205 protein-coding genes (1 of these 205 only partly in view) are annotated in these 228708 nt (G+C 63.0%); 85 read left to right on the forward strand and 120 right to left on the reverse strand.

What is annotated here, in order from left to right; translation table 11 throughout:
- Positions 1 to 114: 114 nt before the first annotated feature.
- The 7 genes from ACFFUC_RS16720 to ACFFUC_RS16750 form a co-directional block, all read right to left on the reverse strand.
- Complete coding sequence (locus ACFFUC_RS16720) at positions 115 to 783, reverse strand: GlgC family sugar phosphate nucleotidyltransferase (RefSeq protein ID WP_377688013.1); 669 nt, start codon at positions 781 to 783, stop codon at positions 115 to 117.
- A gap of 153 nt (positions 784 to 936) precedes the next feature.
- Entirely contained in the window at positions 937 to 2043 is a 1107-nt protein-coding gene (locus tag ACFFUC_RS16725; protein WP_377688014.1) for a Hint domain-containing protein, read from the reverse strand.
- 616 nt (positions 2044 to 2659) lie between these two features.
- Positions 2660 to 3397 carry a calcium-binding protein gene (locus tag ACFFUC_RS16730; protein WP_377688015.1) on the reverse strand — a complete coding sequence of 246 codons (738 nt, stop codon included), beginning with the start codon at positions 3395 to 3397 and terminating at the stop codon, positions 2660 to 2662.
- A 183-nt stretch (positions 3398 to 3580) separates the two neighbouring features.
- The gene (locus tag ACFFUC_RS16735) at positions 3581 to 4741 is read right to left on the reverse strand and encodes a glycerate kinase family protein (protein ID WP_377688016.1); all 1161 of its coding nucleotides are present in this window, start codon (positions 4739 to 4741) and stop codon (positions 3581 to 3583) included.
- 90 nt (positions 4742 to 4831) lie between these two features.
- Positions 4832 to 6322: an SLC13 family permease gene (locus ACFFUC_RS16740; RefSeq protein WP_377688018.1), complete on the reverse strand. Its 1491-nt coding sequence runs from the start codon at positions 6320 to 6322 to the stop codon at positions 4832 to 4834.
- Between the two features lie 138 nt (positions 6323 to 6460).
- Positions 6461 to 7213, reverse strand: a complete 753-nt coding sequence (locus ACFFUC_RS16745; protein ID WP_377688019.1) for a zf-HC2 domain-containing protein — start codon at positions 7211 to 7213, stop codon at positions 6461 to 6463.
- A gap of 51 nt (positions 7214 to 7264) precedes the next feature.
- Positions 7265 to 7756: an RNA polymerase sigma factor gene (locus ACFFUC_RS16750; RefSeq protein ID WP_377688020.1), complete on the reverse strand. Its 492-nt coding sequence runs from the start codon at positions 7754 to 7756 to the stop codon at positions 7265 to 7267.
- 94 nt (positions 7757 to 7850) lie between these two features.
- Here ACFFUC_RS16750 and ACFFUC_RS16755 point away from each other — a divergent pair, with 94 nt between their 5' ends.
- Complete coding sequence (locus tag ACFFUC_RS16755) at positions 7851 to 9098, forward strand: S8 family serine peptidase (protein WP_377688021.1); 1248 nt, start codon at positions 7851 to 7853, stop codon at positions 9096 to 9098.
- A 28-nt stretch (positions 9099 to 9126) separates the two neighbouring features.
- Here the strand turns inward: ACFFUC_RS16755 and rsgA are convergent, their stop codons facing one another.
- The 3 genes from rsgA to ACFFUC_RS16770 form a co-directional block, all read right to left on the reverse strand.
- A complete protein-coding gene (gene rsgA, locus ACFFUC_RS16760; RefSeq protein ID WP_377688022.1) occupies positions 9127 to 10134 on the reverse strand; it encodes a ribosome small subunit-dependent GTPase A in 1008 nt (335 codons plus the stop codon).
- A 251-nt stretch (positions 10135 to 10385) separates the two neighbouring features.
- The gene (locus tag ACFFUC_RS16765; RefSeq protein WP_377688024.1) at positions 10386 to 11480 is read right to left on the reverse strand and encodes a ParB/RepB/Spo0J family partition protein; all 1095 of its coding nucleotides are present in this window, start codon (positions 11478 to 11480) and stop codon (positions 10386 to 10388) included.
- On the reverse strand, positions 11477 to 12781 hold the full coding sequence (locus tag ACFFUC_RS16770; protein ID WP_377688026.1) for an AAA family ATPase: 1305 nt from the start codon (positions 12779 to 12781) through the stop codon (positions 11477 to 11479). The genes ACFFUC_RS16765 and ACFFUC_RS16770 overlap by 4 nt, the downstream gene beginning before the upstream one ends.
- A 468-nt stretch (positions 12782 to 13249) precedes the next feature.
- On the opposite strand from ACFFUC_RS16770, the gene ACFFUC_RS16775 reads away from it, so the two are divergent.
- The 8 genes from ACFFUC_RS16775 (at position 13250) to ACFFUC_RS16810 (ending at position 20945) form a co-directional block, all read left to right on the forward strand.
- A complete protein-coding gene (locus ACFFUC_RS16775; RefSeq protein WP_377688027.1) occupies positions 13250 to 13930 on the forward strand; it encodes a DnaA N-terminal domain-containing protein in 681 nt (226 codons plus the stop codon).
- Positions 13931 to 14108: 178 nt separating this feature from the next.
- Positions 14109 to 15080 carry a BMP family protein gene (locus ACFFUC_RS16780; protein WP_377688262.1) on the forward strand — a complete coding sequence of 324 codons (972 nt, stop codon included), beginning with the start codon at positions 14109 to 14111 and terminating at the stop codon, positions 15078 to 15080.
- A complete protein-coding gene (locus ACFFUC_RS16785; protein WP_377688029.1) occupies positions 15077 to 16627 on the forward strand; it encodes an ABC transporter ATP-binding protein in 1551 nt (516 codons plus the stop codon). The genes ACFFUC_RS16780 and ACFFUC_RS16785 overlap by 4 nt, the downstream gene beginning before the upstream one ends.
- Complete coding sequence (locus tag ACFFUC_RS16790) at positions 16617 to 17660, forward strand: ABC transporter permease (RefSeq protein WP_377688030.1); 1044 nt, start codon at positions 16617 to 16619, stop codon at positions 17658 to 17660. Before ACFFUC_RS16785 ends, ACFFUC_RS16790 begins: the two co-directional genes overlap by 11 nt.
- Positions 17657 to 18604 carry an ABC transporter permease gene (locus ACFFUC_RS16795; protein ID WP_377688031.1) on the forward strand — a complete coding sequence of 316 codons (948 nt, stop codon included), beginning with the start codon at positions 17657 to 17659 and terminating at the stop codon, positions 18602 to 18604. The genes ACFFUC_RS16790 and ACFFUC_RS16795 overlap by 4 nt, the downstream gene beginning before the upstream one ends.
- Positions 18604 to 19875, forward strand: coding sequence for a cytosine deaminase (locus tag ACFFUC_RS16800; RefSeq protein ID WP_377688033.1), 1272 nt, complete (start codon positions 18604 to 18606; stop codon positions 19873 to 19875). The genes ACFFUC_RS16795 and ACFFUC_RS16800 overlap by 1 nt, the downstream gene beginning before the upstream one ends.
- A 116-nt stretch (positions 19876 to 19991) precedes the next feature.
- A complete protein-coding gene (locus ACFFUC_RS16805; protein ID WP_377688034.1) occupies positions 19992 to 20315 on the forward strand; it encodes a hypothetical protein in 324 nt (107 codons plus the stop codon).
- Positions 20316 to 20420: 105 nt separating this feature from the next.
- Positions 20421 to 20945: a hypothetical protein gene (locus ACFFUC_RS16810; protein ID WP_377688035.1), complete on the forward strand. Its 525-nt coding sequence runs from the start codon at positions 20421 to 20423 to the stop codon at positions 20943 to 20945.
- A gap of 139 nt (positions 20946 to 21084) precedes the next feature.
- On the opposite strand, the gene ACFFUC_RS16815 is transcribed toward ACFFUC_RS16810, so the two are convergent.
- The 4 genes from ACFFUC_RS16815 to ACFFUC_RS16830 form a co-directional block, all read right to left on the reverse strand.
- Positions 21085 to 24261 (reverse strand): multidrug efflux RND transporter permease subunit, encoded by a 3177-nt coding sequence (locus ACFFUC_RS16815; RefSeq protein ID WP_377688036.1) that lies wholly within the window; start codon positions 24259 to 24261, stop codon positions 21085 to 21087.
- Positions 24262 to 24273: 12 nt separating this feature from the next.
- Positions 24274 to 25584, reverse strand: a complete 1311-nt coding sequence (locus ACFFUC_RS16820) for an efflux RND transporter periplasmic adaptor subunit (protein WP_377688037.1) — start codon at positions 25582 to 25584, stop codon at positions 24274 to 24276.
- Positions 25585 to 25679: 95 nt separating this feature from the next.
- Positions 25680 to 26249, reverse strand: coding sequence for a TetR/AcrR family transcriptional regulator (locus tag ACFFUC_RS16825; RefSeq protein ID WP_377688038.1), 570 nt, complete (start codon positions 26247 to 26249; stop codon positions 25680 to 25682).
- Positions 26250 to 26478: 229 nt separating this feature from the next.
- Positions 26479 to 27627 carry a GlxA family transcriptional regulator gene (locus ACFFUC_RS16830; RefSeq protein ID WP_377688039.1) on the reverse strand — a complete coding sequence of 383 codons (1149 nt, stop codon included), beginning with the start codon at positions 27625 to 27627 and terminating at the stop codon, positions 26479 to 26481.
- Positions 27628 to 27904: 277 nt separating this feature from the next.
- Here ACFFUC_RS16830 and ACFFUC_RS16835 point away from each other — a divergent pair, with 277 nt between their 5' ends.
- The 10 genes from ACFFUC_RS16835 to tssH all read left to right on the forward strand — a co-directional run bounded on the left by ACFFUC_RS16835 (position 27905) and on the right by tssH (position 40288).
- A complete protein-coding gene (locus tag ACFFUC_RS16835) occupies positions 27905 to 28489 on the forward strand; it encodes a DUF6931 family protein (RefSeq protein WP_377688040.1) in 585 nt (194 codons plus the stop codon).
- 7 nt (positions 28490 to 28496) lie between these two features.
- A complete protein-coding gene (tagH, locus tag ACFFUC_RS16840; protein ID WP_377688041.1) occupies positions 28497 to 29837 on the forward strand; it encodes a type VI secretion system-associated FHA domain protein TagH in 1341 nt (446 codons plus the stop codon).
- Between the two features lie 65 nt (positions 29838 to 29902).
- A complete protein-coding gene (locus ACFFUC_RS16845; protein WP_377688042.1) occupies positions 29903 to 31288 on the forward strand; it encodes a type VI secretion system ImpA family N-terminal domain-containing protein in 1386 nt (461 codons plus the stop codon).
- Positions 31289 to 31363: 75 nt separating this feature from the next.
- A complete protein-coding gene (gene tssB, locus ACFFUC_RS16850; protein ID WP_377688044.1) occupies positions 31364 to 31882 on the forward strand; it encodes a type VI secretion system contractile sheath small subunit in 519 nt (172 codons plus the stop codon).
- Positions 31882 to 33372 (forward strand): type VI secretion system contractile sheath large subunit, encoded by a 1491-nt coding sequence (tssC, locus tag ACFFUC_RS16855; RefSeq protein WP_377688045.1) that lies wholly within the window; start codon positions 31882 to 31884, stop codon positions 33370 to 33372. The genes tssB and tssC overlap by 1 nt, the downstream gene beginning before the upstream one ends.
- Before the next feature lie 35 nt (positions 33373 to 33407).
- Positions 33408 to 33902, forward strand: coding sequence for an Hcp family type VI secretion system effector (locus tag ACFFUC_RS16860; RefSeq protein ID WP_377688046.1), 495 nt, complete (start codon positions 33408 to 33410; stop codon positions 33900 to 33902).
- Positions 33903 to 34000: 98 nt separating this feature from the next.
- Positions 34001 to 34603, forward strand: a complete 603-nt coding sequence (locus tag ACFFUC_RS16865; protein ID WP_377688047.1) for a type VI secretion system baseplate subunit TssE — start codon at positions 34001 to 34003, stop codon at positions 34601 to 34603.
- Positions 34600 to 36510, forward strand: a complete 1911-nt coding sequence (gene tssF / locus ACFFUC_RS16870) for a type VI secretion system baseplate subunit TssF (protein WP_377688048.1) — start codon at positions 34600 to 34602, stop codon at positions 36508 to 36510. The genes ACFFUC_RS16865 and tssF overlap by 4 nt, the downstream gene beginning before the upstream one ends.
- Positions 36507 to 37544 carry a type VI secretion system baseplate subunit TssG gene (gene tssG / locus ACFFUC_RS16875; protein WP_377688049.1) on the forward strand — a complete coding sequence of 346 codons (1038 nt, stop codon included), beginning with the start codon at positions 36507 to 36509 and terminating at the stop codon, positions 37542 to 37544. Before tssF ends, tssG begins: the two co-directional genes overlap by 4 nt.
- Positions 37541 to 40288 (forward strand): type VI secretion system ATPase TssH, encoded by a 2748-nt coding sequence (gene tssH, locus ACFFUC_RS16880; RefSeq protein ID WP_377688050.1) that lies wholly within the window; start codon positions 37541 to 37543, stop codon positions 40286 to 40288. Before tssG ends, tssH begins: the two co-directional genes overlap by 4 nt.
- Before the next feature lie 27 nt (positions 40289 to 40315).
- Here the strand turns inward: tssH and ACFFUC_RS16885 are convergent, their stop codons facing one another.
- Genes ACFFUC_RS16885 through ACFFUC_RS16905 form a run of 5 tightly spaced genes read right to left on the reverse strand, consistent with a single transcriptional unit; the run spans position 40316 to position 43478 of the window.
- Positions 40316 to 41428 carry a hypothetical protein gene (locus tag ACFFUC_RS16885; RefSeq protein WP_377688051.1) on the reverse strand — a complete coding sequence of 371 codons (1113 nt, stop codon included), beginning with the start codon at positions 41426 to 41428 and terminating at the stop codon, positions 40316 to 40318.
- Positions 41425 to 41826, reverse strand: a complete 402-nt coding sequence (locus ACFFUC_RS16890) for an ExbD/TolR family protein (RefSeq protein WP_377688052.1) — start codon at positions 41824 to 41826, stop codon at positions 41425 to 41427. The genes ACFFUC_RS16885 and ACFFUC_RS16890 overlap by 4 nt, the downstream gene beginning before the upstream one ends.
- Positions 41823 to 42290 carry an ExbD/TolR family protein gene (locus tag ACFFUC_RS16895; RefSeq protein WP_377688054.1) on the reverse strand — a complete coding sequence of 156 codons (468 nt, stop codon included), beginning with the start codon at positions 42288 to 42290 and terminating at the stop codon, positions 41823 to 41825. Before ACFFUC_RS16895 ends, ACFFUC_RS16890 begins: the two co-directional genes overlap by 4 nt.
- 4 nt (positions 42291 to 42294) lie before the next feature.
- Complete coding sequence (locus tag ACFFUC_RS16900; protein WP_377688055.1) at positions 42295 to 42939, reverse strand: MotA/TolQ/ExbB proton channel family protein; 645 nt, start codon at positions 42937 to 42939, stop codon at positions 42295 to 42297.
- Between the two features lie 14 nt (positions 42940 to 42953).
- Positions 42954 to 43478: a hypothetical protein gene (locus ACFFUC_RS16905; protein ID WP_377688057.1), complete on the reverse strand. Its 525-nt coding sequence runs from the start codon at positions 43476 to 43478 to the stop codon at positions 42954 to 42956.
- A 194-nt stretch (positions 43479 to 43672) separates the two neighbouring features.
- Between ACFFUC_RS16905 and ACFFUC_RS16910 the strand changes: the two genes are divergently transcribed.
- The 10 genes from ACFFUC_RS16910 (at position 43673) to ACFFUC_RS16955 (ending at position 64640) form a co-directional block, all read left to right on the forward strand.
- The gene (locus ACFFUC_RS16910) at positions 43673 to 44098 is read left to right on the forward strand and encodes a DUF1036 domain-containing protein (protein ID WP_377688058.1); all 426 of its coding nucleotides are present in this window, start codon (positions 43673 to 43675) and stop codon (positions 44096 to 44098) included.
- An 18-nt stretch (positions 44099 to 44116) separates the two neighbouring features.
- Positions 44117 to 45601 (forward strand): hypothetical protein, encoded by a 1485-nt coding sequence (locus tag ACFFUC_RS16915; protein ID WP_377688060.1) that lies wholly within the window; start codon positions 44117 to 44119, stop codon positions 45599 to 45601.
- Positions 45602 to 45607: 6 nt separating this feature from the next.
- Entirely contained in the window at positions 45608 to 47851 is a 2244-nt protein-coding gene (locus ACFFUC_RS16920) for a peptidoglycan DD-metalloendopeptidase family protein (protein ID WP_377688061.1), read from the forward strand.
- A 255-nt stretch (positions 47852 to 48106) separates the two neighbouring features.
- Positions 48107 to 54088: a hypothetical protein gene (locus tag ACFFUC_RS16925; RefSeq protein ID WP_377688063.1), complete on the forward strand. Its 5982-nt coding sequence runs from the start codon at positions 48107 to 48109 to the stop codon at positions 54086 to 54088.
- Positions 54089 to 54187: 99 nt separating this feature from the next.
- Entirely contained in the window at positions 54188 to 55522 is a 1335-nt protein-coding gene (gene tssK / locus ACFFUC_RS16930) for a type VI secretion system baseplate subunit TssK (protein WP_377688064.1), read from the forward strand.
- Positions 55522 to 57303 (forward strand): type IVB secretion system protein IcmH/DotU, encoded by a 1782-nt coding sequence (gene icmH, locus ACFFUC_RS16935; protein ID WP_377688065.1) that lies wholly within the window; start codon positions 55522 to 55524, stop codon positions 57301 to 57303. The genes tssK and icmH overlap by 1 nt, the downstream gene beginning before the upstream one ends.
- Positions 57300 to 60938, forward strand: coding sequence for a type VI secretion system membrane subunit TssM (tssM, locus tag ACFFUC_RS16940; RefSeq protein ID WP_377688067.1), 3639 nt, complete (start codon positions 57300 to 57302; stop codon positions 60936 to 60938). The genes icmH and tssM overlap by 4 nt, the downstream gene beginning before the upstream one ends.
- Positions 60935 to 61624 (forward strand): type VI secretion system-associated protein TagF, encoded by a 690-nt coding sequence (tagF, locus tag ACFFUC_RS16945; protein ID WP_377688068.1) that lies wholly within the window; start codon positions 60935 to 60937, stop codon positions 61622 to 61624. The genes tssM and tagF overlap by 4 nt, the downstream gene beginning before the upstream one ends.
- Positions 61625 to 61635: 11 nt before the next feature.
- A complete protein-coding gene (locus tag ACFFUC_RS16950; RefSeq protein ID WP_377688069.1) occupies positions 61636 to 62403 on the forward strand; it encodes a PP2C family protein-serine/threonine phosphatase in 768 nt (255 codons plus the stop codon).
- Positions 62400 to 64640 carry a serine/threonine protein kinase gene (locus ACFFUC_RS16955; RefSeq protein WP_377688070.1) on the forward strand — a complete coding sequence of 747 codons (2241 nt, stop codon included), beginning with the start codon at positions 62400 to 62402 and terminating at the stop codon, positions 64638 to 64640. Before ACFFUC_RS16950 ends, ACFFUC_RS16955 begins: the two co-directional genes overlap by 4 nt.
- A gap of 8 nt (positions 64641 to 64648) precedes the next feature.
- On the opposite strand, the gene ACFFUC_RS16960 is transcribed toward ACFFUC_RS16955, so the two are convergent.
- Genes ACFFUC_RS16960 through ACFFUC_RS16990 form a run of 7 tightly spaced genes read right to left on the reverse strand, consistent with a single transcriptional unit; the run spans position 64649 to position 72287 of the window.
- Positions 64649 to 65623, reverse strand: a complete 975-nt coding sequence (locus ACFFUC_RS16960) for an isoaspartyl peptidase/L-asparaginase family protein (protein ID WP_377688071.1) — start codon at positions 65621 to 65623, stop codon at positions 64649 to 64651.
- A 17-nt stretch (positions 65624 to 65640) separates the two neighbouring features.
- Positions 65641 to 67146: a serine hydrolase domain-containing protein gene (locus ACFFUC_RS16965; protein ID WP_377688072.1), complete on the reverse strand. Its 1506-nt coding sequence runs from the start codon at positions 67144 to 67146 to the stop codon at positions 65641 to 65643.
- Between the two features lie 23 nt (positions 67147 to 67169).
- The gene (locus tag ACFFUC_RS16970; protein WP_377688073.1) at positions 67170 to 67919 is read right to left on the reverse strand and encodes an ABC transporter ATP-binding protein; all 750 of its coding nucleotides are present in this window, start codon (positions 67917 to 67919) and stop codon (positions 67170 to 67172) included.
- Positions 67916 to 68755 (reverse strand): ABC transporter ATP-binding protein, encoded by an 840-nt coding sequence (locus tag ACFFUC_RS16975; RefSeq protein WP_377688074.1) that lies wholly within the window; start codon positions 68753 to 68755, stop codon positions 67916 to 67918. Before ACFFUC_RS16975 ends, ACFFUC_RS16970 begins: the two co-directional genes overlap by 4 nt.
- An 11-nt stretch (positions 68756 to 68766) precedes the next feature.
- On the reverse strand, positions 68767 to 69666 hold the full coding sequence (gene nikC / locus ACFFUC_RS16980; RefSeq protein WP_377688263.1) for a nickel transporter permease: 900 nt from the start codon (positions 69664 to 69666) through the stop codon (positions 68767 to 68769).
- Between the two features lie 12 nt (positions 69667 to 69678).
- Positions 69679 to 70692, reverse strand: coding sequence for an ABC transporter permease (locus tag ACFFUC_RS16985; RefSeq protein ID WP_377688075.1), 1014 nt, complete (start codon positions 70690 to 70692; stop codon positions 69679 to 69681).
- Positions 70689 to 72287 carry an ABC transporter substrate-binding protein gene (locus tag ACFFUC_RS16990; RefSeq protein WP_377688076.1) on the reverse strand — a complete coding sequence of 533 codons (1599 nt, stop codon included), beginning with the start codon at positions 72285 to 72287 and terminating at the stop codon, positions 70689 to 70691. The genes ACFFUC_RS16985 and ACFFUC_RS16990 overlap by 4 nt, the downstream gene beginning before the upstream one ends.
- Before the next feature lie 302 nt (positions 72288 to 72589).
- On the opposite strand from ACFFUC_RS16990, the gene ACFFUC_RS16995 reads away from it, so the two are divergent.
- Entirely contained in the window at positions 72590 to 73627 is a 1038-nt protein-coding gene (locus ACFFUC_RS16995; RefSeq protein WP_377688077.1) for a dipeptidase, read from the forward strand.
- A 76-nt stretch (positions 73628 to 73703) separates the two neighbouring features.
- Here the strand turns inward: ACFFUC_RS16995 and ACFFUC_RS17000 are convergent, their stop codons facing one another.
- Positions 73704 to 74564 carry a D-amino-acid transaminase gene (locus ACFFUC_RS17000; RefSeq protein WP_377688078.1) on the reverse strand — a complete coding sequence of 287 codons (861 nt, stop codon included), beginning with the start codon at positions 74562 to 74564 and terminating at the stop codon, positions 73704 to 73706.
- Between the two features lie 154 nt (positions 74565 to 74718).
- Here ACFFUC_RS17000 and ACFFUC_RS17005 point away from each other — a divergent pair, with 154 nt between their 5' ends.
- Positions 74719 to 75690 (forward strand): LysR family transcriptional regulator, encoded by a 972-nt coding sequence (locus tag ACFFUC_RS17005; protein ID WP_377688264.1) that lies wholly within the window; start codon positions 74719 to 74721, stop codon positions 75688 to 75690.
- Between the two features lie 24 nt (positions 75691 to 75714).
- Here ACFFUC_RS17005 and ACFFUC_RS17010 read toward each other — a convergent pair whose 3' ends face one another.
- From ACFFUC_RS17010 to ACFFUC_RS17040, 7 genes are read right to left on the reverse strand one after another with little or no spacing between them, the layout of a single operon-like run.
- Positions 75715 to 76941, reverse strand: coding sequence for a phenylacetate--CoA ligase family protein (locus tag ACFFUC_RS17010; RefSeq protein WP_377688079.1), 1227 nt, complete (start codon positions 76939 to 76941; stop codon positions 75715 to 75717).
- 10 nt (positions 76942 to 76951) lie between these two features.
- A complete protein-coding gene (locus tag ACFFUC_RS17015; protein WP_377688080.1) occupies positions 76952 to 77740 on the reverse strand; it encodes an ABC transporter ATP-binding protein in 789 nt (262 codons plus the stop codon).
- 3 nt (positions 77741 to 77743) lie between these two features.
- Positions 77744 to 78985, reverse strand: coding sequence for an ABC transporter substrate-binding protein (locus ACFFUC_RS17020; protein WP_377688081.1), 1242 nt, complete (start codon positions 78983 to 78985; stop codon positions 77744 to 77746).
- A 36-nt stretch (positions 78986 to 79021) separates the two neighbouring features.
- A complete protein-coding gene (locus tag ACFFUC_RS17025; protein WP_377688082.1) occupies positions 79022 to 80095 on the reverse strand; it encodes a branched-chain amino acid ABC transporter permease in 1074 nt (357 codons plus the stop codon).
- A gap of 3 nt (positions 80096 to 80098) precedes the next feature.
- Positions 80099 to 80980 (reverse strand): branched-chain amino acid ABC transporter permease, encoded by an 882-nt coding sequence (locus tag ACFFUC_RS17030; RefSeq protein ID WP_377688084.1) that lies wholly within the window; start codon positions 80978 to 80980, stop codon positions 80099 to 80101.
- The gene (locus tag ACFFUC_RS17035) at positions 80977 to 82950 is read right to left on the reverse strand and encodes an AMP-dependent synthetase/ligase (RefSeq protein ID WP_377688085.1); all 1974 of its coding nucleotides are present in this window, start codon (positions 82948 to 82950) and stop codon (positions 80977 to 80979) included. The genes ACFFUC_RS17030 and ACFFUC_RS17035 overlap by 4 nt, the downstream gene beginning before the upstream one ends.
- Positions 82940 to 83728 (reverse strand): ABC transporter ATP-binding protein, encoded by a 789-nt coding sequence (locus ACFFUC_RS17040; RefSeq protein ID WP_377688086.1) that lies wholly within the window; start codon positions 83726 to 83728, stop codon positions 82940 to 82942. Before ACFFUC_RS17040 ends, ACFFUC_RS17035 begins: the two co-directional genes overlap by 11 nt.
- Positions 83729 to 83939: 211 nt before the next feature.
- Between ACFFUC_RS17040 and ACFFUC_RS17045 the strand changes: the two genes are divergently transcribed.
- The 3 genes from ACFFUC_RS17045 to ACFFUC_RS17055 all read left to right on the forward strand — a co-directional run bounded on the left by ACFFUC_RS17045 (position 83940) and on the right by ACFFUC_RS17055 (position 86334).
- Complete coding sequence (locus tag ACFFUC_RS17045) at positions 83940 to 84848, forward strand: LysR family transcriptional regulator (RefSeq protein WP_377688087.1); 909 nt, start codon at positions 83940 to 83942, stop codon at positions 84846 to 84848.
- A gap of 119 nt (positions 84849 to 84967) precedes the next feature.
- Positions 84968 to 85780: an adenylyltransferase/cytidyltransferase family protein gene (locus ACFFUC_RS17050; RefSeq protein ID WP_377688088.1), complete on the forward strand. Its 813-nt coding sequence runs from the start codon at positions 84968 to 84970 to the stop codon at positions 85778 to 85780.
- Positions 85777 to 86334, forward strand: a complete 558-nt coding sequence (locus ACFFUC_RS17055) for a HutD/Ves family protein (protein ID WP_377688089.1) — start codon at positions 85777 to 85779, stop codon at positions 86332 to 86334. The genes ACFFUC_RS17050 and ACFFUC_RS17055 overlap by 4 nt, the downstream gene beginning before the upstream one ends.
- A 71-nt stretch (positions 86335 to 86405) precedes the next feature.
- On the opposite strand, the gene ACFFUC_RS17060 is transcribed toward ACFFUC_RS17055, so the two are convergent.
- From ACFFUC_RS17060 to ACFFUC_RS17090, 7 genes are all read right to left on the reverse strand, one after another.
- On the reverse strand, positions 86406 to 87575 hold the full coding sequence (locus ACFFUC_RS17060) for a LysR substrate-binding domain-containing protein (RefSeq protein ID WP_377688090.1): 1170 nt from the start codon (positions 87573 to 87575) through the stop codon (positions 86406 to 86408).
- A gap of 99 nt (positions 87576 to 87674) precedes the next feature.
- Positions 87675 to 88670, reverse strand: a complete 996-nt coding sequence (locus tag ACFFUC_RS17065) for a LysR family transcriptional regulator (protein ID WP_377688091.1) — start codon at positions 88668 to 88670, stop codon at positions 87675 to 87677.
- A 78-nt stretch (positions 88671 to 88748) separates the two neighbouring features.
- The gene (gene argE, locus ACFFUC_RS17070) at positions 88749 to 89951 is read right to left on the reverse strand and encodes an acetylornithine deacetylase (protein WP_377688093.1); all 1203 of its coding nucleotides are present in this window, start codon (positions 89949 to 89951) and stop codon (positions 88749 to 88751) included.
- Positions 89952 to 90024: 73 nt separating this feature from the next.
- On the reverse strand, positions 90025 to 90702 hold the full coding sequence (locus ACFFUC_RS17075; RefSeq protein ID WP_377688094.1) for a DUF1028 domain-containing protein: 678 nt from the start codon (positions 90700 to 90702) through the stop codon (positions 90025 to 90027).
- A gap of 10 nt (positions 90703 to 90712) precedes the next feature.
- Positions 90713 to 91132, reverse strand: coding sequence for a RidA family protein (locus ACFFUC_RS17080; protein WP_377688095.1), 420 nt, complete (start codon positions 91130 to 91132; stop codon positions 90713 to 90715).
- A gap of 20 nt (positions 91133 to 91152) precedes the next feature.
- On the reverse strand, positions 91153 to 92604 hold the full coding sequence (locus tag ACFFUC_RS17085) for a 4-hydroxyphenylacetate 3-hydroxylase family protein (RefSeq protein ID WP_377688096.1): 1452 nt from the start codon (positions 92602 to 92604) through the stop codon (positions 91153 to 91155).
- 147 nt (positions 92605 to 92751) lie between these two features.
- Complete coding sequence (locus tag ACFFUC_RS17090; protein WP_377688097.1) at positions 92752 to 93888, reverse strand: branched-chain amino acid ABC transporter substrate-binding protein; 1137 nt, start codon at positions 93886 to 93888, stop codon at positions 92752 to 92754.
- A 283-nt stretch (positions 93889 to 94171) separates the two neighbouring features.
- Between ACFFUC_RS17090 and ACFFUC_RS17095 the strand changes: the two genes are divergently transcribed.
- The 4 genes from ACFFUC_RS17095 to ACFFUC_RS17110 are packed head-to-tail and all read left to right on the forward strand — an operon-like array spanning position 94172 to position 97760.
- On the forward strand, positions 94172 to 95089 hold the full coding sequence (locus ACFFUC_RS17095) for a branched-chain amino acid ABC transporter permease (RefSeq protein ID WP_377688098.1): 918 nt from the start codon (positions 94172 to 94174) through the stop codon (positions 95087 to 95089).
- Between the two features lie 4 nt (positions 95090 to 95093).
- Positions 95094 to 96269, forward strand: a complete 1176-nt coding sequence (locus ACFFUC_RS17100) for a branched-chain amino acid ABC transporter permease (RefSeq protein WP_377688099.1) — start codon at positions 95094 to 95096, stop codon at positions 96267 to 96269.
- Positions 96269 to 97060, forward strand: coding sequence for an ABC transporter ATP-binding protein (locus tag ACFFUC_RS17105; protein ID WP_377688100.1), 792 nt, complete (start codon positions 96269 to 96271; stop codon positions 97058 to 97060). The genes ACFFUC_RS17100 and ACFFUC_RS17105 overlap by 1 nt, the downstream gene beginning before the upstream one ends.
- A complete protein-coding gene (locus tag ACFFUC_RS17110; RefSeq protein WP_377688101.1) occupies positions 97053 to 97760 on the forward strand; it encodes an ABC transporter ATP-binding protein in 708 nt (235 codons plus the stop codon). The genes ACFFUC_RS17105 and ACFFUC_RS17110 overlap by 8 nt, the downstream gene beginning before the upstream one ends.
- 48 nt (positions 97761 to 97808) lie before the next feature.
- Here ACFFUC_RS17110 and ACFFUC_RS17115 read toward each other — a convergent pair whose 3' ends face one another.
- The 9 genes from ACFFUC_RS17115 to ACFFUC_RS17155 form a co-directional block, all read right to left on the reverse strand.
- On the reverse strand, positions 97809 to 99098 hold the full coding sequence (locus ACFFUC_RS17115; protein WP_377688103.1) for a PQQ-dependent sugar dehydrogenase: 1290 nt from the start codon (positions 99096 to 99098) through the stop codon (positions 97809 to 97811).
- A 101-nt stretch (positions 99099 to 99199) separates the two neighbouring features.
- Positions 99200 to 101137, reverse strand: coding sequence for an FUSC family protein (locus ACFFUC_RS17120; RefSeq protein ID WP_377688104.1), 1938 nt, complete (start codon positions 101135 to 101137; stop codon positions 99200 to 99202).
- Positions 101138 to 101235: 98 nt separating this feature from the next.
- On the reverse strand, positions 101236 to 101994 hold the full coding sequence (locus tag ACFFUC_RS17125; RefSeq protein WP_377688105.1) for an iron ABC transporter ATP-binding protein: 759 nt from the start codon (positions 101992 to 101994) through the stop codon (positions 101236 to 101238).
- On the reverse strand, positions 101991 to 102950 hold the full coding sequence (locus tag ACFFUC_RS17130) for an iron chelate uptake ABC transporter family permease subunit (protein ID WP_377688106.1): 960 nt from the start codon (positions 102948 to 102950) through the stop codon (positions 101991 to 101993). Before ACFFUC_RS17130 ends, ACFFUC_RS17125 begins: the two co-directional genes overlap by 4 nt.
- A 71-nt stretch (positions 102951 to 103021) precedes the next feature.
- Positions 103022 to 103978, reverse strand: a complete 957-nt coding sequence (locus tag ACFFUC_RS17135) for an ABC transporter permease (RefSeq protein ID WP_377688108.1) — start codon at positions 103976 to 103978, stop codon at positions 103022 to 103024.
- Complete coding sequence (locus ACFFUC_RS17140; protein WP_377688109.1) at positions 103975 to 104859, reverse strand: siderophore ABC transporter substrate-binding protein; 885 nt, start codon at positions 104857 to 104859, stop codon at positions 103975 to 103977. Before ACFFUC_RS17140 ends, ACFFUC_RS17135 begins: the two co-directional genes overlap by 4 nt.
- Positions 104860 to 105225: 366 nt before the next feature.
- Entirely contained in the window at positions 105226 to 105900 is a 675-nt protein-coding gene (locus ACFFUC_RS17145; RefSeq protein WP_377688110.1) for a tetratricopeptide repeat protein, read from the reverse strand.
- A gap of 319 nt (positions 105901 to 106219) precedes the next feature.
- On the reverse strand, positions 106220 to 106933 hold the full coding sequence (gene hutC / locus ACFFUC_RS17150) for a histidine utilization transcriptional repressor HutC (protein WP_377688111.1): 714 nt from the start codon (positions 106931 to 106933) through the stop codon (positions 106220 to 106222).
- On the reverse strand, positions 106930 to 108294 hold the full coding sequence (locus ACFFUC_RS17155; RefSeq protein ID WP_377688113.1) for a formimidoylglutamate deiminase: 1365 nt from the start codon (positions 108292 to 108294) through the stop codon (positions 106930 to 106932). Before ACFFUC_RS17155 ends, hutC begins: the two co-directional genes overlap by 4 nt.
- Before the next feature lie 74 nt (positions 108295 to 108368).
- Between ACFFUC_RS17155 and hutI the strand changes: the two genes are divergently transcribed.
- The 10 genes from hutI (at position 108369) to ACFFUC_RS17205 (ending at position 118944) form a co-directional block, all read left to right on the forward strand.
- Positions 108369 to 109571, forward strand: coding sequence for an imidazolonepropionase (hutI, locus tag ACFFUC_RS17160; RefSeq protein ID WP_377688114.1), 1203 nt, complete (start codon positions 108369 to 108371; stop codon positions 109569 to 109571).
- Positions 109564 to 111105: a histidine ammonia-lyase gene (gene hutH, locus ACFFUC_RS17165; protein WP_377688115.1), complete on the forward strand. Its 1542-nt coding sequence runs from the start codon at positions 109564 to 109566 to the stop codon at positions 111103 to 111105. Before hutI ends, hutH begins: the two co-directional genes overlap by 8 nt.
- Positions 111102 to 111911: an N-formylglutamate deformylase gene (hutG, locus tag ACFFUC_RS17170; RefSeq protein WP_377688117.1), complete on the forward strand. Its 810-nt coding sequence runs from the start codon at positions 111102 to 111104 to the stop codon at positions 111909 to 111911. The genes hutH and hutG overlap by 4 nt, the downstream gene beginning before the upstream one ends.
- Positions 111908 to 113059 carry a CaiB/BaiF CoA transferase family protein gene (locus ACFFUC_RS17175; RefSeq protein WP_377688118.1) on the forward strand — a complete coding sequence of 384 codons (1152 nt, stop codon included), beginning with the start codon at positions 111908 to 111910 and terminating at the stop codon, positions 113057 to 113059. The genes hutG and ACFFUC_RS17175 overlap by 4 nt, the downstream gene beginning before the upstream one ends.
- Positions 113056 to 114219, forward strand: a complete 1164-nt coding sequence (locus tag ACFFUC_RS17180; protein WP_377688120.1) for an acyl-CoA dehydrogenase family protein — start codon at positions 113056 to 113058, stop codon at positions 114217 to 114219. Before ACFFUC_RS17175 ends, ACFFUC_RS17180 begins: the two co-directional genes overlap by 4 nt.
- Positions 114220 to 114231: 12 nt before the next feature.
- The gene (gene hutU / locus ACFFUC_RS17185; protein ID WP_377688121.1) at positions 114232 to 115908 is read left to right on the forward strand and encodes a urocanate hydratase; all 1677 of its coding nucleotides are present in this window, start codon (positions 114232 to 114234) and stop codon (positions 115906 to 115908) included.
- Between the two features lie 69 nt (positions 115909 to 115977).
- Positions 115978 to 116799 carry a transporter substrate-binding domain-containing protein gene (locus ACFFUC_RS17190; protein WP_377688122.1) on the forward strand — a complete coding sequence of 274 codons (822 nt, stop codon included), beginning with the start codon at positions 115978 to 115980 and terminating at the stop codon, positions 116797 to 116799.
- 57 nt (positions 116800 to 116856) lie between these two features.
- Positions 116857 to 117504, forward strand: a complete 648-nt coding sequence (locus ACFFUC_RS17195) for an amino acid ABC transporter permease (protein WP_377688123.1) — start codon at positions 116857 to 116859, stop codon at positions 117502 to 117504.
- Complete coding sequence (locus ACFFUC_RS17200) at positions 117504 to 118166, forward strand: amino acid ABC transporter permease (RefSeq protein ID WP_377688125.1); 663 nt, start codon at positions 117504 to 117506, stop codon at positions 118164 to 118166. The genes ACFFUC_RS17195 and ACFFUC_RS17200 overlap by 1 nt, the downstream gene beginning before the upstream one ends.
- A gap of 1 nt (position 118167) precedes the next feature.
- Positions 118168 to 118944 carry an amino acid ABC transporter ATP-binding protein gene (locus ACFFUC_RS17205; protein WP_377688127.1) on the forward strand — a complete coding sequence of 259 codons (777 nt, stop codon included), beginning with the start codon at positions 118168 to 118170 and terminating at the stop codon, positions 118942 to 118944.
- 72 nt (positions 118945 to 119016) lie between these two features.
- On the opposite strand, the gene ACFFUC_RS17210 is transcribed toward ACFFUC_RS17205, so the two are convergent.
- The 3 genes from ACFFUC_RS17210 to ACFFUC_RS17220 form a co-directional block, all read right to left on the reverse strand.
- A complete protein-coding gene (locus tag ACFFUC_RS17210) occupies positions 119017 to 120075 on the reverse strand; it encodes an ABC transporter ATP-binding protein (protein WP_377688128.1) in 1059 nt (352 codons plus the stop codon).
- Entirely contained in the window at positions 120072 to 122270 is a 2199-nt protein-coding gene (locus ACFFUC_RS17215; protein WP_377688130.1) for an ABC transporter permease, read from the reverse strand. The genes ACFFUC_RS17210 and ACFFUC_RS17215 overlap by 4 nt, the downstream gene beginning before the upstream one ends.
- Positions 122271 to 122339: 69 nt before the next feature.
- Positions 122340 to 123365, reverse strand: coding sequence for an ABC transporter substrate-binding protein (locus ACFFUC_RS17220; protein WP_377731644.1), 1026 nt, complete (start codon positions 123363 to 123365; stop codon positions 122340 to 122342).
- A 177-nt stretch (positions 123366 to 123542) separates the two neighbouring features.
- On the opposite strand from ACFFUC_RS17220, the gene ACFFUC_RS17225 reads away from it, so the two are divergent.
- The 4 genes from ACFFUC_RS17225 (at position 123543) to ACFFUC_RS17240 (ending at position 127091) form a co-directional block, all read left to right on the forward strand.
- Positions 123543 to 124559: a LacI family DNA-binding transcriptional regulator gene (locus ACFFUC_RS17225; protein WP_377688132.1), complete on the forward strand. Its 1017-nt coding sequence runs from the start codon at positions 123543 to 123545 to the stop codon at positions 124557 to 124559.
- Positions 124560 to 124737: 178 nt separating this feature from the next.
- The gene (locus ACFFUC_RS17230; protein ID WP_446686709.1) at positions 124738 to 125460 is read left to right on the forward strand and encodes a lysophospholipid acyltransferase family protein; all 723 of its coding nucleotides are present in this window, start codon (positions 124738 to 124740) and stop codon (positions 125458 to 125460) included.
- A complete protein-coding gene (locus tag ACFFUC_RS17235) occupies positions 125460 to 126407 on the forward strand; it encodes a phosphatidate cytidylyltransferase (RefSeq protein ID WP_377688133.1) in 948 nt (315 codons plus the stop codon). Before ACFFUC_RS17230 ends, ACFFUC_RS17235 begins: the two co-directional genes overlap by 1 nt.
- A gap of 39 nt (positions 126408 to 126446) precedes the next feature.
- On the forward strand, positions 126447 to 127091 hold the full coding sequence (locus ACFFUC_RS17240) for a CDP-alcohol phosphatidyltransferase family protein (RefSeq protein WP_377688135.1): 645 nt from the start codon (positions 126447 to 126449) through the stop codon (positions 127089 to 127091).
- Positions 127092 to 127110: 19 nt separating this feature from the next.
- Here the strand turns inward: ACFFUC_RS17240 and ACFFUC_RS17245 are convergent, their stop codons facing one another.
- Entirely contained in the window at positions 127111 to 127380 is a 270-nt protein-coding gene (locus ACFFUC_RS17245) for a PAAR domain-containing protein (protein WP_377688136.1), read from the reverse strand.
- 349 nt (positions 127381 to 127729) lie between these two features.
- On the opposite strand from ACFFUC_RS17245, the gene ACFFUC_RS17250 reads away from it, so the two are divergent.
- Entirely contained in the window at positions 127730 to 129082 is a 1353-nt protein-coding gene (locus tag ACFFUC_RS17250) for an ammonium transporter (RefSeq protein WP_377688137.1), read from the forward strand.
- 68 nt (positions 129083 to 129150) lie between these two features.
- Here the strand turns inward: ACFFUC_RS17250 and ACFFUC_RS17255 are convergent, their stop codons facing one another.
- Positions 129151 to 131529 (reverse strand): trimethylamine N-oxide demethylase, encoded by a 2379-nt coding sequence (locus ACFFUC_RS17255; protein WP_377688138.1) that lies wholly within the window; start codon positions 131527 to 131529, stop codon positions 129151 to 129153.
- Positions 131530 to 132063: 534 nt separating this feature from the next.
- Between ACFFUC_RS17255 and ACFFUC_RS17260 the strand changes: the two genes are divergently transcribed.
- On the forward strand, positions 132064 to 132732 hold the full coding sequence (locus tag ACFFUC_RS17260; RefSeq protein ID WP_377688139.1) for a helix-turn-helix domain-containing protein: 669 nt from the start codon (positions 132064 to 132066) through the stop codon (positions 132730 to 132732).
- A 27-nt stretch (positions 132733 to 132759) separates the two neighbouring features.
- Here ACFFUC_RS17260 and ACFFUC_RS17265 read toward each other — a convergent pair whose 3' ends face one another.
- The 7 genes from ACFFUC_RS17265 to ACFFUC_RS17295 all read right to left on the reverse strand — a co-directional run bounded on the left by ACFFUC_RS17265 (position 132760) and on the right by ACFFUC_RS17295 (position 141141).
- Entirely contained in the window at positions 132760 to 133212 is a 453-nt protein-coding gene (locus ACFFUC_RS17265; protein ID WP_377688140.1) for a nucleoside deaminase, read from the reverse strand.
- 63 nt (positions 133213 to 133275) lie between these two features.
- Positions 133276 to 134736 (reverse strand): NCS1 family nucleobase:cation symporter-1, encoded by a 1461-nt coding sequence (locus ACFFUC_RS17270; RefSeq protein WP_377688141.1) that lies wholly within the window; start codon positions 134734 to 134736, stop codon positions 133276 to 133278.
- 539 nt (positions 134737 to 135275) lie between these two features.
- The gene (locus tag ACFFUC_RS17275) at positions 135276 to 136319 is read right to left on the reverse strand and encodes a heme-dependent oxidative N-demethylase family protein (protein WP_377688142.1); all 1044 of its coding nucleotides are present in this window, start codon (positions 136317 to 136319) and stop codon (positions 135276 to 135278) included.
- Between the two features lie 9 nt (positions 136320 to 136328).
- Positions 136329 to 137294, reverse strand: coding sequence for a PDR/VanB family oxidoreductase (locus ACFFUC_RS17280; RefSeq protein ID WP_377688143.1), 966 nt, complete (start codon positions 137292 to 137294; stop codon positions 136329 to 136331).
- Entirely contained in the window at positions 137291 to 137911 is a 621-nt protein-coding gene (locus ACFFUC_RS17285) for a dimethylamine monooxygenase subunit DmmA family protein (RefSeq protein WP_377688144.1), read from the reverse strand. The genes ACFFUC_RS17280 and ACFFUC_RS17285 overlap by 4 nt, the downstream gene beginning before the upstream one ends.
- 20 nt (positions 137912 to 137931) lie before the next feature.
- Complete coding sequence (locus ACFFUC_RS17290) at positions 137932 to 139065, reverse strand: aminomethyl transferase family protein (protein WP_377688145.1); 1134 nt, start codon at positions 139063 to 139065, stop codon at positions 137932 to 137934.
- Positions 139066 to 139320: 255 nt separating this feature from the next.
- Positions 139321 to 141141 (reverse strand): trimethylamine N-oxide permease, encoded by a 1821-nt coding sequence (locus ACFFUC_RS17295; RefSeq protein ID WP_377688146.1) that lies wholly within the window; start codon positions 141139 to 141141, stop codon positions 139321 to 139323.
- A gap of 389 nt (positions 141142 to 141530) precedes the next feature.
- Between ACFFUC_RS17295 and glnT the strand changes: the two genes are divergently transcribed.
- Complete coding sequence (gene glnT, locus ACFFUC_RS17300) at positions 141531 to 142838, forward strand: type III glutamate--ammonia ligase (RefSeq protein WP_377688148.1); 1308 nt, start codon at positions 141531 to 141533, stop codon at positions 142836 to 142838.
- 92 nt (positions 142839 to 142930) lie between these two features.
- Here the strand turns inward: glnT and ACFFUC_RS17305 are convergent, their stop codons facing one another.
- The 3 genes from ACFFUC_RS17305 to purU form a co-directional block, all read right to left on the reverse strand.
- Positions 142931 to 144274, reverse strand: coding sequence for a trimethylamine monooxygenase (locus ACFFUC_RS17305; protein ID WP_377688149.1), 1344 nt, complete (start codon positions 144272 to 144274; stop codon positions 142931 to 142933).
- 108 nt (positions 144275 to 144382) lie between these two features.
- Positions 144383 to 145273: a bifunctional methylenetetrahydrofolate dehydrogenase/methenyltetrahydrofolate cyclohydrolase FolD gene (gene folD, locus ACFFUC_RS17310; RefSeq protein WP_377688150.1), complete on the reverse strand. Its 891-nt coding sequence runs from the start codon at positions 145271 to 145273 to the stop codon at positions 144383 to 144385.
- Between the two features lie 34 nt (positions 145274 to 145307).
- Positions 145308 to 146192, reverse strand: a complete 885-nt coding sequence (gene purU / locus ACFFUC_RS17315; RefSeq protein ID WP_377688151.1) for a formyltetrahydrofolate deformylase — start codon at positions 146190 to 146192, stop codon at positions 145308 to 145310.
- Between the two features lie 464 nt (positions 146193 to 146656).
- Here purU and ACFFUC_RS17320 point away from each other — a divergent pair, with 464 nt between their 5' ends.
- Complete coding sequence (locus ACFFUC_RS17320) at positions 146657 to 147436, forward strand: carnitinyl-CoA dehydratase (RefSeq protein WP_377688152.1); 780 nt, start codon at positions 146657 to 146659, stop codon at positions 147434 to 147436.
- A 6-nt stretch (positions 147437 to 147442) separates the two neighbouring features.
- Here the strand turns inward: ACFFUC_RS17320 and ACFFUC_RS17325 are convergent, their stop codons facing one another.
- A complete protein-coding gene (locus ACFFUC_RS17325) occupies positions 147443 to 148408 on the reverse strand; it encodes a GlxA family transcriptional regulator (protein ID WP_377688153.1) in 966 nt (321 codons plus the stop codon).
- 92 nt (positions 148409 to 148500) lie between these two features.
- On the opposite strand from ACFFUC_RS17325, the gene ACFFUC_RS17330 reads away from it, so the two are divergent.
- From ACFFUC_RS17330 to ACFFUC_RS17365, 8 genes are read left to right on the forward strand one after another with little or no spacing between them, the layout of a single operon-like run.
- On the forward strand, positions 148501 to 149388 hold the full coding sequence (locus ACFFUC_RS17330; protein WP_377688155.1) for a beta-keto acid cleavage family enzyme: 888 nt from the start codon (positions 148501 to 148503) through the stop codon (positions 149386 to 149388).
- Positions 149389 to 149415: 27 nt separating this feature from the next.
- On the forward strand, positions 149416 to 150966 hold the full coding sequence (locus ACFFUC_RS17335) for an ABC transporter substrate-binding protein (protein WP_377688156.1): 1551 nt from the start codon (positions 149416 to 149418) through the stop codon (positions 150964 to 150966).
- Complete coding sequence (locus ACFFUC_RS17340) at positions 150963 to 152432, forward strand: carnitine 3-dehydrogenase (protein WP_377688157.1); 1470 nt, start codon at positions 150963 to 150965, stop codon at positions 152430 to 152432. The genes ACFFUC_RS17335 and ACFFUC_RS17340 overlap by 4 nt, the downstream gene beginning before the upstream one ends.
- Positions 152429 to 153403 carry an ABC transporter permease gene (locus ACFFUC_RS17345; protein ID WP_377688158.1) on the forward strand — a complete coding sequence of 325 codons (975 nt, stop codon included), beginning with the start codon at positions 152429 to 152431 and terminating at the stop codon, positions 153401 to 153403. The genes ACFFUC_RS17340 and ACFFUC_RS17345 overlap by 4 nt, the downstream gene beginning before the upstream one ends.
- Before the next feature lie 3 nt (positions 153404 to 153406).
- A complete protein-coding gene (locus ACFFUC_RS17350) occupies positions 153407 to 154243 on the forward strand; it encodes an ABC transporter permease (RefSeq protein ID WP_377688159.1) in 837 nt (278 codons plus the stop codon).
- A gap of 4 nt (positions 154244 to 154247) precedes the next feature.
- Entirely contained in the window at positions 154248 to 155849 is a 1602-nt protein-coding gene (locus ACFFUC_RS17355) for an ABC transporter ATP-binding protein (protein WP_377688160.1), read from the forward strand.
- Positions 155850 to 155851: 2 nt separating this feature from the next.
- Complete coding sequence (locus ACFFUC_RS17360; RefSeq protein ID WP_377688161.1) at positions 155852 to 156742, forward strand: alpha/beta hydrolase; 891 nt, start codon at positions 155852 to 155854, stop codon at positions 156740 to 156742.
- 23 nt (positions 156743 to 156765) lie between these two features.
- Positions 156766 to 157779: a helix-turn-helix domain-containing protein gene (locus ACFFUC_RS17365; protein ID WP_377688163.1), complete on the forward strand. Its 1014-nt coding sequence runs from the start codon at positions 156766 to 156768 to the stop codon at positions 157777 to 157779.
- A 15-nt stretch (positions 157780 to 157794) separates the two neighbouring features.
- Here ACFFUC_RS17365 and ACFFUC_RS17370 read toward each other — a convergent pair whose 3' ends face one another.
- Complete coding sequence (locus ACFFUC_RS17370; RefSeq protein ID WP_377688164.1) at positions 157795 to 158679, reverse strand: sulfotransferase family protein; 885 nt, start codon at positions 158677 to 158679, stop codon at positions 157795 to 157797.
- On the opposite strand from ACFFUC_RS17370, the gene ACFFUC_RS17375 reads away from it, so the two are divergent.
- Positions 158668 to 158997 carry a hypothetical protein gene (locus tag ACFFUC_RS17375; protein ID WP_377688165.1) on the forward strand — a complete coding sequence of 110 codons (330 nt, stop codon included), beginning with the start codon at positions 158668 to 158670 and terminating at the stop codon, positions 158995 to 158997. The two genes, ACFFUC_RS17370 and ACFFUC_RS17375, sit on opposite strands and share 12 nt — an antisense overlap.
- A gap of 342 nt (positions 158998 to 159339) precedes the next feature.
- Here the strand turns inward: ACFFUC_RS17375 and ACFFUC_RS17380 are convergent, their stop codons facing one another.
- Both ACFFUC_RS17380 and ACFFUC_RS17385 read right to left on the reverse strand, forming a co-directional pair.
- Positions 159340 to 160233 carry a glycosyltransferase family 2 protein gene (locus tag ACFFUC_RS17380; RefSeq protein WP_377688167.1) on the reverse strand — a complete coding sequence of 298 codons (894 nt, stop codon included), beginning with the start codon at positions 160231 to 160233 and terminating at the stop codon, positions 159340 to 159342.
- The gene (locus tag ACFFUC_RS17385) at positions 160230 to 161849 is read right to left on the reverse strand and encodes a glycosyltransferase (protein ID WP_377688169.1); all 1620 of its coding nucleotides are present in this window, start codon (positions 161847 to 161849) and stop codon (positions 160230 to 160232) included. The genes ACFFUC_RS17380 and ACFFUC_RS17385 overlap by 4 nt, the downstream gene beginning before the upstream one ends.
- Positions 161850 to 162087: 238 nt before the next feature.
- On the opposite strand from ACFFUC_RS17385, the gene ACFFUC_RS17390 reads away from it, so the two are divergent.
- On the forward strand, positions 162088 to 162840 hold the full coding sequence (locus ACFFUC_RS17390; RefSeq protein ID WP_377688170.1) for a CatB-related O-acetyltransferase: 753 nt from the start codon (positions 162088 to 162090) through the stop codon (positions 162838 to 162840).
- A 39-nt stretch (positions 162841 to 162879) separates the two neighbouring features.
- Here ACFFUC_RS17390 and ACFFUC_RS17395 read toward each other — a convergent pair whose 3' ends face one another.
- From ACFFUC_RS17395 to ACFFUC_RS17420, 6 genes are all read right to left on the reverse strand, one after another.
- The gene (locus ACFFUC_RS17395) at positions 162880 to 163995 is read right to left on the reverse strand and encodes a hypothetical protein (RefSeq protein ID WP_377688171.1); all 1116 of its coding nucleotides are present in this window, start codon (positions 163993 to 163995) and stop codon (positions 162880 to 162882) included.
- Between the two features lie 38 nt (positions 163996 to 164033).
- On the reverse strand, positions 164034 to 165185 hold the full coding sequence (glf, locus tag ACFFUC_RS17400) for a UDP-galactopyranose mutase (protein ID WP_377688173.1): 1152 nt from the start codon (positions 165183 to 165185) through the stop codon (positions 164034 to 164036).
- Positions 165186 to 165243: 58 nt separating this feature from the next.
- Positions 165244 to 166203: a DUF4422 domain-containing protein gene (locus ACFFUC_RS17405; protein WP_377688174.1), complete on the reverse strand. Its 960-nt coding sequence runs from the start codon at positions 166201 to 166203 to the stop codon at positions 165244 to 165246.
- 340 nt (positions 166204 to 166543) lie between these two features.
- Positions 166544 to 167002, reverse strand: coding sequence for a nuclear transport factor 2 family protein (locus ACFFUC_RS17410; RefSeq protein ID WP_377688175.1), 459 nt, complete (start codon positions 167000 to 167002; stop codon positions 166544 to 166546).
- 239 nt (positions 167003 to 167241) lie between these two features.
- Positions 167242 to 167634: an acyl-CoA thioesterase gene (locus ACFFUC_RS17415; protein WP_377688176.1), complete on the reverse strand. Its 393-nt coding sequence runs from the start codon at positions 167632 to 167634 to the stop codon at positions 167242 to 167244.
- Between the two features lie 169 nt (positions 167635 to 167803).
- Positions 167804 to 168388 (reverse strand): RBBP9/YdeN family alpha/beta hydrolase, encoded by a 585-nt coding sequence (locus tag ACFFUC_RS17420; protein WP_377688178.1) that lies wholly within the window; start codon positions 168386 to 168388, stop codon positions 167804 to 167806.
- A 260-nt stretch (positions 168389 to 168648) separates the two neighbouring features.
- Here ACFFUC_RS17420 and ACFFUC_RS17425 point away from each other — a divergent pair, with 260 nt between their 5' ends.
- The 5 genes from ACFFUC_RS17425 to ACFFUC_RS17445 all read left to right on the forward strand — a co-directional run bounded on the left by ACFFUC_RS17425 (position 168649) and on the right by ACFFUC_RS17445 (position 172733).
- Positions 168649 to 169086 (forward strand): PPC domain-containing DNA-binding protein, encoded by a 438-nt coding sequence (locus ACFFUC_RS17425; RefSeq protein ID WP_377688179.1) that lies wholly within the window; start codon positions 168649 to 168651, stop codon positions 169084 to 169086.
- 5 nt (positions 169087 to 169091) lie between these two features.
- On the forward strand, positions 169092 to 169676 hold the full coding sequence (locus ACFFUC_RS17430; protein ID WP_377688180.1) for an ECF transporter S component: 585 nt from the start codon (positions 169092 to 169094) through the stop codon (positions 169674 to 169676).
- Positions 169673 to 170440, forward strand: a complete 768-nt coding sequence (locus ACFFUC_RS17435) for an energy-coupling factor transporter transmembrane component T (RefSeq protein ID WP_377688181.1) — start codon at positions 169673 to 169675, stop codon at positions 170438 to 170440. The genes ACFFUC_RS17430 and ACFFUC_RS17435 overlap by 4 nt, the downstream gene beginning before the upstream one ends.
- Positions 170431 to 171849: an ATP-binding cassette domain-containing protein gene (locus ACFFUC_RS17440; RefSeq protein WP_377688182.1), complete on the forward strand. Its 1419-nt coding sequence runs from the start codon at positions 170431 to 170433 to the stop codon at positions 171847 to 171849. Before ACFFUC_RS17435 ends, ACFFUC_RS17440 begins: the two co-directional genes overlap by 10 nt.
- Before the next feature lie 77 nt (positions 171850 to 171926).
- Complete coding sequence (locus ACFFUC_RS17445) at positions 171927 to 172733, forward strand: aspartate dehydrogenase (RefSeq protein WP_377688184.1); 807 nt, start codon at positions 171927 to 171929, stop codon at positions 172731 to 172733.
- 60 nt (positions 172734 to 172793) lie between these two features.
- On the opposite strand, the gene ACFFUC_RS17450 is transcribed toward ACFFUC_RS17445, so the two are convergent.
- The 3 genes from ACFFUC_RS17450 to ACFFUC_RS17460 are packed head-to-tail and all read right to left on the reverse strand — an operon-like array spanning position 172794 to position 175703.
- Positions 172794 to 173582, reverse strand: a complete 789-nt coding sequence (locus ACFFUC_RS17450; protein ID WP_377688185.1) for an aspartate/glutamate racemase family protein — start codon at positions 173580 to 173582, stop codon at positions 172794 to 172796.
- A gap of 3 nt (positions 173583 to 173585) precedes the next feature.
- Positions 173586 to 174953, reverse strand: coding sequence for an NCS1 family transporter (locus ACFFUC_RS17455; protein ID WP_377688186.1), 1368 nt, complete (start codon positions 174951 to 174953; stop codon positions 173586 to 173588).
- Between the two features lie 51 nt (positions 174954 to 175004).
- Positions 175005 to 175703 (reverse strand): aspartate/glutamate racemase family protein, encoded by a 699-nt coding sequence (locus ACFFUC_RS17460; RefSeq protein WP_377688187.1) that lies wholly within the window; start codon positions 175701 to 175703, stop codon positions 175005 to 175007.
- 161 nt (positions 175704 to 175864) lie between these two features.
- Between ACFFUC_RS17460 and ACFFUC_RS17465 the strand changes: the two genes are divergently transcribed.
- Positions 175865 to 176524, forward strand: a complete 660-nt coding sequence (locus tag ACFFUC_RS17465) for a GntR family transcriptional regulator (protein WP_377688189.1) — start codon at positions 175865 to 175867, stop codon at positions 176522 to 176524.
- Between the two features lie 80 nt (positions 176525 to 176604).
- On the opposite strand, the gene ACFFUC_RS17470 is transcribed toward ACFFUC_RS17465, so the two are convergent.
- From ACFFUC_RS17470 to ACFFUC_RS17500, 7 genes are all read right to left on the reverse strand, one after another.
- Complete coding sequence (locus ACFFUC_RS17470; RefSeq protein ID WP_377688190.1) at positions 176605 to 177381, reverse strand: 5'-nucleotidase, lipoprotein e(P4) family; 777 nt, start codon at positions 177379 to 177381, stop codon at positions 176605 to 176607.
- 199 nt (positions 177382 to 177580) lie between these two features.
- A complete protein-coding gene (locus ACFFUC_RS17475) occupies positions 177581 to 179707 on the reverse strand; it encodes a TonB-dependent receptor plug domain-containing protein (protein ID WP_377688191.1) in 2127 nt (708 codons plus the stop codon).
- Positions 179708 to 179856: 149 nt separating this feature from the next.
- Positions 179857 to 180630 (reverse strand): ABC transporter ATP-binding protein, encoded by a 774-nt coding sequence (locus ACFFUC_RS17480; protein WP_377688192.1) that lies wholly within the window; start codon positions 180628 to 180630, stop codon positions 179857 to 179859.
- Positions 180618 to 181565, reverse strand: a complete 948-nt coding sequence (locus ACFFUC_RS17485) for a FecCD family ABC transporter permease (RefSeq protein WP_377688193.1) — start codon at positions 181563 to 181565, stop codon at positions 180618 to 180620. Before ACFFUC_RS17485 ends, ACFFUC_RS17480 begins: the two co-directional genes overlap by 13 nt.
- 58 nt (positions 181566 to 181623) lie before the next feature.
- Positions 181624 to 182655: an ABC transporter substrate-binding protein gene (locus ACFFUC_RS17490; protein ID WP_377688194.1), complete on the reverse strand. Its 1032-nt coding sequence runs from the start codon at positions 182653 to 182655 to the stop codon at positions 181624 to 181626.
- Entirely contained in the window at positions 182655 to 183128 is a 474-nt protein-coding gene (locus ACFFUC_RS17495) for an SAM-dependent methyltransferase (protein WP_377688195.1), read from the reverse strand. The genes ACFFUC_RS17490 and ACFFUC_RS17495 overlap by 1 nt, the downstream gene beginning before the upstream one ends.
- Before the next feature lie 7 nt (positions 183129 to 183135).
- Positions 183136 to 183345: a TOBE domain-containing protein gene (locus ACFFUC_RS17500; RefSeq protein ID WP_377688196.1), complete on the reverse strand. Its 210-nt coding sequence runs from the start codon at positions 183343 to 183345 to the stop codon at positions 183136 to 183138.
- Between the two features lie 319 nt (positions 183346 to 183664).
- Between ACFFUC_RS17500 and ACFFUC_RS17505 the strand changes: the two genes are divergently transcribed.
- From ACFFUC_RS17505 to ACFFUC_RS17530, 6 genes are all read left to right on the forward strand, one after another.
- Positions 183665 to 184666 carry a TAXI family TRAP transporter solute-binding subunit gene (locus ACFFUC_RS17505; protein WP_377688198.1) on the forward strand — a complete coding sequence of 334 codons (1002 nt, stop codon included), beginning with the start codon at positions 183665 to 183667 and terminating at the stop codon, positions 184664 to 184666.
- 84 nt (positions 184667 to 184750) lie between these two features.
- Positions 184751 to 186811: a TRAP transporter permease gene (locus tag ACFFUC_RS17510; RefSeq protein WP_377688199.1), complete on the forward strand. Its 2061-nt coding sequence runs from the start codon at positions 184751 to 184753 to the stop codon at positions 186809 to 186811.
- Positions 186812 to 186929: 118 nt separating this feature from the next.
- Entirely contained in the window at positions 186930 to 187367 is a 438-nt protein-coding gene (locus ACFFUC_RS17515; RefSeq protein WP_377688201.1) for an RrF2 family transcriptional regulator, read from the forward strand.
- Positions 187368 to 187389: 22 nt separating this feature from the next.
- Positions 187390 to 188277, forward strand: a complete 888-nt coding sequence (locus ACFFUC_RS17520; RefSeq protein ID WP_377688202.1) for an NAD(P)/FAD-dependent oxidoreductase — start codon at positions 187390 to 187392, stop codon at positions 188275 to 188277.
- Between the two features lie 68 nt (positions 188278 to 188345).
- Entirely contained in the window at positions 188346 to 188609 is a 264-nt protein-coding gene (locus tag ACFFUC_RS17525; RefSeq protein ID WP_377688203.1) for a type II toxin-antitoxin system Phd/YefM family antitoxin, read from the forward strand.
- Positions 188606 to 188992 (forward strand): type II toxin-antitoxin system VapC family toxin, encoded by a 387-nt coding sequence (locus tag ACFFUC_RS17530; protein ID WP_377688205.1) that lies wholly within the window; start codon positions 188606 to 188608, stop codon positions 188990 to 188992. Before ACFFUC_RS17525 ends, ACFFUC_RS17530 begins: the two co-directional genes overlap by 4 nt.
- A gap of 72 nt (positions 188993 to 189064) precedes the next feature.
- Here the strand turns inward: ACFFUC_RS17530 and ACFFUC_RS17535 are convergent, their stop codons facing one another.
- Both ACFFUC_RS17535 and ACFFUC_RS17540 read right to left on the reverse strand, forming a co-directional pair.
- Positions 189065 to 190153: an NADH:flavin oxidoreductase/NADH oxidase gene (locus ACFFUC_RS17535; protein WP_377688207.1), complete on the reverse strand. Its 1089-nt coding sequence runs from the start codon at positions 190151 to 190153 to the stop codon at positions 189065 to 189067.
- A gap of 133 nt (positions 190154 to 190286) precedes the next feature.
- A complete protein-coding gene (locus tag ACFFUC_RS17540) occupies positions 190287 to 191249 on the reverse strand; it encodes a formylglycine-generating enzyme family protein (protein WP_377688208.1) in 963 nt (320 codons plus the stop codon).
- A gap of 358 nt (positions 191250 to 191607) precedes the next feature.
- On the opposite strand from ACFFUC_RS17540, the gene ACFFUC_RS17545 reads away from it, so the two are divergent.
- Positions 191608 to 192657: an LLM class flavin-dependent oxidoreductase gene (locus tag ACFFUC_RS17545; RefSeq protein WP_377688209.1), complete on the forward strand. Its 1050-nt coding sequence runs from the start codon at positions 191608 to 191610 to the stop codon at positions 192655 to 192657.
- 81 nt (positions 192658 to 192738) lie between these two features.
- Here the strand turns inward: ACFFUC_RS17545 and ACFFUC_RS17550 are convergent, their stop codons facing one another.
- The 9 genes from ACFFUC_RS17550 to ACFFUC_RS17590 all read right to left on the reverse strand — a co-directional run bounded on the left by ACFFUC_RS17550 (position 192739) and on the right by ACFFUC_RS17590 (position 201079).
- Positions 192739 to 194319, reverse strand: a complete 1581-nt coding sequence (locus ACFFUC_RS17550; protein ID WP_377688211.1) for a GMC family oxidoreductase — start codon at positions 194317 to 194319, stop codon at positions 192739 to 192741.
- Positions 194320 to 194330: 11 nt separating this feature from the next.
- Positions 194331 to 194873 carry a Twin-arginine translocation pathway signal gene (locus tag ACFFUC_RS17555; protein ID WP_377688213.1) on the reverse strand — a complete coding sequence of 181 codons (543 nt, stop codon included), beginning with the start codon at positions 194871 to 194873 and terminating at the stop codon, positions 194331 to 194333.
- A 63-nt stretch (positions 194874 to 194936) separates the two neighbouring features.
- Complete coding sequence (locus tag ACFFUC_RS17560) at positions 194937 to 195329, reverse strand: VOC family protein (RefSeq protein WP_377688214.1); 393 nt, start codon at positions 195327 to 195329, stop codon at positions 194937 to 194939.
- A 138-nt stretch (positions 195330 to 195467) separates the two neighbouring features.
- Positions 195468 to 195782 (reverse strand): ribbon-helix-helix domain-containing protein, encoded by a 315-nt coding sequence (locus ACFFUC_RS17565; RefSeq protein ID WP_377688215.1) that lies wholly within the window; start codon positions 195780 to 195782, stop codon positions 195468 to 195470.
- Positions 195783 to 195957: 175 nt separating this feature from the next.
- Positions 195958 to 197460 carry a sulfatase gene (locus ACFFUC_RS17570; protein WP_377688216.1) on the reverse strand — a complete coding sequence of 501 codons (1503 nt, stop codon included), beginning with the start codon at positions 197458 to 197460 and terminating at the stop codon, positions 195958 to 195960.
- A gap of 60 nt (positions 197461 to 197520) precedes the next feature.
- A complete protein-coding gene (locus ACFFUC_RS17575; RefSeq protein WP_377688217.1) occupies positions 197521 to 198480 on the reverse strand; it encodes an aliphatic sulfonate ABC transporter substrate-binding protein in 960 nt (319 codons plus the stop codon).
- Positions 198481 to 198501: 21 nt separating this feature from the next.
- On the reverse strand, positions 198502 to 199269 hold the full coding sequence (locus ACFFUC_RS17580; RefSeq protein ID WP_377688218.1) for an ABC transporter ATP-binding protein: 768 nt from the start codon (positions 199267 to 199269) through the stop codon (positions 198502 to 198504).
- Positions 199266 to 200018 (reverse strand): ABC transporter permease, encoded by a 753-nt coding sequence (locus ACFFUC_RS17585; protein WP_377688219.1) that lies wholly within the window; start codon positions 200016 to 200018, stop codon positions 199266 to 199268. The genes ACFFUC_RS17580 and ACFFUC_RS17585 overlap by 4 nt, the downstream gene beginning before the upstream one ends.
- A complete protein-coding gene (locus ACFFUC_RS17590) occupies positions 200015 to 201079 on the reverse strand; it encodes an ROK family transcriptional regulator (RefSeq protein WP_377688220.1) in 1065 nt (354 codons plus the stop codon). Before ACFFUC_RS17590 ends, ACFFUC_RS17585 begins: the two co-directional genes overlap by 4 nt.
- A gap of 374 nt (positions 201080 to 201453) precedes the next feature.
- On the opposite strand from ACFFUC_RS17590, the gene ACFFUC_RS17595 reads away from it, so the two are divergent.
- Genes ACFFUC_RS17595 through ACFFUC_RS17605 form a run of 3 tightly spaced genes read left to right on the forward strand, consistent with a single transcriptional unit; the run spans position 201454 to position 202749 of the window.
- Positions 201454 to 201813, forward strand: coding sequence for an ArsR/SmtB family transcription factor (locus ACFFUC_RS17595; protein ID WP_377688221.1), 360 nt, complete (start codon positions 201454 to 201456; stop codon positions 201811 to 201813).
- Positions 201797 to 202264 carry an SRPBCC family protein gene (locus tag ACFFUC_RS17600; protein WP_377688266.1) on the forward strand — a complete coding sequence of 156 codons (468 nt, stop codon included), beginning with the start codon at positions 201797 to 201799 and terminating at the stop codon, positions 202262 to 202264. The genes ACFFUC_RS17595 and ACFFUC_RS17600 overlap by 17 nt, the downstream gene beginning before the upstream one ends.
- Entirely contained in the window at positions 202264 to 202749 is a 486-nt protein-coding gene (locus ACFFUC_RS17605) for an SRPBCC domain-containing protein (RefSeq protein ID WP_377688222.1), read from the forward strand. Before ACFFUC_RS17600 ends, ACFFUC_RS17605 begins: the two co-directional genes overlap by 1 nt.
- Before the next feature lie 6 nt (positions 202750 to 202755).
- Here ACFFUC_RS17605 and ACFFUC_RS17610 read toward each other — a convergent pair whose 3' ends face one another.
- Positions 202756 to 203730: a hypothetical protein gene (locus tag ACFFUC_RS17610; protein ID WP_377688223.1), complete on the reverse strand. Its 975-nt coding sequence runs from the start codon at positions 203728 to 203730 to the stop codon at positions 202756 to 202758.
- Between the two features lie 303 nt (positions 203731 to 204033).
- Here ACFFUC_RS17610 and ACFFUC_RS17615 point away from each other — a divergent pair, with 303 nt between their 5' ends.
- On the forward strand, positions 204034 to 205029 hold the full coding sequence (locus ACFFUC_RS17615; protein ID WP_377688224.1) for a BMP family protein: 996 nt from the start codon (positions 204034 to 204036) through the stop codon (positions 205027 to 205029).
- Positions 205030 to 205138: 109 nt separating this feature from the next.
- Here the strand turns inward: ACFFUC_RS17615 and ACFFUC_RS17620 are convergent, their stop codons facing one another.
- The 7 genes from ACFFUC_RS17620 to ACFFUC_RS17650 all read right to left on the reverse strand — a co-directional run bounded on the left by ACFFUC_RS17620 (position 205139) and on the right by ACFFUC_RS17650 (position 212075).
- Positions 205139 to 205342 (reverse strand): hypothetical protein, encoded by a 204-nt coding sequence (locus tag ACFFUC_RS17620; protein ID WP_377688225.1) that lies wholly within the window; start codon positions 205340 to 205342, stop codon positions 205139 to 205141.
- 294 nt (positions 205343 to 205636) lie between these two features.
- Complete coding sequence (locus ACFFUC_RS17625; protein WP_377688226.1) at positions 205637 to 206380, reverse strand: sulfite exporter TauE/SafE family protein; 744 nt, start codon at positions 206378 to 206380, stop codon at positions 205637 to 205639.
- 132 nt (positions 206381 to 206512) lie between these two features.
- On the reverse strand, positions 206513 to 207964 hold the full coding sequence (locus ACFFUC_RS17630; RefSeq protein ID WP_377688227.1) for an NAD-dependent succinate-semialdehyde dehydrogenase: 1452 nt from the start codon (positions 207962 to 207964) through the stop codon (positions 206513 to 206515).
- Positions 207965 to 208018: 54 nt separating this feature from the next.
- The gene (locus ACFFUC_RS17635) at positions 208019 to 208918 is read right to left on the reverse strand and encodes an NAD(P)-binding domain-containing protein (protein ID WP_377688228.1); all 900 of its coding nucleotides are present in this window, start codon (positions 208916 to 208918) and stop codon (positions 208019 to 208021) included.
- Positions 208919 to 209003: 85 nt separating this feature from the next.
- The gene (locus tag ACFFUC_RS17640) at positions 209004 to 210272 is read right to left on the reverse strand and encodes a TRAP transporter large permease (protein WP_377688229.1); all 1269 of its coding nucleotides are present in this window, start codon (positions 210270 to 210272) and stop codon (positions 209004 to 209006) included.
- A 20-nt stretch (positions 210273 to 210292) separates the two neighbouring features.
- Positions 210293 to 210808: a TRAP transporter small permease gene (locus ACFFUC_RS17645; protein WP_377688230.1), complete on the reverse strand. Its 516-nt coding sequence runs from the start codon at positions 210806 to 210808 to the stop codon at positions 210293 to 210295.
- Between the two features lie 67 nt (positions 210809 to 210875).
- Positions 210876 to 212075, reverse strand: a complete 1200-nt coding sequence (locus ACFFUC_RS17650; RefSeq protein WP_377688231.1) for a TRAP transporter substrate-binding protein — start codon at positions 212073 to 212075, stop codon at positions 210876 to 210878.
- Positions 212076 to 212383: 308 nt separating this feature from the next.
- On the opposite strand from ACFFUC_RS17650, the gene ACFFUC_RS17655 reads away from it, so the two are divergent.
- A complete protein-coding gene (locus tag ACFFUC_RS17655) occupies positions 212384 to 213295 on the forward strand; it encodes a LysR family transcriptional regulator (protein WP_377688232.1) in 912 nt (303 codons plus the stop codon).
- A gap of 16 nt (positions 213296 to 213311) precedes the next feature.
- Here the strand turns inward: ACFFUC_RS17655 and ACFFUC_RS17660 are convergent, their stop codons facing one another.
- The 13 genes from ACFFUC_RS17660 to ACFFUC_RS17720 form a co-directional block, all read right to left on the reverse strand.
- Positions 213312 to 213626, reverse strand: a complete 315-nt coding sequence (locus ACFFUC_RS17660; RefSeq protein ID WP_377688233.1) for an NIPSNAP family protein — start codon at positions 213624 to 213626, stop codon at positions 213312 to 213314.
- 38 nt (positions 213627 to 213664) lie between these two features.
- Entirely contained in the window at positions 213665 to 214681 is a 1017-nt protein-coding gene (locus ACFFUC_RS17665) for a YeiH family protein (protein ID WP_377688234.1), read from the reverse strand.
- Entirely contained in the window at positions 214678 to 215346 is a 669-nt protein-coding gene (locus tag ACFFUC_RS17670) for a fumarate hydratase C-terminal domain-containing protein (RefSeq protein ID WP_377688235.1), read from the reverse strand. Before ACFFUC_RS17670 ends, ACFFUC_RS17665 begins: the two co-directional genes overlap by 4 nt.
- Positions 215343 to 216299 carry a fumarate hydratase gene (locus tag ACFFUC_RS17675; RefSeq protein ID WP_377688236.1) on the reverse strand — a complete coding sequence of 319 codons (957 nt, stop codon included), beginning with the start codon at positions 216297 to 216299 and terminating at the stop codon, positions 215343 to 215345. Before ACFFUC_RS17675 ends, ACFFUC_RS17670 begins: the two co-directional genes overlap by 4 nt.
- 32 nt (positions 216300 to 216331) lie before the next feature.
- Positions 216332 to 218095 (reverse strand): L-aspartate oxidase, encoded by a 1764-nt coding sequence (locus ACFFUC_RS17680; RefSeq protein WP_377688237.1) that lies wholly within the window; start codon positions 218093 to 218095, stop codon positions 216332 to 216334.
- A 2-nt stretch (positions 218096 to 218097) separates the two neighbouring features.
- Complete coding sequence (gene sdhC, locus ACFFUC_RS17685; protein WP_377688238.1) at positions 218098 to 218454, reverse strand: succinate dehydrogenase, cytochrome b556 subunit; 357 nt, start codon at positions 218452 to 218454, stop codon at positions 218098 to 218100.
- Entirely contained in the window at positions 218445 to 218777 is a 333-nt protein-coding gene (locus ACFFUC_RS17690; RefSeq protein WP_377688239.1) for a succinate dehydrogenase, read from the reverse strand. The genes sdhC and ACFFUC_RS17690 overlap by 10 nt, the downstream gene beginning before the upstream one ends.
- 2 nt (positions 218778 to 218779) lie before the next feature.
- Positions 218780 to 219487 (reverse strand): succinate dehydrogenase/fumarate reductase iron-sulfur subunit, encoded by a 708-nt coding sequence (locus tag ACFFUC_RS17695; RefSeq protein WP_377688240.1) that lies wholly within the window; start codon positions 219485 to 219487, stop codon positions 218780 to 218782.
- Between the two features lie 396 nt (positions 219488 to 219883).
- The gene (locus ACFFUC_RS17700; protein WP_377688241.1) at positions 219884 to 220726 is read right to left on the reverse strand and encodes an ABC transporter permease; all 843 of its coding nucleotides are present in this window, start codon (positions 220724 to 220726) and stop codon (positions 219884 to 219886) included.
- Between the two features lie 103 nt (positions 220727 to 220829).
- Positions 220830 to 221864 carry an ABC transporter substrate-binding protein gene (locus ACFFUC_RS17705; protein ID WP_377688242.1) on the reverse strand — a complete coding sequence of 345 codons (1035 nt, stop codon included), beginning with the start codon at positions 221862 to 221864 and terminating at the stop codon, positions 220830 to 220832.
- Positions 221865 to 221949: 85 nt separating this feature from the next.
- Positions 221950 to 223017 (reverse strand): ABC transporter ATP-binding protein, encoded by a 1068-nt coding sequence (locus tag ACFFUC_RS17710; RefSeq protein WP_377688243.1) that lies wholly within the window; start codon positions 223015 to 223017, stop codon positions 221950 to 221952.
- A complete protein-coding gene (locus ACFFUC_RS17715) occupies positions 223017 to 223841 on the reverse strand; it encodes an ABC transporter permease (RefSeq protein WP_377688244.1) in 825 nt (274 codons plus the stop codon). The genes ACFFUC_RS17710 and ACFFUC_RS17715 overlap by 1 nt, the downstream gene beginning before the upstream one ends.
- Before the next feature lie 6 nt (positions 223842 to 223847).
- The gene (locus ACFFUC_RS17720; RefSeq protein ID WP_377688245.1) at positions 223848 to 225080 is read right to left on the reverse strand and encodes a metal-dependent hydrolase family protein; all 1233 of its coding nucleotides are present in this window, start codon (positions 225078 to 225080) and stop codon (positions 223848 to 223850) included.
- Between the two features lie 266 nt (positions 225081 to 225346).
- Here ACFFUC_RS17720 and ACFFUC_RS17725 point away from each other — a divergent pair, with 266 nt between their 5' ends.
- Entirely contained in the window at positions 225347 to 226009 is a 663-nt protein-coding gene (locus tag ACFFUC_RS17725; protein ID WP_377688246.1) for a TetR/AcrR family transcriptional regulator, read from the forward strand.
- 56 nt (positions 226010 to 226065) lie between these two features.
- On the opposite strand, the gene ACFFUC_RS17730 is transcribed toward ACFFUC_RS17725, so the two are convergent.
- The 3 genes from ACFFUC_RS17730 to ACFFUC_RS17740 all read right to left on the reverse strand — a co-directional run.
- Positions 226066 to 227295: a M24 family metallopeptidase gene (locus ACFFUC_RS17730; protein WP_377688247.1), complete on the reverse strand. Its 1230-nt coding sequence runs from the start codon at positions 227293 to 227295 to the stop codon at positions 226066 to 226068.
- Between the two features lie 251 nt (positions 227296 to 227546).
- A complete protein-coding gene (locus tag ACFFUC_RS17735; protein WP_377688248.1) occupies positions 227547 to 228134 on the reverse strand; it encodes a hypothetical protein in 588 nt (195 codons plus the stop codon).
- Positions 228131 to 228708: the end of an ABC transporter ATP-binding protein gene (locus ACFFUC_RS17740; RefSeq protein ID WP_377688249.1), read on the reverse strand. It continues 1222 nt past the right edge of the window; 578 of the gene's 1800 nt are visible here — the last part of the coding sequence; the start codon falls outside the window, past its right edge — the gene reads right to left on this strand; it ends in the stop codon at positions 228131 to 228133. The genes ACFFUC_RS17735 and ACFFUC_RS17740 overlap by 4 nt, the downstream gene beginning before the upstream one ends.

Below are 228708 nucleotides of genomic sequence, written 5' to 3' on the forward strand. Positions count from 1 at the left end.
CCAATCACCCCCAATAAGCCCCATAAGTCCGCCCAAAACAAAGAGAATCGCACCAGAATCATGCCAAAACGATTCTCAAAGCAAAGAATCAGGACGGCCTTATGGAGGGAGTGCTCAGCCGCGATCCCATTTGTCGCAGAAGGCCGCGATGTCTTCGCTGCGGAAATCGGGCAGACGGGCCATAATCGTCTCGAGCGGCCAGTCCCACCAGGAGATCCGCTCCAGCCGCGCGGCGATATCGGGTCCGAACCTTTCCTTGAGCACGCGTGCGGGAATGCCGCCGACAATCGTATAAGGAGCAACATCGCGCGTAACGACCGCGCCAGCGGCTAGAATGGCGCCATTGCCGATCCGCAGGCCGGGAAGAACCGTCACCCCGTGACCGATCCAGACATCATGGCCGATCTCGACCCGCGCCTGGCGACGCGCGGCAAAGAAGGCATGATCGCGGCACTGCTCGGTGTCGTAATATTCGGGACAATAGGTAAAGCGATGCTGGCTCGCGCGCAGATGGGGATGGTTCGGTGCGCCGATGCGCACATGGGCGGCAATCGCGCAGAACCGGCCGATGGTCGCATCAGCCACCATGCAGTCATTGCCGAGATAGCTGAAATCGCCGATCCGGCTATATTCGATGCTGGTCCGCTCGAGGATCTCGCAAGATTGCCCGATCACGCTTTCGCGCAGCCGCGCGCTCTCGCTGATCACGGTTTGCGCCAACTTGGCCTTGCCCGCCGCATCCCGTTCGTGATCCGCCCGCATGGCGGCCGCATTCTTGCTCATGGTTCCTGCTCTCTTCTTTGGTCCGCCCTGCTTTAGGACAAGACCATGTCGGAACCATGACGCAGCGCGCCACCACAATGGGCGCCCAAAAAAAGCGCGCGCCCGTGGATTTCCACGGGGCGCGCGCACGTCTTAAAGCAGCAAGCGGTCCGGTCAGCAGACCAGCGGCTTGTGGTTTTGCAGATGGCGCGAGGCCAGCTTGCGCCCCTGACGGCCGGTCGTGAGCAAACGCGCACCCTCGCGGGTCATATTCTCGTCGCGCAGTTCGGGGAAGATCGTGAAGATCTCGTTTACCGCTTCGGCAGAAAGCGCCTTGAGCGCTTGTGCGCCGGTATAAAGAGACTCCGTCTCCGCACCGTTCGAGATCACCACCTCATGGCGGTCAAAGAGCATGTGGAAATAATCGACCGCAGGAACATCCGTCGCGACATCGATACCCGGCAGCATCAGCAGCTGCTTGGCGGCGATCAGGACTTCGCGCGTGCCGAAAACCCGCTGCGCAATGGCCGAGCGCACCAGAATGCGGTGCTGCGGCGAAACCAGAAGGTCGCTCGAGGGAGAGTTCTCGCCCAAGGCACCCGCCGAAATGCGGATCGGGCGCAGCTTCTCGTTGCGGATCAGATCGCTTTCCGAGAGCGCGCTGGAGCCGATCCAGCGGATCGCCTGCAGGCCGTTGTCGCTGGTCATGACCAGATCACCTGCCGCCAAAGTCTCGATCGCGCGCGGCCCCGACGCCGTCTCGATCAGCGTGCCGCCCGCAAAGCAGGTGACGATCTCGACGTAGGGCGTGCCGACCGGCGCATAGGGATTGGGCGGATTGTAGATGCTGTCGTGAGCCGCAGTGATCGTCATCTGCACACCCGAGGGCGGGATTTTTCCCGCGAAGGTAAAGCCGACGATCTGGCCGCCGACCTTGACGGCCAACATTTCGAAAGTTTCGGGACCGTTCTCGCCCATATAGCTGAGGGTGAACTGGTATTCGGCCTCGACCTCCGCGCCGACCATCCCGATTTCCGAGCCTGCGCCGATCGTCTGGCCGACGCCGTCACGGCCCCACTCCTCGCTGTTCGATGCAATGTCGTCATCGCTGAAAATGCCGTCGTCGTCATCGACGACCAGCGATTTCAGCGCCGCATCCGCATTGATGGTGAAGGTCGAGTTAACCAGATTGTCGCCACTGGTCGACTGGAACGCCCAGGATTTGTCGGAAGCAACATCGTTGAGGGAAATATAGGCAAGCGTATGAGAAACAACCGGCATTTTAGCCAACTCCAATAGAATACCGAGCGGCGGAGAGACCCCACCACGAACAGGCATCCGTGCATTTATGAAGAGCGTCGCCATCAGGACCGGCAAATCCGGTTGTGCTTGAGCGATGGCAGGCACCCGTCCGGCTCAACCCCGAACCGGACAAATGCAGCGCTATTTCAACCAAAAAGCGAAGTCAATTTTACAAGATCACGGCACAGTGCGACATTTTGTCAATCTGCATAAAATCCGGAAAAATTCCCGAAATAACGAGCTTTATTGATATAAATCAAATCAATGAAGTGCCATTAACGATCATTATTCCGGATTTTCCCAGATTGTTTTGCCCTTTTTGTCTCGATAATTTTACAAATCATACAGTAGACATGCCGCAGCGTCATCCTCGGGTGGATCAGAGGGGCGATCCGACTAGCGCCCAGTATTGCAACAACAAATCGCGTCCCCTTGCAGGCCCCGACTACGATCGCGCGAAAGTGAGCGTTTCGTGAGCTCCCGTTTGCACGCAGGTCGGAACTTTTCCGCAGAGCGACTTTTGCGGCCCTCGCTGCGGCTATGAAAAATCCCCCGACACTTGCGCGTCGGGGGACAGGATGCTTGATCGTGAGCCTCACCAGATGAAGTCGTCGCGGTCCATCTGGTTGAGACGGTAATCCTCGACCACCAACTGATTGGTCCCGATGGTGATCACCACATCATCACCCACCTGCCGCGCCGCAGAGCGGATATTGGCGAAGCTGTTGATCGCGGCAAAGCTCGACAGATCGATTTGATCCTCGTCGTTCTCGAAATCGGTAATGCGGTCGCGTCCCGCGTTGAAGACAAAGCGGTCCGCCCCCTCGCCACCGGTCAGCGTATCATTGCCGGCACCGCCTGCGAGAAAGTCGTCCCCCTCGCCGCCGATCAGACGGTCATGGCCGTCCTCGCCGAACATGCGGTCATTGCCCTCGCCACCGTTGAGCACGTCATTGCCCGCACCGGAATAAGCGGTGTCGTTGCCTTCGCCGAGCGAGATATTGTCGCGCCCGTTGCCGCTGCGCACGAAATCGTTGCCCGAGCCTGCGGTGACATTGTTGTTGCCGTTGCCGGCAGTGATCGTGTCGTTGCCTTCACCGCCGAAGATCTTGTCGTTGCCGCCGCTTGCAGTGATGCGGTCATTGCCCGATCCGCCGCCAATCGTATTGTGGCCGCCGGTCACCGTAATGGTGTCATTGCCCTCGCCGCCGTCGATATAATCGTCACCACCGAGGCCGTTGATCGTGTCGTCGCCACTGCGGCCGAACAGGCGGTCGTTCTGGTTCGAGCCCGTGATGCGGTTGGAGTCGTCGTTTCCGTATCTGATAACCATAGCTACATGTCCTTTTTCAAACACAACCGGCATATGTCTGCGGCATGACGGTTCTGCGACAGTACGCTGCAGCAGTTTGTCGCAGCGCCCGCGGCAGGATCCGGGCATACCTCTCCCGTCCTCCGGTGCCGGTTTCCGAAGGGGGAATGCGTCGAATTTTCGGGTAATCGGGGCGGAGCGCCCTTAGCGCAGGGCCAACTTGCGGCCGACCTGCATCATACGCATCGCATCCTCGGCGGCGCGACGCAGCAGTTTGTCGCCCTTGGCAATCGCCTCGTCGAGCGAGCAGGGACGTTTCACGATCGAAGCGAAAGCGGCAATGCCGTGATCAAGCGTCTGGCGCGCGCCTTTGCCGATCGTTCCCGCCAAAGCGATGGTCGGAATGCCCAAAGCCTTGGCGCGACGGGCAACCTCGCAGGGCACCTTGCCATAGGGGCTTTGTCCGTCCAGCGAGCCTTCTGCCGTGATCACCAGATCCGCCCGTTCGAGCAGCCGGTCGAAGTCGAGATATTGCAGCATGATCTCGAAACGCGGATGCAGGGTGGCACCGGCAAAGGCGACCAGCCCCGCGCCGAGCCCGCCGGAGGCCCCTGCCCCCTGCATCGCGCCAAGCTCGATCCCGAGCGAGGCCCTGATCACGGCGGCATAAGTCTCGAGACCGCGCTCGAGCACCACGACCTGCGCGGGGGTCGCGCCCTTTTGCGGACCAAAGACACGCGCCACGCCTTTCTGGCCAAGCAACATGTTGTGCCAGTTGACGGCGGCATCGATGCGGACCGAGGCCAGACGCGGATCAAGGCCGGAGACGTCAATCTGGGCAAGATCCTCCAACGCACCGCCGCCTTCGGGCAGCTCGCGTCCCTGCGCATCAAGAAGCCGCGCCCCGAGCGCGCGCGCCATCCCTGCGCCGCCGTCGTTGATCCCGCTGTCGCCGCAGCCGATCAGGATGCGTTCGACCCCGTGATCCAAAGCCGCCAGGATCAGCTCGCCCACGCCGCGGCTGGTCGTCAAAAGCGGGTTGCGGCGGTCGCGCGGTACCAGCGACAAACCGGCAGCCGCCGCCATTTCGATCACCGCCGTTTTCGGCCCGGCTCCGCCAAGCAGGCCCCAGAAGCCCGCAACCGGTGCGCCGACGGGTCCGGTGACACGCGCCTTGATGATGCGCCCGCCGGTCGCGTCGACCAGTGCTTCGGTCGTGCCTTCGCCGCCATCGACCATCGGTGCCGAGAGGATCTCGGCATCGGGCATCGCCTTGCGCACGCCGGACGAAATCGCCTTGGTCACCGCTTTGACGGAGAGGGATTCCTTGAACCCTGACGGGGCAATCAGAACAGTCAGCGACATTTGCTTTCCTTTCGATGTTTCCTGAAGCGATTACGGCGGGGCGGTGGGTTTATTCCCGCAGACCGAAACTTTTTTGAAAGTTCGCCAAAATCAGCGGGAATCCCGTGCCTCGTAGATCACGAGGCTGCCCGACCCGCCCTCGAGCGGTGTGGACATCCCCCGCATGCCGCGCAATTGCGCGGGCCAGAGCGCCAAGGCGAAGATGACCAGCAAAAGCGTCACCACCGGCATCAGCGGCATGGCAAGCCGAAACAGATCCTTCTGCGTGAAGGTCGCGATATCGGCATTGGCAAAGATCGCGACCGGCTTGGCCGAGGCCATCATCGTCTGACAAAAGCCGGTCCCCATGACCGCAATCAACACCATCAGCGCCGCGTCATGGCCCAAGCCCGCCAAGGGCAGCGCGACAGCAGGGATCAGCACCGCCGCACGGGCCGAACGCGAGGTGATGAAGAGATGCGCCGCAACCGCCACAAGCGACATCAGCACCGCCACCACCGGAAGACTACCGGCAAGCGACGCCGGCAAAACTCCGAGTGCCGCGCCCGCCAGCCATTGATCCGCTCCGCTCCGCGTCATGGCCTCGGCCAGAAGAACGGTCGCGGCCATATAGAGCAGAAGCTCGACATCAACGGCACGGAAGACCTCCTTTGTCTTGCGCGGCGTGAAGGGCTTCATGAGCAGGACCAACGCCCCGATCAGCGCGGTCAACGACATGCCGATCCCGTGCCATTCGGTCGTCAGCCACAACAGGATCAAAAGGCCCAAAACCACCGCGATGCGGCGCTGGCGCGCGGATAATTCGGGGCTCTGCGCCGGAGCGGCGGGTACGGCGACCGGCAAGGCCCGCAGCGCAGGGGGCACGAAAAGCCACAGGATCAACAGCACGCCTGCGAGGCTCGAAAGCAGCGCGAAAGGCAGGCCGAGCAGCGCCCAGTCCAGATAGCCGAGGCCAAGGCCGGTCGTGGCGCGGATGCTCTCGACCGCCAGAAGATGCGCGCCCGCACCGATGAGCGACCCGCCCGCCGACAGAAGGATCACCGTCGGAAAGATCAATGCGAGCGGTTTGACCAGACGCGGATCAGGCAAGGCCCCCGCCAGCGCCAGAAAGACCGGCATCAACAGCGCTGCCCGCCCCGAGGTCGAGGGCAGAACGAACGCCGTCGCGGCAATCGCCACGGTCAGCGCCAAAGCGAAAAGATCAAAGCGCATCGGACGGCGCAGGACGCGCGCCAGAAGACGCTCGGTCAGCTGCGCCTCTTTCAGAACTGCGCCAATGACGAAGGCCGAAAGCAAGAGCCAGATCAGCTCGCTGCCGAGGGCAGAGAAGAGCACCTCCTCGCTGAGAACACCGGCAAAAACAAGGCCGAGGACCGCGACCAGCGCCACGACCGATTCCGGCAGACGCGTCCCGATCCAGCCGAGCATGGCCAGCGCCACGGCAATCAACGCGGCGCGCGCCTCGAAGGGTAATGCGCCGGGCAGCGTCAGGCCGAAAACGATAACCCCGCCCCCTGCCCCGATCAGGGCAAGCCGGCGCGGTGCGGGAAAAGCGGGGATGGATAGGCGCAATGTGGTCATGACAATCTCCGTCGGGCATTGTCGTGACTACGCGGCCGCGCAGGAATTATTCCCGCACCCTCCGGCGCAAAGGACAAAGGCCCGCACCGCAGGTTGCGGTGACGGGCCTTTGATCATGCGTCGGGATTGCAGCGCGGGTTAGCGCGCCAATGCCGCCGCCTCGGCTTCGGGGGTCAAGGGCTCGCCAAGCGGGGCCAAAGCCGCATCGAGCGCCTCGAGACCTTCGGAAACCGCCGTATAGCCCCCGAGCTCGGGCCGCTCGACCGCCACTGCGAAACGCTGCCGCCATTGCTCGCCTTCGCGGCAGGCAATGGTGATCTCCGCGACATCGCCGTCGGTAATTTCATATTCGCGGCAAAATGCGTCCTGCTGATACGAAGCGATCATCGTCAGCTCGCGACCATCGCCCAGAACTCTGGTTTCACCCGAAGGAAGCCCCTCGATCGCGGCGATCTGCTCGGTGGCCAGCCCACCGCCATCGGGGCCAAATCCGAACCAGCCAAGCGCGATCACCGCGCAAGCGGCGACGGCGGCAGCCGCAATCCACGGCTTGCGATTGGTATTGGCGGCCAGCGGAACCACGATTGCCCCCCCTGCCCCGAAACCCGTTGCGGCAGGCGGCACCCCGCGTGCGGCCGGCCGATCGACCGCGCTTTCGTCCTGCCGCCCCGAGGCCGCGCGGATCATCGCGATCAGCGCCGCGTCGCCGGCCGCCGGTGACGAGAGATCATCCCCCGCCATGCCGCCGAGCAGCCGCCGCGTTTCGCTGAAGGGCCGCAGCCGCGCCTGCAGTCCGGGGTCGGCGGCAAGCGCCGCTTCTACTGCGGCCGCCTCGGCCTGATCCAGTTCGCCATCCGCATAGGCCATGAGGGTTTCGTCACTGATCGACATCTCTGATCCTCGTCATCGCAAAGGGGGCGTATCCCGACTACGTCCGACGCCTCATTCTATTCCCAATTTTTCCGACAAAGCGCGCCGCGCCCGCGCAAGGCGGCTCATTACCGTCCCTTTCGGGATGTCGAGCACCTCGGCGGCTTCGGCATAGCTCAGCTCTTCGACGCAAACGAGATGGAGGATCTCGCGCTGTTCCTCGGGCAGTTCCGCCATCGCGGCCTCGACCGAACGCAACATCAGCCGTGCCTCGATCGCCTTGGAGGGATCGGTCGGCAGAGCCTCGGGCATCTCGAAAACATCGACCTCGGTCCCTGCGGTTTTGCGCCGCCGCGTCAGGTCGATGAAGGCATTGCGCATGATGCGGAAAAGCCAGGGCTCGAGCTTTTGCGAAGGATCATAGCCCGCCGCTCCGGCAATCGCGCGCTCGACCGTGATCTGAACCAAATCGTCTGCGATGTCATGTCGCCGTGACAGCGCGAGGCCAAACCTGCGAAGGTTCGGCAGAAGGCGAACCAATGCCTCGCCGAAGGCCGAATCCATCACCAAACTCCAGAACTGAAAAAATTTGATCTATGCGGGATTATTACAAAGCAGCGCGCGTAGATGTCCAGCAAGCTTATGACCGGAGGCATTCATGATCCGCATTCTGCTTATTGCCGCAGTGGCCCTGTCCGGCTGGTTGATGGTGCCCGACCCCGCGCGCAATTTCGGCTTCGTCGTCGCCACAGCTTGGGCCGACGACGATGATGATGACGACGACGACGCGCCCGTCAGGCGCCGCCCCGCGCCGGTCCGTGCGGCCCCCCTGCCTGCTTTCGCCCCCAATGAAGTGCTGGCGCACGGGTTGATCGAAAGCGATATCGCGCGGCTCGAAAGCGAAGGGTTCGCGCTGCTGCAGACCCGTGTTCTGGTCGATGGCGCCATGAGCCACCGCCTGCGCAAACCCGCGCGCCTCTCGATGCTGCAGGCACGGGCCCATCTGCGGCAAGAGCTTGGAAAACCCGCCGATTTCAATCACTACTACCGCCCCAACAAGGACGCGGCCAACCCGCCTGCCTGCAAAGGCAGCGCCTGCCCTGCTCGCGAAATGCTGGACTGGCCGCAAGCGACCTCCGGCTGCGGAACGCCGCCGCTTATCGGCATGGTCGACACCGGCCTGAACCCCGATCACGCGGTTTTCGCCGATGCCGCGATCGAGCTGCACCGCATCGGACCAAAGGCCAATGCCTCGGGCCTGATCCACGGCACGGCGGTCGCCTCGCTACTGGTCGGAGATCCGACAAGCCGCACACCGGGCCTTGTTCCGGGAGCGAGGCTGATCGCTGTCGATGCCTTCCACAAGGCGAAATCCGACGAGCGCATGGACGCCTTCTCGCTGATCGAAGCGCTCGACCTCTTGGCGCAAAAGGGCGTGCGGATCATTAATCTGTCCTTCGCGGGGCCGGAAAATGCCGCCCTTGCCGAGCAGCTGCGCGCCCTTGACCATCAAGGCATCGTCCTCGTGGCGGCAGCGGGAAACTCCGGCCCTGCCGCCAAACCCGCCTACCCTGCCGCTTACGATTTTGTTGTCGCCGTAACCGCTGTCGACCGTCGCAGCCAGATCTACCGCCGCGCCAATCGCGGCGAACATATCGACCTCGCGGCGCCGGGGGTCGAGGTTTGGACCGCGACATCCGTTAGCGGTGCCCGCACCCAGACGGGCACTTCGTTCGCCGCTCCCTTCGTCACCGCCGCGGCGGCTCTTCTGCTGCAAAAGAACCCGCAGATGACCCCGTCCGAGGTGCGGCGGGCGCTCGAAAACGGCGCCACCGATCTCGGCCGTCAGGGGCCGGATGCAGTATTCGGACATGGGCTGATCGCGCCGCCAAACCCCTGCAGCTGAACGCGCGCCGGGGCACTAGGTGCCGGCCTCAGCGTCGCTTGTTGCGGTCGACCACGACACGATTGCCGCGCGGGCCGGTCATCACCGGCGTATTGTCGCGGTTCTCGTCTGCGAGCTTGCGCCAACGCTCGAGCCGCTCGGGATCAAGCTTGCCCGCTTCGACCGCAGCGCGCACGGCACAGCCCGGCTCGTGGGCATGGGTACAGTCACGGAAACGGCACTGCGGGGCCAGCTCGGTAATCTCCTCGAAGAGAACTCCGATCCCGCCCGCCACGTCGCTGACATGCAGCGTCCGCATGCCCGGCGTGTCGATCACCCAGCCGCCCGTCGCCAGACCGTGAAGCGAACGCGAGGTCGTCGTATGCCGCCCTTTGGCGTCATCTTCGCGAATTCCGCCGGTCAACTGCTCCTCGTCGGACGCCTTTTCGGCGAGCGTGTTCAAAAGCGTTGACTTTCCCACTCCGGAGGAGCCGACCAGCGCCACCGTCTGCCCTGCCCCGCACCAAGGCGCAAGCAGAAGCCGCGCTTCTGCCGTCAGGCCGTTGAGGCTGACAACGGGCAGATCCCGCTGCAAGCCTTGGGCCGCTTGCAGATAGTCCTGCGGGCTGTCCGCCTTATCGGCCTTGGTGAGCACGATCACCGGATCGGTGCCGGCCTCGTTTGCAAGCGCGAGATAGCGCTCCAATCGCGCCGCGTTGAAATCGGCATTGCAGGAGGTCACGATGAAAAGCGTGTCCACATTGGCCGCGATCAACTGCTGGAACCGAGCGCCCTCGGTTCTCCGCTGAAGCAAGGTTTTCCGTTCAAGCCGGCGACGCAACATGCGGGTATCAGCATCGACGAGCACCCAGTCTCCCACGGCGAAATCCATGGTTTTGACATGGAGCGGCAGCTCGAGCCGGACGCTGCCCGATAGACCAACCGCATTCATCCGCGATCGATGAACCGCCGCAATCCGCATCGGGACCAGCGCAGCCTCGTCGGCCGCGCGCTGCTCTTCGAAGAATTCCGTCCAGCCAAAGGTCTCAAGCGACATGAAGGTTTTGTCCGATTGTAATGTCATGTCGATCTGCATGAAGCGAGCAGATGCCGGATGCAAGCTTTTCCGTTGGACGGGGCTTTCCCGGGGCCTACCGCCCGCGTGACGTGAGCGCACGGGAATTGAACAAATTGAGAACAATGTTGTCTGTGAAAAGAAAACCGCGCGACAGCCTATTCAGCAACCGCGCGGTTTTCGAGTTTTAGAAAAGTCTCGATTTCAGAAAAACCTTCCCCGCGGGGAATGCGTCATTCGATCTCTTCCAGGAACACCTTGACCGCGGCCTCGAGTTTCCTGCGGTTGATCGCGGAAAAGTCACGGGCGAGTCGAATTTCCAGCCGACCGTTAGCGGCCGTGCATTTTGCCGCGCCCTGAGGTCGCTCGATCTGGAAAGTCGTCTTGGCCTTCCCGTTCGACTGCAACTCTCCTTCATCGCCAGTCTTGACTTTGGCCCGTGCCGCGCCGGTAGGCTCGGCGAAGCCGCGTAGAACCTGCAACTCGTCCGCAGCCGTCCGCCCGTGCCACCCCCTCAATTCGGCACGGATCGCATCCGACAACCCGTCGACCTCCTGAAGTCGCGCGACGAGAGCCAGACCCAAAGCACGCGGAATTTCGGCTATATGATGCAGATCATCACCCAGTTCGTCGACCAGCTTGATGAACGAGCGGATGTAGCTTCTCTTCTGATAACCAGCTGATTTAAAAAGAAAAGATACTGACTTCTCCGGATCGCTTTCGTCAGTGTTCGGATCGCGGGCATAGTTCAACGCGAGCTGGGCCATCTCGCCGAACGAGATGTCCTTGCGGACCATATTCTCGTCAACCATCCTTCGGTAGAGCGCCTCGAGGACATCACCCCGCGCCGCAATCCCTGCAGGAATGCTCGCCCATTGCTCGTGATCGCCGGTCTCGTCGAGCAGAATGCGATAGGCAGAAAGCCTGCGCCAGCCTTGAATGAGCTCGTAATTTCCGTCATCCCGCGGCTCGACCTGAATCGGGTTTGAAAGCCCGATATCTCGAATAGAGACCACCAACTCGGTCAGTTCCGGATCATCGCCCGGGGCGCGGTCGCGGATCAGTTTGTCCGTGACGATCCGGTCAAGAGGAATCAGATCGGTGATCAACCCGGCTTTTTTCAGGCGAACATGCTCCTTGGCCAGAGCATCGTTTTCCGCCCGAATTTCCGCCTCGATACGGGCCCGTTCCCGTGTGCTCTCGACGGTTTCCGAAATGGCGGTCGCCATCGGACCACGGCGGGCATCACGCGCGGCGGCCGCCGGTTCGGCCTGCACGTTATCCTCAAAGGGCATATCCATATCGAAGACGCGACGCTTCCTGCTCATTCCTCGACCTCCAGCTTGTCCCAAGCCGCGACCAGATTGTCGCGGAATTCCTCGTAGGCGCGATCAAAGGTACCACGCGCGCGCCGCCATGTACCGCGCGTCATCTCACGATAGTCGATTTCGTAAACCGATGACAGGAAACGTCCGGATTGCTCGACCGCTCGCGTCAATTCTATGGGGCTTTCCGCGACGCGATCGCCAAAGACCTGCTTGAAGGCGGAGAACATCGCGGAATGCAGCTCGTTCGAGGGCTCGTAGCGCGTCATCAAGAAGCGGACATCGGCAAATGCCTTGGGCAATTGGATCTTCCCCGTGGGGAAGTTTTCGAACCCGTGCGAGAGATCCTCGAGCGCTTCGGCAAGCTGACCGATAAAGCTCGTCGTGGAATCGTACTCCCAATAGCCGGGCCCAGAGGGGATATAGAGGACATCGGCTGCAAAGACCGCATTCATCGACTGGTACCCAATAGCCGGCGGACAATCGAACAGAATGACGTCATAAGCATCGTCCGGAAGCCCATCGAGAAAGCGCGACACTGCTCCAAAGAAGCTCCATTCCGGATTGAGGTGGCGATACTGCGCGCTGGCAAACTCGACAAAGGCCGCATTGGCGCAGCTCGGCACGATATCGATCGTGGGCCATGCGGTCGGCTTGATGAAGTCCGAGGTCCGCAGGCCGCCCAGACCCATTGCCCGGATAGAATTCGGCAAACGACGCTGGGGCAGGGCGGTACCACTCTCCGCGCCGCTTCCCGCAGCATTCATCCGGTCGGTTTCGCGCTCGAGATCGCGCGCCATGATGCCCCAGACGGTATGATCCTCGCCAACATCGGTCATCCCCATCGAATGGCTCAGCGTTGCCTGAGGGTCAAAGTCGACAACAAGGACGCGGTAGCCGTCCAGCGCGGCCGCATGAGCAAAATGCAAGGCAACCGTCGACTTCCCTGCACCGCCTTTGAAGTTTGCGATCGCGGCGCGAATGGCGCGACGTCCCTCGGGGCGAGGGGGCATCAATGTCTTGCGGTTCACCTTGATGCGGCGCCGCAATTCGTTGATCTCTTCAAGCGAGAACCACCTTTGACGCCCGTCCTCTTCGACTTCCCCGCCGGGAAGATGCGGCTCGGCAGCCAGCTTCCCGCGGAACGTCGACTGGTTCATCTTGAAAATCAGCTCGGCAACCTCCCACGACGAAAACCGTCTCAGGGTCTTTTCGTTGGAAGGGCTGAACGTCTGGCGCCGGATCCATCCCTGCATCTTCAGAGATTGGCCCTGCAGCTTCGCGAGGTCGGAATGGGTATACATGATTTTCCCGATACTGCTCTTATGATATTTTGATTTCTAGCAGATCGTAAAATTACCACAACTTTCGATTTGCGTTTAATTTCGAGTTTTGGTGATTTTGCGTTGTGATTTTGCACCCAACTCCGGGAATCGCCGTCCGATTCTCGAATCGTTCATGGAGCAAAGCGGCGGGTCCCGGCGATATGAGCGATGAAATTAAGGTGCCATCACTTCGCCAATCTTGACCGATAGGGGGACATCTGCACCAAATATAGGGACGCACTGGACGTCACCCTTTACCATTATTACCGATTTTTAAATCGGATTTCAGGTGAAGACAGGCGACCCGACCGATAGCATCTTGACAGGAATGTGTTCACGGACGCAAATTGGCCTCACATTCCGAAAAGCGTTTGTAACTGGCCGGAACAAGGTCGGATCGAGAGAAAAGGCCGGGCGGATGCTCCGGTTCAAACGAGGCAGTACGAGATGCAGATTTTGCGGGCTGTAGGGCGCGATGCGTCCTCCAAAAAATATGACCTGCTCTCGGCTTTGGCAGCACATGGCCTGGCCGGGGACAAGCATCGCCAGCGTCTGGTGATGCGTCTCATGTCTTTGATCACGACGCGGTATAACTGGCAAAGTGACGAGCTCTCGATCGGTCAACGGGAGATCGCCAGATTGTGGTCGGTCGATGAACGCACGGTCAAGCGCGAGATGAGCAAATTGCGCAATCTCGGCTGGCTCGATCAGAAACGTGCGGGCGCGCGGGGCAGGGTGGCTTTGTTCTCGCTCGGCATCGAACGCATCTTGCTCGACACCAAACCGGAATGGGCCTTGATCGGTCCCGATTTCATCGAAAGGCTTGAAGGCAAGCCCGCCGCACCTTTGCCCGAAACCAATGTCGTGCCCTTCCAGCGCATTCCGCTTCCGGAAGGTGACGGGTTTTGGCCGCAGGTTCTGGGCCTTCTGGCATCCGAGGATCTGGCGACCTGCAATGCCTGGTTCATGCCGATGGCGATGCTCGATTGTTCGGCGACGCGGCTTCATCTGATGGCACCAAGCCGCTTTCATGCGGCTTATGTCCGCACCCATCTGATCGAGCGCTTGCGCGTCATTGCGCGCCGTGTCGATCCTTCGATTTCCGAAGTGGTGATTGATGCAAGCTGAGGCAGTCCTGCCGCAGTCTTCAGCAGCAGACGCGCCGAAAAAAACGTGCCATGATAGAACTCTACGGGACTTCTTGCTGTAGACTGGTGAAGAGTGCAAATGGTCCCGCCAAAGCTGCCAAACAGAAACGGGGGTCACTGTGAATTCATCTTCTTTTGCCGTCACGCGTCGCGGTCTCATGCTGGGGGCAGGTGCTGCCGCCCTGTTGGCCGGCCTGCCCAAGGCCCAGGCGCAAAGCGCGATCAAACTGGCGGGCGTCTATACCAACCCTGTCGAGCAGCAATGGTGTGGGCGTCTTCATGCCGCATCCGAGGCCGCCAAAGCGGCCGGCGCTGTCGACTATGTCTATAGCGAGAATGTCTCGAACACCGATTTCGCGCGTGTATTGCGCGAATATGCCGAAAGCGGCGCCAATCTGATCATCGGGGATATTTTCGGCGTCGAACAGGAAGCGCGCGAGGTTGCCGCAGATTATCCCGAGGTTGCTTTCCTGCTCGGTTCCAGCCTGCCGCCGGACGAGGCCGCGCCGAATGTCGCGGTTTTCGACAACTATATTCAGGACGCGTCCTATCTGACCGGCATCATTGCCGGCGCAATGACCAAGAACGGCAATATCGGCATGGTCGGCGGTTTCCCGATCCCAGAGGTCAACCGCCTGATGAATGCGTTCATGGCGGGCGTCAAAGAAACGCGTCCCGATGCGAAATTCCAGATTTCCTTCATCGGCTCGTGGTTCGATCCGCCGAAGGCCAAGGAAACCGCCTTCGCGATGACCGATGCCGGTGCGGACGTGCTTTATGCCGAGCGTTTCGGTGTCTCGGATGCGGCCAAGGAAAAGAACATTCTGGCCATCGGCAACGTCATCGACACCCAGTCCGACTATCCCGAAACGGTGGTCGCCTCGGCCCTGTGGGATTTCGCGCCGACGCTGAACAAAGCGATCGAGGCCGTCAAAGCGGGCAGCTTCAAGGCCGAGAATTACGGCATCTATTCCTCGATGAAGGACGGCGGTTGCATGCTCGCGCCCTATGGCACCTTCGAGGATAAAATCCCCGCCGAGGTGAAAGCCCTTGTCGAGGAACGCACCGCCGCGATCAAGGACGGCTCGTTCACCGTCGCGATCGACGACGCCGAGCCCAAAGCATCGTGACCGGCGCGACAAGCAAGGTGCAGGATCTGGTCCTGCGCCTTGACGGCATTACCAAACGCTTCGGCAAGCTGGTGGCGAACAACGCCGTCAGCCTGTCGTTGCGGCGCGGCGAAGTCGTTGCTTTGCTGGGCGAAAACGGCGCGGGCAAGACCACGCTGATGAACATCCTTTTCGGCCATTATGTCGCCGACGAGGGCACGGTCGAGGTTTTCGGCAAACCTCTCCCTTCTGGTCAGCCGCGCGCCGCGCTCGAAGCGGGCGTTGGTATGGTTCACCAGCATTTCACTTTGGCCGACAATCTGACTGTGCTCGACAATATCCGTCTGGGCACCGAGAAGCTCTTTTCGCGCGGGACGGGCAGGGGAGCTGCGCGCCGCCGTGTTCAGGATCTCAGCCGCGATTTCGGCCTGAGCGTTGATCCCGATGCGCGCGTCGGCAGCCTTTCGGTGGGCGAACGGCAACGGGTCGAGATCCTCAAGGCGTTGTACCGCGACGCGCGCATCCTGATCCTCGACGAGCCGACCGCCGTTCTCACCCCGCAAGAGGCCGATGCGCTGTTCGCGACCCTGCGCAAAGCGATCGCCCAAGGCCTGTCGATTCTCTTCATCAGCCACAAACTGCATGAAGTCACCGCGATTGCCGACCGTTGCGTCGTACTGCGTCACGGCACCGTTGTGGGCGAAGTTGCCACCGCCGAGACCGATGGTGCACGGCTTGCCGCGATGATGGTAGGCGGCGAAATCAGCCTGCCAAAGGCCGAGCCGCGTCCGGCCGGTCCGGTCCTGATGAAACTCGCTGGGGTTTCCACGCCGTCTGAAGGGGCGGCACCGGGGCTCAAGCGGCTGAGCCTCGATTTGCGGGCGGGCGAGATCATCGGTCTCGCGGGGGTTTCAGGCAATGGTCAGGCCGCGCTTGCCGATCTGGTCAGCGGGCTCATCGCGCCCGACGGGGGCCAGCTCGAGCTTGCGGGTACGCCGGTCACGCGCTGGACCCCGCGCGAAGCGATCCGGCGCGGCATTGCCCGCATCCCAGAGGACCGCCACAAGACCGGCACGATCGCGGGCTTCAACCTGACCGAAAACGCGGTGCTCGAAGGCTATTTCCGGCCGGAATTCAGCAAGATGGGCCTGATCGATTGGGGTGCGGCCCGTCGTTTCGCGGACGAGATCATCGCGGCCTATGATGTGCGCTGTCAGGGGGCGAAAACCCCGATCCGGCTGCTTTCGGGCGGCAATATGCAAAAGCTCATTCTCGGGCGCGTGCTCGAGCCGGGACCGACGATCATTCTGGCGAACCAGCCGGTGCGCGGGCTTGATATCGGGGCGATCGCCTATGTCCAGTCGCGGCTGATCGCGGCGCGGGATGCGGGCGCGGCGGTGCTGCTGATCTCCGAGGATCTCGACGAGATCATGGGCCTGGCCGATACCATCCATGTGATTTCCGGGGGTCGCCTATCGCCCGCTTTCGCGCGCGGCACGAAGACTCCTGCCGAGCTGGGCCTCTGGATGGCCGGCGAGGGATTTAGCGAGGACAGCCATGCGGCTTGAACCTATTGCGCAGCCGACGCTGGCGCGCCGCCTCGGCTTTCCTGCCTTGGCGCTTCTGGGCACGATCATCGTCGGATCGCTTCTGGCGCTGATCGCGGGGGCCAATCCGCTTCTGACTTTCGGCCTGATCGTGAAAGGGGCGGCGGGCTCGAAATTCGCGCTGCTCGAAACGCTCAATCGCGCGACGCCGTTGATTTTTACCGGTCTGGCCGTCGCCGTGGCCTTCCGCGCCAAGCTGTGGAACATCGGTGCCGAGGCACAGCTTTACGCCGGCGCGATTGTCACCGTCCTTTTGGGGACGGGCGCTTTGGGAGCGCCGATGGTGTTGCCGGTCTCGCTTGCAGTCGCGATGCTTGCGGGGGCTCTGGTCCTGCTCGGGCCGGTTCTGCTCAAGACTAAACTCGGGGTGGACGAGGTCGTCACCACGCTTTTGCTGAATTTCGTGATGCTGCTGTTCGTGTCCTATCTGCTGGAAGGGCCGATGAAGGACCCAATGGGAATGGGCTGGCCGAAATCGGCGGCGCTGGTCAAAGAGGCCCGTCTGCCGCGCATCGTCACCGGCCTGCGGCTCCATTGGGGCTTCGGCGTGGCGATCATTGCGGCGGTGCTGGTCTGGCTGATCGACAAGCGCACGAGCTTCGGTTTCGAGATGCGCGCCGTCGGCCAGAACCCTGCCGCCGCACGTTTTGCGGGCATGCCGGTCAACCGCGTTCTGGTCTTGACGGCATTGTTGTCGGGCGGGCTTGCGGGGCTTGCGGGCTGGTCGGAAGTGGCGGGTCTCAAGGGCCATCTCAGCCTCGATCTGTCTCCGGGCTATGGCTATACTGGTATCGTCGTCGCCATGCTCGCGCTGCTCAATCCGTTGGCGGTCGTGCCTTCGGCGCTGTTTGTCGCGGCGGTTTTCGTGGGCTCGGACAGCATGAGCCGTGCGGCGGGCGTGCCGACCTATATCGCCGATATGCTGCTCGCGACGGGGCTTTTGTTCATGGTACTCGCGCTGCAACTGTCGCGTTTCAGGGTGGTGCGGGGATGAGCAGCGTGATCGACATTCTTCTTTCCGTGACCTTCTGGGCGGCGGCGGTGCGGATCGCCTCGCCCCTGATCTTCGCAACGATGGGCGAGCTGATCTGCGAAAGGGCAGGGGTGCTGAACCTCGGGATCGAGGGGATCATGGTGATCGGGGCCTTTTCGGGCTGGATGGCCGTCTATCTTGGTGCGCCGCTTTGGCTCGGAGTCGCGACGGCGATGGCGGCAGGAATGCTGTTCGGGCTTTTGCACGGCATCCTGACCGTGCCGTTCGGCCTCTCGCAACATGTGGTGGGCATCGGCGTTACGCTGCTTGCCACCGCGACCAGCTATTACGCTTACCGCGTCGCCTTGCCCGAGGTCACGACCCCGCCGAAAATCGAGCCGTTCCAGCCGCTCGAGATTCCGTTCCTGTCGGATATCCCGCTGGTCGGGCAGGCATTCTTCAATCAGACGCCCATGACCTATCTGGCCTTCGTCGTCGCGGCTCTGACGGCCTTCGTGCTGTTTCGCACGCCCCTTGGTCTTGCTGTCCGCGCCGCGGGCGAAAACCCTGCCGCGGTCGAGGCCCAAGGCCTTTCCGTGACCGCCCTTAGAATCGGCGCGGTCACGGTCGGCTCCGGTCTGATGGCGGTCGGGGGGGCGTTCCTGACGCTGTCCGCCTTCTCGTCCTTCTTCTTCGAGATGGTGAACGGACGCGGCTGGATCTGTATCGCGCTGGTGGTTTTCGGCGCGTGGCGGCCCGGGAAAGCGGTTCTCGGTGCGCTGCTTTTCGCGGCCTTCGACGCGCTGCAGGTGCGGTTGCAACAAACGCCGATCGGGGCGCATCTGCCCTATCAGGTCTTTCTGATGGCGCCCTATCTTCTCTCAATTCTGGCTCTCGTCCTGATGTCGCGGCGCTCCGAAGTGCCCGCGGCCCTGATGACGCCCTATAATAAAGGTGAACGCTGATGTTCGATCTTCTGGTCAAGGGCGGCACGCTGCCCGATGGAACCCGCGCCGATATCGGGATCAACGGCGACCGTATCGCGGCAGTCGGCCAGCTCGACGCCGAGGCGCGGCAGGTGATCGAGGCGACCGGCGATCTGGTCTCGCCGCCCTTCGTCGATCCGCACTTCCACATGGATGCGACCCTGTCCTACGGCAAGCCGCGCGTGAATGCCTCGGGCACTTTGCTTGAAGGCATCGCGCTGTGGGGCGAGCTGCGCGACATCGCCACGGTCGACGAAATGGTCGCGCGCGCGGTCGATTATTGCGATTGGGCGGTCTCGATGGGGCTCCTCGCCATCCGCACCCATGTCGATACTTCGGCCGATCATCTGCGCGGCGTCGAGGCCATGCTCGAGGTCAAGTCCCGCGTCTCGGATTACCTTGATCTGCAGCTGGTGGCCTTCCCGCAGGACGGGCTTTACCGCGCCAAAAACGGCCGCGAGAACGTCGTCCGCGCGCTGGATATGGGCTGCGATCTTGTCGGCGGCATCCCGCATTTCGAACGCACGATGCAGGAGGGCGCTGATTCCGTCGCCGATGTCTGCCGCATCGCTGCCGAACGCGGCATCGCGATCGATATCCATTGCGACGAGACCGACGATCCGAACAGCCGCCATGTCGAGACCTATGCCCGCGAGGTTCTGCGCCACGGCCTTGGCGCGCGCGCGGCGGCGGGGCATCTGACCTCGATGCATTCGATGGATAACTACTATGTCTCGAAACTGCTGCCGTTGATGGCGGAATCGGGGATGACGGTGATCTCCAACCCGCTGATCAACATCACGCTTCAGGGCCGTCACGACACTTTCCCCAAACGTCGCGGTTTGACCCGCGTCAAGGAAATGCAGGCGCAGGGGATCACGGTGGGCTGGGGGCAGGATTGCGTGCTCGATCCGTGGTACTCGCTCGGCACCGCCGATATGCTCGATGTGGCCTTCATGGGGCTTCATGTCGCGCAGATGACCCATCCCGACGAAATGGCGCGCTGCTTCACCATGGTGACCGAGAACAACGCGCGCATCATGGGGCTCGAGGGGTACGGGCTCAAGGTCGGCGACAAGGCCAATCTGGTTGTGCTCGACGCCGCCAATACGACCGAGGCTTTGCGTCTGCGCGCGGACCGTCTTTTCGTCGTCTCGAAGGGCAGGATCGTTTCGCAAAAGCCGCGTGACGATGCGCGGCTTTCGCTGCCGGGGCGTCCGGCTTCGGTACGGCGTCGCCACATCCTCTGAGGATGCCCGCCCAAATGCGGTAAGGATGCTTGCGGGGATGGTCTTTCCTTTCGGCGCGTTGCGCGTAGAATCGGACCGGTCCCGTCCAAGGGACCGGAGGGAGCGGAGGGAATCCGATGATTGGAAAGCGATCGCTGGCGGTTCTGGCGCTTCTTGCACTGACCGGCAGTGCCTTTGCCCAAGTCCCGCAAGAGCAAAAGCCGCTCAGTGCAGGGCATATCATGGAGGCGCGGCTCATGGGGCTGAACCCCTATGTTTTCACCCGCACCGAGATTGCAGAGATCCGCGGCGAGCCGAGCTGGCGCGACCGGCGCCAGCGCATCCGCATGCTGCTCGAGCGCAAGGTCAAAGCGGGCGAGGATATCTCGCATCCCTTCACCTCCAGCGAATGGCGCGGTGTCGATGGCGGGATTGCCGAGCGCTACGGTCCCCGTCCCTAGGCCGCTTCCTGCCGAAGGCGGAAGCCGGCTTACGCAAATAAACGTGATGGGTAACTCCCGTTGCACGGGATTACTCCTTGAAAACGATTTGAAAAGGAGTGCCCGATGAGGCTTGTTTCCATTCTAGCAGCCGCCGCGGCTTTGGCGGCAACGACTATGGCTGTGCCGGCGATGGCTGACCACGGGCGCGGTCACGACGATGATCGGGGCCGCAATTATTACTACGATCGCGGCGGCCATCACGGGCAGGGTTACAACCGCAACGACCGTCACCACCGTGACAGCGACCGGCGCAATTACCGCGGCGAAGATCGCGACCACCGCCGCGGCGATCGCGACCGCCATCACGACAACCGCGAATACGGCTGGTCTCACGGCAAGCAATGCCCGCCCGGCCAATACAAGAAAGACGGCGAGTGCCGCCGCAACAAGGACAAGCGCACCGAGCATCGCTCGGGCCAGAATGTCGGTGATCTGCTGCGCGTGCGCGACTACACCTACATCAACAATCCGCAGCGCTTCAGCCTGCCCGAAAACGGGAACTGGCGCTACTACCGCCGCGATGGCCGCATCTACCGCGTCGATTCCCAAACGCAGCGGATCCAGCGGATCTACAACGAACGCCGCTAAACTCCGCGCCATCTCCCGAAAAGAAAATCAAAGCTCCGGCCCTTCGGCCGGAGCTTTTTCCATTTTGACGGGTGGCGATGAAAAAGGCGGGCCGTACTGCTGCGGCCCGCCTCCTTGTTGGTGCAAAGTTTGGCCCGTGTCAGGCTTTGTTTGCTTCCTTTTCGGCGTGCAGACGTGCCTCTTCTTCGGCGCGTTTCATCTTGGCGACCTGCGGGTCCACGTTGGGATCGCGGCGGGTCAGCTTGCTGAAGACGCTCAGCACGAAGACGAAGAACACCGGCACGAAGAATACCGACAGGATGGTCGCGGCAATCATGCCGCCGATCACACCGGTACCGATCGCGTTCTGGCTCGCGGCCGAAGGGCCGGTCGCAATCGCCAGAGGCACAACGCCCAAGGTGAATGCGAGCGAGGTCATCAGGATCGGACGGAAACGCAGCTTGGCTGCATGGACCGCCGCATCGATCAGCTTCTCGCCCTCGGCCCGCAGATCCTTGGCGAATTCCACGATCAGGATCGCGTTCTTCGCCGAGAGGCCTATGATCGCGATCAGACCCACCTTGAAGTAGACGTCGTTGGGCATGTCGCGCACCATCAAGGCGATGACGCAACCCAGAATGCCCAAAGGCACGACCAACATCACCGACAAGGGGATCTGCCAGCTTTCGTAAAGCCCCGAGAGCAGCAGGAAGATGAAGACGATGCTCATGCCGAAGAGCAGGGTCGAGGTATCGCCCGACTGGATCTCTTCGAGCGACTGGCCCGTCCATTCATAGCCGAAGCCCTGCGGCAGACCGGCTGCCAGCTCCTGCATCTTGGCCATTGCCGTCCCCGAGCTGTAACCCGGTGCCGCCTGACCCGACAGACGCACTGCCGGATAGCCGTTATAGCCGACGACCTGCGACGGGCCGACCTCCCATTGCACGGTCGCAAAGGACGAGAAGGGCACCATGCCGCCATTGGCGTTGCGCACCGTCAGCTTGAGGATGTCTTCGGCCTGCATCCGCGATTCCTCGCGAGCCTGCAGCATGACGCGCTGCATCCGGCCCCCGTTGGGGAAGTCGTTGACATAGGCCGAGCCGAGGAACTGCGAGATCGTGGCGCTGATGTCGCCGAAAGCCACGCCGAAGGCATTAGCCTTTTCGCGGTCGATCGAGACATAGACCTGCGCCGCCGGCGGCAGACCCTCTTTGCGCATGCCGACGATGACGCCGCTGGCCGAAGCCTCCTGCATCAATTGCGCGGCGGCTGCGTCGAGCGCCTGTTGGCCGAGACCACCGCGGTCCTGCAGACGGAAGGCGAAACCGCCCGTGGCACCGAAGCCCGGAATGGGCGGCGGCGACAGCGAGAAGGCCTGCGCATCCTTCATCATGAAGAGCTGGCCGTTGGCGGCATTGGCGATGTCTTGCGCCGAACGCGTGCGCTCGCTCCAGTCCTTGAAGGTGGTGAAGGCGATACCCGCGTTCGTGCCCTGACCCGAGAAAGAGAAGCCGCGAACAGTCACGGTATTGGCGACCTCGGGCATGGCCGCATACATGTCGGCGATCGAATGCAGCACCTCGTCGGTGCGGTTCGAACTCGAGGTTGCGGGGGTCTGCACATCCGAGATCACGAAGCCCTGGTCTTCGTTCGGAAGGAAGCCGGTCGGCAGCTTGATGAAGCCGTAGCCCATGGCCACGACCAGCAGCACATAGAGCACCATCATGATGCCGCGACGACGGATCGCGCGCTGGACGCCATGCGAATAACGCTCGGTCGCGCGGTCGAAGTTGCGGTTGAACCAGCCGAAGAAGCCTTTGCGCTCGTGGTGGGCCGAGATCGGCTTGAGGAAGGTTGCGCAAAGGGCAGGGGTCAGCGACAGCGCGAGGAAGGCCGAAAACAGGATCGACACGACCATCGTCAGTGCAAACTGGCGGTAGATGATGCCGGTCGCTCCGGGGAAGAAGGCCATCGGAATGAACACGGCCGCCAGAACCATCGTGATCCCGACGATCGCGCCCGAGATCTGCGTCATCGCCTTTTGGGTCGCAGCCAGCGGGCTCAGACCTTCCTCGGCCATGATCCTCTCGACGTTTTCGATGACGACGATCGCGTCATCGACCAGAATCCCGATGGCGAGCACCATCGCGAACATGGTCAGAACGTTCACCGAGAAGCCCGCGACCAGCATCACCGCAATCGTCCCGCAAAGGGCGATGGGCACGACGATCGTGGGGATCAGCGTATAGCGGATGTTCTGGAGGAAGATGAACATCACGATAAAGACGAGCAGCATGGCTTCGCCGAGGGTGTGAACCACCTTCTCGATCGAGGCCGCAACGAAGGGCGTGGTGTCGTAGGGGATCGAGAATTGCACGCCCGCGGGGAAGAACCGCGACAGCTCTTCCATCTTCGCTTCCACCGCCTTGGATGCGGCCAGGGCGTTACCCGTGGTCGACAGCTGAAGGCCGACCATCGCGGCGGGCTGGTTGTTCAGATGCGAGTTGAACGCATAGTTTTCCGAGCCGACCTCGACGGTCGCGACATCCGACAGACGCACGGTGGAGCCGTCGGGATTGGCGCGAAGAACGATGTTGTTGAACTCTTCGACGGTGTTGAGCTGGCCTTTCAGCAAAACGGTTGCGGTCAGCTGCTGCGAGATCGGGTTGGGGTCCGCACCGACGCGACCGGCCGAGACCTGCGCGTTCTGGGCGCGGATCGCGGCGACGACATCGCTCGAGGACAGGTTGAGACCGGTCATCTTGTCGGGGTCGATCCAGATCCGCATCGAGCGCTCCGAGGCGAAAACCTGCGCGCGGCCGATCCCGTCGATCCGCGAAAGCTCGCCCACGACGTTGCGGTTGATGTAGTCGCCAAGTCCGGTCGGGTCCATCGATCCGTCCGCCGAGGTCAGCGCGACGATCATCAGAAAGCCCGCGCTCGCCTCTTCGACGATCACGCCCTGATCGACGACCGATTGCGGCAGAAGCGACTCGACGCGGCTGACGGCGTTCTGCACGTCGACCTGCGCTTTGGCGATATCGGTGCCGGGGTTGAAGGTCGCGGTGATGCCCAAAGCGCCGGAGCTGTCGGCGGTGGATTCGTAATAGATCAGGTTCTGGACCGAGTTGAGCTGTTCCTCGATCGGTTGGGCGACCGATTCATAGATCTCGGTCGGGGCTGCACCGATATAGCTCGTCGAGATCGAGATCTGCGGCGGAGCAACCTGCGGATATTGTGCGATCGGAATATTCGGGAGTGCGAGCAAGCCCGCAAGCACGATGAAGATCGATACCACCCATGCAAGCACCGGGCGATGGATAAAGAGTTGTGCCATGCGTCCCTGTCCTTACTCGTTCTTTTCGGGCGTCTGGGCCCCGTCTTCGGCAGGAGCGGCGCCTTCGGTCGCGGCGGCTGGTGCGCCGGCCTCTGCCGGTTGGGCTGCCTCGACCGCAGCTTCGTCGGTTGCCGCATCGGCGGTGTCGCCTGTCGCGGCCTCCGCCGGAGCGGCTGCCGCCGCCGTGGTGTCATTCCACGGTTCTGGCGCCATAGCGGCTTCGGGGTAAAGCTTCTGGGCGCCTTCGACGACGACTTGCTCGCCTGCGGCAAGACCGCTCAGCACGATCCAGCGCGGTCCGAGGGTCGGCCCGAGGGTGACGGTCCGGCGTTCGGCCTTGTTCTCGGCACCGACAATATAGACGAAGGCATTGCCCTCGCCGTCGCGCTGCACCGCCATTTGCGGGATCGCGAGCGCGGCTTCGGCAATCGCTTGCTCGATGCTGATGCGGACATAAAGGCCCGGCAGAAGGTCGCCGTCGGGGTTCGGGAATTCGCCGCGCATCGTGACCTGACCGGTCAGCGGATCGACGGTCGCTTCGGAAAAGAGCAGGCGGCCGGGTTTGTCGTAGACCGAGCCGTCGTCATAGATCAGACGCACGCGTGCCTCGCCCGGTGCGGTGGCAACCAGTTGGCCCGACTGCATCGCGCGGCGCAGCTGGAGCACGTCCGACGAGGATTGCGTGAAGTCGGCATAGACCGGATCAAGCTGTTGGATCGTCGCCATGATGTCGGTTTGCGAGGTGACGAGCGCGCCTTCGGTCACCAGCGCGCGGCCGATGATCCCCGAAATGGGGGCGGTGACATCGGTGTAATCGAGATTGAGCTGCGCCTCTTCCAGCGAGGCCTGCGCGATCGCGACCTCGGCGTCGGCGACGGCCAAAGCGGTCACGGCGTTTTCAAGATCGACCCCGCTCGAGACGCGGCGCTCGCGCAGACGTTCGGCGCGCTCCTGTTGGTCGCGGGCGTTGAGCTGGTTGGCCTGAGCGCGGGCAAGGGTCGCCTGCGCGCTCGCGACGCGGACGCGGAACTGCGAGGAATCGATGCGGTAAAGCACATCGCCTTCCTTGACGAAGCTGCCCTGTTCAAAGACGCGCTCGAGCACGATCCCGCTGACGCGCGGGCGAACCTCGGCGGTGCGGGTCGCGGAGACGCGGCCGGGAAGCTCGCTGACGACGGGCAGCGGCTCGGGCTTGAGGGTGATCACGCTGACGGGCGTCGGGGGCATCTGCCCCCCGTCTTGCTGGGCCGACAGGGTTGCGGGCGCAAGCATGGCGGCAAGTACGAGAGGTAGGATGGTCTTTGCCGACCTGAGTGAGAACATGAGGGAAACTCCGAAAATTCTTGCGCTTTGTTGCGTGCGGACGCGGTGTGTCGGTCGGTTGGAAATTCGTTGGTTCTTGTCTTGGAGGGGCGTTTTCAATTGCTTGCCGCAGGTTCCGGCCCCGAAGATTGCAGGAGCCCGCGGATATCGTCCAGAAGCTCTTGCCGAGATTCTGAATCAAAGCGACAAAATCCGAAAAACTCCAGCGATTTTATCCCGTGGAGGGCCAGATAAGCGAGACTGGCGCGGCGCGGGTCATCGGCCTCCTGGGCGACGCGGCCCATGGTCTGGCAGATTTCTTCGCACATCAGCGCATGGCATTCCTCTTCGGCGCTCATTGCCGAAGAAATCAGCATCGCGATCGAGACCTCTTCCTCGGTCGGCGATTGCTCCGACGCTTGGAGCAGGCCGCGCAACCAGCGGTTGGGGGCGTCGTCCTGCGGCAAAAGCGCGTCGAGCTGTTCGCGATGTGCGGCGATACGGCTGCGGGTAAAGGCGGCAAGCAGGCCGGCCTTGTTTTGGAAGTCGTAGACCACGCTGGATTTGCTGATGCCGGCTTCCTTGGCGACAGCGTCGATCGACAGCCCGCCGACACCCTGTCTGCGGACAACCGATTCTATGGCGAGCATTGTCGCCTCGCGGTCAATCGTGCGCTTGCGGCCCATGGTTTGCCTTTTGGGCGGTCCGGTCGGAGTGACCGGGCCAGCCATTCGGAAATAGCGGAACGAGCGTTCGGATATATTCGGCCTGCGATCTTGTCAATCGGAGCAATGATTGTCTTGCGGAAAATCAATCGCTCAGGGCAGGGAGGCCGCGCCCGCACCAGCGGAAATCACGCCCGATCAGACCGCTCTGCGACTCATCCGTGCGACCTTCTGCCGCAAGACCGCCCCCTCAGGCCCCGCCCTTGCGCAGCACCGAAAACTTGTGCGGCGAGATCCCGTATTGCTTGCGGAAGATCTTGGAGAAATGCGCGCTCGATCCGTAGCCGCAGGCGACGGCGACATCGATCACGCCCATATTCGTCTCGGCGAGCAGCGCGCGCGCATGCTGAAGCCGCAGCCCGTTGAGATATTGCAGCGGCGTCAGCCCGAGGTATTGCTGGAAAAGCCGCTCGAGCTGGCGGCGCGAGACCTCGACGTGATCGGCGCAGGCATCGAGGTTCAGCTCCATCTCGATATGGCGCTCGAGAAAGGCCACCGCGCGCACCAGCTTGTCGTTGCGCGTCCCCAGCCGCGCCGCCAACGAGGCGAGCTGTTCATCCTCGCCGCCGCGCTGTTGGCCGAGCAGGCACATGTTCATGACGGACTGGCTCAGCGCCTCGCCGTAGAAATCATGGATCAGCTTGAGCGCGAGATCGGCCGAGGCAACCCCGCCCGCGCAGGTCACGATCCGGTCCTCGATGCAGAAAATCCGGCGCTCGGGGGCGAGGTCGGGGTACTTCTCGGCAAAGCTGGTGAGGTTTTCCCAATGAAGCGTAAAGCGCTTGCCGCTCAGGATGCCGGCGCGCGCCAAGGCATAGGCTCCGGTGCAAAGCCCGCCGACCGTGCGGCCGAGCCGCCATTGCTTGCGGATCCAGCTGGTGAGCGCGGGCGTGCAGGCGCGTTCGGGCAGGACGCCGCCGCAAACGAGAACGTAATCGGCGCGGCCATCCTCGGGCAGGGCGCCGTCGGGCATGACCGTGACACCGTTCGAGCAGGTGACGGGGCGGCCGTCTTCGGAATGGATCTGCCATGTAAAGAGGATCTGGCCGGTCAGCTGGTTGGCGACCCGCAACGGCTCGATTGCCGAGGTAAAGGCCAGCATGGTGAAATCGGCCATCAGCACGAAATCCACCGAGACCGGTTTTGTCACGGTCTTCGACAGCGCCATATGGGCGATGCCGCGCGCGACATAGCGCGATTGGTCGTCGCGCGGCTGGTCCTCAGGCTTCCGGCCTGTTTTCGGTTGGTCGCCAGCGACCTGCCCGGCGGGGGAAGATCCCTCCGGTCCCTGAAGCGGCGCAAAGGAAAGCTGTCCTTGCTGTGATTTCTGATCTGTCACCTGCGCTTGGGCCCCCTCCGCTTGCGCCCGCCTTCGCGGCTTGCCGCGAATCCCGCGAGGCGTCTGCCGCGTCTTCTTTGTCATAGCGAAAGCGCCGCCCTGCATCCAGATGGCGCTTTTCCCTGCACATGTCCCGTGCGGCCAGACACCTTTTCGTTGCGGCAACCGGAACCAAAGACCATTTGCCGAATTGGTATAGAGTAACCTCGACCTCGGGACCGCAAACGTTTAAGACATATTGCGACCTCAATGACGGCCTGCGAATCCCGTGCAAATGATGACTGATACCGGACCGACCGACAAAACCGCACCGCCGCGCCGGTCCACGCGCTTCGATACCCCGTCCGAACTTTATACGCGCCTGCCCGAGATCCAGATGCTGACCACGATGCGGCCGCGTCAGGACGAGGGCAATCTGCAGTATCTTTACCGCCTCCGCTCCTCGACCACCCCCGAGGAAAGCGTGACCTTCGCCGCCTTCGCCGCGCAACCGACTGTGGCCGCAGGCTGGGGCTATGAATGTCTGCGTCTGATGGCCGACCATCTCAGCCCGCTGGAAAAGCCGATGCTGCAGGATATTGCGGCCTGGGTCAGCAGCCCGACCACGGCGATGCGCCACCGCCTGATGCGCGAGGCGCTTTTCGCACCGACGCGGACGCCTTCGGTGTTGCTCGGTCTGGCGGTCGGCTGGTCGGTGGGCGGTCCCGCCCCGAACGATCCGATGCGCCCGCCGCCCTATCGCACGCCGCAAGCGATCAACAGCGCGGTTTTGTCCTGCCTCGCGCGTTCCGAATTGTCGCGCAGGCCCAGCTATCTCGCACGGTTCATCGATATGGCCGAAACCTTGTTCAGGGCGTTCTGAGCTGCCCATGTCGCTGACCCTTCTCATCGAAAACTACCAGATCCTCGACGATGGCGGCCCGGCCAGCATCGTTGTGCCCGAGGCGGGCTTGCAGATCGGTCGCCGCGAAGGGATGGGTTGGGTGCTTCCCGATGCGAGCCGCCATATTTCGGGCCATCACCTCGATGTCTATTTCAGGGACGGCGCGTGGTGGCTGCGCGACCAATCGACCAACGGCACCTTCCTGCACGGCATGCGCCACCGGCTCGACGGTCCGCACCGGCTTGAACATGGCGACCGGTTCCAGATCGGCCAATATGTTGTCGTGGCCCTGATGGATGCGCCTTCGATGAATGGCGGGATGAATCCGGGCTCGCTGCCGTCCTATGGCGGGCCGGTGTTCGCGCAAGAGTCCGAAGAGGACCCTTGGTCGGTCGGCAGCGGTCAGGGCGGTTTGATGCCGGTCGATCCGGTTCCGGTCCATCCCCAGCAGCATTCCTCGGGGTTCGAGCGCGAATTCATGGCCTTCCCCCGTCATGCCGAGCCCCCGCCGGTTGCCGTTCCTCCGCCTTTCGCACCGGCGCATCAACCGCAAGCTTTCGGGCATGGCGCTGCGCTGCCCCATCCGGCGCAGGCGGACAATGCCTCGCCTTTTGCGGCCGCGATGCCGGACCAGCCGATGGGCCTTCCGCCCGGGCAAGGCGCGGGCTTTGCCCCTGTCGATCACCGGCCGGTCTTTGTTGAAGCGCCCCAAGCGGTCCCGCCTTCGGCTCCTGCCGATGACGGGCGCGGCTTTGCGCGTGCCTTTTGCGAGGGTGCGGGCCTGCCGCCGGAATGGGCCGAGGGTGTGCCGCCCGAGAACCTTGCGCGCCTTCTGGGCGAAACCATGCGCGCAGCCACTTCCGAGGTGATGCTGGCCTTGCGCGATCGCGCCTCCGCCAAGCAGTTCGTGCGGGTGGGCGAGCGCACGATGCGGGCGGCGACCGACAACAACCCGTTGAAGTTCCTTCCTGATCCGGATCAGGCGCTCGAGGCGATGTTCCTGCGTCCGCGCGCGGGCTTCATGACGGGAACGGCCGGTTTCGACGAGGCTTTGCGCGATCTGCGCCAGCATCAGGCTGCGCTTTTCGCGGCGCTGCAACCCGCGCTGATGAAGCTGATGGGCGATCTCGACCCCGGCGCGATCGAGGCGGGGACCGAGGCGGGCCGCTTTGGCGCCAACCGCAAAGCGCGGGCCTGGGAGACCTTTGTCACGCGTTGGGATGCCAAGGCTGCGCCGCATGAAAACGGCATTCTCGACGAATTCATCCAACATTTCGCAAGCGCATACCGCGACGCATTGGCGCGCGGCTCCGGCCAGATCGGGTGAGCGCACGATGGACAGGACAGCACAGCCGGCGAAAAGCCGCAGGATACGGGGAAGGGGCTGAGAGCATGGCGTGGGAATGGTTGCAAGAGCCGGTCACCGTGGCCGAACCCTGCGGACACGATCTCGAAAAGAGCGATGATCCAGATTTCATCGACTATTACTTCGAGGCCGAGGGCCGTCTCCCCGACCGCTATTTCACGCCGGGCGTGCCGAACCTTTTGGGCGGTAGCGAGGACCAGCTTTTCGATCCGCGCTCCGTTTTGTTGCGCCGCGAGACGGAATCCATCACCGGATTGCTGCAACGCAGCCGCGACCTGCGCCTTCTGAGCCTGCTGGCGCGGTTCCAGATCCTCGCCGCGCGCCCCGCCGACTTTGCCGAGACGCTCGAGGCGGTGGCCGATCTTCTGGCATTGCGCGGCGATCTCGTGCACCCGCAGATCCAGACCACGACCTCCGAGCGGCGCGGTGCGCTGGATGCTCTGGCCGAACAGACCACGGTGATCATGCCGCTGGTCCATCTTCCGTTCCTGAACAACGCCGACATCAGCTACCGCAGCTTTCTGGTGGCCGATGGTGCCGCCGAGCCGCGCATGTCCGAGGCAGAGCAAACCGCGACCACCGGCGATATCGTCTCGACCCTGAAAAACGCGGCGAATGTCGCGCCGCTGACCGCGCTCCATACCGCCTTGAGCCGCGCGGCGCAGGCCTATGCCCGCATCATCACGCTGAGCCGAGGCCATCCGAGCCATCCCTTCACGCCCGATTTCTCGGCGGTCTTCGCTACGATCGCAGACCTTCAGAAACTGATCGCCGAGGCTTTGCCGAACCTCGCCCCCTGGAGCGCGGCGGATACCGCTCCCGAGCCGACGGCCACGGACGAAGACGTGCCGCCTCCTTCCTCCGACGAGCCCGCACAGCTGCTCCAGCCCGCGAGCCTGCCACAAGCAGGTTCGGTCCATATCGCAAGCCATGCGCAGGCCAGCGCCGTGATCGGGGCGGCTGAAGGCTATCTCGCGCTGAACGAACCTTCGTCGCTTTCGCTGCTTTTGGTGACGCAGGCGCGGCTTTTGGTCGGCAAGTCCCTTGTCGAAGCAATCGAGCTTTTGCGCCCGCACGAGGCCGAACGCGCCGCGCTCAATCTCGGGCGCGGATTGGGCTTCTCGCTGGACATGTCGCGCCTTCGGATGCTCGCCCAATCGGCGCCGCAGACGCGGGACGAAGGGGCGGATCGCGGCACGGGTGATTCTGGTTCCCTAGGGGAAACTAGATCGGTGGTAATCGCCGATCGCGGGCAACTCGCCTCGAATTTGCGCGGCGTCGAGGAGTTCTACATGCGCAACGAGCCAGCAAGTCCGGTTCCCGTTCTCCTTGGAAGTGCAAGAACGATGCTCACCAAAACTTTTGACGCGATTTTAGGCGAATTGTTACCCCAAACACCTGAACAAGTATAGTCTAATAAGATTTATGCGCATTGACATATAGCAAATAAACACGTTCATCATCATCAAGACTGAGGATCTGGAAACATGGCATCGGATAAATCCACGGATTTTATTAAACGCAACCGTCCTCCGCGGGTGAACATCTCGTATGAAGATCCCTACGACAGCGAGAAGATGGTCGAGCTGCCCTTCGTGATGGGCGTGATGTCCGATCTGTCGGGCAATTCGTCGCCTGTCGACAAGCCGGCGATGGAAGAGCGCGAGTTCGTCGATGTGACGGCCAACACGCTGGACGAATATGTCGACAGCGTTCGTCCGGGCATCGCCTTCAACACCGAAAACCGTCTGGGCGACGGCGAGGGGCGTCTGGCGGTCTCGCTGGAGTTTTCCTCGATGGACGACTTCAATCCGGCCAATGTCGCGCGCCAGATTCCGGCACTGAAAAAGCTGCTGGAAGCACGCGAGCATCTGGCGAACCTCCAGCGCTACATGAACTCCAAGCCCAAAGCACAAGAGCAGATCCGCCAGTTGCTTAACGATCCCGAGCTGATGGCCGCTCTGGCCGAGCGCAGCAAGGTCGAAGAGAAAGGTGAGGACGAATAATGGCTCACGAAGCTCAAGTCGAATCAGGCCGTCCGGAGGCCCTTGCCGAGCTTGAAGGCTTTTCGGACATTCTGCGTCAGACGATCAAGCCGCGCACCGAAGTTGCCGCACGCGAGGTCGATAATGCCGTTGTCGCGCTGGTGCGCGAGGCGCTCGACGACGACACGTTGATCGCCGACGACGTGATCGACACGATCGACGCCATGCTCTCGAAGCTGGACCAGAAGCTCACCGACCAGTTGAATGCCGTGATGCACCACGAAGAGTTCCAGAAGCTGGAATCCTCGTGGCGCGGCTTGGCCTATACGGTCAACAATTCGGAAACCGACGCCAGCCTTCGCGTGAAGGTGATGAACGTTTCCAAGAAAGAGCTGCAGCAGATGATGCGCCGTTTCCCCGGCGCGAAATGGGACAAGTCCCCCCTGCACCAGCGCATCTACGAGGCCGAATTCGGCACGCTTGGCGGAAAGCCCTTTGGTGCGCTGATCGGCGACTACTTCTTCGATCACTCGACGCCTGACGTCGCTTTGCTGCGCGATATCGGCAAGGTCGCGGCTGCGGCCCATGCGCCCTTCATCTCGGCTGCCGCGCCCGAACTTCTGGGCATGGATAGCTGGACCGAGATCGGCGTGCCGCCGGATCTGTCCGAAATCTTCGACACGCCCGACTACGCTGCATGGAACAGCCTGCGCGATTCCCAGAATTCGCGCTATATCGCGCTGACCCTGCCGCGCGTGCTTTCGCGTGAACCCTACGGCCAGAGTTCCAATTCGGTCGTCGAGGAATTCAATTACGAAGAAGAAACCGATGGTCGCGCCGGCGAGAAATACGCTTGGATGAACGCGGCCCATGCTTTGGCCGTCAACATCAACCGTGCTCATAAAGAGCATGGCTGGACCGTGCAAATCCGCGGTGTGCAGTCGGGTGGCGAAGTTCTGAGTCTTCCGACCCATACGTTTGAAACCGGCGACGGTGCAAAAGAGCTGAAATGCCCGACCGAAGTTTCGATTACCGATCGCCGCGAAGGTGAATTGTCGAAGGCTGGCCTGATCGGCCTTATTCACCGCAAGCACACGGATAAAGCGGCCTTTATCGGTGCGCAAACGATTTATCGCCCCAAGAAGTACGTCGACGAGATGGCAACCGCTTCCGACAATTTGTCGTCGCGTTTGCCTTATATCTTCGCGGTGTCGCGTTTCAGTCATTATCTGAAATGTATGGTGCGCGATAAGATCGGTCAAAGTCCCGATCGCAACCAGTTGCAATTGCAGCTGCAAACCTGGGTTAACAAATACGTTTCGGCTAACCCTGAAAATGCGAGCGAACGGGAAAAGGCGAAAAAGCCTTTGGCCGGTGCCAAAGTGGAAGTTGTCGAGGACGAGGAGAATCCCGGTTACTACATGGGTAAATTCTACCTCAAGCCGCACTTCCAGCTTGAAGGAATGGATGTCGGGATGTCTCTCGTCTCCAAACTGCCGAAAGGCAAGTAAACGGTTTGACCACCACTTCCGCAAAGGGAAAATAAATGGCTGTTGATTTTTTTCTGAAACTTTCCAATAACATCCGGGGCGAGTCGCAAGACGATACCCACCGCGATGAGATCGATGTTCTGGGCTGGAACTGGGGTCTCACCCAGTCGGGGACCACGCATCTTGGTAAAGGCGGTGGCGGCGGCAAGGTCAATGTTTCGGATCTTCATCTGACCAAATATGTCGATCTGGCCACCAACGACCTGATCAAGCGTTGCGCAAGCGGTGAGCACATTGAAAGCGGCGAGCTGGTTGTTCGTAAATCGGGCGGCAACAAGCCGGTCGAATATATGAAAATCGCAATGAAAAACATCATGATCTCCAGCTATAATACTGGCGGTCAAAAAGATGGTCTGGATCGTGTCCAGGAATCGCTTTCGCTGAACTTCCGCTCGTTCGAAGTGACCTATACCACGCAGGACGACAACGGTGGCGCAGGCGCCGAGACGACCGCTGGCTGGGAAATCGCAGAGAACCGCCCGCTCGGCTAATCTGTTCTTTTTGAACGATATATGGAGCCGGCGAATTCTATCGCCGGCTCCTTCTTTGCGTGATCCCGCTCGCGCATTCTCGTGCTTCGGTTAGGAAAATGGCCAATAGATCCGATCCGGAACGCCCCTCCCGCAGGGGGCAATACGAATTCGCCGAGAAAGGCGGATTGCGGCAAATGTCGCTGATGCATGTTTTCCGCGAGGCAGCCGAAAACAAGGATTCGCGCGACACAGGACGGCACTATTCCGACGGGGACCGTGATTTGACGACCCGAAGCCAGAAAAGGCGGGAGGGTGCATCAGATGCCGCATTACGCCGCGATTTGGCGCGCGACGTTGCCAGTTTGATGAATACGATCAGGCTCGATACGGTCAGCGATCTTGATGACGCGCCTTATGTGCGGGATTCAATCGTCAACTTCGGCTTTCAGGATCTCGAAAGCCTGTGGAAGTCGCATATGAGTATGACCGAGGTTGCCAGCGCGATCCGGACAGCTTTGATCCGCAATGAGCCCCGCCTGCGTCCGCAAACTTTGGAGGTTCGCATCAAGGAAGAGGACCCTTCTCCCGATCAGCGCGTTACATTTGAAATCTTTGGCGAAATGATTTCGAGCCCGACCGACATCTCGATGGAGTTTCTTGCCGAAGTCGACCCGTCGCTCGGGAAGATCCAGATGAAAAGAATGCAGGACGAAACATGAGAAAGGCCTTCCGCGACGCTTATAACCGTGAACTGGCGCTGCTCTACGAGCGCTCGGCGGAATTCGCGGCGGAGTTTCCCGGTTTGGCGGACCGCTTGGGCGGCCTCTTGCGTGACAATGCCGATCCGTGGATTGCGGGCTTGCTTGAGGGAACCGCCTTTATGGCGGCGCGGGTCCAGCTAAAAATCGATGAGGAGTTCTCCGGCTTTACCCGCGAACTTCTGGAGCAGATCTTCCCCGAAGCCCTTTCACCCATTCCAAGCGTCATGCTCGTCGAAGCGCATGTCCCGCTTGATCGCCGCGATATAGACGAGGGTTTGCGCTTCGAACGTGGCGAATATCTCGATGCACGGTTTCGCGATGCCGATCAGCGTGTTTCCTGCCAATTCAGCCTTTGTGCGCCACTTGATATCTGGCAAATCGAGCGGACTCTGGTTGTTTATCACGACCGTCCGGCATTGATCGGATCTTTGGGCCAGGATCCAACCGAGAAAACCCGTGCAGGGCTCCAGATTGATTTGCGCCACCAGAACGGCGGATCCTTGTCCGAACTGCCGCTTGATGACCTGACCTTCCATCTGACCGGTGCAATGCCGCAGGCCGTGGCGCTTTACGAGCAAATCCATTGCGACTGTCTGCGCATCTCGCTGCGCTACATGTCGCCACAGGGCGATCCGGTGTTTATCCGGCTCGCGCCGGAGCAGCTGTCGCAAATTGGCTTTGGCGCCGACGAGACGCTTTTCGCCTCCGACAACCGCTTGTTTGGCGGCTTCTCGCTTTTGCGCGACCAGTTCATCTTTCCGCGCCGCTTTTTGGGTTTCAAGATCGGCGGTTTGCGCAAGATCCTCTCGCGGATCAAGAGCGCGGAGGCGCAGCTGGTTCTCGAATTCGGGCGCTCGGACGACATGCTTGCGAAACATGTCGATGCAAGCCATGCGCGGCTTTTTTGCGTGCCGGCCGTGAACCTTTTCGAGGAAAGCTCGAACCAGGTCCGGCTTGATGACCGCCGTTACGAATATGTGGTGACGCCCGACAGCTCGCCCCTGACCTATTACGAGGTCCAGCGCATCGAAAAGGTCTATGCGAGCTTCGGGACCGCGCGCAGCCGCGTCGAGGTTTTTCCGCTCTACTCGCTGCCGCCGGGGCAGGTGGCGCAACGCAATGTCATGTTCTACACCACGCGCCGCCGCCAACGCCGCCTGACCGACAGCGAGCGTCAGGCGGGGATGCGTTACGATTATCGCGGCACCGAGACCTTCATCACGATCTACGAGCCGCCCGATATCGACCCGAACGGGCGGGCGCAGCGGCTCCATATTAAGACGCTGTCGTCGAACCGCCATTTGCCGGCCTATCTGCCGATTGCGGGCTCGGACGATTTCCGCATGACGAACGACGTGACCGTGTCGCTCGATTGCGTTGCCGGTCCGACACGCCCGCGCGAGCCCATGACCGAGATCGATCGCGAAGGGCCGCATCGCCTGACGCAGGGCGAGGTCCAATGGCGGCTGATTTCCTATCTCGGGCTGAATCATTTCGGCCTCGATGATCGCGGCACCGGCGATAGTGCGGCGGCCTTGCGCGAGATGCTGTCCCTCTTTGCCGATCTTTCGGACAATGCGGTCGAGACGCAGATTGCGGGGATAAAATCGATTACGACGCGTCCCGTTGTACGATCGATCCGGCGCGAGGACGGCTATTTTCCGGCGCGCGGGCTGGAAATCTCGGTGACTTATGACGAGACCGCCTTTGAGGGGACGGGGGTCATTCTGCTTGCGGCGGTGCTCGACCGCTTCTTTGCCGAATATGCCAATGTTAACAGCTTCACCCAATCGGTGACGATCAGCCAGCAGCGCGGCACCATCAAGCGCTGGCCGCCCCGCAACGGCAAGGGGCCGCTGCTATGATCGCAAGCGACGCCGGTTTCCTCGCGCTTTTGCGCCGGATAGAGCGGGAGAATCCGCACAAGCCGCCGATCGGGCGGTCGCGACGCATCGCCGATGAACCCGCCCGTTTGGGGCAGGACCCGCAGCTGGCCTTTCCCGCGAGCGAGCTCTCGGAGGCAGAGACCAGCTCCAAGGGGCTGCCGGACGTGCGTGCCCAGTTCATCGGTTTTTTCGGCGGCAACGGTGCGCTGCCGCTCAATACCACCGAAGACGTTCTGCGCTGGCGGGAGCATGGCGAAGACGCCTTCGTCCATTTCACCGATATTTTCGCGACGCGCTTTTACCAGTTCTTCTATCGCGCCTGGTCCGACGCCCATGCGGTGACGCAATATGACCATGCAGAGGGCAACCGTTTCGGCGGCTATGTCGCGGCTTTGTCGGGGGTCGGCACGCCGGCTTTCTTCGATCACGACCGTTTTCCCGATCTGGCGCGCCTGCCGCTGGTCTCGATTTTCGGCGGCCGCGTGCGCAGTCCGGTGCGGCTCCAGCAGATGCTGTCCCACTACTTCGGCCTGCAGGTCGTGGTCGAGGAAAACGTTCCCGCATGGATGGAATTCGACGCCGAGGATCACAGCCTTTTAGGGCAAAGCGGCTCGTCCTTGGGGCGCTCGACCTATCTGGGCGCGCGGGTCCGCTCGGTCGGAGAAAAGGTGCGTCTGCATGTGCGGACCCGCAGTCTGGCCGAGTATCGCAGCTTTCTTCCGGGGGCGGAAAACTTCGGCCAGATGGCCAACGTCGTCTTTTGGTACCTCGGCAAAAGCTTCGACGTGGAGATCGCTTTGTCGCTGCCGCAATCGGAAGTTCCTCCGGCGCAGCTCGGGAAAAGCGCCGATCTGGGATGGATGGCCGCTTTGCCGCGACCCAAGAAAAGCAAGAAGACCAAACGGGCCGCCAAGGCCCCCGAGTTTGTCGAGGCGGCGCGTTTCGCGCTCGCCCTCGACAGCGGAATGAGCAATGCGGCCCTCGCGCCGCAAAACGGCAGGAAGTCAGCATGACCGCGATCAGCATCGAAAAATTCGCCGGCAAGATGAACCGTCTTGGCTATGACGCTTTCCTTCAGGCCATGCGCCATGCGCGCGGAGAGGGGAACCGCAATGTCGAGCTGTGCCACTGGCTGTTCTATGCGGTTTCCAGCCAGAACAGCGACATTTCCGTAACGCTGCGCGAGCTGAAGCTGGACCGTGGGCGCATGCTCAAAGACCTCGACAAGACCATGGCCGAGTTGCGCAAGAATGTGACCGAAGTGCCGGGCATTTCGCAAAGCCTTGCGGATGGTCTGAATCACGCCTGGACCTATGCCACGCTCTTTTTTGGCGAGACCCAGATCCGCACCGGCCACCTGCTCGTTGCGCTGTTGAACGACGGCAATCTGCGGCGCGAATTGCTGCTGAACTCCGGCGTTTTCGGGGAGATTTCGGTCGATCAGCTCGGCAAGGAGGCGCGGGGCCTTTGGCAGTCCTCGGACGAGGAAGAAATGCGCCCGATGGACGGCTCGGGGTTGACTGCTGCGGGCACGGGGGGCGAGCGTTCCGACAATGCGACCACCGCGCTCGGCCGTTTCTCGGTCGATATGACGGCGGATGCCGCGGCGGGCAAGATGGACCCGATCCACGGCCGCGACGATGAAATCCGCCAGATCATCGACGTTTTGATGCGTCGCCGCCAGAACAACCCGATCCTGACCGGCGAGGCCGGCGTGGGCAAAACTGCCGTGGTCGAAGGTTTCGCGCAGCGTCTGGCTGCGGGCGATGTGCCGCCCGCGCTGAAGGGCATGCGGCTTCATATGCTCGATATCGGCGCGATGCAGGCCGGTGCCAGCATGAAAGGCGAATTCGAACAGCGCCTGCGCTCGGTCATCGACGAGGTGCAATCCTCGCCGACCCCGATCATTTTGTTCATCGACGAGGCCCATACGCTTGTGGGTGCGGGCGGTGCGGCGGGGACCGGCGATGCCGCGAACCTGCTGAAACCCGCGCTCGCACGCGGGACTTTGCGCACGATCGGCGCGACGACCTGGGCCGAATACCGCAATTATTTCGAGAAAGACCCCGCCCTGACCCGCCGTTTCCAGCCGGTTCAGGTCGACGAACCCGATGTCGAAAAAGCGAGCTATATGATCCGCGGCATCCTTGCCCCGATGGAGGCACACCACAAGGTCCGCATCTCGGACGAGGCGGTCGTGGCGGCGGTCAAACTGTCGGCGCGCTATATTCCGGCACGGCAATTGCCCGACAAGGCGGTCTCGCTTCTGGATACGGCCTGCGCGCGGGTGGCGGTCAGCCAGTCCTCGACGCCGGCGCGCATCGCCGATCTGCGTGACGCGATCAATGCGCTCGATACCGAGATCGGTGCGAAAACCGCCGCCGAGGATCTGGGCGAGCGTGCCGACGATCGTTTGGCCGAGGCCCGCGCCGATCGTGACGCCAAAGCCGCCGAGCTGGTCGGGATCGAGGCGCAATTCGAGGCCGAAAAAGCCGTGGTCGACGAAATCGTCGCGCTGCGCGCCCGTCTGGCCGAGGATGCGGGAGAGGATTTCGACGCCGACGCCACCCGCGCCGAGATGACCGCGAAAATGGCCGAACTCGCCGCGACCCATCCCGACGAGCGCATGGTCTATGCCCATGTCGACGAACAGGCCGTGGCCAGCGTCATCAGCGATTGGACCGGCATTCCGGCGGGCCGCATGGTCGCCGACGAATTGCAGGCCATTCTGGGCCTCGCCGATCACCTGAAAGAACGCGTCATCGGCCAGGACCACGGTCTTCAGATGATCGCGAAACGGGTGGAGACCAGCCGCGCGGGCCTTGGCAACCCAAACAAGCCGATCGGGGTTTTCATGCTCACCGGCCCTTCGGGTGTCGGCAAAACCGAAACCGCGCTGGCTTTGGCGGAACAGCTTTACGGTGGCGAGCAGAACGTCATCACCATCAACATGTCCGAATTCCAAGAGGCCCATTCCGTCAGCCTGCTGAAAGGCGCGCCCCCCGGCTATGTCGGCTATGGCGAGGGTGGCCGTCTGACCGAGGCCGTGCGGCGCAAGCCCTATTCGGTCGTGCTGCTCGACGAGGTCGAAAAGGCCCATCCCGATGTCCACGAGCTGTTCTTCCAGGTCTTCGACAAGGGCATGATGGAGGACGGCAACGGTCGCGCCATCAACTTCCGCAATACGCTGATCCTGCTGACCTCGAATGTCGGCACGGATGTGATCATGCGCATGGCCGATGACGGCGCGGTCACGCCCTCGGTCGAGGTGCTGGAGGATGTCCTCAAGCCGGAACTCCTCAAGGTCTTCCCGCCCGCGCTTTTGGGCCGCATCGTGACGATCCCCTATTTCCCGCTTGGCCGCGAGGTTTTGGCGGGGATCACGGGGCTCAAGCTTGGGGCGATCGTCAAGCGGATGCGCGATGCGCATGGCGCGCGGCTGGCTTACGGCGACGAGGTGGTGGCCCATATCGTCGATCAGGCCCGCGATCCCGACAGCGGCGGCCGCATGATCGACAACATCATCACCAACTCGATCCTGCCCGATCTCTCGCGTCAGGTACTGGCCCGCATGGTCGAGGGCGGCGCGATGGAGGATGTGACGATCACTCTGAAAGACGGAGCCTTCGATTACGTCTTTGGCGCTCCGACCCCAGCCGCGTCGGATGCAGCCCCCAAGGCGAAAGCCGCCAAGCCCGCCGCCGCGAAGAAAAAGCGCAGCAAGGCCGGCGAAGCGAAAGAGGGTGCCGAGGCGTAACGCTCCGCACGACAAAAGCGGGGTCGGTCAGCGGATGTAAAGGCTGACCACCCCGAGCCGCGCCGCATCGTCCAATTCGGCATCCAGCGCGGCAAAGAAGGTCGCTGCATCGCGACCGGCATTCTGCGTCACGCTTTGCAGCGGTCGCGGCGTCGCAATCGCGATCAAGAGTTGGTTGGTGTCGCGCGCGCTGCCTTCGCGCGCCATCGGCACGTCGAAGGTGACGCGTCCGCCTTGCACAGTCAGAAAGCGGCGCAGATCCTGCACCACCCCATTATCGTCAACCAACAGCAAGGTGTTGTAATAGCCCGCGCCCTTCTCGATCCGTCCGGTGGCGCTTTCGCCGCTGGCAATATCGGCGGCGCTCAAACTGATCGGCAAAGCGAAGGCCGGATAGCTCGCATTGCGGCGCAGGAAGGTCACGCCGGGGCATTGGCGGTTGTCGAGTAGGACGGGCCTGCCCGCAGGAGCCGCATCCATCCCGCTTCCGACCTCGGCCACAAAGGGCGCGACTTCGCGGTCATTGGCGGTCAGCACCGTGAGCGAGAGCGTGCCGTCCTGCAACTGCGGCAGCGCGAGCAGGCAGGCGCTTTGCAACTGCGCCCGCAGCCGCGCGACGAGATCGGCAAAGCGGGGATCGACGGGATCGCTGCTGCCTGATTGTGCGGGCGGTGCCTCGGGGACGGGTCCTGCCTCGCCGCCCGTTGCCGCATCGGTAGCCGTGGCCAGCTCGCGCGCGAGATCGGGCAAAGCGACCGAGGGCAGATCGGCCGCGAGCGTAACGATGCTTGCTTCGCTTTCTGGCTGGACCTGCGCAGGCGGTTGGGCCTGCGCCTGACTCTCGGCGCCGGTCGGAGGCAGCGGCGTCAGCACCTCCGGCTCGGGTTGGGTCTCGGTCAGAACCTCTGCGGGTGGCGTGATCTCGGGCGCGGCAGGATCTCCGGTTTCGCCCTCTGCCGGTGTGTCGGGAAAGAGCGTTTCGATGGTGATCTCTGGCTCGGGTGGTGGCTCGAAGCGGGTCAGGGCCCGCAGATCGGGCTGGTACAGCACCCCCGCGATAGCCGCGCCATGCAGAGCCAGCGAGATCGCGGTGGCCTGAAGCCAATAACGCCGACCGTTGGCCCCGCCCGCCCCGATCACAGCGACGGGCCTTGCCGCAGGGTGACCAGCCGCAGCCGGTAGGGCTCCAGTTCCGGCCGGTTCAGCGCCGCGATCAGCTGGCTTGCAGGGGCTGCGCGGTCAAGGACCAGAAAGACGTCGCCCTCCACCGCTTCTTTCTCGAGAGCCAGCGGCAGGAGCTCGGGGGTGATCGCCTCGCCGTCGAGGCTCCATTCTCCGCTGCGGTCGATCACCAAAAGCGGCTTGGGCAGACGTTCAAGCGGCAGAGCCGAGGTTTCCGACAGATCGACTTCGCCCATTTCGGCATATTCCTGACCCGAGACCACGAAGAAAAAGATCAGCAAAAGCACGATGTTCACAATGGCCATCGAGACGTCGATATGGGCGTTTTTGCGGCGGGGCGGCAGGCGCAGACTCATGGCGCGAGCCCCGCCGCGCCGTCTGCCACGCGGACCGCAGTGATGTTGTGTGCGGCCAGAATTTCGAGGATCGAGACCATCATCTGGACCGAAGCGCCTTTCTGCGCGACCAGCAGCACATCGCCGGTCTTCTGCCGCTCGAGCGCCTCGGCCAAAGTCGGGATCGTGTCGATCGCAAAGCGCTGACCGTTGGCGACGATACTGTCGGCATTGACCGACCAGACGGCGGTGGCCATCGGATCGGAGGTCTCGGGACCGCCCGCCGCGCCGCCGTTTGCCTCACTGCCGCCGCCGGTGCTTGATAAAGCGCCGCTGCGGATCGTCATTAGCGAATAGGGCGCCATATTCGCCGAGAGCATGAAAAAGACCAGCAGCTGGAACATCGTATCGGCCAGCGGCGTCAGCGAAAACCGGTAGCGGCGGCTCGAGCGGGCAAGCTCGATCTTGTGGCTGCCCCGCGCCATATGCTCAACGCCCCTGCGCCGAGGCGACGCGGCCGTGGATCGCGGCAGAGATCACCATTTCCATCGAGAGCCGCTCTTCCTCGATCCGGCCCTCGAGCCAGTTCGCGAAGAAATAGGCCACCAGCGCGATCGCCAGCCCCAAGGCGGTCGTGGTCAGCGCCGTCCAGATCCCGTTCGCAAGCAGGCGCGGATCGGCCATTTGCTGGGATTGCGCAAGATTGCCGAAAGCGTCGATCATGCCGATCACCGTGCCCAACAGTCCCAGCATCGGGGCGCCCTGAACCACCGCTTCGAGAAGGCGCATGCGCGAACCCATCGCGGTCAGTTCGAAAAGCGCGGTCTGACGACCCAGTTCTTCGCCATAGCCGCTATCGCCCGGCCGCGCCCGCAGCCCCGAGATGACGCCGCCCAAAACGCGCGCCAGAACCGAATTTTCGGCTGCGACCTTGCGCACGGCCTCGTTCGGGCGGCCGTTGAGCCAATCGTCGAGGATCTCGTCGGCAATGCGGTGGCGCCCCAGGCCCATGCGGCGGAATTGCAGGACTTTGAAGACGACGACGGTCGCGGTCATGACCGACAGGATCGCAAGCGCGATGAAGACCACCACAGTCGAGGCGGTCAGATCGGAGAAATTCGTAGGCAGGAACATGGGCGGGAGGGGTCCTATAATCCGAAGGCGATGGTGCCGAGCGAGCGGGCGGTCAGCCGGCTGAGGCAAAGGTCGGGCGCGTCGCTGCCGTCGGCAAGACGGCAATCGGCAACATCGTTCACAACGATCCGCGCGATCTCGGAGCAGGTCCGGCCGGGCAGCTCGAACAGGGCGACGCGGGTCTTGCCGGCGGGCAGGGCTCCGAAATCGAGGATCGGCAGCCCGCGTACCACGCCCGCCTGATCGAAGACCGCGACCTGCCATGCGGCACGCGCCAGCGGCTGGCCGGTTTCATTGCTGGTGACCATGGTCAACTGGCAGCCTCCGCCGGCCGAATCTTCGGCGGCATTCAACTCGAGCACCATGCCGCCGGTGTCGAATTCCGTCGCCGGTGCGGGCGCTGCCCCATTTGCTGCCGCGCCGGTTGTGTTCTGCTCCGTGGTACCGGTTTCCTGCGCGTAGCCCGCGACGGGCGTCACCACGGCGACCGTCACGGAGGTGGCGAAAGCCGTCAGGGCATAAAGAATCGCGCGGGTCATTCGTGCTCCTGCTCGGGGTCGGATCGGGGCGCACCCGTCGGGTAAAAGAGTGGCCAAAGCTGCCGGAACGTGCGGATTCGCGTCTCTGCTCATGGCCTTTTGACGGGACATATCACGTCAGACATGTTAGCTCAATTCGCGGGTGAAATGGACAAGGCGATAGGGGAAGGATGCACGGACTGCGGTTCCTGGCATTGATCGGAGCAACCCTTGCGGGTTGGGCGGGGGCCGCCCTGCCTGCGGCTGCCTCGTTCAAATTGTGCAACCAATCCTATGATGTGCTCAATATCGCCATCGGCCAACCCGCTGCCGAAAGCGCGGGAACAAGTCGCGGGCCCGAGGATTTCGTCACGCGGGGCTGGTGGCGCGTCGCCCCGAACCAATGCGCGACCCTGCTGCGCGATCGGCTGCAATCGCGCTATTTCTACGTTTTCGCGGCCGATGTTTTCGGCAAGGAGGCTCTCGCCGGTGCGGTGCCGCTTTGCGTTGCACCGCGCCGCTTCGCGATCGACCGGCAGGGCGATTGCCTCGTGCGCGGCTTTCTCGACGCGCGGTTTCTCGAAGTCGACACGGAAGAGCAAAGCGACTGGACGGTCTTTGTCTCGCCGCGTCCGGGCTGAGGTGGGCACGGGGCGGCGATGGACAAGCTGATGCGACATCTGATGCTGACCTGCCTTGCGGCGGCAGGTTGGGGCGCTTGGGCCGCGCCCTCGCTCGGCCGCGAGGTCTATGTCGTCACCGGCCGCGATGCGGGTCTGGCGACTGCGCCCGATATCGCGCGGGTCGAAAGCTTTTGGCGCGAACGCGGTACGACGGCGCTGCGCGTCGAGGCGGGGGCGCTTGATGACGCGCCCGCCGTCGCTACGGCTTCAGCGGAAAGCGCCGACCGGCTGATCTATTACAGCGGACCGATCGGGCGTGGGGACGGCGGGCTTGTGTTGGCCGATCGTTCGGGGCCGGTCGCTGCGGCGGTGCCGGTCGAAAGCGTGCTGGAAGCAGGGGCCGACCCGCGTCCGACCACGCTCATCATCAATCATTGCGGCACGAACATGAACATTTCTCCGCGCGATTTCGGCTTTGAAGGTGATTGGATCGTGGCCTATCCGGTCTCGTCGAGCTGCGTGCCCGAGACCGTGGCGAACCGCGCTTTGGCGGCTCTGGCGGGCCCGCGCGAAGGCTGGGTCGGGGCGTTGCAGGCGGCGGGGATGATGGTTGCGCGGCCGCTCGCACCGGGAAGCGCGCCCGCAGGTGCGAGGCGACCGGGCGCACCCGCGCTTCAGGCGGTGCGCAACGACAGTATCGTGATCACAACCCTGCGCCCGTCCGCTCCGGCCAGCCCGCGCATCGCTGCCCGCGCGCCCGATGGCGCGGGGGAGATCGTGACGGTCTCTGCCCGACCCCGCGATCTGGCGGCGGCCCTGCCCGCGCAGGGCGGCACCGTGCAGAACCCGCCCGCTTCGGACACTGCGCCTTTGGTTGAAGGCGGCGGCGACCGTCTGGTCCAGCCGCTGCGCGCGGGTCTCCCCCAGCCGTCGATCATCGTGGGAGAGCCGGCTTTGCGCGCGGATGATGTCGCGGCCGCGCCCTTGCCGCCGCGTGATGCGATGGGGGTGAGCCACGAGCTGCGCGCGACGCTCAGGCGCGAGGATGCCGCAGCTTTCGCCGATCTGCTCGAGCAGGGCGCGTTTGATCCCGATGCCGACCGCATGGCCGCCGCCATCCAGACAGAGCTTTTCCGGATGTCATGTTATGCCTCGACGGTCGACGGGCTCTGGGGGCGCGGTTCGGTCACTGCGGTCGAGCGTTACTTTGCCGCAGCCAACCAGCGTGCGCCCTCCACAAGGCCCGAGGTGGGGCTTTACCGTGCGATCATCTCGGGCCCCGACCTGACCTGTCCCGCTCCGGTGGCCGCGCCGGCCGCCGCGCAGACGCGCGGCAACCCTGCCGCATCGGGGGCGGGGCGCGGGGGCGCCAACAGCCGAAATCAGGTCGAGCGGCGCAATACCCCGAGCAATGCGGGCCGCCGACAACCCGCCGCGAACCCGCCAGCTGCTGCGACGCCTGCCACGCCTGGCCGCCGCACGATTGCGCCCAATTTCGGCGGTTCGGGGATGTTCCGGTAGGCGGTGATGCTCCAGATCGACCCGCAATTTCGCCAGATGGGCAAGGGCGCGCGGCGCAGGCGCAGACGGATCGGTGCGATCCGCGTCACAGTGGCTGCGGCGGCGCTCGTGGGGGCGCTTGGCCTGTTGTGGCACCAGACCGGCCCTTGGCCTGTCCTGACGCGGCTTTTGCCGGATGCGGCGGGCGGCGGCGATCTCGAGCAGCAAATCGTCCAGACCGAGAGCGAATTCGACATCGCGCCGGTGGTGCGCGGCGATACTTTCACCGATATCGCGGGCGATCCCATGATCATTCAGGGCGAGAGCAGCGAGGCCGACAGCGGCACGCTTTTGCCGGGTCCCGCCGATCTGAGCCCGATCCGCGTCGGGGCTCCTGCACCCGACCGGCTCGCCATGGTCTCGGAGGATCTCTATCTGCGCGAACGCCGGCTGGTGGCGGCCCTGCCCTCGACGCGCGAGGAGTTCGCGCTGTTTCAGGCCGAGCGCAGCCGCGAGCGGCTGATGACCGTCGCGGCAAGCGCCGATGCGGGTCAGGAGGCGGGCGGCACCACGACCGCGCTTGATCCCGCGGGCCGCAACAGCTCCAGCATCGCCTTTACCCGCGACGGTGCGACGCGGATGCCGCTGTGGCAGGATCTTATCGTGCAAATCCGCATCCCCAGCGATATTGCGACCCTTCTTGGCGACAACGGCTTTGATCTTGCCGACGCCGCGCGGGTGAAGGCGCGCATGGTCGCCCAGCTCGACATCCCCGAGGAACTGCCGCGCGGATCCCTTCTGGCTTTGCGCTACCGGATGCAGGCGGGACGGCGCGAGATCATGCAGCTCTCGCTTTACAACAGCGGGACCTATGTCGGGGCTTTGGCGATCGGGGCGACGGGGCAGCTGGTCACGGCGGCTGATCCTTGGGCCGACCAGCCCTTGCTCGGCCAATCGGTCGAAGAGGATCTCGCGGGGGACCGCCCGCAGTTCCGTCTGCTCGACGTGATCTATTCGGCCGCATTGCGCAACGGCGTGCCGGGTCCGGTCATCGGCGAGGCGATCGCGCTGATGGCCAAAGTCTATGACCTCGACGCTTTCGCGGCCGAGGGCGACCGGATGCAATTGCTCTATGCCACCAACCCCGGTCCGGGCGCGGATGCCGCGGGGCGGGTGCTTTACATCGGCGTGACCGGACCGTCGGGGGCCAAACGCTGCTATGTCGTGCCGCAAAAGAGCGGCGGCTACGATTGCTTCGCGCCGGGTGCGCGGGTGGTGGTCAGCGCGGGTCAGCCCAGCATGGTCGCGCCGGTTTCGGGCATTCTGACCACACGCTTCTCGCCTCCGGTCGAGGGGGCGCCCGAGGGCGGCGGCGCGGTGGTCTGGCAGGCGGCGCAGGGCACGCCGGTGGTGGCGATCGCGGCCGGCCGCATCGGCGCGTTGAACCCGCCCGCCGAAAAAGGCGGATCGGCCAGCCTGACGGTCGAACATGCCGACGGCTTTGCAAGCGAGTATTCCGGCCTGACCGAGCTGCCGCCGAGCGTGGTGCGCGGGGCCGAGCTCAAGGCGGGCGCTGTCATCGGCAAGATCGCGGCGGGCGACGCCAAGGGCGATACCGGCCTGACCTTCCGCATGCTCAAGGACGGCAAACCCGTCGATCCGGTGCCTTTGTTGTCGGGGGGCACCGAGGTTTTGGCCTCGAATGCGGTGGAAATGCTGATCTCGCGCATCATCCATGTCGAGAGCGGCGGCAATGCGGCGGCCAAAAACCCGCTTTCGACCGCGACCGGCCTTGGCCAGTTCATCGAGAGCACATGGCTGCGGATGATGCGCAGCTATCGCCCCGATCTGGTCGCAACGCTGGATCGCGGGCAATTGCTCGACCTGCGGCTCGAGCCTGCGCTGTCGCGCCAGATGGTGCGTCACCTCGCGCAGGAGAACGAGGCCTTCTTGCGCGCGCGTGGCCATCAGATCACGGCGGGCAATCTTTATCTCGCGCATTTTCTCGGCCCGCTCGGGGCCAGTCAGGTTCTGGGAGCGGATCCGGCGGCCTCGGTGGGGCAGGTCATGGGGCAGGGCGTGGTCGCGGCGAACCCTTTCCTGCGCAATTATACCGTCGCCGATCTGCGCAATTGGGCCGCGCGCAAGATGGATGCCCGCGCCGTCAGCGCGGCTGCGGCCATTCCCGAGACGGTCGAGGTCAAGGCCTCGCCCGAGGTCGAGCATTTCATGGCCCAGATGAATGCGCTGCTGGGTGATCCGCAGGGCTGAAGCCGCAGGCATCGGCACGGGTGTCGTCGGGGAGCGCGGCGGGCAGGTTGCGGGCCCTGACCGGCATTCGGGCAACCAGAGACAAGATTTCCGCTTTTTGCCCTGATTTATTCGCTTAATTACACTGGGTGCTATCGAATTATATGTTCGTTAATGTTAACGAGAATCGATTACAAGCATTTGGAGCATTGCCGATCCATGTCTCGCGATTTTGAACTAGTTTCCTCGGTCGCCTTTAGTCGTCGTGCGAGATACATGCTGACAACTGCGCTGATTACCCTCGCTGTGCCGGTTTTGCTCTCCGGTATGGCTCATGCCGAGGATCTTTACCTCAACAACGGTCCCGCCAACTCGAACGAGTACACGCAGGAGTCGGGCGTCTGGGACGAGAATGCGCGGATCTGGTCGCGGCAAAACGATTTCGGTAGCCGCAGACGGCTTGATCGGGGCGATACGGCGATTTTGGTCGCACGTCCGAATGCATCACCCGGCGACATTCGACTCACCCTTGCGGGTGAAGTCGTCGCGCGGGAGTTGCGCATCGATTCCAGCGGCTACGCGCTTGTGAGCGACGGAGACCGGGACACCATCTTTCGCGGTGCATGGATGCAGGGCGCCAGTGGTCCGGAACTGCGGTTGGTTTTCCCCGGCTCGAATGGCGATGCTTCGCGGACATTGGACCTCGCTGTGGCCCTTGGCGGCAACATCATCGTGCAGGGGCCGGGACAGATCAATTATAGCGGCGAGTCCAGAGCGCAAACAGGCTCGGGCTTCGACACCAACGGCATGACGCACCTCAATATTCGCGGTCTGTCGAGCTTTGCGACGACCGGAACGACGGCGGGGCAGCTGAACGTCGACGGCCGCTTCATGTTGAGCGGCGCGGGCTCTCATGCCGGGAATGCCGATATCCGCCAAGGCGGAACCGTCTCGGGCGAGGGGGTTCTGGACGGCACTGTGACAAACAACGGAACCTTGAACGCCGATCGCGGCGCGAGCGGGGGCAGCAATACCTTGTCGACCGGCGCGGTCACCAACGGCGAGACCGGCGTGATCGGTGCGGATGCCGATTCGACGCTGAGAGCCACGTCGATCGACAGCAACGGCGGGATTGTAAACGCGACGAACCGCGGCACGATCACGATTGCGCAGGACGGAAGGCTGACCAACAACGGCGATGGTGCGCTGAATGTCACCGGCGGCGGCGCGTTCAACGGTGCGGTAGACAACAAGGATACGGGAACGGTTTCCGTCAACACGGGCGGGGTTCTGACGGGTGACATCATCAGCAGCGGCGAGGGCGATGTCACAGTCGGGGCCGACGGGCGCGTTGTCGGCAACATTTCCAACGAGAGCGACACAAGCACCGTCACCGTCGCAGAAAACGGCCGGATCGAGGGCAATATCACCCGAAACGACGGCACGGCGACGATTGACGGGCGGGTCACCGGCGATGTTCGGAACTCGGCCTCGACGGGCGACGTGGTGGTCGGTGGAAGCGGCCGGATCGGCTCTTTGACGGTCACGAACGGCACTGCGACCGTCAATGGTACGGTCGACGGCAGGGTCGATGTTGGTGCGAACGGAACGGTGGTTCTTTCGGATAACTCCACCTCGGGGAATGTCGTCAACCGCGGCAATGTGACCATCGCGGGCGACGTCGTGGAAGGGGTCGACAACTTCCGCGACGCAACCCTCGGCAGCACGACGGCGAATGATCGTGCTGTCATTGTCGGTGACTACAGAAACCGTGAGGGTGCCGAAACGACCCTGATCGGCAGCACTCTGGTAAGTGGTAACTTCACGAACGCGGGCAATCTGTCGGGTCAGGCTGCGGCGGATACCACGCTCGATATCGCCGGCACGTTCGAGAGCACCGGCAGCATCACCGGAGTCGACTCCTCCGTCGGGTCGGCGACGATTACCATCACTGCCGCCCAGGTCTTTTTTGGTGCCTCCCATGTTCTGAGCGGGAATGTCGTGATCAACGGCGCCATCGCGAATGGCGGGACCATTCTCTATGACGACACGGCCGGACATGCGATGAACGGGTCGCTGATGAATACGCCCGGCGGCACCGTGGATGTGATCACGTCGTTGAACGGCAACGGCAACAACGTCATCAACCACTCGAATTACAACGTGATGGCGGGCGGAACGGCCACGGGGATCGATCACTTCGCCAACCGTCAAGGCGGGACGCTCGATATTCGGGCGGATGCTGCGACGGGGACGACCGGTTCGCTCACCGCGACGACGATCACCAATGATGTCGGAGGCACGATCAATAACGCAGGGACTTTGACCGCCGACTTGCTCCGGTCGAGCGGGACGCTGAACAGCACCGGCACGCTCAACGGCAGGGTCGCTATCGGTCGCGCCGGAGATGCCGTCCTTTCAAACGTCATTACCGGACAGCTGCACAATAGCGGCGATTTCTCCACCGGCGGCAACCTGTCCGTCGGCGGTTTCGTCAATGCGGGAGAGGGGGAGATCGTTGCGGGGCATGTGATGACCGTTCAGGGTCCGCGTGCCGAAAACACGGTCGGGACCTTGACGGTGAACGGCACTTTGGCCGGATCTCTGCTCAACCGTGATAATGGGACGGTGGTGCTGGGCGGCGGTACGGTTACGGGCGATGTCGCCAACCGGAGCGGGATGTTCACCGGTGCGGGCAATGTTCTGGGAACAATGACGAACCAGGCCGACGGCACCATTGACGTGGATCGCGGCAATACGCTGACCGTAACCGGTACGACGACCAACCGCGGCACCATGGATATCGGAGGGACCTACGCCGGCGCGATCTCCAACGTCGAGGGCGGAACGATCGCGCTTGATGGCGGCGCACTGACGGGCGCTGTCGACAACCAGGCCATTTTGACCGGCAACGGCAGTCTGACCCAACGGCTGGTCAACAGCGGCGCCGGACGCGTCGTGGCCGGTGCAGGCCAGACCCTCGATTTGCAGGGCGGCGTCGATAACCGCGGCGAAATCGCGCTGAGCGGTGGCACCATCAACGGGGTGATCGACAACCAGCTTCTCGTCGGCGGAAACGGCACGCTGACGGGGCTGCTCAACAATATGACGGGCGGCGTGGTCGAAGTGGACCGCGGCGAACGGCTCCAGCTGAACGGAGGGGCGAGCAACATCGGCACCTTCAACGTGGCCGGTCGCGTAGCGGGCGATATCGACAACCAGACTGCCGGCGTGATCGCCCTGAATGGCGGTAATCTCGAAGGCACCGTCACCAATACCGGCTCGATTTCCGGCGGAGGTCAGGTGAGCGGGGTGGTCACCAACCAAGGCACAGGCACCGTCACGGTTGCAAACAGCGACCGGCTGAATGTGACCGGCCGTATCGACAACACCGCGACCATCAGCGTTGCGGGCCGGTTGGCGGGGCAGATTGCCAACCTTGATGGCGGCACGCTTGCTTTTCAGGGCGGCATTCTCGAAAACGGCCTGCGCAACGGCGGTACGATCACCGGAACCGGCCTGATCGAGGGCCGTCTGGATAACCTCGGTTCGGGCGTGGTCGATATCGCGCGGGGCCAGCAGCTCGCGGCGCGGAACGGGACCGTGAACCAAGGACGGGTCACGGTCGCCGGCCAACTTGACGGCGCGCTGAACAATACGACCGGTACGGTCACGCTGGATGGCGGCGTGCTGACCGGCGCGGTGACCAACAACAACCGGCTGGAAGGGCGCGGATCCCTGCTGCAGGGCCTAACCAACAACGGCACTGCCGAGCTTTCCGGTATGATCGCGGGCCGGACGGAGAACAACGATACGCTGACCACCACGGGCGATCTTCGGGTAGAAACGCTGGTGAACAATGCCGATGCGACCACGCTTGTCAGCTCCGGCACGAGGCTTTCGACCGCGAATACGATTGCCAACAACCAGGACGCGACGCTGACGGTCGATGGCGTGGTTGCCTTCGACAGCAATCGCGCGCCCGATCCCAATGTCGCCCTGATCGACAATGCGGGCACGTTGAGCGGGTCCGGCCGTGTCGATGGTGTGGTGCTCAATCGCGGCATTCTCGACATGACCGGCACGATCAACCGCATCGTCAACGAGGGCGAGGCAACGCTTTCCACCGGCGAGACCCTGAGCACGACCGGCGGTGTCCAGAACGGGAATCTTCTGACCAACGCGGGCCGTCTCAACAGCAACGTGACCAATGAAGCGACCTTTGTTTCGAGCGGTGTGATGAACGGCACCCTGAGCAATATCGAAGGCGGCACCGCCACCCTGAGCGGGAGCGTCAGCGCAATCGAGAACGGGGGGAGCTTGCAAACGGCGGGTGATCTCTCGGTGCGCCGCATGCTCAATATCGCGGATGTGCGGGTTCAGGAGGGCCACAATCTGACCGCGGCCGAAATGGTGCGCAACAGCGGCACCCTCGCGCTGGCGGGGCGTCTGACCGGCGATCTGGGCAATACCGGCACGCTGGCGCTCGAGCGGGGCGTCGTTGACGGGAGTGTCACCTCCAACGGGCAGATCACGGGAGCGGGCCGGATCACCGGAACGCTTTTCAACAATGCCGATCTGACGCTGAACGATCGTCTGCGGGTCGGCACGCTGCAGAACAACCGCCGCCTGACGGTTGCGCGCGGCAGAGCGCTGGTCGCGGACGAGGCGGTCGTGAACCTCGGGACCTTCGATCTGCTCGGCCAGTTGCAGGGCAATCTGGTGAACGAGGCGGGCCATGTCGCCAATCTCGGGGGCCGGACCGCCAATAACGGCGCGCTGATCAGCGGCAATGTCGCCAATGCGGGGCGCTTGAACCTGCATGACATGACCATCGGCGGCGTGCTGACGAATACCGGCGACGTCAATATGCAGAACCGCAACGACAGTGGTCGCCTCAATGTCGCGGGGATCGCGGGGAACGGCGAATACCGCCTCGACCTCGACCTCGAGCAGATGACGGCCGACCGCATCACCGTCAGCGGTGGTCCGGTGACCGGCAACCTGTCCTTCGATTTCGACATTCTGTCCAACTCGACCGTCAACCGCGTTGGCGAGCGGGTCACGATCATGGATCTCGACCCGAGCCAGCGCAACAGTTTCACCTTCGGCTATGATCCGATCTCGCTGTCCTCGGCGCGGGTGGTCTACGAGATGGTGCGCAATCCGGGCAGCGGCGATCTCGAGGTCGTCAGCGGTACCAACCCGGCGATCGGCGCGCTGCTCGGCAACGTCGCCCTGACCCATTCGTTGATCGGTTCGGTCATCAACCGGCCCAACAGCCCCTATGTCGTCGGCATGGCCTATGAGGACGAAGAGAAGCCCTGCGGCATCGGCTCCTGGGGCCGCGCCTTGGGCGGTACGGCCACGGCAAACGGCGCGACCGACAACGGCGTCGCAAGCTATGACAGCGAGGTGAAGGCCAAGTATTACGGTATGCAGGTCGGCACAGACCTTGCCTGCTTCAACGGCCATTTCAACGGTTGGAACATGGCCTTCGGCGCGCTTCTGGGGGTCAACCAAGGCACGACCGACCAGCCCAACTATCTGGGAACGACGCAGAATTCGGCTTCGCGCACGCTGGCGTCGATCACCACCTCGGACTTCGACCAGATTTATGGCGGCGTCTATGTGACGGCGACCAAAGACAACTGGACCGTCGATCTGCAATACCGCCACGAGGTTACCAATTTCGATATCGACAACCGCGCGGTCGCCGGCAACTCGCTCGGCCTGTCGGATGCGAATTTCTCCAGCCGCGCCAATACGATCAGCGGCGCGCTGAGCTATATGCTCCCGATCGCCGAGACCGGCTGGCAGTTCGTTCCTTCGGCGGGCTTTGCCTGGTCGAAATTCTCGATCGACGACATCCGCTTCACCGACGGCTACAAGCTCGAATTCGAGGACGGCGACCGCAAGGTCGGCTTCTTCGGCGGCACGGTGACCAAAACCTATGTCGATATGGCGACGGATTCCGCGCTCAACGTCTTTGCCACCGGAACCTATTACAAGGATTTCGCCGACGAGACGCGCTCGATCTTCTCGCTCGAGAGCGATCCGGACTTTGCGCCGCAATACCTGAAATCGGACCATCTCGGCGCCTATACCGAGGTGAGTGTGGGTGCCAACTACGTCAAGATCCTTTCGGGGCAATTCGGCAAGGCGCGCCAGCTCAGCGCGGGGACGCGGATCGATGCGCGCTTTGGCGACAATCTCGACAGCGTCGGCGTGACCGGCCAGATCCGACTGCAGTTTTGATCGCGCTCACCGACATATGAAGCAAGAATGCCGGCGTCGAGGGAACTTTCCCGTGACGCCGGCGTCATGAATTTAAACGGATTGAAAGATCATTAGCCGATGTCCTGGTTCAGTAAAGTCGCGTGGAAAGAAGGGCTGTTCCTTCAGCCGCATCATTTGCAGCAGTCCGATCGCTATGTCGAAAACCTGATCCAGTCGCGCACACGCGTGATCACGCCCTATCCCTGGGGCGTGGTCGAGATGGTGATGGATCGCGATCAGGCGCAGCAGGGGCGCATCGCCTTGCGTTCGGTGTCGGGGATGATGCCGGACGGCACGCCCTTCGACGCTCCGGGCACCAGCCCGCTGCCTTTGCCCGCAGATGTGCCCGATGATGCGGCGGGGATGTTCATCTGGCTGACGCTTCCCGACATTTCGCCCAACAACCGCGATGCGGCGCCCCATGACGACGAGGGCTCGGCGACGCGTTGGGGCATCGTGGCCGAAACCGTCAGCGATTCCGCCTCGGCCTTGCGGTCGGAACAGGTGCTGGAACTTGCCGTGCCGCGCCTTGAGCTGTCGGTGCGCAAGACGCCGCGACCGGGCTATCAGAACCTGCGCCTCGCGCGGATCACCGAGGTGCGCGACGGGGTCGTGACGATCGACGAAACCGTGCCGCCGCCCTCGCTGGTGATCGGGGCGCATCCGCAGATCCTCGGCTATCTGACCCGCGTGATCGGCTGGGTCGAGGCGCGTCTCGAGACCCTGTCGCGCTATGCCGCCGACCCTTCGTCGGGGGGCGGCTTGCAGGCTTCGGACTATCTGATGCTGATGACGCTGAACCGCGAGATCGGTGCCTTGCGCCATATGTCGCGCACTTTCGCGATCCATCCCGAGCGCCTGTTCGAGCGTCTGACCTGCCTTGCGGGCGAGCTGGCGACCTTTGATTCCGGCAATCGTCAGGCCCCCGATTACGAGGCCTATGACCATGGCGACCTCAAGGCGAGCTTCTCGACGGTTGTCGCGGATATCCAACGGCTGCTCTCGCGCGATGTCGGTCGCGCGATCCGCCTGTTGTTGCGTCAGGTCCGGCAGAACTCCTATCTGGCCGAGGTCAAGGACCGCAATCTCTTCCGCGAGGCGACCTTCATCGTCGAGGTGGAATCCGCCAAGCCGCTGACGCAGGTGCAAAGCCAGTTCCCCGAATTGTGCAAGGTCGGCCCCAATACCCGCATGTCGGAGATCGTGAACAACAACCTGCCGGGGATCGAGTTGCAGCATCTGCCCAACCCGCCGCGCCAGATCCGCGTCCTGTCCTCGAACGTCTATTTCCGCCTCGAGAAAAGCTCGCCGCTCTGGCGCGAATTCTCGACCGCTCCGGCGATCGGGATGCATTTCGCCGGTGACTGGCCGGAGCTGAAGCTGGAGCTCTGGGCCATTCCGGAGAAAGCCTGATGAGCGATCGGGGCGACAGGGACAAGACGGTTTTCGGCGGGAAACTTCTGCCGCAGGACCCGACCTCGGACAGCCCCTTCGGGGGTGCCGGAGCGGGCGGATCGCGTGGTCCGGCCCATTCCACCACCGATATCGGGCGTCCGCAAATGCCCGCCGGCGGGGACAGGACGCTGATCGGTCTTCCCGGCCAGCCGCCGCGCCGCGATGGTGGTCCCTTCGGTCGTCCGCAAGGCGGGTTTCAGGGCCATTCGGGCGGCGAGGATACCTGGATCGGGGCCGGAGCACCCCAGGCCTTTCCCTCGCACCAACCCCCGCCGCAAAGCGGCTATCACAATCCCTCCCCCGCGCCGCGTCCGAATTTCGGGGGGCAGGGCGGTCAATATGGCGGCGGCACCATTGGCCGACCCACGAGCCATGACGGCGGCTTTTTCCCGGAGTATCAACAGCCTGCCCAACATGCCCCGCAACGCCATCTCCCCAAGATCCCGCTGAACGACGCGCTGCGCGTCAGCGAGCTGGGCGGCGGCAGCTCCTCGAACCCGTTGCTGGCTTCGGCAGCGAGCCTCTTGATCCTGTTGGGGCGTTTGCGCACCGGCATGGTCGAGTTGCAGGTCGCGCCGCTGATGGAGCATGTCACCCGGGAAATCGACCGTTTCGAGCGCGTGGCCCTTCAGTCCGGTGCGGATCAGCACGAGGTTCTGGTCGCGAAATATGCGCTGTCGGGGACGGCGGATGATATCGTCCAGAACCTTCCCGGCTCTGATCGCGGCAGTTGGCAGCAGTATTCGATGGTTGCGCGCTTTTTCGGCAAGCGCGACTCCGGCGTAGGCTTTTTCCAAGAGGCCGAAAAGGCGATGCAGGCCCCCGCACAGCGCTACAATCTGCTCGAGTTGATGCTGGTCTGCATGTCGCTCGGTTTCGAGGGCCAGTTCCGGACCTCGGCCAATGGGGCGGTCGAACTGACGCGCATCCGCAACGCGATCTACGAGACCCTGCGCCGCGTCAATCCGCGTCCCGACGAGGATGTCTCGGTGATGTGGACGCCGGTCATCCAGGACCGCGGCAGACGATTTGCGGCGATCTCGGTTCCGGTGATTTTCGGCATTGCGGCCCTCTCGGTCGTGGCGCTTTTCGCGGTGCTGACGACACTGATCAATCGCGACGGCGCGAGCGCCTCGCAGGAGTTGGTCAGCCTGCACAGCGCATCGCCGGTCCTGTCGATCCAACGCAATCCGGGCGAGGCCTATGTCGCAAAAATTCCGCAGCTCGACCGTATCCGCACGGCTTTGGCCGACGAGATCTCGGCCGGAACGATCGGGGTCGAGGCCAAGGGCGATTATATCTCGCTGCGGGTCGGCAACCTTCAGCTCTTCGATCTCGGCAAGACCGATGTGAAAGCCGGTTTCGAGCCGATGGCCGCGCGTATCACCGAAGTTCTGAACGCCGAGGGCGGCCCTGTGCTGGTGCAGGGCTTCACCGACAACCTGCCCTTGTCGGGTCGTGGCCAGTACAAGGACAATTTCCAGCTTTCCGAGGCTCGTGCCCGTGCCGTCCAAAGCGTCCTTGACCGGAGCATCGACAATCCGTCGCGCATTACCGTCGAGGGCAAGGGCGAGCTCGACCCCGTCGGCGACAATGCCACCGAGGAAGGCCGCGCCCAGAACCGCCGCGTCGAGATCATGCTCGCGCGCGAGGGTAGCTATCCCGCAGACGGCACGCCTGCCTCGGCTGCGGCGCAGGCCAACCCTTCAACCGCCCCCGCACAAGAGGCCGGACAGTGAGACTTCTAGGCATTCCCCTTCCCAGCATGCGCAACCGTCCGTGGCTGCGCTGGACCTATCTGGCGCTCGGTTTGCTCGCCTTCAGCCTTGCGGTGTGGTTTGGCGGTCCGATGACGGGCTGGGCGCCGCTGGCGACGGTTTTCTGGCGCGCGGTCATCGTCGGGGTCGTTTTGGCCTTGGTCGCGCTGAACCTCTTTATCCGCTGGCGCAGGCGCGTGCGCGCCGCCCGCGAGCTCGAAGCGGCGTTGATCCCCGTCGAGCCCGAGGGTGACGGCAAGGTTCTGGCAGAGAAAATGCATGAGGCGATGGCGGTTTTGAAGAAAACCGGCGGGGCCTCCTATCTGTACGACCTGCCTTGGTATGTGATGATCGGCCCGCCGGGTGCGGGCAAAACCACGGCGCTTGCCAATTCCGGCATCGAATTCCCGCTCGCGCAGAATCAAGGCGTCTCCAGCTTTGGCGGCACCCGCTATATCGACTTCTGGTTCTCGGAAGAGGCGGTTCTGATCGACACCGCCGGCCGCTACACGACGCAAGACAGTGACGGCGTGGCCGACAACGCGAGCTGGACCGCGCTGCTCGAGCAGCTCAAGCGCTCGCGTCCGAACCGGCCGATCAACGGCGTGATCCTGTCGCTGTCGATCGAGGACATCATGCGCGACGACGAGATCGCGCTGAAAAACCATGCCGAGACAATCCGCGCCCGTCTGGCCGAGGTCCACGAGGCGCTGCGCATCGATTTTCCGGTCTATGTGATGTTCACCAAGGCCGATCTGATCGCGGGTTTCCGCGAATATTTCGCCTCGTTCAGCCTCAACCGCCGCAAGCTGGTCTGGGGGACGACCTTTCAGAACAAGGACCGCAAGGCGATCACCGTCGAGGCCGTCCCCGAGGAGTTCGACCGGCTGGTCGCGCGTCTTTCGGACGAGATCATCGACCGCATGTCCGAAGAGCCCGACGGGATTTCGCGCATTTCGATCTTCGGCTTGCCGGGACAGATGGCGCTGCTGCGCGGCAGCCTCACCGAATTCATGCGCCGCGTTTTCGAGCCGACGCGCTACAAGAGCCATGCCATCCTGCGCGGCTTCTATTTCACTTCCGGGACGCAGGAAGGCACGCCGATCGATCAGGTTCTCGGCGCAATGACGGCAGGCGATCAGCAGGCGGGATTCCAGCCCTCGTTCATGTCGGGGCGCGGCAAGAGCTTCTTTATCCACGACCTGTTGACCCGCGTGATCTTTCCCGAAGAGGGTTGGGTTTCCTACGACCGCAAGGCGGTGCAGCGCGCGCTTTTGATCCGCAGCACGGCGATCGGCGCGATCCTGATCGCCTCGGTCGGGACGGCTGCGGCTTTGGGCTATAGTTTCTGGAAGAACCGCGACCTTGTACTGACCGCCGAGGCCGAGGTTGCCGCCTACGAGCGCGCGGCATCGCAGGAAATGGACCGCGAGGTCATCGACGATACCGATCTGCGCCCGATCACCCCGCTTCTGACGCGGCTCGAGGGGATGCCTGCGGGCTACGGTACGAGCGAGAATGCGGGATTTTTCGAAGGCCTCGGCCTCGGCCAGCGCGACCGTGTCAATCAGGCGGCACGGGCGGCCTATTCGGATGCGATGGAGCGGATGCTGCGGCCGCGTCTGGTGCTCGATCTCGAACGCAATATGCCCGCGATCATCGCGAGCGGCGACATGAGCGAGATCTACCGCGCGCTCAAGGTCTATCTGCTTCTGGGCGGGCAGGGCGAGGTTTCCGATGATACGGCGGTCGAGAACTGGTTCGACCAAAGCTGGCGCGCCGAATATCCCGAACGTGCCGAGATCGACATGCGCGACCAGCTCAAGCGGCATTTGCGCGCGATGCTGGCGCTCGGCAAGGACCGCCAGCTTCTGGTGACGCTGGACCAGACCACCGTCGAGGCTGCCCGCGCCGCGATTGCGCAATTGCCGATCGACGAACAGGCCTATGCGCTCATTCTCGACGGGATTGCCGCGACCAAGGTTCAGGAATGGTCGCTCTCGCAGCGCATCAACAATGCCGGCGTGGTTTTCGCGACCCGTGACGGCAGCGAGCTGTCGAACCTGACCATTCCCGCGCTTTACACCTATGAGGGCTTCTGGGGCTATTTCATCGACCGGCTCGCCTCGGTCGAGGAAGAATTGCGGCGCGATCAATGGGTTCTGGGCGATCTTGCCCAAAGCAGCGAGATCGAGACGCGGCTTGCCCGTCTCGACCGCGATCTGATGGAGCGCTACCGCGTCGACTTCATCGCGGCGTGGAACGGAGTTCTGGGCAATCTGCGGCTGGCCTCGATGGTGGCCGACAAGCCGCGCTATGCGGCTTTGGGCACGGCGGCGGCGGCGCAGGTTTCGCCGATTCTCGAATTGGTGAAATCGGTCGACGAGCAGACCTATCTGATCCGCGAGCTTGACGGCTTCGACGATCTGTCGCCCGAGCAGCTTGCCTCGATCGGCAGTGGTGGCGGCGGCGAGGGCGGTTCGGTTCAGGGCGGCGCGGCGGATGTCGGTCGGGCGATGGCGGCGCGGATCCAGAGCCGGACCAACGGCGTGCAGCGCATGATCCTCGATGCGGCGGCGCGGCAGACGCAAAAGGGGCAGGGCCGCCCCGGTGCGGCGCAGGCCGAAGACGAGAGCTTCAGTTTCCGCCGTCAGGTCGAGATGATCTCCGAAGCCTTCGAGGGCTGGCACGATCTGGTGATGGGCGATCCCGGCAAACGGCCGATCGATACGCTGATCGGCAATTTCGGCGCCATCTGGGAGAACCTGCGCCTGGCCGAGAACAATCCCGACCAATCGGCCGCGGCCTTGCCGACGCTGTTGAACACCCTGACGCAGTATAATTCGCAGCTTCCCCAGCCACTTGCCCAGATCGTCAACGATGCCGACGGTGATTTCCGCAGCGGTGCCTCGGATGCCAGCATCGAGACGATGAACCGGGCGCTGACCAACCAGATCACCTTCTTCTGCCGCGAAAACATCGCTTCGGCCTATCCGTTCGGCACCTCCTCGCGCAGCCTCTCGATCGACAATTTCGCGCGCTTCTTTGGTCCCGGCGGCGAGATGGACCGCTATTTCACCGAATATCTCGAACCCTATGTCGAGCGCGGCAGCGACGGCCTGACCTATCGCACCGACAAGGACATCACCGGCCGGATGAACGTCTCGACGCTCAAGCAGTTCGAGCGCGCCGAACGTATCCGCCGCGCCTTTTTCGCCGGTGGCGGTAGCCAGCCTCAGGTCGAAATCACCGTCGCGCAGGTCGATGCCCATCCCTCGATCCAGCAGGCGCTTTTGTCGATCAACGATGCTCAGGTGCAGACGGTCACGGGGTCCTTGCCGCAAACGGTGGTCTGGCCGGGCAAGGGAAAATCGACGCTGCTGCAGATCTCGCCGACACTCGACCGCCCATCGGCGCTGCTCTTCGAGGGCAGCTCCTGGACGATCATGGATCTTTTGTCGCATGCAAGCTCGCGCCAGCAGATCGGCGACACCTTGCGCGCCACTTTTACCATCGGCGGGCGCAACATCACCTATGATTTCACGGTCAATGCGATCGCCAATCCTTTCACCATGCCCGAAATCAGAGAATTCGAATGCCCTCAGAGCATAGATTGACCGGAGGGGAGCCCCTCTCGGTCGCGGTTTTCGGCAAACATCCGGGGCATGGCGACTTTCTGTCGCTGGCCTTCCCCGAGGGGCCTGCGCGCCGGATCTCGGATTGGCTGGGCGAGAATCTCGGCGCGGTGCGCGACCTGCTCGGCCCGCTTTGGGACGGCTTGGCGCAGCAGCCGATGGGGTTGCGCTTCTGGTTCGGTGCGCAGCTCGGCGAGGGCTTGGCTTGGCGCGGGGTCATGCGGATGTCGGCCGACAAGGTCGGGCGCAGCTATCCGCTTTTGATCGCCCAGCCCTGCACGGGCGAAAGCCTGCCGTTGCTGATGAACGATCAGGGCTTTTATGAAGCCGCCGAGGAATGTCTGACAACCCTTCTGGATCAGGCGGTTCTGTCGCAACCCGAAACGACCTCGGGCCTTGCCCTGCGTCTGGGCGGCTTCGAGGGTGCCGATCACGGTACGGGCGGGCACGACCATATGTTCTGGGCGATGCGCCCCAATGACGGCGATGCCGCCGAGCTTCTGGCCGAGGTTGCCGCGACCGATCTGATTTGCGGCGCAACCGCGCGCAGCTATTGGTGGTTCCGCCATCCGGTCAACGGCCAGTCCGGCATTCTCGCCTGTCAGGGGCTGCCCGATCCGCAGGCGATGTCGTGGCTGCTCAGCGGCGGCGGGGGGCAGGACTATTGAGGGGGGATGCGATGACCGGCGAGGACGACGACGGCTTCCTCTTTGACGATGCGATGCTGTCGCATCAGGGCGTCGTGCGCGACCATAACGAAGACAATATGATCGCCATGCCCGATATCGGGGTTTGGGCGGTCGCCGACGGCATGGGCGGCCATCAGGCGGGCGACGCCGCCAGCCGCATCATCGTCGAGGAGATTGCCTCGATCGGTCTGCCGGTCTCGGCGCTCGACCAGCGCGCGCGGTTTCTTGAAAGGATCGACCGCGCCAATCAGGGCATTCTCGCCCATGCGCGAGAAAGGGCGCTGACCACGGTCGGCTCGACCCTTGCAGCCTTGCTGATCCACGGCCATGAATTCGCTTGTATCTGGGCAGGCGACAGCCGCGTCTATCTTTTGCGCAAGGGGCTTTTGCACCGCCTGACCACCGATCACAGCGAGGTCGCCCGCCTGATCGCCAGCGGCGAACTGGACGAGGCCGAGGCCCAGAACTACCCCGGCCGGAATGTGATCACAAAAGCCATCGGCATCCAGCTCAACCCCAGTCCCGAGACGGTGACCGGCGTGGTCGAGGAGGGCGATGTCTTCCTGCTCTGTTCGGACGGTCTCACCGAGCACAACAGCGACGACGATCTGCGCATGGCCCTGCTCGCCTCCGAGCAGCCGCGCCGGATTGTCGAACATCTGCTCGGGCAGACGCTCGATCGTGGGGCGCGCGACAATGTGACGGCCATCGTTTTGCGTTGCCTTCGCGATCATTCCAGAGATGATGCCGAGGCATGAACGCAGAAGACGAGCCACCCACCCAACCGCCCGAAACGACGGGAGCGCCCGAAGTGTCCACCCCCGCGAAGCGGGCGGAACCCGAGGCCGCGCCCGCTGCTGACCACAAGGTACCGGAGCCCGTCCCGCATGAGGGCAAGCCTCCCGCCGACGACCTTACCCGCATCAGCCCCGCTGTCCATTCAGCCGATGTGCAGCCGGACGCGACCCGTATTTCCCTGCCGCCCGAACAGGCCCCGCCAAAACCGCCGCCGCCGCTTCCGGTAGGTCACGGTGGGGTTGATGCGACGCGCATCGCGCAAAATCCCACACCTGTGGTGGAGGCCACGCGCATCGCTCCGGCTGCGGACAAACCGCCTGCGCCCGCTGCGGGGAACGGATCCTACACGCAGGTCGTCACACCCGGCGTAGTCATCAACGACAATTACCGTATCCTCAAACTCGTCAGCGCGGGGGGCATGGGCGAGGTCTACCGTGCCGAGAACCTCTTCACCGGCGATCCGGTCGCGGTAAAGATCATCCTGCCCAATCTGGCGCGCGACGAGAGCATCATCGACCTCTTTCGTCGCGAGGCGCGCATTCTCGTCCAGATGCGCAATGATGCCATCGTGCGCTACCACAACTTCGTGCGCGACCGCGGGCTGAACCGTTACTGCCTCATCATGGAGTTCGTCGACGGTCAGCATTTGTGGAATTATGTCCACGAACGCGGCACGCTGGATGTCGATCAGGCGCTGGTGCTGATGCGCCGTCTCGCCAATGGTCTGGCCGAGGCCCATGCCCGTGGCGTCACCCACCGCGACCTCTCGCCCGATAACGTCATCTTGCGCGAAAACCGTATCGACGAGGCGGTTCTGATCGATTTCGGCATCGCGCGATCGACCGAGCTTGGTGACGGGCTGAACGGACGATTTGCCGGAAAATTCAAATATATCGCGCCGGAGCAGCTTGGCCACGGGCGCGGCGAGATCGGCCCCGCAGCGGATGTCTACGGCCTCGCGCTGATGATCGCTGCAGCTTTGCGGGGCATGCCGCTCGATATGGGCAATTCCGTGGTCGAGGCCTCCGAGGCGCGCCGGCGCATCCCCGATCTCGACGGGATCTCGCACCGGATCTATCCAATTTTGCAATATATGCTCGAACCCGATCCGGCCGACAGACCGCCGACCATGGCGGCGCTTTTGACGGTGATGGATGACCCGAACCACCTTCCCGCGCGCTATCGCCTGCCTTTGTGGCAAAGCGCCTTCGCGGGGGAGGAGGCCGAACAGGTAGCGCTTCGGGCCACGACGGCGGGCGAGCTCGCGACAGGCTCGGCGGGCGGGCTCGGCTCGAACAGCCCGTTCGGCGCTTTCGAGATCGCGGCCCCTTTGCCCGAAGCCGCCGGCCCCGCGCCACGCCGCGCGGGCCGTGTGATCGCGATGGTGGCGGGGATCATGCTGCTTTTCGTTCTGACGGGATTCGGTTTTTGGTACGGCCAGAGCCGTCACGCGCCGGAGCCTGTCGCGCAAGATCCCGTGGCCGATCCTCTGCCGGGCGCCCTCGCGCTTCCGGCGCGCGATGCGGCGACGCGCGAGGGCTTTTTGTCCGGCCTGCCCGTACCTGCCTGCACCGCAGCAGGGCGGATCGCCTATGGGCCGGATGCGGGAAAGATCGGGACTTTGGCCAATGGGCCGCGCGATTTTTCCGCATTGCTTGCCGCTTACGGCGAGCGCTTCGGGACGCGACCGAGCCTCGTCGAATGGCAGGTTGCCGCGCCGCAATGCCCTGCCGTCAGCCTTGTGCACGAACTCGCCGGTCGCTCGGCAAATCCGCCGGCGCTGTCGCTCGACGCGCAAAGCGTGACCAGCGGCGGTGAGGTTTCGGGGCGGATCCGCGATCTCGGGGGGCGCAGTCTCTGGCTGTTTCTGGTCTCGCCCAAAGGCGCGGTCTATGATCTCTCGCAGGTCGCGGCGGGGCAAACGGACGGCTCGTTCACCTTCGCTTTCGGCATTTCGCTTGCCCCCGACGAGGCCGGCCCGCAGCCCCAGCTTTTGCTGGCCATCGCCTCGGATACCCCTTTGGCGAGCGTGGCTGCCGCGCCTTCGGGCAGCAATGCGGCAACCCTTCTGCCCTTCGCGCTGGACGAAATCCGCCGCAATGGCGGCACCGCTGCGATCGATGTCGCGCCCTTCACCGTCGAAGCACCCGTGCCCGATCCCGAAACGCCCGCCCCCGAGCCGTCGGCTCCGGACTAGTTTGGAGCTTACAGCACCGCCGGATCGAGGCGATGGATTTCGGCGTGGGTCGCGACATGGAAGGTGCCATCGGGCGCGATCCAGCCGCGAAACATCCCTTGGGTATTATAGGGCATGGCGATGCGGCCATCCGCACCGACCGCGACCAGGCCCGCGCCGATGCTGTGCGGGGCGAGATCCTCATGCACGACTTTCGCGCTGGCGGTGGCGATATCTTCGCCGAGATAGCGCATCCGCGCGGCGATCTCGTGCGCCAGCACATGGCGGATGAACAGCTCGCCCTTGCCGGTCCCCGAGATCGCGCAGATCCCGTCTTTCGCATAAGTGCCCGCGCCGATGATCGGGCTGTCGCCGACGCGGCCGTCGGGCTTGTTGTTGTAACCGCCGGTCGAGGTTGCCGCCGCGAGATGGCCCGCGCGATCAAGCGCCACCGCGCCGACGGTGCCGTGCTTTTCGGATTCAGACGCGCCCGCGACCGTTCCCGCCGCCAGATGCGCCTTCATTGCAGCGAGCGCCTTTTCGCGGCGCGCCGTGGTGAAATAGGCCTGATCCTCGAGCGCGAGGCCCTTGGTCCTGGCGAAATCGTCGGCGGCGGCTCCGGCCAGCAGGACGGCATCGCCGTGATCCAGAACGGCGCGGGCCGCACGGACGGGGTTGCGGATCCTGCGCGCCGCGCAGACCGCGCCGGCTGCGAGGTCCGCGCCGCTCATGATCGAGGCATCCATCTCGTGGATGGCGTTCTCGTTCAGCGCCGCGCCGTGGCCTGCGTTGAAATGGGGGCTGTCCTCCATCACGACGACCGCGGCCTCGACCGCGTCAAGGGCCGTGCCGTCCTCCGCCAAAACGCGCTGACCGGCCAGAAGCGCGCGGCCGAGATCGCGTCGCGCCTGAGCCCAATCGGCAGGCGAAAGATCGCTTTCGGCCATGACGCCGCAGCCGCCGTGGATCGCGAGCGCGAAAGGGGGAAGATGCGGCAGGTTCATGGATTATCCTTGCGGTTTCAGCGTTTTGCGTAAGAGATCATCCGCGCCCGCGATAAAGCGAGATCAAAGCGGCCTTCGCCGGTTCGGCACAGGCAAATGCGGCGCGTCCACGGACCGTCGGTCAGCGTGAAAAGGAAACGTCCGCCGCCGAGCGGTTGCAGCGGCATCGCGCGGCGAGTCGGTCCTGCGCCCATGACGACCGCGCCGTCCCGAATGGCCAAAGTCGCGCCGAAGGTCTCGCAAAGATAGCTGCCGTCGAGATCGGCGGGGACGGGCTCCGCGGTTGCGGGCAGGTAGCGCGCGGGCGCATGGCCGACTTCGCCGATGATGGAGGCACCCTCCATCGCCAGCTCCAGCCGCGAAGTCGGGGACTGGCTGTCGACGCCCCCGCCTGCGCGCGGATGGACGGCAACCTCGTCGTCGAGACGCGTGACGGATGCGCCTTTGACCTCGATCCAGTCGGCACCGCTTTCGGCGACATAAAGCCCCGCGATCAGATCCGAGCCCGCCTCGGGCAGGGTCTCGCCCAGAAGTGCGGCCATGACGGCGGCGGCCAGCGCCGAAGTGTTCACGTCATCGCGGTTCGCAACGACCGCGATGCCGCAGCCCGTTTCGGGATCGAGCAGCAGGTAGGATTTGAAACCGGGTTGCGAGCCGCCATGCCCGACCAGCTCGCGCGCACCGACCATCTGGCGGCGCATTCCGAGGCCGTAGCCGGTCGCGCGCCCGTCCGCGAGACGGCGCGTTGCGGTCAGCGCCGCGAGACGGCCTGCAAAGCTGCCCTCGCCGGCGAGAAGCGCGCGGCCCCATTCCGCGAGATCATTGCCGCTGCCGATCAAGCTGCCCGCCGCCGAAAGATGCATGCCTTGCAGGCCGATCCGCCAGCCGGTGCCGTCATGCCAATAGCCGTCGCACAGTCCCGCGACCGGATCGGTCCACATCTCGGCGGCCTGCATGGCGATGCCGCGCGGGCCGCGCAATTCGGCTGCAAGGAAATCGTCGAAGGTCAGGCCATGGGCGCGCATCGCCTCCTCGACCAGCCGGTAGCCGCCGTTCGAGTAATGGACCTCGGTGCCGGCGGGATAGTTGAGCCGCTCCATTGCCGCATGGAAGGCCAGAAGGTCGGGAGCGCGGGTTTCGGTAAAGATCGAATGGCCGATCAGCGTCAGGCATTCGCGGGTATCGGGAATGCCGCCCGACATATCGAGCGCTTGACCGACCGTTACCGCCGCTGTCGCGGGCGCCAGTCGGGGCAGGTGCTTACCCAAGGGATCGTCCAGCGCGATGACCTCGGGATGGGCAAGCACGAAACTTGCGAAGACATGTTTCGTGACCGAGGCGTAGCGCACCACGCTCTGCGCGCCGAAGGGACGGCGGGTCGCGAGGCTTTCAAGCCCTGCAGCCCGCACCGCCCGAACGCCGGATCGATCGAACAGGATCGCCGCACCGCCGGGGCCGGCCGCATCCCACGTCACCCCTGCAACCAAAGCGGCCTCTGCCGCCGCCCAATCGAGATCGATCATCCCGCGCCTCCTGCCCCTCGGGCTCAGACTTCTTCGAGCGCCACGCTGAGGCGGCGCAGTTCCTGCGTATGGGGATGGGAGATATTGCCCAGACGCAGATCTTCGGACGAGACCTGCTCGACCATCAGACCGTGCTGCATCACGCCAAGCCGGTCGCAAAGATGGGCGATCACGGCGAGGTTGTGGCTGACCATGACATAGGTCAGGCCGCGTTCCTCGCGCAGATCGGCCAGCAGGTTCAACACCTCGGCCTGAACCGAGACGTCAAGCGCCGAGGTCGGCTCGTCCAGCAGCAGGACTTGCGGCTCGGCGATCAGCGCGCGGGCAATGGCCACGCGCTGGCGCTGGCCGCCCGACAGCTGGTGCGGGAAGCGGAAGCGCGCCGATTGCGGCAAGGCCACATCCGCGAGCACGCGGTTGATGCGCCCGTCGATATCGTCGATGCCGTGGACCAGCAGGATCTCGGACAGGATGCGGTCGATGGTCTGGCGCGGATGGAGCGAGCCGAAGGGGTCCTGAAAGACCATCTGGACCTGACGGAAGAAGGCGGGCGGCCGCTTGAGCGGCAAGGCCGCGCCGCCGATCGCCATGCGGCCCTGCCAGTCTTCGTTGAGACCGGCCAGCGCGCGCAGCACCGTCGATTTCCCCGAACCGGATTCACCGACGATGCCGAAGCTCTCGCCTTTGGCGACGGAAAAATCGACGCCTTTGACGACCTCGTGGCCGGAAAAGGCGATGCGCAGAGCCTGTACGTCGATCATCGGGGCGCTCATGCGGTTTTCTCCTTCAGCCAGTCGTCGTCGCGCACCAGCACCGGCAGGCGGCGCTTGGGGTGCAAAAGCGAGGGCATCCCGTTCAACAGGCCCCGCGTATAGGGATGTTTGGCCTTGAGCAGGTCCGAGGCGGCCATTTCCTCCATGACCTGCCCCATATACATCACCGAGACGCGGTCGCAGAAATGCGAGACCAGCGGCAGATCGTGGCTGATCAGGATCAGTCCCATGCCGCGGCTTTCCACGAGATCGTCGATCAGGCGCAGGATCTCCGCCTGAACGGTCGCATCAAGCGCCGAGGTCGGTTCGTCCGCGATCAGCAATTCGGGATCGGGGGCCAGCATCATCGCGATCATCGCCCGCTGTCCCATCCCGCCCGAGATCTCGTGCGGATAGGCGTCGAAGACCTTTTTCGGATCGCGGATCTTGACCTGTTCGAGCAGGTCGAGCACGGCGTCGCGCACTTCGGCACGGCGACCGCCCTTATGCTCGCGCCAGGCCTCGCCGATCTGCTTGCCGATGCTTTTCACCGGATTGAGCGAGTACTTCGGGTCCTGAAGGATGAAGCCCACGCGCTTGCCGCGGATCTTGCGCATCTCTTTTTCGCTGGTCTTGAGGATGTCGATATCCCCAAGCTGCATGCGGTCCGCCGTGACCTTTGCGGTCTTGGGCAGCAGGCGCATCAGCGCCCGCGCCGTCAGCGATTTGCCCGAACCGCTCTCGCCCACGATGCCCAGCTTCTCGCGGCCGACCGACAGGGAAATCCCGCGGACCGCCTCGACGCTTTTGCCATCGCGCTCAAAGGCGATGCGGAGGTTCTTGATATCAACCTGCATGATCGCCTCTCTCAGTTCTGTTTCGGGTCGAGCACATCGCGCAGACCGTCGCCAAGGAAGTTGAAGGCCAGCGAGGTCAGCAGGATGGCAACCGCAGGCGCGACCGCGACCCACCATTGCTGGAGCATGTACTGGCGTGCCGTCGCGATCATCGCGCCCCATTCGGGCGAAGGCGGCTGTGCGCCCATGCCGAGAAAGCCCAGACTCGCGGCCGTGATGATGATCGAGGACATGTCCAGCGTCACCCGCACGATCAGCGAGGGCACGCACATCGGCGCGATATGGCGCCCCACAATGCGCCAGCGCGATGCGCCGGTCAGGCGGCAGGCGGCGATGAAGTCGCTGTTGCGGATGGTCATCGTCTCGGCACGCGCGATGCGGGCATAGGGCGGCCATGCGGTCAAAGCGATTGCAAGGATTGCGCTTTGGACGCCCGGTTGCAGCGCCGCGACAAAGGCCAGCGCAAGGATCAGGCGCGGGAAGGCCAGAAACACGTCGGTGACGCGCATCAGGACCGTGTCGACCTTGCCGCCGAAATAGCCCGCGATACAGCCGATCGCGAGGCCGAGCGGCGCGACCATCACCACGACGGTGATCACCATGCCGAGCGTGACGCGGCCGCCGTAAAGGACGCGCGACAAGATATCGCGACCCAGCTCGTCCGTGCCGAACAGATGTTCTGCCGAGGGACGTGCAAGGCGGTTCTCGAGGTTCTGGATGGCCGGATCATAGGGTGCCAGAAGCGGCGCGAAAATCGCCGTCAGCACCGCGAACAGAATGATGGTCAGGCCGATCATCGCCAGCGGATTGCGCCGCAGGGATAGCCAGATGCGGTAGCGCCGCCCCCAGCTTGCCTGCGCGCGCGAGCTCGGCATATCGTCCATCGCCCAATTGCGGAAAGTGCTTAGCATCATCTTTGCCCCTTATTGCACGCGCGGGTCGAAGACGCGGTAAAGCACATCGGCCAGAAGGTTCAGCCCGACATAGATCAGACCGATCAGCAGCGTGGCTCCGACGACCGGATTCATATCGGCATTCATCAGCGAGACCGTGAGATATTGGCCAAGGCCCGGCCATGCAAAGACCGTTTCGGTCACGACCGCGCCTTCAAGCAGACCGGCATAGGTCAGCGCGATCACGGTGATCAGCTGGACCGCGACGGTCGGGAAGGCATGGCCGAAGATCACGCGAGGGGCGGAGAGGCCCTTGGCGCGGGCCGCAACGATGAACTCGCCCTTCAGCGCATCCAGCATGAAGGCGCGCGTCATGCGGGTGATATAGGCCATCGAGAAATAGCTCAGCACCGAGACCGGCAGCACGAGATGCGCGACCGCATCGCGGAAAGCGCCGAAATCGCCCGCCAGAAGCGCGTCGATGGTCAGGAAACCGGTAACGGTCGGGATCATGTCCTGAAAAATGATATCCTGCCGCCCCGGCCCCGGCGCGATGCCGAGCCCCGCGTAGAAGATCAGCAGCGCCAGAAGCGCCAGCACGAAAACCGGCACCGAATGGCCCGCGAGGCAAAGCACGCGGATGATCTGGTCGGTGATCGAGCCCTGCTTGACCGCCGAAAGGATGCCCAAAGGCACGCCGACCAGCACCGCGATCAGCAGCGCATAGGTCGCAAGCTCCATCGTGGCGGGGAAGTAATGCGCGATATCCGTGGTGACGGGGTTCTGCGTCAGGATCGACTTGCCGAAATCGCCGTGCAGGATCTGCCAGAGGTAGTTCCCGAATTGCACGATCAGCGGTTGGTCGAGGCCCATTTCCGCGCGCACGCGTTCGATCACCGCTTCGGGGGCGTTGTCGCCCACCGCGGCAATCACGGGATCGACCGGCATGACGCGGCCGATCATGAAGGTGACGACGGCCAGCCCGAACAGCGTCGCGAGGACGCTGCCGAGCATGCCGGTGGTTCTTTTCAGTCGCTTGCTCACGCCTTGGTCGTTCCCGCATAGGAGTGGCTGTCCGACAGCGCGCCAAGGCGGACGCCTTCGACATTCGGGCGGCAGGCCGCGGTGGTCGAAGTCTGCATCATGATCGCGAAGGGGCTGTTCTGCATGTAGAGATCCTGCAGCGCGAGATATTTCTCGGTGCGGGTCGCGGGATCTTGCTCGTCACGGGCCTCGATCGACAAAGCCGCCAGCTTCTCGTCCTGGAAATGCGAGCGCCATGCGAAGGGCTTGGTCGCGGCATCGTCCGAGTTGTCGGTATTGACGCAGAAGACATCGACGTTCGAGTTCGGGTCGAAGTAATCCGTGCCCCAAGCCGACAGTGCCATCTCGTGCTGGCGTGCGCGCATCTTGGTCAGGACCTGACGGTTTTCGGCGGCAAGCAGGTTCACCTTGATGCCGATTTCGGCAAGGTTGGCCTGCAGCGTCTGCGCGATCGCGGGGTAGGGCTGGGCCGAATAATGGTCCATCGCGATCTCGAACCCGTCGGGGAAACCGGCCTCTGCCAAAAGCGCCTTGGCTTTCGCGCTATCCTTGCTGAAGGGCGTGTTCATATTGGCGCCCGGCAGACCCTCGGGGACGATCGACTGGTGGACCTTGTGGGTCGCGGGCAGGATGTTGGACTGGATGCCCTGATAATCGATCGCCCATTTGACCGCTTCCCAGACCTTGGGGTCCTTGAGCTTCTCGTTCGAGACGTTCATCGATACCAGCATCAGCGAAGCGGTGAATTTCTGCACCAGCTTGACGCTTGCATCGTCTTTCAGCGTCTTGAGCTGCTCGCTGGTGAGGTTGCGCGCAATGTCGATATCGCCCTTTTGCAGCATCAGAAGCTGGGCCGAGGGGTCGATGATATGACGCAGGATGATGCGCTGGATGCCGCCCTGATAATCGCCGTTCGGGTTGACCTGCAGCGAAACCGTATCGCTCGGACGCCAGATCTGGAGCATGAATTCGCCCGAACCGGCCGAGTTCTTCTGGAGCCAGGCATTGCCCAGATCGCCGTCGACTTCGTTTTCAAGCGCGACTTTCTTTTCGACCACGGAGCCCACGTTGGCCGAGAGGCAATACAGCAGGAACGAGACCGAGGTCGGCGCTTCGGTCGTCAGAACCAGCGTCGTCGCATCGGGAGCGGTGATCGCTGCCCCGACGTTTTCGGCGGTCCAGCCGAATTGCGAGATGATGAAGGCCGGGCCTTTGTTCATGATGATGCAGCGCTGGAGCGACCAGGCGCAATCCTCGGCGGTCAGCTCGCCGCCCGACGAGAATTTCACGCCCTGCTTGATCTTGAAGGTAAAGGTCTTGCCATCTTCGCTGGCGCTCCAGCTTTCGGCGATCTGGGGATCGACCGTGTTGGGATCGTCCAGATTGGGTTTGACCAGCTTGTGGTACATGTTGCCGCAGATTTCCGAGCCGATCGCCTCGAAGCTCTCGTGCGGATCAAGGCTCGTCATGTTGTCGAGCTGCTGTGCGACCACCAGAATGGTCTTGGGGCTTTCGGCGAATGCTTTCGACAGCGACAGATAGGAAAGCGCCGGAAAGGCCGCTGCACCGGCGATGAAATGACGTCTGGAGAGCATGGTGTAAATCCTGTTTCACGGACCGTTCGCATGGACGGCCACGGTCCACAGATCGGTGCTTCTGGCGGTTTTCTGGTGGCTCTTCCGGCCGCGCGAAGGCGGCGGTCGCGCCGCAACCTTTGCGCTAACACGGCGCTTTTCCTTCCCGCCAATGCCAAATCCGCGACAGATCAGACCGCTTTTGCATAACCGCGTAAGATCAGGTGATTAGACAGCATGGCTGACCTTACGCGACATATTTTCGCGGTTGCAGACCACGCCCCGCAGTCCGACAGAGAGTGCGAAATCACAGGAGATCAGATATGTCCGATTTGCCCGAGATGCCGGTTTTCGATGGCCATAACGATGCGCTTTTGCGGCTCTGGAACACCGGCGGCCCCCAAGCGATCCGCAACTTCATCGACGGAGAGCCGCTCGGCCACATCGATCTGCCGCGTGCGCGCAAGGGCGGTCTTGCGGGCGGGCTATGCGCGATCTACGTCCCCTCGGAGCGTGTGCTGGACGCCGAGGGCAACTGGCCGACCCCGGGCCGCGCCGAGGCTCTCGAGGTCACGACCGCGATGGCGGGGATCCTGACGCGGCTGGAAATCGAGGCAGAGGGCGCGCTGAAAATCTGCCGCTCGGCGGCCGATATCCGCGCGGCGATGGCCTCGGGCGCTTTCGCCTCGGTCTTCCATATCGAGGGCGTCGAGGCGATCGGGGCCGATCTCGATCTGCTGTACCTGCTTCATGCCGCCGGCCTGCGCAGCATCGGTCCGGTCTGGAGCCGCCCGAACATCTTCGCTTTCGGCGTGCCCTTCCGCTTCCCCTCGACCCCCGATATCGGCCCGGGTCTGAGCGCGCATGGCAAGGCGCTGATCCGCGCCTGCAACGAGCTCAAGATCATGGTCGATCTCTCGCATATGAACGATGCGGGCTTCTGGGATATCGCGAAAATCTCGGATGCGCCGCTGGTCGCCTCGCATTCCAACGCGCATGGCATCTGCCCGCATAGCCGCAATGTCACCGACCGCCAGCTTGACGCGATCAAGGATACCGGCGGATTGGTCGGTATCAACTTCGGCGTGGCCTTCCTCAACCCGACCGGAGAGCGCGACACCGCGCTGCCGCTCGAGGTGATGGTGCGCCACATCGATTATATCGTTGAGCGGGTCGGCATCGATCATGTCGCATTGGGTTCGGATTTCGACGGCACGACCATTCCGGCGGCGCTGCGCGATGCAAGCGATCTGCCGAAACTGGTCGATGTGCTGAAAGCGGGCGGCTATGTCGGCGAGGATCTGGAAAAGATCACCCACAAGAACTGGATCCGTGTGCTTGAACGCACTTGGGGCGCATAAGCGACCCATGCGGGACTAAGCATGAAAAAGGGGGCCTTATGGCCCCCTTTGTTGTTCGGATCGCGACAGTCGCGCCTCAAATGATCTTTTCGCAGGCACGGGCGGCGGCAAGATAGATCTCTTGCAGGCGACGCGTCACCGGACCGGGTTTGCCGTCACCGATCACCGCATCACCGATCCGCACGACGGGCGTGACAAGGCTCGAGGCGCTGGTCAGGAAGGCCTCGGCGGCGGATTGGGCCTCGGCAATGGTGATCGGACGTTCTTCGATGGTCAGGTTTGCACTTTCGGCGAGGGTCATCACCGCGCGGCGGGTGCAACCGGGCAAGATCGCATGCGAGTTCTGCCGCGTGACGATTTTGTCGTCATGGGTCAGGATGAACGCGGTCGACGAGGCCCCTTCGGTGATCGCGCCGTCTTCATGCAGCCAGACATCGGCAAAGCCCTGCGCCTTGGCATCCTGCTTGGCCAGAGCCTGCCCCAGAAGCATCACGGTCTTGATGTCGCGGCGGTTCCAGCGCGGATCCTCCACAAGGGCGACCGCGATGCCGTTTTGCTGGGCGGGCGTGTCGTAGAGCTTCTTCGGCTGGGTGAAGGCGACGAAGGTGGGCGCCATATCCGCTTCGGGCAGGAAGTTGCGCTCGGCCACCCCGCGCGAGACCTGAAGATAGATCGTGCCGTCCGTCATCTGGTTGCGCCGCGCCAATTCGATCTGCATTTCGCGCACGTTTTCGAGAGCAAGCGGCAGCGGAATGTCCAGTTCGCCAAGCGAACGGGCGAAACGGGCAAGGTGGAGATCATTGTCGATCAGGTGCCCGTCGACCATTGCGGTGACCTCGTAGATCGCATCCCCGAACAGGAACGCCCGATCCATGACCGAGATTTTTGCTTCGTTTTCAGGCAGGTAAGAGCCGTTGATGTAAATATGACGCGTCATGATCCTAGCTCGCATCCGATGGTTGCCGCCAGCCATAAGCACTCGGGTCGGGAATGGCCAATGCCGGATTTTCCCGAGGTTAGACCCTTTTTGCATAGCTCTGGCATCGGGCGGACAAGGGGTCTAAGGCAGCTCCTTCGCGGAAAGGTGCGTGATGGAACTCAAATGGCTCGAAGATTTTGTGATGTTGGCGAGCACCGCCAGCTTCTCGCGTGCGGCCGAGGCGCGCCACATCACCCAATCGGCGTTTAGCCGCCGCATCAAACAGCTCGAAGCATGGCTGGGCGCGCCTTTGATCAGCCGCGCGAGCATCCCTGCCGATCTCACCCCCGAGGGCCGCGCCTTTCTGCCGGTCGCTCAGGATGCGATCCGCACCTTCTATGCGGCGCGCGAGGCCCTGCGCCCGCCCAAGGGCCGTCAGGCGGTGCTGAATTTCGCCGCGCTGCACACGCTTAGCGTGACCATGTTGCCCGATTGCCTGACGCGGATCGAGACGGAGCTTCCCGCCACCGCATCCAAGGTCATCCCCGATCGCGGCGGCATCGAGGCCAATCTGGAAACCCTGATCAGCGGAGAGGCGGATTTCTTTCTGACCTATGCCCATCCCTATGTGCCGATGCTGCTCGATCCCGAGCAATTCGACTGGATCGGCATGGGCCGCGAGGCGGTTCTGCCGGTGGTCTCGCCCGCGCTCCATCTGCGCGGGGGCGGTGCTGCGGCAGGCGGCGATCTGCTGGGTCAGGCGCTGAACCGCAAGATCGAGCTGCCCTATCTCGATTACGGGCGGGTCTCGTTCTTCGGCACGGCGCTGCAGCGGCTTTTGACCCTGCGGCCTTTCCGCCGCCGCGTGGTCCATGAAAGCTCGATCAGCGTCGGCCTGAAAGAGCTGGCCCTGCGCGGCACCGGCCTGTGTTGGTTGCCCGAAAGTCTGGTCGGGGCCGAGCTGGCCTCGGGCGATCTGGTGCTGGCCTCGCCCGATCCGGCCTGGCAGCTCGATGTGGAGATCCGGCTTTACTGCTATCGCGGCGAGGACAACCGGACCCCGCATCCGCTTTGGCCGCGCATCGTCACCGCGCTGGCGCCACCCCGACCCGTGCAACACGATCTGGGACCGGCAGCGGCCTGAGCCAATGGTGGCGCGCGCTCCGCTCTAGCGCAGATCGGCGATGACCTTGCCGTCGTTGGGCAGGCTGCCCGCGGCCACCACCTCGACCGCGCCCTTGAGCCGCGTGATCTCGGCCAGCTTGTCCGCGAGGCGGTCGCCCAGAGCCTGTGCGGCGGCGGGATCGGGATGTTCGGCCAAAAGGCGCATCCGGTCCTGTTCGCCGTCGCGGCTGACCTCGAGACGCAGGCGCAGGGCCTCTGGCACGGCGCGGGCGATCGCCGCGACCTGTTCGGGGCGCACGAACATGCCTTTGACCTTGGTGGCCTGATCGGCGCGGCCCATCCAGCCCTTGATGCGGCGGTTGGTGCGGCCCGTTGTGGTGGCCCCCGTCAGGATCGCCGACAGATCACCCGTGGCAAAGCGAACGAGCGGGTAATCGGGATCGAGCCGTGTCACGAGGATTTCGCCAACCTCGCCGTCGGGAACGGGTTCGCCGGTGCCGGGCCGCACGATTTCAAGAATGATGTTCTCGCTGACCACCATGCCTGCGCCGCCGTCCTCGAAGGCGACGATGCCGAGATCGGCGGTGCCGTAGCATTGGCTGACCGCAACGCCGCGCGCGGCCAGCTCGGCGCGCAGGCTCTCGGGTAACGCCGCGCCGGTCACCATGCCGATTTCCAGCGACGAGCGGTCCGCTCCGGCCTCGTCCGCCTTGTCGAGCAGGATTTTCAAAAAGTCGGGAACACCGACATAGACGCGCGGGCGGTATTGCGCGATCGCGACGAGCTGGTCGGCGGTATTGCCCGGCCCCGAGGGGATGACGGGGCAGCCGATCGCCTCGGCCCCGCCCTCGAAGATGAAGGCGGCGGGGGTCAGGTGATAGGAAAAGGTGTTGAGGATCACATCCGCAGGCCGTGCCCCCGCCGCATGGAGAGCCGCCGCCGAATTCCACCAATCGGGCCCGCGCCCCTCGGGATCGAAGATCGGACCGGGCGAGACGAACAACCGCCGCAAGCCGCCGGTCGGGCGTCCGGTCAGCCCGCCGAAGGGCGGTTTCGCCGTCTGCAATTCGACCAGATCGGATTTGCGCAGAACCGGAAGTTTGGCGAGGTCATCCAGAGATTTCAACGGGATGACGGCCGGAAGCCGCTCGGCCCAAAAGGGTTGCGCCTCGCGCATCGCGGCCAGCTGGAGGTTCAGCCGCGCCAACAGGTTCTCGGCGCGATCCGTCGGGCTTTGCCCCTCGGCCGCGTCATAAAGCTCGGCGGTCATGGGTGTCTCCTTATGCCAGCCAGCGCTTGCGCCGGCGATAGTGTTTGACGTTGCGGTAATCGACCTTGCCCGCCCCGCCGAGATAGAAATCCTGCACGTCGGGGTTCGATTTCAGCACATCGGCGGATCCCGACATCACGACCTGACCGTTCTCGATCAGATAGGCGCGGCTGACGATATCGAGGGTGGCGGCGGCGTTCTGCTCGACCAAAAGCACCGACATGCCCTGTTCGGCATTGATCTCGGAGATGATGCCGAAAATCTCCTGCACCAGCAGGGGCGAGAGCCCGAGCGACGGCTCGTCGAGCATGATCAGCTTGGGTTCGGTCATCAGCGCCCGCCCGATCGCCAGCATCTGCTGCTCGCCGCCCGAGAGATAGCCGGACTTCGATTTAATGCGCTCCTTGAGGCGCGGGAAATAGGCATAGACCTGTTCGCGCAGCTCGTTGAAACGGGCGGTATTGCGGCCGCGATAGGCGGCAATCAGGTTCTCGTCGGGCGTCAGATGGCCGAAGATGCGGCGCCCCTCGAGGACATGGACCAGACCCGAGGCGACGCGTTCCGGCGCGCCCATATTGACGATCGAACGGCCCTGAAAGCGGACCTCGCCCCGTGTGACCAGCCCGCGCTCGGGGCCCAGAAGCCCCGAGATCGATTTCAGCGTCGTCGATTTCCCCGCGCCGTTCGAGCCGAGAAGCGCGACCATCTCGCCTTCGCCGATTTCAAGCGAGACGCCTTTAATGGCAAGGAAAACCTTGTCGTAGATGACTTCGACATTCTCGAGCACAAGCGCGGTCATGGCTTAATGCCCCGCTTTGTATTTGGCGGCGGAATCGACGATGACCTGACGGATCAGCTCGGGATAGGCGGCCTGCCATTCCGAGACCGGCACCCATGCCTCGCCGTTCCATTCCGAGACGCGGCCCGCGCCGCCGCCTTGATGGTCCTCGGCGGTGATGGTGATTGCGGGCATCAGGCCTTCGGCGTTGTAATCCTTGATCTGCTCGAAGCCGGCTTTCAGCTTGTCGCCGTCAAGCGGCCCGCCGCCGGCCAGACCCAGACGTGCCGCCTCGACCGAGACGGCCATGGTCGCCACGCCGAGGTTGTAATAGCTGGTGCCGACGTTTTTCGCGTCGCCCGCGCCTTTGCCGGTCGCGATGACTTTCTCCTGAATGCGCTGGATGATCGGGTGGTCCATGCCTGCGGCGGTGGCCTCGAAGCGTTTGACGCCCTTCATCATCGGGCCGACATTGGCCGCGTCGGTTTCGGCCAGCCAGATCACCGAATGGATCTGTTCGGGACGAATGCCGTTCTGGATCGCGGTCTTGACCGAGACCGCCTGACCGCCGCCCGCGCCCCAGATCATGACGTAATCGGGACGGTAGCGGCGCACTTCGGACCATGCCGCCGATTGCTCGTTGCCGGGCGAGGCATAGGGGAAGGCCTGATATTCGAACTTCTCTTGCGCGGACAGCGCCTCGAGGATCGGCAGGGGCTCTTTGCCGAAGGGGCTGTCGATATGGACGATGGCGATTTTCTTGCCTTCGAGCCCGCCTTCGCTGGTTTTCATATAATCGATCAGGCTGGCTGCCTGCGCCCAATAGGTGGACATGACGGGGAAGATATAGGGGAAGACCGTCCCGTCCGAGGCGTCGCCGCGCCCGTGGACCGGCGTGATCACCACGCGTTTGTCGGCATCGGCCTGATCGAGGATTGCAGCTGAAACCGGCGTGGACAGGAAGTCGAAGAGGATCGCGCCTTCTTCCTTGGCGCGGTTATAGGCCTCGATCCCGCGCTGCGGCTGGTTGCCGGTATCGCGCACGATCGCGGTGAAGGTATTGCCGTCGATGCCGCCTTCCTCGTTGACCAAGGTCAGGTAATCGCGCTGGCCCTGATTATATTCGCCGGTCAGGAACGTATAGACGGCGGTGAAATCCTGCAGCAGGCCGATCTTGATTTCCTCGGCCGCGGACATCTGGACCGTGCCGAAGGCCGTCCCGAAAGCAAGGGCGGCTGTGAGTGCGGTTGTGCGCATCCATTTCATTGACTTTCCTCCCATTTCAAACCCCCTCCCGAAGGGTCAGCTCTTGGCGTGGCGGAACGGCCAGACCAGAAAATACTTGCGGATATTGTCGTAGATCTTGGCCAGACCCAGCGGCTCGAAGAGCAGGAAGCCGATGATCATCGCGCCGTAGATCATGAGCGGCAGATGCGACAAAAAGTTCTGGCTCACCGGAAACCAGCCCGCGGTTGCCAGTGCCGAAATCCCGTTGGTCAGGAAGATCGGCGCCAGCAGCACGAAGCCCGCGCCCAGATAGCTGCCGATGACCGAACCGAGCCCGCCGACCAGCACCATCGCGACCAGCTGGATCGAGACGTTGAAGCCGAATTGCTCGGGCGTGACGGCGCGGTAGTAACAAAAGGCAAGGATCGCGCCGGTCACGCCGCCAAGGAAGGACGAGGTGAAAAACGCCGACAATTTGGTGCGGAACGGATCGACCCCGATCACGGCGGCCGCGAAATCCTTGTCGCGGATCGCCACCAGAGAGCGGCCGAAGCTCGTGCGTTTGACGTTGAGGTAGAACAGCGTCAGCAGCACCGCCCAGCCAAGCGCCAGCCAGTAGCGTGCGGCGAGGCTGTCGACCGGCATGAACAGGAAGTTGACCGCCGGCGTGCGCAGCGTCGCATGGGCCCCGCCCGAGATCGCGGGCACGTTCACCACGACCCAATCGACCAGATATTGCATCGCAAGCGTGGCCATCACGAGGTAAAGCCCTTTGACCCGCAAAGCCGCCGCGCCGAAGAAGGTCCCGATCACCGCCGAGATGATCCCCGCCAGCAAAAGCGCGAGCTCGAAGGGGATGCCTGCGCGCACCAGATGGATCGAGGCATAGGCCCCGATCGCCATCACGGCGGCAAAGCCGAAATGGAGCTGTCCCGCCATGCCCATCAGCAGCGTCAGCGACAGCGCCGCCGCCGACCAGATCACCCAAGGCAGCACATAGCTGCCCAGATAAAGTGGCGAGACGAAGAGCGGCGCGAGGATCGCCAGCACCAGAATGATGCCGACCTGCCAGCGGTCTGCCGGTACTTTCCACAATTTGCGGTCGGCGGCATAGCTGGTCTGGAACGTGCCGGAGAGGCGGTAGAACATGGCTCAGATCCTCTCGATGTCTTCGCGGCCAAAGATGCCGAAGGGGCGGACCATGATGGTCAGCAAAATGATGAGCGAGGTGACGACATCGCGGGTCGAGCCGCCGACATGGCTGTCGAGATAGCCCGGAATGACCGAACCGAGGATGCCGACGAGCAGCCCTCCGACGAGCACGCCGGGGATGGAATCGATCCCGCCCAGAATGACGACCGCGACCGCAGGGAAAAGCAGCGTCGAGAGCGTCCAGTCGACACCCTGCGCCGAGCCCCACAGCGCGCCGCCCACGACCGCGGTGATCCCCGCGAGCCCCCACGAGATGCCGATGGCGCGTTCGACCGAGATGCCGACGGCCCAGCTCGAGATATGGTCGTCCGAGACCGCGCGCAATTTGGTCCCGAGCCGCGTGCGGAAGAACAAAAGCGCGACTCCCACCAGCACCAGAGCGGCAATGCCTCCGAAAAGCGAGGTGCGGTTGATGAAGACGTCGCCGATGATGACCGGCGCGAAATCGATGCCGAGATCGATGGATTTGGGGGCCGAACCGAAGATGCCCGGCACCAGACCACGCAGCAGGATGTCCAGACCCAGCGTCAGCATCACCACCATGATGATCGGCTGGCCGACCATGCGGCGAAGCAGCAGCCGCTCGACCACCAGACCAAAGAGGAACATCACCACCATGGCGGCGGGAATGGCCAGCCAGATCGGCAGGCCCGCCGAGATGAACAGCCAGACCGCATAGCCCGCCGTCATCACCACCGCGCCCTGCGCGAGGTTCGGCACGCCCGCCGATTTGTAGATCAGCACGAAACCCAGCGCGACCAGCGAATACATCAGGCCGGTCAGCGCGCCGTTGATCAGAAGCTCGAAGAAATAGGCCATCATGCGGCTCCCTTCACATCGGACAGCCGCAGCATCCGGTCGAGCGAACCGGTCTGGCCGTTCTCGTAGGTGATCTGCGCCTTGAAGTCGATTTCGCTGTCGCCCGCATTCAGCGCCTCGATGATCGGGCCGTAACGCTCGTCGATCACGTTGCGTTTAAGCTTGCGGGTCCGCGTCACCTCGCCGTCGTCGGGGTCGAATTCCTTGTGCAGGTTGACGAAACGCGCGATCGACAGCCCCGAGGGCAGATGCGCATTGACCGCCGCGATCTCGGCGTTGACCAGATCGTAGATGCGCGGCTGCTGCGATAGCTCGGCATAGGACGTGTAAGCCACGCCATGTTCCTGCGCCCATTGCCCGACCGCCTGAAAGTCGATGCAGGTGATCGCGGTCAGCATGTTGCGGCCTTTGCCGATCACGGCCGCATCCTTGATATAGGGCGAGAATTTCAGCCGGTTCTCGATATAGGTCGCGATGAAGCGGTGCCCGTCGGCCGTCTCGACCACTTCGGAAACGCGGCCCAGCACGACCAATTGTCCGTCCGGCTCGATCTGGCCGGCATCGCCGGTCTGCAGCCAGCCGTCGACCAGCGCTTCGGCGGTGGCCTTGGGGTTCTGGAAATAGCCGTCGAAGATATTGTCGCCCTTGAGCAGGATCTCCCCATGCTCGTCGATCTTCATCTCGACACCCGGAAAGGGCCGTCCGACGGTGGTCAGCGAGATATCCTCGGGGCTTTGGGCGACGGCCAGCGCGCAGTTCTCGGTCTGGCCGTAGAACTGGCGCAGGTTCAGGCCAAGGGCGCGAAACCACAGGAAGACATCCTCGCCGATTGCCTCGCCCGCGGTATAGGCGCGCTCGACGCGCGACAGGCCAAGCTGGTCGCGAAGCGGGCCGTAGATCAGCCATTCGCCAAGCAACCGCGACAGCTTGCCGCCCGAGGCCTTGCCGTCGAGTTTCGCGCGTTCCGCCGCCATCGCACGGGGCATGAAGTAATCGTAAAGGCGGCGCTTGAGGCCGGTCGTCTCGCCCATTCCGACCTGTACCCGCGTCAGCATTGCCGACCAAGCACGCGGCGAGGCGAAGTAAAGCGTCGGGGCGATCTCGCGAAGGTCATGCATCGCGGTTTCCTGCGCCTCGGGGATATTGACCGAGAAACGCAATTCGGTTGCGGCACCGATCGAAAAGATGAAATCGCCGACCCAAGCCATCGGCAGATAGGCCATATGGGTCTCGCCCTGTTTGAAATAGCCCGCCGCTGCGGCATTGCGTACGCCCGACAGAATATGGCCGTGTTTCAAGGGGATACCCTTGGGCGCGCCGGTCGTTCCCGAGGAATGCATCAGGACGGCGACATCGTGGATTGTCGCGCGCGCGACCAGATCCGCGGCCAGCGCGGGATCGGCCTTGATCCGCGCGGCCCCTTCGGCGCGGATGGTTTCGAAACCGGCGACGCCTGCGGGTTCGCGCCCCGCCAGACCGCGCGGGTCGTCATAGATGATCAGACCCAGCCCTGCATGGCTCTCGCGGGCCTCCAGAAGCTTGTCGACCTGCTCTTGGTCCTCGGCGATGGCGAAGCGGATATCCTCTCTCGCCATTTGCGCGGCCAGCTCCTCGGCGGGGGCATCGGCATAGGCGGGCGAGGGGATCGCGCGCAGGCAGGCCGCGCCCAGCATCCCGAAATAGAGGTTCGGCCGGTTGTCCCCGATCACGAGAACCACATCCTCGGGCCCGACGCCGCGCGCCTCGAGGCCGGCCGCGAATTCGGTCACGGCGGACAGGTAATCGCGCCAGCTATATTCCTGCCAGATGCCGCGATCGCGTTCGCGCATGGCCACTTCTGCGGGATGTTCGGCGGCGTTTCTCGCCAGACGGGCAAGGATCGTGTCGCCGCGCTGCCAAGCGGGATGAAGCGCCTCGGATGCGGCAAGCGCGCTTGCCGGGGGATTGGTGGCAAGGGTCGCGTCATGCTGCATGGCGGGGCTTTCCGATATAGGCCTCGACCACCTGCGGATCGGCGATGGTTTCGCGCGCGGGGCCCTGCGCGATCTCGCGGCCGTTGTTGAGAACGAGCACGCGGTCGCACAGAGCGGTGACGACATCCATATGGTGCTCGATGATCAGGACGGTGAGGCCAAGCGCCTCCTGCGCGTCCAGAATGAAGCGGACCATATATTCCTTTTCTTCCTGGTTCATGCCCGCCATCGGCTCGTCCAGAACCAGCAGGCGCGGCTCGGCGCTGAGCGCGCGGGCGAGTTCGACGCGCTTTTGCAGGCCAAGGGGGATCGTATCGACATGCTCGTCGCGGGCGGGGGCCAGCTGGAGAAGGTCGATCACCTCTTCGACCTTGCGGCGATGCGCGATCTCGTCCTTGCGCGCCCACCACGGATAGAAAAACGAGGCGAGCGGATTGGGCTTCATATAGATGTGGCGGCCCATCAGAATATTGTCGAGCACGCTCATCCCGTGAAAAAGCGCCACGTTCTGGAAGGTCCGCGCCACGCCCATCGCCGCGATTTTCGCGGGTTTGAGCCCGTTGATCTGGCGGCCGTCCAGCGTGATGCGGCCCTCTTGCGGCGGATAGAAACCCGTCACCGCATTCACCAGCGTCGTCTTGCCCGAACCGTTCGGCCCGACAAGGCCGAAAATCTCGCCGCGCTGGATGGTAGCGGATACGTTTTTCAGCGCGACCACGCCACCGAAACGGCGCACGACATCATCGCAAACCAGAACCTCGTCGCGAGCAGAGTTCATGGCCGAATTCATGAGCGGACCTGTTGCGGCTGTGCCTGCGACAGCGTGCGCCGTCCCGAACATGCGGGGTCTCCGTGCATGGCTGCTCCTCCCAAAGACAGTCTTGCCGGCCGCCTTACCCTGCGGCCTCGGATCGTGAATTTCAGGCTAGCATCGCATTCGATTTCCGGTAAACCGAAAAGAATGGCAATGTTCTTTCAGGTTTCTTGAAATGCATCCCAATCTTATCGACCATTTGACGGCTTTCTGTGCGATCGTCGACCACGGCAGCCTGACGGCGGCGGCCAAAGAGCTGCGCCGCCCGATCTCTTCGATCAGCTACTCTTTGGCACAGCTTGAAAGCTATTGCGGCTTTGCGCTGCTCGGACGCGGGACGAACCGCTCGGAGCTGACCGAAAAGGGTCGCGCGCTTCTGGCCGAGGCCCGCAGCGTCGTCGAACGCGGGCGCAGTTTCACCACCCATGCGGCCTCGCTGGAAAAGGGCGAGGAAACGCGGCTAAGGGTGCTTGTCGACGTGCTTTTTCCGCGTGCCGACATGACGCGGGCGCTGGCGGAGTTTTCGCGCGCGCATCCTTTGGCGCGCATCCAGTTCTTCAATTCCTCGCTGGCGACGCTTTGGGACGATCTGCGCGAGGGCAATATCGATTTCGCGCTGACTTTGGCGGCGGCAATCCCCTCGGATATCGCGGCGAGGGATCTGGGAAGCGAGACGCTCGGGCCGGTTTGCGCGGTCGGCCACCGGCTGGCGCAGCTGCCCCAACCCCTCGCGATGCGCGCCTTCGACCGCGAGCGGCAGATCTATTACGTCGGCTCTCCGGCGATCGATATGGAGCGCGTCGGACGGCTGTTTTCGACCGATGTCTGGACGGTCAACGACGTCGAATCGATCAAGGGCATGGTCACGGCGGGGCTCGGCTGGTGCTTTTCGGCCGACAGTACCTTCGAGCCGGAGATCCGGCGCGGCGAGGTCGTGCGTCTGACCTGCGAGGATATGCAGTTCCATCCCGTGCGCACCGTCGTCGTCGCCTGGCCCGCCCATCGCCGGCCCGGGCCTTTGGGACGGGCTTTGGTCGAGGCTTTGACCCGCGTCATGACCGGCAGCAGCGATCCGGTGGATTAGGGTGCATGTCGGCGGCGCGGCGCTGCTTTTGAAAAGCTGAAAGGCTGGATCGGGATTGCCGATTTTTGCCCCTGCCGCGCGGAGGCTAGGCTGGAGATGTTCCAACCAGCAGGCCCCGCATGATCCAGAGCCGTCCGATACGCCCCTTCGGCTTCGCCGTCCCCGACAAGGGTTTGCCGATCATTCGCGCGGCGCTGCCCGAGGGCTCCGCCCTGCGTGGGGGTGTCATGGTTCTGGGCAATTTCGACGGCTTCCATCGCGGCCATCTGTATCTGATCCGCGCCGCCAAACGGATTGCGGCGGATGGCCGTGCGGTCGGTGTCATGTCGGTCGAGCCGCATCCGCGCCAGCTTTTCCGCCCCGCCGATGCGCCGTTCCGTCTCGCCTCGGTGGCGCAAAAGCATCATCAGGCGGCGGCGATCGGGCTGGATTTTCTGTATGAGCCTGCTTTCGATGCCGCTTTCGCGGTAATACAGCCGATTGAATTCATTAACGATATTCTGGGCGCGACTTTGGGCGTGTCGCATATCGTCGTGGGGGCTGATTTTCATTTCGGGGCGAAACGTGCGGGCAATGCCGCGACGCTTGGCGCCGAATGTCCGCCGCGCGGCATCGGTGTTACCGTGCTGCCGCTGCAGGCCGGATATTCTTCGACCGCGGTGCGTGCGGCGGTAGCGGCGGGCGAGATCGCGCAGGCCCGCAACTTGCTCGGCCGCCCGTGGCAGGCCGAAGTTGCGCGGGGTCTATGCCTTGCCCGCGGCCAGATCCGCCCGCCTGCCGGACGTTACCTTATCCGCGCGGCGGCCCTCTCGCCGGTCCTGCTGATCGATCTCGATGACGAGGGACGTATTTCGGGGCCGCAAAACCTGCCCGCGCGGATTGATTTTCTCGAACGGCGCAGCAGCCCGTTTGCCTATCGGAGCCAGCCATGACCCAGTTTTTCCACCTCCCCGCCAACGGCTATCGCACCATGCCGTGGAAGAACGGCCGTGGTGCGACCGACGAGGTTTGGCTCTGGCCGGAAGATGCGGATCGCGAGGATTTCTCGATCCGCATTTCGCGCGCGCCGATTACCGATGACGGCGGCTTTTCCGCTTTCGAGGGTGCGGATCGGGTGATTACCCTTATCGAAGGGCGGGGGCTCGGGTTGGATTTTGCCGAGGGGCAGCATCGGATCGCACCGCATGTACCCTTTCAATTCGACACCGGCCTTGCGCCTTTCGGGCGGCCGTTGGGCGGGCCGGTACGGGTCTTCAACGTCATGGCGCGCCGCGCGGATTGGGTGATTGCGGATGCGCGGGTGACGGAGGAACCGGCGGAGTGGCAGGGCGATCTGGTCGTGGCCTTCGCGCTCGCGCCCCAAAGCATCCTTTGCGGTGGCGAGGAGATCACGCTCGCCGCGCAAGATACCGTCGTTTTGCGTGACCCCGCGCGCGTGTTGGCCACAAAGGGGCCGGTTCTCGTCGTCACCTTGCGCGCGGCCTGAGCCGTCAGAGCCCACCGGAAAGCATTAAGGCCCGCCGGTCCGGCGGGCCTTTCCCTTGCGAGGGTGCGCGGTCAGCCCCGCGCGAATTTATCGCGGCATTTCTGTGCGAAACGCTCTGCCGCGCCCGAGAGGCGATGGTCCTTGCGCCAAGCCAGAACGATCTGCGAGAGCGCATGGTCCCCCGCCAGGGGCAGCGCCACCAGCGGCAACCCGTCATAGCTCATGCTGGCGGCGGGTTTGGTCGCAAGCAGCGTATAGCCCAGCCCGTGGGCGACCATTCCGCGCACCATCTCGAAGGAGGTCGAGCGGTGGGCGATGACCGGCTCGATTCCCTGCGCGGTCAGAATGCCGGTGAAATAGGCACCCGAGGGCGGCGCATCCAGCAAGACCATCGGCTCCGCGGCCAGATCGGTCGGCAGAACCTCGGCCTGACGCGCCATCGGATGATCCTCGGCCAGCAGGACATAGGGGGTGAGCGTGCCCAAAGCCTCCCATTCGAAACGCTCGTCGAGACCGTTGTCGTAGATCAGCGCGACTTCGGTTTCGCCCGAGATCAGGCTTTCGGTCAGGCGGCGCTGGTCGCCCTCGAGCAGGTCGATATCAAGCCCGCCGAGCTGGCGGATCAGCGCGGGCATGAGGAACGGGCCGAAGGTGTGGAAACAGCCGACATTGAGCTTGAGCCCCTCGCCGTTGAGAACGCCGCGCATGCTGCGCGGGGCCTCGATCCGGCGCGACGACCCGTAGGAGCGGTTGGCATAGATCAGCGGTGAGCCGATCCTTGCGCTATGGGTGTCGTCGACCGCGCAAAGCAGGACGTGATGGGTCCCGACACGCTCGGCCGAGAGGATGCGGCATTCGAAGGCGACCAGCGGATCTGCGACGCGCGGCGTGCCGTTTGCCAGCGTCACCCATTCGGTGCATTCGAATTTGTCGCCCAGCTCGTCCTTGAAGCGGCCCGCGAAGGCTTCCGAGATATAGGATTGGTCCTCGCGCAGGACGTTGACGCAAACCACGCCGTTTTCCAGAATTTTCGGCGCGGCGGGGCTGAGATGGTGGACGCAGACCAGAAGCGTTGGTGCCTCGCCATCCGCCGAGACCGAGGCCATCGCCGAAACCGTGACCCCCGCGCGCCCCGACGGCCCGTCGGTGGTGACGACATTCACCGTGCAGGCCGCGTGGCTCATGCCGGCGACGAAGCGGTCGCGGGCCGAGATCTGGGGGATTTGCGTATCGGCATTCATCGTGGCGATCCTTGCTGCTGGGTCGTGCATCTTGCTGTTTCGACCCCAGATGATGATATTTTCCCGCCGCCCGAAAATCGTGTTTTCCGCAGCAATGCCTCAGAAGTCCTGAGGGGCGGGGCGGGTTGTGGTCTCGGGTCCGGTATCGGTTGCGGGGATGCGGGCGGCGCATCCGCCCGCCATCATGCCGGGGATCGCGCCGTCGCAAATCGTCTCGCGGCAATGGTCGATGAAGGCATCCATCACCCGCGAGCGGCGCAGCTCGGCGAGGTGTGCGATGCCGAAACTGATCGAATGGGTGACATCCTCGATCGGCAGGTAAACCAGCGGCAGGCCGTTTTCGGCGCGCATGTTCACGGGGCGCGCGGTCATCAGCCCGTAGCCCAGCCCCGCCGCGACATAGGAGCGGAGCGAGGCGGTCGACGACGTCTCCATCACCACCCGCGGCGTACCGCCGATCTGGCTGAAGAGCCCGAGGAAATAGTCGCGTGTCAACGGCAGGTCGATCAGGATGAAGGGGTCGTCGATCAACTCGGCCAACCGGACCGAATTGCGGTCGGCAAAGCGGTGATCCGCGCCGACGATGACATAGGAATTCAGCCGCGCCAGCTCGACGAAGGTCATGTCGGGCGGCAGTTTCAGGTTGTAGGTCAGCGCCAGATCGATGCGCGCCAGACGCAGGTTCTCCAGAAGTTCGGCCTCGCTCCCTTCGGTCATGGTCATTTGCACCGCATCATAGCGGCGCGAGAAACCCGCCCAAAGCTCGGGGGCGATCAGCGGCGCGAAGGTGAAGAACGTGCCGACCTTGAGCGTGCCCGACACCCGGTCGTTGGCGTCGCTTGCCACCTCGTAAAGCTCGGCCGCGGCGCGCAAAGATTCCTTGGCCGCGCGCAAAAGCCGCGTGCCGGCAGGGGTCAGCGACAGGCCCTGCGCATGGTGGCGCACGAAGAGCTGGACGTTGAGCTCGGTCTCGAGATGCGAGATCGCCGCAGAGATCGAGGGCTGCGAGATGTTCACCTGCTCGGCGGCTTTCGTGACCGAAAGCGTCTCGCCGGCCGCGATGAAATAGCTGAGCTGTCTGAGTGTGAAGCGCATCTGTCCGTCCCCTTCATCAATGCGAATTGGCAGCACTCATGCCGGTGTTTTGCACGCAAGGGAATGGCGGCGCCGGCCTCATTCGCGCTTCGATTGAGGGGCTGCCAGTTCCTCGACCAGCCGCGCGAGCATTGCATCACAAAGCGCCAGTTGCGCGCCAGAGACGAACTCGTCGGGCTTGTGGCCCTGATCCATGAAGCCCGGCCCGCAGATCGCGGTGGACATGCCCGTCGCTTGCTGGAAAAGCCCGCCCTCGGTCCCGAAAGCGACCTTGATCGAGGTGCCGCTTTCGCCGGTCAGGCGGCGCAGCAGCGCCACAACCGGCGCGTCCTCGGGGGTTTCGAGGCCGGGATAGCCCGAGATTTCCTCGATCTCGATGCGTGCCTGCGGGAAGCGCGGCTGGTGGACGGCGGCGATCGCGCGGGCATCGGCATGGATTGCGGCCATGATCCGCGCCGGATCATCGGCGACGATATTGCGGATCTCGAAATCGATCTCGCACAGGTTGGGCACGATGTTGAGGGCGGTGCCGCCGCGCATCATGCCTGCATGGACGGTCGAAAACGGGATGTCGTAGGCCGGATCGCGGGCCCCGTTGCGCGCCAGATCGTCCTGACGACGCGTCAGCGCGGCGACAAAATCCGCGCCCAGATGCAGCGCGTTCAGCGCGTTCGGGGCAAGTGCGGAATGGCCCTCGACACCGTGACAACAGGCGCGATAGGCGGTCTTGCCCTTGTGGCCGGTCGCGATCTTCATGCCGGTCGGCTCGCCGATGATGCATAGGGCGGGACGCTCGGGTCGGGCGGCCAGCGCCTCGATCATCCTGCGCACGCCCATGCAGCCGATTTCCTCGTCATAGGAAACGGCCAGATGCAGCGGGGTGGCCAGATCGCGGCGCGCGGCCTGAAGCGCGGCATGGATCGCGGCGGCGACAAAGCCCTTCATATCGGCGGTGCCGCGACCGTAAAGGCGGCCGGAATCTTCGGTCAGAACGAAGGGATCGCTGCTCCAGTTCTGGCCCGTCACCGGCACGACATCGGTATGGCCCGACAAGACCACGCCACCACCACCTTCGGGGCCGATCGTCGCCCAAAGATTGGCGCGGCTGCCGTCCTCATGGGCGAAACGCTCGATCCGCGCACCGGCGGGCGCGAGCAGGCTCTCGATATAATCGAGCATCTCCAGATTGGACTGCCGCGAGATCGTCTCAAATGCGATGAGGCGGCGCAGGATCTCGGTGGTCGAGGGGATCGGGGAGAGTGCGGTGGTTTGGCCGGTCATGGGGATCTCGCGGGGATCTCATGGGGGAAGTCGGGGGAAAAGCGGGGGCGGATGGCCGCCCCCGCCCTGGGGTTCATTCGTCGCCCGGCACGCCATAGCTCGGCGCGGCATCGGGGTTGAGCGCGCGGGTGACATAGGCGTCCATCTCGGTGCGCCAATGTTCCCAAAGGGCGGCGCAATCCTCGATCGGGTCGCCCTCGCTCCAGTCGATGCGCAGATCGGCAACGGGCCAGCTGACCTTGTCGACGATGACCATGCCCATGGAATGGACAGGGCCTTCCTCGCCGCCCGCCGCGACCGAGGCGCGCATTCCGGCCAGAAGCCGGTCGCCCAGATGTTGGCCCTTGGCCGCCATGAAGGCATCGACCATCTTCTGCGGGATTGCCGCGTCGCACAGCAGGTTCCCCGCCGCAGCCACGCCCTCGCCGTAAGCGATGCCGTGGGTTCCAAGCGTTTTCGCGCCCGAATGCCCTGCCGTACCGCCGTTGCCGTCGACCAGCGCGAGCTGGCGGAACTCGATATGCGGCGCCTCGGCGACCAGCCGCGCAAGCGCGTCCGGTGCCGAAAGTCCCTGTGCCATCAGGTCAAGCCCCTTGGGGCCAAGGCTCGGGTCGGTGATGTTTTGGGTCGCAACCACGCCCACCCCCGCCCGCGCATGGGCGCAACGCGCCGCCACGCAGGGCGAGGAGGACGAAACCGCGATCCCGAACATGCCGGTCTCGGGGCAGCGGCCCGAAATCGAGAAGGTCATCGCTTCCCCCTTACGCGTCCGGAATGACGGCGGTGGCTTCGATCTCGACGACCCATTCGGGGCGGGCGAGGGCCGGAACCACGATGCCGGTGGAGCAGGGATGCACGCCCTGAATATGCTTGCCCATTTCCTGATAAACCGCCTCGCGGTAACGGATATCGGTCACATAGACGACGATGCGGCAGATATGTTCCATCTTCGAGCCTGCTTCTTCGAGCAGCATCTTGATGTTTTCCATCGTCTTGCGCGTTTGCAGACCCGCATCGCCGACATGAAGGCATTCGCGCGTGTCGAGATCCTGCGAAACCTGACCGCGCAGGAAAACGGTCGTGCCGCGCGCGACGACGCCCTGACTCAGGTCGTTGTTCAGCTTCTGCTCGGGGTAGGTTTCTTTGGTGTTGAAGGGACGGATGCGGTGGTGAACGGTCATTCTTGGGATCTCCGGATGAGTTAGTTCTTGCCCCAGACCTGATCGGACAGGCCGGCGGATTTATGGGTGAAGCGCAAAGCGTCCTTGAAATCGAAGTTGCGGTAGACCGCAGCCAGATGGGCGAAGGGCGGGGATTGCGCGAAAAACTGGAAGGTCAGGCGGTGGCCCGCGTAATCCGAGTTCAGCAGGTCGCGCGCATAGGCCAGAAGCTTGCGGCGGTCCTCGCTCGCCCAGTTTTCGTTGAGCGTGTAGAACTTATCGAGCCACGGCCCCGTCTCGGGATCCTCGAAGCAGGCGGCATCGGGCGTGATGCAGATTTGGCCGCCGCAAAGCTCGCGCGCGATATGCATCATGTGGTGGAGCTGCGAGCAGGCAAGGACGCGGCCGGTCATCAGCAGCGACTGGTTGGGCATCAACAGACCGCCCGGGCTTTCCTCGGCCTCGGCGATCGCGGCGGTGAGATGGGCGTTGATCCCCTCGCGGTAGCAAGCCAGCGTCGCGAGCTTTTCCTGAACCGCGGGCTGATGCTCGAGACCGGTCTGGCGCACGTTCCACAAAGCCGCACCGATCAGCATGTCGGCCAGTTTCAGGTTGCGCTGGACGAAGGCGAAAGCCGAATAGCGGTGCAGCGTCGCGCGGATGAAGGTCGCGGCTTTGGTATGCTGGTAGAACAGCACGTTTTCCCACGGGATCAGCACGTTGTCATAGATGACCAGCGTTTCGACCTCGTCGAATTTGTTCGACAGCGGATAGTCTTTTTCCGGCGCGCGGCCCGCAAAACCCGTGCGCGCGATGAAGCGCAGGTTCGGCGAGGAGAAGTCGCAGACAAAGCCCACGGCGTAATCCGACATCGCCTCGTTGCCCCAATTGGCGATCGTGGGCTTGGTGAAGGCCTGGTTGGCGTAAGCCGCGGCGGTCTCGTATTTCGCACCGCGCACGATGATGCCGGCATCGGTTTCCTTGACGACATGCAGCAGCATGTCCGGATCCTGATCCTGCGGCCGTTTGGAGCGGTCGCCCTTGGGGTCGGTATTGGCCGAGACGTGGAACGGGTCGGTCTTGATGACGTGGTGGATGTGGTTGCGGATATTGGTGGAGAAGCGCGGATCGACCTCGTTGAGGATATCCTGCCCGTCGAAAAGCGACCACATCTCGCCTGCGGTTTCGTCGCCGACACGGGTGACGACGCCGCCGACCTCTTCGAGCACGGCATTGGTCGCGTTGCGTTTGGCGCGCCAGTCATCCTTGGTATAGGGCAGCTTCAGCCCGACCGAGAACCGTTCGCCGTTTTCCTCGTAGCTCATCGTATCGCGATGGGCGTCCTCATGCGCCATGTCGTAGATGCGCGCGCGGATGTCGATCAGCGGTTTGAACATCGCATGTTTGGTGATGTCATGGACGCGCTCGCCATTGATCCAGACGCGGCGACCGTCACGGATGGAGTCGCGATACTGTTCTCCGGTTCTTAGCATGATTTCCTCGAAATTGGTCTTGTGGCGAAGGGGTGCGGGGGCGCGTGGGCGCAGCCGCTGGTGTTGGGACAGACCTCTCCCGTTCCCCCGCGACATGGCGCGCGGGGGGTGGTTTCGGGCGAGGTCAAAAAGGGGATCAGCCGGTGATCAGGGCTTTACATAGGTCGTCCAGGCCCCGTCCCTGACGGTTTTCAGCTCGATCGCGATCGGGGTCTGGGTCTGGCCGTTGGCGTCGAAGGTGATCTCGCCGGTCGCGCCGTCATGTTTGATCGCGCGGATGGCCTCGGCGAGTTTCGCCTTGTCCTCGACCCCGACCTCGTTGGCGGCCTGAATGATGATATTCGCGGCGTCGAAAGCGTATTTCGTATAGGGGCTCATCGATTCCGGATAGGCTTTCGCGGTGTAATCGGCCTCCATCTGCGCCAGCTTGGGGGTCTGGGACGCGGTCGGATAGGACACGATCGTATTGTTGGCAGCCTCGCCCGCGACCGCGATGAACTCCGGATCATAGAAGCCCGAAATCCCGATCATCGGCTTGTCGAGACCGACTTCCTTCATCTGTTTCGCGAGAATGCCCGCTTCGGTGATGACGCCGCCGAAATAGACCGCATCGATCTCTTTGCCCTTGAGCGAGGTCAGGATGGTGCGGAAATCGGTCGAGCCGACCGGCAGAAGATCGGTCGAGACGATCTCGCCGCCTGCTTCGGGCACGAATGTATTGACCGCTTCCGAGTTGGATTTGCCGTAGTCCGAGGTATCGGCGATCACCGCGACGCGTTTGGCGCCCAGATCTTTGACCATCCACTCCGAGAGCGGCTTGTTCTCGGTCAGCAGGGTCGGGGTGACGCGGGTCACTTCGGCGAGATTTTGTTCGGTAATCGCGGGCGAGATCGCGCCCCAGATGATCAGCGGCGTCTGGAAGCGCGAGAAGACCGGCATGGTCGCCAGCGCAACCGGCGAGTTCCAGTGGCCCGTGGCCGCAACGACCTCGGGGTCGTTGACCAGCTTCATCGCGGCGCCGACGCCGGTTTGCGGGTCCGAGGCATCGTCAAGCACGACCGGCTCGATCTCGAATTTGGCGTCCGGCGCGGCATTGGCCTGCTCGATCGCGAGCAAAAAGCCGTTTTTGGCGCCAAGGCCCTGCTGGGCATTGCCGCCCGAAAGCGGGCCCATGAAGCCGATCTTGATCTTGGCCTTCTCGGCGAAAGCGGGGGCCGCGAAAACCGCGGTGGACAGCACTAGACCGGCCAGAACGGCGCGGCGGGTGGTCGAAAAAAGGGTCATGGCCTCTCCTGTCGGTGCGGGCTTTGCCGCATCTGCGCATCTGTCGGGATTTGCCGCGTTTGCCGGTGTTGGTGCCTGAAACCGGCACGGTCGACCGCATCGCGGCTTGTTGTCGTGCCCCGAACATCCACCGATTTCCGTCCCGATGAGAAGTCGCATTATCTGAACCATTGGCTCAGAAAATACGAAGCGCGCGCGGCGCTAAATCAATTGCCCTGAGGTAGGTCCTGCTCGCATCTTCCTCGGAAAAACTAATCCAATAGATCAACACGGGAGGACCGACATGGATAGTCTGATCCTCCAGCACCTGCTGAATTGGCTGGTTCTGGGTAGTATTTACACACTTGTCGCCATTGGTTTCAGCCTGCTGTTCGGGCTTTTGAACGTCATCCACTTTTCGCATGGAGATGTGTCGATGATCGCGCCGTTCGTCGCTTTGGGCAGCCTCCAGATCATGGTTGCGGGCAGCGGCGCGAGCCTTGGAGCCGGGGCAATGCTCGCGGCTCTGGCGCTGGCCATTCTGGTCACGGGACTGATCGGGATCGGGGCTGACCGGCTGGTGATCTCGCGCTTTCGCCGGTCGCCCGCGATGATGGCATTGGTTGCGACCGTCGCGCTCGGCACAGCGATCCGTGAGCTGATCCGCGGCTTTTATCCGCAGGGCTCGAACCCCAAAGCCTTCCCGTCGATCATCGAGGGCTTTTGGCAGATCGGCAGCCTGCGCCTGCCCGCGCAGCCGGTGCTGATCATCCTCTCCACGGTGCTGGTCGTCGTCCTGATGTATCTTCTGATGCAGAAAACGCCGATCGGCATGCGCATCCGCGCCGTGGCCGAAGACAGCGCCACCGCGCGGCTGATGGGGGTCCGCCCGGCGCGGATTTTTGCCTTCACCTTCTTTCTCGCTTCGGCAGTCGGTGCGCTCGGCGCGCTGTTTTTCGCCAGCAACGCGGGCGTGGTGCGCTTCGATTTCGGCGTGCAGCTGGGGCTGATCGGCTTTTCGGCGGCGGTGATCGGCGGTCTGGGCTCGATGACGGGGGCCATTCTCGGCGCCTTGGCCATCGCGGGGATCGAATCGCTGGTGCAGGCCAATCTGGCGGACGGGGCCTCTTACCGGCTGGTCTTCGCCTTCCTTCTGGTGATCGCGATGCTCTGCCTGCGTCCCTCGGGGCTGCTCGGCAAGCCCGTGTTTGAAAAGGTCTGATCCGATGGCTGCGACAATGACCCATATCGAGACCCGTTCGCCCCTTCCCGCCAGCCTGATCGTGATCGCGACCGAAATCGGCGGGGCCGCGCTTTTGTGGGCGCTGCTCATCGCCGAGCAAACCGCCGTGGTGGTTGCGCTGCTGGCGGTGATGGGCGCGCTTTTCGCGGCGCTGCAACTGCGCCCGCAGATCGAGGACACCATCTTGCGCGCCTTCCACGACGCGCGCGCGGTTGCCGTCGCGCTGGGGGTGGTGATCGTGATCGCCTATCCGGTCTTTCTGGGCAACAACACCTATGCGCTGCATCTGCTGATCGTCTCGCTGCTTTATTCGGTGCTGGCTTTGGCGCTGAACTTCCAGCTCGGCTCGGCCAATATCCCGAATTTCGCGACCGGCGCGACCTACGGGATCGGGGCCTATACCTCGGCGCTGCTGGCGATCAACTTCGGCTGGAGCTTCTGGTCGACCCTGCCCGCCGCCGCCGTGGTCGCGACGATCTTCGGCGTCATGCTGGGCATTCCGTCGATGCGGACGCGCGACAGCTATCTGGCGCTGGTCACCATCGCTTTCGGCATCGTCATCCACCAGATGCTCAACAACCTCAGCTGGACCGGCGGACCGAACGGTCTGGTCGGCATTCCCGCGCCCAGCCTCTTCGGCCATTCCTTCATGCGCCCGATCGAGGTCTTCGGCCTGCGACTGCCCAGCCAGGCGAATTTCTACTACCTTTCGGCGCTGCTTCTGGGGCTGTCGATCCTCTCGGCCAAGCGCCTGCACGAAAGCCGCGTCGGTCTGGCATGGAACGCGATCCGCGCCGACGAGCTGGCCGCGAAATGCCAAGGCATCAACGTGGTCTGGTACAAGATCCTCGCCTTCGGGGTCGATGCTTTCCTCGCCGCTTTCGCGGGGACGATCTATGCGTTCTATATCTCGTATATTTCGCCCGACAACTTCACCTTCCTCGTGTCGGTCACGATCATGACCATGGTCATCGTCGGCGGCATGGACAATACGCTTGGCGTGATCATCGGGGCGTTCCTGCTGACGATGCTGCCCGAGAAGCTGCGCGTCTTTTCCGACTACCGCCTGCTGTTCGTCTCGGTCGTGGTGATCCTTTTCCTGATCCTGCGCCCCAAGGGCCTGTTCCCGCAACGCCAGCGCAATTACGGAGGCCATTGATGAGCACCGCGCTTTTGCAACTCAGCGGTCTGGGCATCCGGTTCGGCGGCCTTGTCGCCGTCGATCAGGTCGACCTGAGCGTCGCGCCCTCGACCATCACCTGCATCATCGGGCCGAACGGGGCGGGGAAGTCGACGCTGTTCAACCTGATCACCGGCATCTACCGCCCGACCTCGGGCAAGGTCGTGCTGGAGGGCGAGGAGATCACCGGACTGCCCGCCCACAAGATCGCGACGCGGGGGATCGCGCGGACCTTCCAGTCCTCGCGGCTCTTCGAGGATCTCTCGCTGCTCGACAATGTCATTATCGGCATGCACGGCCGCACCCGCACCGGCGTTCTGACCGCGCTGCTGCGTCCCGCGAAATCGCGGCGCGAGCTGGACGCCTGCGCGACCGAAGCGGCCGAGATCCTGCGCGCCATCTCGGAAGATCTTTATACGCGCCGTTACGAGCCCGCGGGGATCTTGCCGCAGGCCGACCGGCGGCGGCTGGAGATCGCGCGGGCCTTGGCGTCGAAACCCAAGCTGATCTTGCTTGACGAGCCGTCCTCGGGGATGGACGACCGCGATACGGCCGATCTGATGGCCGACATCCGGCGCGTCATGGCCGACAATCCGGGCCTGTCCTTCCTGATCATCGAACACGACATGCGTCTGGTTGCCGAACTGCCCGACAGCGTTGTCGTGATCGATTACGGCAAGAAAATCGCCGAGGGCGATTTCGCGGTGGTGCGGCAGATGCCGCGGGTCCAACAGGCCTATCTGGGGCAGAAGGCGGTCGAGAATGTCTGATATGCTGGAACTCACGAATGTCAGCACCTCTTACGGGCCGGTCTCGATGCTGCGCGGGCTGTCCCTGCGGATCGGCAAGGGCGAGCTGGTCTGCCTGCTTGGTCCCAACGGCGCGGGGAAATCGACGACGTTCAAGGCCTTGTCCGGACTTCTTCCGCTGGATGGGGGCTCGGTGCGGATGATGGGGCAGGATGTCGCGGCGCTCGGCGCGGAAAAGCTGACCGCGCTCGGCGTCGGTTTCGTCCCCGAGGGGCGGCGGCTTTTCCCGAGCCTTTCGGTGCGCGAGAACCTGCGGCTCGGCTATGACGCCTCGCGCTGCGCCATCCCTTTCGAGCAAAGGCTCGAACTGATCTACGACCTCTTTCCGCGCGTCAAGGAGCGGATGGGCCAGCAGGCGAATACGATGTCGGGCGGCGAGCAGGCGATGGTTGCTTTGGCCCGCGCGCTGATCGGCGATCCCGAATTGCTGATCATGGACGAGCCCTCGCTCGGCCTTTCGCCCAAGCTGATCGACGAGTATTTCGAGACCGTCGCCCGCATCCATGCCGAAGGAAAAACCGTGCTTTTGATCGAGCAGAATGCCGAAACGGCGCTGTCGATCTCGGATCGCGGCTATCTGATCGTGCGCGGCCAGATCGCGGTCGAGGGGACCCGCGCCGAGATGCTGGCCGACGACACGATCCGGCATATGTATCTGTAAGCCGGACTGCGGCGGGGGTTTCCCTCCGCCGCATGTATCCGTTCCGCCTCAGGCGGCGCTGACGCGCCAGATGACGTTGCCGACATCATCGGCCATCAGGATCGAGGCCTTGTCCGGCCCGATCGCCACCCCGACGGGGCGGCCGTAGGACAGTTTCTCGTCCTCGGACAGAAAGCCCGTCAGCAGGTCGCGCGGCGGGCCTTCGGGGCGGCCGCCCTTGAAAGGCACGAAAATCATGCGGTAGCCGCTTAGCGTCGAGCGGTTCCAAGACCCGTGCTGGCCGATCACCATCCCGTCGGGATAGCCGGGCAGGGTTCCCGCCGGCATCCAGCACAGGCCGAGCGAGGCGGTATGTCCGCCAAGCGCGTAATCGGGCGTGATCGCGGTGGCGACCAATGCGGGGTTTTGCGGCACGCGGTCGTCGACGATCCGGCCCCAATAGCAATAGGGCCAGCCGTAGAAACCGCCGTCCTTGACCGAGGTCAGGTAATCGGGCGGGGTCTCGTCGCCCAGACCGTCGCGCTCGTTGACCACGGTCCAGAGCGCGCCGGTGACCGGCTCCCATGCCATGCCGACGGCATTGCGCAGTCCCGAGGCAAAGATGCGCGCGGCCCCCGTCGCGAGATCCAGCTCCCAGATCGCGGCGCGGCCTTCCTCTGCCTCCATCCCGTCGTCGCCGATATTGCTGAGCGAGCCGACGCCCGCATAAAGCTTGCTGCGGTCGGGCGAGAGGAGCAGGCTGCGCGTCCAATGCCCGCCCGGTTTGAAACGGACGAGCTCGCGGCCCGCCCCCTCGACGGCGGTTTGGCCGTCGCGATAGGCATAGGCGGTAATCCCGTCGGTATTGCCGACATAGAAAACCCCGTCATGGAGCGCCATGCCGAAGGGTTGGCGCAGGCCCTCGGCGAAAACATGGCGGGTTTCGGCCACGCCGTCCTTGTCGCTGTCCCGCCACAGGCTGATGCGGTTCGCGCTGATCCCGATGGCCTTGGCGCGGCGCATGGTGGCATGGGTCGCCCGCTCGATCAGGCCTTTGGGATTGCCCGCCTCCTGCAGGCTTTCGGCGACGAGCACATCGCCGTTCGGCAGAACCTCGATCCAGCGCGGATGCTCGAGGTTTTCGGCGAAGGCATTGACCTTGAGCCCTGCGGCAGGCGTCGGCATCCGGCCCTGATGCCAGCCGTGGGCGGTCGGCATTTTCAGCGTCATGATGCCTTGGGATTTCGCCTGCGGGATTGCGGGCCGATCGCCCATCGCCTGATGTCGCGGGGCTTGCCCGCGCCGCATCCGGACCATGATGCCGCCGACAATCTCGGTCGCTTTTGCCATCAGATCCATCTGCTTCTCCTGCCGGTTGGGCGGGTCGTAACCCGCGGCCCTACAGCGCGCAGATTAGGCCCTCCCGCCCGATCCGCAAGAAAATCCCGAGCGGAGCTGTTTCAGCCCCGCGCCGAGAAAAGCGCGGGATGATCGATCAGCGCTTGCGCGGCGCGCTCCAACGGCTGGGTTTCGTCGGGGTCCCCGCCCTGACGGCGTGCGGCGGTCAAAAGCGCGCGGCCCGCGCGGTCGGGGGCTTCTTGCAGTTGCGACAGACGCGAAAGTGCGGTGGTGATCGCGCGCTGCTGCCCGCCGGTTGTGGCGGCGCGGCGGCGTAGCGCTTGCAGTTGGTGGATCGCCTCGCCCACCGCTTGTAGCGCGCGGGCGGTGGTCTCGGCACCAAGGCCTTCGCCAGCCTTGTTTCCGGCTTTCTCGCGCATGCGCACCAGCAAGAGCAGGCGGTGGCTGAAGCGCGTCGTCCAGCTTGCCTCGTCGATCTGGGCGGGGCTTGCCTGCGCCGAGGCGGCAAGCTCGGACAGGATCATGCTTTGCACGGTCGCGGCGCGGCGGCGCTCGTCGGTGGCAAAGACCATGCGGAAGCCGAGATAGGCAAAGGCCGGACCCGAGACGACGGCAAGTACCCGCGCGATGGAATCGCCGAAGGTGATGAGCGTCGGGAAGGTCGGTTGCAGGAGAAGCAGGAAGACCATGGCGTAATCGACCGCGCCGGGGGCGGTTTTGCGATGGGCGATCAGAAAGGGCGTGACGAGCAGGAAGGGCACCATCAGCAGCGCCATCTGGGTCGAGTTTTGCGCCACCGGCCAAGCGAGCCAGAGGCAGGCGAGCGAAGCGATCGCCCCCGCGCATTGGCCCAGACCCACCCGCGTCATGATCCATGCCGGATTGTCGAAGGTCGAAAAGACCGACAGCATGACGGAGGTTCCGAGCAGCAAGAGCGATCCGGCGGGCCATTCTGTCAGCGCCCAGAATGCCCCCAAGGCCATCAGCACCACAAAGATGCGCAGGCCGGCGTGCCTTGCGCCCACCCAATCGCGGTGTTGGCGCGCCGTCAGGGTCTCGAGCGGTTGGCGCAGGGCGGGCACGCTCGAGACGGGGGCCTCGATCCGCGCGATCTGTTCGGCAATCCTTCCCAAAAGCGCGGCGAGTTTCCCCGTTCCCGCCAGGCTGCGCGCCCTTTCCAGCGAGGGCAGCGCCTCGGAAAGCGCGGGGCCGTTGCGCAGCAGCTCGGCCGCCGTGCCGAGCGCCTTGCCGAGCGGCGCGCTGAGGCGGTTGTCCTTGGGCGGATCGGTCAGGATGAGCTCGGTCGTGGCTGCCAGAAGGCGCAGGAGTTCGTGACGGATATGGCTGTGCTGCGGGGTGGCGGGGGCACGCGGATCAAGGGATTCGTCCAGCAATGCGGCGCGCGAAAGAAGATGGTCGACCGAGGGCGGCTCGGCGCCGGTCAGCCGCGCGCTCTGGAGCAGCAGCGTATCGGCCAGCAGCCGCCGCGCCGCGCCAAGGGCCGGACTGTCCGAGAGGTTCTGGCTGCCGATCCAGCCGACCGCGATTCCGACGCCCGCGCCAAGCAGCACGGTAAGGAAACGGTCGATCCCCAAAGCCATCTCGTGGCCCGCCGCCGCTTGCCCCAAAAGCGCGACCATGGCCGCCGAATAGCCTGCGAGCAGCAGCCCGTAAGAGCCGTAGCCGCGCACGAGATTGCCGCCCGCCGTGCAGAGCGCGACCCAGGTCGCGAGCATGAAGGTCAGCCCCCAGATCGAGCCCTGTGCGCAGATCAGGATCACCAGACCGACCGCCGTTCCGAACATGGTGCCGATCAGACGGTTGGCGCTCTTTTGGAAAAGCTGGCCGCGCGTGGGTTGGGCGGCGGCAAAAACGGTCATTGCGGACCATTGCGGATGCTCCAGCCCGATCGCCAGCGCGATCAGCAGGGCAAGGCAGGCGGCGATGGTGGTGCGAAGCGCGAAACGCAGCCTTTGCCGGTCGAAACCGAGCCGCGCCAAAATCGCTCCGCCGCTCGACGCGGGGCGCGAGGCAGGCATTTGACGACTCCGAAGATAGGGATTGGAATGGTCTTGCGCCTCTTATGCGGCATTTGCAACCGTCCGCCCGTTCGCGAATCCGTGAGCGCGCCCGTCGTCTAGACGTGGTGAAGCACCAGCGGGCGCCCGTCATGCTCGGCAATCGCGACCGGCACATCGTAAAGCTGCTCGAGAATGCTCTCGTTGAGGACCTCGTGCGGCGTGCCCGTCGCCAGAATGGCGCCGTCTTTCATCGCGATGATATGGTCGGCCCAGGCGGCGGCGTAATTGACCTCGTGGATGACCACGACGATGCTTTTGCCGCTCTCCTTGACCAAGGCATGAAGCCGCTGCATCAGCGCGCGCGAATGGGCGACATCAAGGTTGTTGAGCGGCTCGTCCAGCAAAAGCCAGTCGGTTTCCTGCGCGAAGGTCATTGCCAAAAAGGCGCGCTGCGCCTGACCGCCCGACACCTCGTCGAGAAAGCGCCCAGAAAGCGGGGTCAGTCCGAAGGTCTCGAGTGCGAGGCACACCTGCTCGCGGTCTTTGGCGCAGGGGCGGCCGTGGTGATGGGGCCAGCGCCCGAAAGAGACCAGCTCGCACAGACGCAACCGGCTTGCGATCACCGTCTGCTGACCCAGAACCGCCATTTTCAGCGCGAGCTTTTCGGTGGGCGTCTCGGAGACGGGCAGGCCGTCGATCGAGATTTCGCCGCTTTGCAGCTTTTCGAGCCGCGCGATCTGTTTGAGCAGCGAGGATTTCCCCGCTCCGTTCGGCCCGATCAGCGCGGTCAACTTGCCCGCGGGGATCTCGGTCGTGATGTGGTTCAGGATCTGGCACTGGCCGATCTTGAAGCTGACATCCTGGATCTGGATCATCTCATTTTTCCCCGGATCAGAAGATAAAGGAAGAAAAGCCCGCCCGCGAACTCGACGACGACGGAAAGGGTGGCCTGCTGGCCCAAGACGCGCTCGAAGAGGAACTGCCCGCCGACAAGGATGATCGCGGCGATCAGCGCCGCAGCCGGCAGCATGGTGCGGTGGCGCGCGGTTTTCGTCAGCCCGTGGGTCAGCCCCGCGACGATCAGCCCGAAAAAGGCGACCGGCCCGACCAGCGCCGTCGAAACCGCGACCAGAAGCGAGACCAGCGCCAGCGAGAGGACCACGTTGCGCTCGTAACGAAGCCCGAGCGCGATGGCGCTGGCGCGACCAAGCGCCAGCACGTCGAGGCGCGGACCGATCAGCCAGGCAAAGGCGATCGCCAGTGCCGAAAGCGCTGCGGCCCAGGGCAGCAGCTCGGCATTGATCGTGTTGAAGCTCGCGAACTGCATCGACTGCACGACGGCATAGGTGTTCGGGTCGATGATGCGCGACAAGAACCCGCTCAGCGAACGGAAGAGCACGCCCAAAATCACGCCGGTCAGGATCATCCGCGCAATGTCGCGCGCCCCGTTGGCCAGCAGCGTGCTGAACAAGGTCGTCGCGAGCAGGCACAGGATGGCGATCTCGGCGAGGAATTTTCCGGTGGCGGGCAAAGTGACAAAGCCGGTGATCCCGAGCGAGGCGACCAATGCCGTCTGGAGCAGCACATAAAGCGCGTCGAACCCCATGATCGAGGGCGTCAGGACGCGGTTCGCGGCCACGGTCTGAAACAGCATCGTCGCCACAGCGACGGCCGCGCCGATGGTGATCAGACCGCCCAGTTTCACCAGTCGCAGCTTGAGGATGAACGGCCGGCCCGCCTCGGGAAGACCCTGAAACACCCAGACGGCCGAAAGCACGGCCAGAAGCGCGGCAAGTGCGAGAAGGAAGGGAAGAGAGCGCGTCTCGGGCATGGGGTCGGGGTTCTGGCAGGTTTGGGCTATGCAGGTCGGGCGGATCTTTTCGTGCGGGGGGAGGGCGCGGCTCAGGCCGTGCGGGGCGGGCGGTAGAGCAGGATCAGGAAGACCACCGAGCCCAGCACCCCCAGGATCGTTCCGACAGGGATTTCGTAGGGATAGCGCAGGATGCGGCCGAGAATGTCGCAGGCCAGCACCAGCACCGCGCCCGAAACAGCGACGACGGGCAGGGTGCGGCGAAGGTCGTCGCCCATCACCCGCGAGACGATATTGGGCACGACCAACCCGACAAAGGGGATCATCCCGACCGACACCACGACCATGGCCGAGGTGACGGAAACCACCACAAGCCCCAAGCGCATCACCGGCTTCGGATCAAGGCCGAGGCCGCGCGCGACGCCCTCGCCCAGACCGAGAATGGCGAAGCGGTCCGCCGCGAACCACGAGGCGGCAGCCGCCGCCCCCGCGAACCACAGCACTTCATAGCGGCCCGCCACCACGCCCGAAAATTCGCCGGTCATCAGCCAGGTGCCGATATATTGCATGAGGTCGGTCTGCCAGCCGATGAAGGTCACGACCGCGCCGATGACGCCTGCAAGGATCATGCCCGCGATGGGGACCAGCATGACCTCGCGCGGGGGGAGGCGGCGGATCAGCGCCATGAACAAGGCGGTTCCGGCCATTGCGGCCAGGCTGGCCACGATCATTTTGACCCAGATCGGCGCTTCGGGCACGAAAATCGTAATCCCGAGTAGGCCCAAAGCCGCGCTTTCGGTGGTTCCGGTCGAGCTGGGGCCGACGAATTTGTTGCGCACGAGCTGCTGCATGACCATGCCGGCGACGGCGAGGGCCGCGCCGGTCAGGACGATCGAAAAGGTGCGCGGCAGGCGCGATTCCATCAGGACCATCGTGGTCCAAGGGTCGCTGCCCGCAGCGAATATGTCGAAACTGGCCGCTCCGATCATCACGCTGACGATCATCAGGAGCACCATCACGACAATCATCGCGGGCAGCGGTCGGGTCATTTCGACAGGGCTTCCGTCATCGTATCAAGCATCTTGTTGAGTGCCTGATAGCCGCCGCCACCCAGATACATCTCGGAGGCCGGAAGATAGACGATGCGCTGGTTCTTGAAGGCGTCGGTGCCCTCGATCAGCGGGGTCGCGAGGGTCTCGGCGGCGCTTTGGCCGTCTTGCGCAACCGCTTGGCCGCGATCGAGCACGAAGATCCAGTCGGGATTGGTCTCGGCGATGAACTCGGGGCTGATCGCCGCGCCGTGACCCGAAACCTCGAGGCCGGTCGCCGCTTCGGGCATCTGGGTCGCATCATGGATCCAGCCGAAACGCGAGCCTTTGCCGTAAGCCGACATTTTCGGGCCGTTGGTCAGCATGACCAGCAGGGCGCCCTTGCCCTCGGCTGCGGCGCGCAGCTTGGCGAGCTTGTCGTCGAGCGTCGCATTCATCTCGGCGGCTTTGTCGGCCTTGTCGAAAACCGTGCCATAGGTGGTGATGCGGGCTTTCGCCTCGGTGATCAGATCCGGCCCGATCGTCATGTCGGCCGCCTTGCCGACCTGACCAACCGCGTCGAATTTCGCGGCCGAGCGGCCGCCGACGATGATCAGGTCCGGCGCGATTCCGGCGATGGTTTCGAGATTGGGCTCGAACAGGGTGCCGACCGGCGTGATGCCGTCGGTTTTGACATAGGAGAGGTTGATCTTGTCGGGCATGCCGGTGATCGCGACATCCATCGCCTGAAGCGTGTCGACTGCTGCGACATCCATGACGATCAGCTTTTGGGGCGCGCCGTCGAGTTCGAGCGGGCCACGAGCGGTTTCAAGGGTCGGCTCGGCCAATGCGGGCAAGGCAAGCCCGGCGGCCATGGCGGCGGCAGTCACAAATCGGCGCATCTCAATCTCCGTCTAACCAAAGGGACCATGATCGCTGGAACGAGCACGGTCTGAGCCTTCGGTTACCCTCTGTAGAGCGGGGCGTCCAGAGAAGTTGACATTTTTACTATGAATATGGGGAAGGTTTTCCGGTATGCGATCAGGAATGCAAACCGCCGCCATACTCCTGACGCGACGCGGCAATTCCCGCAGATTGCTCAGCGGGTTGCGGCAAAGGGGCGAACAATTGTTGTGATTTATCAGCGCATTCTCTGCGCGCTTTGGTCGCAGCGCGGCTGGCGTCCGCCGCGAAAGAACGGCCGTTGCGGTCCGAATTTTCGGTCAAGATGACGATCCCGCGATTTCGGATGACCCGCGGGATCTCGATCAATCGTGAAGGGCGTGGCGCTTGAACAGGGTCTCGGCCCAGACGCCGCGCTTCTTGATGCGACTGTCTTCGTGGTCGATCAGGGCATCGGCCACAATGCGCAGATAGACGGGACTACCCTCGCTGAGCGAGCGGTCGATCCATTCCATCGCCTCGTCGATTCGCGCTTGAGCGATCAGCAGGCGGGCCGCGTTGAAGCAACCCCAGCCATCACCCGCAGCAGCGGCGGCGAGGTAATGGTCGAGCGCAGCCTCGGGGCCTTCGGGGCCGCGAGAGTCCTCGGCCATCATCCCCAGCATGTTGAGCGACTGGGCATTGCCCTGCTTGGCGGCGAGAGCATAGAGGCGATACGCCTCGTCGTCGCTTTGCGCCACGCCCGAACCCGAGAGGTAGAGTTCCGCCAGATTGAACATCGACCAAGGCTCGCCCGACGAACAGGCGCGGTTGTAATAATCGGCGGCAAGAACGGGATCGGCGGGGATGCCCCAGCCCAATTGATGCATGCGGCCCAAGAGATGCATGGCGGTGGAATTCCCGCCGGCCGCAGCGCTTTTGAAACTCTTGATCGCAGCGAGAGGCTGACCGGTATCCAGCAGCAATTGACCCAAGGCCAGCGCAGCCTCCGGATTGCTGTGACTTTCGGCCGCTGTTTCGGGGTCTTTAAGAGAAGTCATTGAAAGTCGGTCAGTAAAATGGACAAGGCGAGCGGGTGCGCGCTTACTCACCCTAGCAGAGCAATATACTTGCCGACAATGCAAAGCTGCTCGGACATGTCATATTGGCAGAGAACCGCAAGGCGGTTGCAACCGGCAGGCGATCGGTTGCCCGTGCTGGTTCGAACGCACAGGCGGTGCCGAACGAAACCGTTCTGAATAGGGAACGAAAGTCCAACGAAAGCGGGGCGAAAGGCCGGTTACGCCGTTTCGGGGACAAGGAGGTCCAAGCCGCCAGAGGGCGCTTTGCTGTGGTTGCGGGGCCGTATGGCCGCGCGCCTTAATGTTCGGCGGCCATGACATAGCCCGGATGGAAGGCCAGCCGGACCGTCGTGATCGCGCCCAGATCATTCCATGTCGTCCGTTGCAGAATCAGCAAGGCCTGATCGCGGCGGGTCTCCAGCAGGCGGGCGTCGCGGGCATTGGCATTCTCGGCCGAGAAGGCGAGATCGGCATAGACATAGGGCGCATTCCGCACCAGCCATTCGTTGGCGTTGATCTTGCGGAAATCGACCGAGGTCATCTCGGGGACGGCCACGGGATTGATCCAGCGGTCCTCGACCTGAAAGGGTTTGCCGTCGCCGGCATGGACGGTGCGCAGCCGCAGCAGCGTCGCGCCGGGCGCAAGCTTCATCCGCAGCGCGACATCTTCGGGAAGCGGGCTCATGCGTTGGGCGACGACGCGGTGGCTATAGGCCTTGCCCGATTGCTCGATCTGCTCGCGCACGATCGGGATCGACAGCGTGGCCTTGCGCACCGGGTTGATGGTGACATGGGTGCCCGCGCGGCGCTTGCGGTCAAGCAGGCCCTCCTCGGCCAAAAGCTGGAGGGCCTTGTTGACGGTCGCCCGTGCGACGCCGAACTCGATCGCGAGTTCGGCCTCGTCGGGGATGCGGTCGCCTTGCTCCCATTCCCGATCAACGATCCGCCGCCGTACTTCGCTGACGATGTTCTGGGCTTTGGATGTCGCGGGGATTGGTTTTTTGGCTGTCACATCTTGTCCTGAAGGCGGGTGATACACGCCAGATAATCCGAAACAATTCGGTCGCGGTCGAGATGTTTTCCATTCCGGACCTGATGTCGACCAGCCGACCAAACGTCTTTGATCAGCCCATCGTTCCCCGCAAAGACGAAACTGTCGAGCAGCGTATCGTCTTTGCGGCCGACCATGACTTCGTTTTGCAGCGAGACGCCGACCAGATCGGCCCAAAGGCCCGCGCGGATCGCGCCGGTTTCGCGGCCAGCTGCCGTGGCGCCGCCGTCGAGGCCCGCATCATAAAGTACGCGGCCCGTGGTGCGGTTGCGCGTCGCCAGAACGGCGCGGCCGCGATCGCGCAGACGCAGGCTGTATTCCAGCGTGCGCAGCTCTTCGACGAGCGAAATGCGAATGTTGCTGTCCGAGCCGTAACCCCAGCGTCCGCCGGCCTCCTGCCAGACCGTCCCGTTGAAAATCCCGTCGCCGAGGCTCGATTCGGTGATCGGACACAGCCCCGCCACCGCGCCGGTTTTCGCCAGACGGATGGTCTCGTCATCGGTCATCTGGGTCGCATGGATCAGGGTCCAGTTGCGGTCGACCGCGGCATTGTCCAGCAGCCATTCGGTGGGGCGCAGGCCATAGCCCGCGAGGATTTCCTCGACCTCGGGGATCTGCTCGGCAAGGTGGAGATGGACCGGACGGCCGGGCCGCAGATTGGTCACGAGCGCAAGGCCCTCCTTGCTGACGGCACGCAGCGAATGGGGCGCCACGCCCACACCCGAATCGGGGCCGAGCTTGGCCACGGCGGCCTCGGCACCTTCGAGCAGGCGCGCGAATTCGTCGGGATTGGTGCCGAATCGCTGCTGGCCGGGGCCGAGCGCGCGGCCGTCGATGCCGCCGAACTGGTAATGGACCGGCAGCAGCGTCAGGCCGATGCCGGTGCGGCTGGCCGCTGCTGCGATGCGTTCCGACATCTCGGCAATATTGGCGTAATGCGCGCCGCCCTGACGGTGATGCAGGTAGTGGAATTCGACGTTGGTGGCGTAGCCGGCCTCGAGCATTTCCATCTGCACCAGCGCGGCAATGCTTTCGACATCATCGGGCGTCAGGTGGTCGAGGAAGCGGTACATGATCTTGCGCCACGTCCAGAACGTGTCCTTGGGCTGGTCGCCCTTGGCTTCCGAGAGGCCCGCCATGGCGCGCTGGAACGCGTGTGAATGCAGGTTCGCGATCGAGGGAAGCAGCAGCTCCGTGCGCGTTCCACGCGGCGCGACGCCTGCCTCGACCGAGTCGATCCGCCCCTCGGGCGTGACTGCGACCAAGACGTTTTCCGCCCAACCCTCGGGCAGTAACGCCCGCTCTGCCCAAATTTCGGCCACCAGAACCTCCTTGCCGGATGCTTTCATTATGTTTAGACATAGCATTAACCGAAAATCATTCCAAGGCAGGATCGATGCAAGTTTTCACGCATGGCTCTTTCGCAACGATGGGTGCAGAATCAGGTGGTTACGGCCTGATCGAAGACGGCGCCCTTGTTGTCGAGGCTGGCCGAATCATCTGGATCGGGAAGCGCGTTGACTTGCCGGCCGATTATAGCGGGGCCGAGCAAATCGACCTTGAAGGCCGCCTCGTCACGCCGGGTCTCGTCGATTGCCATACCCATCTCGTTTACGGCGGCGACCGCGCCCGTGAATTCGAGATGTGCCTTGAGGGCGCGAGCTATGAAGAAATCGCCCGCGCGGGCGGCGGCATCGTTTCTTCGGTGAAAAACACCCGCGACGCCTCGGAAGAAGAGCTTCTCGCCAGCGCCTTGCCGCGCGTCGATACGCTTTTGCGCGAAGGCGTCACTACGCTGGAAATCAAATCGGGCTACGGGCTCGATATCGAAAGCGAGATGAAAATGCTGCGCGTTGCGCGCCGTATCGGCGAGCTGCGTCGTGTCGAGGTGGTGACCACCTGGCTTGCGGCCCATGCTCTGCCGCCCGAATACAAGGATGATCGCGCGGGCTATATCAGCGATGTCGTAATCGCCGGTCTGAGCCGCGCCCATGCCGAAGGGCTGGTCGACGCGGTTGACGGGTTCTGTGAAGGCATCGCCTTTTCGGTCGCGGAAATGCGCCTCGTTTTCGATCATGCCAAAAGCCTCAGCTTGCCGGTCAAGCTCCATGCCGAGCAACTTTCCGACCTGCATGGCGCGGTGATGGCTGCCGAATATGGCGCGCTCTCGGCCGATCACCTCGAGTGGCTGGGTCAGGACGGCGTCGATGCGATGGCGAAATCGGGCACGGTTGCGGTTCTGCTGCCGGGCGCATTCTATACGCTGCGCGAGACGGTTTACCCGCCGGTGCAGGCGCTGCGCGATGCGGGTGTGCCGATTGCTTTGGCGACGGATGCCAACCCCGGCACCTCGCCGCTGACCTCGCTTTTGCTGACGATGAATATGGGCGCGACGATTTTCCGTCTGACGCCCGTCGAATGCCTGACCGCCGTGACCCGTCACGCGGCCAAGGCGCTCGGCTTTGCCGATCGCGGCATCCTTGCCGTCGGCGCCCGCGCCGATCTGGCGATCTACGACATCAAACACCCGGCGGAGCTGACCTATCGCATCGGTTTCAACCCGCTTCACGCTCGCGTTCTTGGAGGCGAATTTGTCTGAACTTATCCTAACCCCCGGCCAAGCCACCCTTGCTGATCTCGAGCGGGTCTGGCGCGAAGGCCTTTCGGTCCGTCTGGCCGAGAGCGCCCGTGCGGGGATCGAAGCTGCCGCCGCCCGTATCGCTGCCGCCGCCAGCGGCGATGTGCCGGTTTACGGCGTCAATACCGGCTTCGGCAAACTCGCCTCGATCAAGATCAAATCCGAAGACACCGCCACTCTCCAGCGCAACCTGATCCTGTCGCATTGCTGCGGCGTGGGCGAGGCGGTCGAAGAGGAAACCGTGCGCCTGATCATGGTCCTCAAACTGCTGTCGCTGGGTCGCGGAGCGTCTGGCGTGCGTCCCGAAGTCGTCGTGCTGATCGAGGACATGCTGGCCAAAGGCGTTTCGCCGGTGATCCCGTCGCAGGGCTCGGTCGGCGCTTCGGGCGATCTCGCGCCGCTCGCGCATCTTGCCGCCGTCATGCTGGGCGAGGCCCGCGCCACCTATAAGGGCCGCGAAATGTCGGGCGCCGAGGCTTTGGCCGCTGCCGGACTGACCCCGATCGTCCTCGCTGCCAAAGAAGGCCTCGCGCTGATCAACGGCACGCAGGTTTCGACCGCTTTCGCCTTGGCGGGCCTTTTCACGGCCTTCCGCATGGCGCGCAACGCGCTGGTGTCGTCCTCGCTGTCGACCGATGCGATCATGGGCTCGACCGCGCCCTTCTTTGACGAGATCCACACGCTTCGCGGCCATCGCGGCCAGATCGTCGCTGCGGGCATCATCCGCAACCTGATGGACGGCTCGGAAATCCGCGAGAGCCACCGCGAGGGCGACACCCGCGTGCAGGATCCCTATTGCATCCGCTGCCAGCCGCAGGTCACGGGCGCGGCGATCGACATTCTGAACCAGGCCGCCCGCACGCTGGAGATCGAGGCCAATGCCGCGACCGACAACCCGCTGGTGCTGACCAGCGTGGGCCAGATCGTCTCGGGCGGGAACTTCCACGCCGAGCCGGTGGCCTTTGCCGCAGATATGATCGCGCTGGCAATCTCGGAAATCGGCGCGATCTCGCAGCGCCGCATCGCGCTGATGGTCGATCCGGCGCTGTCGCACGACCTGCCGCCCTTCCTGACGCCGGCTCCGGGCCTGAACTCCGGCCTGATGATCGCCGAAGTGACTTCTGCTGCGCTCATGAGCGAAAACAAGCACTTGGCTAACCCTTGCTCGACGGATTCGACCCCGACTTCGGCGAACCAGGAGGATCACGTTTCGATGGCGGCCCATGGCGCGCGTCGTCTCAAGCGCATGAACCAGAACCTCGCCCATATCGTCGGCATCGAGGTGCTTTGTGCGGCAGCCGGCGTCGAATTCCGCGCGCCGCTCGCGACTTCTGCCCATCTGAATGCCGTGATCGCGCGTCTGCGCCAAGAGGTCAGCGCCCTTGATCAGGACCGCTATATGGCCCCCGATCTTGAAACCTGTGCCCGTCTGGTCGCGACCGGCGCGCTGATCGACGTGCTGCCCGCAGGCATGCTGGACGAGGTTCAGGCGTGAGCGTCTTTGAAACCGTTCAAGGTGACAGCCCGATTATCCTCGGGCTGCCTCACACCGGCACTTGGGTGCCGGACGAGATTCGCGCCAAATTGAATGCGCGGGGCCAGACCTTGGCCGATACCGATTGGCATATCGAGCGTCTTTATGACGGGCTCCTCGACGGTGCGACCACCGTGCGGGCGCTGTTTCACCGCTATGTCATCGACGCCAACCGCGGCCCCGACGACGCGAGCCTTTATCCGGGGCAGAACACCACCGGACTGGTGCCCGTCACCGATTTCGACGGCGAGCCGATCTGGCTGGAAAATCCGACCGAGGCCGAGATCGCAGCGCGCAAGGCGACCTATCACGCGCCCTATCACGCCGCCCTGCAGGCCGAGATCGAGCGTGTCAAAGCGCGTCACGGCGTGGCGATCCTGTACGATTGCCACTCGATCCGCAGCCATATCCCTTTCCTGTTCGAGGGGACCTTGCCCGATTTCAACATCGGCACGAATAATGGCGCGACCTGTGATGCGGCGATCGAAAGCGCGACTTTCGACATTTGCGCGGCTTCGGGGCGCACGCATGTTCTGAACGGTCGCTTCAAGGGCGGCTGGACCACGCGCCATTACGGCCAGCCGGAAAACGGCGTCCATGCGATCCAGATGGAACTCGCGCAAGCGACCCATCTGACCACCGAGGCCGTGCCCTTCTCCTATGACGAGGAAAAGGCCGAAGGCATGCGCGTCCATCTGCGCCAGATCCTTGGCGCACTGGCCGAACTGGCTCCGAAACTGGCCGAAAAAGTGGGGGCGCGCACATGAGCGGGCCGCTTGCAGGGATCAAGGTCCTCGATCTCAGCCGCGTTCTGGCGGGGCCCTATTGCACCGCGCTTCTGGCCGATCTCGGGGCCGAGGTCATCAAGCTCGAGCCGCCGCAGGGCGACGATTACCGCCATATCGGCCCGTTCAAGGACGGCGAGAGCGCGCTGTTCACGCTCAACAATCGCGGCAAGCAAAGCGTGGTTCTGGACCTGAAAAACCCCGAACATGTCGCCTTGGCGCAAGACATCGCGGATCGCGTTGATGTCGTGGTCGAAAACTTCCGTCCCGGTGTCGCAGCCCGTCTGGGCCTTGGCGCGGAAACGCTGCGCGCCCGCAATCCGCGTCTGGTCTATTGCTCGATTTCCGGTTTCGGGCAGGAGGGGCCGTTCAAGGATCTGCCGGCTTACGATCTGGTCGTCCAAGCCATGTCGGGCCTGATGGCCGGCACCGGCGAGGAAGGCGGCGCGCCGCTGAAGACCGGCGAAAGCATCGCCGATCTGATCGCGGGGCTTTTCGCCAGCTGGTCGATTTCGGCGGCGCTGGTTCAGCGCAATGCGACGGGGCAGGGCGCGACGCTGGATGTGGCGATGTATGATGCGCTGTTTTCCATGCTCACCACCAGCCATGCCTTGCATCTTTACGCGGGCCAATTGCCGCAGCGTGTCGGCAACCGCCACCCGCTGTCGACGCCCTTCGGATGCTACGCGACGCAAGACGGGCAGGTTGCGATTTGCGTGTTGAACACCAAGCAGTTCACGCAATTCGCCACTCTGATCGGCGCGCCAGAGGCGTTGGAAGATCCGCGTTTCGCCAGCGACGAAAGCCGCACCGCTAACGAGCCCGCGCTGAAAGCCCTGATCGAAGCATGGTCGGGCCAATTGACGACCGAGGCCGCCGTGGCAGCCCTTTCCGCAGTCGGCCTGCCGAGTGCGCCGATCTGGGACATTGCCGAGGCCGCCGACAACGACCACGCCCGCGCCCGCGGTCTGGTCAGCATCCTGCCGCATCCCGTTCTGGGCACGGCGCCCGTGATCGGCCAGCCGGTTCGCTTTGACGGGGCGAAACCCGTTGCCGCGACCTCGGCCCCGCTTCTGGGCGGCGATCTTGCGGCAGTATTGGAAAGTTTGGGACTGGAGGCACCGCAATGAGCGCCAATGACGAATGGCATATGCTGAACGACGAGGAGCGCATGTTCTGCGACGTCCTCGAACGGATCTGCGCCGAAAAAATCGCGCCCCTCGCCCATCTGACCGACGAAAATTCGGCCTTCGTTCATGACCAGCTGAAAACGCTGGGTGATGCGGGGATGATGGGGGCGAACCTGCCCGAAGAGTTCGGCGGCTCGGAAATCTCGGCCCCTGCACTTTTGCGGGCGGTGGCTTTGGTCGCGGGGGCTTGCGGATCGACGGCTTCGGCGTTGACCGCGCATTATCTGGCCACAGATTCGATCCTGATCGGCGGTACGCAGGCGCAAAAAGAGCATTGGCTTTCGCTGGCCGCAACCGGCGAGGCGCTTGGCGCATTCGCCTTGACCGAACCGACCGCCGGTTCGGATCCCGCCGATATGAAGACCCGCGCCCGCCGCGTCGAAGGCGGCTGGCATGTCAAGGGCACAAAATGCTTCATCTCGAACGGCGGTGTGGCTGATTTCATCGTGCTTTACGCGGTGACCGACCCCGAAAAAGCCCATCGCGGCATTTCGGCCTTCATCCTGCCCAAAGGTACGCCGGGGCTCGAGGCCGGTCCGGCGGAAAAGACCATGGGGCTGAAAGGCGGCCATGTCTTCACGCTCAATATCGACGTGACTTTGCCGGAAGACGCACTTCTGGGCGAAGAGGGCAAGGGTTTCCGCACCGCGATGCAGGTTCTCGACAACGGCCGTATCGAGGTCGCGGCACAGTGTCTGGGTCTGGCCGAGGCCGCGATGAAAGCCGCGATCGCCTATGCCAAGGACCGCGTGATCGGCGGCGAGGCTTTGACCGACCGTCAGGGCATCCGCTGGATGATTGCCGACATGGGCGTGGCATACCGTCAGGCGCTGTTGCTCGGCCAAGACGCCGCGCGCCAGCGCGACGCGGCCCATAACGGCACCGGCGGGCGGTTCTCGCTGGCCTCAAGCATGGCGAAACTCGCGGCCTCCGAGGCTGCCGGCAAGATCGCGGATACCGCGCTGCAGCTGCATGGCGGCTACGGCTACACCCGCGATTTCCCCATCGAACGCATCAATCGGGACCTGCGCATCATGCGCATCTACGAAGGGTCCTCGGAAATTCAACGCATTATCATTTCCGGCAACATGCTGGCCTGATCGGAGACGACTATGGACAACCCAAGCAACAATCCGCGCCATAACGCGCGCGACATCTACCCCGCGACCGGCACCGAGATCACCGCGAAAAGCTGGCTGACCGAAGCGCCGATGCGCATGCTGATGAACAACCTGCACCCCGATGTGGCCGAAAACCCGCACGAGCTGGTGGTTTACGGCGGCATCGGCCGCGCCGCGCGCACCTGGAAGGACTTCGACCTGATCGTCGACAGCCTGAAAAAGCTGGAAGCCGACGAGACCCTGATGGTCCAGTCGGGCAAGCCGGTCGGCGTCTTCAAGACCCACAAGGACGCCCCGCGCGTTCTGATCGCGAACTCGAACCTTGTGCCCCATTGGGCGAATTGGGACCATTTCAACGAGCTCGATAAGAAGGGTCTGGCGATGTACGGCCAGATGACCGCGGGTTCGTGGATCTATATCGGCGCGCAGGGCATCGTTCAGGGCACCTACGAGACCTTTGTCGAGGCCGGCCGTCAGCATTACGGCGGTAACCTCAAGGGCAAATGGGTTCTGACCGGCGGACTTGGCGGCATGGGCGGCGCCCAGCCTTTGGCGGCTGTCATGGCGGGCGCTTGCTGCTTGGCCGTGGAATGCGACGAGACCCGCGCCGATTTCCGCATCCGCACGCGCTATGTCGACGAGAAAACCCACAGCCTCGACGAGGCGCTGGCGATGATCGACCGCTGGACCAAAGCGGGCGAAGTGAAATCGGTCGCGCTGATCGGCAACGCGGCGGAAATCTTCCCCGAGCTTTACAAGCGCGGCGTGCGTCCCGACATCGTCACCGACCAGACCTCGGCCCATGACCCGGTCCACGGCTATCTGCCGATCGGCTGGACCGTCGCCGAATGGCGCGCGCGTCAGGAAACCGACCCCAAAGGCGTCGAGAAAGCCGCGCGCGCCTCGATGCGCAAGCAGGTCGAAGCCATGGTCGCCTATCACCATGACGGCGTGCCGACGGTCGATTACGGCAACAACATCCGGCAGATGGCGCTGGAAGAGGGCCTCGAAGACGCGTTCGCCTTCCCCGGTTTCGTTCCGGCCTATATCCGCCCGCTCTTCTGCCGCGGCGTTGGTCCCTTCCGTTGGGCCGCGCTCTCGGGTGATCCGGAAGATATCTACAAAACCGACCAGAAGGTGAAAGAGATCGTCAACGATCCGCATCTGCACAACTGGCTGGACATGGCGCGCGAGCGTATCAGCTTCCAGGGTCTGCCAGCGCGGATTTGCTGGGTCGGTTTGGGCCTGCGCCACAAACTGGGACTCGCGTTCAACGAGATGGTCCGCAACGGAGAGCTTAAAGCACCGATCGTCATCGGTCGCGACCACCTCGATTCCGGCTCGGTCGCCTCGCCCAACCGCGAGACCGAATCGATGCGCGACGGCTCGGATGCGGTTTCCGACTGGCCGCTGCTCAACGCGCTGCTCAATACGGCGTCAGGTGCGACCTGGGTCAGCCTCCATCACGGCGGCGGCGTCGGTATGGGCTTCTCTCAGCATTCCGGCATGGTCATTTGCTGTGACGGCAGCGAAGATGCTGATGCGCGTCTGGCGCGTGTGCTCTGGAACGACCCTGCAACCGGCGTCATGCGCCATGCCGACGCGGGCTACGAGATCGCACTGGACTGCGCCCGCGAATACGGGCTGAATTTGCCCGGGATTCTCTGATCCGAAACGGTGCGCCGTCCAACGAGGCGGCGCATCGTCCAAAATGCCTGTCCAACAACGGAGACTAACATGACCTTCCAGACCTCTTTCAAAGCGGCCCTCTTTGGTCTTGCTGCGCTGGGTTTCTCGGGTGTCGCGGCTTCGGCCGACCAACTCGCGGACATCAAGGCGGCCGGCAAGATCGTCACCGCGACCGACATGCACTACGCTCCCTTCGACATGCTGAAAAACGGCACCTACGAGGGCATGACCAAGGACCTCTTTGACGAAGTGTCCAAGGAAATCGGCGTCGAGCCGCTGTATCAGGACATTCCGTGGACGGCAGAACTGCCGGGCCTCGAGGTCAAGAAATTCGACATCGTGATCGCCCCCGTGACGATCACCCCCGAGCGTCTTGACCGCTATACCTTCACCCTGCCGATCGCGGATGCGACCGTTTCGCTGGTCAAAGGCGCGGGCAATGCCGACATCACCAAGCCCGAGGACATCAAGGGCAAGACCGTCGGCGTCCAGCAGGGCACCGCGCAGTTCCGTCAGCTGACCGCTTACGGCGAAAGCCTCGGCGGCGTGACCGTCAAGGAATACGGCACCACCGACGAGGCTTACGCCGATCTCGCGACCGGTCGTCTGGACGCGGTGGCGGGCTCGCTGCCGAACCTGACCTATCTGGTCAAGGAACGCGGCGAGACTTTCGCGCTCCTCGAGCCGGCATCCTTCGGCGAGCCGACCTATTTCGCATGGGTGCTGCGCAAGGAAGCCGACACCGAGACCTTCGCGAAAGCGATCAACGACGCGCTGCTGAAGATGACCGACGACGGCCGCGTCAAGGCGATCCAGGAAAAATGGCTGGGCAGCTACACCGAGCTGCCGCGCGAAGTCCCCGCGAAGTAATCTTCCCGAAGCGGGCAGGGGGCGACCTCTGCCCGTGACTTCGTTTGCGGAGAGCCCATGTTTTCTTTGTCTACCTTCTATGAAAGCTTTGGTCCTCTGTTCTGGGCGGCGCGCTTCACGCTGTTGATCTCGGTTCTCGGCATCGCGCTGGGTCTGGTGATCGGCGCGGGGATCTGCGCGGCGGCCCTGTCCAAGAATATCTGGCTGCGCCGCTTCGCGGCAGTCTGGGTCAGCTTTCTGCGCGGCGTGCCCTTGATGGTGCAATTGCTGCTTGCTTTCTACCTGTTGCCGGTGATCGGCATCGACGTGCCCGCCATGGTCGCGGCGGTCGGAACCGTCGGCATCTGTGCCAGCGCCTATATCTCGGAAATCTGGCGCGGCGCGATCAACGCCCTGCCGAAGGGCCAATCGGAAGCGGCGATCGCCATCGGCATGGCGCCGGGCGATGTCTGGCGCCGCGTGGTCCTGCCGCAGGCGGTCACGCTATCCTTGCCCGCGCTGGTCAACGAGTTGATCTTGCTGGTCAAAGCCTCGTCGCTGGTGTCGGTGGTGGGCATTCTCGAACTGACCCGCGCCAGTCAGGCGCAGGCCGCGACGACGTTCCGGCCGCTCGAGGTCTATATGGCGGCAGCCTGTATCTATCTGATGATCAACCTCTGCCTTGCGGCGCTCGGGCGCTATCTCGAACACAGGATGGCCGTCTGATGGAACTCGAGATCTTCCAACAATACGGCCCTATGCTGCTGCGCGGCTTCGCGACGACGGTCATCTGCTGGATCTTCGGCACGATCTTCGGCATGGGCCTTGGCCTGATCATCGCGCTGATCCAGCGCTATGCGGTCGCGCCGGTCCGCTGGGTTTTGCAGGCCTATATCGAGATCATCCGCGGCACGCCCTTTCTGGTCCAGCTCTTCGTGCTTTACTACGGCGGGCCTTTGGTCGGTCTGCGGCTTGATGCGCTTCCGGCGGGGCTTTTGGGCCTGACGATCTACGGCAGCCCCTATTTCGCCGAGATCTTCCGCTCGGCCTTCAAGGCGGTTCCGCATGGTCAGGTCGAGGCCGCCCGCGCCATCGGCATGACCGAGCCGACCATCGTGCGGCGCATCCTTTTGCCGGTCGGTCTGGTCTCGGCCTTGCCCGCGCTGGTCAACTTCTCGATCATCCTGACCAAGGAAACGGTGATCCTCTCGATCATCACCGTGCCCGAGCTGATGTATCAGACCCAGCGCATGTCGACCGAAACCTTCCGCTATCTCGAGGCGAATTTCGCGCTGGCGCTGTTCTTCTGGATCTTCGTCGAGACGATCTCGCGCCTTGGCCGCAAACTGGAAAGCCGCATCACCCATTACCTGATCGAAAGGCCGTAAGATGGTCCAAGCATCCTCCGTCGAGATCCGCGCGGTCAACAAATACTACGGCCCCTTTCACGCGCTGAAAAACATCTCGCTCTCGATCCCGCCCAGCAAGGTGACCTGCCTGATCGGGCCGTCGGGTTCGGGAAAATCCACGCTGCTGCGCTGTATCAATTTCCTCGAGGAATATGATGCGGGCGAGATCCGCATCGACGGCAATCTCATCGGCTACGACAGCCCCGGCGGGCGCAAGATGTCGGCGAAAAAGCTGCGCGAGATGCGCCGTTCGATCGGGATGGTCTTCCAGCAGTTCAACCTCTGGCCACATATGACGGCGCAGGAAAACGTGGCCGAGGGCCTGATCCGCGTGCGCGGCATCGCCAAGCCCGAGGCGATGAAGCGCGCCGCCGATGCCTTGGCCAAAGTGGGTCTGGGCGACAAGATCGCCAACCATCCCTCGCGCTTGTCGGGTGGTCAGCAGCAGCGCGTGGCGATTGCCCGCGCCGTCGCGATGGAGCCCAAGCTGATGCTGTTCGACGAGCCGACATCCGCGCTTGATCCCGAACTGGTGGGCGAGGTTCTGAACGTCATGAAGGCTTTGGCGAACGAGGGCATGACCATGGTCGTCGTGACCCACGAGATGGGCTTTGCCGCCCATGTCGCCGATCAGGTGGCTTTCCTTGAAAAGGGCGAGCTGGTCGGCGTCGACGAGCCGGCAAAGATCCTCCACCACCCCGAGGATCCGCGTATTCAGGCCTTTCTGCGGACCTATCACGAGCGCAACAGTTTTTGATCGGCAAGCACAGATCCAGACGAAGACGCCCGCAGGTTTTTCTGCGGGCGTTTTCAGTTGCGGCTCGGGGGGCTAGCTTCTGCCGACCACCGCGACGCCTTGCCCCGACAGGCCAAGGGTGATTTGCGATCCGCTTGGCAAAAGCGCGCGATCGCTGCGGTCGACGACAAAGAGCCGCCCGAGTTCGGTGTCGATCTCGTATTCGGCGTGATCGCCAAGATAGGCCGCGCTTAGCACCCGCCCCGCCAGCCCCGAAGCCGCGCCAAGCGTGAAGGCATTGGGGCGCAAGGCCACGCGCACCGGCCCCGCCAGATTGCCCTGAACAGGAAGCGTGGTCTCCATTCCGCCGATCCGCAGATGGGCGCGGTTCCCGTCATTCGACCAGATCTCGCCCGAGACGACATTCGCCTCGCCGATGAAATCCGCGATGAATTCCGAGGCCGGCGCCTCGTAAAGCGCATTCGGGCTGCCGTCCTGCGCGATCTCGCCCTGGTTCATGACGATGATGCGGTCGGAAACCGCCAAAGCCTCGTCCTGATCATGGGTAACATAGACGGCGGTGAAGCCAAGGCGCTGTTGCAGCTCGCGGATTTCGGTGCGCACGCGACGGCGCAGGCGGGCGTCGAGGTTCGACAACGGCTCGTCCAGCAGAAGGACCTGCGGCTCCAGCACCAAAGCCCGCGCTACCGCGACGCGCTGTTGCTGGCCGCCCGACAGTTCGGACGGAAGCCTTTTCCCGAGACCGCCAAGGCCCACGAGATCGAGGCCCTTGTCGGCCGCCGCCTTGGCCTCGGACCGTCCCATCCCGCCGGATTCGAGCCCGTAGGCGATGTTTTCGATCACCGACATATGTGGAAAAAGCGCATAGCTCTGAAAGACCATCGTCACGTCGCGCCGGTTCGCGGGCAGGCGCGTCACATCCTGTCCCCCGATCAGGATGCTGCCCGCGCTTGGCGTTTCCAGCCCCGCGAGCATCCGAAGCGTCGTGGTTTTCCCGCAGCCCGAAGGGCCCAAAAGCGTGACCAACTGGCCCGGCTCGATCGTCAGGTTGAGGTTCGGAATCGCGGTAAATCCGCCGTAATTCTTGCGGATCGCGCGGAATTCGACACTGCCGCGTTGCGGATTGCTCATGCTTTTGCCTCCGAAAGGGATGGGCGCGCCTCTTTGGGGCGGCGCAATTTGCGCTGGCCGACCAGAAGCTGGAAGGTGCTGATCACCGCCAGCATCACCACGATCAGCACCGAGCTATAGGCGATCGCCACGCCATATTGCCCGTTCTCGACCAGCCCGACGATATAGGAGGTCGCCATGTTGTATTTGGCCGAAACCAGAAAGATCACCGCCGAGATCGAGGTAATCGCGCGCACGAAACTATAGACCAGCGCCGCGGTGATCGCGGGGCGCAGCAGCGGCAGGATCACGCGGCGCAGCGTGCGCCCCGAATGCGCGCCAAGCGTCAGCGAGGCCTCGTCGAGGCTGGGGTCGATCTGCGCCATTGCCGCGACGCCGCCCCGCACGCCGACAGGCATGTTGCGGAAGACGAAGCAGGCGATCAGGATCAGCGCGGTCCCCGTCATCTGGATCGGAGGCAGGTTGAAGGCCATGATGTAGCTGATGCCGATCACGGTGCCGGGGATGGCGAAGCTCATCATCAGTACGAATTCGAAGACGGATTTCCCCGCGAATTTCTGCCGCGCGATCAGCCATGCCGTCAGCAGGCCTACCGCGGCCGTCAAAGGCGCGGCAAGGATCGAGATCGTCATCGTGGTCCAGAAGCTGTTCCACGCAACGCCGGTCCAGCGCAGACCGCCCTCGAAGCTGATCCCGAAGGCGCGGCGGTAGTGGTCGAGCGTCAGCGAATGGTCGAGCCCCCAGATCTTAACGAAGCCGCCGAACAGGATCATCGCATAGACGGTAATGGTGAACAGGACCCAAAGCGTCACGACGGTCAGGACCGGCCATGCGACACGGGCGGGCAAAGCGGCATGGCTGCCGCCATCGCCCTTGCCGCCAACGGTCGCGAAGTTCTTGCCCGAGAGCCAGCGCCTCTGCGCGACAAAGGCCGACAGGGTGAAGACCAGCAGGATCGCGGCCAGAACAGCCGCGCGCGAGGGGTCGTTCTGCGCGCCGACGACCGAGAAGAAGATCTCGGTCGAGAGCACCCCGCCCGAGCCGCCAAGGACCAGCGGGTTGCCGAAATCGGCCATGCTTTCGATGAAGCCGATCAGGAAGGCATTGGCGAGACCCGGCGCCATCAAAGGCAGCGAGACCCGCCGGAAGGTGCGCCAACGGCCGGCGCGCAGGGTCTGCGAGGCTTCCTCCATCGAGGGGCTGACACCCTCGACCACGCCGATCAGCACGAGGAAAGCGACCGGTGTAAAGCTGAGGACCTGTGCGAGCCAGATGCCGGTGAGCCCATAGATCCAGCGGCCGAGCTCCATCCCCGTGGCGCTTTGGATCAGCTGTGTGATCGTGCCCGAGCGGCCAAGCAGCATGGTCAGCGCAAGGCCCACCACGAAAGGCGGGGTGATGATCGGCAAAATGGTCAGAAGCCGCAGCCCCTTCTTGAACGGATAACGCGTCCGCGTCGCGACCAAAGCAAAGGCCAGACCGAGAAATGTGGTCGCCGTCGCCGTACAGATCGCAAGGAAAAGCGTGCGCCATGCCACGCCGCAGTTGCCGCTTCCGGTCAGGCAGGCGAGGCTCCAGATCTTGGGGTCGACGATGTTTTTGCGCACGCCTTCAGAGGTGAAAGAGCCGTCGAGATCCTGGAATGCGCCGGTGAAAATCGACAGGATCGGGTAGAAAACGAAGACCGTGACAAGCAGGATCAGCACCGCGATCGCGGTCAGAACGAAGGCGTCCCCCTTGAGCGCGCCGCGTTCGGCCATGCCGAACGAGATGAAGCAGGTGAAGGCCACACCCAGCACGACCGCGCCCGCACCAAAGGCTTGCTGTCCGCCGATTTCGCCGAAAAGCTGCTCGAGCAGGCCCCAGTTCCAGCCGCGCGTGCCGATCGCGAGCCCTTCGATCGCGAGCCAGCCAAGGCCGAGCGCACCGATCAGGACAAGCCGTCTGCCGCGCTCGGGTCCCGAAGGCGCGCGCCGCAGGACCAGCACCCACAGGATCAGCGCGATCAGCGGCAACAGCTGCCAACGGCCGCCAAGCGCCTGTACCAACCCCGGCCGGAGTTGCTCGTTCGAGAAAATGCCGCCGATCCAGTCGAAGCTGAAAAAGCCCGATCTGACCCGATACCAAGGCAGGATCAGCAGCGCGAGAACCGCGCCCGCCAGAACCCTGTCCAGCCGCTTGTTGTCCGCATTCATGCTGCCCGACCCGCGTGTCACTGGTGAACAGGGCGCGGAAGGCTGTGGCCCGCCGCACCCTTTTTGCTGTTACTCGGTCGCGGCGCCGCCGACTTCGGCATCCCACCGCGCCAGCAGGGCTTTGCGCGTCTCGCTCGAGCCGTATTTCGCGAAATCATAGTCGATCAGCTTGACGGTCGAGAGGTCGGGGACGTTTTCGGAAGGCGTCGCATTCTTGTTCGAGGGGATCTGGAACGAGCCGCTTTCGGGCATCAGGTTCTGGGCCTCGGGGGTCAGGACCCAATCGTAGAAAGCCTTGGCCTCGTCGGGGTTCTGCGCGCCTTCGATGATCGACATCGAGCCGACCTCGTAGCCGGTACCTTCGCAGGGCGTCATCGGCTTGATCGGGAAGCCCTCGACCGTCTGGCTGACCGCGTCATGGAGGAAAACGATCCCCATGCCCGTCTCGCCGCGCGCTGCCGCCTTGACCGGTGCCGAGCCCGATTTGGTATATTGCGAAACGTTGGCATTCAGCTTCTTGAGATAGTCGAAGGCCTGATCTTCGCCCATCAGCTGGACCAGCGTCGCAAGCGCGGTATAGGCCGTGCCCGAGGAGTTCGGATCGGCCAGCTGGATCTCGCCCTTGAGCGAGGGATCGAGCAGATCGGCCCAGCAGGCGGGCTCTTTGAGGCCCTTGTCCGCGAAAATCTTGGTGTTGTAGCCCCAGCCGAGCGCGCCGGTATAGACGCCGATGGTGCGGTTGCCCGAAATCTCGGCCTGCTTTTTCGACCAATCCTGCTGATCGGCCAGAAGCGGGCTTTCATAGGGCGCGGTCAGCTCGTCGGCGGCGGCCTGAAGATGGGGGTCGCCCGTACCGCCCCACCACAGATCGGTCTGCGGGTTGCGGCCTTCGGCACGGACCTTGGCATAGGCCTCGCCCGAGGACAGGCGGACCATGTTCACCTTGGTATCGGGATGGCTCGCCTGGAACTCGGAGACCAGCTTTTCGCAGATCACGACATCGGCCGAACAGATCAGGTTCAGCTCTCCGGCTGCTGCCGCGAAGGCAGGCAGGGACAGCGCGCCGCCAAGGGCGAACGCTAGCGTCTTCTTCATCATCTCTCCTCCCTAACCCCTGTTGTCGGGGGCGCTTCTTGCAAAGCTGTTCACAAGGCTCATCCGGCTCTCGGCTTTGTGTCAACAGTTATTTGAGCGATTAACCTTGCAAGGTTGCGAGTTTGTGAGACAGTTTGTGAACAGCCTTTCAGTCATTTTCCCACTCGTGGAGCTCCGATGTCGCGTCCGTCTGTCAGTGCCAAAGATGTTGCCGATCTGGCGGGGGTGTCGCGGGCTTCGGTCTCTCGCGCGCTGACGCCGGGGGCAACGATTTCGCACGAGACGCGCGCCCGCGTTGTCGCGGCTGCCGAAAAGCTCGGCTATCAGGTCAACCGGCTGGCGAGCGGCCTCATCCGCAACGAGACCGGCATCATTGCGCTGATCGCCTCGGAAATCGGGACGCCCTACCGCGCGCAATTGCTGGGCGCGCTGACCGAAAAGCTGCAGCAGGCGGGCAAGGTGACGCTGCTCATCAATACCGACCGCTCCGACGAAAGCGTCGAGCGGGCCTTGCGGCAGGCGATCAGCTACCGCACCGATGCCGCGATCTTCCTGTCGGGGATGCCGGCATGGTCCCTGGCCGAGACCTGCCAGAAAAACGGCATGAGATTGGTGCTGATCAACCGCGACGAGGCGCGCCCCGGCTCGGTTCTGGTGCGCCTGGACGATCGCGCGGCCGGCGAGCGGGCCGTCGCTTTGCTGCTGGCCGCGGGTTGCAGAAGGCTTGCACTTGCGAGTTCCGAGGCGGGGACGCCAAGCCTGATCGCGCGCGAAAGCGGGTTTCGCGATGCGGTGCGGGCGGCGGGGCTCGATCTGGTCGAAGAGCGGATCGGCGTGACCAGCTACCGCACGGGGCTCGAGCTCGGGACGCGGCTCATGGCGCGCTCCGACCGGCCGGACGGGGTGTTTTGCACCACCGATCTGATGGCATGCGGCTTGATGGATGCGGCACGCTTCCGCTTCGGCGTGGAGATTCCGCGCGCTCTTTCGGTGATCGGTTTCGACGATATCGCGCAGGCGGGCTGGGAAAGCTACGCGCTCACGAGTTTCGGCCAGCCCATCGACAAGATCGCCGGGGCGGCGACGGACTGGCTGCAAAATCCCGCCGAAACCGCTGCGGCGCGGATCACGCTTTCGGCCTCGCTGGTCTGGCGCAACAGCGTCCGGCAACTGCATCAACCGCACAACAGTTAATAAAACCTTTATGCCTGCCGAATTCGTCGGCTTGAAAGGGCGGCATGTTGCGGCTTATCCCCTGTATCAAGAGAGCGCTGCCGCAACCGGCGGCGCGCTGCTGGGGAGGGCATCCGCCATGACAGAGCCGCAGCCGGAGGCAGCACCTCGGGCGAATCCGCAAGGTTTGGACGGCGCAATGCCGGAGGTACCGCAAACCGGCCTCGACCCCTCCGCGCCCGAGGGTCAAACGCCGCAACCCCTGCGGGTCCAGAGCGTGATCCGCCGTGCTTTGGCCGGTATGACCGGCGGCGCAATCCGGATTTTCGCGCGTTTGGTGACTGCGGTTCAGCCCGACTGGCGCGGCACCGCACCGGTCGGCGGGCAGCGGATCTATTACGCCAACCATAACAGCCACGGCGATTTCATCCTGATCTGGTCGGTCCTGCCGGTGCAGGCGCGCAAGCGTGCGCGTGCGGTTGCAGGGGCCGATTACTGGGGCGGCAAGGGGCTGCGGCGCTTTATCGGCAGCGATGTCTTCAACACCGTGCTGATCGACCGCCAGCGCGAGGGCCGCAATGTCGATCCGATCGCGACCATGGCGGGGGCGCTTGATGCCGGCGATTCGCTCATCATCTTCCCCGAGGGGACGCGCAATCTGACCGACGACATCCTGCTGCCCTTCAAAAGCGGGCTGTTCCATCTTGCCTCCTGCCGTCCCGATATCGATCTGGTGCCGGTCTGGATCGAGAACCTCAACCGCGTCATGCCCAAGGGCGAGTTCATCCCCGTGCCGCTGATGTGCAAAACGATCTTCGGCGCGCCTTTGCGGCTGGCCGAGGGTGAAAGCAAAACCGATTTCCTCGACCGCGCCCGCGACGCTCTGCTCGATCTGCGCCCCAACCATCTGGAGATGCGCTGATGCAGAATGTCGATTTCGATCTGCTCAAAATCATTCTGGCAGCGGGCAGCATCCTCGTGTTGGCCTCGATCGTGGGCAGCGTGCTGGCCTGGCGCTATTCGCCCGACGGCACCAATGCCACGATCGAGAACCTCAACGACCGGATCCGCTCTTGGTGGATCATGGTGCTGTTCTTGTCGCTGGCCATGCTGGGCGGGCGCACCGGCGTCTCGCTCTTGTTCATGATCTGCTCCTTCGCGGCTCTGCGCGAATTTCTGACCCTGACCAATGCGGCCCGCGCCGATCACTGGTCGCTGGTCGCGGCCTTCTTTGTGGTGCTGCCGATCCAGTATTATACGATCTGGATCGGCTGGTACGGGCTCTTTTCGATCTTCATTCCGGTCTATGTCTTCCTGCTTTTGCCGATCGTTTCGGCCCTGCGCGGCGAGACGCGCAACTATCTGATCCGCGTGGCCGAGGTCCAATGGGCGCTGATGATCTGCGTTTTCTGCGCCTCGCATGTCCCCGCGCTTCTGAGCCTGCATCTGCGCAATTTCGAGGGGCGCAACGTCTTGCTGATCGCCTTCCTTGTGGTGGTGGTCCAGCTTTCGGACGTGCTGCAATATGTCTGGGGCAAGCTGATCGGCAAGCACAAGATCGCGCCCAATCTGTCGCCCTCGAAAACCGTCGAGGGCTTTATCGGAGGCAGCCTCAGCGCGACAGCCGTCGGTGCGGCGCTGTGGTGGATGACGCCGTTCACCATTCTTGAAGCTGCGCTGATGGCCTTCATCATCACGCTTTTGGGCTTTTTCGGCGGGCTGGTGATGTCGGCGATCAAACGCGACCGCGGCATCAAGGATTGGGGCCATGCGATTGCGGGTCATGGCGGTTTCATCGACCGGCTTGACTCGGTGGTGTTTTCCGCGCCGATCTTTTTCCATCTGACGCGCTACTTCTGGTCGGTCTGATCCTTCCGGTACCATGCCCTTTGGCAGGAGATCCCAAGCATGAACGACGTCTCGAACCGCCGCCCTCTGGCCAGCCGCGATACAGCCTGGGCCGGACGGATCAGCCGCTGGCTGGCCGGAACGGGGATCACGCCCAACCAGATTTCGATGCTGGGGATGGTTTCGGCCGCGCTGGCTTTCGCGAGCTTTTGGGCGGCCGGAGGAAGCAGCGGGTCCCTGCGCATCCTGCTCCTGCTGCTTGGCGCTGGCTTCACACAAGGGCGTCTGCTGTGCAACCTCTTTGACGGCATGGTCGCGATAGAGGCGCAAAAGCGAGCGGCCGACGGCGGGTTCTGGAACGAGTTTCCCGACCGGATTTCCGATGTGCTGATCCTGATGGGGCTCGCGCTCGGCGCAGGAGAGCCCTCATTGGGTTGGGCCGCGACGGCCTTTGCCTTCCTGACCGCCTATACCCGCGAATTGGGCGTCAGTTGCGGATTGGCGGCGGATTTCTCGGGGCCGATGGCCAAGCAGCACCGGATGGCGGTGGTGACCGGCGCGGCGCTTTTGACGATTTTCGCGCCGCTGTTCGGAGGCCGTGACGAAGTGCTGGTCGCTGCGCTTTGGGTCGTCGCCGTCGGTGCGGCGCTGACCGCGCTGCGCCGCGCGGTCCATCTGGTCGCTGGCTTGCGCCGGCGCGGCTGAGCGCCGCCGCGAGGCCGGTTCAGGCGAGAACGGCCGAGCCTTTGCAGTCGACGATCACGCCGCCGCTGCTGGTTTTGCTGCCGAGATAGGCCACGCGTCGTCCGTCGATCGTGGCCTTGCCCGAGCCCTCGACAATAAAGCAGCCGCAAGCGCTTTTGTCGCCCTCACGCGCGATGCCGCGCCCGTCGATCGTGCTCTTCGAGCCGTCGATGATCGGATTGGGGCCGTGATAGGGGCAAAGATGTTTGTCGCCGACACGGGCGATGACCTTCTGCAAGGTGGAGCTCATAACCACATTCCTTGAATAACCCCCGCATTCTACGCAGGGCGTCGGAATGTTTCCAGACGAAACATGCATAAGGCCCCGCGCAACACGGCCCCTTCGCGTCAATGTCCGCGCGGGTTGCGGCAGAATCACGCGCCGCCTCAGGATCTGAAACCTTCTCGATATGCCCAATTTTCGGGCAGGACCTTGAAGCGCTGCTTGCGGATGCGCCTTGTGCGCAAGCTGCCGCATTTTTCGCCAGCCAATTCTTGCCGACCGGTTTCGCGCCCGTTTCCCTGAAGCCAGAGGCCAGCCGTCCGGTCCGACCGGATGCAAGGCAGCCAGAACATGCGCCAGTTTGAAGGAATGCACCATGAACCATGCCTTGATGTTAAGACTGTCAGCCGGAGCGGCAGCCCTCTTTGCCGTGCCCGCCATCGCGCAGGAGGCCGCACAAGAGGCGGTGCCCGAGGTCGCCGCCATCGTCGAAACCACCATGGACAAGGGCGATGTCGCATGGATGATGACCGCCGCGCTTCTGGTCATGGCGATGGTTCTGCCGGGTGTCGCGCTGTTTTACGGCGGCTTGGTGCGCGCCAAGAACATGCTGTCGGTGCTGATGCAGACTACGGCCATCGCGGCAATGATCATGATCTTGTGGCTGCTCGTCGGCTATTCCATGGCGTTCGGCGGCTCGACCAGCCCCTTCTGGGGCGGCTTCGGCAAGATTTTCCTTTCGGGCGTCGGCATCGACAGCACCGCCGCGACCTTTACCGACGGGGTGGTCATTCCCGAATATGTCTTCATCTCGTTCCAGATGACCTTTGCCGCGATTACCGCCGTGCTCATCATCGGCGGTCTGGTCGAACGGGTGAAGTTCGGCGCGCTGATGGTCTTCTGCCTGCTCTGGGCTTTGCTGGTCTATTTCCCCGTCGCGCATATGGTCTGGGACTCGGCCGGTCTGATCTTCAACTGGGGCGCGCTTGATTTCGCTGGCGGCACGGTTGTCCATATCAACGCGGCCGTGGCGGCACTGGTCGGAGCCTTGGTGCTGGGTCCGCGCGTCGGCTATATGAAGGAAATGATGGCACCCCATTCGCTGCCCTTGGCGCTGGTCGGTGCGGCGGTGCTTTGGGTCGGCTGGTTCGGCTTCAACGCGGGTTCGGCGCTGGAGGCAGGCCCCGATGCGGCGCTGGCGATGATCAACACCTTCGCCGCCCCCGCTGCCGCAATCCTCGCTTGGGCCGGTCTCGAATGGGCGATCCGCGGCAAGGCCTCGCTTCTGGGCGGGATCTCGGGGATGATCGCGGGTCTGGTCGCGATCACGCCTGCGGCCGGTACCGTCGGTCCGATCGGTGCGCTGGTCCTTGGCGCGATCGGTTCGGTCGGGGCCTACTATTTCGTCACCGTGGTCAAGATCCGCATGGGCTATGACGACAGCCTCGACGTCTTCGGCATCCACGGCGTGGCCGGCATCATCGGCGCGATCGGCACCGGCATCCTGACCGCGCCGTCGCTTGGCGGCACGGGCGGCGACGACTACGCGATCGGCGCGCAAACCTTGGTACAGGCGCAGGCGGTTCTGCTGACGATCGTCTGGTGCGGTGTGGTGTCCTATGCCCTCTTCAAACTGATCGATGCGACCATGGGCCTGCGGGTCAGCCGCGACGACGAGCGCCAAGGCCTCGACATCTCGAGCCACGGCGAGCAGGCCTATCACCTCTGATCAAACCCGTGCGCAACGAAAAAGGGCCGGAGTTTCCTCCGGCCCTTTTGCTATCGGACTGCCAGCCCTCAGCTTTGCGGGCGGGTCTTTTTCGGGTCGTAATGCGACAGCGTCACCACGGTTGCGGGGATGCGCATCTGCTGGCCGTCGAGCTTGCCGACCTCGAGCTGCGTGCCCGGCTCGGCCACCGTCGGATCGACGCGGGCCAGGGCGATGTTCTTGCCCAAAAGCGGCGAGCGCGTGGCCGAGGTGATCTCTCCCACCTGAGCGCGGCCCTGGAAGATGCCGTCGCCGTGACCGATCGCCAGATTTGCATCGACATCCAGACCCACGAACTTGCGTGCCGGTGTCTCTTTGCGCCGGATCAGGGCCTCGCGGCCGATGAAATCGACCTGTTTCGACTTGAGCGGCACGGTAAAGCCGATGCCGGCCTCGAAAGGATCGGTCTGGGCGCAGAAATCATAGCCGGCAAAGATCAGGCCGGCCTCGATGCGGACCATGTCCAAAGCGTCCAGACCCATCGGCTTGAGGCCGAGGTCCTGACCATTCTCCCAAACCGCATCCCAGACCGCTTTGCCATCGCGGGGATGGCAGAAGATTTCGAAGCCCAGTTCGCCGGTATAGCCGGTGCGCGAGACGACAACCGGCACGCCCTTGGAATCGCCGATGCGGCCGACCGTAAAGCGGAACCAGCCCAGATCCTCGATCTTGGTCTGGTGCTCGGCGGTCCAGATGAAGCGCTTGAGGATCTCGCGCGAATTCGGGCCCTGAACCGCAAGGTTGTGCATCTGGTCGGTCGAGGAGCGGATCATGACCTGCAAACCGGCCTTTTCGGCCTGTTCGCGCAGCCATTCGCCGCCATATTCCTCGCCGCCGATCCAGCGGAAATTGTCGCGGCCCAGACGGTAGATCGTGCCGTCATCCAGCATCCCGCCCGACGGATAGCACATCGCGGTATAGACGACCTGACCGACCGCCAGCTTCGAGACATCGCGGGTCATCGTATAGTTCAAGAGCGCCTCGGCATCGGGGCCGGTGATCTCGAATTTGCGCAGGGGCGACAGGTCCATGACCACCGCGGCCTTGCGGCATGCCCAATATTCGTCGATCGCGCCATTGTTGGAATAGACCGTCGGCAGCCAGTAACCGCGGTAATCGACCACATTCGGCGTGAGCGCCGAGGTCCGTTCGTGGAAGGCGGTTTCTTGCGTCATGCGCGGCTCCGAATTCGGGGTGGGGCGCCATGCGGCGGCGCGCTGGAATTTCTCGGCGCCCGAATAGGTGCGCACGTGGATGTCGCTGAGATACCAGCCATTTGCGGGCGATGTGTCATCCGGACAAGCCGAGTTGACACAGACGATATCGGTCAGCGCGCGGAAGAGGACGTAATCGCCCGGCCGCGACCACGGCTCGTCCGAGATCAGCACGCCATGGGCATCGATCGCGGTGTTGAAGAACAGGTTGACCGCCATCCAGCCCGGACGGGCCGAAATGCCGTATTCCGACAGCGCATAGTTGAAGTTGTCCGAGCAGTTGACATGGCCCGGATAGCCGATGTCGTCGTAGTATTTTGCGGCGCAGGCCATGGCGAAAGCATCGTGACGCCCGACGGTATCCTGCACGACCTCGATCAGGGCGGTCATGTCCTGATCATAGTATTTGTTGTGCAGACCCGGCATCGAATAGGCATGGCCCATGATCGTGCGCGAGGTGGTCACGTCAATAGGACGCTCGATGCCCTTTTCCAGTTTGCGCGCGTCGAAACACTGCAAATCGGTACATTGGCGGCCGTCGACGTCGAGGACCTGAAAGTAATCGCCCGCCTTGACGAAATAGGCACGCGCCGTCGCCGAGGACACGCGCAGGTCAAGAAGCGGATCGGCTAGCGGATCGGGCAGATCGAATTGGCCGACCTGACGCGGCTTGGCGCGCTGGATGAAGACGACAAGCGGCGTGGCCGTGTCTTGGCTGTGCGGATCCATCGGCTCGGCAGGGGCCGCGACCAGCAGGTGGCCGGGGCGCGAGACGGTGAAGTTTTCTTCGGTTCCGGCTTTGGTCGAGGGGTCGAAAAACGACACTGCCCCCGCTTGCGCCAGATCGATACCGCGCCGTTTGAGGCCCGAGCGCAGGCCCGACAGCCCCTCGCCCGCACGGTCGCCCCGTGCCAAAAGCGCGCGCGTACCCTCGGCGGTCGAGTTCGACTTCGCGCCGATGACGGCGGCGTCGATGCGGCCGCTTTCGTCTGCTGCGACCAGTTCGCAGCGCTGTCCGCCCTCGTGGTTCACGATGCGGATCGTATCGCCTTCGCGCAGGCTGACCAGAAGCGCGCGGCCACCCGCGACCTCGTAGCGCTCGGGAGCATTGTGCTGGAGAATTCCGTTGGGACGGATCAGACGGCTGGCCCTTGGCGGGCCGGAAACGACATTGGGGAAGCGCTCATCCAGCATTGCAATCTCGCCAGTTAGGGGTTGCGTTGGCGGAAAATTTCTTTCACCGTGAGAAAGACGATATCCGAGCCCTCCGCCTGTCGCAACCGGATAGTCGGCGATGCCATACCACAGTATCAGGCGGGCTCGCCAGCGCCAGAAATGCGGCTGTGACGTTCATTCGCGTGATCATCCCAAGGCCAAGCCAAAGCCCGCCCCAAGACGTTCGTTTCCGCCCTCTCTTCCCCCGACTGCCCAAGCTCTCGCCGCCTTGCCTTCGCGACCTGCCCGCAGCACGGGGCCCCTTGGGCCCATGCGGCAACAGGTCGCAGCCGGATTTCGCGGGCGATCACCGCGAAATCCGCTGAAAAACCGCTCAAGACGCAAGGAAATTGCCACATTTGCTTGTTCTGGCAGCATAATCCGAAGAGCCTGCCTCGACGACCCGCCGAACTGTGACGAGATTGCGACTTTTTTTGCCAGATCGGCGCAAAGCTATCGTATCACTAACCCCGACGGCCGCGGATGCAGCCATGACGAGAATGGATTGACGGCATGACCATCGAACAGAAGGTGACTTCCGGCCCGCTCACCAAATCGGGCGGCGCGCTCAAGCAGAATCCGCATCAGGTGCGCGACGCGGGCGAGCGCAATCTCGAGGCCGCGATCGGTCGTGCCCTGCGCGCGGTGCGCCAGCAGCAGGGGATGACCGTGGTCGAGCTGTCCTCGCGCACCAGTATTTCTATCGGAATGCTCTCCAAGATCGAGAACGGGATCACCTCGCCCTCGCTCAATACCTTGCAAACGCTGAGCCATGCCCTGTCGGTGCCGATTACCACCTTTTTCAAAGGCTACGAGGAGCGCCGCGAGGTCCAGCATGTCAAAGCGGGCGAGCATGTCGAGATCGACCGCCGAGGCACGCGGGCGAACCATCAATACCATCTGCTCGGCCATATCGGCGCCAATAGTTCGGGTGTGGTGGTCGAGCCCTATCTGATCGTGCTGACCGGCGGCGAGGATGACGTTTTCCCGACCTTCCAGCATGACGGGATCGAGCTGCTCTATATGCTTGAAGGCAAGGTCGAATATCGCCACGGCGACCAGACCTTTCTGCTCGAGCCGGGCGACAGCCTGCTGTTCGACGCCGACGAGCGCCACGGGCCGGAAGAGCTGGTCGAGGTTCCGGCGCGCTATCTTTCGATCATCTCCTATCCGCAGGCCTGATCCGGCCTGCGGTAGTCTTGCGGCCGCTCAACCCGCGCTGAAACGGTTCCAGCGGTCCATATGGTCGCGTTTGAAATCGCTCACCAGATCGACGCAGGCCTGATCGTCGAGCAGGACCAGCTCGACATTCTGGGTGGTCAGCCATTCATAGGCGCCGCGGTAATGCGCGACCTCGCCGACGATGATGCGTTCGACACCCGCGACAATCGCGGCACCGGCGCACATCGGGCAGGGGGCCTCGGTTGCGACAAGGGTGGCACCCCGAAGCTGGCGGGTCTTCGATTTCAGGAAATCGCCAAGGCAGACCATCTCGGCATGGGCCAAAAAATCATTGTCCTGGATCTGGCGGTTATGGCCGCGGCTGACGATCTCGCCGTCGATCACCAGCACCGAACCAAAAGGCATGCCGCCGCTGTCGACGCCCTTTTGCGCTTCAGTGAGGGCCTCGGCCATCAGGGCGCGGTCGTTGTCGTTTGTCATTCTTTCACCCGTTGGAAAAGGAAGGGGGGGCGTGCGGTGACGCCCCGACCCGAGTTGTGTAGCTTATGCGCGCGCCGCGTTCTTGCTGCCCGAGAGCAGGAAGTGGAACAGCCCGCCGGAGAATGCGCCGAAGAACCAAGAATAGGCCGCGAGGCTGGCGAAAACCGGAAGCTGCGAGATCGACAAGGCGACAACGGCAGCCAGCACCAGCGCGACGATGGCCCGCAGGTTGAAGCCGTTCGAGTACCAATAAGCACCGCGCGGATCCTCGGTATAGAGGCTGTCGATGTCGATGCTCTGTTTGCGGATCAGATAGTAATCGCAGATGATCAGGCCGAAGATCGGACCGATGAACGAACCCAAAGTCCCCAGCGTGTACTGGATCATGACCGGGTTCGCGTATAGTTTCCACGGCATCACCGCGACCGAGATGAGCGAGGCCAGAACGCCCGCGCGACGGAAGCTGAGGTATTTCGGCGCGAGGTTCGTCAGATCCATCGCTGCCGAGACGAAGTTTGCCACGATGTTCGTCGCGATCGTCGCCGTCATGAAGGTCAGTGCGCCCAGAAGGATTGCCGTCGCATTGTCGAGACGCGCCACCAGATGGACAGGATCGGTGATCAGCTCGCCAAAGACCTTGAGCGCGCCCGAGGTGGTGACGACCGTAACCAGAGCGAAAAGCGCGAAGTTGATCGGCAGGCCGAGGAAGTTGGCGCGCTCCATCGCTTTGCGCGAGGTCATGAAGCGCGAAAAATCCGCGAAGTTCAACGTCGTGCCGGCAAACCATGCGACGGTGAAGGCAACGGCGGTGAACCATGCGGCGACGGCCTCGCTGCCGCTCAAGGCCTCCGAGCCGAGGCTGAAGTCGATATGGTCGAGCCCGCCCGCCTTATAGACGATCCAGCCCGCAAGGATGAACATCACCAGATAAATCGCGGGGCCGGCCCAGTCGGTGAATTTGCGGATCGCCTCCCAGCCGTAATAGAACACGGCGAGCTGCGAGAACCACATGACCAGAAAGCAGATCCAGCCGAGCGAGGTCATCCCGAGGATCGAATTGTCGTTGAGCGCGGCCGAACCGGGCGCAAGGCGCAGGGTCACGACGACCAGCGCGGTCGAGGCGACCCATGTCTGGATACCGTACCAGCAGGTCGCCGTCGCGGCCTTGATCATGCTGGGGATGTTCGCGCCGAAAACCCCGAAAGCCGGACGGCAGAATGCGGCGAAAGCGATGCCGTATTTCTGGCCGCTGCGGCCGGCGAGGTTGGTGAAGACATAGATCAGCATGATCCCGGCGATCAGCGCCGAGAAAACCTGGAAACCGCCCAATCCGAGCGTGAAAAGGCTGGCCGCGAAAACATAGCCCGCGACGCTATGGACGTTCGACATCCACATGGCCGATAGCGTGTAGACGCCCCAAGTCTGGTTTTTGACGGGAGCAATGTCTTCGTTCGAGAGCCGCTCGCTGACGGCAAAAGATGCAGAAGACTGCCCCAAAGAATGGGGGGATGATGAAGAGTTCAAGATGATCTCCGAGGCGGTGTTTTTGGGATGTGAGCAACCGCCCGCCTTTTAAATGGCGGTGCGGGTTTTGCCTGCTCGCGGCGGCCCGATTTCAAATTCTGGGTAATGTCTTCCGTCTGCGGGACATGGCCGAGCCTGTCGTTTTCCAGATTCGATCCTGGGTTAAAGCAGTTTCTAACAAGAGATCACAAATATTTGTAATTTTAATTGCTCATTTTTTGCAGAAAATGTTTTTATACTTCATTGAGAATTGCAGTGAAGACATAAGGGGGTTTTTACTGTGCTTCGCGCGGTATCGGCGCGGGATCCCTGTCGCAAGGCAGGCTTTTAAAACCGGATGCCTTTGGATGATTTGCGCAACCCCTGTAAAAATGCCCTTGTTTCAAAGGGCTTTTACGGTTTGCGCTAACCGGATGGCCAAAGAATGGTGGCCACGTTCGGGATGGTCAATATAATTTTAAACAACCCATAGCCGCGCACATAAAAAGCGCGCGGTTATGGCCGCGCGCGTTTTAATTCCGCTCTGTCGAAAGCCCGATTCACTCCTCGGGCCACCAGCCAAGCGAAGTGGGTTTGCCGTCGTCATATTGCGCCAGCCAATTGACCAACATCTCGCGGTTGCGCGCGAAACCTTTGTATTCGGCAAGCTCCTCGGGCAGCGTCTGGAGCACGCGGTGAAGGCGGCGGCCCCATTTCGGGACGGTCACCAGATCCTCGAAGCTGATGAGGTAGCAGCGGATCGGAAAGACGATCGCATTCGAGCGCGGCAGGCGGAAAAGCGTCTGCAACTCGACCCGCAAATGCTGGCGCTGGCCCACGGTGTCGGGGGTGAGCGTGGTCTTTGTCGGCCCCCATTTGGGATAGTTCTCGGGGCTCGTATCGAGCAGCGGATCGACCGTCATCGTCCAGTTGAAGCGGCGGACCGGCGCGCCGTATTGCAGCTTGAGCAGGAACTTCAGCGCGCGGTCGAAAATCCCCATCCCGCCCGCCAGCGGCACCGGCGCATGCCATTCGTGAAAGCTCATCCCGATGTCGAAATCGAGCGACCAATCGGCCTGGCTCGTCACCATTCCGGCCTCGATCCACAGATTGTCCTCGCGCTGGTCCTGCAGCGTGAAATCGCCCTGTGCTTGACGCGTGATGTATTCCATCGGCCCATAGGGTAGGGTGGTCTCGTCGAGGAAGGTGAAGGTGTCGTCGATACCGAGCGGCTTGTTGACCCAGTGCCAGCGGTTGCCGTTCTTGGTCAGCTGGAACAGGTCGGGATAGTCGCGCGCCTTGCTTTCCATGATCAGCTCGAGCAGGTCCCAACCCGCCAGCGTCATATGCGGCAGCGATTGGCAACGCAGAGGATCATCGGCCAGAACGCGGGCGCGGTCGGCCATTTCCGAGACGTAATGCTCGTCGACATCAAAGGCATGTTCGAAGACCGATCCGGGGCGGCCCGGCACATGCGGTTCGATATTGACCGAATACATGTAGTCGTCTTCGGGGAAGGGAAAGGGAAAGCGCGCGATCCCCGCGGCCGAATTTCGGTAGGTGAAATCGTTGCGGAAGGTCTCGTCGTTGAACTGAATTCCCATCGGCTCCTCCTACAGATCCAAAACCAGTCGCTCGCCCGCGAAACGCGACACGCAGGGCATGATTTTCTTTTGCGAGGCGCGTTGCTCGGGGGTCAGCCAGTGGTCGTTGTGTTCGATATCGCCATCGGCCACCACAACATCGCATTCGCATTGCCCGCAGGCCCCGCCGCGGCAGAGATAGGGCGCATCGACTCCCGCAGCCTCGATCGCCTCGAGCAGGGACTGGGTTGCGCCGACGCGGATGGTTTTTTCCGATTTCGCCAGCTCGACCGTGAAGGCTTCGCCGACCGGAGGGGCGAGAAACTCTTCGGAATGGACCGCGCCCTTGGGCCAGCCGGCTTTGTCCGCCATGTCGTGAACGTAGGCGATCATCCCCTTGGGGCCGCAGACATAGACATGGGTTCCGAGCGGCTGGCCGCGCAGAAGCGCCGGAATGTCCATGCGGATATTTTCGTCGTCATAGTAAAGATGGACGCGGTTTTCATAGCTGCGCTTCAGCTCGTCGCCGAACTGGCCGAGCTTGCGGCTGGCGACCGCGTAATGCAGCTCGAAATGGGCGTTGCGCTCGTCCATCTGCGCCATTTGCGCGATGAAGGGCGTGATCCCGATACCGCCCGCCAGCAGCAGGTGTTTGCGCGCGCGCGTATCCTCGGGAAAGAGGTTCACGGGATAGGAGATGGTCATCTCCATCCCCGGCTCCACATGGTTGTGCATGTAAAGCGAGCCGCCACGGCCGCAATCGTCGCGCCGGACCGAGATGGCATAACCCGTCGTGTCGGACGGATCGCTCATCAGCGAGTATGGGTTGAGGCGGCGCGTGCCGTTGTCGTTCATCTCGACGACGATATGGCTGCCGCCCGAGAAGGGCGGGACGGGGCCGCCGTCACGGGGCACGAAGCGGAAGGTCTTGATCAGCTCGTTGACCGCGGTGACTTCGGTAACCCGCGCCTGGATTTTTGGGGCTCCGCTGCTCATGGGAATTTTTCCACCATCTCGGGGACAAGGCCGGGATCCTCGGCATCGATGTTGACGCCCTGAAAGGCCGCCAGCCTGCGGGAATAATGGTCGCGCACGAAAAGATGCAGGCCGCAATGGCTGCAGACCATCGGATCCGTGGTGACGTTTTCGGTGATGCCCTTGCAATGGACGCATTGCACGCGCCGCGCCAAAGAGCCGCGATGTTCGGAGTGGATCCCGTTATAGGGAAAGCCCACTTTCATCGCCTCGCTTTGCGTGACGCCGATCAGGGTCTCGGTTCCCGCCAGATAGATCTGCAGGCCCATATGCGCATCGCCGAGCGCCTTGCGGACCCGCGACATCGCGGCCGAAAGCGAGGGGCCGTGATAGAAGCGCGCGACCCCGAGACCGGCGAGTTCCTCGCCCATATCGGTGCCGTTCGCCGCTTTCACATAGATCAGATGCGTATCGGTTTTCAGATCCATGCCCAGAGCGTCGGCCTTGGCGAAGAGGTCGAGGATCGCGCCTCCCCCTTCGCCATCGGCCACCATCAGATGGGCACTGCCTTGGTGGGGTTCGAGAACACCATAGACGGGCCGGGTCGAGATCGAGGGCGCGAATACGGTTTTCGTCATTGTCCTACCTCAGTTCCGTTTCAGCCCTTGGCGGTGCGGCGTTTCTTTTCGACGTCGTAGAACGGCATCGAATGGGTGACCGCCACGACGTCCTTGCCGCCGGATTTCACGGTGACTTTGGTGCCGTCATTGGCGAATGCGACCGGCAGTCGGGCAATGGCCACGGTGTATTTGTTGACCGGCGAGACCAGCCCCTGCGTCACCACGCCGATATCCTTGCCGTCCGCGTAAACGCGCGAGCCGATCTCGGGCATATCGTCGCTATCGAATTTGAGGCCCCAGATCTTGAAGCGCTCCTTGCCCTTGAGGCGGGCATGTTCCTCGGCACCGCGGAAGCCGGTGAAATTCGGCGAGACGGTGAAATCGAGGCCAAGCTCCCAAAGCGTATCGCCCGGGCCCTCGTTGTCGAAGGGGAAGCTTTCCGAGTTGTCGCCCGGATAAAAGAGCAGGTAGCTTTCGACCCGCAGCAGATCGAGCGTGCCGAACTGGACCGGCACGATGCCCATGGGCGCGCCTTCTTCGACGATGCGGTCCCAGATCACGGGGGCATCCTCGCCACGGCAGAAGATTTCATAGCCGCGCTCGCCGGTATAGCCGGTACGCGAAATCATCACGGGTTTGCCGAAAAGCGCGGTCTGGATATGGCCGAAGTAGGCCAGATCGCGAATGCCAGGAATATGGTTGGCCAGATAGTCGACGGCCAGCGGTCCCTGAAGCGACAGGTCGTGCATATTGTCGTCGAAATTGATCGAGACATCTTTGCCCAAGCCTGCTGCATTGAGCTGCTCGAGGCCCGCTCCGGTGCCGTGGACCACCAGATAGGTGTTCGGCCCCTGGCGGTAGATGACGCAGTCGTCGACGAACTTGCCGGCATCGCTCAACATGCAGGCATAGACCGCGCGGCCCGGCATCAGCTTGGCCATATTGCGGGTGGTCGCACGTTCGATCACCTGTGTGGCGGCAGGTCCGGTGACGTGGACTTTCTTCAGGCCCGAGACATCCATCAGACCGGCCTTGGTCCGGACGGCGACGTAATCGTCGATCATCGGTTTGTCATAGGTCCAGGCAGTGGGCATGCCGTTCCAGTCTTCCAGATTGGACCCCAATGCCCGATGCCGGTCCGCCAATGTGGAAATGCGCCAAGAATTCGCCATGCTCTCCCCCAGAATTTAGCAAGTCGTCGGTGTTCTGCCCTGATGCGACCATTCCGGCAGGGTAAAATCAAAGGAAAAGAATATTCCTAATAGAAAAGTATTGCATGAAAGCTGCGGACAGTTTGCTCGGATCGTGAAAAATCAAGGGCCTGCCCCGCACATCCGGCGGGGCAGGCGCACGGGAGCGCGAGGGGCGGCGCTCCATGCCTGAAAAAGGCGCGACAAAGGGCACGGGCGCGCGGAACGCCACGCCCTTCAGCTTGGCGAGACGAAGAACCAGTTCGAGAACAAAACCACGCCCAGACCGGCAATCAGCGCCAGATAGGGCAGGAAGCCTGCGCGGCGCGGACCAAGGTCGCCGTCCGGATCAAGGCCGAGATCCTCCATCGCTTCGCGCGGGAAGCGGCCCTTGTCGGTCACCCAATGGCGATAGGCAAAGACCGGAATGATCAGGGAAGCAAAGATCAGACCCGCCCAAAGCGCCTGCGAATAGCCCCAGACCTTCGCGCCCGCACCCAGAAAGACCGCATTGACGAAAGCCAGCATCGTATTGACCGTCAAAAGCCAGGTCGGCGCCTTCCACGGGCGCTCGAGATGCGGCGAGTCGATCCGGTGGATCCAGCCCGCATTGAGGTTGAGGAAGTTGAACATCAGATAGCCTACGTTCGAGATGGCGAGGACGTAGAAATACCCTCCCGGATCCGAGGCCAGCGCCAGCAGGAAGGTGTTGAACACCAGATCCTGACGCATTGCCCCGATCGGCGCGCCGTTCTCGTTCACTTTGCTGAGGTATTTGGGCAGCCAGCCGTCGCGCGAGCCCTGATAAAGCGTGCGCGACGAGCCCGCGCCCGCCGTCATGATCGACATCAGCAGCGCGAGTATCATCAGCAGAACAAAGAGATGGATCACGATCCCCGAATTCGAGATCATCCGTCCCAGAGCCTCGCCGATACCGCTGCCGTCGGCAATGGCGGGGGCGAGCAGGCCCTCGTGGCCATAGACCCCCTGAAAGGCGAAGGGGATCAGCATGAAGAAAAGCATGCAGAGCAGGCCCGAATAGAAGATCGCCTTGAACGTATCGGTCTTGGGATCCTTGAGTTCGCGCGTATAGCAAACCGCGGTTTCGAAGCCGTAGGTCGACCAGGCGGTGATATAGAGCGCGCCCAGAACCAGCGTCCAGCCGCCGACATTCCACGAGCCCTCGACCGGAGAGGAGGCGGCGGCAGGCGGCACGATATTGGTGACGTAATCCCAGTTGATCGAGCCGTTCAGGATCGGGATGATTCCGGCCGCCAGAAGCGGGACCAGAACGATGATCGCGAGGACCTTCTGCACACCGGCCGCCGTGCCGATCCCGCGCTTCTGGATCGTATACATTGTCAGCATCAGCGCGACGCCGACCACAAAGGTCGAATTGAAATGCAGCGTTCCGAGACCCGGAATGCCGATCTGCGCCGCTTCCCAGACCCGAACCGCCGGCGTCAGCGCCGTGATCGCATCGCCGGTCAGTAGCGCGTTGACGCCTTGCGCCGCCGTCTGGCCCGGATTGGCGGCCAGCCATTCGAGAACGCGCGGGCTCGCCTCGGTCAACGATGCCGCATTGGCCGCAACCCAGGCCATGACTTGCGGGCTATCCGCGCCTGGAACGGGGAAGAAAGCGTTGAGGATATAGCCCGCCGCAATCGCGCAGCCCAGTGACAGCACGGGGCTCCAGGCGAACCAGTTGCACCAGACCGAAAGAGGCGCGACCAGTTTGGAATAGCGCATCCATGCCGTCGCGCCATAGACCGAGGTTCCCCCCGATTTGTTGCCGAACATGCCAGCCATTTCGGCATAGGTGAAGCTTTGCAGAAAGCCCATGCACATCGAGACGATCCAGACGACGAAGGCCACCTTTCCGGCGACCCCCGCAATCCCGCCGATCGAGAAAAGGACGAGGGGCGGGACCCCGGCCGCCACCCAGAACGCGCCTTGCCAGCTCAGCGTGCGCATCATTTCATTAGGGGAGTTCTGGCCTTCCGAACGGGCGAAAGTGGGTGCCGATCCGGTGCTGGAAGGCTGCGGAAAATCCGTCATAGCGTAGCTCCGTCACCTGTTGGTGTCACGAGAGTGACGCAGATTCGTCTTCCCACAAAGAAAAAATTTCTCCTGTGGGTCAAAATAATTGCGAATCGTTCAATGCGGCAAGGTGCCGCAACCTGCCGCAAGCCATATCTTTGACAGATTATGCGGCCAACTATGGGGATTCGCGTGACAAATTCCGCGCATCTTCGGTGGCCGCATCGGAACCTCTGCCGCGATTGCAGTGAAATGGCAGGGGCCGGAGCGGGGAAAATCACCCGAATGAGGCGGGGATTCCCGCCGTGCGGGCAAATAGTCGCGCCCCAAGTCAGGCCGACCCTTCCCGCTTGTGAAATCTCGGTGCAGGATCACGTCATCCAACTGTCGGGGGGCAAGTGGGACAGATGACGACGGATCTAGCGGCCTTCGCTGCAAAGCGGGGGGTCAAGCATTTCATGATCTCATACACCGATCTTTTCGGGGTGCAGCGCGCCAAGATGGTGCCGACCGAAGCGATCGGGCAGATGAGCAAAACGGGGGCGGCCTTTGCCGGTTTCGCGACATGGTTCGACCTGTCCGCCGCCCATCCCGATCTTCTGGCCCTTCCCGATTGCAGCCATGTCGTCCAGCTGCCCTGGCAACCCGAGATCGCCTGGGTTCCCGCCAATTGCGCCCTCGGTGGCGAGGAATTCGCCCAGGCACCGCGCAATGTCTTGCGCCGGCTGGTTGCCGCGGCCGAGGCGGCCGGCCTGCGGGTGCGCACCGGCGTCGAGCCCGAATTCTTCCTGCTCAATGCCGAGGGCACCGCACCCCATGACGCGCTCGACCGGACCGAGAAGGCTTGTTACGACCAGCAGGCCATCATGCGCCGCTACGATCTTTTCGCCGAGCTGATGTCCCATATGACGACGATGGGCTGGCGGCCCTACCAATGCGATCACGAAGATGCCCATGGCCAGTTCGAGATGAACTGGGGCTTCGACGATGCGCTCGTGACCGCCGACCGCCATGTGTTTTTCAAGTTCATGCTGCGCTCGATCGCCGAAAGGCAGGGCATCCGCGCCAGTTTCATGCCCAAGCCCTTCGCGGGCAAAAGCGGCTCAGGCTGTCATGTCCATGTCTCGGTGTGGGATGCCGCAGGCGAAGAGAACCTCTTTCTCGACCCGCAAGCGCCGCTGGCCTTGTCGCAGCTCGGCCGCCATTTTCTGGGCGGGATCGTCCGGCATACGCCCGCTTTGGCCGCGATCTGCAATCCCACCGCCAACAGTTACCGCCGCATCAATATGACGCGCACCGATGCCGGATCGAGCTGGGCACCGGCCTCGGTGACATGGGCGGGCAACAACCGCACCCATATGGTTCGTGTCCCGGCGCCGGGCCGGTTCGAGTTTCGCCTGCCCGATAGTGCCGCGAACCCCTATTTGCTTCAGGCAGCGATCATTGCCGCGGGACTGGACGGGGTGCGGCGCAGCCTCGATCCGGGGCCGGTGAGCACGCGCGACATGCATTCCGAAGGCCATCTCGTCACCGATGCGCCACGCCTTCCCGCCGATCTGCGCGATGCCTTGCGCCAATACGAGGCCGACACGCTTCTGTCGGAGGCGATGGGGCCGGAGTTTTCAAGCGCCTATCTCAAGCTGAAAATCCGCGAATGCGAGCGTTTCGCCGAGCACGGCAATGAATGGGAACACGAGCAGACACTCGATGTCTAATCTTAGAGATATCCTCTGCAAGCCATTGCCATAAAACGCAAACGACCCGCATTTTCATGCGGGTCGCGTGACGGTGTTCAGACTGCGCCCGATCAGTTGCGCAGATAGCTTTCCATCGTGTCTTCCAGCGCATCCTTCCACGGCGTGTGGTGGATCGGGGCCATCGTGCCGGTGATGACCGAGCGGTAGGCCTTGTTGCGGAAGCCCATGATGTCGTCCTTCTTGTGGTCCTTCCACTCAAAGAAGGCCGCACAAGCGCCGTCGACATCGAAGGACGGGTAATCCGTCTCGGCGATCAGTTCCTTGACGTAATCGCCCTGATACTGGATCGCGTCGTGGGTATCGACGCCGGCATCCTCGCCTTCCTCGCGGGCTTTGACATCGGCCAGAAGCGTCGCGGTTTCGCGCGGGATCGCTATCTTGCCCATGATCGCGTCGCGGACCCACCAGGCCTGCGCGTCAAACATGTTGAAGGTGAACCACTGGTCCTGCATCCCGAGATAGAACATCTTCGGGTTATAGACATATGCCACACCCTTGTAGAGATCGGCCGATGCCAGACGGTTCTTGGTCTTGAGGCGCAGATCGTCGGGCAGGAAGGGGAAATGGTGCTTGTAGCCGGTGCACAGGATGATCGCGTCGATCTTCTGGCTGCTGCCGTCCTTGAAATAGGCGGTGTTTTCGTCCACGCGCTCGAGGATGGGGACCTCTTTCCAGTTCGCGGGCCATTTGAAGCCCATCGGCTGGGTGCGGTGCGCGACGGTGATCGAATTCGCGCCGTATTTCCAGCATTGCGAGCCGATATCCTCGGCCGAATAGGAGGTGCCGATCAGCAGCAGATCTTTGCCCTTGAACTCCATCGCGTCGCGGAAATCATGGGCGTGGAGGATGCGGCCGCCGAAACGGGTGAAGCCCGGGAATTCCGGTGCGTTCGGGGTCGAGAAATGGCCCGAGGCGACGATCACATTGTCGAACTCCTCGGTATACATGTGGTCCTTGACCAGATCATGCGCCGTGACGGTGAATTTCTCGGATTTCGCGTCATAGGTGACCATGCGCACCGGCGTCGAGAAGCGGATCCATTTGCGTACACCCGCCTTGTCGACGCGCCCCTGGATATAGTCGAACAGCACGGCGCGCGGCGGGTAGCTGGCGATCTGCTTGCCGAAATGCTCTTCGAAGGAATAATCCGCGAATTCGAGACCCTCTTTCGGGCCGTTCGACCAAAGGTAGCGGTACATCGAGCTATGGACCGGCTCGCCATTGCCGTCGAGGCCGGTGCGCCATGTGTAATTCCACAGCCCGCCCCAATTGTCCTGTTTCTCGAAACAGACGATCTCGGGGATCTCGGCCCCTTTGTTGGCGGCGGATTGGAAGGCACGCAACTGTGCAAGCCCCGAGGGCCCTGCGCCGATCACAGCAACTCGTTTGGTCATGTGGACTCCTCCTCAACACCCTTTTCGAGGATGTGTATGCTTGGGCTGGCTGTCAAATAGTCAAATCGAAGGGGGGAGGGCCGGACCGCTGCGGCCCGACCCACCGGATCAGATCGTGAGGCCCTCGGGCTCGGCCAGACCGTTCGCGCGGCAGCAGGCAGTCACCGTATTGGCCAAAAGACAGGCAATCGTCATCGGACCGACGCCGCCCGGCACCGGCGTAATTGCCGAGGCACGCGGCAGGGCGCTGGCGAAATCGACATCGCCGACGAGGATCTGCTTGCCGTCGCGTTCGATGCGGTTGATGCCGACATCGATCACGACCGCGCCTTCGGCGATCCATTCGCCCTTGACCATCTCGGGGCGGCCGACGGCGGCGACGACGATATCGGCACGGCGCACGACATCGGGCAGGTCCTTGGTGCGCGAATGCGCGATCGTCACGGTGCAGCTATCGCCGAGCAGAAGCTGGGCCATCGGCTTGCCGACGATGTTGGAGCGACCGATCACCACCGCATTCTTGCCCGAGAGCGAGCCCATCAGGTCGCGCAGCAGCAAAAGGCAACCCAGCGGGGTGCAGGGCACCATCGCCTTTTGCCCCGTGGCCAAAAGGCCCACGTTAGAGATGTGGAAACCGTCGACATCCTTGGCCGGATCGATCGAATTGATGACCAGATCCGAGTTCAGATGATCGGGCAGCGGCAGCTGCACCAGGATGCCGTGGACGGCCGGATCGGCATTCAGTTTCGCGATCAGCGCCAGAAGCACCTCCTCGGAGGTCGAGGCATCCAGCTTGTGCTCGAACGAGGCCATGCCGGCCTCGATCGTTTGTTTGCCCTTCGAGCGGACGTAGACCTGGCTTGCAGGATCCTCGCCCACCAGAACCACCGCAAGACCCGGGGTGATGCCGGCTTCGGATTTGATGCGGGCGACATGCTCCGCGACCTTTTCCCGAATGCCTGCCGCGAAGGCCTTGCCGTCGATGATACTTGCGCTCATGGTCCCTCTCTCGCTGACTGCGACGGGCCTGATATCAGCCCATCCGTTCGGAAGCGTATCCACCCGAACTGGACGGGAAGACAACCGTCTTATTGCCGTTCACGAAGGCGCGATGGTGGATATGTGCGTGAATCGCGCGAGCGAGCACCTGCGCTTCGACATCGCGGCCAAGGCTGACGTAATCCTCGGGCGATTGGGCGTGGGTGACACGGATGATGTCCTGCTCGATGATCGGGCCCTCGTCGAGGTCCGCGGTCACGTAATGGGCCGTCGCGCCGATCAGTTTGACGCCGCGCTGATAGGCCTGCTTATAAGGGTTTGCGCCCTTGAAGCTCGGCAGGAAGGAGTGGTGGATGTTGATGATCCGGCCCGACATTTTCTGCGAAAGGTCATCGGAGAGGATCTGCATGTAGCGCGCCAGAACCACCAGCTCGGTGCCGGTATCCTCGACGATTTGCAGCATCTTGGCTTCGGCTTCGGGTTTGTTGTCCTTGGTGACCTTGATGTAGTGGAAGGGGATGTCGTGGTTCACGACGACCTTCTGGTAGGTCATGTGGTTGGAGATCACGCCGACGATGTCGATCGGCAGCGCGCCGATCTGCCAGCGGTACAAGAGGTCGTTGAGGCAATGGCCGAAATTCGAGACCATCAGAAGAACCTTCATCTTCTCGTTGGTCTCGTGCAGCTGCCACTGCATGTCGAATTCGCCCGCGATCGGCTCGAAGGCCTCGCGCAGCTCGGCGGCGCTTTTGCCCTCTTCGGAGCGGAAGCTGACGCGCGTGAAGAAGCGGTCGTTTTCCTGATCGTCATACTGGGCGCTATCGGTGATGTTGCAGCCGTTGGCGGCCAACATGCCGGAAATCGCGGCAACGATTCCCCGACGGGCGGGGCAGGTTACGGTCAGCACTTGGTCGGCCATCTTCGGCTCCTGAAAACTTCTGTGATCGTGTCTGTTTCGGCTCACGTCCGGGTACGGCACAAGGTCTGGTCTTGGTGGCGAACCTTGATGTACCCCAACTGTGCGGAGACGGTCTTTAAACTGTCAAGAAAAAGACTTTCCTCTCATTCTTTGGTCTTTGCTCCCGTCCCGAGCCTGATCCGCGGCTGTCGTGCACCAATGCCAACTCTGCGCAAAGTGCAAGACCACTGAAGTCGTAAAGCGTTAACTTTCGCTCGCGGGCGGCGGATACGGCGCAAATCGCGCCAAACGCGACATGGCCCTGCATGAGCCTCTATGGTCCCCGCAGGGGCGGCAGGGGCGCCCGAAGAGCCCTCTCGACAAAGCGCGTCCGAAGATGCCAGCATCATGCGGGTCCTGCCTTCAGGCAGAAAGGCGCGCGCCGAAGGGCCGGCCCTGATCCCCCAACCCCCGAAGGAGAAACGATGAATCCCGTCCGTACCGAGATCCGTGGTGCCGTCCTCGAGGTCACGCTCGACCGCCCCAAAGCCAATGCGATCGACCTTGCGACCAGCCGCCTGATGGGCGAGGTCTTCACCCGTTTCCGCGATGATCCCACACTTCGCGTCGCGATCTTGACCGGCGCGGGCGACAAATTCTTTTGCCCCGGTTGGGATCTGAAGGCGGCGGCCGAAGGTGCCTCGGTCGAGGGCGATTACGGCGTCGGCGGCTTTGGCGGATTGCAGGAGCTGCGCGGGATGAACAAGCCCGTCATCATGGCGGTGAACGGGATCTGCTGCGGCGGCGGACTCGAGGTCGCGCTTTCGGGCGACATGATCATCGCGGCCGACCATGCGAGCTTCGCCCTGCCCGAGATTCGTTCGGGCACGGTTGCCGATGCCGCCTCGATCCGGCTGCCCAAGCGTATCCCCTATCATATCGCGATGGAAATGCTGCTGACCGGCCGCTGGATGCAGGCCGACGAGGCCGCGCGCTGGGGCATGATCAACCGCGTCGTTCCCGCCGACCAATTGATGACCGAGGCGCGCAAACTGGCCGACGAGCTCGCCTCGGGGCCGCCGCTGGTTTTCGCCGCGATCAAGGAAATCGTGCGCGAGGCCGAGGATATGAAATTCGTCGATGCGATGGCACGAATCGCGCGCAACCAGTTCGAAACGGTCGAGGTGCTGCACCGCTCCGAGGATCAGCTCGAAGGGGCGCGCGCCTTTGCCGAAAAGCGCGATCCGATCTGGAAGGGCCGCTAGGCCGCGCTAGCCCTGCCGCGCTGCGCCGATCGTTTCGCCATATTGGCTGCGATAGGCGCGCGCGAGCGTGGCCGAGGAGGCAAAGCCCGTGCGCGCCGCAATCTCGGCCAAAGTAAGTCGCGTATCCATCGCCAGCGCGCGGGCATGCGACAGCCGGATCAGCCGGTAATAGCGCCCCGCCGGCATCTGTAAGGTCGCCATGAACATGCGGTCGAGCGTGCGCAGGGAAACGGCGGCGATCTCGGCGATGTCGGGCAGGGGCAGGGGCGTGTCGGCAGTCTCGCGCATCGCCTTGACCGCGCGTTGCAGTGCGGGCGGCAGGCCGAGATCCATCATCCGCGGCACGGCGGGCGGGTAATCGACGGGGCTGTCATAGGGGCCGGAGGTCGCGGCGATCCGGCCGAACATATTGGCGACATCAAAGCTGAGCGCCTCGTCTCCGCGCCCGCTGATCAGCGAAAGCGTCCAGTCGAGCACCCCGCCCGCGCCGCCGCAGGTCACGCAATCGCCGTCCTGCACCCAGGGCGTGGTCAGCGAGTCTACGTCGAGGAAGGTCTCGGCGAAAGCATCGAGCTCCATCCAGTGGATCGTCGCGCGCCGTCCGGTCAGCAGCCCCGCCCCCGCCATCAGCCAGGCGCCGGTATCAAGCCCCACGGTCAGCGGCAGGCCGCGCGATTTGCGCCGGATGATCTGGGTCGCGGCGCGGCTCATATGGTCGCGCGCGCCGTATCCCGTCACCACGACCAGCGCATCCGTGGCCCCGATCCGGTCCGCCGAAAGGTCCGCCGCCAGCGAAAGCCGCGACGAACTGGTCGCAGGCTGGCCGTCCATTGTCGCAATCTGCCATGAAAACAGGCGCTTGCCTGAAATATCGCGGGCTGCACGCAAGGGTTCGATCGCGCAGGCAAGGATCATGTTCGAGAAACCGTCGAACACAAGAAAAGTTAAATGGAAGGGCGATTCTGGCGTCATAGGCAAATGATAAGGCTGACAATGCAAATCACAATGCCTGAAAGCCTCTACGCTCAAGGTTAACGACAAAGCCTTTACCTGCCGGAGCCACCATGAACCGCGACGTTTTCATTACCTGTGCCGTGACCGGATCGGGCCAGAGCCATCTCAAATCGGACAAGGTTCCGCGCTCGCCCAAACAGATCGCCGAAGCCTGTATCGAGGCCGCCAAGGCTGGCGCGGCAATTGCCCATGTCCATGTCCGCGATCCCGAAACCGGCACGCCCTCGCGCGATCCCGCGCTTTACCGCGAAGTGGTTGAGCGCGTGCGTTCCTCGGATACGGATGTCGTTTTGAACCTGACGGCAGGCATGGGCGGCGACATCATTCTGGGCGACGTGGAAAGCCCGCTGCCGCTTGGCCCCGGCACAGATATGGTCGGCGCGACCGAGCGTCTGGTCCATGTCGAAGAGCTTCTGCCCGAGATCTGCACGCTTGACTGCGGCACGATGAATTTCGCCGAAGCCGATTACGTCATGACCAACACGCCCGGCATGCTGCGCGCAATGGCGCGGCGCATTCAGGCCGCAGGCGTGCGCCCCGAGATCGAGGCTTTCGACACCGGCCATCTCTGGCTCGCCAAAACGCTGGTCGACGAGGGGTTGATCGACGATCCGGTGATGATCCAGCTCTGCATGGGCATTCCCTATGGCGCGCCGGCCGATCCCAATTCGCTGATGGCGATGGTCAACAACATCCCCGCCGGCTGGACCTATTCGATGTTCTCGATCGGGCGGATGCAGATGCCCTATGTCGCGCAGGCGGCGCTGGCGGGCGGTCATGTCCGCGTGGGTCTCGAGGATAATATCTGGCTCGATCGCGGGGTTCTGGCCTCGAACGGCGATCTGGTCGACCGCGCGGGCACCATTCTGACCAATATGGGCTGCCGGATCATGACGCCCGCCGAGGTGCGCGAAAAGCTTAAACTGACCCGCCGCTAAAGGACGGGCAAAACAGGGAGAAGCACGATGACCAATTTGACCAGACGCGGCCTTTTGGCCGGAACCGTCGCCGCCACCGCCGCGGGGCTGCTGCTGCCTTACGGCGTAGCCGCCCAAGAGGCGCAGCCCAAAGTCGGCGGCTCGATGCGGATCGGGATGTCGGGGGCGGCGACCTCGGATACGCTTGATCCGGCGCTGTTTTTGTCGGGGCCGGTGATCATCGGCATGCTCGCGGTCTGCAACACGCTGGTCGAGATCGACCATACCGGCAAGGCCGTTCCCGATCTTGCCGAAAGCGTCGAGCCGGATGCGGGCGCGGTGATCTGGACCTTCAAGATCCGCAGCGATGCGACTTTCGGCGACGGCAAGGCCGTGACGGCGAAAGACGTGATCGCCTCGTTCAACCACCATCGCGGCGAGGCCAGCAAATCGGGCGCGAAAGGCCCGCTGGAACAGGTCAAGGACATCCGCGCCGATGGCGATCACACCGTGGTCTTCGAGCTGAATTCGGGCAATGCCGATTTCGCGACCATCACCGCCGATTACCACTATCTCATCATGCCCGCCAACGAAGACGGCACGATGAACTGGCAATCGGGTCTGGGCACGGGCGGCTATACGCTCGAACATCACGATCCGGGCGTGCGGGTCTCGCTGAAGCGGCGCGGCGATTACTTCAAAAAGGACCGCGCATGGTTCGAGACGGTCGAGATCATCGCGATCTCGGACCCGACCGCGCGCCAGAACGCGCTGATGACCGGCGAGGTCGATGTGATCAACGCCCCCGATCTGGCGACGGTCGGTCTGCTCAAACGCCGTCCCGGCATCTCGCTGGTCGAGACCACCGGCACCGCGCATTACACCATGCCGATGCTGACGAACGGCGCGCCGCTCAACGACAACAACGTCCGCCTTGCGCTGAAATATGCGATCAACCGCGAGGAATTCCTCGAAAAGATCCTGCACGGCTACGGCAAGGTCGCCAACGATACCCCGATCACGCCCGCGAACCGCTATTATGCGGCCGATCTGCCGCAGCATAGCTACGACCCCGACAAGGCGAAGTTCCACCTCAAACAGGCGGGGATGGACAGTCTCGACATCGACCTGTCGACCTCGGAAACCGCCTTTACCGGCGCGGTCAATGCGGCGCAGCTCTTCCAGCAATCGGCCAAGGCCTGCGGCATCAACGTCACCGTCAAGCGCGAGCCGGAAGACAATTACTGGACGAATGTCTGGATGAAGAAGCCCTTCTGCATGGGCTACTGGAACGGCCGCCCGACCGAGGACGATATGTTCAGCCTCACTTATGCATCCGGCGCGGAATGGAACGAGAGCTTCTGGGAAAACGAGAAGTTCAACCAGCTTCTGATCACCGCGCGGACCGAGCTCGACGATGCGAAACGCCGCGAGATGTATCACGAGATGCAGGCGATCGTGTCGGAAGACGGCGGCACGATCATTCCGGTCTTCGTCAACTATGTCGACGCCAAGAACGACAAGGTCGCGCATGGGCCGGTGGCGGGAGACCGCTTCTTCGACGGCTGGAAAATTGTGGAACGGTGGTGGGCAGCATGAAAATCGCAGCAATCGGCGGCGGGGTTATCGGCGGGGGATGGATCGCAAGATTCATCCTCGCGGGCCATGACGTGCGAGTCTTCGACCCCCATCCCGAGGCGGCCCGCATCGTCGGCGAGGTCATGGGGAACGCCTCTCGAGCATGGGGCAAGCTTTACCAAGCACCCCTTCCCGAGGCGGGCCGCATCATCTGGTGCGACAGCATCGCCGATGCGGTCAAGGATGCCGATTACATTCAGGAAAGCGTGCCCGAGCGGCTGGATCTCAAACACAAGATCCTGTCCGAGATAGAGGCCGCAGCCCCCGCGGATGCCGTGATCGGCTCGTCGACCTCGGGCTTCAAACCCTCGGAGCTGCGCGAAGGTGCGCGCCATCCCGAACGCATCCTTGTCGCACACCCGTTCAACCCCGTTTATCTTCTGCCGGTGGTCGAGATTGTCGGCGGCAGCGGCGACGGGGCCGATGCGGCGCGGCGTGCGACCGATCTTTTGTCGCAGGTCGGGATGAAACCCGTCTCGATCGCGCGGGAGATCGACGCCCATATCGGCGACCGCCTGCTGGAAGCGGTGTGGCGCGAGGCGCTTTGGCTGGTCAATGACGGCATCGCCACGACCGAGGAAATCGACGACATCATCCGCTTCGGCTTCGGCCTTCGTTGGGCGCAAATGGGCCTGTTCGAGACCTACCGCATCGCGGGCGGCGAGGCGGGGATGAAGCATTTCCTCGCACAATTCGGCCCCGCGCTGAAATGGCCGTGGACGAAACTGATGGATGTGCCCGAGCTCGACGACCGGCTCGTCGGCATGATCGCGGATCAATCGGATGCGCAATCGGGGATGCATTCGATCCGCGAGCTGGAACGCATCCGCGACGACAACCTGATCGGAATTTTCCAAGCGCTCAAGGCCAACAACTGGGGCGCAGGGCAGAACCTTCAGGAGATGGAAAACCGCTTTTATGCCCGCGAGGTTGCTGCGCCCTCGGGCTATCCGCTCCAGCTTCACCGCGCGAGCGTCAGCGGCGAATGGCTTGATTACAACGGACATATGACCGAGTTCCGCTATTTGCAGGTGCTGGGCGATGCGACCGACGCCTTCATGATCCATGTCGGGCTGGACGCCGATTACCGTGCGGGCGGCTTTTCGGCCTATACGGTCGAAAGTCACATCCGCCATCTTGCAGAAGCTTCGGGCGGCGATAGGCTGAAGGTGGAGACCAGACTTTTGGGCTATGATGCCAAAAAGTTCCGCCTGTTCCACAGCATCCTCAGGGAAGATGGAACCATCGTCGCGACAGGAGAACATATGCTATTGCATGTCGATACCAAGGAAGGGCGCGCGGTTGCCATGAGCGGCGACCTCGAGGCGGCTTTCGCGCGGATCGCGGCGCTTGATCTGGCGCTGCCCGCGCCCGAAGCGGCAGGTGCCGGCATTCGCCGCATCGGCCAGAGGGAGGCCGCCGCATGAGTGAGACCCGATCAAGCAGCGCCCTGAAACACATGATTCTGACGCGGCTTGGTATCGGTGTCTTCACGCTGTTCATCATCTCGGTTCTGGTCTTTCTGGCGGTTTCCATGCTGCCGGGAGACATTGCCGAACAGGTCCTCGGGCGGAATGCCACGCCCGAGGCCGTCACCGCTTTCCGCGACGAGCTCGGCCTCGACCAGCCCTTGATCCAACGCTATTTCGGCTGGATCGCGGGGGTGCTTCAGGGCGATTTCGGCAATTCCCTTGCCAATGGCCGGCCGGTTTCGGAACTGCTGGCCGGGCGTCTGGGCAATACGATGTTTCTCGCCGCCTATGCTGCCGTGATCGCGGTGCCGCTGGCGGTGGGGCTGGGCCTTCTGGCCGCTTTGTGGCGTGGCGGCTGGTTCGACCGCATCGTCAATATCCTCAGCCTCAGCGCGATTTCCTTTCCGGAATTCTTCATCGCCTATCTGCTGATGTTCTGGCTGTCGGTCAAACTGGGCTGGTTTCCCTCGATGGCGAGCATCTCGCCCGGCGCGGGCCTCTCCGAGATGCTCTCGCGCACCTTCCTGCCCGCAATCACGCTGGTTCTCGTCGTGACGGCGCATATGATGCGCATGACGCGGGCGGCGGTCGTCAACGTTCTGGGCGCGCCCTATATCGCCATGGCGCGGCTCAAGGGCGTGAGCCCGTGGCGCGTCATTGCCTTCCACGCTTTGCCCAATGCGCTCGCGCCGATCATCAACGTGATCGCACTCAATATCGCGTGGCTCATCACCGGCGTCGTCATCGTCGAAGTGGTTTTCGTTTATCCCGGCATGGGCCAGCTGATGGTCGACAGCGTGACCAACCGCGACATGCCGGTGGTACAGGCCTGCGCGCTGATCTTTGCCGCTGTCTATATCCTGCTCAACCTGCTCGCGGATGTGCTGGCCATCGCCACCAACCCGCGCCTGCTGCATCCGAGGTAAGCCATGTCGATCGCCATTGGTCTTGCCCGCACCATCCGCACCATGCCGCCGACCGCGATTTTCGGCGTGCTGGTCATTCTGGCCTATGCCGTCGTGACGATCTTCGCGCCGCTGATCGCGCCCTATGGCGAGGCCGAAATCGTCGGCGCGCAATTCGAGCCTTGGGAGGGCGCCTTTCCGCTCGGTACCGATTCCCTTGGTCGCGATATGCTCTCGCGCCTGATCTGGGGCGCGAGGAATACCGTCAGCATCGCGCTGATCACTACGGTTCTGGCCTTTGCAATCGGCGCGATTGCGGGACTTCTGGCGGCGGCTCTCGGCGGCTGGTTCGACCTGATCCTATCCCGGATCGTCGATATTCTGATGGCGGTGCCTGCGCTGATCTTTACGCTGCTCGCGCTGTCGGCCTTGGGACCGGGCGTGGTCAATCTGATCCTCGTGATCGCGGTGCTCGATTCAACCCGCGTTTTCCGTCTGGCCCGCGCCACCGCGATGAATGTCATGGTGCTCGATTACGTCGAGGCCGCCAAATTGCGCGGCGAGGGGACCTGGTGGATCATCCGCCGCGAGGTCCTGCCCAATATCGCGGCCCCGCTGATCGCCGAATTCGGGCTGCGCTTCTGCTTTGTCTTCCTGACGATTTCGGCTCTGGCCTTTCTTGGTCTGGGCTTGCCGCCACCGATGGCCGATTGGGGGTCGATGGTGCGGGACAATGCCTCGCTCATTACCTTTGGCGATGTGACGCCTCTGCTGCCCGCAGGCGCGATCGCGCTTTTGACGGTCGCGGTGAACTTTGTCGTCGACTGGATGCTGCACCGCGCTTCGGGTCTGAAGGATTGATGCCATGCTTTTGAAAATCGACGGGCTGAAGATCGAGGCCAAAGGCGAGGCGGGTTGGAACCCGATCCTGCACGGGGTCGGATTGCAGCTCGACCGTGGCGAGGTCATGGGGCTGATCGGGGAATCCGGCGCGGGTAAATCGACGCTCGGTCTGGCGGCGATGGGCTATGCCGCGCCGGGGCTGCGCTTTGCCGGAGGTAAGGTCATGCTCGACGGGGCGGATCTTCTGGCGATGCCCGACCGAGCGCGCCGCGATCTGCGCGGCAAGCGCGTGGCCTATGTCGCGCAATCCGCGGCGGCGAGCTTCAACCCCGCCTGGCGTCTGCTCGAGCAGTTCTGCGAAGGGCCCATGATCCACGGCACCAGCACCCGTCCGCAATCCGAGGCCTTCGCCCGCGAGCTTTACGCCAAGATGCATCTGCCCCATCCCGACCAATTCGGCCTGCGCTTTCCGCATCAGGTATCGGGCGGGCAATTGCAGCGTGCGATGGTTGCGATGGCCATGGCCTGTCGCCCCGATCTGATCATCTTCGACGAGCCGACAACCGCGCTGGACGTGACAACGCAGGTCGGCGTTCTGGCCTCGATCCGCGAGGCGGTACGCGAATTCGGCACGGCCGCGATCTATATCACCCATGATCTCGCCGTGGTTGCACAAATGGCCGACCGGATCAAAGTCATGCGCCACGGCCGCGAGGTCGAGGAGGCACCGACGCGCCAGATGATGGAGGCCCCGCGCGAGGACTATACGCGCTCGCTTTGGGCGGTGCGCGAATTCACACGACCGGCGCGCGCGCTCGACGAAAGCACGGTGCCCACCATCCGCATCTCGGGCGTGACGGCAGCTTACGGTGCGGTCAATGTGCTGGAGGACATCAGCTTCGACATCCCGAAAGGCGCGACCGTCGCGGTCGTCGGCGAATCCGGTTCGGGAAAATCCACGACCGCTCGGGCGATCACCGGCCTTTTGCCGCCGAAAACCGGCACGGTCATGCTCAACGGCGTGACGCTGCCGCCCGCGCTCAAGGACCGCAGCAAAGAGCAGCTGCGCCAGATCCAGATGATCTACCAGATGGCCGATACCGCGCTCAATCCGCGCCAGACCATCCGCCAGATTTTGACGCGCCCCATCGCCTTCTACCGCGGCCTTTCGGGGCGCGCGCTGAACGAGCGGTTGCACGAGCTGATGGAGCAGATCGAGCTTGATCCGGCGAAGTTTCTCGACCGGTTGCCCTCGGAATTGTCGGGGGGCCAAAAGCAAAGGATCGGCATCGCGCGCGCCCTTGCCGCCGAGCCGGAGTTCATCATCTGCGACGAGGTCACCAGCGCGCTCGACCAACTGGTTGCCGAAGGAATCCTGCGCCTTCTCAGCCGCATTCAGGACGAAACCGGCGTCTCCTACATGTTTATCACCCATGATATCGCGACGGTGCGCGCGATTGCCGACGAGGTGGTGGTGATGAAGGGCGGGCGGGTGATGGATCAGGGCGCGAAGGCCACCGTTCTCGATCCCCCGCGCCATCCCTATACGGTCGAGCTGCTGGCCTCGGTCCCCGAGCCGGATCCCGATTGGCTGACCCGCCGCATCGCGCAGGGTGTCCAGTAGGAATGGCCACGATCACCGATCCGCAGACCTTGGCCTTCATCGCCGCGACCGAGGCCGCCTATCCCGCCGATGCGAACGGTGCCAGCGCCGAGGAAAACCGGCGCTATTACAACCAGATGTGCAGCTTGTTCTATCGTGGACGTCCAGAGGGCCTCCCCGTCACGGATCGCGCGATCGCCGGCGTGCGCTGCCGCATCTACGGAGCGGAAACGCCGGTCGTCGTGCTTTACGCCCATGGCGGCGGCTATATCGTCGGCGGGCTCGAAAGCCATGACGACATTTGCGCCGAGATTGCGGATGCCACCGGCCTGCAGGTTGTCGCGGTCGATTATCGTCTCGCGCCGGAATACCGTTTTCCCGCGCAAATCGGCGACGTCGGCGCGGTTTGGGAGGCATTGGACCGCCCCGGCGTGGTCGTGGGCGATAGTGCGGGGGCCTGTCTGGTCGCGGCGCTGTGTCTGGATCTGCGCCAAAGCGGGCGGATGCCTTTGGGACAGGTTCTGATCTACCCCGGACTGGGCGGCGACGGCTCGGCACCATCCTATCACGAGAATGCCGAAGCGCCTTTGCTGCGCAGCAGCGATCTCGCGGGCTATAGCCAAGCGCTTCTGGGTGACCAAATCCCGACCGAGCTTTCCGCCCCTTTGCTGGCCGGTGATCTCGAAGGGCTGGCGCCCGCTTTCATCGTTTCGGCCGATGTCGATCCTTTGCGTGACGACAGCCGCGACTATGCCGCCAAGCTGGCGGCGGCGGGTGTTCCGGTGACCTGGCGCAACGAGGCGCAGCTTCCGCACGGCTATCTGCGCGCGCGCGCCAGTTCCGACCGTGCAAGGCGCAGCTTTGGCGCAATTCTGGTGGCCATTGCGCGATTTTCCGGTGCCGAGCGCTGGTAGCAATCCGCAAAATGGCGCAGAATATGCGGATGCAAAGCCTGTTCTCCTCTCTCCCCGTGCCCCCGCCTTCGGATCCCCCGCATCGCGACCTGACCCGTCCGGCGCATTGGCAGCAGGCCGAGGCCGAACAAGCCCCCGCTTTGGCCCGCGCGGCCGCAGCGCTCGGCGCGCTCGATGCCGCGATCGAGGATGCGCCTTGGCTCTTGCCGCGCCTCGCCTTGATCGAGATCGAGGCGATGCTCGCCGCACAGGGCATCACGCAAAACAGCGAAGATATCGGCCGCGATCTGCTGGCTGCTTGGGGTGGTGCGGATGCCGAGGGGTTGATGCAGGCGCGATGGGCGATGCGTCGCCTCGCGCCCGAACAGGCCGTGGACGAAGCGCCGCTCAAACGGCCGGTGCCCCGAGATCTGCGCAATTTTCTGGGGCTGCACCGCGTCGAGGTCTCGGGTCTCGCCGAGGATCAGGTGCAGCGTCCCGCGGGCGATGATTTCGACGCGGCAAGCAGCGGCTTTCTCAAGGCTTTCGACCGGATCTCTGGGCGTCACCCCCTGACCCGCGCGGCTGCGGCCTTGCCATTCTGGCGCCTCTCCGGCCTCTCGCCGGTCGAGGATGTGATCGAAGGCGCAAGTTTTGCGGCATTGGTGGCCGTGCAGGACCTGCCCTTTCTGGGCTTCGCCCCGCTCGGTCGTCACGGCCGGACCATCTGGCGGCTTGGAGGTACCCCCTCGGAGCGGTTGGCGCATACGCTCGAAGCCTTCCGCGCAGGCGCAAGCGATGCCCGCGCCGAGCTGCGCAGGCTGCGGCACTGGCGGGCGGAATCTTTGAGAGCTGTGGCGCGGATGAAGGGCGAAACCCCCGCCCGCATGATCGAGGCCGCGCTTTTGCGGCCATTGGTCGGCACCGAGGATATCGAGCGGGCTTTGGGCATCTCGCGCGATAGCGCCGAACGCGGTTTGGCGCGGCTGCAAGAGATGGGGATCTTGCGCGAGATTACCGGCCGCGGCCGCTTCCGCCTATGGACCGCGGGCCGCTGAGGCAAGCCGCGCGGGTTAGCGCGGCTTGATCTTTTTGACCAGACGCGAGGCCGCCCGCAGCGGTGCCGACACGCGCCACGACGTGCTGCCATAAAGCGCGGCAACGGTATGTTCGAGCTGGGCCAGAGTTTTGGCGTCGATTTGGCCACGCTCCCGCAATGCGTCGCGTTCGGCCGTCAGCGCTATGGATTTGACGCTTTGCTGATCCAGACGGAACTCATGTGATTCAATCACCGATTGCAGCGCGGCCGTGCGCTTTTCATAATCGGCACGCAACTCCGACAGGGCTTGCTCGCGTTCCTCCAAGTCGCGATCAAGCGCTTCCTTTTGTTGCTGCAGAGCCTCGTTTCGGGCGGTCAAATCACCAAGGCTTTGGACCAGCCTGTCACGCTCGGCTGCCAGATCCGCATGGGCCTGACGGGCGAGCTTTCCTGCCGAGAACAGGCCCTGTGCATTCTCTGCCAGGCCCGCGACATTGGCCGACGCCTCACGGACTTTTTCGTTAATCGCATCAAGCACCGCATAATCAGACGCCTGCTCGCCCTCAGTGACCCAGCGCTCGAGCACGGCGTAAACCGTCGCGACCCAATCGGGCAAAGGCTCTGACGCGGGGGTCGAGAAATGGCGCAACTCGCCGGTCAGGAAGTCGTCCAATTCCGGTGCCGCCTCTTGCAGATCGCGCGGCCAGTCAAAACCGAGCCCGTCCGAAATCTTGCCGACTGTGACGCGCCAGTCGTCGAGCACCTCGTCGAAATTGGTAAAGACCCGCGCCATGCCGCGTGAATCGGCTTCGGCATCAAGCACATGGCGCAACCACAGGATCTGGCTGTATTCCGGATCATAGTCCCACCACCGTTGCAACGAGCGCGCGACATCCATCGGATGACGATGCGTATGCACGACAAGCGGCGTGATCCCCGCGGCTTCAAGCGCAGGAAGCCAAAAGGGCAGGAGGCGGCAAATACGCGGATCCTTGAGGAAAAAGAGCGAAGACTGCCCGAATTCGCGTTCGATATCGATTTTCGCGCGCTCGCCGAATTGCGTCAGCCCTTCGCTTTGCAACCATTCGCGCGGCAGATTGCGGCAATCCCACCAGCTCGTATTTGCAGCGGCGAGCAAATCCTCATTCAGTTGCGTGACGATATTGGATTCGAAAAAGCCTTTGGCATTCATTTCGGTACCGGCGGCGAGATCGCCTGGTGCATCCGCACCCATTAAGCCCATGACCCCTGAAAGGGCCGAAGTGCCCGAGCGATGCATGCCCAGCATCAGCAAAACGCGTCTTCCGCTTATGGCTTGGGGTGCTTGATCGGTATGGCCGCTCATCTGTCTCACTTTCACGCCCAAGCATCGGACCAGAAAGGGCTTTCACCCCGGGTCTTAGGCAAATCGTATAAATACCATTATTCTCAGTCTCTTACGCATATAACGAAATTGTTACCATTGCGTCAAACAATGTTTAGCCGCCCCGAGAAGGGGCGGCTAACGAACAGAAAAGAATTCGAATGAAGCGGAAAGTGTCGCATTAATGCGGCAGCAGGTGAGCGCGAGATTGCCCGATCAGACCCGAACGATTGCGGGCTTGAAGCGGTAGCCGTCCCAAATCGCCTTGTAAATCTTGCGCTTGAGCTCTGAGGAGACCTGACCTGCTCGCATCTGCCCGCGCACGTTTCTGGCAAAGGACAAGACCCCCATCAGGCCGCGCTCGCGCCGGTGATAAGAGGCCTCGTTGCGCGCGCCATAGGCGAATTTCCAGACGTTCTTGTCGGTAATCAGGCTGAAGTTGACGCCTTTGTTTTCGGGCGTGTCGTGAATGACGCGGCTGTCTGGGACAAAAATGCCGGGGTAGGATCGCGCAATCCGGCGCGTATATTCGGCGTCGTCGAACCAGATGAAATAATCGGCGATCGGCAATCCGTGATCGGCAACTGCCCATCGCGGGATCAGAACGGAAACGAAAGAGCAGGAGACAACCAGAGTATAAAGCGTCTCGCGGCTTAGAAAGCGCGGCCAATCCCATACCGGCGCGGGGACATTCATCTCGCAAAGCGAGCCGTCGATCCATTCGACGCGCGAACAGGCAAAGCTCGGGCGCCATTGATAGCGCGCCTCGAAATCACGGATGCCGTTCAGAAGTTCTTCGAGCGCATCCGGTTCGGGATAGGCATCATCATCGGAAATCCACAGATAATGCGCGCCCTCCGCATAGGCGATCTTCATGCCCTCGTGGAAACCACCGGCTCCGCCGACGTTTTTGGGCAGTTTGATATACCGCACCTCGGGCATGTTTTTGGCGGCGACCACTTGCTCTGTATCATCGGTCGAGGCGTTGTCGACGACATAGATCGTATCCGCGCGCCGGGTCTGAAGCGCCAGAGCATCCAACACGCGGGCGAGCTTGTCCGACCGGTTATAGGTTACGATCACGGCAGCAACTTGGCTGAGCATGGTCATAGGCTGGGCTCCATTCCTTCGGCGACGGCTTGATAAATCGGCATGAGAACTTCTTTCGCGGTCGGATCCGCGGCGAGTTGCCGGTAACGGCGATGAAGCGCTTCCTGCATTTTCATGATGAAATTCCCGTCACGCCAAAGCCGCTCGACCGCCGCGGCGCTGTCTCGGATCGAAGCTGTGGGCTCGAGGCCGACCATCAGCTCCGGCGGGATGATTTCGGCCTGGCCACCAACATCGGTGCTGACCGGAATACAGCCGTGCTGGATCGCCTCGTAACAGACCAGTGCGAGCCCTTCGTTGTTGGAGGGCAGCAAAAGGATGTCGCTTGCATCCATCAGGGCCGGCACATCGACATTCGCAGGCAGAAACTCAATCACGCCCTGCAGGCCGAGCCGGCGTACGAGAGCCTCTGTCGCGGGTCGCATCACCCCTTCGCCGACCATTTTGACGCGCAAATCAACGCCGTTCTTGCGCGCCCATTTCACAAGAGTCTTCACGGTATAGACAACGACAAGTGGGCGTTTTTGATATTGGTACCGCCCGATATAGGCGATGTTGAGGACCTTTTTTCCTGCCTCCATCGTGACCGGCGGCAGGGTGATTTCTTCTTCGCTGCGCGTGAGCATCCGCCCCAGAAGCACCTTGTCGCGGTGATGGAAGCGGGTGTCGAAGAAGGTTTTCAACTGGTTGCTGATCACATGCTGGAAATCGATATAATTCGTCCAAACACCTGAAATTCTTGGATATCCACCGTCATTATATTCGACGATATGGGTGGAATCGATCACCGTGATCTGCGGGATCGTTGCACGGATATGTGCAAGTGCCGCATAGATAGGCGTGCAGTGGTGGATGTGGATCAGACGGATGTTTTCCTGCTCGATCAATTTGACCAGAAAGCGGGGCCAGAGATGGTGGGGCAAGAACCGGTCGACGCGGATGAACTGCACGTCGGGGTGATTGGGCAGGCGATCGGCCAAGCGCTGTAGCGCCGGAACAGAGGCGACGACGATCACCCTCAGACCGGCTTCGAGGGCCCAGTTCACCGTATCGAAGGCAAGCTTTTCGGCGCCGCCGACTTCGAGCCAATGGAAGCCGACCAGAACGGCGGGGCGCTGGTCCGACGCAGGGCGCTCCTCGACCGGAAGCAAGCCAGGGCAATAGGCGAGCGACCTCCAACTGTGCCGCTCAGACGACTTATTCCAGCGCCGCATCTCGACCGCATAACGGATCTTTTCGTACAAGAGAGGCGAGGCGCGATAGATCCACTTGATGCGACCGGCAGGGGCCCAATTGTCACCGTCAAAGGCCAGTTCGCCCTTGGTCGGCGGCGGCGGAATATCGAGAGAAACCGATGCTTTCGGTGCATGTTCATAGGGTTCGGGGAACGACATCTTGCCGAGAAAAGCCGCGCGGAACACCTCCGGCTGAATGGTCTGCTCTCCTTCATGCACATGAGGATGTGCGTACCGCGGGTCGCGGCCTTCGTTCAGGAAGAGCGACAGCTTGCGATCGTCGAAAAGCCGCTGGTAGATCGCTTTGGCCTCGGTCAGCTCCCGTTCGAAATGCTCGCGTTCAAGCAAAAGAGGCTGCGGTTTCGGCGCACGGGTCTTCACGAAGGTATCCTTTCTCGGGACCAAATACACAACATTCGTTTAGTGGGGTAGACATCAGACATAAAGGCTAAAACTCGGTGCCCGAAGGTCACTTTTCGACAGCTTCGCCTGATTTCGCGCAGAAAATATCACGAGTGGCATCTTCCAGCCCATCACGGAAACGTGTAGCTGGAATGTGAAACCGCGCTTAGGTTAAACCAACATAAATCTGGGCGTATCGGCTGAGCGGAGGTGCAACATGCATAATGTCAAAATCAATCCTGCCATCAGGAACTTGCTTGAATCGCGCCATATCTTCCCGAAGGTCGGCGGCGAGACGTCATCCTTCGACCGCATAGAACGCATCATATTCGACGAGAAACTCAAGGTCTCGGATTTCACGTTGCATTTCGTGCGCGAGGGGCGGCTGATGATCCTCGGATCGCTAGGTTACATGAGTTACGCCCATTCGCCGATCCATCGTTTTTCTACCGGCGCCTTCTGCTCGATTGCATCCGATCTCAAAATGATGCGGGCCAATCATCCGCATGAGCGCGTATCGACCCATCCGCTCAGCTTTGGTCCCTATTACATCGGCCTTGCGCGCGAGCTGGGGGCCAAGTCGACCAAGATCGCGTCCCGTTACAACGGAATGCCGGGGCCTGCAAAGATCCAAAACGACGTCTGGATTGCCGCGGACGTCACGATCGCAGGCGATATTACCATTGGAACGGGTGCAGTTATCGCGGGTGGGGCCGTCGTCACCAAAGACGTTCCGCCCTATGCGATCGTCGGCGGCGTTCCTGCCAAAGTGATCAAATACCGCTTCCCGCCGGAGTTGATCGCCCGCCTTTTGGCGACCGAATGGTGGAACTATCCGCTCGAGGTTCTTGCCGAGTTCAGCTTTGACGATCCCGAGGCATTTTGCACTGCCTTCGAGAGAAGAAAATCCGAATTCAAAAAGAAAGAGCCACGCTGGTTTGTCGCAAAAGATATCATGGCTCTTGCCTGAAACGGCGTTGAAGAATGACGGAAAACAGTCATGCTTCCGTCATTCTTGAAGGTTTGAATATCCCCTGATCCAGGCATGGGCATCATCGGAAAGCTTCGAGTTCAGCAGATAGGTCTTCAAACGGGGCAGACAATCATTCGAAGCGTCAAGTTCGGTAACAGCCCTGACCCTGCCGAAATCGGCCGGATCATCAAAGAAATGATCATTTTGGGACAGACGCCTGATTATTTTCAGAGAGTCTTGATAATGTTCCACCAAAATTTCACGATTCTTGGTGCCAAACATTTCCACATCCGCCTCGGGCATATGTGGCACTTTTTTGATCCCGCCGATCAAATTGTGAACAAGCTCGAGTGCTTGGTTTCTCGGGAGCTCGACCAAGGCACGCCGCCCGACTTCCGCGAATGCGGAGGGGATGGACGGGTTGAAGTCACCGGGATCAACAAGGCCGGAAGGGAAGGAAATGCCGGAATTTTTGACAAAGTCCTGAACGACCCCGCCTTTTTTGATAAAGCTGTCAAAGTTGCGGACAACCACGCGCGCTTTGGGGAAATGCTCCAACCAGGTTTCGACCATTTTGCCATGTTGGACATGCGCGGACGACGAATAGTGGTTAAAGCCCTCACCGCGAAGTGGTCGAATTTTCTCGCCGAACTTCAACCTTTGGCGGTGCCATGACGAGAGATAGTTGTCCGGACGCCGCAGATTCGCATAAATCGTGACATCGTGATGCGCGAGCCGGTTGGCCAGCCGCGCGATGGATTTCTGTTGCTCGGTATGGCTGAAGAGCGCGAAGACCTCGGAGCAAATCAACAAAGCTTTTGGTTCAAGCGCTTTGATCTGGTTCTCGATCATCTCGAACATTTGAAAGCCGGATGGAACCTTTTCGTAGTAATGCGGAACGCCGTGGGAATCTTCTTCGGTTTTCAGAACCAAGGCCAACGCATTATGCGGCTCGGTCACGTTCAGCTTGTCGCTGATCCAATCGAAATCGCGCCCGTTCCGGAGCGCCGCCATATTATGTGCAACGCCCTGACTTTCGACCGACGGATAAAGGATTCCCGCCTTCAGCAGGGCGTGAAAGTTACGCGATAGAAAACGCTGAAGCGAAGTCGAGCCAGTTTTGAAATGCCCGATAAAGAGGATGACCTTCATGATGAAACCAAGCCGGCAAAAGCCGCCTTTTCCCTTTCTTATAGCGGGTTTACGTTGAAGGCAGGCATTTTCTTGCCTTCATTCAATGCATTCAACCACGCCCGACCGCAGTCCAAAGCCTCGCGGATTGTCACATCCATATCGAGATAACGATAGGTTCCGAGCCGGCCAACAAAGGTCACCTTTTCTTCCTTTTGGGCCAAGGCGACATAATCAGCCAGCATAGTTTTTTCGGCGACCTGCCTGATGGGGTAATAGGGAATGTCGTCCGGTCCGCAGGCCCGTGAAAACTCGCGGTAGAGCACCGAGCCTTCATGGCTTTCCCAAGGAGAGAAATGTTTGTGTTCGGTGATGCGGGTGTATGGGGTCGCCACATCTCCGTAATTCATGACCGCACAGCCTTGATAATCTCCGTCGAATTCAAAGCGCTCGAAATCCAAGGTACGATAGCCAAGGCGACCCAATTCGTAATCGAACCATCCATCAATCGGGCCGGAATAGAAAACATGATCGTAGCTGTCGATTTCATCCCGGGCGACACGCGTGTTCAGGCTCAATTCGATATTGGGATGATCGAGAATTGCGGCGATCATCGCGGTATAGCCGTTTTCAGGCATGCCTTGAAACTGATGGAAGAAATAATTGTCGTCGTAATTGAACCGGACCGGCAACCGCTTGAGGATGGAGGCCGGCAGTTCGCTCGGGGAACATCCCCATTGTTTGATCGTGTAGCCTTTGAAAAAGGCCTCGTAGAGTTCGGGGCCGACGAAGCGAAGGGCTTGCTCTTCGAAGGTTTGCGGATCGGTGATCGATGTATCGGCTTTTTGCTCGAGGAAAAGCCGCGCCTCGTCGGGACGCAAAGTCTGGCCGAAAAACTGGTTGATTGTATGGAGGTTCACCGGCAGCGAGTAGACGGCCCCCTGAGAGGTGGTCTTAACGCGGTTCTTGTAGGGCAGGAACGTCTCGAAACGGTTCACATAATCCCAGACCTCGGCGTCATCGGTATGGAAGATATGGGGGCCGTAAACATGCACCATGACGCCGGTCGCAGCATCACGTTCGGTGTGGCAGTTGCCGCCGATATGGGGACGGCTGTCGGCGATGCTCACGCGGTGGCCGGCCTCCGCCAACATGCGGCCGATCACCGCGCCCGAGAGGCCCGCTCCGACCATCAAGCAATGCTTAGACATGATTACTCCCGCCTTACGTCTCAATGATTTATAGTGCTATCGCGCAAAGCGGGGCGGTTTACAATGCGCCGGAACCTGCATTTTTGTATCTGTTGCGCAAGGTTCCGGTCAAATCGCGCAGACCGATCTGGCCCTTTGCGACCATGCGCGCAAGGCGCAAGGGGTTGGCCGCGGTCACGTCGCTGCGCCCGATGTTGAGGATGGTGCGATGCGTGACCTCGGGACCGGAAAACTGCTCGCGCATCAGGTCGCCCATGACATAAGCGCTGAAAATACGCTCGGCGAGAAAGCCGATATAGCGCCGCTGATAGGCCGAACGCCCCTCGGGCTGCCGGCGCCGGTGCACGGCGGCAAGCAGCGGGAACAGCAGCGCGCTGTAGTGATCGAAAATATCGCGGCGCATGATGAAAATATTTCCGATAATCAATCTGTTGCCACCAAGGGACCGCTCAAAATCCGGTCTGAAATCCGGGCGCATTTCTGCAATCAGATCGCGCAGGAGGGCCAGATCGCCAGCGTCGTGGCAATGGGCATATTGGGTCTCGACCGAACGCCGCATACGGATCGGTCGCGGTGCAACCACCGCGCCGAGACTATCCGAGGCAAGGCTCCGATCCGCTTCGGCCATATAATTCGCGGCATCGAAGTCCATGACGAAACGCTCGGGGTGGCGCGTGTCCTGCGGCACCGGCGAAAGATCCAACAGGCGGCGATAATGCATCAGCCCGATCGTGCTCGCGTCGCGGTTGTTCTTCCACGCCCAAAAATGCGCCGTCAGTTCGCAATATTCCGGATTGAGATGCGAGATATTCTCGCCTGTCGCGTCTCCGGGCATCCCCGCCAACGGCGTTTCGGCGGCGACGCGGCCGACGTGGATCGGCTGCAGGGTCGCGCTCGCGATCCGCGGACTTTCCTTGTGATAGGCCAGATAGACACGCGCACCCGACGACGCCGGCACATCCTGCTGCGCCGGCAAAGCGACCGAAACCACGGGGTCTGGGTAGGGCGGAGAGATCATGGCAAACAAGGCGGGACTTTGAATGAAACCAAAGAGCCCCTTGCCGCCGGACAGCTTGCGACATGCCTTTGCGACAAATGACTCTGTACAATTTTAACAAATGCGGGTTCCGCAGCGAAAAAACAATCCCTCGCTTAACCAATTGTTATCACTCTGTTCGTTTCGGCGCTCCGCCTCTTAGGGTTGTGCGGAGCTGCGCACCGGGGTGACGCTTATGCTTTAAGGCGGGATTTCACTGCAATTCCCGCAAAGTATCGCCTCTGACCCCAACGAAAGAATGGTGCCACCCGTCAGTCCCTATACCTCCGCGACTCGGCGGGAAAGGGCATGCGCGGGGTGATCAAAACATCGTGTTGCCGTTCGCGGCTTCTTCGGGCACGTCCTGAATCACGTCCCAATGTTCGACAATTTTGCCGTTCTCGACGCGAAAGATATCGACCACGGCCTGTCCGCGATCCCCGGCACCGTTGGTCGAGTGGACATGGAGCCATACCAGATCGCCGCTCGCGACCGAGCGGACGATCTCGTTACGGGCCTCGGGGTTCTCCGCGAAATAGCCGGTAAAATAATCGACGAAGGGATCTTTGCCGTCGGGCACATAGGGATTGTGCTGGATGTAGCCGTCAGCCACGACCGAAGCCGCACTGGTGTCGTGCTTGTTGAAGAAACTATCGTAAAAGCCGCGCACCAGCTCTTCGTTGCCGGCCTCGGTGGCGGTGTCGCGCTCTTGCGCGAAGGCGAGCGGGGCGTGGATTGCCAGCGCCATGCCGAGAACGGCGGCCTTGATGGTTTTGCTCATATTGTTCTCCTGCAGATATCGCCGAAAGCGCAGGCAGGGCCTGCGGCACCCTCATTGACCAGACCGGAGCAGGGTTATTTGCTCAATTGACCTAGGAGCTGTTGAGGATGCAAGGCGTCCAAAGGGGATGCAAGCGGCCGTCCCTTGCCGCCTGATCACTCTGTCTGAACTCTCCGCGAGGGCATGCATCGGCGGCGCGCGTTAAGGCCAACGCCTCCCAAGGCGCTGGCGTGGCCGGCTTATTCGACCTTGGGCACGGGGCGCGGCGCACCATTGGCGTCGATGGCGACGAAGGTGAAGGTCGCTTCGGTGACCTTTTCGCTGTCGTCGGATTCACGCGCGCGCCGCCATGCCTCGACATGGATCTGCATCGAACTGCGGCCGACATGCGTCAGCTCCGCAAACAACGAGACCTCGTCGCCGACCTTGACGGGGCGGTGGAACTTCATCCCCTCGACAGCGATCGTCGCGCTCCGCCCGCGCGAGGCCAAAGCGGCGACGCTGCCTGCCGCAAGGTCCATCTGACTCATCAGCCAACCGCCGAAAATATCACCGGCGGGATTGGTGTCGGCGGGCATGGCTATCGTGCGGATCGTCGGATTGACGCGCGCGCATTCGCTGGAATCAGTCATGGAAATCGGCCTTTTGAAACTGGAACAAGGATCGGTCTTTGAAAGGCACAGCAAAGCGCCCGTCCGGACCGACCCGATTCCCTCTCTATCTGCCGGAAGGGCTGACGACTTGGCAACCGCCAAGACGCGGCAACGCGGGCCGACGCGCGACCAAATCCCTGTGCGAGACCTAGAAAGCGGCCATCAGACGCCCCGAAGCCGCGCCGCGTTGCGGGCCATCCGCTGTGGGGGCCGAGGCGCGCATCAGATCGTCGCGCAGGCGCTTGCCCTGCGCCCAAGGTCCGAAACCCGACGCGACATTCACATGGCCCGCATGGCCGAGGTCGACCAGCTCAGACCCCCACGCCCGCGCCAGATGCGCCGCACGGTCAAAGCCCATCCAGGGGTCGTTGCGGCTGGCGACGACACAGGTCGGCACCGGCAGCACCCGTTCGGCCAAGGGTGCGAAAGCATCGATGCGCGCCGCACCGGCGGGCTCGGCGGGGGCGACCAGAAGCGCTGCGCGGATGCGCAGCTGCGGCCAAAGCCCGAGGATGCGCGCGACCAGAACCGCGCCCAAGGAATGGCCGACAAGGATGGAATCGGGGTGGCGCAGCACCATTCCGGCAAGCTCGGCCTCCCACAGGGCGGGCTTCGGCCGCTCGGGCGCGGGCAGGTCCACCATCACCGCATGCGGGTCGCTCAGCGCCCACCAATGTTGCCAATGCGGGTCGGGAGAGCCGTCGAGGCCCGGAACGATCAGCGTCTTGGTCATCGAAATCTCCTTTCCTGATCACTAAATCTAGCACAAAGGTCGTGTTTTGCGGCACTAAAGATCGCGACAATTAGAGAAGATCTTGCTCTTTCGCCGCCCGCTTGTGGATGAGCCTGCCTGCAAGCTCCGACAACCGCGCCATTCGGGGTCGCATGCGCGTGAAAACCGCGGTCGGTCCGCGGAATCCTTGCAAAATCCATGTCGGAGTTTGCGCGCTCCACGTTTACACTCGGCAGGGTTCGACCCTCGCGGAGCAGCTCATGAGCACCACCAAGCCCGCCCTTTCATCAGGGCTTTTCACCGCTTTCCGCCTGAAACCCGGCGATAACCTGACCGAGGGCCTGCGCGCCGCCTTTGCCGCCTCGGGTCTTGAGGCGATGAGCGTCGTGACCTGTGTCGGCAGCCTCACGCGGGTCCTGATCCGCCATGCCAACCGCCCCGACGGCACGCTCTATTCCGGCCATTTCGAGATCACCTCTCTCGTCGGCACGATCGATGCCGCAGGCGAGCATCTGCATCTGACGATCAGCGACGGCGACGGGCGGGTTTTCGGCGGCCACCTTTTGCCCGAAGGCTCGGCCGTCTATACGACCGCAGAAATCGTGGCGCTCGCGCTGCCGGAGATGCGTTTCAGCCGTGAACCCTGCGCCGATTCAGGTTACGACGAGCTTGTGATCACAAACCGCATCGGAGATTAACCCTCATGACTTCGACCCTTTCGACACGGGTTCTTCTGCTGATCGCGATCGGCATCGCGGTGAATATGGCCTTGGGCCAGATCGCTCAGGCAATCAAACTGCCGATTTTTCTCGATTCGCTCGGGACCATGGTTGTCGCTGTCATGGCGGGGCCTTGGGCTGGCCTTTTGACCGGAGTCGTGACCAATCTTCTCTGGGGCCTGATCCTGTCGCCGACCGCGGCGGCATTCGCGCCGGTCGCAGGCGTGATCGGGCTGGTTGCGGGTCTTCTGGCGCGGGCGGGCCTGTTCAGGGGGCCCGTTCTGGCCGCGATTTCCGGTGTAATCATTGCGGTTGCACTCTCGTTTGTCGCTGTGCCGATCCGAGTCTGGCTCTTTGGGGGCGTGACCGGCAGCGGCGCGGATTTCCTGACCGGATGGCTTTTGCAGACCGGACGCGACCTCTTCAGCTCGACGCTGGCGACGGTAGTGACGAGCAATCTCGCCGACAAGATCGCGACCGCACTGCTGGCCTGGGCGATCCTGCGCGGCCTGCCGTCGCGTGCGGTAAGCGACTGGCCCTTCCTCCGCCACAGCCGGAAAGCCGGATGAGCGTAGGGGCGCGGCCTGACAGCGGGCTGCTCTTCCGACTCCATCCCGTGACGCGGCTGGCGATGATCCTGCCCGTGCTCGCGATGCTGCCCTTTGCGGGGGTGCTGCCGCTTGCAGTGGTCGCGTTGGCCTTTCTGGTTTGGGGCATGGCGGCAGGGATCGGCGGCCCGATGGCACGGCGCATGGCGCTTGTCCTGTTGCCGGTCGCCCTTGCGCTGGCCGCTGTCCACGGCTTTCTGCTGCCGCGCGGGACCGGCATCGCGACCGGTTTTCATGAGGTGTTGCTCTATCCCGAAGGGCTGGCGCACGGTGGGCTGATCCTTGCCCGATTGGCGGCACTTCTGGCGGCGGGCCTGCTGGTCGTCACCGCGACGCCGCCCGGCGCGCTGGCCGACGGGCTCGAGGACAAGGGCCTGCCGCCCGCCGCCGCCTATCTGCTGACCGCCCCCCTCGGCCTCGCCCAAAGTCTCGCGCTCGAAGCGGGCGTGATCCGCGATGCCCTGCAGGTCCGCGGCATGCCGCTGGCCGGATCACCACTGGCACGGCTCCGCGTCGTTGGCGCAATCACACTGGCGCTGGTCAGGGTCCAATTGCTCGAAGCGGCCCCGCGCGCCCTCGCGCTCGAGGCACGCGGCTTTCGCGCCTTGCCGAGCCGGAGCCTCCTCGAGCCGCCCGCCGATAGTGTCGTCCAAGCGCGCGCCCGTTGGGGATTTGTGGCGCTTTCGGTCCTGATCCTTGTGGCCGGAGTCGCCGGATGGGCCTGACGATCGAGGCTGCGGGATTTACATGGCCGAGCGGCCTGCGCCTGTTTGACGGGCTCGATCTGGCCCAACCGGAAGGCGACCGGATCGTCATCACCGGTGGGAATGGCGCGGGGAAATCGACGCTTGCGCGGCTGATCGCGGGGCAGGCTGCGCCGGATCGCGGGCGGGTGCTTTGGCATGGGAGGGCGTGGTCCGACATGACCCGCGCCGAGCGGGCCGCCACAGTCCAGCTCGTCGGCCAAAGGCCCGATCTTTTGCTGTCCGGCCGCGCGGCAAGCCTTGCCGGCGAGATCGCCTTCGGCCCCGAAAACCTCGGCCTGCCGCGCTCCGAGATTGCCGCGCGGCTCGAGGCGGCCCAATCCGCGATGGGCCTCTCGCATCTGGCCCACCGCGATCCGCGCCAGCTTTCGGGAGGCGAGGCGCAACGTCTGGCAATCGCCTCGGCCCTCGCGATGCGGCCCGCGCTGTTGGTGCTGGACGAAGCTTTGACCGATCTCGACCGGCAATCGCGCGACGGGTTGGCCGATAGGTTGCTGGCCTTCGACCCCGCGATGACGGTGATTGCGCTTGATGTGGCCGCAGAGCATTGGCTGGCGCAGGGCTTTCGCCATGCCGCCGAACTTGCGGGCGGGCGGCTGCATCCGCCCACGCCGACAATTCGCCCCACAAGGGCCATCGCGCCAATCGGGACTGGCAGCCCGTCAGCCGCGCCGCTCGTCACGATCCGCGATCTCGGCTTTGCCCATCCAGAAAGCGCTCCGCTTTTCACCGCGCTTGACCTGAGCCTGCCTGCAGCTGCCGCGATTGCGGTTACGGGGCCGAACGGGGCGGGCAAAAGCAGCCTGATGCGGCTGATTGCCGGTCTGATGAGGCCCTCGGCAGGAGAGATTTCGGTGGCAGGCCTGCCCGTGGGGGCAACCAAGCCGCGCGCTTTGGCCGCGAAGCTGGGCATGGTCTTCCAAAATGCCGACCGCCAATTCGTCACCGCCTCGCTTCTGGCCGAGGCTGCTCTGGCACCACGTCTGCACGGGCAGAAAGATCCGGCGCGTGCAGCGCTAGACGCGCTGGCTGCGGTCGGGTTGCAGGAAAGCGCGGCGAGGCATCCGCTCGATCTCGACAATGGCGGGCGTCGTCTGGCGGCAGTGGCCGCGGCGATCGCGCATCAGCCGGCGCTTGTCATCCTTGACGAGACCCAACGCGGCCTCGACCCCGATCACCGCGCGCGGCTCGAAAGCGTGATTGCAGCGATCCGCAAGCGGAGCGGTACGGTTCTTTTCGTTTGCCATGACGAGGAATTCGTCGCCCGCAATGCCACGCATCGCCTTGCGGTCGCGGCGGGTTCGGCCGTTCTCTGCCCGCCCGACAAGGCGCAACCGGCGGGCGGGCTGGACGCCTTGCGACCGATTTAGCACAATGCGGGCGGCCGTTTTGGCGGCACAACGGGTTCATGTATCGCCTGACCGCGATCATCGGAGGGGGCGATTCCATGTCGGTTAACGAAACAATTTGTCTGGTCGGTTGGGGGGCTATCGGCACGCGTCTGGCACAGCTTTTGCGCCAGACCGGCGCGCCGGTGCGGATCGCGGCAGTCGCCGTGCGCGACGCACAAACCCCGCGCGACGGCCTGCCCGAGGGCGTCGCTCTGATCGACAGTCCCGAGGCTTTGGCTGCAACCGGCGCCAGCCTCGTCGTCGAAGCCGCAGGGCGCGGCAGTGTCGGCATTTGGGGCCGTGCGGCCTTTGCGGCGGAAATGGATTACGCGGTCTCGTCAACCTCGGCTTTCGTGGACGAAGCACTTTTGGCCGAGCTGCTGTCCCTTGCCCGAGCAAAAGGCCGTCAATTGCTCATCCCGCCGGGTGCCTTGGGCGGGATCGATGCGCTGGCAGCGGCGGGACGTCTGCCGATCGCCTCGGTCGAGCACCGCATCGTCAAACCCGCTCAGGCCTGGAAGGGGACGCCGGCGGCGGATCTTGTCGATCTCGATGCGCTGAGCGGTCCGACCGTCTTTTTCTCGGCCAGCGCGCGCGAGGCGGCCGATGCTTTCCCGCAAAACGCCAATGTCGCGGTGATCACGGCACTGGCCGGAATCGGGCTGGACCGGACGCGGATCTCGCTGGTTGCCGATCCCGATGCCATGCTCAACCGCCACGAAATCCGCGCCGAGGGCGATTTCGGCAAAATGGATCTCACCTTTGAAAACCGCCCGCTCGCGACCAATCCAAAATCATCCGAGATGACCGCGCTCAATCTGGCGCGGCTGATCGAGAGCCGCGTCAATCCTTTGGTTTTGTGACGAAAAGGCCGCGCCGAAAGGGATCTCCCCTCGGCGCGGCCCGATGTTTCCAAGCGCGGCTTATTGCGCTTGGGTGATCGCTTTAGCCGCAGCCCGCGCCGCCGCATGAACCGCGACCAGAAGCGGGGCTTCGAATTGCGGCTGAAGGCGCACGGCCGAGGCGGAAAGCGGACCGCCTCCCATGATCACGGCCGATGCACCATCCTTTGCGACCGACTCGGTAACGGCGGCGGCAAGAGCCGCATCCAAAGCCTCGGCCTGTTCGACCAGCACTTTCGGATCGCCCTCGGTCACACGGGTGCCGCGATATTGTGCCTCGTAGCCGAGCGAGGCGGCCTTTTCGCGAAAGCTCTCGATCAGCGCGGGATCGGGCGTGACCGTGACGATGCCGAAGGGGCGACCGTCGCGGGCGGCCTCGTGAAAGACCTCTTCGCCGATGCCGAAGACCGGCACATCGACCGCCTTGCGCAATTCGGCCAGACCCGGGTCGCTGAAGGCCGAGACGATGATCGCGCCGACACGGGGGTCGGCCGCGGCCTCGCGCCCGATCGCCACAACGCCGGATGCCGCCGCCGCCATATCCTGCGGCGTGGTCAAAAGCGCGGGCGCGCCGGTATTCGAGCGTCCCTCGACCACGGCGGCATCTGCCGCCGCGATCTGTGCCAACCCGGTCATGGATTGGGTGGCGGCCTCGTTGGAGTTGGGGTTGATAAGGACGATCACCCGTCCTCCATCCGCGTTCTGGTTGGCCATTGCCGTGCCTATCGTGCCGATTGTCAGGCCCGCGACGATGGCGCAAGCCGTCGCCAGTAGCCAGCGCCGCGACGGCGCGTTCGGGGAAAACGCCATGGCTCAGTTCTCCATGAAGCGCTTGGCGCTCGGCAGTTTGTGCATGAGCACATAGTAGAGGATGCCCGAGGGCAGCAGGCTGGCGTACCACGAGATCCCCGAGAAGATCAGCGCCGCGGCGATACCGGCAGCCATGGCGATCATCGCGGCCATATTGACGCCCTGATAGGGCCCCTCGGGATCATAGAGTTTCTCGAGGTTGAGCGTCTGTTTGCGGATGAAGAAGTAATCCACGATCAGGATGGCGAAGATCGGGCCGAGGAAAGCCGAATAGGTGCGGATGAACAGGTTCAGCCCGGCGGCGGATTCGTCCTTGACCAGCTCCCAAGGGAAGGTTGCGAAGGCCAGAAGACCGACCAGAACCGCCGAGGTTTTGAACTTGAGCTTGAAGATGTCCATCAGCGCATAGGCCGGCGGCACGACGTTGTTGAGGATGTTCGTGGTCACCTGCGCAAAGGCGATGAAGACCAGCGTGACGATCAGCAGGAATTTGTTGTCGACCGCGCTCGAGAAGACCTTGATCGGATCGACTTCGCCGGTCGCGCCCGAGACCATCAGGCCGATCATCCCCATGAACAGCGTCGCGGGCAGGATCGAGTTGGCATAGATCGCGACCTGACGCAGCGGCCCGACATCTTTGCGCAACTCGCGCGAATAGTCCGAGACGTTCAGCATCATCGTCGAATAGATCCCGAGGAAGAGCATCGTCGCGCCCCAGAAGGGTGCACCCCAGGTGCCTTCGACATTGATCAGATTGGCCGAAATCTGGTCGCCGTATTTGTTGATCACGCTGAAGAACATGTAGATCAGCGCACCGATGATGAAGACCGAACCGATGTTTTCCAGCCATTTGATGCCGTGGAAACCCAGAACCGACAGGCCGATCTGCAGGAGTTGGAAGCCGATGAAGAAGACCCAGATGTTGGAGAAACCGAACATGGTTTCCGACACGAGGTTCAGCGCGCCGGCACCGATCCAGCTTTGGAAACCGAACCAGACGATCGCAGGCACCGAGCGCACCAGCGCGGGAATGCGCGATCCGGTGAAGCCGAAGGCCGAACGGGTCTGGACCATGAAGGGGATGCCGTATTTGTGGCCCGCCTTGCCGTTGAACATCAGCGCGACACCGATGACCGTACAGCCGATGGTGATCGCGACGAAGGTCTGGAGCAGGTTCAGCGTACCGACCAGCCCCGAACCGATGGTGAAGGTCCCGATCGACACGCAGCCCCCCAGCCACGCGAAGAGATAGGACCAGGGATCCATGATCCGTGTTTCCTGCGGCGCAAGGCTTTCTTCGCCGATTGCCTTGTGCTCGATCGCACCTTTGCCGATCGCGGCGCCCTCCAGCGCCGTTGAATCCATTGTCATGGCTCTCCTCCCTAGCCGACAGTGATGTTTTACGCCTTGAAAGGCGACGTTTTATTTCGCGTTCGGGAACGCGTAGGCATTGATTTTGCTCGTTTTAAGCCCCGATCCGACCAGCGCTTCGATCATGCGGGTGGCGACGCTGACACCGTCGATGACCGGAATGCCGGTTTCCTTGCTCAGCCATTCGGTCAGATCGGCCATGCCGGCACAGCCGAGAACCACGGCCTCGCAACGGTCTTCCTCGATGGCGCGCAGGATCTCGTCGCGCACTTTGACGCGGGCGTTCGAGCCGGGCTCTTCCAGCGCCAGGACGGGGATCTCGGCCGAGCGCACGCGGCGACATTGATGCGAGAGGCCGTAGCCGTGGATCAGATGCTCGATCACCGGCACCGAACGCGGCAGGGTCGTGACCACCGAGAACGAGGTCGAGAGCATGCTCGCGGCTTTCACCGCAGCCTCGCAGATCCCCAGAACCGGACCGGTTGCGATTTCGCGGCAGGCAGCAATGCCCGGATCGTCGAAACAGGCGACAACGATGCCGTCGACGCCATTGGCCTCGGCCTCGCGGACCCGTGCCAAAAGACCCGGCAGCGACATGGCCTCGTCGTAGTGACCCTCGATCGAGGCAGGTGCGCCGCTTGCGGTCGCACCGTGGATGGTGGTGCCGGCGCTGGCGACGGCCCGCGCGGCATCGACGATTTTATCCGTCATCGATTGGGTTGAGTTCGGGTTGACGACCAGAATGTCCATATCTGCCTCCTGTGTTAACAACGATTGTTAACAATCACTGTTAACACGTCAACAACTTCTTCGGCTAATATGGTAAATTGTGGCGCGAGCCCTTAATTTGACTGAAATGACGCGCAAAACGAGCAGGTGTAGAAATGTCGGCGCTTCCCGAAGATCAGATCGTGAGCGCGATTCTGGACGCAGTTGCCGAGCAACGTCTGCCTGCGGGCGCGAAGCTGGGCGAGCAGGCGTTGAGCGACCTTTTCCAGTGCAACCGCGCCAATGTGCGCCGCGCGCTGGCGACGCTGGCTGCGCAGAATGTCGTGGAATTGCGGCCCAATCGCGGCGCTTTCGTCGTCACGCCTTCGCCGCAGGAGGCCCGCGACGTCTTTCAGGCGCGCCGCGCGATCGAACGCACCATCGCGCGTCAGGCGGCCAGCAATGCCAAGCCCGATGATATCGCCTATCTGCGCGAGAACATCCTTGCCGAATCGGAGGCCCATCGCCGCGCCGACAAGCCGACGGAGCTGCGTCTCACGCGGCAATTCCACATGTATCTGGCCCAGATTGCGGGCAACCACGTCCTCGAACGCTTCCTGTCGGAACTCACCATGCGCAGCACGCTGATCCTCGGGATCTATTCGCTGAGCGAACATTCCTGCGCCAGCGAGGCCGAGCATATGCGCATCGTCGATGCGCTTGAGGCCGGTGATACCGGGCTTCTGCTCGAACTGACCGACAGCCACTTGCGCCATCTCGAGGCGCATCTGAACTTCGACATTCCCCAGACCGCGGCGCTGAGCCTGCAGGACCAGCTCTTCCGCCACCCGATCGAGGCCTGAGCAAGCCGCGATCTCGGCACCGACGAGAAACCCGCCCGCAGATGCGGACGGGCAAAGGATGATCGGGAAAGATCCCGCGCTTATTCGGCGACGAGCGGCGCGTCCCAAGCGGTCAGATCGGCCTTGCGCCACGTCCCGTAGGTCGCGTTCGGCAGTACGATCCAATCCTTGCCGAAATGCTCGGCATCGGCCTCGACCAGCGCATGTTGCTCGGCCAAAGGCACCTTGCTGACGTAACCTTCCGAGAAATCGTGCAGCGTATCGCCGAGTTGGAGAACGACCTGATAATCCTTGGTCACCGAGGCGCGGCGTTCCTGTTTCGGCGGGCCGAGCAGCAGAACGGTTTCGTTGCTCACCTTGGGGAAGCCCAGCTTTTCGAGGGTCGCCATGGTCTGCGCTTTGTTTTCCTCGTAGCGGTCCGAGATATAGAAAACCGCGACGCCCTTTTCATTGGCATAGTTGAAGAAATCGAGCGCACCAGGCATGGCGGTCGGATTGCCCTCGCGCTCCCAGTGCTTCCAGGTGTCCCAGGTCGTGTAATTGTGGCAGGCGTTCATGTCGCGCACCAGAAGGGCGCTGTTGTCGATTGCCGTTTCGTCGAGATCGGTGATCACGGCCAGTTTCGCATCGGGCGCGGCAGTGGCCAGCGCTTCGTCAAGACGCAGCTTGGCCAGAGCATAGGCCTGACGCTGGAGCGCATCGACCTCGGCCGATTGCTGCTGGTAGCGCAGACCCATCGCATAGGCCTGCTGCTCGCAGAGGGTTTTGTCTTCGGGGGATTGCGCGAAGCCTGCGCCGGAGAGCGGAGCAAGAAGCGCGCATGCGGTGGCAAGGGTCGTAAGCGGGTGCTTGATCAAATTGTCCTCCCATTTTGATCGGCCCGACCGGAATTCCGGCCCGACAACCCGATAGGAGTTTAAATTTATTGATCAATCAATCAAAATAAATCGATCAATAGATACAGTCTTGCGAAATGCGTCCGAAGCGCTTTCCCACGGGGCAGGGAAAGCCGCAAGCCCCGAAAGCTTGCGGCCGGTTTTCAAGTGACTTTCGCGCTTAGAAAGTCAGGCGGCTGGTGATGAACATCGAGCGGCCGGCCTCGGGATAGCCTTCGACCAGAGCGTAATTCTTGTCGAAAGCGTTGCGCAGCCCGAAGACGAGGCTTGCCTGTTCGCTGACCTGCCAGTCCAGATCGAGATTGACCAGACCGAAGCCGCCGACACGGCTATAGGCAACTTCGGTCGGATCGGCAGGCGGCACCGCGCTATCGGTCCAGCGCGAGCTGGCCAGCTCGGTCGAGGGCGAGAGCGTCAAATCCTGCTGCACGCGCCAATCCAGTCGCAGATAGGCGGCATGACGCGGAATATCGGTCGAGCGCAGCCCCGAGCGGACCGGATCGTCGATGCTGCGGTCGAGGTAGGTGTAGTTCGCGACCAGCGACAGGTCGGGGTTGATCTCGTATTGCCCCGCCACCTCGAAGCCGGTGATGCGGCCAGTGCCGACGTTCCGGCTCTGGCTGAGATCGGTGCCGACGGGCACGGATTGGATCATGTCGTCGACTCGGCTGTGAAAAAACGCGCCCTCGATCGCGACGGGGCCGAGATCACCGGCATAGCCGATCTCCACGGTCAGCGCGCGTTCGGATTTCAGGTCGGGATTGGGAACGGCAGTGCCGAAACGGGTCGAATAGCGGTTGAAGAGCGTCGGGAAGCGCGTGCGCGACGACAGGCTTGCGTGGAACTCGCCCTGATCCACCGCATATAGCGCGGCGAGCTGCCAGTTGACCGCATCGGTGCTGCCGGTCGGCCAACCGGGCTCTTCGCTGGTACGGCTGGCCTCGACCACTTTGGCGCGGTCATAGCTCAGGCCGCCGACAATCGTCAGCGCGTCATTGACGCGCCAGGTGTCCTCGACCGCAAGCGACCAGGTCTCTTCCTTGCTGCGCTCGACCGGATCGCTGACATCGTTCACATCGGGCCGCGAAAGCTGGATATCGTCATGCTGGTCGCGCCGGTAATGGAGCGCACCGCGCAACGTATGCGCCGCCGCGACATCGCCGCCAACCTCGATGCTGGCGCCGTAAGCGTGATCGTCATAGCGGCTGTCGAAACTGCGCCGCTGCTCTTGCGTGCTATGGGTGACGTCGTCGTAGGCCTTCAGCACATTGTCGAAGGTGTTGTAGTAGAGCTTGGTCTTCACATAGCCGCTCTCGCCGAAGCCCGTATGCGAATAGAAGGCGTAGCTGTCGAGATCCCAGACCGGCCAGCTCCAGTCGCGCTGGTAGCTCTGGCCCTCGGGCAGGGGCTCGGGCGTGGTGCCGCGCACCGGCTGCATGACGTTGTAGGGCGCGTTTTTCGCGCCACTCTGGCGGGTGAAGCTCAGGACATATTCATCGTCCGCATTGGGCGTATAGCCGATCTTGAGGTTGAGGCGGCTGTCCTTGGTATCGGAATAGTCGCGCAAACCGCCCGATTGGACGGGAGTGGGGCGGTAATCCTTGGAGAGATAATAGCCGTCGCTCTCGCGCCACATATAGCTGCCCTGCGCGTAGAACTGGTCCTGTTTGGTGCCGAAGGACAGATAGGCGTTCTTGCCGGTGATGTCGCCGCGATTGCCGGCCTCGATCCCCACACGCGCCTCGCCCTCGAAGGGGGCGGTCGGTTTGCGGGTCACGAGGTTGATCGCGCCGCCCATTGCGCCCGGGCCGTTCAGCACCGAGACATAGCCCTTCTGGACCTGCACTTCCGCCAGATCCGGCGTCAGGAAACGCCCGAAATCCAGCCGGTTGTCGGCGGGCAGATAGACGCGGATGCCATCGACCGACAATGGCACCTGCAGGCGGTCGAAACCACGCACCGAGATCAGCCGTTCGTTGCGGCTGCCGCCGGTATTGCCGACGCTGACACCAGGCACGACGCGCATCGCATCGTCGAGCGTCTGACGGTTGCTGTGCAGAATCTCTTCGGAATCGACGATGGCGGTGGTGCCGCCCGCGCCGAGTTCCTCGCCCGAGGCGGTCAGCACGATGGTACCCAGCACGAAGGCCTTGCCGGCCGCCGCCTGGGCCTGCGCCTCCCTGATGACCTCTTCGCGGGCCAGATCGAGTTCCTGAGCCTGTGCCCAGCCTCCGGCCAATCCCGGCAGGATACACCCCGCCAGGGCAAGTCTTTGGAGCAATGACATTCTTTTTTCCCTGTTGCTGCTTCCCGACCGCGAGGGGGAGAGCGGTCGGGAATCGTTGTGCATGGTGAAACATATCGAAGCGAAGGACAACACGACTTTCCGCGCAGAAGCCGCGCGGGAAAAAGGCGAGGTCACAAGGGGGCGCTGCTTCAGGCGCGGAAATGCAGGCTTCCGTCCGACAGCTCTTCGCGCCGGATCTTGGTACCGTAAAGCGTGCTCAGCGTGGCAGGCGTCAGCGTCTCGCGCATCGGGCCGGCCGCCAGCACGCGGCCCCGATGCAACAGCACCATAGACCGGCAGAGCCGCGCCGCCTGATCGGGGTCATGGGTCGACAGGATGATCCCGATCCCGTCGCGGGCAAGGCCGAGAACCAGATCCTCGATCCGTTTGCGGTTGGCGAGATCGAGGCTCGCTGTCGGCTCGTCCATCACCACAAGCGGCGCATTCTGTGCCAGAGCGCGCGCGATCAGCACCATTTGCTGCTGGCCGCCCGACAGCCGCGTCATCCTCGCCCCCGCCAGATCCGCGATCCCGAGCCGCGCCAAAGCCGCCTCGGCCGCGTCGTGATCGCGCGCGGAAGGGGTGGCGAAAGCGCCGAGCGCCGCGCTCCGCCCCATCAGGACAATATCGCGGGCGCTGAAGGCGAAGGGCAGGTTTTGCGCCTGCGGCACATAGGCGATCCGGCGGGCGATCTCGCGCCGCCCGAGATCGCAAAGCGCGGCCCCGCCAAGGGAGACCGTGCCGCCAAGCAAAGGCAAAAGGCCGAGAAGGCTCCGAAACAGGGTGGTTTTCCCGACGCCATTCGGACCGAGCAGGCCCAGAACCTCGCCCGCACCAACCGCCAGATCGACCCCCTGCAATGCCGCATTTCCGCTATGGCCGACCGACAGCCCTGTCGCGTCCAGCAGCATCAATTGCGCCATTCCGCGGCACTGCGCGCGAGCAGAAGCACAAAAACCGGCGCGCCGAGCACGGCCGTCAGAATGCCGAGCGGGATCTCCTGCCGTGCCAGCATCCGTGCGGCCAGATCGACGAGCAACATGAAGGACGCCCCGCCGAGGATCGCCGCCGGCAAAAGCCGGTCGAAGCGCGGCCCCGTCAGCGGGCGCAGCATATGGGGCACCATAAGCCCGACCCAGCCGATCACCCCCGCCATCGATACAGCGGCCGCCGTCATCAAGGTCGCCGCCGTCACCACGACCACCCTGACCGCACCCGCATTGATGCCCAGACTGCGCGCCTCGTCATCGCCCAAAGCCAAAAGCCCGATGCGCCAGCGCAGGAGCATCAGGGGCACCAATCCCGCGAGAATGGCAGGCGCCGCCGCCCAGACATCGCCGCGTTTGATGCCGGCAAGGCTGCCCATCAGCCAGAAGGTGATTGCGGGAAGCTGGTTGTCGGGATCGGCCAGCAGTTTGATGAGCGAGATGCCGGCCCCGGCCAAAGCGCCGACCGCTATGCCGCACAGCACCATGACCAAAGCCGCGCCCCCCATCGCGAGCGAGATGGAGATCACCAGCCCGACCGTTGCCAATCCGGTCCCGAAGCCCAAAAGCTGGATCGCAAGCACCGGCAAACCGAGATAGATCCCGAGCACCGCACCCAGCCCGGCACCGGCAGATACGCCAAGAATATCAGGCGATACCAATTGGTTGCGGAATGCCGACTGGTAGCAGGCCCCTGCTGCCGCCAAGGCCGCACCGACCAGTGCGGCCGCAAGGACGCGCGGCAGGCGGATGTTCCAAAAGACGGTGGCGACGGTGCCGCCGGCGCTATGCCCGCTCAGCTCGCGCCAGATATCTGCGGGGGTAAGCGGGTAGGGGCCGAGCATGGTGCCGAGGATCAGGGCGCCAATCATCACTGCCGCCAGTAAAAGCGCTCCCCGGCCACCGGCCAAAGGATGCGCCACGCCATCCTCACGCACCCAACAGCACTTTCACCTGATCATCGCTCAGCTCGATCTGGTAAAAGAGGCGGTAGAAATCGCGCAGATCGGCCTCGAGCCCTTCGCCCGCAAGATCGGGGTGGAATTTCGCGCTCAGCCAGCGCAGCCCCAAAAGCCGGTTGACCGAAGGCGGCGCGTCGATGAAGCCGAAGGGCGCTTGCGGGGCCAGATAGACGCGGCCGTTCTCGATCGCGGGAATTCCGGCCAGTTCGGGCATGAGATCGGCATTGCGTGCGAAATCGGCATCCAGCGTGATGATGATCTCCGGTGCCCAGGCATGGAGCTGCTCGGGCGAGACGGTCAGCAGGCTCTTGCTGTCGCCCTCCGCCACATTGATGCCGCCCGCGCGCTCGATGATTTCGGAATGGATCGAGCCTTTGGCGGCACTTTCAAGCCCCTTTGGCCCGCGCGCCAGATAGACTTTCGGCCGCTGGTCGGGCCCGAGCGCAGCCGTCATCGCCTCGGCATCGGCGATGATCTTTTCGGCCTGTGCGCCCAAGGTCTCGCCGCGCTCGGCGACACCCAGAGCGGCGCCGAGAATGCGCAGGGTCTGGGGCGTTTTGGCAAAGCTTCCGTCGAGCAGCAGATAGGGCAGGCCGGTCTGCTCCGTCACCCGCTGCGACAGGTCGAGATAAGTCGGGCTGATATTGCCGTAATCGAGGATCATCTGCGGCTGCGCTGCCAAAAGCCCCTCGAGGTTGAGCGTATCGCCCTTGCCGGTCAGACGCCCCAAAGCGGGCAGGTCGCGGGTCGCGGGCAAGACGAGATCGCGCCCGTTCGGCGGGATCGCGCGGACCCAACCCAGCATGGCCTCGGGCTTGAGGGTGTAAAGCAGCACATCCGCCGGCGGTCCCGCCGCATAGATCCGGCTGGCATGGTCGGGCAGGGCGATCTCGCGGTCGGCGGCGTCGCGCACCACGACCTCGGCCATAGCCGTCGGCGGGGCAAGCGCCATCACAGCCGCGACGAGCGTCACAGCCGAAAAAACTCTGGGATGGAACATCAGGCAATCCGTTTCTCGGGCTGCTCGTCAAAGCAGAAAATGGGTTTGATATCGACCAGCGGCGTTTGGTCGATGCAATCGAGGCCGCGCACGAAAAGGCTCGTGCCCTCGATCCTCTCCAGCGTCACGGTCGACGAGGCGATCGGGTTCGGACGCAAGGGCGAACGCAGCGCGAAAGTCCCGATGGCGCGGTTGCCGAAATCGGGGTTTTGCCGGACCACATCGCGCCGCGCCAGATGCATCCAGTAAAGGATCTGGAGGCGGGTCTTTCCTTCAAGGCCGAGCATCGCCTCGGACCAGCGCGGATCGAGCACGATCTCGCACAGAGGGCCGTCCTGCGCGTCGCCTTTACGCGGGCAGGCGCGACGGTCGGTCCAAGGGGTGCGGATGCGGCCAATGAACCACAGATCCGCATCCGCGCTGTCGGGGGCGGAAACGGCGCGCTCGAACGGGCGCAAATCGCTGTCGGTCATCGTTCTGTCAGTCGTCGATGCCGATCATGACATCCGAGGCTTTGACGACGGCGCTGGCCTTGCTGCCAACCGTCAGGCCCAATTCGGCAACCGCCTCGTTGGTGATCGCGGCCGTCACGATGGTTCCGCCGACATCGAGCCGGACATGGCTGGTCACAGCGCCTTTGCTGATCTCGACCACGGTTCCGGCAAGCACATTGCGAGCACTGAGTTTCATGTGACTCTCCTTATGTTTGGGAAAACATATCGGTGCGGCTTCCGCCGAGTCAATCTCAAATGACGCCCGCGCCCACGTGCCCGCAGCGCGGTTTCGGGCAGGGGCGAAACGGGCCGGCGCGAGCCGCTTGACCGGACGCAACCACGGGCTGACAGGACGCGCATTCTGTCCGCTCGGGCAGCCGGATTGGGGGCGGAATGGCCGGAAAGTCCGGAGATTAACCCTCCGTCACTTGGCTTTATGGGCAATTTTTCTGCCGGTAGCATTGTCCATCAAATGTTTCATAGTATGGAAGATAAGATCAACAAGGAGGAAGATCATGAATAAGAAGCTCATTCTTGGACTGGCTGCCGCTGTCGGCCTTTTCGTTCAAGGCGCATCCGCGCAAGAGATGTCGTTCTTCCGCATCGGCACCGGCGGGACGGCGGGCACCTATTATCCGATCGGCGGCCTGATCGCGAACTCGATCTCGAACCCGCCCGGCTCGCGCGCTTGCGAGGATGGCGGCTCTTGCGGCGTCCCCGGCCTGATCGCGACGGCCGTGGCCTCGAACGGCTCGGTCGGCAATATCAACGCCATCAACGGCGGCCAGATGGAAGCGGGTTTCACCCAATCCGACGTCGCCTATTGGGCACAGACCGGCACCGGCCTGTGGGAAGGCCAGCCCGCGGTTGAAAAGCTGCGCCTGATCGCGAACCTTTACCCCGAGAGCATCCACCTTGTCGCGCGCGCCGATGCGGGCATCGAGTCGGTGGCCGATCTCAAGGGCAAGCGCGTCTCGCTGGACGAGCCGGGCTCGGGCACGCTGGTCGATGCCAAGATCATTCTCGAAGGCTACGGCCTGTCGGAAGCCGATGTGAAGGCAGAATACCTCAAGCCCGACCAGGCTGCAGACCGCATGCGCGACAATGCGATGGATGCGTTCTTCTTTGTCGGCGGCTATCCGGCCGGCGCGATTGCCGAACTCTCCAGCCAGCACGACATCAAACTGGTCCCGATCGACGGCGAGGCTGCCGACAAGCTGCGCGAGAAGTACAACTTCTTCGCCGCCGACAGCTTCCCCGCCGGTACCTATAAAGGCCAGGACGCGGATGTTGCGACGATCTCGGTCGGCGCGCAGCTCGTGACCAGCGCGGACCAGTCGGACGAGCTGATCTACAACATCACCAAGGCGCTCTACAACGAGAGCACCCAGAAGTTCTTTGCCGCAGGCCATGCCAAAGGCAAACAGATCACGCTCGACAGCGCGACGCTTGGCGCGGGCATTCCGTTCCATGCAGGCGCCGAGAAGTTCTACAAAGAAGCAGGCAAGCTTCAGTAAACGGATCCTGCGCGATCCCTATGGCCCGGCTTTCCACAAGCCGGGCCGATTCCCATTTCTAGAATCCGGAAAGGGCACTTCTGTATGTCTGAAACCGTCCCACATCTGACAGACGCTCAGCTGCGCGCGATCGAGGAAGAATACGACCCCGAAACCCGATTTCGCACGCTGTTGCCGCCGATCGCGACGCTGATCGCGGTCGTCATGTTCCTGCTGTCGCTGTATCACTACTACACCGCAGGTTTCGGGATTCCGCGTTCGACCACGCATCGCGGCATCCAGATGGGCGTGTCGCTGTTCGCGACCTTCATCCTGTTTTCGGCCTTCGCATCCAAACGCGGCGTCGCCACGAAATTTGCCGTGCTGGGCATCCCCTTGCCCGACTGGATCCTCGCTTTCGCAGGGATCATCGCCTCGCTTTACGTGCCGTGGATCTACGACCAGCTGGCCTTCCGCGTCGGCAACCCCAATACGCTCGATGTGGTGATGGGCACGATCCTGATCTTGGCGCTGCTCGAGGCGGTGCGCCGCTCGATGGGCTGGCCGCTGCCGATCATCGCCGCGCTTTTCATGGCCTATGCCTATTTCGGCCAAAGCATGCCGGGGATTTTCGTCCATCCGGGTGCGGATTGGTCGACGATCGTCAACCACCTCTACCTGACTTCGCAAGGGATCTACGGGACCGCGCTCGGCGTGATCTCGACCTATGTGTTCCACTTCGTCCTGTTTGGCGTCATGGCGCAGAGGATCGGTCTGGGGCAGCTCTTCATCGACCTCGCTACCGCTTTGACGGGACGCTTTTCGGGTGGACCGGCGAAGGTCTCGGTGGTGTCTTCGGCACTGATGGGCTCGATCTCGGGCTCGTCGATCGCGAATACCGTGACCACCGGCGCGCTCACCATTCCGGCGATGATCAAGATCGGCTTCAAACGCCACTTCGCCGCTGCTGTTGAAGCTGCCGCTTCGACCGGCGGGCAGATCACGCCGCCGGTCATGGGCGCGGTCGCCTTCCTGATGGTCGAATATCTCGGCATTCCGCTGCGCACGATCCTGATCGCGGCCATCGTTCCAGCCTTCATGCATTTCTTCGGCGTACTGGTTCAGGTCCATCTGGAGGCCCGCCGTCTGGGCATCCGCGGCCTCACCAAAGAGGAACTGCCCAAGGCCTGGCTCGTCCTCAAAGAGGGCTGGCTGGCGACGATCCCGCTGATCCTGCTGGTCTTCATGCTGATGTCGGGCCGCACGCCCTTCTGGTCGGCCTTCGTCGCGATTTCGGCCTGTATGGTCGTCTATCTGATCCAGTCGGTGATGAAATCGGGCGCGGTCGAAGGTTTCAAGGAAACCGCAGCCGGCATTTTCGAGGGCTTCGTCTCGGGCGCGAAACAATCGCTTGCGGTGACGGTGGCTGCGGCGCTTGTGGGTGTCGTCATCGGGATCGTGACCCTGACCGGTATCGGCTTCAAAATCGCCTTCATGGTGACCTCGATCGCGCAGGGCTGGGGCGCCTCGGCGCATGAATTCCTCGGCTTCCTTCCCTTCGAGCTCATGAGCCAGCAGACGCTGACCCTGCTCTTCACGCTGATGATGACGGCCGTGGTCTGCATCCTGATGGGTTGCGGCATTCCCACGACCGCAAACTACATCATCATGGTCGCGGTCGCCGCGCCCGTGTTGGGGATGATGAACGTGGAGCCGATCGTGGCCCATTTCTTCGTCTTCTATTACGGGGTGATCGCGGATGTGACGCCGCCGGTCGCAATGGCGGCCTATGCGGCATCGGGGATCGCGGGGGCGAATGCCTTCAAGGCGGGCAATACCGCGTTCCGTCTGTCGATGGGCAAGGCGCTGGTGCCTTTCGTCTTCGTCTTCTCGCCGTCGCTTCTGCTGGTGACCGAGGGATTTACCTGGACGGCCTTTGCCCTGGCCTTCTCGGGAGCTGTCCTTGGGATCTTGTCGCTGTCGGCGGCGCTGACCAACTGGCTTCTTGCCCCGCTCAGCCTCTTCGAGCGGATTTTGCTGACGATCGGAGCCTTCCTGTTGATCGCGCCCGAGCCGATTTCGTCGGCCATTGGCGCAGCCATTCTGGCGCTGATCGCGCTCAAGCAATGGCGTATGAACAAGGCGGGCGCAGCTTTGCCCGCCTGAGACAAACAGCCCTTTCCCGCACCATTGCGGGAGAGGGCAGGGACCGTTCAGGATCAATCTCAAGCCCGATGGAAATTCGGGCTTGATTTTTGTCTCAATAGGTAACATCAATTGTTACATGAAAAGAGACAGCCGCCTTTCCCTCGTCCTGCACGCGCTTTTGCACATGGCGGAGCGCGCCGAGCCTGTAACCTCCGAAACGCTCGGCGAATGCCTTGACGCCAATCCGGTGGTGGTACGCCGCACGATGGGCTTGCTGCGCGACGCGGGCTTCGTCCATGCGGGCAGGGGGCCTGCGGGCGGTTGGTCGTTGGCGGTCGCGCTGGATAGGCTGAGCCTTCTCGATCTGCACAATGCCTTGGGACAACCGGCGATCTTCGCGATGGGCAACCGCTCGGACGCGCCGGATTGCCGGATCGAGCAGGCGGTGAACGCCGCGATGGGCGAGAGCTTCGCCGAGGCCGAGGCGCTTTTGCTGGCGCGTTTCGCCGAGATCACGTTGGCAGAGCTCTACCAGCCTTTCGCGGATCACCGCAGTCACGAAACCCCGCGCTGAAACTCCAAGAAGGAAAAGACCCATGCAGGATGTACTTGTGATCGGCGGCAGCTATGCCGGCATGGCCGCCACGCTTCAGCTGGCGCGCGCGCGGCGCAAGGTGACGGTGATTGACGCCGGTCAAAGGCGCAACCGCTTCACCACCCATGCGCATGGCTTTCTCGGGCAGGACGGCAAGGATCCCGCCGCGATTTGGGCCGAAGCCCGCAACCAGCTTCTGGCCTATCCGAGCGTCACCTGGATCGATGGTCATGCCGAGATGGTGGCGGGCGACAAAGACGGTTTCACCATTACCACCAAAGCCGGTGCCGTCGCGAGCGGTCGCCGCCTGCTGCTGGCGACGGGTCTTGCCGACCAGCTCCCCGAGGTCGATGGCCTCGCGGCGCGTTGGGGCAAAACCGTGCTCCATTGCCCCTATTGCGACGGCTACGAGTTGGGCGGGCGGGCGATCGGCGTGTTGGCCAGCCATGCCAATGCGCTGCATCAGGCGGAGCTTCTGACCGATTGGGGCACGGTCACCTTGCTGCTCAACGATGCGGTCGCGCCGGACGGAGCACAGCGCAATGCCTTGGCCCTACGCGGCGTGGTGGTGGAGGAAACGCCGGTTGCAACCGTGCAAAACAAGGCGGATGTCTTGCTCTCCGACGGGCGGGTGCTGCATTTCGCGGGCCTCTTCACCACGACGCGCACCAGCCCCGCCTCTGATCTCGCCGCGCGCGCCGGTTGCGCCTTGGCCGAAACGCCGAGCGGCACGCAGATCTGGACCGACGACACCAAAGCCACTTCTGTCCCCGGCATCTACGCCGCCGGAGATGTCGCGAGAGGGGCCCATTCCGTCTCGCTTGCCGTGGCGGACGGGGCATGGGCGGGCATGCAGATCCACCGCTCTTTGGTCTGGCCGCAAGGGTAGGTCTTGCGCCATAGGGCTAATCGGACTAAGTTGAGTGGACTAAGTTTGATTTGTCATGCGGGGTCGTGATGAAAACCGTCAATATGCACGAAGCCAAGACCAACCTGTCGAAACTCGTAGAAAGCGCCGCGCAGGGGGAGCCCTTCATCATCGCGCGGGCGGGCAAGCCTTTGGTCAAAGTCACCATGCTCGAGGGCGAAACCCCGCGCCGCATGGGCTTTCTCGCGGGCCAATACAGCATTCCCGACGACTTCGACAGCATGGCCGCCGACGAGATCCGCGGCCTTTTCGAAGGCGATGCCGATGCAGGGCCGGATCAGACCGCGCAATGAATCTGCTGATCGACACCCATCTGCTGCTCTGGTCGGCTTTCGCGCCCGCCAAAGTACCGGCCCGCGCCGCGGAGCTGATGCTCGATCCGGCGCATCAGCTGTGGTTCAGCGCCGCCTCGATCTGGGAGGTCGCCATCAAGCGCGGCCTCGACCGGCCCGACTTCCGCGTCGAGCCGGGGGTTCTGCGCGCGGGGCTTTTGGCCAATGACTACTCCGAACTCTCGGTCGACGGGCGTCACTGCCTCGCGCTGACCAGCCTGCCCGCGATCCATGCCGATCCCTTCGACCGCATGCTGATCGCGCAGGCGATTTCGGAAGGCATGGTGCTTTTGACCGCCGATGCGCGGATCGGGCAATATTCCGGCCCGATCGAAAAGGTCTGACCACCTCCACCCACGAAGACGCCGCGCGGAAGCAAAACCGCGCGGCGTAAATTCTGCTACCCGACAGCCCGATCAGTAACGGCCGAGCCAATGGCCATAGGGCGGCGGAAGGACGCTCGACAGCTCCTCGATCTTGAGCGTACGCGCCGCCTCATAGGCCCAATGGGGATTGGCGAGATGAGCCTTTCCGACCAGAACCACATCCAGCTCGCCTTTGGCGACCGCCGCTTCGGCAACGTTAGGCTCGCCGAAATTCCAGGCGCTTGCGACCGGAATGCCGGCCTCGGTACGGATGCGCCGCGCGATCGGACCCATAAAGCCCATCGACCACGGGATCGTATTCTCGGGCGTCGAGAAGCCGATGCTCGTATCCAACAGATCCATGCCGTCGGCCTTGAGATTTCGCGCCAGAGCCACGGATTCGGCGAGATCCTCGTCGACCCTTCCGTTGAATTCGGTCACGCCGAAACGCACCGTCAGCGGATATTCCTCGGGCCAGACCGCGCGCACGGCGGCGAAAGTCTCGCGCAGGAAGCGGCTGCGGTTCTCGAAACTGCCGCCATAGGAATCCGTGCGCTGGTTGGCCTCTTTCGAGAAGAAGGTCTGCGCGAGATAGCCGTGGGCGAAATGCAGCTCGAGCCATTCGAAACCGGCAGCGCGGGCGCGTTTGGCGGCGGCAACGAAATCGTCGCGGACGCGGGTGATATCGGCAAGCGTCATTTCGCGCGGGACCTTGCTCAGCTGTCCGCCGAACGGAATGGCCGAAGGGGCGATGGTCTCCCAACCGCGCGGATCCTCTGTCGGAATATGGTCGTCGCCTTCCCACGGGTTGTTGGCGCTCGCCTTGCGGCCGGCATGCCCGATCTGGATCCCCGGAACCGCGCCGAAGGATTTGATCGCGCGCACGATCGGGGCGAAGGCCTCGGCATGGGCATCGCTCCAGATGCCGGTGCAATCGGGGGTGATGCGGCCCTCTGGCGACACGCCGGTTGCCTCGATCACAACCAGCCCCGCACCACCGCGCGCTTGCGCGGCATAGTTGAACAAATGCCAATCATTGGCGATGCCGTCACGCGCCGAATATTGGCACATCGGTGCGACGCCGATGCGGTTGCGGAGGGTAACGCCCTTGAGCTGAAAGGGCTGAAAAAGTGCTGACATTCTGCGTTCCTGGGTCGGGGCGGATAGGGACGTCCCGAAAAACAGGACAGAATGCATTCAACCAATTTGTCTTCGTTCAGGTTCCGGCAGAAAGCTGCACTGCGGCATTGCGTAGCGTCACTTTTGTCGGCGGTCAGGAACGGCTCGGAAGGCGGAGCACACAGCGGAAGCCGACATGGCTGGTCGAGGTATCGACCGGCTCAGGATGACGCGCGGCGGGGCGGTAGCGCCGGCAGTAATTCGGCGCGCACAGATGCGAGCCGCCCTTGAGAACCTTGCGCGCGATCGGGGACCCGGGCTGGGCGAAATCATGGCTGCCTACGGCCGAGAGCTGGCGGGGATTTTGCGGGATGCAGCAGGCTTTGGCCGCATCGGCAGCGTGGCGGCCGGTCCAGAAATCCGAGGTCCATTCCCAGACATTGCCGATCATGTCGTAAAGCCCGTAGCCATTGGGCGGAAAGGCCCCGACCGGCGAGGTCAGCGGCCAGCCGTCGCTCTCGAGGTTCTCGTGCGGAAACCGGCCCTGCCAAAGATTGGCCAAGTGACGACCCTCGGGCATCAGCTCGTCGCCCCAGGCATAGTCGCGATCCTCCAGACCGCCACGCGCCGCGAATTCCCATTCGGCTTCGCTCGGCAGATCCTTGCCCGCCCAATGCGCATAGGCGAGCGCGTCGTCATAGGAGACATGGGTGACCGGATGATCGGCGAGCCCGTCGAGGCTGCTTTGCGGGCCGCGCGGATGGCGCCAATCGGCCCCGAAGCTGAAGCTCCACCACAAATCCCAGCGCGACAGGGGCACAGGATGGGGAGGCTGCGTGAAAACCAGCGAGCCCGCGCGCAGCATCTCGGGCAGGGCGCCGGGATAGTCCTTGGCATCGGGTGCGATCTCGGCCGTGGTGACATGGCCGGTCGCCGCGACGAATTGCGCGAATTGTGCATTGGTGACGGGGTTGATGTCGATCGCGAAGGGGCTGACGAAGACCGAATGGCACGGCGCTTCCTCGGGATAGAACCGGTCCGATCCCATGCGGAACAGGCCTCCCGCGAGCGCGACCATCCCGTCGGGAGCAATCTGGGCGGATTCCGGCGTGGTCATGGCTGCTCGTTCTTTATCTTCCGGTTTGTCGTGATCCTCTTTTGGCCACAACCGCGGTTCGGGCACAAGCTTTGCGGGGCGGATCAGATCGTATGATAACCGGAGTTATGTAATATACCATCATCCCGCATGGGTGCCGGTTCGGCGACGGCCCCGGTCACGGCCAGTTGCGCTACTATCGCTTAATCTGCGCGCGGTTTTTCGCGAGATCCAGGATCTTCCGCCCCGCAGCAATCCGCCAGAGGTTCGCAAATATCGAACGCTACGTTCTTGACGGGACCTCTTTGCCGTTGATGCATCGAACACTAAATTCACGGCAACCAATAGCAAGTCCGCTTCTTGCGGCAGGAGGAATTCCATGAGGGCATTCGGCTTTCTGAGCTTCGGCCATTATATGAACGCACGCGGCTCGCAAACGCGCAACGCCAGCGAAATGCTGAAACAGGCGGTCGAAATCGGCGTCGGCGCCGACGAGCTTGGCGTGAACGGCGCCTATTTCCGCGTGCATCACTTCGCCAAGCAGCAAACCTCTCCGATGCCGCTTCTGGCGACGATTGCGGCCAAGACCAAGAATATCGAGGTCGGCACCGGCGTGATCGACATGCGCTATGAAAACCCGCTCTATCTCGCGGAAGAAGCTGCCTCGCTGGATATTCTGGCCGACGGCCGCATCGCGCTCGGCATCAGCCGCGGCTCGCCCGAGACGGTTATTCGCGGCTATGAGGCTTTCGGCTATACTGGCTCGATCGACGAGCGTGGTGCGGATATCGCGCGCGAAAAGTTCGACCTGTTCCTGCGCGCCATCGACGGCGACCGTCTGGCCAAGGGTGACCGCCAGATGGCGGGCGGCCAGCCGCAGGCGATCGAGCCGCGTACCGATACGCTGCGCGACCGCATCTGGTGGGGTTCGGCCACGCGCGATACCGCCGAATGGACCGGTCGTCAGGGGCTGAACATGATGTCCTCGACGCTGCTGACCGAAGACGGAGGCATGCCCTTCGACGAGCTGCAGGCCGAACAAATCGTGCGCTTCCGCGACGCCTATCGCAAAGCCGGCCACAAAGGCTCGCCGCGCGTTTCGGTCAGCCGCAGCGTCTTCCCGATCATGAACGATCAGGACCGCGCCTATTTCGGCGGCGCGGCAGAGCGTCATGACGGCGTGGGCATGATCGACGGCTTCCGTTCGACCTTCGGGCGCACCTATGCGGCCGAGCCGGACAAGCTGATCGAGCAGCTGAAAGCCGACAAGGCGATCGGTCTGGCGGATACGTTGATGCTGACGATTCCGAACCAGCTTGGTCCGGAATACAACCTGCACATTCTGGAATCCTTCGCCAAACATGTCGCTCCGGCGCTTGGCTGGAAACCGAACACGGAAGGCCCCGTGCAGGGCGACCAGATCGGGTGACCGGCAAGCAGTCACGCAAAAGGGCGGGTCGTCGGACCCGCCCTTTTCTTTTGTCCCAGGCCTTTGCCCAAGCCCGATCCCTCAGATCGTGCCTTTTTCCATTTCGGCGGCGATGAACTCGGCCTGACGGATCGCCAGCGCGACGATGGTCAGGGTCGGGTTCTCGGCGGCCGATGTGGTGAAGACCGAACCGTCCGAGACGAAAAGGTTCGCGACATCATGGGATTGCCCCCATTTGTTCACCACCCCGTCACGCGGATTTTCCGACATGCGGTTCGTCCCGAGGTTATGGGTCGAGGGATAGGGCGGCGTCGGCAGAACGCGGGTCGCCCCTGCCGCGCGATAGATCTTTTCTCCCGTCCGGTAGGCGTGATCGCGCATCGCTCGGTCATTGGGGTGATCGTCGTAATGCACGTTCGGGACCGGCAGGCCGAACTGGTCCTTGGCCTCGTGGTTCAGTGTGACGCGGTTGGTTTCCTGCGGCAGATCCTCTCCCACGATCCACATGCCGGCCATATTCTCGTAGCTGTCGAGCGCCGAGGTGAACTCGCGCCCCCAACCGCCCGGATCCATGAACGCCGCCATGAAGGGGATGCCGAGCGACAGGGTTTCCAGCTCGTAGCCGCCGACAAAGCCGCGATCGGGGCCGTGATGGGCCTCGTCTTGCACGATCCCCGCCATGGTCGTGCCGCGCCACATATGTACGGGCTTTTCGAAGATCGCATAGACCGAGCCGGTGGTATGGCGCATATAGTTGCGCCCGACCTGCCCCGAGCTGTTGGCCAGCCCGTCGGGAAAGCGCTCCGAGGCCGAGGCCAGCAGCAGCCGCGGGCTTTCGATCGCATTGCCCGCAACCGAGACGATCCGCGCCTGCTGGAACTGTTCGGCGCCGTCCTTGTCGATATAGCGCACGCCGGTCACTTTGCCGGTCTCGTCATGCTCGATTCTGGTGGCATGGCAATGGTCGCGCACCTCGAGATTGCCGGTGGCTTCGCCGCGCGGAATATCGGTATAGGCCGCCGACCATTTCGCGCCCCATTTGCAGCCCTGAAAGCAGAAACCCGTCTGCTGACAGGCCATGCGGTCGTCGTTCTCGACCGAATTGATCGCCATATGGCCGGTCGAAACCTTGGTATAGCCGGCCGCCTTCGCGCCCTTTTCCAGAACCAGATAGTTCGTGTTTCCCGGCAGGCCAGGCAGGTCGTTGGTTCGGGTCACGCCCAGCTTTTTCTCGGCACGGTCGTAATAGGGTTCCATCTCGGCCAGCGTGATCGGCCAATCAAGAAGGTTCGCGCCGTCGACGGGACCATAGGTGCTCAGCGCCTTGAACTCGTGCTCCTGAAAGCGCAGGGACGCGCCCGCCCAATGGATCGAGGTTCCGCCGACCGCCTTGACGATCCATGCCGGAAGGTTAGCGAAATCGCGCGCCACCCGCCAATCGCCCGAGGTGGTGCGCATGTCGCCCCAGCTCAGCTGCGCGAAACTGTCCCATTCGTCGTTGATGTAGTCGTCGGGCAGATAGCGCCCGCCCGCCTCGAGAGCGACGACCTTGACGCCCTTTTGTGCCAGCTCGTTCGCGAGAACCCCGCCGCCCGAGCCCGTGCCCACGATCACCACGACCGATGCGTCGTCGAGGGCGAATTTTGCCACTGTATCAGCCATATCCGCCTCCCTTACAGCCAGTCGATGTCGTTGAAGCCACGGTTGATGTAGCCGCCCTGCGAATAGCTTTCGCCCTCGTAACCAAAGAGCGGCCAGATCTCTTTCTGGTTATAAAGCCCCGTCACAAGACCCGCGCGCACCCGCTGGAAGAACGGCGAATGCTCGATCATGCGCAGCATGACAACGCGGTCTTTCTCCCATCCGGCGGCCAGATAGCTGTCGAAACCCTGCGACTTCGCCACGACATCAAGCGCCGAGACCCCCTCTTCGATCAGCGCGGCCTGTTCGGGGTCGTCATAGCCCTTGACCGCGACCGCATAGAAACGGTCGGCAATGCGGTCATGGGGATAGATGTCGCGCGCCATCTGGATCAGCGTCGCCATGGTTTCGGGCTTGAGCGTGGTGGTTTCCACCGCCCATGCGGCATCCGGCGCGGCGACAAAACCGGTGCCCACGACGCAAAGCGCGCCCGCAGCGATTGCGCGCGACAAAAGGCCCCGCCGTGTCAACCCCCTGACCTTGTGGTCAGCGGGCGCGATGATTGTTTCGTTCATGTCGTTCCTCCCTCCTGTTGGTCGTCCCGCCTCCTCCCGACGGGGTTGCCTGCTTCGAGACGCTTAAAGATAGCGGCCGGCGCGCTGGAGCACTTCGATCTCGTATCCGTCCGGATCCTTGATGAAGAAAAACCGCGCGATCACCTCGCCTGCCGGCGCGAAATCGACCAGCTTGCGCGGCGCAAGGCCCAGATCGGTCAGGCGGGCATGTTCCGCCGCGACATCCGCGACCGAGACCGCAAGATGGCCGTATCCATTGCCGAGATCATAGCTTTCCGTGCCCTTGTTCACGGTCAATTCCAGCTCGAACGTGCTTTCGTCATTGGCCAGATAGATCAGGGTGAAGCTCTCGAAATCCAGCCGCTCGACCACCTCCAAACCGAAAGCCGCCTTGTAGAAGTCAAGCGAGCGTGCCTCGTTTGCGACGCGGATCATCGAGTGAATCATTTTGGCCATGGGCTGGCGTCCTTTCCGAAATCGTTTGAACCAATTTCAAAAAGTTTTCCGCTCTCGGGGTAGCATCATGCTACCACGCGGCGCTTTCGGCGCGAAATCATTCCGCGAATGGCGGCATTTCGGGAAAAGACGTTCCGGTCAGGCGGCGCGGGCGACCTGTCTTGCGGCCTCGCGGAAGGCCTGTGCATTGGTGCCGCGCAGCTCGAGCTGGACCAGACAAGCGCAGCGCAGCAGCGAGGTGAAGTTGACAGGCTCGCCGTCCAGCATCAACACCTCGGATTGCAGCGTCGACAGAAAGGCGGGCGTTGCCTGCCCTTCGCCTGCGGCAATTTCGTCGAGAATGTCCCAGAACGCCTGTTCAAGCCGGATCGAGGTGCTTTGCCCGTTCAGCCGGATCTTGCGTGTGACCGGCTGGTAGCGACGACGGTCCTGACGGGAAAAAACTTCGCACATGGTGATCTTTCCGAGGCTGGGGTTGATCAATCCTAACAGATCCGCACGCTTTTGCTACCGGCGCGGGCCGGTTCTCCCTCGAACGGATGGGGCCGCGACCGAATGGGGAAAGCGGGGGATGGCGCCCCCGCTTTCCTTTTGCCCCGAGGGCGTCTCCTGCATCCTAAGGCGCGCATTAACGCAAGGTCGCCTCGCCCTTGGTCTTTTCGGGGTGGCGTGCGCGCAATTTGGCTGCCGCATCGCCGCGCCCGGTTTGCTCGAGCCAGTCGAGATAGCCCGGCAATTCGCCGCGCGTGTGATAGGGGCCGCCCTCGCGCAGGACGGTCATCAGCGGATCGACATCGTGATCCGATAGCGCAGCCTGCTCGGCCCACCAATCGGCCAGAAGCTTCGAGGCATGGGCGACGACATCGGCACGCGCGGGCGCGAGATCGGTGGTCTCGTGCGGGTCCTGCGTGAGGTTGAAAAGCGTCTCGGGTCCGAAATCCTTGAACCCGTCATGCCATGTGCGCAAGAACAGCCAGTCCTCGCCCTCGAGGCGGAAGCGCACGCCGCGCTGCACCGCCCATGCGCCTTGGCTCAGGACCAGAAATTCGCGGCCTCCCTCGTCACCCTCGAGCAACGCCGGTTTGAAGCTGCGCCCGTCCCAGACCTCGGGAACATTGCCGCCGAGATGGTCGATCAGTGTCGCGGCCCAGTCGAAATGGTAATGCAGGCCCTGATTGACACTGCCGCGCAGATCGCCGCCCAGATCGGGTGCGCGAATGATCAAAGGCACGTTGCAGGTATATTCGTCGGCAGTCTGGTGGTCGCCCCAGACGTTCAGCTCGCCCAGATTTTCGCCGTGATCGGCCCCGATGACGATGATCGTCTTGTCGTAAAGCCCCAGTTCTTTGAGCGCTGCGACGAGATGGCCGATATAGTCGTCGGCATAGCGCACACCCGCATCGTAACCGTCGATCCAGGTCTTTGCCGCCGCGAGATCGGGAATCGAGGCCGGTTGGCGCTCGAGATAGTTCGCATGCCAGTTATGGCCCGAAAATCCGGTCGGCTCCTGCGGGGAATGGGGGCCGAAACCGTTCCAGCTTTTGCGCATCACGTCGTCGGTGATCCAACCTGCGATCGGCGCATCGGCAAAGGGATTGCCCCATTCGGAAGGCGTGCGATAGGGCGTGTGGGGGTCCCAGATGTTGACATGCAGGAAGAAGCCGCGCTCGCCGTTGCGCTTGAGCCAGTCGATCGCCTGCGGAATGATCTCGTCGGCGGTTTCCATGCCGCCCTTGCCGCAGTTGTGGACCTCGTTGAAGCCGGCATACCAATGCCAGCAGCCATGCCTTTCGCCGAAAGACGAAAAGGTCGCGGTATAAAGCCCGAGATCACGCAGCTGCTTGAGCCAGCCTTCCTCGTAAAACGTGCCCGCCCAAGCGCGCTCGCGGCCTTCGCGGAAGGGCTCGCAGGCAAGGCCGCCGTGGTTGACGACGCCGGTGCGAAAGCCGTGACGCCCCGACCACAGCGCGGTGCGCGACGGATGACAGGGCACGTCCGAGACATAGACGTTATCAAACCGGATGCCCTCGGCGGCGAGCTGGTCGATATTGGGCGAGGTGTCGCGGTGATAGCCGTAGCAGCCCAGATGGTCGCGGCGCAGGCTGTCGATGTCGATGTAAAGAACGTTCATGTCGCTATCCGTCGGTATCAGAAAGGACGGCCGCGCAGGAAAGCGCGGCCGCTCCGTGGATTATTTCACAAAGAGATCAGCAGTATAGTAGTCCGCCGCGGGCAGCGCCTTTTCGAGCTTGCCCTGTTTGACATAGATCGCGGCCATTCCGTCGAGCCAGCTGTTGATCGTGCCGTCCTTGGATTTCGCGGCCAGATCTTCGGCGGTGAAGCTCGTACCCATCGTCGCCTCCTGCTCCAGAACGGCGGCATCGACGCCCAGGAAATCGGCGGTGATCTTGATGGTCTCGGCAGGGTTGGCATGGCGCCAGTCGCCTGCCTCTTTCATCACGGCGATGAATTTTCCGACCAGTTCGGGCCGGTCGGTCACGGTGGCGGGATTGGTCACGAAAGCTGCCGGAAACTGGTTTTGCGGGAAGTCGGCATTCTTGGCCAGTTCGACGATCCCCGGGTTCGCCTTGCGGATCACGTCGACGAACGGATACCAGATCGCCGCCCCGTCGACCTGACCCGAGGCGAAGGCCGAGACCACGGTCGCCGGATCGGCGGTGACGATTTCCAGATCGTCGCGGCTCATCCCTGCCGCCTCGAGCGCAAGGCCCAGAAGCATATCGCCCGAAGTCCCCTCGGGCACGGCGACCTTCTTGCCCTTGAGGTCGGCAAGCGAGGTCACGCCTTCACGCGCAAGAATGCGGTCCGAGTTTCCGACCGAGCTGATCGCGACGACCCGCGCCTTGTCGGATGCGGGCAACCACAAGGCCCCCGGCCCGATATAGCCGAAATCGAGACTGTTCGTGCCAAGCGCCTGAATTTGCAGCGGACCGTTGGTGAAGACCTTGGTATCGGCGTCAAGCCCATGCTTTTCCCAAAGCCCCTGCTCGGTCGCAACGGCAGTCGCCGAAGCCCCCCAGAAATCGGCGATATAGCCGACGCGGACCTGATCGGTCTCGGCCAAAGCCGGATAGGCACCCGACAGGCTGGCAGCGGCAATGGCGGCTGCGATGAAATGGCGGCGTTTCATGTCTTTCTCCCTGATGGGCCGTCAAGCGGCATTGGCCTGCGAAGGCTGGTGGTAAACGGAATGCCAGACCCGATTGCGGATCGCGGCGAATTCGGGCGAGAGGCGCATCTCCTCGGTGCGGGGATGGGGCAGATCGACCTCGATCACCTCGAAAAGCCGCCCCGGACGCGCCGCCATCACGACGACGCGATTGGCGAGATAAACCGCCTCGTCGACATCATGGGTGATGAACAGGACCGAGCGGCGATCCTCGCCCCAGGTCTGCAAAAGCTGGTCCTGAAGCTTGATCCGCGTCAGGGCGTCCAGCGCGCCGAAGGGCTCGTCCATGAGCAGGATCTGGGGATCGGCGGCATAGGCGCGCGCGATCGCGCAGCGCTGTTTCATTCCGCCCGAAAGGGTTTTGGGCAGAGCCTCGGCAAAATCCTGAAGGCCGACCAGCCGCAGATAATGGTCCGAGATCCGGCGCCGCTCGGCTTTGGTTTTTCCGGCAAGGCGCGGCCCGAATTCGACATTTTCGCGAACCGTCAGCCACGGGAAAAGCGCATATTGCTGGAAGATTACCCCACGCTCGGGGCCCGGGCCACGGATCGGGCGCCCGCCGGCCAGAACCTCGCCTTCGGAAGGCTGCAACAGCCCCGCCGCAAGATTGAGCGCAGTAGATTTGCCGCAGCCCGACGGGCCGACCATCGTGACGAATTCGCCAGCCGCGATCGTCAGGTTGAGCTTGTTCAGCACCAGAAGATCCTCGAATTTCATCGAGACATTCCGGAAAAGGATCTCGGAACTCATAGCCGCTCCTGCCAGTTGGTGAGGCGTTTTTCGGCCAGCTGGAGAATGCGGTCCATCGCGAGGCCGAGAATGCCGATGGTGATCAGCGAGACGAAAATCGTCGGCATGTCGTAGTAAAGCTGCGCCTGCTGCATGCGGAAACCGAGGCCCGATTGCGCGGCGATCAGCTCGGCGGCGACGACGGTGGCCCAGGCCGAGCCCAGCCCGATGCGGCAGCCGACCAGAATGAAGGGCAGCGAGGCCGGCACCACAACGCGGGCGAAGATCACCCCATCTTTCGCCCCCAAAACCCGTGCGGCATTGATCAGCGTGCGGTCGACCCCGATCACGCCCTGATAGGTCGCCACCACCGAAGAGAGGAAGGCCGCAAGGAAGATCACGAAGATCTTGGGGGCCTCGTCGATGCCCAAGGTGATGATCGCAAGCGGAATGATCGCAAGCGGCGGGATCATGCGGAAAAACTGGATCCACGGGTCGAGCAACCCGCGTGCCACGCGGTACCAGCCCATCAGGAACCCGACCGGAATGGCCAAAGCCGTGCCGAGCAGAAAGCCCGACAACACGCGGCGCAGCGAAGCGGCAATATCGGTAAACAGCCGTCCGCTTTCGATCGCGGACCATGCTTTGCCCGCAACCTCGCCCGGTCCGGGCAGCATCACCGCACTAAAGCGGGTCAGCAGATACCACGCCAAAATCCCCAGTCCGAAAGACAGGAAACGCAAACCCGGAAGCTCTGATTTGCGGCTCATAGGGTTCCTCCCGAATAGTAAAAGCGGTCGAGCGCGACAGCCGCCGCGCCCTGCAAGGTCGCATCCGGCCCGAGCAGGCTCGGGCGGAATTCGGTCCGCGCCCGCGCATGCGGCATGACCTGCGCAAGGATCGCATCGCCAAGAGAGCCGCGCACCTCGGGCGAAAGCTGCGCCAGCCCCCCGCCCAGAACCACGCGCTCGGGCGAGAGAAGGTTGACGATATTCGCGAATTGCTGGGCCACGAGGGGCCAAGCCCCGCCGAGAATCTCGTGGTCGGAACTGCGGATCATATCGGCGGTCAGGACGGTCTCGAAACAGCCGCTCAATCCGCATTCACAGGGGCGGCCGGGGGTCTCGACCCTGATATGGCCAAGCTCCAGCGCGTCGCGCCCCGAGAAGGCGGCCCCGCGTCCCTCGCGGATGAAGGCCGCGCCCAGACCCTGATCGAGGTAGAGGTAAAGCATCGTGTGGTGATCGGCGCGTCGCGCGCGGACGGCCTCGGCAAAGGCCATCGCAGTGACCTTGTTCTCGAGCGTCACCGGCCAGGGCAGCGCGGCTTCGAGCACCTCGATCAAAGGCCCCTCGCCCCAACCCGGCCGGCTGACCGCCAGCAGACGCCGCCCCTCGAGGTCGACATGGCCCGGCAGCGTCAGGCAAAGGCCCGCGATGCGGTCGTCGCCCAGATCCAGCTCGGCCTGCAGCGCACGCAGGGCATCGGGGACCATCGCCAGAGCCTGAATGGCGGAACAGTCGAGGTCGAAGCGCCGCGCCAGCAACACCCGCGCGTCCTTGTCGGCAATCCCGACTTCCAACCTGCCGGGCATCAGCGACACGCAGGCCACGCGCCAACCCGTTTCCGCGAGATCGAGATATTGCCGCGGCCGTCCGAAATTCACCTCGTCGCGTTTGCCGCCTTCGTGCAGCAGCCCCGCCTCGACCAAACGGTTCGCGATTTTGGTCAGGCTGGGAGAAGAGACCCCCATCTCGCCCATCAGCTCGGTCCGCGAAAGCGGTCCCATGTCGCGCACAAGGCGAAGCGTGGTGCCGTGAAACCGGCTCATGGAATGCCTCCCGCAATCCTTTCGCATACTTTTCTAGTTTAGTTAGAAAAGTATGCGCCGCGCTATTACAAATTTGCGCCCTTGCGGAGAAAATCCTTCCCCTGCCGTTGGGTCCGAGAGAAATGGTGCGTTATGCCTATGCAGATTTTGGGGAACCTGGCGGATATGGAAGTTGCTTTCCTCGCCATATCACCATGATAAAATTGAATATTTATAAAGTGGCGCATCCCTGCCAGCGCCGCAATTTCGCCAAAAATCGTGACAGACCCCGCGTGATTGCGAGCCGGAAGAGGCCCGCAAGACCTTCCGGCGGCTCCAGCCTCCGCCCGTGAAATCTCTTGGTCGCGTATCGGATTCGCGTTATAGTTAGCAATATGGCTAAGTATGATTCCGACCTCTCGCAGCTCTTTCAGGCCTTGGCCGATCCGACGCGGCGGGCGATTCTGGCGCGGCTGGCGCAAGGCCCCGCCCCAGTTTCCGAGCTCGCGCGCCCGACCGGACTGAAGCTGCCGACAGTGATGCGCCACCTTTCGGTGCTCGAAGAGGCGGGATTGATTGCTTCGTCAAAGGACGGGCGGGTGCGCTCTTGCGCGGTCGTCCCCGAGGCGCTGACCCCGATGTGCGACTGGCTCGACGAGCAAAGGGCGCATTGGGAAAGCCGCCTCGACCGGTTGGAAAGCTATGTCATGACGTTGTTGGAGGACGAAGACCATGACGATCGAACTCGACCCTGATACCGACCTCAGCTTTACACGCACCCTCGCCGCGCCGCGGGCACTCGTCTGGGAATGCTGGACCGATCCGCGCCATATTCCGCATTTCTTCATCCCCAAACCGCATAAGGTCACGGCGGTCGAGATCGATCTGCGGATCGGCGGACGCTTCGACACCCGCTTCGAGGTCGAAGGCAACAGCATCGCAAATCGCGGCGTCTATCTCGAGATCGTGCCGCAGGAAAAGCTGGTCTTTACCGATGCGTTCAGCGAGGGCTGGAAGCCCGCGCCGGAGCCCTTCATGACCGCGATCCTGCTTTTGGCAGATGCGCCGGAGGGTGGCACGCTGTACACGGCCATCGCGCGCCACCGCAATCCGGACAGCCGGAAAACCCACGAAAACATGGGCTTTTACGAGGGATGGGGTACCGTCGCCTCACAGCTCGAAGCCTATGCCCAAGGGTTGCGGTGATGGCGCAAGCAGCTGCAAACCCTGCGGCGACCATGCGCATCGAGCGGGTGATCGCCGCACCGCGGGCCGCAATCTGGCGGGCATGGACCAACCCCGAGAGCCTGCCCTTGTGGTGGGGCCCCGAGGGCTATTCCTGCCGCACGAAACGCATCAATTTGCGCACCGGCGGCGAATGGGTCTTCGACATGATCGGGCCGGACGGCACGGTCTATCCCAACCACCACCGCTACCACCGGATGGAGGAAGGCGCGGGCATCTCCTACAGCCTGCTCTGGGGCGAGAACGGCCCGAAACATGCCGATGCGGATGTGGCCTTCGAGGAGATCGGCACCGATGGAAAAGACGGAACCCTCACCGCCACGCGGATCACCTTGACGATGGTCTTCGCCAGCGAGGACGAATGCCGCGCCGCGAAGGCATTCGGAGCCGAGGCGCTCGGGCAGGAAACCCTGGCGAAACTGGCGCGCTTTATCGGGGCGGGCTAGATCGCCTCAGGGCGCGATGCCGGTCAGCGGATTGCTCCGCGCGACGTCCCAGGCGATCTGCTGCATCAGGGCGGCGGTCTCCGGCTCGGGGGCCGCGGCCGGCGTTCCATCGGCCCGCATCAGCGCGAAGGGCAAGCCTGCGGGGCTCTTTTGATAGAGCACCGCATAATGGACCAGCGCCACGAAATAGCTGCCGAGGTCGCTGAGATGGATATTGTCGGGCTTGCCATCCGGCGTCAGAGCGAAAAGATCGGTCCTTTTCCCCAGGTTACCGACGCCGCCACGCGCCTCGACCGCCCGCACCAAAGCGGCCATCGCCTGCCCCGCGGGGATCAGATGGATGCGTTTGTCCTCGGGCAGCTCGCCCAATGCGGGACGCAGCACCCCCGCGAGCCATGATTGCTCGTAATCACCGTCGAGCCTTTCCAGAAAGCCCTCGGCGTGATCGACCTGATGCCATGTCTCGTAAAGATACAGGCGGGCATCGGGGCGGGCGACGATCGCCTCTTGCGCCCAGTTGGCAAGATAGCGCGGGCTGTCGAAGTATTTCAGCGCATCGCGGATCTCGACCATCTCGGTCAGCACAATCGCATCATAATCGCCGCTTTTGACGGCCTCATGGGCGGGACGGAAACGGGGATGATCGTTCTCGGCCTCGAAACCGTTGATCTTGTCGTCGCCCCAATGCGCCTTGAGCGTGGTGCCCCAGCCGAGCTGGCTATCGTAGCGGTAGCCCTCGCCCGCGAGCTGGGCGAGCATGGCGGGCATGTCGCGCCCGACGAGGCTATGCCCGATGAAATAGACCGAGAGCGGCTTTTGGGGCGGCGGCAGCGGCTTGGCGTAGCGCGCGGCCATCGCCGCTGCATCGGGGCCCTGGCCAAGGCTCGGCCCGCCGCCTGCACCCGCACCGCGCCACAGGAAAATCCCCGCAACGACGGCGGCAAGCGCCAAAGCGACAGCGAGCATTTTCGCAATAGTCATCCCATCTCCCTTCGGCCGCAACGCGCTTGGCAGCCCTTGTTTGCGGCCAAGAATGTCGGGAAGCTTGCCTGCCCTGTCAACCGCCCGCCCTACGGCCCCGCACGGCCTGCACCGGCCCCGTGGGCCGCTTCCTTGGCGCGATTTCGGCAGCAGGGCCCTGCCCGTCGCGATTTTCTCAGCAATCCCCGATGAATAGAATCATTTTCAACGATAATGAAATTCTGATTTTATAATTCCTTGATTGACGCTGCCTTGCAGGAGCGACCCAATGTCGCACCGCCTTTTGCGGTCCGGAGAAAATCATTGAAGAATGCGACTTTCTTTCTTGGTCTGACGACCTCTCTTTTCCTCGCCGGCGGCGTCATGGCGCAAGACAGCGATGCTTTGTCGATTGCCATGCTCATTCCGGGCAAAATCGACGATAACGGCTTCATGGAAGCGGGCTATAACGGCCTCTTGCGGATCGAAAAGGAATTTGGTGCCAAGATCGCCTATCGCGATCAGGTCACGCCCAAGCCCGAAGAACTGGCCGAGGCTTTGCGCGATCTCGCCAAGACGGGGCCGGATATGGTCATCGCCCATGGCGGTCAGGCGAATCAGGCGGCCGAGACCGTGGCTGCGGAGTTCCCCGAGATCCCGTTTGTCGTGGTGCAAGGCAATGTCACGGGACCGAACCTCTCGAGCTACGAGGTCCTGCAGGAAGACAGTGCATGGCTTGCGGGTGCGATGGCTGGCCTGATGACCAAGAGCGGCGTTGTCGGCCATATCTCGGGCATCCGCGTGCCGCCGGGGCTGAAGGGGCGCGGCGGTTTCTACAACGGGCTGATGCATACCAAACCCGATGCGACCTTCCTCACGACCTTTGCCGGCAATCAGGATGATGTCGCACTGGCCGGACGCGCCGCCCAGGCCGAGATCGACGGCGGGGCCGATATCATCTTCACCATGCTCAACGCCGGCCGGCAGGGCGCGAGCGATGCGATGCGTGCGGCCAAGGTGCGCCAGATCGGCAATGTCATCGACTGGACCACGGTCGATCCCGAGGTTTATGTCGCCTCGGCCCTCGCCGATGTCAGCATCCCCAGCGTCGAGGCTGTCCGCGACCTCAAGGACGGCAACTGGAAACCCGAGACCGTCAAACATATCGGCCTGGCGAATGCCGAAGCGGTCTCGCTGAGCTATGCCCCCGATGTTCCGGCAGAGATCAAAGACCAGATCGCCAAGCTGCGCGAGCAGATCATCAGCGGCGAAATCAAGGTCGAGACCAGCTACGACGGCCCCGAAATCACCGTCGAGTAAACCGGAATTGCCTCGCCCGCAGCCTTGGGATTGCGGGCGGGGTGTTGCCGTCCCCAAAGGACCATCCACTGACTGCGGCTTGAAAGGGTGACCCCCTCTCGGGCCGCTTTTACTTTGCGCGGCCAAGTAGATGCGGGGACCGCATCCTGTTGTCGGCCACGGAGAGCATCGCTCGGAGCGGCAAAAACAGAAATGCCGGCAGAACGGCACGAAGGCCGGTCGGAAGCGGCCCTTTCCGGTTCTTCTGCCATGCTTCGTGCAGATCCTCGCCGATATGGTAGACGGCTGCGCTGAACTGCAGCGCTTCCAGCATCTGGATGCTTGTCGCAACCGGCGTTCAAGCGGTCTTGCGATGCCAGCACCCACAGCCCCATCAGGACGGGTGCAGGCGCAGGGCGATTTCCCGATAAAGCTTGTCGATTTCGGCGCGCTCTCCGGTACAACGCGGATACGTGGCCGCGGCGGCATCGCCTCACATCAGCGAGCAGGAGTTTCTTCCTCCCCGAGCTACGCTCCGGCGCCGAACGCCCGATGCCGCGCCCTGCACTGTCTGGCCGCATGGCGCGTCTCGCCTGAACGATCACGGACAAACCTGCCGATAACCGCCTTACACCAGTTCCCGCAAAGCCAGGATCGATCCCGAAAAGAGCATCAGCCCGAAGAGAGCCACGCGGAACTGATCGTCGGACAGGCGCCGGAACACCAGCATGCCGACTTGCGCACCGATCAAGGTCGCCGGCAGGGCGAGTGCGGTCAGCCCAAGCGTTTGGGCTGTATAAAACCCTTTCCACGCCAAAAGCGCGGCGGTCACGGTCAGCACGATCACATTATAGCTTTGCAGCACCGCGCGGGTTTCGCCCTTTGGCCATGGCCGCAAAGCACACCACATCGAGGGCAACGCGCCGGACAGCGACGCGGCACCGCCAAGCATGCCCCCCGCAAGGCCGACGACCATATCCGGAACGGATGTGCGGGGCTCGAACCGCGGCAGGTTGCCGCGCAGCAGGAAGAAGCCGCCATAGAAAAACATCGATGCGGCAATCCCGATCCGGAGCAGTTCGGCACTGACGATCGACAGGGCGGCGACTCCCAGGGGAATCCCCGCCAAAGCGGGCAGCAGGAACCGCGCCAATCGGGCGGGGTGGCGCCGGATCTCGCTCCGCACGATCCAGATCCCCTGAAGCCCGCTCGCGATCGACATGACGACGGCAATGGCGACGGCCTGAGGGGCAGGAAGGATCTGCAGCCAAAACCCGAGCGCGAAAAGCGCGGTGCCGAAACCTGCAAGTCCGTTGACGAAACCGCCCGCAATCGCGCCCGCAAACAGCGCCGCGAGAAAACCCGTATCCATCAGCCTAGCCGCCTCGCGCAATCGCGCAGAAAGAGCAGGACCGGAGTGTGGGTGGGCACGCGCATTATCCTGCTTCTCCGTTCGAAAGCCGCCCGTAGGAAGGGTTCAAGGCAGGTGAGCTCCTGAGCCAGGTCAGAGGCCGGCGAGGCAAACGTATTTGATCTCGACATATTCATCGATGCCGTGACGCGAGCCTTCGCGACCAAGTCCCGACTGCTTGACCCCCCCGAACGGAGCCGCCTCGTTCGCCAAAGCGCCGGTATTCACGCCGACCATACCGGCCTCGAGCCGCTCGGCCACGCGGAAGACCCGCGCGAGATCACGGCTGTAGAAATAGGCGGCCAAGCCGAACTCGCTGTCATTCGCCAAAGCGATTGCCTGCTCTTCGGTCGAGAAGGGAATGATTGCCGCCAGCGGAGCGAAGGTCTCTTCGCGGGCGACCAGCGCATCGGGGCTGACATCGGTGATCACGGTCGGCTGGAACCAGCTCCGCCCAAGCGCATGGCGCCCGCCGCCGGCAACAAGCCGCGCGCCGCGCTCAAGCGCATCTTCGAGATGGGCCTCGACCTTCTCCACCGCCGCCATATCGATCAGCGGCCCCTGTTCGGTCGCAGCGTCGGATCCGACCCCGACGACCAGCCGCTCGGCCGCTGCACCCAAGCGCAAGGCGAATTCCGCTGCGATGCTGTCATGAACATAGATCCGGTTAGCGCAAACGCAGGTCTGCCCCGAGTTGCGGAACTTGGCCATCATGGCGCCCTGCACCGCCGCCTCCAGATCGGCGTCGTCAAAGACGATAAACGGCGCATTGCCGCCCAGTTCCAAAGACAGCCGCTTGATGTCGCCGGCGCATTCGCGCATCAGCCAGCGCCCGACCTCGGTCGATCCGGTAAAGCTGATCTTCGCGATGGTCGGGCTTTTGCAAAAAGCCTCGCCGATCATCGTCGCCTTGCCGGTGACAACCTGAAACACCCCTGCCGGAATGCCCGCACGTTCGGCCAGAACCGCGAGCGCCAGGGCGGAGAGCGGCGTTTGCGAGGCCGGTTTGACGATGATCGGACAGCCTGCAGCCAGCGCCGGACCCGCCTTGCGGGTGATCATCCCGTTCGGAAAGTTCCAAGGCGTGATCGCGGCGCAGACGCCGATCGGCTGTTTCAGCACCAGAATGCGGCGATCGGTGGCCGGAGCGGGAATGATCTCGCCGTAAAGCCGCTTTGCCTCTTCCGCGAACCATTCGAGATAGGCGGCATTCGAAACGATCTCGCCTTTGGCCTCTGCCAGGGTCTTGCCCTGTTCGGCGGTCAGGATCTGTGCGAGATCATCGGCATTTTGCAAGATCAGATCATGCCACCGCCGCAAAAGCGCCGCCCGCTCGCGGGCAGGACGCGCGGCCCAGTCGGCGCGCGCGGCTTCGGCGGCGGCAATCGCCTGCTCGATGGTCGTGCGGTCCAAAGATGGCACCCGACCCACGAGAGAGCCGTCGGCGGGGTTCGTCACTTCGATCCCCTGCCCCTCGGCAGAGATCCAAGCGCCCGCCACATAGGCGCTATCGGTCAGTAGGGTCTGGTCTTGCAAAGCTGGCATCGTCTTTTCCTAATCGTCTGGGTCTTCACGTCGTGGCGGGCGGCCAAAGCTGCGTCAGTCCGGATAGTGGACCGGCTCGAGCGCCGATTTGCGCCGCAGCGTCTCCAGAACCGCAGACCAGTCGTTTCCGCCGAAACCTTCGGCTTTGGACATGGAGTAGATCTGCGCTGCTGCGGCACCGACGGACAGCGGCACGTTCAATCCGGCAGCATATGACAGCGCCAGATTGAGATCCTTGGAGGCGAGACCCAGGCCGAACTCTGCTGAAATGTCGCCGCCGAGCACTTTGCGTTGATAGGCGCCGGTAACAAAACCTTTGCCCGCTGTAGTGCCTGCCAGCACCTCGACCGTGCGCGCGACATCCAGTCCTGCAGCCTCGGCAAAAGCGAGGGTTTCGGCGGTCAGCGTGTTCAGGGCCGTCGACATGAAGTTGTTGACGATCTTGGTGCGGGTTCCGGTCCCGTTATCGCCGCAATGGATCGTCTGACGACCGACCGCGTCGAAAATGACGGCCGCCGCCTCGACATCGCGAGACGCTCCGCCGGCGAGGATCAGGAGCTGGCCGCGCTCGGCCACTTCCGAGGTTCCGCCGACCGGCGCGTCGAGCATAGCAATGCCGATCCGCGAAAGACGCGTCGCGATACGGTCCGTGGCTTCGGGGGCAATGGTGCTCATGTCGATGAAAAGCGTCGCCTTGGCCATCGCATTCGCCACGCCCGGCGAACCGAACAGGATATCTTCGACATCCGGCCCGTTCGGCAGCATGGTCACGACGAATTGCCGGTTCGAGGCCGCATCGGCCGCCGACGAGGCGGCATGGCCGCCAAGACCGGCGATGCGCGCAACCGCTTCCGGATTGATGTCGTAGACCCAGACCTCGTGTCCGGCCTCGACCAAGTTGCGCGACATGGCGTGACCCATGCGCCCAAGACCGATGAACCCAATGGAAGCCATTGTTTCTTTCTCCGTTTTCCGATGGCCTGATGCAGGATCAGGCAGGATTGTTATCTGAAATTGATCGTCCGGCCGGCGGCCCGCCTCAAAGGAAGGCCATCGACATCCACGGCATGAAGGCGATCGCCACGCAGCACAGGATCAGCACGAGAACATAGGGGCCGACCGTTCGGGTTACGGTTGCGAAACTCACCCCCGAGACCGCACTGGCGACAAAGAGGTTCAGCCCGAGCGGCGGCGTGATGAAGCCGACTGCCAAGGTCGAGACGATGATCACCCCGAAATGCACCGGATCCACACCGATTTCACGGGCGATCGGGGTCAGCATCGGCGCAAGGATCAGGATATTGGGCGCGGCCTCCATCACGCTGCCGACAATGAGCAGCAGCAGGATGATCATGATCAGGAGCACCACGGGATCGGTGGACCAGCCGAGCATCGCCGAAACCAGAGCATCGGGGATCTTCAGCACCGTGAGGTTTTGCGACAGGACCATGGCGACCGCGACAATCGGGATGACCAAACCACAGATGCGCGAGCTGCTGACCAGAACCGCCGGAACATCGCGGAGCTTCAGCTTGCGGGTAATGACCACCGCCACAAAAAGGCAGTAGACGGCGGCGACCGCGCCTGCCTCGGTCGGGGTGAAAATGCCCGAGTAGATCCCGACGAGAATGATGGCGATCGCGCCAATCGCGTAGCGCGTATCGATTGCAGCCGTCACCACGCCACGCGCGGAAAAGGGCGTGCGCTCGCCATAATTGCGTTTGCGCGAGATGAGATAGGCCACGACACACATCGCGCCGACCATCACGAGACCCGGGATGATCCCAGCAATGAAAAGGTCGGTGACGCTGACGCCGGTCGTCACGCCGTAAAGAACGAAGGAGACGCTTGGCGGGATGATGATCCCCACGACGCCTCCGGCCGCAACGGTGCCTGCCGAAAAGCCGCGGTCATAGGATTGTTTGCTCATCTCGGGCAGAACAACCTTGCCCACCGTCGCGACGGTCGCCGCATTCGAGCCGCTGATCGCCGCGAAAATGCCCGAGGCCACGATCGTCGTCAGCGCCAGACCGCCGCGCATCCATCCCACGATGCTCTGGGAAAAGCGCATGATCTGCGCCGCAATTCCGCCGGATGCGATCAGATCGCCGGTCACGACAAAGAGCGGCAGGGCCAAAAGCGGGAAGAGGTTCAACGAGTCGAACATCGTCAGGCTGATGTTGAGCAGCGGAAACTGGTCGGTGATCAGCGTCAGCAGCACGGCTCCGATGCCGATGACGGTCAGGATTTCGACCCCGAGCAGCAGGAAGACTGCCAAGGCGATGAATACAAGTGTGCTTGGTTCCATGTCTTGCTCCCCCGCAAGGCTCAGCTGGCCGAAGCGACCGGCGGCGTCAGCGGACGCCCGTGCCGATAGTCGCCGATGGTGGTAATGGCGCGCTGCACCGTCCGCAGGGCCACAAGGCCCCAGCCCACCGGCACCGAGAGCAGGGCAATCCAGAACGGCAGGTCGATACCAACCATTTTCTGCTCGAAATCGACGACATCGGCGAAAGGCTGGCGGATGAACACCACGACGATGCTGGCAAGGACGATCAGCAACAGATCGGACAGGAGCAGCAGGGCAAGCTGCGCGCCGCGCGGCAGCATGTCGCGCAGGACCGTCACCGCAAGATGGCTGCGGTTGCGCGCCATCGCCGCCATCGACAGATAGCTCAGCCAGATAAAAGCATAGATCGCCGTCTCGTAAGCAGAGAGGATCGAGGTTTTGAACAGGTAGCGCCCGATGACTTCGGCGAAAATGACGGCGATGATGTAGATATAGAGGATCGCACCCAGCGCATCCTCGAGATACTGGTCCACAAGCGCAATGGTCCGCTTCATCCTTGCCTTCCCTCCCATGGTTGCAGTGACCGGACGGCAATCACGCGCGGATCTCCGGCCCCCGAACTCACAGCTTCCACCAGCGCACCGGCTCGGTACCGCCTTGCGCCGCGGTCACCTTGAGAACGAGCTCGTAGGCCTCGCGCCCGTAGGTATCGACCGCTTGCTGCAGCAGGGGATTGCTCTCGACGGAAAGCGCGCTTTTCCACGCCGCGCGCTCTTCGTCGGTCAGGAAGGTCATCTTGGTTCCGGCAGCAAGGAAACCTGCATCCGGAGCCGAATCCGGCATGATGCCGAATGTGTCCCGCTGGATCGTTTCATAGGTGTTGTAGACATAGGTCTGCGCCTCGAAAGCGGCTTCCATGACGGATTCCCGCAGATCCTCGTCCAGCTTGTCGAGCCAGCGGCTGCTGAGCCAGATCGAGTCGGTGTTGTACATCCAGTCGGTGTCGATGATCTGACCGATGACAGTCGCCATCCCCGTGTCGTAGCCGGAGCCCGGCGCAAGATGCAGCCCCTCCATCACACCATCCTTGAGCGCCGAGAAGGTCTCGGCCCATGCGATCGGGGTCGCGCTGGTGGGAAGGATCTGGAAGGCAAGCTGTTCGAGCTTTGCGGCCGTGACGCGGATCTTCATGCCGGCGAGATCTTCCGGCCGCCGGACCTCGGTCGAGACCGAACGCGACAGCATCACCCTGCGCACCCAGGGATGGGCAAAGGCAACAACAAGGCGGCGATCCTCGGTGCCCTTGCGGAAGGTGTCGTTGAACTCCTTGCTGAACAGCAGACGCCAGAAATTCTGTTCGTTCCCGATGGCATAGGGCACATCGAGAATGTTCAGGATCGGAACCAGCTGCGCGGCATTCTGCATGCTGCAACTGCCCGCCTGAACGACGCCCTGCTGCACCTTCTTGAGCAGCTCGGCCTGACCGCCCAAAGCGCCGCCGTCATGGACTTCGACATAGATGCGGCCACCGCTCAGGCGCTCGATCGCGGCCTTGAACTCGGGTGCGCCATGGATCCAGGACATATGCGGCGTTCCGACACGGCCGGGGAACTGGTTCAACGTGGCGTCAAGTCCCATGGTCAGCACATGTTCGGCGGCCGCCTTTCGCGCGGTTTCATCCGCGACGACTTCGGCCAAAGCCTTGCCGCCCCCCGACAGCGTGTAGCCAAAGCCCACGCTCGCAACCGTGCAACCGCCCAGAGCCGCCCGCAGGATGTCCCGTCGGTTCAGATGTCCCGAGGCCTTTTCAAGTTTCTTCATTTCCGTTGTCTCCCCCCATATGTTCTTGCGTCGCCCGCCGGCCCCCGATCTCCGGCGCTCGGCCCAAGGTCCTGTTCCGGACCTCGTGCGTGAACTCCGCGGCACCTCCCTGTGCCGACGTGATCCCGGACGTCTTTGCAGGGAATTTAATCCACAGAACTACTTACGAAAAGTAATAAATTATTGACGGTTCTGTAAGTTGAGATTTAGGATGTACTGATATTCCAGCCAAATCCCTGCATTGCCGCGATACGGACAAGCAATACGGATCACGCCAAAGACCCCTCAACCCAGACCGGATATGATCCATGTCGATCAGAATGCTCAAGACGCTTATTGCGATTGCAGACCACAAGACCTTCAGCGCCGCCGCCGATGCCGTCTTCGTCACCCATGCCGCCGTCAGCCAGCAAATGCGGTCGCTTGAGGAGAGCTGGCAGGTCAAGATCTTCGACCGCACGACCCGAACTCCCGAGTTTACGCCCGTCGGCCGCGCGCTTGTGTCGCAGGCCCGCGAAGTGGTCCGCGCCTACGACAATATCGTTCCGGCCGTTCTGGGCGATGGTGGCCTGCGGGGAGAATTCCCGCTCGGAGCCGTCGCCACGACCCTGACGGCGATCGTGCCTTTCTCGGCGGCCCTGCTGAAGAACAGCTGTCCCGAACTGCATTTGCGGCTTTATCCGGGACTGACGAACCAGCTGATCCCGCAGGTCGAGCGCGGCACGCTCGAGGCGGCGCTGATCTCGCGGCCTCCTGCGCTCGCACCGAGCCTGGTCTGGCGCAGCATTGCGCAGGAAAAACTGGTGCTGGTGACATCGCACAAGGTCCAGAGCGACGATGCCGTCGAAATCCTTCGCAGCTATCCCTTCATCCGCTTTTCACGCGATGCCGTCGTCGGCACGTTGATCGAAAAATGCCTGAGCGATAACGGAATCGCCGTCACCGATACGATGGAACTGGCCAATCTCGAGGCGATCTACGGCATGGTGATTGCCGATCTCGGCATCTCGATCGTCCCCGATCCCTGCATCAAACTGGCCAACGAGCCGCCACTGCGCCGCATTTCCCTCAGGGGTCTGAACGCCCCTGTCCGCGAGCTGGGCCTGATCTACCGCAAGGATACGACCAAGCTGCGGGTGATCGAAGAGGTCGCCACCTCGATCGACAAGGCGCTCGCCATCGGGACCTTTTCGTCCGATTCCATCCGGCTGGCGACCTGAGGCGCAGCGGAGCGCGTCACTCCGGCTTGAAGAAGGGCGCGGGGATCAGGATCTTGTTCTCGATCTGGTCGACGAGCGGGCGCATCTGGACGGCATAGCTCTGCCATTCCTGCGAGGCCTGCAACGCCTTGCGACGCTCCCACCGGTCATCCATGCTGTCATAGCCCCACATATGGACGATCTGGTTCAGCGGGCCGATATCGGTAAAGTAATAGCCGACCATCTTGCCGAGAATGCGGGTCTGGACCTCCAGCCCTTCCGCCTCATAAAGCTTGAGGAATTTCGGGACATTGCCGTTTTTCAGCGTATAGGTTCGCATGTCGATGAACATCGATCAGGGCCTTTTCATGTTTGGAAAGGGAGAGGGGCTCAGACCTGCAGCGTTATGATCATGGTCAGCGCGAAAGCGGCGAGAACGGCCGTCAGCGCGCAGACAACCGCGATGGCGCGCGGACCGACCTCGGCCAATTTGCCGAGCGAGGTCTTCATCCCCAGTGCGGAAATCGCGACGATCAGAAGCCAGCGCGACAGCTCGAGAAGAAATGCCACAATCTCCGGCGGGATTATTCTGGTGCTGCCGATCAGAACGAGCGCCGCAAAGCCCAGAACGAAAAGCGGGATCGGAAGCTTGCCGCCCGATTGCGCGCCGGGATGCGAGGCAAAACACAAGGAGATGACGACCACGACCGGCACCAAAAGCGCCACGCGCAGCAGCTTGACGAAGGTTGCGGTCGCGCCCGCCTCGTCGGAAACCGAATATCCCGCCCCGACCACTTGGGCCACATCATGGATCGTCGCGCCGAAGAAGACGCCCATCGCGTGATCCGAAAGGCCCAATGCCGTGCCGATCATCGGATAGATGATCATTGCGATCGTGGACAAAGCCGTGACCGCGATCACGGTGAAGACCGTATCACGCTCGTGATTGGGGTCGTCCTTGGGCAGAACCGACGAGATCGCGAGCGCGGCCGAGGCGCCGCAAATCGCCACCGCTCCGCCCGTCAACAGGCCGAAGGGCAGCGAGCGGCCGGTAGCCCGCGCCAAAACGACGCCCAAGCCGATCGTCAGCCCGACACCGGCCAGAGTGATGCCCACGACGACCAACCCCGCCGAGGCGATCTGCTGGACGGTAATCCCCAACCCCAGAAGCGCCACGCCGAAACGCAGCAGCTTCTTTGCGGCGAACTCGATCCCCTCGGCGGCCGGTGCCTGCGGCTCGGCCAGAAAGGCAAAGGCCATGCCCAGAAGCAGCGCCATGAGCATGACCGGCGCGCCGTAATGTTCGGAGAGAAACCGTGCCGCCAGCGCGACGGTCACCGCCGAGAGAATGCCGGGAAAAAGGCTGCGCAACCTGCCGGGAAACCGGCCCATCTCGATCACGGTCATCCGATCAGCTCGTCGGTGCGGTCGTCGGTCTCGCCGAAGCGCTTGAGGACGGCGGGTTTGGTGCCCTCGTAGACACGCTCGAGATTCTCGGCGATCTTGGCATTCTCGCGCTCGAAGAGGCAATTCCCTTCCATATCCGAAGCTACGAGGAAGGGCCCCATGCGGTTGCATTTCAGCACCCACATCGCCTGGGCCAGACCAAGCTCCTCATGCCAGTGCACGGCTTCGACATTCTCGACCCCGCGCCCGAGAAGCGCTCCGGTGCCATAGCCCACGGTCGAGAGATAGATCGCTCCGTTCGGGACGAAGTATTCCTTGTAATCCTTGGACGACATTCCGCCCTTGCCGACGATCAGGCGCGCACCCGATTTCGCGATCCATTCCGGCAGCCATTTCGAGAAGCGGAAACTCGCCGTGGCGGTGACCGCCCCCATGTCGAAACTGCCGTCCTTGCGGATCGTGGCTGCCGGCGAGCAGTGGAAATTCGCCGCGCTCTGTGACGGCAGCTCCAGCGGGATATTCGCCTTGCCCTCGAGCGCGCGCATGTAGACGCCCTCTCGCGCGGTATACATCAGGCCGGAAAGATAGACGATATCGCCAAGGCGCAACGCGGCGATCTCTTCGGCGGTGGGCGTGGTCGAAAGCTCGACTTCGCGCGGCTTCATTCTGCAGCCTCCAATGCGGTATCCCATTCCACGGTCTCGCGGCGCTGATAGGGGGTGAACCAGTCGGGGTCGGTGCGGTGTTCGACACGCCCGTCGGGGAAGATGCGAGCCACCGCGCGGCGCGATGACAGGCAGAAGGCATGGACCGACATCTGCATCCCGCCGGTATGGCAATAGCCGACCTCGATATGGGTATCGATCACCATGTTCTTGCCGACAAAGCCCATCGCGCCCATGCCGATGGAGTTGCCCAGCTCCTTGAGCTCTTCCTCAAGCTCGGCGATCCGGGGATCCGCATTGCGGTCGCCCACCGTACGCAGACAAGCCGCGCGTTTGCCCAAAACCATGCAGGTGTCCTTGCAGCCGCCCAGCCCGATCCCGATGATCGCGGGCTGGCAGGCAAGTCCGCGTTTGCCGAATGCCACAAGGCTGTCGAGATAGAAGCGCTTTATCCCCTGGATACCGTCGGACGGAAAAAGCATCCGGTAATCGGTTCCGAACAGCCCGCCTTTGTGGACCGTTATCAGGTCGATCCAGTCACCGCCGGGCTCGTAGCCATATTCGATCTCGGGCGCGCCGATGCCCACATTGTTGTCATGATCGGTGCGCCACAAGGGGTGTACGCGGTTGGGGCGCAGGGGCACCGAACTCGTGGCATTTGCGGTCGCCCGCCGCAAGGCGGCCTCGAGCGCGACCGGCCCGCCCTCGATGCGGGCATCATTGCCCATTTTCACATACCAGCGCGGCGTTCCGGTATCGCCGCACATGGCGCGGCGGTCCTGCTTGGCGGCCTCGTAATTCTCGAGCATGGCTTGCAGCACGAAGGATGACAGATCGCCGTCCTCGGTCTTGGCGGCAGCCTTTAGACCGCCGAGATAATCCTCGGGGATCTCGATTGCCGCCTTGGCCATCAGCTCTTCGGCGGTGGATTGGATGAGGTGAAGCGGGATCACGTTCTTTCCTTTCGAAGCTCGCTCTGCTGGCGCTATTGGGCCGCGACGAGCGTCTCGGGCTCGCTGGCAGGCAGGATGGTTTCGCCCGGGCGCACGATCGTGAACCGGACCTGTTCGCGCGACATGGCAAGCTCGTCGCCCTGCATCCGGGCCAGCGTGAAATAGGAGCTTTCGAGATCGCCCGATTCCGGAAAGTCCTCGCGGAAATGCGCGCCGCGGGAATTCTCGCGCAGCTCGCCGGCGCGCGCGATCACCGCAGAAACCTCGGTCAGCGAGGCCATGTTGAGCCAATCGTGCCAGGTAAGGTTGAAGGCAAGATTGGAGGGGTCGACCCCCGTTTCCATCAGCTCCGCCCGAATTTCGGCAACGCGCTTCTGGCCGCGCTCCAGACCGGCAGCGGTGCGCATCACGCCTACATCCTCCCACATCGCCTCCTGAAGCTTGTGGCGAAGGCTGTGCACGGCTGCGGGCTTGCGCGTGAGCGGATGAAGCGCGCGTTCGACCTCGGCGGCCAGCACCTGCTCGTCGGGATCGCGCAGCGCCCCGATACGGCGCACGTCCACACCCATGACATCGCCCGCAATGCCGCCAAAAACCGTCGAATTGGCGACGCCATTCCCGCCGAGCCGGTTCGAGCCATGCGCACCGCCCGCATCCTCGCCGGCGACATAAAGCCCTTCCATCGCGGTGCGGGTATCGGGATCGACCACGACACCGCCCATGAAGTAATGCGCGGTCGGCACGACTTCGACTTTGCCGGCTGCGAGATCAAAGCCGCTATCGGCGCAGCGCTTGACCATGCCTGCAAATTTTTTGCGGACATTCTCGGGGCCGAGATGACCCATCGAGATAAACATGCCGACCTGCGAGGGGTCGTTGTTCTTGCGCATCTCGGCATAAATGCCGCGGCTGACCACGTCCCGTGTCGCGCGTTCGCCGCGCTGGTCGTAATCGAACATGAAGCGCTCGCCCCGTGCATTCAGAAGCTGCCCTCCCGCGCCACGCAGCCCTTCTTCAAGGACGGTGCCGGTCATGCGGGTATGATCGCCCGCGAGCAGGCCGGTGGGATGGAACTGCACCATTTCCATGTCGCGCAACGGCAGACCGGCGCGCAAAGCCATCGCGAGCCCGTCCATCGTCTTGTCGCCGGAGGGCGTGTGATATTTGTACATGGTCGGCCCGCCGCCAGTGCCCATCATCACACATTTCGCGCGGACAAAACGGAAGCGGCCGGTCCGCATGTCGATGAAAAGCACCCCTGCAAGCGAGGCGCCGTCCCGCGTCGGGATCAGCCCGATGGCGCGATGCTCCTGCAGCTTCTGGATCGGCCGCGCCAGCACCTGTTCCATCAGGCGGCTGATGATCTCGATACCGGTAAGGTCGCCCTTGTGGACGGTCCGGTCGGCGGTTTGGCCGGCGAAAGCCTTCTGATGCAGGGTGCCGTCGGGATTGCGGTCGAAGAAGCAGCCGATCTCGTTTTCCAGCTCGGTGATCCGCACCACCGCCTGTTCGCAAAGACGCCAGGCCATGTCCTGATTGGGCAGCCATTTGCCGCCGTTGATCGTATCCATGAAATGGCGCTCGACCGTGTCGCCGCCGCCAAGCGCGACGTTATAGCCGCCCTGCACCATGCGGGTGCAGCCGCATTTCCCGATCAGCCCCTTCACGGCAAGGGTGATACGCGTCCCCTCCGGTGCGGTCTGCAGGGCATGGAGCGCGGCAAAGAGCCCTGCCCCTCCCGATCCGAGGATCAGGATATCGGTGTCTTCACGTTCGATTTGGATTTGTGGAGCCATGTTCACACCGCGCGCAAAAGGAAAGTGCCCGAGACCAGAAAGGCCCCTGCGATCGAGGCCGCAGCCAATGACTTCTGGCGTGACGACCACGGCAGAAACTCGAGCGCCAAAAGCCGCAAGCCGCCGAAGAAATGGACTGCCAACAGGAAGACCAGACCGAATTCCGCGAGCTTCACGAGCGGGTTGTCGGCGAAGCTCAGGAAGTGGTCGAGCGTCTCGGGCTTTGTCAGAGCCAGCGACAGGACGTAGAAATGTGCAGGCAGGAACAGCGCGAGCGCGAGGCCCGACAGCCGGTGCAGCATATAGGCCAGCCATAGCGGATGACGACGGTGCGGCTTCAATCTCGTGCTCATGCCCATGTCACCGCCCAAAGGGCCCGTGCTCCCATCGTCAGCAGCACGAGACCCGTGCCATAAGTGAAAACACCCAGCCAAGCGCCGCGAATTCCGGTCGTTTCGTGCAGGATCACCCGCAGACCGATCGCCGCATGGATCGACACGGCCACCACCAGACTTCCGTAGAAAAGGAACCACATGATGCTGCCCTGCGTGCGGCCGAGGATCTCGGCCGTCGTCAGCCCGCCCTGGATCGCATAGGCCATAACCGCGAGGTGACCGAGCACCAGCGGGGCCATCACCATCGCGCTCAGGCGCTGCGCCATGTAAAGGTTAAGGTTGAGCATCCTTATGTCCTCCGCTTCAGGAATGAACCGGCGACCGCCCGTTTGAGCCCGGCAATCGCGCTCAGGGGGTCAAGCTCGTTCGGACAAAAGCGGGTGCAGCTTCCCTGCGTGTGGCAGTTCATGCAGCCGCCCGTCCCCGAAACGGCGTCGAGGACCGCGTTCCGATCCTCGACTTTGACGTCGTTATAAAGCGTCCAGGCGCGTTGCAGGGCCGCAGGCCCGAGATAGTCGGCATTCGCGGCGACGGTGTCGCAGGCGGCATAGCAGACCGAACAGTTTATGCACTCGATGGCCTTGTTGGCCTCGACCCGCCCGCGCTCGTCCGGCGAGACCTGCTGGATCGGTTCGTCGCGACTGCGCGAGGGGCGATGCGCGCCGCCGGCCTTGACCCATTTGTCGAAAAACGGATCCATATCCGCCGCGAGATCCTTGATGACCGGCAGGTTGCGCAGAGGGGCGATCTCAAGCCGGTCGCCGTCGAGCACGCGGCTGACATGGGTCCGACAGGTCCAGCGCGGTTCGCCATTCACCATCATCGCGCAAGAGCCGCACATTCCGACACGGCAGGCATAGCGGTAGGTAAGCGTCGGATCCGCGGATTGCTGGATCCAGCTCACCACATCAAGAACGGTTTGGCTTTTCCGGGACGGAACGGTGAAGGTCTCGAACGCGCCGCCATCCGCATTGCCGCGCCACACCGACACATTCAAAGGTCTTTCATTCTCGCTCACGGCCTACCTGCTCGCTTGTACGTTGGAGCAAGTAATATTCGGAACAAATTCTAACATAAAGGAACTAATAATAACACAAACGGTAAGATAAACTTACCTCAATCTGAATTATGTCCGTGGATTTCCGCCGCTTGATCGGCGCGGCGACAAGGGGAGAACCAGCACCAGCCCTCGTCGCAAGATGCCTCAATGGCTGACCGCCATGGCTATAGCATCGATGCTGATACCCTTTGTCGGTTTGGGCTATACCGCCGTGCCCCCCTTTTCCGCGTATCGCGCGACGGGCGGCAGCAGCACCCTGCCCCGTGGCCGCCGCCTATCGGCGGATCAACAAAGGGCTGCTTCCCGACGGGGTCGCGCCGACCATTTTCCGGATCAATACCGGCGACGAATGAACAGCGCGGCCAGCACCGAAACCGTAATCGTCACCGACAGAAGAACGAAGGCCAGCGCCGCGCCGAAGGGCCAGTTTGCTTTGCTCATGATTTCGGTCACGATCATCGGTGCCATCATCCGGAAAGACGGCCCGCCGAGCAGGACCGGCGTCGCATAGGCGTTCATGGTCAGGATGAAGGACAAGGTCGCCGCAGCCAGCAGACCGGGCATCACTTGCGGCAGGCGCACCAGCAGAAAGGACTGAAACGGCGCCGCGCCAAGGCTGGCGGCAGCATAGTCGATATTTTCATCCAGCCCTTCGAACACGCTTTGCAACGTCAGAACCACATAGGGAAGATTGACCGCCGTAATGCCGATGAAAACCGCAAGCGGCGTATGCATGATCGTCAAAGGCTGCGAGATCAGACCCAGCTTGACCAACGTATAGTTCAGCACGCCGGTCTGACCAAATGCCACCATCCAGCCCGCCGCGCGCACCGCATTCGAGATGAAAAGCGGCAAGATGATGGCCATCATCAACAGCGTTTTGCGGTGACCTCTCTGGCTGGCGATCCAATTGGCCAAGGGCAAGCCCAGCAAGATGCAAAACACCGTGACGCCCGCCGCCATCATCAGCGTCGTGCCCATCCCCTCGAGATAATAGGCGTCGGTGAAGAAGGTGGTGAAATTGGCAAGGGTGAAGCCCGAAATCATGAACTCGCCCGGAACGAATTCGTTGAAGCTGTAGCGCAGCAGGTAAAGCAGCGGCAGCGCCATAAAGACCAGCACGAGGCCGGTCGCAGGCATCAGCAGCGCGGCGGCTGTCAAGGAACGGTTCTTCATCTGCTTGCCTTCCAGAAGCGGTCATATGGCCCGACCGAAGCGATCGGACGGGCCGGAGGCATTGGGGCGTAATCAGCCCCGCCCACACGGGCGAGCGGCCCACTCAGGCCTTGAATTCCTTGTTCCACCAGTCCTGAAGCGCGGCGTCCTGCTTGGCGAGATATTCCAGATCGGGAAGCAGGAACTGCTCGCGCTGCTCGGGCGTGTAATCGACCTGTGCAGCAAGCTCCGGCGACAGCTTCACCTCGGAGTTGCTCGGCGCATAGCCCATCTGCTCGGCAAAGGCGGTTTGCGGCATCTCCTCGAGCATGGCGTTCAGATATTGGTAGGCCGCTTCCTTGTTGGGCGCGTTCTTGGGAATGCACATATCCGAGAGATAGATGGCAATGCCCTCTTTCGGGATGGCGATCTCGATGTCGATACCGGCTTTTTTCCACATATAGCCGCGTGCGTTCCACATGATGCACATGACGATCTCTCCCGATTTGAGCGCCTGAGCCATCGCCTCGTTGGTCGGATAGATTTTGACGCCCTGCTTTTTCAGCTCGAGCAGCTTGGCCTTGCCGGGCTCGTAATCCGACGGACCGCCACCCGCGATCATCGCCGCGGATTCGATCGTGGTCTGGTACTGGATGTCGATCACCCCGATGCGGCCGGCGTATTTCGGGTCCCACAGATCATTGTAGGAGGTCGGCGCGGGGCTCACCTCTTTGGGGTTAAACAGGATTACGCGGCCAGTATAGATATGGGGAATGCCGTAAGGCACGCGGATGAAGGGCAGGACTTTGGACAAGGCGGGGATCTTGCTCTCGTCCAGTTCCTCAAGAAGACCGTTGGCATACATCTCGTAGCTGCCCTGACGCGTCAGGCAGGCGATATCCATCGAGCCGCGCGGCAGGCGACGTTCGGCCATCAGCTTCGATTTGCGGACGACGTCGTTGGCCGGATCGTAGATCACCTGCATGCCGCTGTCTTTCAGCACGCTATCGGCGATATTGATCTGCTGGAGGTTCTGGTAATCGCCGCCCCATGTGCCGATGACCACCCGCCCGCCGGCCTGCGCAAAAGCAGGCAGCGCGGTCGAAAGCATCAGCCCGCCCGAGAGAATACCGAAAGTCCGTCTGTTCATCTTGGTCATGTCGCATTCCCTGATGTTATTGGTTGGAACGTCATCCTGCGCCTACGCATCGGGCGCAGTATTTTTCCGGCCGCCTTCTGCAGCCTTACATCGCGATGATATCGGCCGGCGAAATCGTCAGCGTCACACCGGCATCCGCGCGGAGCTCGATCCCCGCATCGCGCACCGCCGCAGGCGAGGCGACAACGGCCAGCCGCTCGCCGCCCTCGAGCGTCAGCCCAAGCTCGATCGCACCGCCGAGAAAGACGAAATGCGAAATCCGCGCGGGCAAGGTGTTCGGGCCGTTTGCGTTGAGCCCGCCCCCTGCTTCGGCCGCGCCCAGACGGATCGCCTCGGGGCGGATCATGATCTCGGAGGCCGCACCCATATCCCGTCCGCCGCGCAGCGATGCGCCGCCGGCGCTGCGGAACATATTGCCGATTGCCGCCCCGCTCAGGAAATTGGTGCGGCCAATGAAATCGGCGACAAAGCGGTTCGCGGGTTGATAGTAAAGCTCTTGCGCGGTCCCGACCTGTTCGATCATCCCCGCCCGCATCAAGACCAGCCGGTCACCGACCGACATCGCCTCTTCCTGATCATGCGTCACCATGATCGTCGTGATCCCGAGCGTCTTTTGCAGATTGCGCAGCTCGTCGCGTACCTGCAGGCGAAGCCGCGCATCGAGGTTCGACAGCGGCTCGTCGAGCAGCAGAATATCGGGACGGATCGCGATGGCACGGGCGATCGCCACGCGCTGCTGTTGGCCTCCCGACAACTGCTTGGGCAGCCGGTCACCCAGATGACCCAGCTCGACCAGTTCAAGCGCATCGGTGACCCGTTTGCGGATCTCTGCCTCGGGCTGTTTGCGGCGGCGCAGGCCGAAGGCCACGTTTTCGAAAATGCTCAGATGCGGGAAAAGAGCGTAATTCTGGAAAACCAGCCCGATGTTGCGCCGGTGCGGCGGCGCATGCGTGATATCACGCCCGCCAAGCGTGACCTGCCCGCCGTCTGGCTCGATAAAGCCCGCCAGCATCCGCAGGGTCGTGGTCTTGCCGCAGCCCGAAGGCCCGAGGAAGATCAGGAATTCACCATCACGGACGGACAGCCCGAAATCCGTCACCGCGCGAAAGGTGCCATAGGTTTTGGTCAGGCCCGCGATCTCGACATTTGCCATCAGACCATCCTCGAAATGTTAACAAAGCGATTGGAGACGACCAGCATCAGCGCGACGAACAGCACCTGAAGCACCGATACCGCAGCGATGGTCGGATCGATCTTCCATTCCAGATATTGCATCATGGCGACCGGCAGAGTGACCTGCCCCGGTGCCGACAGAAAGATCGACACTTCAAGATTGCCGAAGCTGACGACGAACGAGAAAACCGCGGCCGCAAAGATCCCGGGCCGGATCAGGGGCAATGTCACCAGCCAGACCACGCTTGACGGCCCTGCCCCCAGAGAGGCCGCGGCCTCTTCGATCGACATGTTGACCCCCTCGAGCGAGGACAGCAGCAGCCGGATGCACCACGGGATCGTCAAAAGCACATGGCCCGCGACAAAGATCCCCGTCGAGCCGACCAAAGGCAGGCCCGAGGCGATCTCGATTTCAACCACGGTGACATAAAGCGCGGCCCCGATGACGATGGCGGGCACGGTAAGCGGCGACATCAGCAGCTGGACCAGCGCCCCGCGACCGCGAAAGCTGCGGCGCACGATGATCAATGCCGCGGGAACCGAGACCGCGAGACCGGCCAGCATGGCGAAAGTCGCCACCGAAACCGACAACAGGAAGCCGCTCAGGAACTGGGGCTGGCGAAACGCCTCGGAGAACCACTTGAGCGAATAGCCCTCGACCGGCAGGGAGAGGATCTCGTTCGAGATCACCGAGAGCCAGAACACCAGTACCAAAGGCACCAGCATCAGCCCCAGACCGCAAGCGATGGTCACGCCTCCCGCCAGCCGTCCAACCCTTTCGGAAAGCGATTTTCCCCTGATCATGCGGGCTTACTCCGCCAGACGGTTCTTGTAGAAGACCCCGCCCTTCATGATCGCGCTCAGGCATTCGTCATGGCGTTCGAGCACGGTAATATCTTCCAGCGGATTGCCGTCGACGATCAGAAGATCGGCGTAGGCGCCCGGCGCCAGCGTGCCGATTTCGTCCTCCATGCCGCACAGCCGCGCCGAGATACGGGTGGCCGAAAGCAGCACTTCCTGATTGCTCAAGACGCGGGTGCGCAGCGAAAACTCCATCGACTGATATTTGTGCAGCTGACCAAGCAGATCCGAACCGAAGGCCATCGGCAGACCGGCATCGCGCATGATCTTCAGCGATTCCAGACCGGCGACGCGAACCGTATCGATCTTGGCGGCGGAATCGGGGTTGAGCCCGAAATTCGCCCCCTCCAGCGCCAGCCCCTCATAGGCGACCAGAGTCGGGCAGGCGATCGCACCGGCTTCTGCGGCGAGACGTGCGGTCTCGGGGGTGATCAGGTTGCAATGCTCGAGCGATTTCACGCCGCATTCGACAGCGCGCCGGATCGACGCGTCTGAATAGGTATGGGCCGCAACATAGAGGCCGTAGTTTTCGGCCTCTTCGACAATGGCGATGATCTCTTCGCGCGAATATTGCAGAACATGGATCGGGTCATTGGGCGAAGCCACCCCGCCATTGGCCATGATCTTGATGAATTGCGCACCGTTCTTGATTTCCTCGCGCGTGGCGCGGCGAACCTCGTCGACACCATCCGCGATCCGGCCAAGCGAGCCGAGACTTGCTTGATGAAGCGGGCGGTTGTCGTAGCGGGCACGGTAATCGCCGTGGCCAACGGTCTGGCTGAGCGCCTTGCCGCAGATCACCAGACGCGGCGCGTCGATCTCGCCCTCGTTGATCGCCATCTGCAGCCCGAGATCCGCGCCCGCCAGATCGCGCAACGTGGTGAAACCGCGCATCAGCATCTTGCGCATGATCCCTGCCGAACGCAGCGCGATCACCGAACTGGGCAAAGCCGCATTTTCGGCCAGATTGACCAAAGTGGCGACGACATGGACATGGGCATCAACCAGCCCCGGCATGAGCGTGCGCCCGCCAAGATCGATCCGCTCGGCATCCGGCGCGTCGATCCGACCCTCGCTGACCTGAGCGATCCGGTCGTTCTCGACCAGCAGCTCCAGCCCCTCGCGCAGGGTCCCCGCGTCGACATCCAAAAGCTTTCCACCGAAAAATACATAGCGCGTCATCATCATCTCCGGGCGTTGGGCCTTGGCTGGTTTTGCATGCAACGAATATCCTGAAGGGCACTCTGGCAGGCGGTTCCGCATCTTGTCCAGAAAAAAACACCGCTGTTCGCAAAATTTCTTAAAAATACATAATGCCATGATTTTGCTTATTTATATTACAGAAATTCGAATTGCTGCTTGCGAAAAAGGCAGCAGCAGCTTAGAAATTCCAAACCGGAGAGCGTTATTTTTCCGGCAAATGTCCCAAAGCCAGGCAGAGTGTTTTCATGCCCGCCAAGACGAACACGCCTTCGAAAATCTCGCGCCTGACACAGGCCGAGCGATCCTCGACAACGCGCGAAAGGGTCTGTCGGGCGACGCTCGAAGCCTTGGCCGAAGTGGGGCATGACAGCATCTCGACCACGATGATCGCACATCGCGCCAATCTGTCACGGGGGGCGCTGACGCATCAGTTCCCGACCCGCAACGACCTTCTGGTTGCCGCCCTGCGCCAGCTTCACGACAATTGGAGAAATGCGCCGCCGGTCAATCTGGACCCGCTCGAGACGCGGCTTTCAATGGCCGATCTGACCGAGGTTCTGTGGCAAAACGTCTTCGGAGACCCGCATTATCTGGCCGCGATCGAGCTGATGCTTGCCGCCCGACTGGACACGGATCTTGGCCGCGGCCTGCGCGAGGAAATGGAAAGCTGGGTCGCGCACCGAGACGACCGCTTTTTCGCGCTTTTGCGCATGTCCCCCGATTGCGAAGAACAAAGACTGCTGCTTCGCCTCACCTTGTCCGTATTGCGCGGCATCGCGGTTCATCGCAGCTTCGATCAAAGCGACACGATGGCCCGCCAACTTGTCTCGTTGTGGCAAAAGATGCTGCGCGGTAGCGATGTCGGCCTGCCTCGCCCCATGCCGGATCAGGAAGACCGCAACGCTTAGCCTGCTGGTCCCGTCCTGCATGCAGGCGGGAGCATTGCCCCCGCCCTTCCTTTGGCCTAGCGCCCTGCCGTGATCCCGAAGGGATCGTCAAAGCTATGGGCAGGCTCGGTGAACCAGCGCGCACCCGCGTCGGTCATATAGGCGCAATCCTCAAGCCGGATCCCGAATTCGCCATAGATGCAAATCATCGGCTCGACCGAGAAACACATTCCGACCTCGAGCGGCCGCAGGTTGCCGCGCACCATATAGCTGTCTTCATGCATATCCAGCCCGATGCCGTGGCCGGTGCGATGCGGAAGCCCCGGAACGCCGTAATCCGACGCAAACCCCGACGCGGCCTCGATCACCGCGCGCGCGGCATGGTCGACATTCTCGCAAGCGGCGCCAAGACGGGCCGCGTCGAAGCCCGCAAGTTGGGCCGTCCGCTCGAGGTTCCAAACCTCGCGCTGCCGCGCCGTTCCCGTACCGAAAACATAGGTGCGCGTGATGTCGGAGCGGTAGCCGTCAAGTTTGCAGCCGGTATCGACCAGCACCATATCGCCGTCCTTCAGCGTCTGGGGATAGTCGACGCCGTGAGGATAGGCGGTCGCCTCGCCAAAAAGAACGATCGGCAGACCCGATCCCGTGACATCGCCACCCAGCCGGCCATAGGCGGCGAGGATGAACTCCTGAACCTCGGTGGTCGAAATACCTTCATACAGGATCGAGGCCGCGCTTTTATGCACCAGGATCGCCATATCGCTTGCCCGCTGCATCAGGGCGATCTCGCGTTCCGATTTCAGGGAGCGGCAAGCCGCCGTCACGCCGGCACCGTTCACGAATTCAAGCGCCGGACCCGCTTTCTGCATGGCGTCGAGCGTAAAGAACGGTGTCTGCGGATCAACAGCAACGCGCCCCGAGGCAATCCCCGCCCGTGCAAGTTCCGCCACGACCAGCGCACCCGGATCCTCATGCTCTTGCCACAAGGCGATCCGGCCCGGCAGTTTGAGCATGGTTTCGGTCTTGGGCCCCTCGAAAGCGGGGCTAAGGTAAACGAGGTCCCCCGCAGCCGGTAGAAGCGCGCCGTGCAAGCGCTCGCTTGCGCCGATGTTGAGGCCCGTAAAATACCGCTGGTTCACGGTCGCATCAAGATAGAGCGCCGCGATCCCCTGCGCCCGCATCATGGCCTGCGCAAGCGCAAGCCGCGCACGAAGATCGTCCGGACCGATCATCTCCAGCCCGTCCGTCATCACCTTCAGTCCGGCCAAAACCTCTTGGGCATTCGCCCCGCCTACGCCATGCACCACGTCTTGTCTCCGCCCATTCGGTATACTTGTTGTATTCCGGCGGAATGTGCAGGCAAATGGATGTGCAGTCCAGAAAAAAACCGTGCTGTTCGCAAATTGATTTGGCTGGTTCGGCCGCTCATGGCGGCGTCAGCCATCAGAGGTTCCGGTCGGGGCGGTACGGGCGGGCGGTCGCCTCGATCAGCCGGAAAGCGCTGCGAGAACAGGAGGGCGGCATGATCACCCCAAGAACGTCCGCTATCCCGCACCGCCTAAACAGACCGAAGCGTCTCGACCTTGCCTTTGGGAAGATCGGTGACATCGGCATGAAAGCTGGCGGCGCGGCCTGCGGGTTGGTTGAGCAGCAAAAAGCACAGGTTGATGATGGGCTGCCAGCGCAGGGCCGCCTCGACCTTGGCGGGCTGGTAGGTGCCGCGCACCGCCAGCAGGTTCACAGTGCCGATCAGCGTATCATTGACCACCGCCGGAATGTTCAAACTGGATTCGTAGCCAAGATCGCGGATCTTCTCCCAATCGAAGAAAAGTTCCGCCACCCCCGCCAGATCGACCGAGGCCCAGTGCTGGCGCGGCTTGACCACGCGCTCGAAATAAGGCCCCGGCACAAGGGCTTTGAAATTGCCGACCGGATAGGCCGCGCGATCCTCGGAAAAGACGCGGCACGAGGTCATGTCGTCGAAATCATAGACGAGCGCGGTCAGCAGGCCGCAATCGGCATCCCGCGCCAGCCCCTCGCGCAGATAGGCGAAAAGATTGACGGCGGCATCCGCGCCGGCCAGCAGTTGCGCGACTTGGGCGCGGTCATAGGGGGTTTGCATCATTTGCTCTCGGCTCAAGGTCATTGGGCATCCGCCATGACGAAATGTCCGGCCGAGACCTCGTCGTAATGGCGCAGCGGCGGCTGGTAATCGACATGGCGCAGCGGGCTGCGGATATCGCTGGTATCCATCCCGCCCCTGACACGGCGCAGCGTCGGATCGGGGATCGGGACCGCATCGATCAGGCGGCGGGTATAGGGATGGCGCGGGTTGTTGAAGATTTCAGCGCGCGGGCCGATCTCAACAATCTCGCCCGAATACATCACCGCAACCCTGTGGCTGACTCGCTCGACCACGGCCATATCATGGCTGATGAAAAGATAAGAGAGGCGCTTGCGCTCTTGCAGGTCCAGCATCAGGTTCAGCACCTGCGCCTTGATCGAGACATCCAGCGCCGAGACGCTTTCATCGGCGATGATCAGCTTCGGCTCGAGCGTCAGGGCGCGGGCGATGCAGACCCTTTGGCGCTGCCCGCCCGAAAATTCATGGGGATAGCGGTCGGCCATTTCGCCGCTAAGACCCACCTCTTCGAGCAGGGCGCGGGCGCGCGCCATGGCCTCGCGGGGGGTGCAGACCTTGTGGATCAGCAAGGGCTCGG

It is taken from the genome of Paracoccus cavernae (genome assembly GCF_042430175.1).
Lineage (GTDB): Bacteria > Pseudomonadota > Alphaproteobacteria > Rhodobacterales > Rhodobacteraceae > Paracoccus > Paracoccus cavernae.

Excerpts from the sequence above, each read along its gene's own strand:
- ACFFUC_RS16720 (WP_377688013.1), bottom strand. The coding sequence starts at position 783 with ATGAGCAAGAATGCGGCCGCCATGCGGGCGGATCACGAACGGGATGCG.
- ACFFUC_RS16725 (WP_377688014.1), bottom strand. The coding sequence starts at position 2,043 with ATGCCGGTTGTTTCTCATACGCTTGCCTATATTTCCCTCAACGATGTT.
- ACFFUC_RS16730 (WP_377688015.1), bottom strand. The coding sequence starts at position 3,397 with ATGGTTATCAGATACGGAAACGACGACTCCAACCGCATCACGGGCTCG.
- ACFFUC_RS16735 (WP_377688016.1), bottom strand. The coding sequence starts at position 4,741 with ATGTCGCTGACTGTTCTGATTGCCCCGTCAGGGTTCAAGGAATCCCTC.
- ACFFUC_RS16740 (WP_377688018.1), bottom strand. The coding sequence starts at position 6,322 with ATGACCACATTGCGCCTATCCATCCCCGCTTTTCCCGCACCGCGCCGG.
- ACFFUC_RS16745 (WP_377688019.1), bottom strand. The coding sequence starts at position 7,213 with ATGTCGATCAGTGACGAAACCCTCATGGCCTATGCGGATGGCGAACTG.
- ACFFUC_RS16750 (WP_377688020.1), bottom strand. The coding sequence starts at position 7,756 with ATGGATTCGGCCTTCGGCGAGGCATTGGTTCGCCTTCTGCCGAACCTT.
- ACFFUC_RS16755 (WP_377688021.1), top strand. The coding sequence starts at position 7,851 with ATGATCCGCATTCTGCTTATTGCCGCAGTGGCCCTGTCCGGCTGGTTG.
- rsgA (WP_377688022.1), bottom strand. The coding sequence starts at position 10,134 with ATGTCGCTTGAGACCTTTGGCTGGACGGAATTCTTCGAAGAGCAGCGC.
- ACFFUC_RS16765 (WP_377688024.1), bottom strand. The coding sequence starts at position 11,480 with ATGAGCAGGAAGCGTCGCGTCTTCGATATGGATATGCCCTTTGAGGAT.
- ACFFUC_RS16770 (WP_377688026.1), bottom strand. The coding sequence starts at position 12,781 with ATGTATACCCATTCCGACCTCGCGAAGCTGCAGGGCCAATCTCTGAAG.
- ACFFUC_RS16775 (WP_377688027.1), top strand. The coding sequence starts at position 13,250 with ATGCAGATTTTGCGGGCTGTAGGGCGCGATGCGTCCTCCAAAAAATAT.
- ACFFUC_RS16780 (WP_377688262.1), top strand. The coding sequence starts at position 14,109 with ATGCTGGGGGCAGGTGCTGCCGCCCTGTTGGCCGGCCTGCCCAAGGCC.
- ACFFUC_RS16790 (WP_377688030.1), top strand. The coding sequence starts at position 16,617 with ATGCGGCTTGAACCTATTGCGCAGCCGACGCTGGCGCGCCGCCTCGGC.
- ACFFUC_RS16795 (WP_377688031.1), top strand. The coding sequence starts at position 17,657 with ATGAGCAGCGTGATCGACATTCTTCTTTCCGTGACCTTCTGGGCGGCG.
- ACFFUC_RS16800 (WP_377688033.1), top strand. The coding sequence starts at position 18,604 with ATGTTCGATCTTCTGGTCAAGGGCGGCACGCTGCCCGATGGAACCCGC.
- ACFFUC_RS16805 (WP_377688034.1), top strand. The coding sequence starts at position 19,992 with ATGATTGGAAAGCGATCGCTGGCGGTTCTGGCGCTTCTTGCACTGACC.
- ACFFUC_RS16810 (WP_377688035.1), top strand. The coding sequence starts at position 20,421 with ATGAGGCTTGTTTCCATTCTAGCAGCCGCCGCGGCTTTGGCGGCAACG.
- ACFFUC_RS16815 (WP_377688036.1), bottom strand. The coding sequence starts at position 24,261 with ATGGCACAACTCTTTATCCATCGCCCGGTGCTTGCATGGGTGGTATCG.
- ACFFUC_RS16820 (WP_377688037.1), bottom strand. The coding sequence starts at position 25,584 with ATGTTCTCACTCAGGTCGGCAAAGACCATCCTACCTCTCGTACTTGCC.
- ACFFUC_RS16825 (WP_377688038.1), bottom strand. The coding sequence starts at position 26,249 with ATGGGCCGCAAGCGCACGATTGACCGCGAGGCGACAATGCTCGCCATA.
- ACFFUC_RS16835 (WP_377688040.1), top strand. The coding sequence starts at position 27,905 with ATGACTGATACCGGACCGACCGACAAAACCGCACCGCCGCGCCGGTCC.
- tagH (WP_377688041.1), top strand. The coding sequence starts at position 28,497 with ATGTCGCTGACCCTTCTCATCGAAAACTACCAGATCCTCGACGATGGC.
- ACFFUC_RS16845 (WP_377688042.1), top strand. The coding sequence starts at position 29,903 with ATGGCGTGGGAATGGTTGCAAGAGCCGGTCACCGTGGCCGAACCCTGC.
- tssB (WP_377688044.1), top strand. The coding sequence starts at position 31,364 with ATGGCATCGGATAAATCCACGGATTTTATTAAACGCAACCGTCCTCCG.
- tssC (WP_377688045.1), top strand. The coding sequence starts at position 31,882 with ATGGCTCACGAAGCTCAAGTCGAATCAGGCCGTCCGGAGGCCCTTGCC.
- ACFFUC_RS16860 (WP_377688046.1), top strand. The coding sequence starts at position 33,408 with ATGGCTGTTGATTTTTTTCTGAAACTTTCCAATAACATCCGGGGCGAG.
- ACFFUC_RS16865 (WP_377688047.1), top strand. The coding sequence starts at position 34,001 with ATGGCCAATAGATCCGATCCGGAACGCCCCTCCCGCAGGGGGCAATAC.
- tssF (WP_377688048.1), top strand. The coding sequence starts at position 34,600 with ATGAGAAAGGCCTTCCGCGACGCTTATAACCGTGAACTGGCGCTGCTC.
- tssG (WP_377688049.1), top strand. The coding sequence starts at position 36,507 with ATGATCGCAAGCGACGCCGGTTTCCTCGCGCTTTTGCGCCGGATAGAG.
- tssH (WP_377688050.1), top strand. The coding sequence starts at position 37,541 with ATGACCGCGATCAGCATCGAAAAATTCGCCGGCAAGATGAACCGTCTT.
- ACFFUC_RS16890 (WP_377688052.1), bottom strand. The coding sequence starts at position 41,826 with ATGAGTCTGCGCCTGCCGCCCCGCCGCAAAAACGCCCATATCGACGTC.
- ACFFUC_RS16895 (WP_377688054.1), bottom strand. The coding sequence starts at position 42,290 with ATGGCGCGGGGCAGCCACAAGATCGAGCTTGCCCGCTCGAGCCGCCGC.
- ACFFUC_RS16900 (WP_377688055.1), bottom strand. The coding sequence starts at position 42,939 with ATGTTCCTGCCTACGAATTTCTCCGATCTGACCGCCTCGACTGTGGTG.
- ACFFUC_RS16905 (WP_377688057.1), bottom strand. The coding sequence starts at position 43,478 with ATGACCCGCGCGATTCTTTATGCCCTGACGGCTTTCGCCACCTCCGTG.
- ACFFUC_RS16915 (WP_377688060.1), top strand. The coding sequence starts at position 44,117 with ATGGACAAGCTGATGCGACATCTGATGCTGACCTGCCTTGCGGCGGCA.
- ACFFUC_RS16920 (WP_377688061.1), top strand. The coding sequence starts at position 45,608 with ATGCTCCAGATCGACCCGCAATTTCGCCAGATGGGCAAGGGCGCGCGG.
- ACFFUC_RS16925 (WP_377688063.1), top strand. The coding sequence starts at position 48,107 with ATGCTGACAACTGCGCTGATTACCCTCGCTGTGCCGGTTTTGCTCTCC.
- tssK (WP_377688064.1), top strand. The coding sequence starts at position 54,188 with ATGTCCTGGTTCAGTAAAGTCGCGTGGAAAGAAGGGCTGTTCCTTCAG.
- icmH (WP_377688065.1), top strand. The coding sequence starts at position 55,522 with ATGAGCGATCGGGGCGACAGGGACAAGACGGTTTTCGGCGGGAAACTT.
- ACFFUC_RS16950 (WP_377688069.1), top strand. The coding sequence starts at position 61,636 with ATGACCGGCGAGGACGACGACGGCTTCCTCTTTGACGATGCGATGCTG.
- ACFFUC_RS16955 (WP_377688070.1), top strand. The coding sequence starts at position 62,400 with ATGAACGCAGAAGACGAGCCACCCACCCAACCGCCCGAAACGACGGGA.
- ACFFUC_RS16960 (WP_377688071.1), bottom strand. The coding sequence starts at position 65,623 with ATGAACCTGCCGCATCTTCCCCCTTTCGCGCTCGCGATCCACGGCGGC.
- ACFFUC_RS16965 (WP_377688072.1), bottom strand. The coding sequence starts at position 67,146 with ATGATCGATCTCGATTGGGCGGCGGCAGAGGCCGCTTTGGTTGCAGGG.
- ACFFUC_RS16970 (WP_377688073.1), bottom strand. The coding sequence starts at position 67,919 with ATGAGCGCCCCGATGATCGACGTACAGGCTCTGCGCATCGCCTTTTCC.
- ACFFUC_RS16975 (WP_377688074.1), bottom strand. The coding sequence starts at position 68,755 with ATGCAGGTTGATATCAAGAACCTCCGCATCGCCTTTGAGCGCGATGGC.
- nikC (WP_377688263.1), bottom strand. The coding sequence starts at position 69,666 with ATGCTAAGCACTTTCCGCAATTGGGCGATGGACGATATGCCGAGCTCG.
- ACFFUC_RS16990 (WP_377688076.1), bottom strand. The coding sequence starts at position 72,287 with ATGCTCTCCAGACGTCATTTCATCGCCGGTGCAGCGGCCTTTCCGGCG.
- ACFFUC_RS16995 (WP_377688077.1), top strand. The coding sequence starts at position 72,590 with ATGTCCGATTTGCCCGAGATGCCGGTTTTCGATGGCCATAACGATGCG.
- ACFFUC_RS17000 (WP_377688078.1), bottom strand. The coding sequence starts at position 74,564 with ATGACGCGTCATATTTACATCAACGGCTCTTACCTGCCTGAAAACGAA.
- ACFFUC_RS17005 (WP_377688264.1), top strand. The coding sequence starts at position 74,719 with ATGGAACTCAAATGGCTCGAAGATTTTGTGATGTTGGCGAGCACCGCC.
- ACFFUC_RS17010 (WP_377688079.1), bottom strand. The coding sequence starts at position 76,941 with ATGACCGCCGAGCTTTATGACGCGGCCGAGGGGCAAAGCCCGACGGAT.
- ACFFUC_RS17015 (WP_377688080.1), bottom strand. The coding sequence starts at position 77,740 with ATGACCGCGCTTGTGCTCGAGAATGTCGAAGTCATCTACGACAAGGTT.
- ACFFUC_RS17020 (WP_377688081.1), bottom strand. The coding sequence starts at position 78,985 with ATGAAATGGATGCGCACAACCGCACTCACAGCCGCCCTTGCTTTCGGG.
- ACFFUC_RS17025 (WP_377688082.1), bottom strand. The coding sequence starts at position 80,095 with ATGTTCTACCGCCTCTCCGGCACGTTCCAGACCAGCTATGCCGCCGAC.
- ACFFUC_RS17030 (WP_377688084.1), bottom strand. The coding sequence starts at position 80,980 with ATGATGGCCTATTTCTTCGAGCTTCTGATCAACGGCGCGCTGACCGGC.
- ACFFUC_RS17035 (WP_377688085.1), bottom strand. The coding sequence starts at position 82,950 with ATGCAGCATGACGCGACCCTTGCCACCAATCCCCCGGCAAGCGCGCTT.
- ACFFUC_RS17040 (WP_377688086.1), bottom strand. The coding sequence starts at position 83,728 with ATGAACTCTGCTCGCGACGAGGTTCTGGTTTGCGATGATGTCGTGCGC.
- ACFFUC_RS17045 (WP_377688087.1), top strand. The coding sequence starts at position 83,940 with ATGCATCCCAATCTTATCGACCATTTGACGGCTTTCTGTGCGATCGTC.
- ACFFUC_RS17050 (WP_377688088.1), top strand. The coding sequence starts at position 84,968 with ATGATCCAGAGCCGTCCGATACGCCCCTTCGGCTTCGCCGTCCCCGAC.
- ACFFUC_RS17055 (WP_377688089.1), top strand. The coding sequence starts at position 85,777 with ATGACCCAGTTTTTCCACCTCCCCGCCAACGGCTATCGCACCATGCCG.
- ACFFUC_RS17060 (WP_377688090.1), bottom strand. The coding sequence starts at position 87,575 with ATGAATGCCGATACGCAAATCCCCCAGATCTCGGCCCGCGACCGCTTC.
- ACFFUC_RS17065 (WP_377688091.1), bottom strand. The coding sequence starts at position 88,670 with ATGCGCTTCACACTCAGACAGCTCAGCTATTTCATCGCGGCCGGCGAG.
- argE (WP_377688093.1), bottom strand. The coding sequence starts at position 89,951 with ATGACCGGCCAAACCACCGCACTCTCCCCGATCCCCTCGACCACCGAG.
- ACFFUC_RS17075 (WP_377688094.1), bottom strand. The coding sequence starts at position 90,702 with ATGACCTTCTCGATTTCGGGCCGCTGCCCCGAGACCGGCATGTTCGGG.
- ACFFUC_RS17080 (WP_377688095.1), bottom strand. The coding sequence starts at position 91,132 with ATGACCGTTCACCACCGCATCCGTCCCTTCAACACCAAAGAAACCTAC.
- ACFFUC_RS17085 (WP_377688096.1), bottom strand. The coding sequence starts at position 92,604 with ATGCTAAGAACCGGAGAACAGTATCGCGACTCCATCCGTGACGGTCGC.
- ACFFUC_RS17090 (WP_377688097.1), bottom strand. The coding sequence starts at position 93,888 with ATGACCCTTTTTTCGACCACCCGCCGCGCCGTTCTGGCCGGTCTAGTG.
- ACFFUC_RS17095 (WP_377688098.1), top strand. The coding sequence starts at position 94,172 with ATGGATAGTCTGATCCTCCAGCACCTGCTGAATTGGCTGGTTCTGGGT.
- ACFFUC_RS17100 (WP_377688099.1), top strand. The coding sequence starts at position 95,094 with ATGGCTGCGACAATGACCCATATCGAGACCCGTTCGCCCCTTCCCGCC.
- ACFFUC_RS17105 (WP_377688100.1), top strand. The coding sequence starts at position 96,269 with ATGAGCACCGCGCTTTTGCAACTCAGCGGTCTGGGCATCCGGTTCGGC.
- ACFFUC_RS17110 (WP_377688101.1), top strand. The coding sequence starts at position 97,053 with ATGTCTGATATGCTGGAACTCACGAATGTCAGCACCTCTTACGGGCCG.
- ACFFUC_RS17115 (WP_377688103.1), bottom strand. The coding sequence starts at position 99,098 with ATGGATCTGATGGCAAAAGCGACCGAGATTGTCGGCGGCATCATGGTC.
- ACFFUC_RS17120 (WP_377688104.1), bottom strand. The coding sequence starts at position 101,137 with ATGCCTGCCTCGCGCCCCGCGTCGAGCGGCGGAGCGATTTTGGCGCGG.
- ACFFUC_RS17125 (WP_377688105.1), bottom strand. The coding sequence starts at position 101,994 with ATGATCCAGATCCAGGATGTCAGCTTCAAGATCGGCCAGTGCCAGATC.
- ACFFUC_RS17130 (WP_377688106.1), bottom strand. The coding sequence starts at position 102,950 with ATGCCCGAGACGCGCTCTCTTCCCTTCCTTCTCGCACTTGCCGCGCTT.
- ACFFUC_RS17135 (WP_377688108.1), bottom strand. The coding sequence starts at position 103,978 with ATGACCCGACCGCTGCCCGCGATGATTGTCGTGATGGTGCTCCTGATG.
- ACFFUC_RS17140 (WP_377688109.1), bottom strand. The coding sequence starts at position 104,859 with ATGCGCCGATTTGTGACTGCCGCCGCCATGGCCGCCGGGCTTGCCTTG.
- ACFFUC_RS17145 (WP_377688110.1), bottom strand. The coding sequence starts at position 105,900 with ATGACTTCTCTTAAAGACCCCGAAACAGCGGCCGAAAGTCACAGCAAT.
- hutI (WP_377688114.1), top strand. The coding sequence starts at position 108,369 with ATGCAAGTTTTCACGCATGGCTCTTTCGCAACGATGGGTGCAGAATCA.
- ACFFUC_RS17175 (WP_377688118.1), top strand. The coding sequence starts at position 111,908 with ATGAGCGGGCCGCTTGCAGGGATCAAGGTCCTCGATCTCAGCCGCGTT.
- ACFFUC_RS17180 (WP_377688120.1), top strand. The coding sequence starts at position 113,056 with ATGAGCGCCAATGACGAATGGCATATGCTGAACGACGAGGAGCGCATG.
- hutU (WP_377688121.1), top strand. The coding sequence starts at position 114,232 with ATGGACAACCCAAGCAACAATCCGCGCCATAACGCGCGCGACATCTAC.
- ACFFUC_RS17190 (WP_377688122.1), top strand. The coding sequence starts at position 115,978 with ATGACCTTCCAGACCTCTTTCAAAGCGGCCCTCTTTGGTCTTGCTGCG.
- ACFFUC_RS17195 (WP_377688123.1), top strand. The coding sequence starts at position 116,857 with ATGTTTTCTTTGTCTACCTTCTATGAAAGCTTTGGTCCTCTGTTCTGG.
- ACFFUC_RS17200 (WP_377688125.1), top strand. The coding sequence starts at position 117,504 with ATGGAACTCGAGATCTTCCAACAATACGGCCCTATGCTGCTGCGCGGC.
- ACFFUC_RS17205 (WP_377688127.1), top strand. The coding sequence starts at position 118,168 with ATGGTCCAAGCATCCTCCGTCGAGATCCGCGCGGTCAACAAATACTAC.
- ACFFUC_RS17210 (WP_377688128.1), bottom strand. The coding sequence starts at position 120,075 with ATGAGCAATCCGCAACGCGGCAGTGTCGAATTCCGCGCGATCCGCAAG.
- ACFFUC_RS17215 (WP_377688130.1), bottom strand. The coding sequence starts at position 122,270 with ATGAATGCGGACAACAAGCGGCTGGACAGGGTTCTGGCGGGCGCGGTT.
- ACFFUC_RS17220 (WP_377731644.1), bottom strand. The coding sequence starts at position 123,365 with ATGAAGAAGACGCTAGCGTTCGCCCTTGGCGGCGCGCTGTCCCTGCCT.
- ACFFUC_RS17225 (WP_377688132.1), top strand. The coding sequence starts at position 123,543 with ATGTCGCGTCCGTCTGTCAGTGCCAAAGATGTTGCCGATCTGGCGGGG.
- ACFFUC_RS17230 (WP_446686709.1), top strand. The coding sequence starts at position 124,738 with ATGCCGGAGGTACCGCAAACCGGCCTCGACCCCTCCGCGCCCGAGGGT.
- ACFFUC_RS17235 (WP_377688133.1), top strand. The coding sequence starts at position 125,460 with ATGCAGAATGTCGATTTCGATCTGCTCAAAATCATTCTGGCAGCGGGC.
- ACFFUC_RS17240 (WP_377688135.1), top strand. The coding sequence starts at position 126,447 with ATGAACGACGTCTCGAACCGCCGCCCTCTGGCCAGCCGCGATACAGCC.
- ACFFUC_RS17245 (WP_377688136.1), bottom strand. The coding sequence starts at position 127,380 with ATGAGCTCCACCTTGCAGAAGGTCATCGCCCGTGTCGGCGACAAACAT.
- ACFFUC_RS17250 (WP_377688137.1), top strand. The coding sequence starts at position 127,730 with ATGAACCATGCCTTGATGTTAAGACTGTCAGCCGGAGCGGCAGCCCTC.
- ACFFUC_RS17255 (WP_377688138.1), bottom strand. The coding sequence starts at position 131,529 with ATGCTGGATGAGCGCTTCCCCAATGTCGTTTCCGGCCCGCCAAGGGCC.
- ACFFUC_RS17260 (WP_377688139.1), top strand. The coding sequence starts at position 132,064 with ATGACCATCGAACAGAAGGTGACTTCCGGCCCGCTCACCAAATCGGGC.
- ACFFUC_RS17265 (WP_377688140.1), bottom strand. The coding sequence starts at position 133,212 with ATGACAAACGACAACGACCGCGCCCTGATGGCCGAGGCCCTCACTGAA.
- ACFFUC_RS17275 (WP_377688142.1), bottom strand. The coding sequence starts at position 136,319 with ATGGGAATTCAGTTCAACGACGAGACCTTCCGCAACGATTTCACCTAC.
- ACFFUC_RS17280 (WP_377688143.1), bottom strand. The coding sequence starts at position 137,294 with ATGAGCAGCGGAGCCCCAAAAATCCAGGCGCGGGTTACCGAAGTCACC.
- ACFFUC_RS17285 (WP_377688144.1), bottom strand. The coding sequence starts at position 137,911 with ATGACGAAAACCGTATTCGCGCCCTCGATCTCGACCCGGCCCGTCTAT.
- ACFFUC_RS17290 (WP_377688145.1), bottom strand. The coding sequence starts at position 139,065 with ATGGCGAATTCTTGGCGCATTTCCACATTGGCGGACCGGCATCGGGCA.
- ACFFUC_RS17295 (WP_377688146.1), bottom strand. The coding sequence starts at position 141,141 with ATGACGGATTTTCCGCAGCCTTCCAGCACCGGATCGGCACCCACTTTC.
- glnT (WP_377688148.1), top strand. The coding sequence starts at position 141,531 with ATGACGACGGATCTAGCGGCCTTCGCTGCAAAGCGGGGGGTCAAGCAT.
- ACFFUC_RS17305 (WP_377688149.1), bottom strand. The coding sequence starts at position 144,274 with ATGACCAAACGAGTTGCTGTGATCGGCGCAGGGCCCTCGGGGCTTGCA.
- folD (WP_377688150.1), bottom strand. The coding sequence starts at position 145,273 with ATGAGCGCAAGTATCATCGACGGCAAGGCCTTCGCGGCAGGCATTCGG.
- purU (WP_377688151.1), bottom strand. The coding sequence starts at position 146,192 with ATGGCCGACCAAGTGCTGACCGTAACCTGCCCCGCCCGTCGGGGAATC.
- ACFFUC_RS17320 (WP_377688152.1), top strand. The coding sequence starts at position 146,657 with ATGAATCCCGTCCGTACCGAGATCCGTGGTGCCGTCCTCGAGGTCACG.
- ACFFUC_RS17325 (WP_377688153.1), bottom strand. The coding sequence starts at position 148,408 with ATGACGCCAGAATCGCCCTTCCATTTAACTTTTCTTGTGTTCGACGGT.
- ACFFUC_RS17330 (WP_377688155.1), top strand. The coding sequence starts at position 148,501 with ATGAACCGCGACGTTTTCATTACCTGTGCCGTGACCGGATCGGGCCAG.
- ACFFUC_RS17335 (WP_377688156.1), top strand. The coding sequence starts at position 149,416 with ATGACCAATTTGACCAGACGCGGCCTTTTGGCCGGAACCGTCGCCGCC.
- ACFFUC_RS17340 (WP_377688157.1), top strand. The coding sequence starts at position 150,963 with ATGAAAATCGCAGCAATCGGCGGCGGGGTTATCGGCGGGGGATGGATC.
- ACFFUC_RS17345 (WP_377688158.1), top strand. The coding sequence starts at position 152,429 with ATGAGTGAGACCCGATCAAGCAGCGCCCTGAAACACATGATTCTGACG.
- ACFFUC_RS17350 (WP_377688159.1), top strand. The coding sequence starts at position 153,407 with ATGTCGATCGCCATTGGTCTTGCCCGCACCATCCGCACCATGCCGCCG.
- ACFFUC_RS17355 (WP_377688160.1), top strand. The coding sequence starts at position 154,248 with ATGCTTTTGAAAATCGACGGGCTGAAGATCGAGGCCAAAGGCGAGGCG.
- ACFFUC_RS17360 (WP_377688161.1), top strand. The coding sequence starts at position 155,852 with ATGGCCACGATCACCGATCCGCAGACCTTGGCCTTCATCGCCGCGACC.
- ACFFUC_RS17365 (WP_377688163.1), top strand. The coding sequence starts at position 156,766 with ATGCGGATGCAAAGCCTGTTCTCCTCTCTCCCCGTGCCCCCGCCTTCG.
- ACFFUC_RS17375 (WP_377688165.1), top strand. The coding sequence starts at position 158,668 with ATGCGTATGCACGACAAGCGGCGTGATCCCCGCGGCTTCAAGCGCAGG.
- ACFFUC_RS17380 (WP_377688167.1), bottom strand. The coding sequence starts at position 160,233 with ATGACCATGCTCAGCCAAGTTGCTGCCGTGATCGTAACCTATAACCGG.
- ACFFUC_RS17390 (WP_377688170.1), top strand. The coding sequence starts at position 162,088 with ATGCATAATGTCAAAATCAATCCTGCCATCAGGAACTTGCTTGAATCG.
- ACFFUC_RS17395 (WP_377688171.1), bottom strand. The coding sequence starts at position 163,995 with ATGAAGGTCATCCTCTTTATCGGGCATTTCAAAACTGGCTCGACTTCG.
- glf (WP_377688173.1), bottom strand. The coding sequence starts at position 165,185 with ATGTCTAAGCATTGCTTGATGGTCGGAGCGGGCCTCTCGGGCGCGGTG.
- ACFFUC_RS17405 (WP_377688174.1), bottom strand. The coding sequence starts at position 166,203 with ATGATCTCTCCGCCCTACCCAGACCCCGTGGTTTCGGTCGCTTTGCCG.
- ACFFUC_RS17410 (WP_377688175.1), bottom strand. The coding sequence starts at position 167,002 with ATGAGCAAAACCATCAAGGCCGCCGTTCTCGGCATGGCGCTGGCAATC.
- ACFFUC_RS17415 (WP_377688176.1), bottom strand. The coding sequence starts at position 167,634 with ATGACTGATTCCAGCGAATGCGCGCGCGTCAATCCGACGATCCGCACG.
- ACFFUC_RS17420 (WP_377688178.1), bottom strand. The coding sequence starts at position 168,388 with ATGACCAAGACGCTGATCGTTCCGGGCCTCGACGGCTCTCCCGACCCG.
- ACFFUC_RS17425 (WP_377688179.1), top strand. The coding sequence starts at position 168,649 with ATGAGCACCACCAAGCCCGCCCTTTCATCAGGGCTTTTCACCGCTTTC.
- ACFFUC_RS17430 (WP_377688180.1), top strand. The coding sequence starts at position 169,092 with ATGACTTCGACCCTTTCGACACGGGTTCTTCTGCTGATCGCGATCGGC.
- ACFFUC_RS17435 (WP_377688181.1), top strand. The coding sequence starts at position 169,673 with ATGAGCGTAGGGGCGCGGCCTGACAGCGGGCTGCTCTTCCGACTCCAT.
- ACFFUC_RS17440 (WP_377688182.1), top strand. The coding sequence starts at position 170,431 with ATGGGCCTGACGATCGAGGCTGCGGGATTTACATGGCCGAGCGGCCTG.
- ACFFUC_RS17445 (WP_377688184.1), top strand. The coding sequence starts at position 171,927 with ATGTCGGTTAACGAAACAATTTGTCTGGTCGGTTGGGGGGCTATCGGC.
- ACFFUC_RS17450 (WP_377688185.1), bottom strand. The coding sequence starts at position 173,582 with ATGGCGTTTTCCCCGAACGCGCCGTCGCGGCGCTGGCTACTGGCGACG.
- ACFFUC_RS17455 (WP_377688186.1), bottom strand. The coding sequence starts at position 174,953 with ATGACAATGGATTCAACGGCGCTGGAGGGCGCCGCGATCGGCAAAGGT.
- ACFFUC_RS17460 (WP_377688187.1), bottom strand. The coding sequence starts at position 175,703 with ATGGACATTCTGGTCGTCAACCCGAACTCAACCCAATCGATGACGGAT.
- ACFFUC_RS17475 (WP_377688191.1), bottom strand. The coding sequence starts at position 179,707 with ATGTCATTGCTCCAAAGACTTGCCCTGGCGGGGTGTATCCTGCCGGGA.
- ACFFUC_RS17480 (WP_377688192.1), bottom strand. The coding sequence starts at position 180,630 with ATGGCGCAATTGATGCTGCTGGACGCGACAGGGCTGTCGGTCGGCCAT.
- ACFFUC_RS17485 (WP_377688193.1), bottom strand. The coding sequence starts at position 181,565 with ATGATTGGCGCCCTGATCCTCGGCACCATGCTCGGCCCCTACCCGCTT.
- ACFFUC_RS17490 (WP_377688194.1), bottom strand. The coding sequence starts at position 182,655 with ATGTTCCATCCCAGAGTTTTTTCGGCTGTGACGCTCGTCGCGGCTGTG.
- ACFFUC_RS17495 (WP_377688195.1), bottom strand. The coding sequence starts at position 183,128 with ATGACCGACAGCGATTTGCGCCCGTTCGAGCGCGCCGTTTCCGCCCCC.
- ACFFUC_RS17500 (WP_377688196.1), bottom strand. The coding sequence starts at position 183,345 with ATGAAACTCAGTGCTCGCAATGTGCTTGCCGGAACCGTGGTCGAGATC.
- ACFFUC_RS17505 (WP_377688198.1), top strand. The coding sequence starts at position 183,665 with ATGAATAAGAAGCTCATTCTTGGACTGGCTGCCGCTGTCGGCCTTTTC.
- ACFFUC_RS17510 (WP_377688199.1), top strand. The coding sequence starts at position 184,751 with ATGTCTGAAACCGTCCCACATCTGACAGACGCTCAGCTGCGCGCGATC.
- ACFFUC_RS17515 (WP_377688201.1), top strand. The coding sequence starts at position 186,930 with ATGAAAAGAGACAGCCGCCTTTCCCTCGTCCTGCACGCGCTTTTGCAC.
- ACFFUC_RS17520 (WP_377688202.1), top strand. The coding sequence starts at position 187,390 with ATGCAGGATGTACTTGTGATCGGCGGCAGCTATGCCGGCATGGCCGCC.
- ACFFUC_RS17525 (WP_377688203.1), top strand. The coding sequence starts at position 188,346 with ATGAAAACCGTCAATATGCACGAAGCCAAGACCAACCTGTCGAAACTC.
- ACFFUC_RS17530 (WP_377688205.1), top strand. The coding sequence starts at position 188,606 with ATGAATCTGCTGATCGACACCCATCTGCTGCTCTGGTCGGCTTTCGCG.
- ACFFUC_RS17535 (WP_377688207.1), bottom strand. The coding sequence starts at position 190,153 with ATGTCAGCACTTTTTCAGCCCTTTCAGCTCAAGGGCGTTACCCTCCGC.
- ACFFUC_RS17540 (WP_377688208.1), bottom strand. The coding sequence starts at position 191,249 with ATGACCACGCCGGAATCCGCCCAGATTGCTCCCGACGGGATGGTCGCG.
- ACFFUC_RS17545 (WP_377688209.1), top strand. The coding sequence starts at position 191,608 with ATGAGGGCATTCGGCTTTCTGAGCTTCGGCCATTATATGAACGCACGC.
- ACFFUC_RS17550 (WP_377688211.1), bottom strand. The coding sequence starts at position 194,319 with ATGGCTGATACAGTGGCAAAATTCGCCCTCGACGACGCATCGGTCGTG.
- ACFFUC_RS17555 (WP_377688213.1), bottom strand. The coding sequence starts at position 194,873 with ATGAACGAAACAATCATCGCGCCCGCTGACCACAAGGTCAGGGGGTTG.
- ACFFUC_RS17560 (WP_377688214.1), bottom strand. The coding sequence starts at position 195,329 with ATGGCCAAAATGATTCACTCGATGATCCGCGTCGCAAACGAGGCACGC.
- ACFFUC_RS17565 (WP_377688215.1), bottom strand. The coding sequence starts at position 195,782 with ATGTGCGAAGTTTTTTCCCGTCAGGACCGTCGTCGCTACCAGCCGGTC.
- ACFFUC_RS17570 (WP_377688216.1), bottom strand. The coding sequence starts at position 197,460 with ATGAACGTTCTTTACATCGACATCGACAGCCTGCGCCGCGACCATCTG.
- ACFFUC_RS17575 (WP_377688217.1), bottom strand. The coding sequence starts at position 198,480 with ATGAAACGCCGCCATTTCATCGCAGCCGCCATTGCCGCTGCCAGCCTG.
- ACFFUC_RS17580 (WP_377688218.1), bottom strand. The coding sequence starts at position 199,269 with ATGAGTTCCGAGATCCTTTTCCGGAATGTCTCGATGAAATTCGAGGAT.
- ACFFUC_RS17585 (WP_377688219.1), bottom strand. The coding sequence starts at position 200,018 with ATGAGCCGCAAATCAGAGCTTCCGGGTTTGCGTTTCCTGTCTTTCGGA.
- ACFFUC_RS17590 (WP_377688220.1), bottom strand. The coding sequence starts at position 201,079 with ATGAGCCGGTTTCACGGCACCACGCTTCGCCTTGTGCGCGACATGGGA.
- ACFFUC_RS17595 (WP_377688221.1), top strand. The coding sequence starts at position 201,454 with ATGGCTAAGTATGATTCCGACCTCTCGCAGCTCTTTCAGGCCTTGGCC.
- ACFFUC_RS17605 (WP_377688222.1), top strand. The coding sequence starts at position 202,264 with ATGGCGCAAGCAGCTGCAAACCCTGCGGCGACCATGCGCATCGAGCGG.
- ACFFUC_RS17610 (WP_377688223.1), bottom strand. The coding sequence starts at position 203,730 with ATGACTATTGCGAAAATGCTCGCTGTCGCTTTGGCGCTTGCCGCCGTC.
- ACFFUC_RS17620 (WP_377688225.1), bottom strand. The coding sequence starts at position 205,342 with ATGCTGGAAGCGCTGCAGTTCAGCGCAGCCGTCTACCATATCGGCGAG.
- ACFFUC_RS17625 (WP_377688226.1), bottom strand. The coding sequence starts at position 206,380 with ATGGATACGGGTTTTCTCGCGGCGCTGTTTGCGGGCGCGATTGCGGGC.
- ACFFUC_RS17630 (WP_377688227.1), bottom strand. The coding sequence starts at position 207,964 with ATGCCAGCTTTGCAAGACCAGACCCTACTGACCGATAGCGCCTATGTG.
- ACFFUC_RS17635 (WP_377688228.1), bottom strand. The coding sequence starts at position 208,918 with ATGGCTTCCATTGGGTTCATCGGTCTTGGGCGCATGGGTCACGCCATG.
- ACFFUC_RS17640 (WP_377688229.1), bottom strand. The coding sequence starts at position 210,272 with ATGGAACCAAGCACACTTGTATTCATCGCCTTGGCAGTCTTCCTGCTG.
- ACFFUC_RS17645 (WP_377688230.1), bottom strand. The coding sequence starts at position 210,808 with ATGAAGCGGACCATTGCGCTTGTGGACCAGTATCTCGAGGATGCGCTG.
- ACFFUC_RS17650 (WP_377688231.1), bottom strand. The coding sequence starts at position 212,075 with ATGAAGAAACTTGAAAAGGCCTCGGGACATCTGAACCGACGGGACATC.
- ACFFUC_RS17655 (WP_377688232.1), top strand. The coding sequence starts at position 212,384 with ATGTCGATCAGAATGCTCAAGACGCTTATTGCGATTGCAGACCACAAG.
- ACFFUC_RS17660 (WP_377688233.1), bottom strand. The coding sequence starts at position 213,626 with ATGTTCATCGACATGCGAACCTATACGCTGAAAAACGGCAATGTCCCG.
- ACFFUC_RS17665 (WP_377688234.1), bottom strand. The coding sequence starts at position 214,681 with ATGACCGTGATCGAGATGGGCCGGTTTCCCGGCAGGTTGCGCAGCCTT.
- ACFFUC_RS17670 (WP_377688235.1), bottom strand. The coding sequence starts at position 215,346 with ATGAAGCCGCGCGAAGTCGAGCTTTCGACCACGCCCACCGCCGAAGAG.
- ACFFUC_RS17680 (WP_377688237.1), bottom strand. The coding sequence starts at position 218,095 with ATGGCTCCACAAATCCAAATCGAACGTGAAGACACCGATATCCTGATC.
- sdhC (WP_377688238.1), bottom strand. The coding sequence starts at position 218,454 with ATGGGCATGAGCACGAGATTGAAGCCGCACCGTCGTCATCCGCTATGG.
- ACFFUC_RS17690 (WP_377688239.1), bottom strand. The coding sequence starts at position 218,777 with ATGCTCAACCTTAACCTTTACATGGCGCAGCGCCTGAGCGCGATGGTG.
- ACFFUC_RS17700 (WP_377688241.1), bottom strand. The coding sequence starts at position 220,726 with ATGAAGAACCGTTCCTTGACAGCCGCCGCGCTGCTGATGCCTGCGACC.
- ACFFUC_RS17705 (WP_377688242.1), bottom strand. The coding sequence starts at position 221,864 with ATGACCAAGATGAACAGACGGACTTTCGGTATTCTCTCGGGCGGGCTG.
- ACFFUC_RS17710 (WP_377688243.1), bottom strand. The coding sequence starts at position 223,017 with ATGGCAAATGTCGAGATCGCGGGCCTGACCAAAACCTATGGCACCTTT.
- ACFFUC_RS17715 (WP_377688244.1), bottom strand. The coding sequence starts at position 223,841 with ATGATCAGGGGAAAATCGCTTTCCGAAAGGGTTGGACGGCTGGCGGGA.
- ACFFUC_RS17720 (WP_377688245.1), bottom strand. The coding sequence starts at position 225,080 with ATGACGCGCTATGTATTTTTCGGTGGAAAGCTTTTGGATGTCGACGCG.
- ACFFUC_RS17725 (WP_377688246.1), top strand. The coding sequence starts at position 225,347 with ATGCCCGCCAAGACGAACACGCCTTCGAAAATCTCGCGCCTGACACAG.
- ACFFUC_RS17735 (WP_377688248.1), bottom strand. The coding sequence starts at position 228,134 with ATGACCTTGAGCCGAGAGCAAATGATGCAAACCCCCTATGACCGCGCC.